The 223,182-nt window shown below is 67.8% G+C and carries 220 protein-coding genes, 2 tRNA genes and 1 other RNA gene (2 of these 223 running past the window's edge); 104 read left to right on the top strand and 119 right to left on the bottom strand.

What is annotated here, in order from left to right; translation table 11 throughout:
• The 3 genes in view from yajC to secF are tightly spaced (at most 16 nt apart) and all read left to right on the top strand, a layout consistent with a single transcriptional unit that may run on beyond the window.
• Positions 1-55: the 3' portion of a preprotein translocase subunit YajC gene (gene yajC, locus ASC37_RS01360; protein WP_055422644.1), read on the top strand. It extends 272 nt beyond the left edge of the window; only the last 55 of its 327 coding nucleotides appear in the window; the start codon falls outside the window, past its left edge; the stop codon is at positions 53-55.
• Positions 56-71: 16 nt separating this feature from the next.
• Positions 72-1,910 carry a protein translocase subunit SecD gene (secD, locus tag ASC37_RS01355; RefSeq protein ID WP_055422643.1) on the top strand — a complete coding sequence of 613 codons (1,839 nt, stop codon included), beginning with the start codon at positions 72-74 and terminating at the stop codon, positions 1,908-1,910.
• Positions 1,911-1,922: 12 nt separating this feature from the next.
• Positions 1,923-2,858 (top strand): protein translocase subunit SecF, encoded by a 936-nt coding sequence (secF, locus tag ASC37_RS01350; RefSeq protein WP_055422642.1) that lies wholly within the window; start codon positions 1,923-1,925, stop codon positions 2,856-2,858.
• Positions 2,859-2,932: 74 nt separating this feature from the next.
• Here the strand turns inward: secF and ASC37_RS01345 are convergent, their stop codons facing one another.
• The 4 genes from ASC37_RS01345 to secA form a co-directional block, all read right to left on the bottom strand.
• Positions 2,933-3,760, bottom strand: a complete 828-nt coding sequence (locus ASC37_RS01345; RefSeq protein ID WP_082438323.1) for a ferredoxin--NADP reductase — start codon at positions 3,758-3,760, stop codon at positions 2,933-2,935.
• 79 nt (positions 3,761-3,839) lie between these two features.
• Complete coding sequence (purB, locus tag ASC37_RS01340) at positions 3,840-5,210, bottom strand: adenylosuccinate lyase (protein WP_055422641.1); 1,371 nt, start codon at positions 5,208-5,210, stop codon at positions 3,840-3,842.
• 13 nt (positions 5,211-5,223) lie between these two features.
• Positions 5,224-6,468, bottom strand: coding sequence for a bifunctional glutamate N-acetyltransferase/amino-acid acetyltransferase ArgJ (argJ, locus tag ASC37_RS01335; RefSeq protein WP_055422640.1), 1,245 nt, complete (start codon positions 6,466-6,468; stop codon positions 5,224-5,226).
• A 13-nt stretch (positions 6,469-6,481) separates the two neighbouring features.
• A complete protein-coding gene (gene secA, locus ASC37_RS01330; RefSeq protein ID WP_055422639.1) occupies positions 6,482-9,205 on the bottom strand; it encodes a preprotein translocase subunit SecA in 2,724 nt (907 codons plus the stop codon).
• Positions 9,206-9,278: 73 nt separating this feature from the next.
• Between secA and ASC37_RS01325 the strand changes: the two genes are divergently transcribed.
• A complete protein-coding gene (locus tag ASC37_RS01325; protein ID WP_055422638.1) occupies positions 9,279-9,821 on the top strand; it encodes a DciA family protein in 543 nt (180 codons plus the stop codon).
• Positions 9,822-9,920: 99 nt separating this feature from the next.
• Here ASC37_RS01325 and lpxC read toward each other — a convergent pair whose 3' ends face one another.
• Genes lpxC through mraZ form a run of 16 tightly spaced genes read right to left on the bottom strand, consistent with a single transcriptional unit; the run spans position 9,921 to position 27,521 of the window.
• Positions 9,921-10,838: a UDP-3-O-acyl-N-acetylglucosamine deacetylase gene (gene lpxC / locus ASC37_RS01320; protein ID WP_055422637.1), complete on the bottom strand. Its 918-nt coding sequence runs from the start codon at positions 10,836-10,838 to the stop codon at positions 9,921-9,923.
• A gap of 15 nt (positions 10,839-10,853) precedes the next feature.
• Positions 10,854-12,035 (bottom strand): cell division protein FtsZ, encoded by a 1,182-nt coding sequence (gene ftsZ, locus ASC37_RS01315; RefSeq protein WP_218054503.1) that lies wholly within the window; start codon positions 12,033-12,035, stop codon positions 10,854-10,856.
• 48 nt (positions 12,036-12,083) lie between these two features.
• Entirely contained in the window at positions 12,084-13,310 is a 1,227-nt protein-coding gene (ftsA, locus tag ASC37_RS01310) for a cell division protein FtsA (RefSeq protein WP_055422636.1), read from the bottom strand.
• Positions 13,307-14,143, bottom strand: coding sequence for a cell division protein FtsQ/DivIB (locus ASC37_RS01305; protein ID WP_055422635.1), 837 nt, complete (start codon positions 14,141-14,143; stop codon positions 13,307-13,309). The genes ftsA and ASC37_RS01305 overlap by 4 nt, the downstream gene beginning before the upstream one ends.
• On the bottom strand, positions 14,130-15,071 hold the full coding sequence (locus ASC37_RS01300; RefSeq protein ID WP_055422634.1) for a D-alanine--D-alanine ligase: 942 nt from the start codon (positions 15,069-15,071) through the stop codon (positions 14,130-14,132). The genes ASC37_RS01305 and ASC37_RS01300 overlap by 14 nt, the downstream gene beginning before the upstream one ends.
• On the bottom strand, positions 15,068-16,507 hold the full coding sequence (gene murC / locus ASC37_RS01295; RefSeq protein ID WP_055422633.1) for a UDP-N-acetylmuramate--L-alanine ligase: 1,440 nt from the start codon (positions 16,505-16,507) through the stop codon (positions 15,068-15,070). The genes ASC37_RS01300 and murC overlap by 4 nt, the downstream gene beginning before the upstream one ends.
• Positions 16,504-17,577: an undecaprenyldiphospho-muramoylpentapeptide beta-N-acetylglucosaminyltransferase gene (murG, locus tag ASC37_RS01290; protein ID WP_055422632.1), complete on the bottom strand. Its 1,074-nt coding sequence runs from the start codon at positions 17,575-17,577 to the stop codon at positions 16,504-16,506. Before murG ends, murC begins: the two co-directional genes overlap by 4 nt.
• The gene (ftsW, locus tag ASC37_RS01285) at positions 17,574-18,797 is read right to left on the bottom strand and encodes a putative lipid II flippase FtsW (RefSeq protein ID WP_055422631.1); all 1,224 of its coding nucleotides are present in this window, start codon (positions 18,795-18,797) and stop codon (positions 17,574-17,576) included. Before ftsW ends, murG begins: the two co-directional genes overlap by 4 nt.
• The gene (gene murD / locus ASC37_RS01280) at positions 18,782-20,155 is read right to left on the bottom strand and encodes a UDP-N-acetylmuramoyl-L-alanine--D-glutamate ligase (protein ID WP_055422630.1); all 1,374 of its coding nucleotides are present in this window, start codon (positions 20,153-20,155) and stop codon (positions 18,782-18,784) included. Before murD ends, ftsW begins: the two co-directional genes overlap by 16 nt.
• 6 nt (positions 20,156-20,161) lie before the next feature.
• Positions 20,162-21,250, bottom strand: coding sequence for a phospho-N-acetylmuramoyl-pentapeptide-transferase (mraY, locus tag ASC37_RS01275; protein WP_055422629.1), 1,089 nt, complete (start codon positions 21,248-21,250; stop codon positions 20,162-20,164).
• A gap of 4 nt (positions 21,251-21,254) precedes the next feature.
• Positions 21,255-22,616 (bottom strand): UDP-N-acetylmuramoyl-tripeptide--D-alanyl-D-alanine ligase, encoded by a 1,362-nt coding sequence (locus tag ASC37_RS01270; RefSeq protein ID WP_408646097.1) that lies wholly within the window; start codon positions 22,614-22,616, stop codon positions 21,255-21,257.
• 26 nt (positions 22,617-22,642) lie between these two features.
• Entirely contained in the window at positions 22,643-24,166 is a 1,524-nt protein-coding gene (locus ASC37_RS01265; protein WP_055422627.1) for a UDP-N-acetylmuramoyl-L-alanyl-D-glutamate--2,6-diaminopimelate ligase, read from the bottom strand.
• Position 24,167: 1 nt separating this feature from the next.
• Complete coding sequence (locus ASC37_RS01260) at positions 24,168-25,898, bottom strand: peptidoglycan D,D-transpeptidase FtsI family protein (protein WP_055422626.1); 1,731 nt, start codon at positions 25,896-25,898, stop codon at positions 24,168-24,170.
• Positions 25,899-25,900: 2 nt separating this feature from the next.
• Complete coding sequence (gene ftsL, locus ASC37_RS01255) at positions 25,901-26,161, bottom strand: cell division protein FtsL (RefSeq protein ID WP_055422625.1); 261 nt, start codon at positions 26,159-26,161, stop codon at positions 25,901-25,903.
• The gene (gene rsmH, locus ASC37_RS01250; protein WP_055422624.1) at positions 26,158-27,081 is read right to left on the bottom strand and encodes a 16S rRNA (cytosine(1402)-N(4))-methyltransferase RsmH; all 924 of its coding nucleotides are present in this window, start codon (positions 27,079-27,081) and stop codon (positions 26,158-26,160) included. Before rsmH ends, ftsL begins: the two co-directional genes overlap by 4 nt.
• Positions 27,078-27,521 carry a division/cell wall cluster transcriptional repressor MraZ gene (gene mraZ, locus ASC37_RS01245; RefSeq protein ID WP_055422623.1) on the bottom strand — a complete coding sequence of 148 codons (444 nt, stop codon included), beginning with the start codon at positions 27,519-27,521 and terminating at the stop codon, positions 27,078-27,080. The genes rsmH and mraZ overlap by 4 nt, the downstream gene beginning before the upstream one ends.
• Here mraZ and ASC37_RS11475 point away from each other — a divergent pair.
• The gene (locus tag ASC37_RS11475; protein ID WP_141654641.1) at positions 27,502-27,765 is read left to right on the top strand and encodes a hypothetical protein; all 264 of its coding nucleotides are present in this window, start codon (positions 27,502-27,504) and stop codon (positions 27,763-27,765) included. The two genes, mraZ and ASC37_RS11475, sit on opposite strands and share 20 nt — an antisense overlap.
• A 2-nt stretch (positions 27,766-27,767) precedes the next feature.
• Here the strand turns inward: ASC37_RS11475 and rnpB are convergent.
• From rnpB to rsmI, 4 genes are all read right to left on the bottom strand, one after another.
• An RNA gene (gene rnpB, locus ASC37_RS01765) (RNase P RNA component class A) lies at positions 27,768-28,169 on the bottom strand.
• Positions 28,170-28,205: 36 nt separating this feature from the next.
• Positions 28,206-28,625: a hypothetical protein gene (locus ASC37_RS01240; RefSeq protein ID WP_055422622.1), complete on the bottom strand. Its 420-nt coding sequence runs from the start codon at positions 28,623-28,625 to the stop codon at positions 28,206-28,208.
• A 10-nt stretch (positions 28,626-28,635) separates the two neighbouring features.
• On the bottom strand, positions 28,636-29,682 hold the full coding sequence (pyrC, locus tag ASC37_RS01235) for a dihydroorotase (protein WP_055422621.1): 1,047 nt from the start codon (positions 29,680-29,682) through the stop codon (positions 28,636-28,638).
• A gap of 10 nt (positions 29,683-29,692) precedes the next feature.
• Complete coding sequence (gene rsmI / locus ASC37_RS01230) at positions 29,693-30,577, bottom strand: 16S rRNA (cytidine(1402)-2'-O)-methyltransferase (protein ID WP_055422620.1); 885 nt, start codon at positions 30,575-30,577, stop codon at positions 29,693-29,695.
• A gap of 11 nt (positions 30,578-30,588) precedes the next feature.
• Here rsmI and ASC37_RS01225 point away from each other — a divergent pair, with 11 nt between their 5' ends.
• Genes ASC37_RS01225 through ASC37_RS01215 form a run of 3 tightly spaced genes read left to right on the top strand, consistent with a single transcriptional unit; the run spans position 30,589 to position 32,236 of the window.
• On the top strand, positions 30,589-31,002 hold the full coding sequence (locus ASC37_RS01225) for a YraN family protein (protein ID WP_055422619.1): 414 nt from the start codon (positions 30,589-30,591) through the stop codon (positions 31,000-31,002).
• A 26-nt stretch (positions 31,003-31,028) separates the two neighbouring features.
• The gene (locus ASC37_RS01220) at positions 31,029-31,580 is read left to right on the top strand and encodes a phosphoheptose isomerase family protein (RefSeq protein WP_055422618.1); all 552 of its coding nucleotides are present in this window, start codon (positions 31,029-31,031) and stop codon (positions 31,578-31,580) included.
• The gene (locus ASC37_RS01215; protein ID WP_055422617.1) at positions 31,577-32,236 is read left to right on the top strand and encodes a BON domain-containing protein; all 660 of its coding nucleotides are present in this window, start codon (positions 31,577-31,579) and stop codon (positions 32,234-32,236) included. Before ASC37_RS01220 ends, ASC37_RS01215 begins: the two co-directional genes overlap by 4 nt.
• A gap of 1 nt (position 32,237) precedes the next feature.
• Here ASC37_RS01215 and ASC37_RS01210 read toward each other — a convergent pair whose 3' ends face one another.
• From ASC37_RS01210 to mpl, 3 genes are all read right to left on the bottom strand, one after another.
• Positions 32,238-33,245, bottom strand: a complete 1,008-nt coding sequence (locus tag ASC37_RS01210) for a hypothetical protein (RefSeq protein WP_055422616.1) — start codon at positions 33,243-33,245, stop codon at positions 32,238-32,240.
• A gap of 106 nt (positions 33,246-33,351) precedes the next feature.
• Positions 33,352-33,984 carry a DNA-3-methyladenine glycosylase family protein gene (locus ASC37_RS01205; protein WP_198288958.1) on the bottom strand — a complete coding sequence of 211 codons (633 nt, stop codon included), beginning with the start codon at positions 33,982-33,984 and terminating at the stop codon, positions 33,352-33,354.
• A complete protein-coding gene (gene mpl / locus ASC37_RS01200; RefSeq protein WP_055422615.1) occupies positions 33,981-35,351 on the bottom strand; it encodes a UDP-N-acetylmuramate:L-alanyl-gamma-D-glutamyl-meso-diaminopimelate ligase in 1,371 nt (456 codons plus the stop codon). Before mpl ends, ASC37_RS01205 begins: the two co-directional genes overlap by 4 nt.
• A 74-nt stretch (positions 35,352-35,425) precedes the next feature.
• Between mpl and ASC37_RS01195 the strand changes: the two genes are divergently transcribed.
• The 8 genes from ASC37_RS01195 (at position 35,426) to ASC37_RS01160 (ending at position 41,413) form a co-directional block, all read left to right on the top strand.
• A complete protein-coding gene (locus ASC37_RS01195) occupies positions 35,426-36,043 on the top strand; it encodes a hypothetical protein (protein WP_055422614.1) in 618 nt (205 codons plus the stop codon).
• Complete coding sequence (locus ASC37_RS01190) at positions 36,040-36,621, top strand: TlpA family protein disulfide reductase (RefSeq protein WP_055422613.1); 582 nt, start codon at positions 36,040-36,042, stop codon at positions 36,619-36,621. The genes ASC37_RS01195 and ASC37_RS01190 overlap by 4 nt, the downstream gene beginning before the upstream one ends.
• A 92-nt stretch (positions 36,622-36,713) precedes the next feature.
• The gene (locus ASC37_RS01185) at positions 36,714-37,127 is read left to right on the top strand and encodes an outer membrane lipoprotein (protein ID WP_055422612.1); all 414 of its coding nucleotides are present in this window, start codon (positions 36,714-36,716) and stop codon (positions 37,125-37,127) included.
• 88 nt (positions 37,128-37,215) lie between these two features.
• Positions 37,216-37,701, top strand: a complete 486-nt coding sequence (gene aroQ / locus ASC37_RS01180; RefSeq protein ID WP_055422611.1) for a type II 3-dehydroquinate dehydratase — start codon at positions 37,216-37,218, stop codon at positions 37,699-37,701.
• 29 nt (positions 37,702-37,730) lie between these two features.
• Positions 37,731-38,198, top strand: coding sequence for an acetyl-CoA carboxylase biotin carboxyl carrier protein (gene accB, locus ASC37_RS01175; protein ID WP_055422610.1), 468 nt, complete (start codon positions 37,731-37,733; stop codon positions 38,196-38,198).
• A 16-nt stretch (positions 38,199-38,214) separates the two neighbouring features.
• Positions 38,215-39,594, top strand: coding sequence for an acetyl-CoA carboxylase biotin carboxylase subunit (accC, locus tag ASC37_RS01170; protein ID WP_055422609.1), 1,380 nt, complete (start codon positions 38,215-38,217; stop codon positions 39,592-39,594).
• On the top strand, positions 39,591-40,499 hold the full coding sequence (gene prmA / locus ASC37_RS01165) for a 50S ribosomal protein L11 methyltransferase (RefSeq protein WP_055422608.1): 909 nt from the start codon (positions 39,591-39,593) through the stop codon (positions 40,497-40,499). The genes accC and prmA overlap by 4 nt, the downstream gene beginning before the upstream one ends.
• Positions 40,496-41,413: a DUF3426 domain-containing protein gene (locus tag ASC37_RS01160; protein WP_055422607.1), complete on the top strand. Its 918-nt coding sequence runs from the start codon at positions 40,496-40,498 to the stop codon at positions 41,411-41,413. Before prmA ends, ASC37_RS01160 begins: the two co-directional genes overlap by 4 nt.
• Positions 41,414-41,516: 103 nt before the next feature.
• Here the strand turns inward: ASC37_RS01160 and ASC37_RS01155 are convergent, their stop codons facing one another.
• Both ASC37_RS01155 and ASC37_RS01150 read right to left on the bottom strand, forming a co-directional pair.
• The gene (locus tag ASC37_RS01155; protein WP_055422606.1) at positions 41,517-41,957 is read right to left on the bottom strand and encodes an outer membrane lipoprotein; all 441 of its coding nucleotides are present in this window, start codon (positions 41,955-41,957) and stop codon (positions 41,517-41,519) included.
• A gap of 35 nt (positions 41,958-41,992) precedes the next feature.
• The gene (locus tag ASC37_RS01150) at positions 41,993-42,937 is read right to left on the bottom strand and encodes a carbohydrate kinase family protein (RefSeq protein ID WP_055422605.1); all 945 of its coding nucleotides are present in this window, start codon (positions 42,935-42,937) and stop codon (positions 41,993-41,995) included.
• 231 nt (positions 42,938-43,168) lie between these two features.
• On the opposite strand from ASC37_RS01150, the gene ASC37_RS01145 reads away from it, so the two are divergent.
• From ASC37_RS01145 to ASC37_RS01125, 5 genes are all read left to right on the top strand, one after another.
• Positions 43,169-43,918, top strand: coding sequence for a lysophospholipid acyltransferase family protein (locus tag ASC37_RS01145; protein WP_055422604.1), 750 nt, complete (start codon positions 43,169-43,171; stop codon positions 43,916-43,918).
• A 141-nt stretch (positions 43,919-44,059) separates the two neighbouring features.
• Positions 44,060-44,308: a hypothetical protein gene (locus ASC37_RS01140; protein ID WP_072247883.1), complete on the top strand. Its 249-nt coding sequence runs from the start codon at positions 44,060-44,062 to the stop codon at positions 44,306-44,308.
• Complete coding sequence (locus ASC37_RS01135; protein ID WP_055422602.1) at positions 44,305-44,745, top strand: type II toxin-antitoxin system VapC family toxin; 441 nt, start codon at positions 44,305-44,307, stop codon at positions 44,743-44,745. Before ASC37_RS01140 ends, ASC37_RS01135 begins: the two co-directional genes overlap by 4 nt.
• 154 nt (positions 44,746-44,899) lie before the next feature.
• Positions 44,900-46,903, top strand: coding sequence for a PhoX family protein (locus tag ASC37_RS01130; RefSeq protein ID WP_055422601.1), 2,004 nt, complete (start codon positions 44,900-44,902; stop codon positions 46,901-46,903).
• 13 nt (positions 46,904-46,916) lie between these two features.
• On the top strand, positions 46,917-48,569 hold the full coding sequence (locus tag ASC37_RS01125) for a methyl-accepting chemotaxis protein (protein ID WP_055422600.1): 1,653 nt from the start codon (positions 46,917-46,919) through the stop codon (positions 48,567-48,569).
• A gap of 4 nt (positions 48,570-48,573) precedes the next feature.
• Here ASC37_RS01125 and ASC37_RS01120 read toward each other — a convergent pair whose 3' ends face one another.
• Entirely contained in the window at positions 48,574-49,380 is an 807-nt protein-coding gene (locus tag ASC37_RS01120; RefSeq protein ID WP_055422599.1) for a symmetrical bis(5'-nucleosyl)-tetraphosphatase, read from the bottom strand.
• A 95-nt stretch (positions 49,381-49,475) separates the two neighbouring features.
• On the opposite strand from ASC37_RS01120, the gene ASC37_RS01115 reads away from it, so the two are divergent.
• Entirely contained in the window at positions 49,476-50,834 is a 1,359-nt protein-coding gene (locus ASC37_RS01115) for a 3-deoxy-D-manno-octulosonic acid transferase (RefSeq protein ID WP_072247876.1), read from the top strand.
• Here ASC37_RS01115 and ASC37_RS01110 read toward each other — a convergent pair.
• The 9 genes from ASC37_RS01110 to ASC37_RS01070 are packed head-to-tail and all read right to left on the bottom strand — an operon-like array spanning position 50,809 to position 61,283.
• Positions 50,809-52,164, bottom strand: a complete 1,356-nt coding sequence (locus ASC37_RS01110; RefSeq protein ID WP_198288957.1) for a TolC family outer membrane protein — start codon at positions 52,162-52,164, stop codon at positions 50,809-50,811. The two genes, ASC37_RS01115 and ASC37_RS01110, sit on opposite strands and share 26 nt — an antisense overlap.
• Positions 52,161-52,814, bottom strand: a complete 654-nt coding sequence (locus tag ASC37_RS01105; RefSeq protein WP_055422598.1) for a protein-L-isoaspartate O-methyltransferase family protein — start codon at positions 52,812-52,814, stop codon at positions 52,161-52,163. Before ASC37_RS01105 ends, ASC37_RS01110 begins: the two co-directional genes overlap by 4 nt.
• Before the next feature lie 43 nt (positions 52,815-52,857).
• Positions 52,858-55,914: an efflux RND transporter permease subunit gene (locus ASC37_RS01100; RefSeq protein WP_055422597.1), complete on the bottom strand. Its 3,057-nt coding sequence runs from the start codon at positions 55,912-55,914 to the stop codon at positions 52,858-52,860.
• Positions 55,911-56,936 (bottom strand): efflux RND transporter periplasmic adaptor subunit, encoded by a 1,026-nt coding sequence (locus ASC37_RS01095; protein WP_072247875.1) that lies wholly within the window; start codon positions 56,934-56,936, stop codon positions 55,911-55,913. The genes ASC37_RS01100 and ASC37_RS01095 overlap by 4 nt, the downstream gene beginning before the upstream one ends.
• Positions 56,937-56,974: 38 nt before the next feature.
• Entirely contained in the window at positions 56,975-57,775 is an 801-nt protein-coding gene (gene trpC, locus ASC37_RS01090; RefSeq protein WP_055422596.1) for an indole-3-glycerol phosphate synthase TrpC, read from the bottom strand.
• On the bottom strand, positions 57,772-58,824 hold the full coding sequence (gene trpD / locus ASC37_RS01085; protein ID WP_055422595.1) for an anthranilate phosphoribosyltransferase: 1,053 nt from the start codon (positions 58,822-58,824) through the stop codon (positions 57,772-57,774). Before trpD ends, trpC begins: the two co-directional genes overlap by 4 nt.
• Before the next feature lie 48 nt (positions 58,825-58,872).
• Positions 58,873-59,460 (bottom strand): anthranilate synthase component II, encoded by a 588-nt coding sequence (locus ASC37_RS01080; RefSeq protein ID WP_055422594.1) that lies wholly within the window; start codon positions 59,458-59,460, stop codon positions 58,873-58,875.
• Between the two features lie 52 nt (positions 59,461-59,512).
• Positions 59,513-61,033 carry a two-component system sensor histidine kinase NtrB gene (locus ASC37_RS01075; RefSeq protein WP_055422593.1) on the bottom strand — a complete coding sequence of 507 codons (1,521 nt, stop codon included), beginning with the start codon at positions 61,031-61,033 and terminating at the stop codon, positions 59,513-59,515.
• Positions 61,020-61,283 carry a PP0621 family protein gene (locus tag ASC37_RS01070; protein ID WP_072247882.1) on the bottom strand — a complete coding sequence of 88 codons (264 nt, stop codon included), beginning with the start codon at positions 61,281-61,283 and terminating at the stop codon, positions 61,020-61,022. Before ASC37_RS01070 ends, ASC37_RS01075 begins: the two co-directional genes overlap by 14 nt.
• Positions 61,284-61,381: 98 nt before the next feature.
• Here ASC37_RS01070 and mtnA point away from each other — a divergent pair, with 98 nt between their 5' ends.
• Both mtnA and ASC37_RS01060 read left to right on the top strand, forming a co-directional pair.
• On the top strand, positions 61,382-62,458 hold the full coding sequence (gene mtnA / locus ASC37_RS01065; protein WP_055422730.1) for an S-methyl-5-thioribose-1-phosphate isomerase: 1,077 nt from the start codon (positions 61,382-61,384) through the stop codon (positions 62,456-62,458).
• Positions 62,455-63,084, top strand: a complete 630-nt coding sequence (locus ASC37_RS01060; protein WP_055422591.1) for a class II aldolase/adducin family protein — start codon at positions 62,455-62,457, stop codon at positions 63,082-63,084. The genes mtnA and ASC37_RS01060 overlap by 4 nt, the downstream gene beginning before the upstream one ends.
• A 31-nt stretch (positions 63,085-63,115) precedes the next feature.
• Here ASC37_RS01060 and ASC37_RS01055 read toward each other — a convergent pair.
• Positions 63,116-63,200: transfer RNA gene (locus tag ASC37_RS01055), tRNA-Leu, on the bottom strand.
• 51 nt (positions 63,201-63,251) lie between these two features.
• Here ASC37_RS01055 and metG point away from each other — a divergent pair.
• The 7 genes from metG (at position 63,252) to hemF (ending at position 72,279) form a co-directional block, all read left to right on the top strand.
• Positions 63,252-65,354: a methionine--tRNA ligase gene (metG, locus tag ASC37_RS01050; RefSeq protein WP_055422590.1), complete on the top strand. Its 2,103-nt coding sequence runs from the start codon at positions 63,252-63,254 to the stop codon at positions 65,352-65,354.
• A complete protein-coding gene (locus tag ASC37_RS01045) occupies positions 65,351-67,036 on the top strand; it encodes a SulP family inorganic anion transporter (RefSeq protein WP_055422589.1) in 1,686 nt (561 codons plus the stop codon). The genes metG and ASC37_RS01045 overlap by 4 nt, the downstream gene beginning before the upstream one ends.
• 81 nt (positions 67,037-67,117) lie before the next feature.
• Positions 67,118-68,131: a tRNA dihydrouridine synthase DusB gene (dusB, locus tag ASC37_RS01040; protein WP_055422588.1), complete on the top strand. Its 1,014-nt coding sequence runs from the start codon at positions 67,118-67,120 to the stop codon at positions 68,129-68,131.
• Entirely contained in the window at positions 68,128-68,376 is a 249-nt protein-coding gene (locus ASC37_RS01035; RefSeq protein ID WP_055422587.1) for a helix-turn-helix domain-containing protein, read from the top strand. The genes dusB and ASC37_RS01035 overlap by 4 nt, the downstream gene beginning before the upstream one ends.
• A gap of 22 nt (positions 68,377-68,398) precedes the next feature.
• Positions 68,399-69,982: a bifunctional phosphoribosylaminoimidazolecarboxamide formyltransferase/IMP cyclohydrolase gene (purH, locus tag ASC37_RS01030; protein WP_055422586.1), complete on the top strand. Its 1,584-nt coding sequence runs from the start codon at positions 68,399-68,401 to the stop codon at positions 69,980-69,982.
• Between the two features lie 27 nt (positions 69,983-70,009).
• Entirely contained in the window at positions 70,010-71,320 is a 1,311-nt protein-coding gene (purD, locus tag ASC37_RS01025) for a phosphoribosylamine--glycine ligase (protein ID WP_055422585.1), read from the top strand.
• The gene (hemF, locus tag ASC37_RS01020; RefSeq protein WP_055422584.1) at positions 71,317-72,279 is read left to right on the top strand and encodes an oxygen-dependent coproporphyrinogen oxidase; all 963 of its coding nucleotides are present in this window, start codon (positions 71,317-71,319) and stop codon (positions 72,277-72,279) included. Before purD ends, hemF begins: the two co-directional genes overlap by 4 nt.
• On the opposite strand, the gene ASC37_RS01015 is transcribed toward hemF, so the two are convergent.
• A complete protein-coding gene (locus ASC37_RS01015; protein ID WP_055422583.1) occupies positions 72,263-72,568 on the bottom strand; it encodes a hypothetical protein in 306 nt (101 codons plus the stop codon). The genes hemF and ASC37_RS01015 overlap by 17 nt on opposite strands.
• A gap of 159 nt (positions 72,569-72,727) precedes the next feature.
• Between ASC37_RS01015 and pyk the strand changes: the two genes are divergently transcribed.
• From pyk to ASC37_RS00985, 7 genes are all read left to right on the top strand, one after another.
• Positions 72,728-74,179: a pyruvate kinase gene (gene pyk / locus ASC37_RS01010; RefSeq protein WP_055422582.1), complete on the top strand. Its 1,452-nt coding sequence runs from the start codon at positions 72,728-72,730 to the stop codon at positions 74,177-74,179.
• A 39-nt stretch (positions 74,180-74,218) separates the two neighbouring features.
• The gene (gene fba, locus ASC37_RS01005) at positions 74,219-75,283 is read left to right on the top strand and encodes a class II fructose-bisphosphate aldolase (protein WP_055422581.1); all 1,065 of its coding nucleotides are present in this window, start codon (positions 74,219-74,221) and stop codon (positions 75,281-75,283) included.
• A 57-nt stretch (positions 75,284-75,340) separates the two neighbouring features.
• The gene (locus ASC37_RS01000) at positions 75,341-75,913 is read left to right on the top strand and encodes a peroxidase-related enzyme (protein WP_055422580.1); all 573 of its coding nucleotides are present in this window, start codon (positions 75,341-75,343) and stop codon (positions 75,911-75,913) included.
• Between the two features lie 152 nt (positions 75,914-76,065).
• Positions 76,066-77,025, top strand: coding sequence for a sulfurtransferase (locus ASC37_RS00995; protein WP_055422579.1), 960 nt, complete (start codon positions 76,066-76,068; stop codon positions 77,023-77,025).
• 8 nt (positions 77,026-77,033) lie between these two features.
• Entirely contained in the window at positions 77,034-78,131 is a 1,098-nt protein-coding gene (locus ASC37_RS00990; protein ID WP_037989253.1) for a YeeE/YedE thiosulfate transporter family protein, read from the top strand.
• Entirely contained in the window at positions 78,128-78,304 is a 177-nt protein-coding gene (locus ASC37_RS11470) for a hypothetical protein (protein ID WP_157287441.1), read from the top strand. The genes ASC37_RS00990 and ASC37_RS11470 overlap by 4 nt, the downstream gene beginning before the upstream one ends.
• Before the next feature lie 98 nt (positions 78,305-78,402).
• On the top strand, positions 78,403-79,287 hold the full coding sequence (locus ASC37_RS00985; protein WP_028874129.1) for a phosphoribulokinase: 885 nt from the start codon (positions 78,403-78,405) through the stop codon (positions 79,285-79,287).
• Between the two features lie 4 nt (positions 79,288-79,291).
• On the opposite strand, the gene aroG is transcribed toward ASC37_RS00985, so the two are convergent.
• The 3 genes from aroG to yjgA are packed head-to-tail and all read right to left on the bottom strand — an operon-like array spanning position 79,292 to position 81,551.
• A complete protein-coding gene (gene aroG, locus ASC37_RS00980) occupies positions 79,292-80,383 on the bottom strand; it encodes a 3-deoxy-7-phosphoheptulonate synthase AroG (RefSeq protein WP_037989251.1) in 1,092 nt (363 codons plus the stop codon).
• 17 nt (positions 80,384-80,400) lie between these two features.
• Positions 80,401-80,991: a molybdopterin adenylyltransferase gene (gene mog / locus ASC37_RS00975; RefSeq protein ID WP_055422578.1), complete on the bottom strand. Its 591-nt coding sequence runs from the start codon at positions 80,989-80,991 to the stop codon at positions 80,401-80,403.
• On the bottom strand, positions 80,988-81,551 hold the full coding sequence (yjgA, locus tag ASC37_RS00970) for a ribosome biogenesis factor YjgA (protein WP_072247874.1): 564 nt from the start codon (positions 81,549-81,551) through the stop codon (positions 80,988-80,990). Before yjgA ends, mog begins: the two co-directional genes overlap by 4 nt.
• Positions 81,552-81,622: 71 nt before the next feature.
• Between yjgA and pmbA the strand changes: the two genes are divergently transcribed.
• Positions 81,623-82,969, top strand: a complete 1,347-nt coding sequence (gene pmbA, locus ASC37_RS00965; RefSeq protein WP_055422576.1) for a metalloprotease PmbA — start codon at positions 81,623-81,625, stop codon at positions 82,967-82,969.
• A 95-nt stretch (positions 82,970-83,064) separates the two neighbouring features.
• Positions 83,065-84,147 carry a TRAP transporter substrate-binding protein gene (locus tag ASC37_RS00960; protein ID WP_055422575.1) on the top strand — a complete coding sequence of 361 codons (1,083 nt, stop codon included), beginning with the start codon at positions 83,065-83,067 and terminating at the stop codon, positions 84,145-84,147.
• A 48-nt stretch (positions 84,148-84,195) separates the two neighbouring features.
• Here ASC37_RS00960 and trpE read toward each other — a convergent pair whose 3' ends face one another.
• The 8 genes from trpE to ASC37_RS00920 all read right to left on the bottom strand — a co-directional run bounded on the left by trpE (position 84,196) and on the right by ASC37_RS00920 (position 91,778).
• Complete coding sequence (trpE, locus tag ASC37_RS00955) at positions 84,196-85,686, bottom strand: anthranilate synthase component I (RefSeq protein ID WP_055422574.1); 1,491 nt, start codon at positions 85,684-85,686, stop codon at positions 84,196-84,198.
• Positions 85,687-85,705: 19 nt separating this feature from the next.
• Positions 85,706-86,377, bottom strand: a complete 672-nt coding sequence (gene gph, locus ASC37_RS00950; protein ID WP_055422573.1) for a phosphoglycolate phosphatase — start codon at positions 86,375-86,377, stop codon at positions 85,706-85,708.
• Positions 86,374-87,090 carry a ribulose-phosphate 3-epimerase gene (gene rpe, locus ASC37_RS00945; RefSeq protein WP_055422572.1) on the bottom strand — a complete coding sequence of 239 codons (717 nt, stop codon included), beginning with the start codon at positions 87,088-87,090 and terminating at the stop codon, positions 86,374-86,376. The genes gph and rpe overlap by 4 nt, the downstream gene beginning before the upstream one ends.
• A complete protein-coding gene (locus tag ASC37_RS00940; RefSeq protein ID WP_055422571.1) occupies positions 87,087-87,746 on the bottom strand; it encodes an FHA domain-containing protein in 660 nt (219 codons plus the stop codon). The genes rpe and ASC37_RS00940 overlap by 4 nt, the downstream gene beginning before the upstream one ends.
• A gap of 9 nt (positions 87,747-87,755) precedes the next feature.
• Positions 87,756-88,709 (bottom strand): ornithine cyclodeaminase family protein, encoded by a 954-nt coding sequence (locus ASC37_RS00935; RefSeq protein WP_055422570.1) that lies wholly within the window; start codon positions 88,707-88,709, stop codon positions 87,756-87,758.
• A gap of 28 nt (positions 88,710-88,737) precedes the next feature.
• Positions 88,738-89,631 (bottom strand): succinate--CoA ligase subunit alpha, encoded by an 894-nt coding sequence (sucD, locus tag ASC37_RS00930; protein ID WP_055422569.1) that lies wholly within the window; start codon positions 89,629-89,631, stop codon positions 88,738-88,740.
• Positions 89,632-89,657: 26 nt separating this feature from the next.
• On the bottom strand, positions 89,658-90,827 hold the full coding sequence (gene sucC, locus ASC37_RS00925; RefSeq protein ID WP_055422568.1) for an ADP-forming succinate--CoA ligase subunit beta: 1,170 nt from the start codon (positions 90,825-90,827) through the stop codon (positions 89,658-89,660).
• 204 nt (positions 90,828-91,031) lie between these two features.
• Positions 91,032-91,778, bottom strand: coding sequence for a Nif3-like dinuclear metal center hexameric protein (locus ASC37_RS00920; RefSeq protein WP_055422567.1), 747 nt, complete (start codon positions 91,776-91,778; stop codon positions 91,032-91,034).
• Positions 91,779-91,802: 24 nt separating this feature from the next.
• Here ASC37_RS00920 and ASC37_RS00915 point away from each other — a divergent pair, with 24 nt between their 5' ends.
• A complete protein-coding gene (locus ASC37_RS00915) occupies positions 91,803-92,945 on the top strand; it encodes a S1C family serine protease (protein ID WP_055422566.1) in 1,143 nt (380 codons plus the stop codon).
• Positions 92,946-92,958: 13 nt separating this feature from the next.
• Here the strand turns inward: ASC37_RS00915 and tatC are convergent, their stop codons facing one another.
• The 10 genes from tatC to hisB form a co-directional block, all read right to left on the bottom strand.
• Positions 92,959-93,750: a twin-arginine translocase subunit TatC gene (tatC, locus tag ASC37_RS00910; RefSeq protein ID WP_055422565.1), complete on the bottom strand. Its 792-nt coding sequence runs from the start codon at positions 93,748-93,750 to the stop codon at positions 92,959-92,961.
• Positions 93,750-94,310 (bottom strand): Sec-independent protein translocase protein TatB, encoded by a 561-nt coding sequence (gene tatB / locus ASC37_RS00905; RefSeq protein ID WP_072247873.1) that lies wholly within the window; start codon positions 94,308-94,310, stop codon positions 93,750-93,752. The genes tatC and tatB overlap by 1 nt, the downstream gene beginning before the upstream one ends.
• A 38-nt stretch (positions 94,311-94,348) precedes the next feature.
• Positions 94,349-94,588, bottom strand: coding sequence for a Sec-independent protein translocase subunit TatA (tatA, locus tag ASC37_RS00900; protein ID WP_055422564.1), 240 nt, complete (start codon positions 94,586-94,588; stop codon positions 94,349-94,351).
• 30 nt (positions 94,589-94,618) lie between these two features.
• A complete protein-coding gene (locus ASC37_RS00895) occupies positions 94,619-94,984 on the bottom strand; it encodes a histidine triad nucleotide-binding protein (RefSeq protein WP_055422563.1) in 366 nt (121 codons plus the stop codon).
• On the bottom strand, positions 94,981-95,352 hold the full coding sequence (locus ASC37_RS00890; protein ID WP_055422562.1) for a phosphoribosyl-ATP diphosphatase: 372 nt from the start codon (positions 95,350-95,352) through the stop codon (positions 94,981-94,983). Before ASC37_RS00890 ends, ASC37_RS00895 begins: the two co-directional genes overlap by 4 nt.
• Positions 95,349-95,735 (bottom strand): phosphoribosyl-AMP cyclohydrolase, encoded by a 387-nt coding sequence (hisI, locus tag ASC37_RS00885; protein ID WP_055422561.1) that lies wholly within the window; start codon positions 95,733-95,735, stop codon positions 95,349-95,351. The genes ASC37_RS00890 and hisI overlap by 4 nt, the downstream gene beginning before the upstream one ends.
• A complete protein-coding gene (hisF, locus tag ASC37_RS00880) occupies positions 95,732-96,490 on the bottom strand; it encodes an imidazole glycerol phosphate synthase subunit HisF (RefSeq protein ID WP_028874112.1) in 759 nt (252 codons plus the stop codon). The genes hisI and hisF overlap by 4 nt, the downstream gene beginning before the upstream one ends.
• Entirely contained in the window at positions 96,490-97,257 is a 768-nt protein-coding gene (hisA, locus tag ASC37_RS00875) for a 1-(5-phosphoribosyl)-5-[(5-phosphoribosylamino)methylideneamino]imidazole-4-carboxamide isomerase (protein ID WP_055422560.1), read from the bottom strand. Before hisA ends, hisF begins: the two co-directional genes overlap by 1 nt.
• 84 nt (positions 97,258-97,341) lie before the next feature.
• Complete coding sequence (gene hisH, locus ASC37_RS00870; protein WP_055422559.1) at positions 97,342-97,977, bottom strand: imidazole glycerol phosphate synthase subunit HisH; 636 nt, start codon at positions 97,975-97,977, stop codon at positions 97,342-97,344.
• Between the two features lie 7 nt (positions 97,978-97,984).
• Positions 97,985-98,590, bottom strand: coding sequence for an imidazoleglycerol-phosphate dehydratase HisB (gene hisB, locus ASC37_RS00865; RefSeq protein ID WP_055422558.1), 606 nt, complete (start codon positions 98,588-98,590; stop codon positions 97,985-97,987).
• A 90-nt stretch (positions 98,591-98,680) separates the two neighbouring features.
• On the opposite strand from hisB, the gene hisC reads away from it, so the two are divergent.
• Positions 98,681-99,757: a histidinol-phosphate transaminase gene (gene hisC / locus ASC37_RS00860; RefSeq protein WP_055422557.1), complete on the top strand. Its 1,077-nt coding sequence runs from the start codon at positions 98,681-98,683 to the stop codon at positions 99,755-99,757.
• 29 nt (positions 99,758-99,786) lie between these two features.
• On the opposite strand, the gene ASC37_RS00855 is transcribed toward hisC, so the two are convergent.
• From ASC37_RS00855 to ASC37_RS00790, 14 genes are read right to left on the bottom strand one after another with little or no spacing between them, the layout of a single operon-like run.
• On the bottom strand, positions 99,787-100,008 hold the full coding sequence (locus tag ASC37_RS00855; protein ID WP_055422556.1) for a type II toxin-antitoxin system HicA family toxin: 222 nt from the start codon (positions 100,006-100,008) through the stop codon (positions 99,787-99,789).
• Positions 100,001-100,207, bottom strand: a complete 207-nt coding sequence (locus tag ASC37_RS00850; protein WP_055422555.1) for a hypothetical protein — start codon at positions 100,205-100,207, stop codon at positions 100,001-100,003. The genes ASC37_RS00855 and ASC37_RS00850 overlap by 8 nt, the downstream gene beginning before the upstream one ends.
• Before the next feature lie 28 nt (positions 100,208-100,235).
• Positions 100,236-101,564 carry a histidinol dehydrogenase gene (gene hisD, locus ASC37_RS00845; protein ID WP_055422554.1) on the bottom strand — a complete coding sequence of 443 codons (1,329 nt, stop codon included), beginning with the start codon at positions 101,562-101,564 and terminating at the stop codon, positions 100,236-100,238.
• Positions 101,545-102,201: an ATP phosphoribosyltransferase gene (gene hisG / locus ASC37_RS00840; RefSeq protein WP_055422553.1), complete on the bottom strand. Its 657-nt coding sequence runs from the start codon at positions 102,199-102,201 to the stop codon at positions 101,545-101,547. Before hisG ends, hisD begins: the two co-directional genes overlap by 20 nt.
• Before the next feature lie 9 nt (positions 102,202-102,210).
• Positions 102,211-103,461 (bottom strand): UDP-N-acetylglucosamine 1-carboxyvinyltransferase, encoded by a 1,251-nt coding sequence (murA, locus tag ASC37_RS00835; RefSeq protein WP_055422552.1) that lies wholly within the window; start codon positions 103,459-103,461, stop codon positions 102,211-102,213.
• Positions 103,462-103,472: 11 nt separating this feature from the next.
• Complete coding sequence (locus ASC37_RS00830; protein ID WP_055422551.1) at positions 103,473-103,733, bottom strand: BolA family protein; 261 nt, start codon at positions 103,731-103,733, stop codon at positions 103,473-103,475.
• A 17-nt stretch (positions 103,734-103,750) separates the two neighbouring features.
• Positions 103,751-104,521, bottom strand: a complete 771-nt coding sequence (locus tag ASC37_RS00825; protein ID WP_055422550.1) for an ABC transporter permease — start codon at positions 104,519-104,521, stop codon at positions 103,751-103,753.
• Entirely contained in the window at positions 104,514-105,407 is an 894-nt protein-coding gene (locus ASC37_RS00820; RefSeq protein ID WP_055422549.1) for an ABC transporter ATP-binding protein, read from the bottom strand. Before ASC37_RS00820 ends, ASC37_RS00825 begins: the two co-directional genes overlap by 8 nt.
• A complete protein-coding gene (locus tag ASC37_RS00815; RefSeq protein WP_055422548.1) occupies positions 105,404-105,709 on the bottom strand; it encodes an STAS domain-containing protein in 306 nt (101 codons plus the stop codon). Before ASC37_RS00815 ends, ASC37_RS00820 begins: the two co-directional genes overlap by 4 nt.
• Before the next feature lie 8 nt (positions 105,710-105,717).
• Entirely contained in the window at positions 105,718-106,371 is a 654-nt protein-coding gene (locus ASC37_RS00810) for an MlaC/ttg2D family ABC transporter substrate-binding protein (RefSeq protein ID WP_198288955.1), read from the bottom strand.
• Positions 106,372-106,412: 41 nt separating this feature from the next.
• Positions 106,413-107,153, bottom strand: a complete 741-nt coding sequence (locus ASC37_RS00805) for an MlaA family lipoprotein (RefSeq protein WP_055422547.1) — start codon at positions 107,151-107,153, stop codon at positions 106,413-106,415.
• 18 nt (positions 107,154-107,171) lie between these two features.
• Positions 107,172-107,642, bottom strand: coding sequence for an outer membrane lipid asymmetry maintenance protein MlaD (mlaD, locus tag ASC37_RS00800; protein WP_055422546.1), 471 nt, complete (start codon positions 107,640-107,642; stop codon positions 107,172-107,174).
• Positions 107,643-107,670: 28 nt separating this feature from the next.
• A complete protein-coding gene (gene mlaE / locus ASC37_RS00795; RefSeq protein WP_028874097.1) occupies positions 107,671-108,453 on the bottom strand; it encodes a lipid asymmetry maintenance ABC transporter permease subunit MlaE in 783 nt (260 codons plus the stop codon).
• Positions 108,450-109,280, bottom strand: coding sequence for an ABC transporter ATP-binding protein (locus tag ASC37_RS00790; protein ID WP_055422545.1), 831 nt, complete (start codon positions 109,278-109,280; stop codon positions 108,450-108,452). The genes mlaE and ASC37_RS00790 overlap by 4 nt, the downstream gene beginning before the upstream one ends.
• A gap of 134 nt (positions 109,281-109,414) precedes the next feature.
• Here ASC37_RS00790 and ASC37_RS11465 point away from each other — a divergent pair, with 134 nt between their 5' ends.
• Genes ASC37_RS11465 through ASC37_RS00775 form a run of 3 tightly spaced genes read left to right on the top strand, consistent with a single transcriptional unit; the run spans position 109,415 to position 110,852 of the window.
• Entirely contained in the window at positions 109,415-109,660 is a 246-nt protein-coding gene (locus tag ASC37_RS11465) for a hypothetical protein (protein WP_141654640.1), read from the top strand.
• A 17-nt stretch (positions 109,661-109,677) separates the two neighbouring features.
• A complete protein-coding gene (locus tag ASC37_RS00780; protein WP_055422543.1) occupies positions 109,678-110,307 on the top strand; it encodes a FlgO family outer membrane protein in 630 nt (209 codons plus the stop codon).
• Positions 110,304-110,852 (top strand): FlgO family outer membrane protein, encoded by a 549-nt coding sequence (locus ASC37_RS00775; protein WP_055422542.1) that lies wholly within the window; start codon positions 110,304-110,306, stop codon positions 110,850-110,852. Before ASC37_RS00780 ends, ASC37_RS00775 begins: the two co-directional genes overlap by 4 nt.
• A gap of 43 nt (positions 110,853-110,895) precedes the next feature.
• Here the strand turns inward: ASC37_RS00775 and ASC37_RS00770 are convergent, their stop codons facing one another.
• Positions 110,896-112,866: a monovalent cation:proton antiporter family protein gene (locus ASC37_RS00770; protein ID WP_055422541.1), complete on the bottom strand. Its 1,971-nt coding sequence runs from the start codon at positions 112,864-112,866 to the stop codon at positions 110,896-110,898.
• A 68-nt stretch (positions 112,867-112,934) separates the two neighbouring features.
• Between ASC37_RS00770 and ASC37_RS00765 the strand changes: the two genes are divergently transcribed.
• The 10 genes from ASC37_RS00765 to ASC37_RS00725 all read left to right on the top strand — a co-directional run bounded on the left by ASC37_RS00765 (position 112,935) and on the right by ASC37_RS00725 (position 121,564).
• Positions 112,935-113,915 carry a KpsF/GutQ family sugar-phosphate isomerase gene (locus tag ASC37_RS00765; protein ID WP_028874093.1) on the top strand — a complete coding sequence of 327 codons (981 nt, stop codon included), beginning with the start codon at positions 112,935-112,937 and terminating at the stop codon, positions 113,913-113,915.
• Positions 113,915-114,442 (top strand): KdsC family phosphatase, encoded by a 528-nt coding sequence (locus ASC37_RS00760; RefSeq protein ID WP_055422540.1) that lies wholly within the window; start codon positions 113,915-113,917, stop codon positions 114,440-114,442. Before ASC37_RS00765 ends, ASC37_RS00760 begins: the two co-directional genes overlap by 1 nt.
• Positions 114,439-115,122, top strand: coding sequence for an LPS export ABC transporter periplasmic protein LptC (gene lptC / locus ASC37_RS00755; protein ID WP_055422539.1), 684 nt, complete (start codon positions 114,439-114,441; stop codon positions 115,120-115,122). Before ASC37_RS00760 ends, lptC begins: the two co-directional genes overlap by 4 nt.
• Complete coding sequence (gene lptA / locus ASC37_RS00750) at positions 115,119-115,643, top strand: lipopolysaccharide transport periplasmic protein LptA (protein WP_055422538.1); 525 nt, start codon at positions 115,119-115,121, stop codon at positions 115,641-115,643. The genes lptC and lptA overlap by 4 nt, the downstream gene beginning before the upstream one ends.
• A 29-nt stretch (positions 115,644-115,672) precedes the next feature.
• Positions 115,673-116,449, top strand: coding sequence for an enoyl-CoA hydratase (locus ASC37_RS00745; RefSeq protein WP_055422537.1), 777 nt, complete (start codon positions 115,673-115,675; stop codon positions 116,447-116,449).
• Between the two features lie 193 nt (positions 116,450-116,642).
• Complete coding sequence (phaP, locus tag ASC37_RS00740) at positions 116,643-117,254, top strand: phasin family protein (RefSeq protein WP_055422536.1); 612 nt, start codon at positions 116,643-116,645, stop codon at positions 117,252-117,254.
• A 128-nt stretch (positions 117,255-117,382) separates the two neighbouring features.
• Entirely contained in the window at positions 117,383-117,487 is a 105-nt protein-coding gene (gene lptM, locus ASC37_RS11870) for an LPS translocon maturation chaperone LptM (RefSeq protein WP_072247872.1), read from the top strand.
• An 8-nt stretch (positions 117,488-117,495) separates the two neighbouring features.
• A complete protein-coding gene (gene lysA / locus ASC37_RS00735) occupies positions 117,496-118,731 on the top strand; it encodes a diaminopimelate decarboxylase (RefSeq protein ID WP_198288953.1) in 1,236 nt (411 codons plus the stop codon).
• Positions 118,728-120,191, top strand: coding sequence for a D-alanyl-D-alanine carboxypeptidase/D-alanyl-D-alanine endopeptidase (gene dacB / locus ASC37_RS00730; RefSeq protein WP_055422534.1), 1,464 nt, complete (start codon positions 118,728-118,730; stop codon positions 120,189-120,191). Before lysA ends, dacB begins: the two co-directional genes overlap by 4 nt.
• Before the next feature lie 71 nt (positions 120,192-120,262).
• On the top strand, positions 120,263-121,564 hold the full coding sequence (locus ASC37_RS00725; protein ID WP_088178244.1) for a M23 family metallopeptidase: 1,302 nt from the start codon (positions 120,263-120,265) through the stop codon (positions 121,562-121,564).
• A gap of 9 nt (positions 121,565-121,573) precedes the next feature.
• Here ASC37_RS00725 and rfbC read toward each other — a convergent pair whose 3' ends face one another.
• The 8 genes from rfbC to ASC37_RS00685 are packed head-to-tail and all read right to left on the bottom strand — an operon-like array spanning position 121,574 to position 128,730.
• Complete coding sequence (gene rfbC, locus ASC37_RS00720; protein WP_055422533.1) at positions 121,574-122,125, bottom strand: dTDP-4-dehydrorhamnose 3,5-epimerase; 552 nt, start codon at positions 122,123-122,125, stop codon at positions 121,574-121,576.
• On the bottom strand, positions 122,125-123,024 hold the full coding sequence (gene rfbA / locus ASC37_RS00715) for a glucose-1-phosphate thymidylyltransferase RfbA (protein WP_055422532.1): 900 nt from the start codon (positions 123,022-123,024) through the stop codon (positions 122,125-122,127). Before rfbA ends, rfbC begins: the two co-directional genes overlap by 1 nt.
• Positions 123,025-123,034: 10 nt before the next feature.
• Positions 123,035-123,946 carry a dTDP-4-dehydrorhamnose reductase gene (rfbD, locus tag ASC37_RS00710; RefSeq protein ID WP_055422531.1) on the bottom strand — a complete coding sequence of 304 codons (912 nt, stop codon included), beginning with the start codon at positions 123,944-123,946 and terminating at the stop codon, positions 123,035-123,037.
• On the bottom strand, positions 123,943-125,025 hold the full coding sequence (gene rfbB, locus ASC37_RS00705) for a dTDP-glucose 4,6-dehydratase (RefSeq protein WP_055422530.1): 1,083 nt from the start codon (positions 125,023-125,025) through the stop codon (positions 123,943-123,945). Before rfbB ends, rfbD begins: the two co-directional genes overlap by 4 nt.
• Before the next feature lie 39 nt (positions 125,026-125,064).
• Positions 125,065-126,243: a cardiolipin synthase ClsB gene (clsB, locus tag ASC37_RS00700; protein ID WP_198288952.1), complete on the bottom strand. Its 1,179-nt coding sequence runs from the start codon at positions 126,241-126,243 to the stop codon at positions 125,065-125,067.
• 39 nt (positions 126,244-126,282) lie between these two features.
• Positions 126,283-127,140 (bottom strand): endonuclease/exonuclease/phosphatase family protein, encoded by an 858-nt coding sequence (locus ASC37_RS00695; RefSeq protein WP_198288951.1) that lies wholly within the window; start codon positions 127,138-127,140, stop codon positions 126,283-126,285.
• A gap of 8 nt (positions 127,141-127,148) precedes the next feature.
• Positions 127,149-128,261, bottom strand: coding sequence for a quinolinate synthase NadA (gene nadA, locus ASC37_RS00690; RefSeq protein WP_055422529.1), 1,113 nt, complete (start codon positions 128,259-128,261; stop codon positions 127,149-127,151).
• A gap of 16 nt (positions 128,262-128,277) precedes the next feature.
• On the bottom strand, positions 128,278-128,730 hold the full coding sequence (locus tag ASC37_RS00685; RefSeq protein WP_055422528.1) for a rhodanese-like domain-containing protein: 453 nt from the start codon (positions 128,728-128,730) through the stop codon (positions 128,278-128,280).
• A 10-nt stretch (positions 128,731-128,740) separates the two neighbouring features.
• On the opposite strand from ASC37_RS00685, the gene ASC37_RS00680 reads away from it, so the two are divergent.
• The 12 genes from ASC37_RS00680 (at position 128,741) to ASC37_RS00625 (ending at position 139,875) form a co-directional block, all read left to right on the top strand.
• Positions 128,741-130,015, top strand: a complete 1,275-nt coding sequence (locus tag ASC37_RS00680) for a cation diffusion facilitator family transporter (RefSeq protein ID WP_082438321.1) — start codon at positions 128,741-128,743, stop codon at positions 130,013-130,015.
• A gap of 68 nt (positions 130,016-130,083) precedes the next feature.
• Positions 130,084-131,469, top strand: coding sequence for a type I glutamate--ammonia ligase (glnA, locus tag ASC37_RS00675; RefSeq protein ID WP_055422527.1), 1,386 nt, complete (start codon positions 130,084-130,086; stop codon positions 131,467-131,469).
• Between the two features lie 76 nt (positions 131,470-131,545).
• Positions 131,546-131,995: a DUF4124 domain-containing protein gene (locus tag ASC37_RS00670; RefSeq protein ID WP_055422526.1), complete on the top strand. Its 450-nt coding sequence runs from the start codon at positions 131,546-131,548 to the stop codon at positions 131,993-131,995.
• A gap of 62 nt (positions 131,996-132,057) precedes the next feature.
• Entirely contained in the window at positions 132,058-133,107 is a 1,050-nt protein-coding gene (glnL, locus tag ASC37_RS00665; protein ID WP_055422525.1) for a nitrogen regulation protein NR(II), read from the top strand.
• Positions 133,104-134,495, top strand: coding sequence for a nitrogen regulation protein NR(I) (ntrC, locus tag ASC37_RS00660; RefSeq protein WP_055422524.1), 1,392 nt, complete (start codon positions 133,104-133,106; stop codon positions 134,493-134,495). Before glnL ends, ntrC begins: the two co-directional genes overlap by 4 nt.
• 45 nt (positions 134,496-134,540) lie before the next feature.
• Positions 134,541-135,344, top strand: a complete 804-nt coding sequence (locus ASC37_RS00655; protein WP_055422523.1) for a biotin--[acetyl-CoA-carboxylase] ligase — start codon at positions 134,541-134,543, stop codon at positions 135,342-135,344.
• On the top strand, positions 135,341-136,102 hold the full coding sequence (locus ASC37_RS00650; protein WP_055422522.1) for a type III pantothenate kinase: 762 nt from the start codon (positions 135,341-135,343) through the stop codon (positions 136,100-136,102). The genes ASC37_RS00655 and ASC37_RS00650 overlap by 4 nt, the downstream gene beginning before the upstream one ends.
• Positions 136,099-137,466, top strand: a complete 1,368-nt coding sequence (locus ASC37_RS00645; RefSeq protein WP_055422521.1) for a TrpB-like pyridoxal phosphate-dependent enzyme — start codon at positions 136,099-136,101, stop codon at positions 137,464-137,466. Before ASC37_RS00650 ends, ASC37_RS00645 begins: the two co-directional genes overlap by 4 nt.
• 17 nt (positions 137,467-137,483) lie before the next feature.
• Positions 137,484-138,281, top strand: coding sequence for an SPOR domain-containing protein (locus ASC37_RS00640; protein WP_055422520.1), 798 nt, complete (start codon positions 137,484-137,486; stop codon positions 138,279-138,281).
• Positions 138,269-138,904 (top strand): dephospho-CoA kinase, encoded by a 636-nt coding sequence (gene coaE / locus ASC37_RS00635; RefSeq protein WP_055422519.1) that lies wholly within the window; start codon positions 138,269-138,271, stop codon positions 138,902-138,904. Before ASC37_RS00640 ends, coaE begins: the two co-directional genes overlap by 13 nt.
• Positions 138,901-139,659 carry a cell division protein ZapD gene (zapD, locus tag ASC37_RS00630; protein WP_055422518.1) on the top strand — a complete coding sequence of 253 codons (759 nt, stop codon included), beginning with the start codon at positions 138,901-138,903 and terminating at the stop codon, positions 139,657-139,659. Before coaE ends, zapD begins: the two co-directional genes overlap by 4 nt.
• Before the next feature lie 12 nt (positions 139,660-139,671).
• A complete protein-coding gene (locus ASC37_RS00625) occupies positions 139,672-139,875 on the top strand; it encodes a DNA gyrase inhibitor YacG (protein ID WP_055422517.1) in 204 nt (67 codons plus the stop codon).
• 4 nt (positions 139,876-139,879) lie between these two features.
• On the opposite strand, the gene ASC37_RS00620 is transcribed toward ASC37_RS00625, so the two are convergent.
• From ASC37_RS00620 to ASC37_RS00600, 5 genes are all read right to left on the bottom strand, one after another.
• A complete protein-coding gene (locus tag ASC37_RS00620; protein WP_198288949.1) occupies positions 139,880-140,830 on the bottom strand; it encodes a Nudix family hydrolase in 951 nt (316 codons plus the stop codon).
• A gap of 2 nt (positions 140,831-140,832) precedes the next feature.
• Positions 140,833-141,723, bottom strand: a complete 891-nt coding sequence (locus ASC37_RS00615) for an ATP-binding protein (protein ID WP_055422515.1) — start codon at positions 141,721-141,723, stop codon at positions 140,833-140,835.
• Between the two features lie 168 nt (positions 141,724-141,891).
• Positions 141,892-142,179 carry a HigA family addiction module antitoxin gene (locus ASC37_RS00610; RefSeq protein ID WP_055422514.1) on the bottom strand — a complete coding sequence of 96 codons (288 nt, stop codon included), beginning with the start codon at positions 142,177-142,179 and terminating at the stop codon, positions 141,892-141,894.
• 38 nt (positions 142,180-142,217) lie between these two features.
• Positions 142,218-142,499 carry a type II toxin-antitoxin system RelE/ParE family toxin gene (locus tag ASC37_RS00605; protein WP_055422513.1) on the bottom strand — a complete coding sequence of 94 codons (282 nt, stop codon included), beginning with the start codon at positions 142,497-142,499 and terminating at the stop codon, positions 142,218-142,220.
• 151 nt (positions 142,500-142,650) lie between these two features.
• The gene (locus tag ASC37_RS00600) at positions 142,651-143,208 is read right to left on the bottom strand and encodes a DsbC family protein (protein WP_198288948.1); all 558 of its coding nucleotides are present in this window, start codon (positions 143,206-143,208) and stop codon (positions 142,651-142,653) included.
• A gap of 107 nt (positions 143,209-143,315) precedes the next feature.
• Here ASC37_RS00600 and mltA point away from each other — a divergent pair, with 107 nt between their 5' ends.
• The gene (mltA, locus tag ASC37_RS00595) at positions 143,316-144,518 is read left to right on the top strand and encodes a murein transglycosylase A (protein ID WP_082438318.1); all 1,203 of its coding nucleotides are present in this window, start codon (positions 143,316-143,318) and stop codon (positions 144,516-144,518) included.
• A gap of 47 nt (positions 144,519-144,565) precedes the next feature.
• Here mltA and ASC37_RS00590 read toward each other — a convergent pair whose 3' ends face one another.
• The 12 genes from ASC37_RS00590 to ASC37_RS00535 all read right to left on the bottom strand — a co-directional run bounded on the left by ASC37_RS00590 (position 144,566) and on the right by ASC37_RS00535 (position 158,957).
• Complete coding sequence (locus ASC37_RS00590; protein ID WP_055422511.1) at positions 144,566-145,672, bottom strand: aromatic ring-hydroxylating oxygenase subunit alpha; 1,107 nt, start codon at positions 145,670-145,672, stop codon at positions 144,566-144,568.
• 130 nt (positions 145,673-145,802) lie between these two features.
• Positions 145,803-146,993, bottom strand: a complete 1,191-nt coding sequence (locus ASC37_RS00585; protein WP_055422510.1) for a class I SAM-dependent rRNA methyltransferase — start codon at positions 146,991-146,993, stop codon at positions 145,803-145,805.
• Between the two features lie 16 nt (positions 146,994-147,009).
• Complete coding sequence (locus tag ASC37_RS00580; RefSeq protein ID WP_055422509.1) at positions 147,010-147,906, bottom strand: tyrosine recombinase XerC; 897 nt, start codon at positions 147,904-147,906, stop codon at positions 147,010-147,012.
• 5 nt (positions 147,907-147,911) lie between these two features.
• Positions 147,912-148,544 carry a DUF484 family protein gene (locus ASC37_RS00575; RefSeq protein ID WP_055422508.1) on the bottom strand — a complete coding sequence of 211 codons (633 nt, stop codon included), beginning with the start codon at positions 148,542-148,544 and terminating at the stop codon, positions 147,912-147,914.
• On the bottom strand, positions 148,541-149,401 hold the full coding sequence (gene dapF, locus ASC37_RS00570; protein ID WP_055422507.1) for a diaminopimelate epimerase: 861 nt from the start codon (positions 149,399-149,401) through the stop codon (positions 148,541-148,543). Before dapF ends, ASC37_RS00575 begins: the two co-directional genes overlap by 4 nt.
• Entirely contained in the window at positions 149,398-150,633 is a 1,236-nt protein-coding gene (glcF, locus tag ASC37_RS00565; RefSeq protein WP_055422506.1) for a glycolate oxidase subunit GlcF, read from the bottom strand. The genes dapF and glcF overlap by 4 nt, the downstream gene beginning before the upstream one ends.
• A gap of 3 nt (positions 150,634-150,636) precedes the next feature.
• Complete coding sequence (gene glcE, locus ASC37_RS00560) at positions 150,637-151,701, bottom strand: glycolate oxidase subunit GlcE (protein WP_055422505.1); 1,065 nt, start codon at positions 151,699-151,701, stop codon at positions 150,637-150,639.
• Between the two features lie 136 nt (positions 151,702-151,837).
• Positions 151,838-153,328, bottom strand: a complete 1,491-nt coding sequence (locus ASC37_RS00555; protein ID WP_055422504.1) for an FAD-linked oxidase C-terminal domain-containing protein — start codon at positions 153,326-153,328, stop codon at positions 151,838-151,840.
• On the bottom strand, positions 153,321-154,100 hold the full coding sequence (locus tag ASC37_RS00550) for a FadR/GntR family transcriptional regulator (RefSeq protein WP_082438317.1): 780 nt from the start codon (positions 154,098-154,100) through the stop codon (positions 153,321-153,323). Before ASC37_RS00550 ends, ASC37_RS00555 begins: the two co-directional genes overlap by 8 nt.
• A 55-nt stretch (positions 154,101-154,155) precedes the next feature.
• Entirely contained in the window at positions 154,156-156,102 is a 1,947-nt protein-coding gene (locus ASC37_RS00545) for a dynamin family protein (RefSeq protein ID WP_055422502.1), read from the bottom strand.
• A gap of 34 nt (positions 156,103-156,136) precedes the next feature.
• Positions 156,137-156,958, bottom strand: coding sequence for a bifunctional DNA-formamidopyrimidine glycosylase/DNA-(apurinic or apyrimidinic site) lyase (gene mutM, locus ASC37_RS00540; protein WP_055422501.1), 822 nt, complete (start codon positions 156,956-156,958; stop codon positions 156,137-156,139).
• Positions 156,951-158,957 (bottom strand): YgiQ family radical SAM protein, encoded by a 2,007-nt coding sequence (locus tag ASC37_RS00535; protein ID WP_055422724.1) that lies wholly within the window; start codon positions 158,955-158,957, stop codon positions 156,951-156,953. The genes mutM and ASC37_RS00535 overlap by 8 nt, the downstream gene beginning before the upstream one ends.
• A 158-nt stretch (positions 158,958-159,115) precedes the next feature.
• Between ASC37_RS00535 and ASC37_RS00530 the strand changes: the two genes are divergently transcribed.
• The 14 genes from ASC37_RS00530 (at position 159,116) to ASC37_RS00465 (ending at position 176,865) form a co-directional block, all read left to right on the top strand.
• Complete coding sequence (locus ASC37_RS00530; RefSeq protein WP_055422500.1) at positions 159,116-159,880, top strand: (Fe-S)-binding protein; 765 nt, start codon at positions 159,116-159,118, stop codon at positions 159,878-159,880.
• A 13-nt stretch (positions 159,881-159,893) separates the two neighbouring features.
• Positions 159,894-161,300 (top strand): LutB/LldF family L-lactate oxidation iron-sulfur protein, encoded by a 1,407-nt coding sequence (locus tag ASC37_RS00525; RefSeq protein WP_055422499.1) that lies wholly within the window; start codon positions 159,894-159,896, stop codon positions 161,298-161,300.
• Entirely contained in the window at positions 161,297-161,992 is a 696-nt protein-coding gene (locus tag ASC37_RS00520) for a LutC/YkgG family protein (protein ID WP_055422498.1), read from the top strand. The genes ASC37_RS00525 and ASC37_RS00520 overlap by 4 nt, the downstream gene beginning before the upstream one ends.
• 26 nt (positions 161,993-162,018) lie before the next feature.
• Positions 162,019-162,864, top strand: a complete 846-nt coding sequence (gene yghU / locus ASC37_RS00515; protein ID WP_055422497.1) for a glutathione-dependent disulfide-bond oxidoreductase — start codon at positions 162,019-162,021, stop codon at positions 162,862-162,864.
• Between the two features lie 150 nt (positions 162,865-163,014).
• Positions 163,015-163,284, top strand: a complete 270-nt coding sequence (locus ASC37_RS00510) for a type II toxin-antitoxin system ParD family antitoxin (protein ID WP_055422496.1) — start codon at positions 163,015-163,017, stop codon at positions 163,282-163,284.
• 399 nt (positions 163,285-163,683) lie between these two features.
• Positions 163,684-165,285, top strand: coding sequence for a site-specific DNA-methyltransferase (locus ASC37_RS00505; protein WP_055422495.1), 1,602 nt, complete (start codon positions 163,684-163,686; stop codon positions 165,283-165,285).
• Between the two features lie 3 nt (positions 165,286-165,288).
• Entirely contained in the window at positions 165,289-165,810 is a 522-nt protein-coding gene (locus tag ASC37_RS00500; RefSeq protein ID WP_055422494.1) for a zeta toxin family protein, read from the top strand.
• Complete coding sequence (locus tag ASC37_RS00495; RefSeq protein ID WP_055422493.1) at positions 165,807-166,025, top strand: hypothetical protein; 219 nt, start codon at positions 165,807-165,809, stop codon at positions 166,023-166,025. The genes ASC37_RS00500 and ASC37_RS00495 overlap by 4 nt, the downstream gene beginning before the upstream one ends.
• Positions 166,022-168,745, top strand: a complete 2,724-nt coding sequence (locus ASC37_RS00490) for a DEAD/DEAH box helicase (RefSeq protein ID WP_055422492.1) — start codon at positions 166,022-166,024, stop codon at positions 168,743-168,745. The genes ASC37_RS00495 and ASC37_RS00490 overlap by 4 nt, the downstream gene beginning before the upstream one ends.
• Positions 168,746-168,760: 15 nt before the next feature.
• On the top strand, positions 168,761-170,233 hold the full coding sequence (locus ASC37_RS00485; RefSeq protein ID WP_055422491.1) for a DUF3375 domain-containing protein: 1,473 nt from the start codon (positions 168,761-168,763) through the stop codon (positions 170,231-170,233).
• Positions 170,234-170,259: 26 nt separating this feature from the next.
• The gene (locus ASC37_RS00480) at positions 170,260-170,937 is read left to right on the top strand and encodes a DUF4194 domain-containing protein (RefSeq protein WP_055422723.1); all 678 of its coding nucleotides are present in this window, start codon (positions 170,260-170,262) and stop codon (positions 170,935-170,937) included.
• Complete coding sequence (locus ASC37_RS00475) at positions 170,930-174,367, top strand: ATP-binding protein (protein ID WP_055422490.1); 3,438 nt, start codon at positions 170,930-170,932, stop codon at positions 174,365-174,367. The genes ASC37_RS00480 and ASC37_RS00475 overlap by 8 nt, the downstream gene beginning before the upstream one ends.
• Positions 174,364-175,596: a DUF3322 domain-containing protein gene (locus ASC37_RS00470; RefSeq protein WP_055422489.1), complete on the top strand. Its 1,233-nt coding sequence runs from the start codon at positions 174,364-174,366 to the stop codon at positions 175,594-175,596. Before ASC37_RS00475 ends, ASC37_RS00470 begins: the two co-directional genes overlap by 4 nt.
• 171 nt (positions 175,597-175,767) lie before the next feature.
• Positions 175,768-176,865 (top strand): NADH:flavin oxidoreductase/NADH oxidase, encoded by a 1,098-nt coding sequence (locus ASC37_RS00465; RefSeq protein WP_055422488.1) that lies wholly within the window; start codon positions 175,768-175,770, stop codon positions 176,863-176,865.
• 10 nt (positions 176,866-176,875) lie between these two features.
• Here ASC37_RS00465 and glmS read toward each other — a convergent pair whose 3' ends face one another.
• Entirely contained in the window at positions 176,876-178,708 is a 1,833-nt protein-coding gene (glmS, locus tag ASC37_RS00460; protein ID WP_055422487.1) for a glutamine--fructose-6-phosphate transaminase (isomerizing), read from the bottom strand.
• A gap of 4 nt (positions 178,709-178,712) precedes the next feature.
• Positions 178,713-180,080 carry a bifunctional UDP-N-acetylglucosamine diphosphorylase/glucosamine-1-phosphate N-acetyltransferase GlmU gene (gene glmU, locus ASC37_RS00455; protein WP_055422486.1) on the bottom strand — a complete coding sequence of 456 codons (1,368 nt, stop codon included), beginning with the start codon at positions 180,078-180,080 and terminating at the stop codon, positions 178,713-178,715.
• Positions 180,081-180,270: 190 nt separating this feature from the next.
• Between glmU and ASC37_RS00450 the strand changes: the two genes are divergently transcribed.
• From ASC37_RS00450 to ASC37_RS00435, 4 genes are all read left to right on the top strand, one after another.
• The gene (locus tag ASC37_RS00450; RefSeq protein ID WP_055422485.1) at positions 180,271-181,686 is read left to right on the top strand and encodes a bifunctional enoyl-CoA hydratase/phosphate acetyltransferase; all 1,416 of its coding nucleotides are present in this window, start codon (positions 180,271-180,273) and stop codon (positions 181,684-181,686) included.
• Positions 181,687-181,704: 18 nt separating this feature from the next.
• Positions 181,705-182,964: an acetate/propionate family kinase gene (locus ASC37_RS00445; protein ID WP_055422484.1), complete on the top strand. Its 1,260-nt coding sequence runs from the start codon at positions 181,705-181,707 to the stop codon at positions 182,962-182,964.
• Complete coding sequence (locus tag ASC37_RS00440) at positions 182,961-184,688, top strand: proline--tRNA ligase (protein ID WP_055422483.1); 1,728 nt, start codon at positions 182,961-182,963, stop codon at positions 184,686-184,688. Before ASC37_RS00445 ends, ASC37_RS00440 begins: the two co-directional genes overlap by 4 nt.
• 103 nt (positions 184,689-184,791) lie before the next feature.
• Positions 184,792-185,448 (top strand): lytic transglycosylase domain-containing protein, encoded by a 657-nt coding sequence (locus tag ASC37_RS00435; protein ID WP_082438329.1) that lies wholly within the window; start codon positions 184,792-184,794, stop codon positions 185,446-185,448.
• Here ASC37_RS00435 and tldD read toward each other — a convergent pair.
• From tldD to ASC37_RS00420, 3 genes are read right to left on the bottom strand one after another with little or no spacing between them, the layout of a single operon-like run.
• Positions 185,423-186,883, bottom strand: a complete 1,461-nt coding sequence (gene tldD / locus ASC37_RS00430) for a metalloprotease TldD (protein WP_055422721.1) — start codon at positions 186,881-186,883, stop codon at positions 185,423-185,425. The genes ASC37_RS00435 and tldD overlap by 26 nt on opposite strands.
• 5 nt (positions 186,884-186,888) lie before the next feature.
• Positions 186,889-187,740 (bottom strand): carbon-nitrogen hydrolase family protein, encoded by an 852-nt coding sequence (locus ASC37_RS00425; RefSeq protein ID WP_408646096.1) that lies wholly within the window; start codon positions 187,738-187,740, stop codon positions 186,889-186,891.
• Positions 187,737-190,991 carry a YhdP family phospholipid transporter gene (locus tag ASC37_RS00420; protein WP_055422481.1) on the bottom strand — a complete coding sequence of 1,085 codons (3,255 nt, stop codon included), beginning with the start codon at positions 190,989-190,991 and terminating at the stop codon, positions 187,737-187,739. The genes ASC37_RS00425 and ASC37_RS00420 overlap by 4 nt, the downstream gene beginning before the upstream one ends.
• A 122-nt stretch (positions 190,992-191,113) precedes the next feature.
• On the opposite strand from ASC37_RS00420, the gene glnE reads away from it, so the two are divergent.
• From glnE to ASC37_RS00395, 5 genes are all read left to right on the top strand, one after another.
• Positions 191,114-193,789: a bifunctional [glutamate--ammonia ligase]-adenylyl-L-tyrosine phosphorylase/[glutamate--ammonia-ligase] adenylyltransferase gene (gene glnE, locus ASC37_RS00415; RefSeq protein ID WP_055422480.1), complete on the top strand. Its 2,676-nt coding sequence runs from the start codon at positions 191,114-191,116 to the stop codon at positions 193,787-193,789.
• A gap of 16 nt (positions 193,790-193,805) precedes the next feature.
• Positions 193,806-195,299: a CYTH and CHAD domain-containing protein gene (locus ASC37_RS00410; protein WP_055422479.1), complete on the top strand. Its 1,494-nt coding sequence runs from the start codon at positions 193,806-193,808 to the stop codon at positions 195,297-195,299.
• Positions 195,300-195,304: 5 nt separating this feature from the next.
• Positions 195,305-195,760, top strand: coding sequence for a SixA phosphatase family protein (locus tag ASC37_RS00405; protein ID WP_055422478.1), 456 nt, complete (start codon positions 195,305-195,307; stop codon positions 195,758-195,760).
• Positions 195,761-195,906: 146 nt separating this feature from the next.
• Positions 195,907-196,845 carry a hypothetical protein gene (locus tag ASC37_RS00400; protein WP_055422477.1) on the top strand — a complete coding sequence of 313 codons (939 nt, stop codon included), beginning with the start codon at positions 195,907-195,909 and terminating at the stop codon, positions 196,843-196,845.
• 43 nt (positions 196,846-196,888) lie between these two features.
• The gene (locus ASC37_RS00395; protein WP_055422476.1) at positions 196,889-197,530 is read left to right on the top strand and encodes a DUF2238 domain-containing protein; all 642 of its coding nucleotides are present in this window, start codon (positions 196,889-196,891) and stop codon (positions 197,528-197,530) included.
• On the opposite strand, the gene mnmA is transcribed toward ASC37_RS00395, so the two are convergent.
• Both mnmA and ASC37_RS00385 read right to left on the bottom strand, forming a co-directional pair.
• A complete protein-coding gene (gene mnmA / locus ASC37_RS00390; RefSeq protein ID WP_269745008.1) occupies positions 197,490-198,659 on the bottom strand; it encodes a tRNA 2-thiouridine(34) synthase MnmA in 1,170 nt (389 codons plus the stop codon). The two genes, ASC37_RS00395 and mnmA, sit on opposite strands and share 41 nt — an antisense overlap.
• 12 nt (positions 198,660-198,671) lie before the next feature.
• Positions 198,672-199,133, bottom strand: coding sequence for an NUDIX hydrolase (locus ASC37_RS00385; RefSeq protein ID WP_055422475.1), 462 nt, complete (start codon positions 199,131-199,133; stop codon positions 198,672-198,674).
• 215 nt (positions 199,134-199,348) lie between these two features.
• On the opposite strand from ASC37_RS00385, the gene ASC37_RS00380 reads away from it, so the two are divergent.
• Positions 199,349-199,978 carry a glutathione S-transferase family protein gene (locus tag ASC37_RS00380; RefSeq protein ID WP_055422474.1) on the top strand — a complete coding sequence of 210 codons (630 nt, stop codon included), beginning with the start codon at positions 199,349-199,351 and terminating at the stop codon, positions 199,976-199,978.
• 15 nt (positions 199,979-199,993) lie between these two features.
• Here the strand turns inward: ASC37_RS00380 and ASC37_RS00375 are convergent, their stop codons facing one another.
• Positions 199,994-200,623 carry a chalcone isomerase family protein gene (locus ASC37_RS00375; protein ID WP_082438315.1) on the bottom strand — a complete coding sequence of 210 codons (630 nt, stop codon included), beginning with the start codon at positions 200,621-200,623 and terminating at the stop codon, positions 199,994-199,996.
• 133 nt (positions 200,624-200,756) lie between these two features.
• Between ASC37_RS00375 and ylqF the strand changes: the two genes are divergently transcribed.
• Positions 200,757-201,668, top strand: coding sequence for a ribosome biogenesis GTPase YlqF (gene ylqF, locus ASC37_RS00370; protein WP_055422472.1), 912 nt, complete (start codon positions 200,757-200,759; stop codon positions 201,666-201,668).
• On the opposite strand, the gene ASC37_RS00365 is transcribed toward ylqF, so the two are convergent.
• Entirely contained in the window at positions 201,650-202,543 is an 894-nt protein-coding gene (locus tag ASC37_RS00365; RefSeq protein WP_055422471.1) for a TonB family protein, read from the bottom strand. The genes ylqF and ASC37_RS00365 overlap by 19 nt on opposite strands.
• Before the next feature lie 119 nt (positions 202,544-202,662).
• Here ASC37_RS00365 and ASC37_RS00360 point away from each other — a divergent pair, with 119 nt between their 5' ends.
• A complete protein-coding gene (locus ASC37_RS00360; RefSeq protein ID WP_055422470.1) occupies positions 202,663-203,229 on the top strand; it encodes a hypothetical protein in 567 nt (188 codons plus the stop codon).
• Positions 203,230-203,232: 3 nt separating this feature from the next.
• Here ASC37_RS00360 and ASC37_RS00355 read toward each other — a convergent pair whose 3' ends face one another.
• Together ASC37_RS00355 and cysK are read right to left on the bottom strand one after the other, a co-directional pair.
• Positions 203,233-204,105 carry a 23S rRNA (adenine(2030)-N(6))-methyltransferase RlmJ gene (locus tag ASC37_RS00355; protein WP_055422469.1) on the bottom strand — a complete coding sequence of 291 codons (873 nt, stop codon included), beginning with the start codon at positions 204,103-204,105 and terminating at the stop codon, positions 203,233-203,235.
• Positions 204,106-204,124: 19 nt separating this feature from the next.
• A complete protein-coding gene (cysK, locus tag ASC37_RS00350) occupies positions 204,125-205,105 on the bottom strand; it encodes a cysteine synthase A (RefSeq protein ID WP_055422468.1) in 981 nt (326 codons plus the stop codon).
• Between the two features lie 157 nt (positions 205,106-205,262).
• On the opposite strand from cysK, the gene ASC37_RS00345 reads away from it, so the two are divergent.
• The 5 genes from ASC37_RS00345 to ttcA all read left to right on the top strand — a co-directional run bounded on the left by ASC37_RS00345 (position 205,263) and on the right by ttcA (position 207,455).
• Positions 205,263-205,338: transfer RNA gene (locus ASC37_RS00345), tRNA-Asn, on the top strand.
• Positions 205,339-205,397: 59 nt separating this feature from the next.
• A complete protein-coding gene (locus ASC37_RS00340) occupies positions 205,398-205,826 on the top strand; it encodes a pyrimidine dimer DNA glycosylase/endonuclease V (protein WP_055422467.1) in 429 nt (142 codons plus the stop codon).
• 199 nt (positions 205,827-206,025) lie between these two features.
• A complete protein-coding gene (locus ASC37_RS00335; protein ID WP_055422719.1) occupies positions 206,026-206,220 on the top strand; it encodes a type II toxin-antitoxin system HicA family toxin in 195 nt (64 codons plus the stop codon).
• 1 nt (position 206,221) lies between these two features.
• Positions 206,222-206,434 carry a type II toxin-antitoxin system HicB family antitoxin gene (locus ASC37_RS00330; RefSeq protein WP_055422466.1) on the top strand — a complete coding sequence of 71 codons (213 nt, stop codon included), beginning with the start codon at positions 206,222-206,224 and terminating at the stop codon, positions 206,432-206,434.
• A gap of 139 nt (positions 206,435-206,573) precedes the next feature.
• Entirely contained in the window at positions 206,574-207,455 is an 882-nt protein-coding gene (ttcA, locus tag ASC37_RS00325) for a tRNA 2-thiocytidine(32) synthetase TtcA (RefSeq protein ID WP_082438314.1), read from the top strand.
• Here the strand turns inward: ttcA and ASC37_RS00320 are convergent.
• Positions 207,445-209,766, bottom strand: coding sequence for a TonB-dependent receptor (locus ASC37_RS00320; RefSeq protein WP_055422465.1), 2,322 nt, complete (start codon positions 209,764-209,766; stop codon positions 207,445-207,447). The genes ttcA and ASC37_RS00320 overlap by 11 nt on opposite strands.
• 226 nt (positions 209,767-209,992) lie before the next feature.
• On the opposite strand from ASC37_RS00320, the gene ASC37_RS00315 reads away from it, so the two are divergent.
• From ASC37_RS00315 to ASC37_RS00305, 3 genes are read left to right on the top strand one after another with little or no spacing between them, the layout of a single operon-like run.
• Positions 209,993-210,613: an SCO family protein gene (locus tag ASC37_RS00315; protein WP_055422464.1), complete on the top strand. Its 621-nt coding sequence runs from the start codon at positions 209,993-209,995 to the stop codon at positions 210,611-210,613.
• Positions 210,614-210,644: 31 nt separating this feature from the next.
• Complete coding sequence (locus ASC37_RS00310; protein ID WP_055422463.1) at positions 210,645-211,127, top strand: copper chaperone PCu(A)C; 483 nt, start codon at positions 210,645-210,647, stop codon at positions 211,125-211,127.
• Positions 211,117-211,626 carry a Crp/Fnr family transcriptional regulator gene (locus ASC37_RS00305; RefSeq protein WP_055422462.1) on the top strand — a complete coding sequence of 170 codons (510 nt, stop codon included), beginning with the start codon at positions 211,117-211,119 and terminating at the stop codon, positions 211,624-211,626. Before ASC37_RS00310 ends, ASC37_RS00305 begins: the two co-directional genes overlap by 11 nt.
• Here ASC37_RS00305 and cfa read toward each other — a convergent pair.
• Both cfa and ASC37_RS00295 read right to left on the bottom strand, forming a co-directional pair.
• Positions 211,619-212,812 (bottom strand): cyclopropane fatty acyl phospholipid synthase, encoded by a 1,194-nt coding sequence (gene cfa, locus ASC37_RS00300; RefSeq protein WP_072247868.1) that lies wholly within the window; start codon positions 212,810-212,812, stop codon positions 211,619-211,621. The two genes, ASC37_RS00305 and cfa, sit on opposite strands and share 8 nt — an antisense overlap.
• 54 nt (positions 212,813-212,866) lie before the next feature.
• Positions 212,867-214,333, bottom strand: a complete 1,467-nt coding sequence (locus ASC37_RS00295) for a catalase (protein ID WP_055422461.1) — start codon at positions 214,331-214,333, stop codon at positions 212,867-212,869.
• A gap of 288 nt (positions 214,334-214,621) precedes the next feature.
• On the opposite strand from ASC37_RS00295, the gene ASC37_RS00290 reads away from it, so the two are divergent.
• On the top strand, positions 214,622-216,511 hold the full coding sequence (locus ASC37_RS00290; RefSeq protein ID WP_055422460.1) for a potassium transporter Kup: 1,890 nt from the start codon (positions 214,622-214,624) through the stop codon (positions 216,509-216,511).
• Between the two features lie 57 nt (positions 216,512-216,568).
• On the opposite strand, the gene ahpF is transcribed toward ASC37_RS00290, so the two are convergent.
• The gene (gene ahpF / locus ASC37_RS00285) at positions 216,569-218,152 is read right to left on the bottom strand and encodes an alkyl hydroperoxide reductase subunit F (protein ID WP_055422717.1); all 1,584 of its coding nucleotides are present in this window, start codon (positions 218,150-218,152) and stop codon (positions 216,569-216,571) included.
• Positions 218,153-218,320: 168 nt separating this feature from the next.
• On the bottom strand, positions 218,321-218,884 hold the full coding sequence (gene ahpC, locus ASC37_RS00280) for an alkyl hydroperoxide reductase subunit C (RefSeq protein ID WP_055422459.1): 564 nt from the start codon (positions 218,882-218,884) through the stop codon (positions 218,321-218,323).
• 262 nt (positions 218,885-219,146) lie between these two features.
• Here ahpC and ASC37_RS00275 point away from each other — a divergent pair, with 262 nt between their 5' ends.
• Complete coding sequence (locus tag ASC37_RS00275; RefSeq protein WP_055422458.1) at positions 219,147-223,043, top strand: DUF3683 domain-containing protein; 3,897 nt, start codon at positions 219,147-219,149, stop codon at positions 223,041-223,043.
• Positions 223,044-223,082: 39 nt separating this feature from the next.
• Here ASC37_RS00275 and ASC37_RS00270 read toward each other — a convergent pair whose 3' ends face one another.
• Positions 223,083-223,182, bottom strand: partial view of a hypothetical protein gene (locus ASC37_RS00270; RefSeq protein WP_141054708.1) — the 3' end only. 431 nt of this gene lie beyond the right edge of the window; the window shows 100 of its 531 coding nt (coding positions 432-531); the start codon falls outside the window, past its right edge; it ends in the stop codon at positions 223,083-223,085.

Below are 223,182 nucleotides of genomic sequence, written 5' to 3'. Positions count from 1 at the left end.
GCAAAAACCCACCATTGCCGCCGTGCTGCCCAAGGGCACGCTGAAAAATCTCTAAAGCGCCCCCTACCCATATGAACCGCTACCCTCTGTGGAAGAATCTGCTGATCGCCTTCGTGCTGCTGCTGGGGGCGATCTACGCCGCGCCGAACCTCTTCGGCGAGATCCCCGCCGTGCAGATCACACCGGCGCGGCCCGGTGCCCCGTTCGACGCCCGTTCTCTCGCCGCCCGGCTGGAGCCGAAGCTGACCGCGGCTGGGCTCGCTCCCCAGGGTTTTCTCTTCGAGGCCGGGGCCCTGAGGGTGCGGTTCGCCGACACCGAAACCCAGATCCGGGCAAAAGACCTGATCGAAGCCGAGCTCAATCCCGATCCGGAAAAGCCCGAGGCGATCGTGGCGCTCAACCTCCTGCCCGGCACGCCCGAGTGGCTCGCACGGCTGGGCGCCAAACCGATGTATCTCGGGCTCGACCTGCGCGGCGGCGTCCACTTCCTGCTCGAAGTGGACATGGACGGCGCGCTGACCAAGCGGCTCGACGCCATCGCCGCCGATTTGCGCTCGCTCATGCGGGCGGAGAAGATCCGCCACCAGGGAATCGTGCGCAACGGCCGGCTCATCGAAGCGCGCTTCGCCGACGAAGCCACGGCCGAAGCGGCGCGGCGCGTGATCGCCAAGAACGTGCCCGATCTGGCCCTCGACGTGACGGCCCAGGGCGAAACGGTGAAGCTCATTGCGCGGCTTACGCCCGCGGCGGAAAAAACCCTGCGCGAATTCGCCCTCAAGCAGAACATCACCACCCTGCACAACCGCATCAATGAGCTGGGTGTCGCCGAACCCGTCATCCAGCAGCAGGGGACAGACCGCATCGTCGTGCAACTGCCCGGCGTGCAGGACGTAGCCAAGGCCAAGGACATCCTTGGGCGCACGGCCACCTTGGAAGTGCGCCTGGTCGACGACACGCCGGGCGCGCTCGAAGAGGCGATCGCCGGCCGCGTTCCACCGGGCACCGAGCTCCTCTACGAGCGCAATGGCCGCCCCATCCTGGTGAAGAAAGACGTCGTGCTCACCGGCGAGCGCCTCACCGACGCCCAGCCCGGCTTCGACGGGCAGACCGGCGAGCCGGCGGTGCACCTGACGCTGGATTCGGCCGGCGCGCGCATCTTCCGCGACGTCACCCGCGACAACGTCGGCAAGCGCATGGCGATCCTGCTCATCGAGCGGGGACAGGCCGAAGTGATCACCGCCCCGGTGATCCGCACCGAGATCACGGGCGGACGGGTGCAGATCTCGGGGGCGATGACGGTGGAAGAAGCGCGCGACATCGCGCTGCTACTGCGTGCCGGCAGCCTTGCCGCCCCGATGCGCATCGTCGAGGAGCGCACCGTCGGCCCCAGCCTCGGCAAAGAGAACATCGAGCGCGGCGTGCACGCCACGCTGTGGGGTTTCGCGATCATCGCCGTCTTCATGATCGTCTATTACCAGCTCATCGGCCTTTACTCGGTGGTGGCGCTGGCGGCCAACCTCATGCTCCTCGTGGCGCTGCTGTCGCTCTTGCAGGCCACCCTCACCTTGCCGGGAATCGCGGCGATGGCACTCACGCTGGGCATGGCGATCGACGCCAACGTCCTCATCAACGAGCGCATCCGCGAGGAATTGCGCCTGGGCGTCTCGCCGCAGATGGCGATCGCCGCCGGCTACGAGCGGGCGTTTGCCACCATCCTCGACTCCAACGTGACCACGCTCATCGCCGGCGTGGCGCTGCTGGTCTTCGGCTCCGGCCCGGTGCGCGGCTTCGCCGTGGTGCACTGCCTCGGCATCCTCACCTCCATGTTCTCGGCCATCCTGGTGTCGCGCATGCTGGTCAACTTCACTTACGGCGGCAAGAAGCGCGTCGCCCACGTCTCGATCGGCTGAACGGAGACTTCCATGGAATTATTCCATCCGCGCCAAGACATCCCCTTCATGCGGCACGCCCTGTGGTTCAACGCCGTGTCGCTCCTCACTTTCGTGGCCGCCGTGCTCTTTCTCGCCCTGCGCGGGCTGAACCTCTCCATCGAATTCACCGGCGGCACCTTGGTGGAAGTACGCGCCAGCGAGGCCGTTGCGCTCGAAGCGGTACGCGACGTGCTCGCCCAGGCTGGGCTGCGCGAAGCCCAGGTGCAGAACTTCGGCTCGGCGCGCGACCTCCTCATCCGGCTGCCGCATCTGGGCGACGGCGAGAGCGCCCAGGCCGGCGAACGGGTGAAGGCGCTGCTCTCACAAGTCCCGGGAGCGAACTTCGAGGTGCGCCGCGTCGAGTTCGTGGGGCCCCAGGTGGGCAAGGAACTGGCCACCAACGGGCTCATGGCGCTCGCCTTCGTGGTATTTGGCATCGTCACCTATCTGGCGATGCGCTTCGAGTGGCGCTTCGCGGTCTCGGCCATCATCGCCAACCTGCACGACGTGGTGATCATCCTCGGGGCATTCGCCGCCTTCCAGTGGGAATTCTCGCTCTCCGTGCTCGCGGCGGTGCTCGCCGTGCTGGGCTACTCGGTCAACGAGACAGTGGTGATCTTCGATCGGGTGCGAGAGGTTTTCAAGCAGCGCCGTGGCAAGATGGACACGCCCGCCGTGCTCGATCATGCGATCACCGCCACCATGTCGCGCACCATCATCACGCACGCGAGCACCCTGGCGATGGTGGTGACGATCCTGCTCTTCGGCGGCGAGACGCTGCACTACTTCGCGCTCGCGCTCACCATCGGCATCGTCTTCGGCATCTATTCGTCGATCTTCGTCTCGGCCGCGCTCGTGATGTGGTTCGGCGTCACGCGCGAGGATCTGGTCAAACCGGCGAAGAAGAAGGAAGAGGCGGTGGTCTGATTCTCTCTTCTGTGGCATGAAAAAGCCCCCGGAACCGGGGGCTTTTTCATGGGTAGCGCGAAAGGGCGGCGGGCTTACTGATCGACGAAGGCCCGTTCGATGGCGTAGTGACCCGGCACGCCCATGCTGGGCGAGACCTGGAAGCCCAAATCGTCGAGGATCTTGCTCGTGTCGGCGAGCATGCGCATGCTGCCGCACAGAAGCGCCCGGTCGGTCTCGGGGTTGAGCTGGGGAATGCCCAAGTCGGCGGCGAGCTTGCCGCTGGTGATGAGATCGGTGATCCGGCCTTGGTGAATGAAAGGCTCGCGCGTGACGGTGGGGTAGTAGATGAGTTTTTCGCGCACCATCTCGCCCAGGAACTCGTGCTGCGGCAGTTCCTTGGTGATGTAGTCGTAGTAGCCGAGCTCGCGCACCCAGCGCGTGCAGTGTACAAGGATCACTTTTTCGTAGCGATCGTAGACGTCCGGATCCTTGATGATGGACATGAAAGGCGCAAGCCCCGTGCCGGTGGCCAGAAGAAAAAGCCGCTTTGCGCCGGGCAGGAGGTTGTCCTGCACGAGCGTGCCGGTGGGCTTGGTGGAGACGAGCACTTCGTCGCCTACCTTGAGGTGCTGCAGCCGCGAGGTGAGCGGGCCGTTGGGCACCTTGATCGAGTAGAACTCGAGGTGCTCTTCCCAGTTGGCGCTGGCGATGGAATAGGCGCGCAGCAGCGGCTTGCCATCGACCATCAGACCGATCATGACGAACTGGCCATTGATGAAGCGGAAACCCGGATCGCGGGTGCAGCGGAAGCTGAAGAGGGTGTCGGTCCAGTGATGCACCCAGATCACTTTCTCGACGCGCAGGTTCTTGGGCAAGGCGGGGGAAGACGTCTGCTCGGCAACGGCACCGGTTTCGGCCATGGCGGTCAAATCCTCGCTGAAGGACTAAAAAACGCAATGATAGCACCGGCTTAATTCCGGCGCCAACACGATTGGAATCTCAGATGCGCTTGGCGAGCTCCTCGGCCTTGCCGGTGTATTTCTGCGGCACGAGGGCGAGCAGCCGCTCCTTGGCCGATTCGGGCAGAGGCAAGCCGGCGATGAAACCGCGCAGCGCCTCGGCGGTGATCGCCTTGCCGCGGGTCATCTCCTTGAGTTTCTCGTAGGGGTTGGGGATGCCGTGGCGCCGCATCACGGTCTGCACCGCCTCGGCGAGCACCTCCCAGGCTTCGGCCAGATCGCGCTCGAGCGCCTTCGGATCTGCTTCGAGCTTGTCCAGCCCGCGGCGCAGCGAATCGAGCGCGAGCAGCGTGTGCCCGAAGGCCACGCCCAGGTTGCGCAGCACCGTGGAGTCGGTGAGGTCGCGCTGCATCCGCGACACCGGCAATTTGTCGGCGAAATGGCGCAGCAGGGCGTTGGCGATTCCCAGGTTGCCTTCGGCGTTTTCGAAGTCGATGGGGTTCACCTTGTGCGGCATGGTCGAGGAGCCGACCTCGCCCTCCTTGAGCTTCTGGCGGAAGTAACCGTAGGAGATATAGAGCCACAGATCGCGGCATGCGTCGATGAGGATGGTGTTCGTCCGCGCCATGGCATCGAAGAGTTCGGCCATCGCGTCGTGCGGTTCGATCTGGATGGTATAGGGGTTGAATTCGAGCCCGAGCGATTCGATGAAGCGGCGATTGAATTCTTCCCAGTCGATCTCGGGATAGGCGATCGCGTGGGCGTTGTAGTTGCCCACCGCGCCGTTGAACTTGGCCGTGAGGCGCACGGCGGCGATGGCGGCGCGGGTGCGCTGCAGGCGCGCGGCGACGTTGGCCATCTCTTTGCCCAGGGTCGTGGGGCTCGCCGGCTGGCCGTGGGTGCGCGAGAGCATGGGCAGGGCCGCGTGTTCGTGCGCGAGTGCCCGGAAGCGTTCGATCACGGCGTCGAGCGCCGGCAGCAGCACCCGGTCGCGCCCGGCGGTGAGCATGAGCGCGTGCGCGGTGTTGTTGATGTCTTCGGAGGTGCAGGCGAAATGTACGAACTCGCGCGCCCGCTCGGCTTCGGGCAAGCCTTCGAGCCGCTCCTTGATCCAGTATTCGACGGCCTTGACGTCGTGGTTGGTGCGCGCCTCGATCGCCTTGATCGCCGCGGCATCCGACGGCTTGAATTCCTCGACGAGCAAGTCGAGCTCGCGCACGGTGCTGGGGGAGAAGGTCGGGACTTCGGCGATGCGGGGATCGGCGGCGAGCGTCTTGAGCCATTCGATCTCGACGCGCACGCGCTCGCGCATGAAGCCGTATTCGGAGAAAATCGGGCGCAGGGCGTCGAGCTTGGTGGCGTAGCGGCCATCGAGCGGGCTCAGGGCAAGGAGGGTGGCAGGATCGGTCATCGCGGCATGTTCCTTAGCTGCGGTATTCGGCGTTGATGCGGACGTAGTCGAAGGAAAGATCGCAGGTCCAGACGGTGGCGGCGGCCTCGCCCCGGGCGAGATCGACGCGCACGGTGATTTCGGCGTGCTTCATGACGCGGGCGCCGTCTTCCTCACGGTAGGAAGATGCCCGACCGCCCCCTTCGGCCACCAGGATGGAATCGCCCTCGGCTTCGAGCCAGACGCGGATCGCCGCGGGATCGAGATCGTCGATGCCGGCGTAGCCGATGGCGGCGAGGATGCGGCCCAGGTTGGGGTCGGAAGCGAAGAAGGCGGTCTTCACCAGCGGCGAGTGGGCGATGGCGTAGGCGACCTTGCGGCATTCTTCGCGCGACGCGCCGCGCTCCACCCGCACGGTGATGAACTTGGTGGCGCCTTCGCCGTCGCGCACGATGGCCTGGGCGAGCCAGCGCGAGACTTCGATCACGGCGGCGCGCACCTTGCGGTAGTCTTCGTCGTCGCTCACCGCGAGCTCGCGCGACATGGCCGCGCCGGTGGCGATCAGCACGAAGGAGTCGTTGGTAGACGTGTCGCCATCGACGGTGATGGCGTTGAAGGATTCATCGGCCGCCTCGCGCACCAGGGCATCGAGCAAGGGTTTGGCGAGCCTGGCGTCGGTGGCCACGAACCCGAGCATGGTGGCCATGTTGGGGCGGATCATGCCGGCGCCCTTGCTGATGCCGGTGATGGTGACGACGGTGCCGTCGGACAGGCGCACCTGGCGCGAGCAGGCCTTGGGCACCGTGTCGGTGGTCATGATGGCGTAGGCGGCATCCAGCCAGGCGTCGGGGCGCAGGTTGGTGACGAGCGCCGGCAGCGCGGCCTCGATTTTCTCTACCGGCAGAGGCTCGAGGATGACGCCGGTGGAAAACGGCAGCACTTCCTGCGGCTCCACCCCCAGCACCTGGGAGACCGCCTTGCAGGTGCGACGCGCCGCCTCCAGCCCCTCGGCGCCGGTACCGGCGTTGGCCACGCCCGTGTTGATGACGAGCGCGCGGGGCGCGGCCTCGCCCGCCAGGTGTTCGCGGCAGACCTGCACCGGCGCGGCGCAGAAGCGGTTCTGCGTGAAGACGCCGGCCACGCGGCTACCGGGGGCGAGCGAGATCACGGTGAGGTCGCGCCGTCCGGCCTTGCGGATGCCGGCTTCGGCCACGCCCAGGCGCACGCCGGCGACGGGGCGAAGGTCCTTGGGATCGGGGGCGGTGAGATTGACGGCCATCGCGGGACTCCGTTCAGCTCAGTTTACCGTGGCAGTGTTTGTATTTCTTGCCGGAACCGCAGGGGCAGGGATCGTTGCGGCCGACCTTGGGCAGCGCATTGGTCTGCGGCCGGGCCTTGACGGCCGTCTCACCTCCCTCTTCGGCACCGGGTTCGGCGTGATGGTACTGCACTTGCTGCACTTCGGGGGGGCGTTCGACGACCTCTTCGACCGCGGCCTCGGTGCGCACCTGCACCGAAAGAAGGATGCGGCTGACGTCGCGCCGGATGGCGTCGAGCATGGCCTCGAAGAGCTCGAAGGCTTCGCGCTTGTATTCCTGTTTCGGGTTCTTTTGCGCATACCCCCGCAGATGGATGCCCTGGCGCAGGTGATCGAGCGCCGAGAGGTGTTCGCGCCAGTGCGTGTCGATGCTCTGCAGCAGGATGCTGCGCTCGAACTGTTTCCAGGCCTGCGGATCGACCAGGCTCGCCTTGGCGCGGTAAGACGCTTCGGCCGCTTCGAGCACGCGCTCGAGCAGCTGCTCGTCGCTGAGATCCGGTTCGGCCTCGAGCCACTGGCGCAGCGGCAGCGACAGGTTGAATTCGCCGGCGAGCGTCTGCTCCAGCCCGGCGAGATCCCATTGCTCTTCGACGCTGTCGGCCGGCACGTAGGTGCGGAAGATGTCGGTGAGGGTGCCGGCGCGCATGTCGGCGACGAGTTCGCTCACGTCCTCGGCGTCGACCACTTCGTTTCGCTGGGCGTAGATGACCTTGCGCTGCTCGTTGGCGACGTCGTCGTATTCGAGCAGCTGCTTGCGGATGTCGAAGTTGTGCTGCTCGACGCGGCGCTGGGCCGATTCGAGCGAGCGCGTCACCATGGGATGTTCGATCGCCTCGCCCTCGGGCATCTTCAGGCGCACCATGATGGCGTTGAGCCGGTCGCCGGCGAAGATGCGCAGCAGCGGGTCTTCCAGCGAGAGGTAGAAGCGCGAGGAGCCGGGGTCGCCCTGGCGTCCGGCGCGGCCGCGCAGCTGGTTGTCGATGCGGCGCGATTCGTGCCGTTCGGTGCCGATGATGCGCAAGCCCCCGGCGGCGATCACCGCGTCGTGCGCTTTCTGCCATTCGGCGCGCAGTGCCTCGATGCGCTTTTCCTTTTCTTCGTCGGAGAGCGCGGGGTCGTTGCGGATCTCCTCGATCTGCGGCGCGATGTTGCCGCCGAGCACGATGTCGGTACCGCGGCCGGCCATGTTGGTGGCGATCGTCACCATGCCGGGGCGCCCGGCCTGGGCGATGATGTGCGCCTCGCGCTCGTGCTGCTTGGCGTTGAGCACCTGGTGCGGGATCTTTTCCTTGGTGAGGAGCCGGGAGAGGAACTCGTTGACCTCGATCGAGGTGGTGCCGACCAGCACGGGCTGGCCGCGTTCGCGGCAGTCCTTGATGTCCTCGATCACCGCCTGCCATTTCTCCTTGGCGGTGCGATAGACGCGGTCGTTCTCGTCGCGGCGCACGAGCGGCCGGTTGGTGGGGATGATGACGGTCTCGAGGCCGTAGATCTGCTGGAATTCGTAGGCTTCCGTGTCGGCCGTGCCGGTCATGCCGGCCAGCTTTTCGTACATGCGGAAGTAGTTCTGGAAAGTGATCGAGGCGAGCGTCTGGTTCTCGGCCTGGATGCGCACGCCTTCCTTGGCTTCGATCGCCTGATGCAGCCCTTCGGACCAGCGCCGGCCGGGCATGAGCCGGCCGGTGAATTCGTCGACGATGATGATTTCGTCGTTCTGCACCACGTAGTGCTGGTCGCGGTGAAAGAGCGCGTGCGCCCGCAGCGCCGCGTAGAGGTGGTGCAGCAGGGTGATGTAGCGCGGATCGTAGAGGTTGCCGCCTTCGGGCAGCAGCCCCATGCGCATGAGGATGCCCTCGACCTTTTCGTGCCCCTGCTCGGTGAGCAGCACCTGACGCGCCTTGAGGTCGATGGTGTAATCCCCGGGCTCGAGCACTTCCTCGCCCTGCATCTTCTGTTCGGTAAGGAGCGGCACCACCTCGTTCATCTTGAGGTAGAGCTCGGTGTTGTCCTCGGCCTGGCCGGAGATGATGAGCGGGGTGCGCGCCTCGTCGATGAGGATGGAGTCGACCTCGTCGACGATGGCGTAGTGTAGCCCCCGCTGCACGCGATCGACCGGGGCGTAGACCATGTTGTCGCGCAGATAGTCGAAGCCGAATTCGTTGTTCGTGCCGTAGGTGATGTCGGCCGCGTAGGCTTCCTGCTTTTCGCCGTGCGACAGGCCGGGGACGTTGCAGCCCACCGTCAGCCCCAGGAAACGGTAGATTCGCCCCATCCAGTCGGAGTCGCGCCGCGCGAGGTAGTCGTTGACCGTGACGACGTGCACCCCTTTGCCCGTGATCGCATTGAGATAGGCCGGCAGCGTCGCCACCAGGGTCTTGCCCTCGCCGGTGCGCATCTCGGCGATCTTGCCCTCGTGCAGCACGATGCCGCCGATGAGCTGGACGTCGAAGTGGCGCATGCCATGCACGCGCTTGCCCGCCTCGCGCACCACGGCGAAGGCCTCGGGCAGCAAGGCATCGAGCGATTCGCCATTGGCATGGCGCTGTTTGAATTCCGCCGTCTTCGCGCGCAGGGCTTCGTCCGAGAGGGCGGCCACGCTCGGTTCGAGTTCGTTGATGCGGGCGACGGTGGTGCGGTAACGCCGCAGCAGCCGGTCATTTCGGCTGCCGAAGAGTTTCTTGAGGACGCGGGTAATCATTACGTGCGGTCGGCTTGTCGGAGCGAATGGTGAAGTTTATCATGCCCCATCGGACGAGGCACGGGAAAGGGCGATGACACGGAAACTGGGAGAACTCTTCCGTCTCAGCGCGGAACTGGAGCCGCTGCGTCATCATGCCATGACATTACAGCGGCTGCAGGAAGAGATCGACCGTCTGCTGGAGGAGGAGTTCCGGGGGCGGGTGTCCGTCGCCAACCTGAAGGACGGAACGCTTTATCTGCACACGGCCTCGGCGCTCGCGGCGGCGAAGCTGCGGCACCGTCTGCCCAGCCTCACGGCAGCGCTCGCGGCATCGGCCCCGGTCCTGGCGATCAAGTTGAGGGTACGCCCCACGAACGCCCCCGCGAGCGGCGTGGCGGCGCCGCGGCCGCCGCGGGTACGGACCATCGGGCCGGGGGGGCGCGCAGCGATCGCCGAACTGTGCGCCCGGCTCGCGCCGGATTCGCCCCTGCGTCAGGCGCTGGAGCGGCTGATCGAGCGCGCGGCGATGGCCTCAGAGCAAAGGCAAGAGGGCGATCCGCTCGAGCGCAAAGAGGCCGAGATAGATGAGGACGATGCCGAGCGCAAGCCTCAGGATGCGTTTGGCGTACAGTAGCCAGCGCCGCTCGCCGCTCCAGAGATAGGCGGCGACGCAGACCCCTGCACCCAGAAGGACGAAGACGAGGAGAAGGCGGAACCCCAGCACGGCATGCGCTTACGTCGTCGCGGCGCCGGTGGCGAGCGCAGGCAGGAGCGCCGGTACCTCGTCCCGTTCCAGGGTGGTGAGTTCCCAGGCGCTGCGATCGGCCATGAGGGCGCGCAGGAGCTGGTTGTTGAGCGCATGGCCGGATTTGTGGGCCACGTAGCGCGCGAGCAGCGGGTGACCGGCCAGGTACAGGTCGCCGATGGCATCCAGGATCTTGTGCCGTACGAATTCGTCGGGGAATCGCAAGCCTTCGGGATTGAGGATGCGGTATTCGTCGAGCACGATGGCGTTGTCGAGGCTGCCGCCCTGGGCGAGGCCGAGTTCGCGCAGCAGCTCCACTTCGTGCACGAAGCCGAAGGTGCGGGCCCGGGCGACGAAGCGCGGATAGGCATGCTCGGAGAGATCGACCACGGCGCGGGTTTGCGAGGCGCTGATCGCCGGATGGTCGAAGGCGATGGAGAATTCGAGACGGAATCCGGGATAGGGTTCGAGGCGGACCCACTTGTCGCCCTCGCGGACCTCCACCGGTTTGAGCACTTTCAGGAAGCGCCGCGGCGCCGGCTGGGCTTCGAGGCCCGCCTCGAGCATCATCATGACGAAGGGCGCGGCGCTGCCGTCCATGATGGGGATCTCGGGCCCATCGACGTCGATGTGCACGTTGTCGACCCCCAACCCGGCCAGCGCCGACATGAGGTGCTCGACGGTGGCGATTCTCACGCCGTCGCGCTCGAGCCCCGTGCACAGGCGCGTCTCGCGCACCGCCTCGGGGGAGGCGGGAATGGACACCGGCGGATCGAGGTCGACGCGATGAAAGACGATGCCGCTATCGGGCGCGGCCGGTCGCAGCCACAGCTGCACTTTCTCACCGGAGTGCAGGCCGACTCCGGTGACGTGCGCGATGGACTTGAGCGTGTGCTGGGAAATCATGCCGGTCCGGGACGATCAGTCGTTTTGCTTGCGCAGGAAGGCGGGGATGTCGAGCCGGTCGAGCCCGGGCATGCGATCGGCGAGCGTGCTGCGGCGCCCCCGGACGGAACGCTCGACCTGGGGCATGCCGCCGCGCTGCGGAGTCTCGGTGCGCCCTTGCGTGGCGCCCATGGTGGCGCCGCCGCCATAGGTTCCCGTGCCGCGGATCACTTCCATTTGGGGCTGCGGCCGCGTGGAACGCGCCGCTCCGAGACCGGTGGCGACGACCGTGATGCGGATGCGGTCTTCCATCGTGTCGTCGAAGACGGCCCCGTACTTGACGAAGGCTTCGGGAGCGGCAAAGGCCTGCACCGTGCGCACGGCGTCGCGCACTTCGGAGAGCTTGAGCGAGCGGCTGGCGGTAATGTTGATGAGGACGCAGCGCGCGCCGGAGAGTTCCGTCCCTTCGAGCAGGGGGCTCACTGCGGCCTGCTCGGCGGCGATGCGCGCGCGATCGATGCCAGAAGCTTCGGCCGAACCCATCATGGCGCGGCCCATCTCGCCCATGGCGGTGCGCACATCCTGAAAATCGACGTTGACCAGCCCCGGCACGTTGATGATCTCGGCGATGCCGGCCACGGCGTTCTTGAGCACGTTGTCGGCGGCCTTGAAGCAGTCTTCGAAGCCGGCGTCGTCGCCGAAGACTTCGAGCAGGCGGTCGTTGAGCACGACGATGAGGGAATCGACGTGGCGCGTGAGCTCTTCGATGCCGCTTTCGGCGACGCGGTCGCGGTTTTCGAAATCGAAGGGCTTGGTGACCACCGCCACGGTGAGGATGCCCATCTCCTTGGCGATCTCGGCGATGACCGGCGCGGCGCCCGTGCCCGTGCCGCCTCCCATGCCGGCGGTGAGGAAGGCCATGTGGGCCCCCTCGAGCGCGGCGACGATGCGCTCGCGCGACTCCATTGCCGCTTCGCGCCCGGCTTCCGGCTTGGAGCCCGCCCCCAGGCCGGAAGAGCCGATCTGGACCTTGGTGGGGGCGAGGCAGCGCGTGAGCGCCTGCGCATCGGTATTGACGGCGACGAACTCCACCCCGCCGATGCCCTCGCGAATCATGTGGTCGACGGCGTTGCCGCCCGCCCCCCCGATGCCGAGCACTTTGATGACCGTACCCTTGTGGGTGGTGTCGACCAATTCTTCAATCCCTTTGACCGCCATGACATTCTCCCGCTTTTGTCGTGCATTCTAACCAAGAAATCGTGATATTCAGAAATTTTCCCGGATCCATTGCCACGTGCGCCGCCACCATTGTCCTCCGGAGGCACGCCCTCCCCTGCCCGGGATCCTGCGCCGGGAATCGGCCGCCTCGAGCACCAGGCCGACGGCGGCGGCGTACTCGGGATCGGCGAGCCGCTCGCGCAGGCGCCCGCCCACCAGCGGCGCGCCGAGCCGCGCCGGCATCCCCAGGACTTCCTCGGCCAGCTCGACCATGCCGCCGAGCTTGGCCGAACCGCCGGTGAGCACCACGCCAGAGGAGAGCATCTCCTCGTAGCCGCTGCGGCGCAGTTCCTGCTGCACCAGCTCGAAGATCTCCTCGGCGCGGGGGTGGATCACGTCGGCCAGCCGCTGGCGCGACAGACGCCGCGCCGGACGGTCGCCCACCGGGGCGACTTCGATCATCTCCTCGGGATCGACCCAGTCGTGGCGCGCCGCACCGTGTTCGAGCTTGATCGTCTCGGCCTCTGCCGTGGGCGTGCGCAGCGCCATGGCGATGTCGTTGGTGATCATGTCGCCGGCGGCCGGAAGCACGGCCGTGTGCCGAATCGCCCCCTGGGTGTAGACCGCCAGGTCGGTGGTGCCGGCGCCGATGTCGATGATGCACACGCCCAGGCTCTTTTCGTCCTCGGTGAGGACGGCGTGCGCCGCAGCGAGCGGTTGCAGCACGAGTCCGTCGATTTCCAGCCCGGCGCGGCGCACGCACTTGATGATGTTCTGGGCGCTGGCCGCCGCCCCGGTGATGATGTGCACCTTGGCCACGAGCTTCACCCCGCTCATGCCGACGGGATCCTTGATGCCACCCTGGCCGTCGATGATGAATTCCTGGGTGAGCAGGTGCAGCACCTGCTGCTCGGAGGGGATGGGCATGGCGCGGGCGACTTCGATCACCTTGACCACGTCCTCGCGCGTGATCTCGCTGCCCTTGACGGCGAGCATCCCCTCGGCGTTGGTACATTGGATGTGGGCCCCAGAGATGCTGGCGTGCACGCGCGGGATGTCGCAGGCGGCCATGCGCTTGGCCTCGTCGACGGCCTGGGCGATCGCCGCCACGCTCGCTTCGATATTGACGACGGCGCCGCGTTTCATGCCGGTCATCGGCGCCACGCCGAGCCCGATCGGCTCGACGCCGCCGTCCTCGCGCAATCGGGCGACGAGGCACGTCACCTTGGACGTGCCGATGTCGAGCCCGACGAGCAGATCTCGATCTTCCCTCATCTCTTCTTCTTCCCCTTTGATTCCGGCGGTGGAGGCGGCGCAATGATACTCGCCGGCCCGGCGACCGCGAGCGCCTGCTGGTGGCGAAAATCGACGCGCACGGGCGCATAGCCGAGCCGCTCGCGGATCGCATCCCAGCGCTGGGCGAGCCAGGAGAGGCGCTGCTCGGCCTGCTGCAGGGAATCGAGCCGTCCGAGCACGAATTCCGTCCCTTGGCTCAGCCGCACGACATAGGAGAGCGTAGGGCCGACCTGCAGCACTTCCAGGCGGCCCAGCGGCTGCAGTACCCGGCTGAGCCCCTCGTAGGCTTCGAGCAGGGTTTCCTCCTGCCCGGCGGGGCCGATGATGCGGGGCAGATCGTCGGAGGGCGGCACGGCGCTGAAGACGTGCCCGTTGGCATCGAGCAGGGAGAGCTCACCGCTGGCGACGTCGATCCAGATCGCGATGGGACGATATTCGGCCAGGCTGACCACCAGGGAATCGGGCCAGACCCGGCGCACGTCGGCGCGGCGAACCCAAGGCAGGTCTTCCAGGGCTCGGCGCAAGGCTCCGAGATCGACGTCGAAGAAGGTCTTCCCCTCCACCGCCCGCAGGGCCGCATAACGCAGGCGGTCGGAGTCGCTGTGCTCGAGTTCGCCTTCGATGACGACGGTGCGAATCGGCGGCAGCCATTGCTCCCCCCAGTAAGACCAGGCCGCGGCGGCGAAGAAGAGCAGCGCGAGCATCGTGAGGCGCCGCGTCCAGCGGGCGAGCACGAAGGCATCGCGCCACCAGCGTGCCCCGGGAGGCACGGGCGCGGGCGCATGGCGGGAGAAGCGCTCAGAGCGGCTCATCGCAGCGCGCTTCCTCGAGAATACGCAGGCACAAGGCCTCGAACTCGATGCCGAGCGCGCGCGCGGCGAGCGGCACGAGCGAATGCGAGGTCATGCCGGGTGCGGTGTTCATCTCCAGCAGATAGGGGTCTTCCCCCTCGAGCAACAGGTCGATGCGCCCCCAGCCGCGGCAGCCGAGCGCGCGCGCCGAGCGCATCGTGAGTTCGGCCAGCCGCACGGCGAGCGCTTCCGGCAAGGGGGCCGGGCAAAGATAGCGCGTCTCGTCGCTGAAGTATTTGTTGTGGTAGTCGTAGCGGCCTCGGGGAGCGATGATCTCGATGGCGGGCAAAGGCTGATCGCCGAGAAAGCCAATCGTGATCTCCCGCCCGGCGATGAAGCGTTCGACGAGCACCTCACCATCGAAGCGCCGCGCCGCCTCCAGCGCCGGCCACAGATCCTCTTCGCGCTCGACGCGCGTTGCCCCCATGCTGGAGCCTTCGTGCACCGGTTTGACGAACACGGGTAGCGCGAGCGCCTCGCACACCCGCCGCGACACCGCCTCGGGTCCGGCGGCGAAGTCTTCGTCGGTGAGCCGCAGCGCCGGCGGCGTGGGCAGCCCCTGCGCCTGCCACAGGAGCTTGGTGCGCCATTTGTCCATGGCCAGGGCGGAAGCGAGCACGCCACTGCCGGTGTAGGGGATACGCAACCATTCGAGCGCGCCCTGGAGGGTGCCGTCCTCGCCGCCGCGGCCATGCAAGGCGATGAAGGCGCGCGCGAAGCCTTCGCGCTTCAAGTCGCAGAGGTCGCGCTCGGCGGGATCGAACGGGTGCGCGTCCACGCCGGCGCGGCGCAGCGCCTCGAGCACCGCCGCCCCCGACATGAGCGACACCTCGCGCTCGGCCGAGCACCCGCCCAGAAGCACCGCCACTTTGCCCAGATCGCCGCTCATGCCACCCGCTCCTCGTTCGCCGCCACGGCGGCGGATTCCTGCACCAGGCGTGCCGGCAGTCGCCCGATCGAGCCCGCCCCCATGGTCACGACCACGTCGCCGTCGCGTACCACCTGCGGCAGCACCGCCGGAACTTCATCGAGCTGCTCGACGAAGAACGGCTCGATCTTGCCGCGCAGCCTCAGCGCCCGCGCGAGGCTGCGTCCGTCGGCCGCCGGAATCGGCTCCTCGCCGGCCGGGTAGACCTCCAGCAGCACCAAGGCATCCACCCCCGAGAGCACGCGCACGAAGTCCTCGAAGCAGTCGCGCGTGCGGCTGTAGCGGTGCGGCTGGAAGACGACCACCACGCGCCGCCCTGGGAAGGCAAGGCGCACCGCGTCCAGCGTGGCTTGCATCTCCACCGGGTGGTGCCCATAGTCGTCGATGAGGGTGTAGGTGCCGCGCACCGTCCCGTCTTCCCCGACGAGGGGCAGCTCCCCGTAGCGCTGGAATCGTCGCCCCACCCCTTGGAAGCCCGCCAGCGCACGCACGATCGCCTCATCGGGCACGTGCAGTTCGCTCGCCACAGCAATCGCCGCCAGCGCGTTGCGCACGTTGTGCAGGCCGGAGAGGTTCAATTCGACCGGCAGACGCGTCTCGCGCCCGTTGCGCCGCACGGCGGTGAAGAGCATCTTCCCGCGCTCGGCGCGCACGTCCTCGGCGCGCACGGCCGCCTCCGGGTTCAAGCCATAGCCCACCGTTGGTCGCTCGATCCGCGGCACGATGGACGCGACGTGCGGATCGTCCAGACAGAGTACTGCCACGCCCCAGAAAGGCAGGCGATGCAGGAAATCGACGAAGGCGGTCTTGAGCCGCTCGAAGTCGTGCCCGTAGGTGGACATGTGATCGGCATCGATGTTGGTGACCACCGCCATCACCGGGGAAAGGTGCAGGAAAGAGGCATCCGACTCGTCCGCCTCGGCCACGAGGTATTCTCCCTGGCCCAGACGGGCGTTGCTGCCGGCGGCGATCAAGCGTCCGCCGATGACGAAAGTCGGATCGAGCCCCCCCTCGGCGAGGATGCTCGCCACCAGCGAGGTGGTGGTCGTCTTGCCGTGGGTACCGGCGATGGCGATGCCCTGTTTGAAGCGCATCAGCTCGGCCAGCATCTGTGCCCGCGGCACCACCGGGATGCCGGCCGCGCGCGCGGCGAGCACCTCGGGGTTGTCCGCCGCCACCGCCGAAGAAACCACCACGGCGTCGGCCCCGGCGACGTGCTCCGGGGCGTGCCCGAGCATCACCCGCACGCCGAGCGCGCGCAGACGCGCGAGCGTCGCGCTCTCGGCCAGATCCGAGCCGCTCACCTCGAACTCCAGGTGCGAGAGCACCTCGGCGATGCCGCTCATCCCCACCCCGCCGATGCCGACGAAGTGCACGCGTTTGACGCGGTGTTTCATGTTCCGTCCTTTGCCAATCGTTCGAGTTCGTCGGCGAGCGCCTCGGTCGCATCGGGCCGGGCGAGCGCCCGGGCAGCGAGCGCCATCTGCCGGCAACGTTCACGGTCGAACCCCTGCAGCAATTCCGCCAGGCCCTCGGGCGTGAGCCCGGATTGAGGCAGCAACTGCGCCGCGCCGCCATCGACGAGAAAGCGCGCGTTCGCCGTTTGGTGATCGTCGACCGCATGGGGGAAAGGCACCAGCAGCGCCCCCACCCCGACGGCGGCGAGCTCTGCCACCGTCATCGCCCCGGCGCGCGAGACAACCAAATCGGCCTCGGCCAGGGCGGCGCCCATGTCCTCGATGAAGGGCAGCAACCGCCCTTCCACGCCGTGGTGCGCATACGCTTGCTCGAGCGCGGCGAAATGGGCGCTGCCCGACTGGTGCGTCACCACGGGCCGTTCATGCGGCGCCAACTGCGCCAGCGCCGCCGGCACCGCCTCGTTGAGCGCCTTGGCCCCAAGGCTGCCACCCACCACCAGCAGGCGCAAAGGCCCCTGCCGCCCGGCAAAGCGCACCTCGGGCGGCGGCACGGTAGTGAATTCGCGCCGCACCGGGTTGCCCACCCAGAGCCCGCCAGGCAGCGTCCCGGGAAAGCCAGTGAGCACGGCATCGGCCAGGCGCGCCAGCACCCGGTTTGCCAGTCCGGCCACGGCGTTCTGCTCGTGCACCACGAGCGGGATGCCTCGCAGGCGCGCGGCCACCGCCCCGGGAAAGCTCACGTATCCGCCCATGCCGAGCACCACGCCCGGGCGCACTTCTCCCAGCAAGCGCAGGGCGCGCGCAATCGCCACCGCCAAGGAAAACGGCAGCTTCAGTTTGCGCCCCATCCCCTTGCCGCGCAAGGCGCCGAAACCGAGCGAAACGAATTCGAATCCGCGCGGCGGCACGAGCCGGGATTCCATTGCCTCCGCGTTACCGAGCCAGACCACGTGCCAGCCGCGCTCGCGCAAGACTTCGGCCACGGCCAGCGCCGGAAAGATGTGCCCGCCGGTGCCTCCGGCCATCACGAGCGCGGTGCGCCTGCTCATATCCGCACCCCTCGCCGCAGGCAGCGCAGCTCCCAGTCGGCGCGCAATACCACCGCCATCGCCGCGAGGTTGGCGATGATACCCGAACCGCCATAGCTCATGAAAGGCAGCGTCAGCCCCTTGGTCGGCAGAAGCCCGACATTCACCCCCATGTTGATGAGCGCCTGCACGCCGATCCACAAGCCGATGCCGAACACCGCCAGACCGGAGAAGTACTGCTCCACGCACACCAGCCCCCGGCCGATGGAGAAGGTGCGCCAGATGACCACCGCAAAGAGCGCCACCACCGCGCACACCCCCACCCAGCCGAGTTCCTCGCCGACCACCGCGAGCAGGAAATCGGTATGCGCCTCGGGCAGATAAAAGAGCTTCTCCACGCTGCCGCCCAAACCGACGCCGAACCACTCGCCCCGGCCGAAGGCAATCAGCGCGTGCGTGAGCTGGTAGCCCTTGCCCAAGGGATCGGCCCACGGATCGAGAAAGGCGAAGAGACGCTGGCGGCGGTATTCGGAACTCAGGATCAGGCCGGCGAAGGCAAAGCCGGCGAGCACCATCAGCGCGAAGAAGATGCGCAGCCTCAGCCCGCCCAGGAAGAGTACGCCGAAGGCGATGGCGCTGATCACGGCGAACGCCCCGAAATCGGGTTGCAACAGCAACAACACGCCCACGAGCACCACGACGAAGGCAAGCGGCAGGAAACCGCGCCAGAAACTGGCCATGAAGCGCAGCTTGCGCACCGTGTAGTCGGCGGCGTAGAAGGCGACGAAGAGTTTCATGAACTCGGAGGGCTGCAGATTGACCGATCCCAGCGGGATCCAGCGCCGCGAGCCGTTGACCACTTTGCCGACCCCCGGCACCAGCACCAGCACCAGCAGCGCCACGCCCAACAGGAAGAGCCAGGGGGTGAGCGACTGCCACACCCGCATCGGCACCCGAAACGCCCCCCAGGCCACCGCAGCCCCCACGAGGACGAACACCATCTGCCGCACCAGGAAGTAGTGCGCACTGCCCCCCGTGGCGCGCGACTCGTCGGCAAAGGCGATGCTTGCCGAATAAACCATCACCAGCCCGAAGAGCGTGAGCGCCGTCACCGCCCAGAAGAGCGCCAGATCGAACTCTCCGAAGCGTACCGGCGGCACCTGTCCTGCATGGCGCGCGGCCGCCTCGGTGAGGCGGTCCGGCCCGCGGCCGAACCAGCGGCGGATCAGCGCATCGACCATCGTCCCTCCCCGCCCGGCAAAGACCGGATCGCCGCCAGAAACACCTCGGAGCGGTGCGCATAGTCGCGGAACATGTCCAGGCTCGCGCAGGCCGGCGAGAGCAGCACCGCCTCGCCCGGATGGGCCACCGCATCGGCCAGCGCCACCGCCTCGGGCAGCGAAGCGCATCGGCGCGCCGGCACACCCGCCTGGGCGAAAGCGGCTTCCAGTGCCGGGGCATCGCGCCCGATCAGGAGCGCCAGACGCACCCTACCGTGCGCCGCCTGAGCGAGCGGCGCGAACGACTGCCCTTTGCCGTCGCCGCCGGCGATCAGGATCACCGGCGCATCGAATCCGGCGAGCGCCGCGATCGTCGCGCCCACGTTGGTGCCTTTCGAATCGTCGATGAAGCGCACCCCGTCGGCACGCACCGCCACCGTCTCGACCCGGTGCGGCAGCCCTTGGAACGAGGCAAAGCCCTCGATCGCCGCCTCGGGCGCCACGCCCATCGCCTCGGCGAGCGCGAGCGCCGCGAGTGCATCGATCTCGTTGTGCCGCCCCGGCAACGGCAGGATCGAACGCGGCGCCAGACGCTGCCGGCCGCGCACGAACCAGCCCTCCTGCACGCCGAAATCCGTCGCCGCGCCCGGCGCGTCGCTGCCCACCGTCACGCGCCGCGGCGCGCTGCGGGCCATGTCGCGCACGAGGGCGTCGTCGCGCACCACCACCGCCGTCTCCACGCCCTCATAGACGCGCGCCTTGAGGGCGGTATACGCCGCGAGCGAACCGTGCCGGTCGAGGTGATCCTCGGTGACGTTCAGCACCACCGCCGCCTGCACGGCGAAAGGCCCGGCCGTCTCCAGCTGGAAACTCGACACCTCCAGCACCCACACCTCCGGCCAGGGCAACCCGGCCTCCTCGCGCTCGCGTGCGGCGCTGAGGATGGCCGGGGCGATGTTGCCGGCGGCGAGCGCATCGAGCCCGGCGTGCCGCAGCAGATGCGCCGTGAGCGCCGTGGTCGTGGTCTTGCCGTTGGTGCCGGTCACTGCCACCAGCCGCCCCGGACGCCCGCGCGCCTGCCAGGCCTCGTAGAAGAGCGCCAGCTCCCCCTGCACCGGCAGGCCGCGCGAGCGCGCCTGCCGGCACAGCGGCAATTCGGGCGACAGCCCCGGCGAGAGCCACACCCGTTCGACTCCTTCGAGCAGCGACGCCTCGAACGGCCGGCCCAGCACCAGCGATTCGGGCGGCAACAGGGCATCCAGCCTTGCCGCGCCCGGCGGCCGAGCCCGCGTGTCGGCCGCGCGCACGGGCACTCCCCGATACGCGAGCCAGCGCACCATCGCCTCACCGCTCAAACCGAGTCCCAGCACCAGATCCATCGCCCCTCACCGCAGTTTCAAGGTGGAGAGCCCGAAGAGCACCAGCATCAGGGTGACGATCCAGAAGCGGATCACCACCTGGGTCTCTTTCCAGCCCCCCAGTTCGAAATGATGGTGCAGCGGCGCCATGCGCAGGATGCGCTTGCCGCCGGACCACTTGAAGTAGCCCACCTGCAGCATCACCGACAGCGCCTCGGCCACGAACAAGCCGCCCATGATGAAGAGCACCAGTTCCTGGCGCACGATCACCGCGATGGTGCCCATGGCCGCGCCCAGCGCGAGCGCTCCCACGTCGCCCATGAACACCTGCGCCGGATGCGCGTTGAACCACAAGAAACCCAGCCCCGCGCCGCACAGCGCCCCGCAGAAGACGGCGAGCTCCCCCGCTCCAGGAATGTAGGGCACCCCCAGGTAGCGGGCGAACACGGCATGCCCCGCCACGTAGGAAAAAATCGCCAGCGCCCCGGTCACCATCACCGCCGGCGTCACCGCCAGACCGTCGAGCCCGTCGGTGAGATTGACCGCATGACCGGTGCCGTTAATGACGAAGTAGGACAACAGCACGAAACCGCCCAGACCCAGCGGGATCGCCACTTCCTTGAAGAACGGCACGATGAGCTGGGTTTGCACCGGCTCGGTGGCGGTGAGCCCCAGATAGAGGCTTGCCGCGAGCGCGATCGCCGAGGTCCACAGATACTTCCAGCGGCTGGGCAAACCTTTCGGGTCGCGCCGCACCACCTTGCGCCAGTCGTCGACCCAGCCCACGATGCCAAATCCGAGCGTGACGAGCCAGACGGTCCACACGTAGCGGTTGGTCAGATCGCCCCACAGCAGCACCGTCACCGAGACGGCGAGCAGGATCAGCGCTCCACCCATGGTCGGCGTGCCGGACTTTGCCAGATGGGTCTGCGGCCCGTCGGTGCGCACCGTCTGCCCGATCTTCTTTGCCGCAAGCCAGCGGATCACGCGCGGGCCCAGCGCGAAGGAGACGAAGAGCGCCGTCATCGCCGCCAGTACCGTGCGCAGCGTGATGTAACCGAAGACGTTGAACGCCCGGATATCCTGCCCCAGCCAAAGCGCCAATTCCAAAAGCATCGAATCACCCTTGAAGCGCCGCGGACCGAGCCGCGAGCGCGGAAACCACCCGTTCCATGCGCATGAAACGGGACCCTTTGACCAATACCGCCGTCTGCGGCGAGAGCTCCGCGCGCAGCCGCTGTACGAGAGGCTCCAGCTCGACGAAAGATTCCGCCGCCCGACCAAACGCCGCGGCAGCCTCGCGCGCGAGCTCGCCCAAGGTAAACAGCCGCTCGATACCCGCCGCGCGCGCCTGGACACCCAACTGGGCATGCAGCCGCGGCGCCTCGGAGCCCACCTCGCCCATGTCGCCCAGCACGAGCAGCTTGCGCGCATGCGGCAGCGCCGCGAGCACTTCGATCGCCGCGCGCATGGAGTCCGGATTGGCGTTGTAGGTGTCGTCGATGAGCAAGGCCCCCTGCTCGCCCGGGACCGGCTGCAGCCGTCCGGGCACGGGGACGAAGGCGGCAAGCGCACCGGCCGCCGTCTTGAGCGGCACTTCCAGCGCCACGGCGCAGGCGATCGCCGCGAGCGCGTTGTGCACGTTGTGCCGCCCAGGCAGCGGCAGCGTGAATTCCCCCTCATCGCCCAGCGCACGTACCTGCACGCGCCAGCCCCAGGACAAGGGCTCGGCCGTGCCGCAAACCTCGCCGCCACGGCCGAAAGTAAGCACGCGGCGCCCCGCCGCCATCTCCCGCCACAGGGACGCATGAGGGTCGTCGGCAGGAATGACCGCCGTCCCGTCGGACGCGAGGAAACGGTAGATCTGCCCTTTCTCGCGCGCCACGGTGTCGAGCGTGCCAAACCCCTCGAGGTGGGCGCGCTGCGCCGTGGTCACCAGCGCGACGTCAGGGCGGGCGATGGCGGCGAGCATCGCCATCTCGCCGGGCCGGTTGATGCCCAGCTCGCACACCGCCGCGCGGTGACCCGCTTCGAGCTCCAGCAAGGTGAGCGGCAGGCCGATGTCGTTGTTGCGGTTGCCGCGCGTGGCGAGCACCGACTCCGCCCCGAAGTGCGCGCGCAGGATCGCTGCCGTCATCTCCTTGACGGTGGTCTTGCCGTTGCTGCCGGTGATGCCGGCCACCGGCCACGGGAAACGCGCCCGCCAAGCGGCGGCGAGCCGGGCGAGCGCGTGGCGGGTATCCTCGACCACGAGGAAAACCCCGGCCGGCTGCCGTGACGCCCACCAGCGCCGTTCGACCAGGGCGGCGGCCGCCCCGGCCGCGAGCGCAGCGGCGACGAAATCGTGCCCGTCGAAGCGCGCTCCGCGCAGGGCCACGAAGAGCTTGCCCACGAGCGGGGCGCGCGAGTCGATCTCCACGCCGGCGATTTCGCACTCGCCGCTGCCGACGCGTTCGACCTCCTCACCCTGCCCGGCGAGCAGGTCGGCGAGCTCCGCCAGTGGCGTGTTCACGGCAACTCCGGGAAGAGATTGCGTTCGCGCCAGCGCGCCAGCGCCGCCTCGGCTTCCTGCTGGTCACTGAAGGGATGGCGCACGCCAGCGATCTCCTGATAGGGTTCGTGCCCCTTGCCGGCGAGCAGGATCACGTCGTCGGCGCCGGCCGTCTCGATCGCCTGGGCGATGGCCTTGGCCCGATCGGGCTCGACGAGGAGGTCGCTGCGTTCGATGCCGGCGAGGATGTCGGCGATGATCGCCTCGGGCGGTTCGGAGCGGGGGTTGTCGGAAGTGACGATCAAGGCATCGGCGCGCGCCGCCACCGTGCCCATGAGCGGACGCTTGCCCCGGTCCCGATCCCCGCCGCACCCGAAGACGACCACGAGCCGCCCGCCGCGGGTCCGGGCCGTGGGCACGAGCGCCGAGATCACCTGCTCGAGCGCATCCGGCGTATGGGCATAGTCGATCACCACCAAGGGTTCCGCCACCCCGCCGAGCCACTGCATCCGCCCCGGCGGCGGCACCACCCGCCCCAGCGCCGCCGCCGCCCGCTCGAGCGCCACGCCACGCGCAAGGAGCGCCCCCAGCACCAAGAGCGCATTGCCGGCATTGAAGGTACCGAAGGCCGGCAGGTGCATGGGCAGCGTGCGATCCTCGAGGGCGAGCATCAGGCGCTGGCCGCTCGTGCCTTCGCGCGGCGGCTCCGCGAGCCACAGGGGCCGCACGCCCGGCAACGCCGGACGTGCCCTCAGACTCACCGCCCAAGTCTCCAGCCCGCGGGCAGCGCACTCGCGCGCGATGGCCTCGCCCACGGCGTCATCCACGTCGATCACCGCCGCACGCAGCTCCGGCCGCTCGAAGAGCCGCCGCTTGGCCGCCGCATAGGCTTCCATGCTGCCGTGATAGTCGAGGTGATCGCGCGTGAGGTTGGTGAAGAGCGCCACGTCGAAGCGCACACCGGCGACTCGGTCCTGTACCAAGCCGATGGAGGAAACCTCCATCACCGCTGCCTGGCAGCCGGCATCGAGAAAACGCCGCAGCCAGGCGTGGATCTGGGGCGCCTCGGGCGTGGTGAATCCCAGGTCCTCCAGACGGCCGATGCGCCCGCAGCCGAGCGTACCGATCACCCCGCACGCCACCCCGAGCGCTTCCAATGCCTGCGCCAGCCACTGGCTGGTGGTCGTCTTGCCGTTGGTGCCGGTGACGCCGGCCACCCACAAGGATTGCGACGGCGCCCCATAGACACGGTCGGCGAGAAGGCCAGCCATGGGCCGCAGCCCCTCCACGGCGATCAAGGGAACCCGGTTGGCCAATTCGGGCGGAGGGACCCAGCCATCCCCGGCCTCATAGACCACCGCCTCCGCACCGGCGGCAAGCGCCTGGACGAGGTAGTTCCTGCCGTCGGTCTTCTCTCCCGGCCAGGCCAGGAACAGCGTACCTGGCGCCACTTGCCGGGAATCGTGCGTCACCGCCCGCGGATAGACCCCTTGCCGGTGCAGCTCCCACCACAGATCCTCGATGTCGCGTATCGGATTCATGTCAGCCTCGCGGTCGTTCGGCTGCCGCCACTGCCGGTCCAGGCATGTCCGGCGCCACGCCGAGGCCGGGCAATACCTGCCCGACGATCTCGGCGAACACCGGCGCCGCCACGATGCCACCGTAGTAGGACTTCACTTTGGGTTCGTCGATCATCACCGCCACCACCAGCCTCGGCTGGGAAGCCGGAGCATAGCCGACGAAAGAAGCGACGTATTTGTCCACATAACGCCCGTCTTCGAGTTTGTGCGCCGTACCGGTCTTGCCGGCGGTACGATACCCTGCCACCGCCGCGCGCGTCGCGGTTCCCCCGGCCTGGGTGACGAGTTCCATCATCGCCTTCACCTCCTGCGCCGTCTTGGGCGAAAGAAGCCGGCGCTGCTCGGAGACCGGAGGGGGCGCATCGCGCCGCGTCAGCGACAGGGGCAGCATCACCCCGTCGTTGGCGATCGCCTGATAGGCATGCGCCAGCTGCAGCAGGGAAGTGGAGATGCCATGACCATAGGCCATGGTCGCCACCTCGATGGGCTTGAGAGAGCCGGAAGGCAGCATGCGCCCCGATGCCACCCCGGGCAGAGGCAGATCGGGGCGCACGCCGAAACCGAAAGCCCGGTAGTGTTGCCAGAGATCCCTCGAATCGAGGCCGAGCGCGATCTTGGCCACTCCCACGTTGGACGACTTCTGGATCACCTGGGATACCGTCAGGGCACGATCGCCGGTATGCGAATCCCGGATCGTGTGGTTGCCTACCTGGAAGACGCCCCCCTGGATGTCGATGAGCGTGTCCGGTCTGACCTTGCCGCGCTCCAGTGCCAAGGCAACCAGCACGGGCTTCATCACCGAGCCGGGCTCGTAGATGTCGGTGACCACGCGGTTGCGCACCTCGCTCAAGTCGAGCCCCGTGCGGCGGTTGGGATTGTAGCTGGGCCAATTGGCGAGCGCCAGGATTTCCCCCGTGCGCACGTCGATCACCACCGCCCCGCCGGCGCGCGCCTGATGCAGTTCCACCGCCCGCTCCAGCGCCCGGTAGGTGATGTGCTGGATGCGCGCATCGAGCGAAAGCACCACGTCGCGCCCGTCGCGCGGCCGCTGCACCCAGACCGAATCCTGCACCACGCGGCCGTGCCGGTCCTGGATCACCAGGCGTTTGCCAGCCTCCCCCTGGAGCATGGCCTGCAGACTCGCCTCCAGCCCCTCGATGCCGTTGCCATCGACGTCGACGAGCCCCACCAGCTGGGCGAATGCCTCGCCCTGAGGATAGAAACGCTGATATTCCTCGACCACGCCCACGCCCTCGAGGCCGAGCTGGGCCAGCGGTGCGGCCTGATCTGGAGGCAACTGCCGTCGCAGATAGACGAATCGGCGCCCGCCTTGACCGAGGCGCCGATCCAATTCATCGGTACTCATGCCCAAGGCGTGCGCCAGCCGGGCAAAATCCTCCGCCGGCCATTCGCGCACCTTGGCCGGGTCGGCCCAGATGCTGGCCACCGGCGAGGAATCGGCGAGGATCTGACCGTTGCGATCGAGCACACGCCCGCGCATGGCCGGCACCTCGATCTGGCGTTCATAGCGCGCCTCGCCCTGCTGCTGGAGAAAATCTCGCTGCACCCCCTGCAGATACGCCGCCCGCACCACCAGAGCCGCCAGCAGGGTCAGCAGCAAACCCGCCATCAGCCGCTGGCGCCATACCGGAACCGCCAGCACCAACATCGGATTGACCGCCGTCTTTTCCATCGTCAACGCTCCCACGGCACGATCTGCTCTGGCCGCGGCGACGCCAGGCCCAATTTTTCCTGCGCCAGGCGCTGTACCCGGTCCTGGGTCACCAAGGTCGCGCGCTCCAACTGGAGCTGTCGCCACTCCACGTCGAGCCGCTCGCCTCGCCGCGTCTGCATCTCCAGCGCCAGATAGCGCAGCCTCGCCTCGTGCTTGGCCTGCACCAGCATCACGCCGCTCGCCACCACCAGACCGACGAGCATCGCCTCGAAGCGCGTCATGAGCGCCGCTCCGCCACCCGCATCACCGCGCTGCGAGCACGGCGGTTTCGGGCGCATTCTTCTGCGGAAGGCCGCAGCTTGCGCACCACCCACCGTAGCGGCGGCACCGGGCGCTCGGCCTCGCGCACCGCCAGGCCCGGCGGCAGCGGCGGCGGGGAAGAGTGCTCACGCATGAAATGCTTCACGATCCGGTCTTCGAGCGAATGGAAACTGATCACCACCAGCCTCGCGCCGGGGCGCAGACGCGCCATCGCCTGCGGCAGGGTCAGCGAGAGTTCCTCGATCTCGCGATTGACGAAAATCCGAAGAGCCTGGAAGGTGCGCGTCGCAGGGTGCTGCCCCGGCTCGCGCGTGCGCACCGCCTGCGCCACGAGCTCGGCAAGTCGTCCCGTGCGCTCGATAGGCGCCCTTGCGCGCGCAGCAACAATCGCCTTTGCAATCGCATCAGCAAACCGTTCTTCGCCATAATTTTTTATCACCTCCCTGATCTCTTCACGGCTCGCGCGCGCGAGCCAGCTCGATACGGGTTCGCCGCTCGTCGGATCCATGCGCATGTCGAGCGGCGCATCGAAGCGGAAACTCATGCCGCGCTCGGGCGCATCGAGCTGCGGCGAGGAAACCCCCAGATCGAGCAGGATGCCGTCGACCTGCGCCACCCCCAGCGCGTCGAGCTCGGCCCCCAGGCGCGAGAACGGCGCATGCACCAGAGTAAGGCGCGGCTCGCTCCAGGCGCGGCCGTGCGCGATCGCCTCCGGGTCGCGATCGAAGGCGATCACCCGCCCTTGCGGCCCCAGGCGCTGCAACAACGCGCGGCTATGCCCGCCGCGCCCAAAGGTGCCATCGACATAGATGCCGTCGGGGCGCGGTGCGAGCGCCTCGATCGCCTCTTCGAGCAGCACGGAAACGTGCGCTTCGCTCACAGCACCACGCCCTCGAACGTCCCGGCCAGATCCTCGGCCGAGAGCGCCAGCATCGCCTGCTGCTGCGCCTGCCACCCCGCTTCGGACCACAACTCGAAATGCGTGCCTTGACCCACCAGCCACACGTTCTTCTCCAGCCCCGCCCACTGCCGCAGGGAAGCGGCCACCGACACCCGTCCGGAGGCATCGAGCTCCTCTTCCTGAGCAAACCCCACCAGCAGGCGCTTCAAGGCCGCGGTGCGCGGATCGAGCCCAGGCAGGGCCACGATGCGCTCGCGGATGGGCGCCCACACCGCTTCGGGATAGACCAGCAGACACTTGTGCGGATGCGCCGTCAGCACCACGGGGCGATCTTCGGGCGCCAGGGCCGGGCGAAAACGCGCCGGAACGACGATCCGTCCTTTCGCATCGAGACTGAGCGTGAGCGCCCCCTGGAACATCGCCGTCGCCTCTGGCCGCAACACCCACATTTTGCCACTTTTTCCCACGAAATCCCACGGCCGCAAAAAAACCTCGCTGCCGCATTCCGGTCAGGCCGGCAAGACGAATGAATGGAAGCGAACAGGAAGTGAAAACAACAGCCGGACGGGCAAGGGAATGCCCCTCCGTTTCAGCATGACAAAAGAGAATCGATCGGTCTTGCGCCACGGCAACGGGCGCGGCATGCTTTGTAAGCAAATGTAAAGAAGAGAAGCCCGCCGCTTAAGCCGGGTTCTGTCGCGCATCGTGCGATGCGGGGCAGTCATTCCTCTAGGCCCGCCGTTGCCGACGGGCTCGAGCGGCCAACCCGGGAGCGGCGCGAGCCACGCCATCGCTCCCCTATTCGGCCTTGCTCCGGATGGGGTTTACCGTGCCGCCTCCGTTACCGGAGACGCGGTGGGCTCTTACCCGCAGGGATCGCCCCCGCGCCGGGTCTCCCCGGCCACCGTTTCACCCTTGCCTGAGCCCTCGCGGGCCATCGGCGGTCTGTTCTCTGTGGCACTTTCCGTCGCCTCGCGGCGCCCGGCCGTTAGCCGGCATCCTGCTCTGTGGAGCCCGGACTTTCCTCTCCGCGCCTTGCGGCGCGCAGCGACTGCCGGGCGGACTTCCCGCTACATGATACCGCACGGCGCGGCGGAAGTTCCTTATGGGGCAGATTTGGGCGCCGGCTCGAAGACGAGGACGCCATCACGGTGCAGAAAAGTCCCCACCACAGGCCCCAGTGCCTGCGGGTCGGGCTTGTCCCAAGGTTGCAGGCGGCAATCCTCGGTCGAGGCGAGGTACCAGCGCCCGTCCTGCTCGAGCGCCCACAGCAGGTCTCCCGCCTCATAAACCTTCATCGGCGTCATCTCGGCGCGATCGGATTCGATCGGATACTTTCGCTGACACTTCGGCAGACGCGAGACGACCACCGCCTGCTTCACCTCGCTCCAGGGGAAGGACTGCTGGCGCTCGAGCACCAGAGCATGATTCATCCCCTCGATGCGGTAACTGATCGCCGCATCCTCGCAAGCGGCCAAGCCCAAGGCGCATAGCGCCGCGATCGCCCCTCTCCTCCAGCGCATCGCCCTCTCCTCACTCAACCACCCAGCCCATCGTCTCGCCGGCGCGCAGAGGCACCACCTCCTCGCCCTCGCCCAAGGGTACTGCTGCCGGCACCGTCCACGGCCGCCGCACCAGAGCGATGCGCTCCGTGCTCTCCGCCACGCCGTAGAAGCGGGCGCCGAAGCGCGAGGCGAACCCTTCCAGCCGATCGAGGGCGCCGGCCGCCTCGAACACCTCGGCGTAGAGCGGCAGCGCGAGCGGCGCGGTGTAACAGCCGGCACAGCCGCAGGCCGATTCCTTCGCCCCGCGCGGATGCGGCGCCGAGTCGGTGCCGAGGAAGAATTTGGGCGAACCGCTCGTGGCCGCTTCCACCAGCGCCCGGCGGTGGCGCTCGCGCTTGAGGATCGGCAGGCAGTAGAAATGCGGCCGGATGCCGCCGGCGAGCATGGCGTTGCGCTCGTAGCGCAGATGATGCGCGGTGAGGGTGGCGGCCACCGTCTCGGGCGCCTCGCGCACGAAGGCCACCCCTTCGGCGGTCGTCACGTGCTCCAGCACCACTTTCAAGCCGGGGAAACGCGCCACCAGCGGCGCGAGCACCCCTTCGACGAACACCGCCTCGCGATCGAAGATGTCCACTTCTGGATCGACCACTTCGCCATGTACGCACAGCACCAGGCCGCGCTGCTGCATCCGCTCGAGCACGGGATAGATTCGCTCGATGCGGCGCACGCCGGCATCGGAGTTCGTGGTCGCCCCGGCCGGATAGAGCTTGGCCGCGAGCACCGCCCCACTGTCCACCGCCCGGTCGATCTCCTGCGGCGCCGTCGCCTCGGTGAGATAGAGCGTCATCCACGGCACGAAGGATGCCGCCCGCCCTCCGGCCGCCCGCGCCGCCGCCAGGATCTCCTCGCGGTAGGCAAGCGCCGCGGCGGTCGTCGTCACCGGCGGCTTGAGATTTGGCATGACGAGCGCCTGAGCGAACACCGCCGCGCTCGCCGGCACCACCGCGCGCATCGCTTCGCCCTGCCGCACATGCAGGTGCCAGTCGGCGGGACGCAACAACTCGATCCGATCCATTCCTGCTCCTTCAATCCTCATCTTCCCGCCCTCTGGCGAGCCCTTGGGCGTAAAGCCGGTTCTTGGACGCGCCAGTCAATTCCGCCGCCAGCCGCACCGCCTCGCCGAACGGCACCCCGGCCTGCGTCAGGCGCGCGAGCACCCTCCGCCCCTCGTCCTCGCGCGCGGCCTGCGCCTCTCCCGGACCCAGAATGAGGACGAACTCGCCGCGCGTGCGCTCGGGGCGCTCCTCGAGCCAAGCAGGCATCTGCGCAAGTGGCAGGCGCACCGTTTCCTCGAAGCGCTTGGTGAGCTCGCGCGCAAGGAAGAGTTCGCGCGTCCCGCCCAGCACCTCCAGCATGTCGGCCACGCTCTCGCGCACCCGGTGCGGCGCCTCGTAGCACGCCACCGGCACTTCCTCGGCCGCGAGCGAAGCCAGGAGCTTGCGCCGCGCCGCCTGCTTCGGCGGCAGAAACCCGATGAAACGAAACCCCGGCTCGACGAAACCGGCCACCGACAGCGCCGCGATCACGGCGCTCGGCCCCGGCACCGGCACCGCCGCGAAGCCGGCCGCGCGCACGGCGGCGACGATGCGCGCGCCCGGATCGCAGATGCCGGGCGTGCCCGCATCGGAAATCAGCGCCACGTGTTCGCCACGAGAAAGCCGCGCCACGATCGCCTGCGCCGCGGCCTGCTCGTTGTGCTCGTGCGCCGACAGCATCGGCGTGCGGATGCCCCAGGCATCGAGCAGCCGCTGGCTGTGGCGCGTGTCCTCGGCCGCGATACAATCGACCCCAGCAAGTACCGCGCGCGCCCGCGGACTCAGATCGGCCAGATTCCCCAAAGGGGTAGCCACCACGTAGAGCGCCGGCGCGGCCTGACGCCACGCCCCCTGCGCGATCACTTCCGGATCCATCGCTCCCGCCCATGACACGAAAACCCGATTTTGCGCCCAATCCCGCCCCCGCCACAAGCGCCCGCGCCGTCGGCACCGCGTACGAGGCGCTCGCCGCCGCCTGGATCGAACGCCAAGGCGTGCGCCTGCTCGCGCGCAACGCCGCCAGCCGCCGCGGGGAGATCGACCTCATCGGCCTGCACCACGGCACGCTCGTCTTCTTCGAAGTCCGCCACCGCCGGCGCAGCGACTACGGCGGCGCCGCCGAGAGCGTCACTGCCGCAAAACAGCGGCGCATCCTCGCCGCCGCCCGCTACTGGCTCAACGGTCCCGCAGGGCGACACCATATGGACCGCCCCTGCCGCTTCGACGTGCTCGCCTTCGACGGCGAAGCGCAGATCCCCGAGTGGATCCAAGGCGCCTTCGACCTCGGCGCGGCATGGTGAGCGACACGCCATGTTAGACTAAATCGATGGATCTGATCGAACACCTCACCGAGCCCTTCCTCTTCCAGGCCGCCCTCTTGCAGGAGACGGCACCGGCGCTCGCCGCCCCCTGCGCCGCGGCCGCCGAGATTCTCGCGCAGAGCCTGCTGCAGAGCGGCCGCATCCTCGTCTGGGCCGAGGGGCCGGAACGGGCGCTCGCCGAGCTCTTCGTGCAGCGCCTGTGGCATGGGCTCGACCGCGAGCGCCCGCCGGTGGCGGCACTGCGGCTCGAAGGCGAAGGAGAGGACGTGCTTCGCCCCTTCACGGCGCTGGCGCAGCCGGGCGATACGCTCGTCTTGCTCTTCGCCCGTCCGAATCCGACCGCCACGGCGCTGCGCGAGGCCGCCCACGAAAACGGCATCGCCCTGGTCGCGCTCGGCACCGACCCCGCGGGCACATGGTTCGCCGAACTCGCCGGCAGCGACGTCCCGCTGGAGCTGCCGGAACTGCCGCCGTCGCGCCACGGCGAACTCATGCTCTTCACGCTCGATCTTCTCGTCGAAGCCCTCGACGCCGTTCTCCTCGGAGATTTCGCATGACCCGCACCCCTCTGCGTTCCACCCTCGTCCTGTTCGCGATCGCTGCCGCGACGGCGCTGCCGCTTGCCGGCTGTTTTCCCATCATGGCGGGCGGCGCGGCGGTAACCGCCTCGGTCGCCTCCGACCGGCGCACCAGCGGCGCCATGGTCGACGACGAGGCGATCGAATGGAAAGTCGGCGACAAGATCGCCCAGCGCCTGGGCGATCGCGTCCACATCAACGTCACTTCCTACAACCGCATCGTGCTGCTCACGGGCGAAGCCCCGCGTGAGGAAGACAAGGCGCTGGCCGAGCAGCTCGCCCGCGAGACCGACAACGTGCGCGACGTGGTCAACGAAATCCAGATCGCCAACCCCACCTCGCTCGGCTCGCGCGCGAGCGATTCGAGCATCACGGCGCAGGTCAAGGCCCGCTTCGTCAACCAGAGCAACGGCGCCTTCGCCGCCAACCATGTCAAGGTCGTCACCGAGAACGGCGTCGTCTACCTCATGGGGCTCGTCACCCGGCGCGAGGCCGACGCCGCCACCCAGATCGCCCGCACCACCAGCGGCGTGCGCAAGGTCGTGCGCGTCTTCGAATACATCCCCGAAGAAGAAGCCCGCCGGCTCGACCGCCAAGGCGCCGAACCCAAGGATACGCCGAAAGGCAACCCCTGATTCAGGCTTTCACGTCGAGGTGCGAGACGGTGCCGACGCTGCCCGACTCGCGCAGATAGATTCCCGTGCTGCGCAGCATCCCCAGAGCCTGGCTGCCGTCGGTCACCGTCAGCGGCGTCGCCGCCCGCGCCAGGCCGATCGCGCCGACGTCCGCCTCGGGCAGCGCGATCAAGGCATCGCGACGATACGGATGCCAGACGTAGAGCTGCGACCACGCCGGGTCGCTCTCGTCGATCCAGCCGTTGCCGTCGGTATCGAGCGCAGCGAGTTCGCCGAAGCCGTCGCCGGTGCTCGGACCGAAGAGCTCCCGTCCGTCATCGACGCGGCCATTGCCATCGCGATCGAACACGAGGAACCCCTTGCCGCTCGTCGGCAGCGGCAGATTCACCTCCGAGCCGTCGCCGTGCAGATCGAAGCGAAAGCCGAAGTCGCGCAATTCCGCCTCCGTGTCGGCGAAATCGAGCACCAGCGGATCTTGCGCCTCCGCACCGAACGCCGCCCGCACCTCGGTGGCGGTGGCGCGCGTGAGCGCCAAGCCCAGAGAAAACTCGATGCTGCGCCCGTCGGCCGTCTGCACGCGGCCACTCGCCGAGAAGGAGAGCTGCTCCACCGTCAGGGTACGCACCGTCAGCGTCCCGCCCAAGCCGGTGCCGCTGCTGGCTGAACTACTGGCGGAATCTTCGGGCACGCGAGCGGCCGCCGGCACTTCCGCCGATGGCGTCTCGATCTGACGGACTTCGACCAGATCGATCGAACGCCCCAGAGCCCACTCGAGCAGGCGTTTCAACACCTGTAAAGACGGGGACAAATCCCCCTCCTCCTGCACCGGCTCGGTCGGAATCGCGGCGGAAGTCTGCATCTGCCGCCCCGCCTCCTGCAGCCGCGCGGCGGCCTCATCCCTGCTTCCGCTCGCCCCCTCCTTCCGCCCCGTCAGGCGTAGCGACGCCTCTTGCCGTTGCCACGACGCAGACTGCGATTCCATCGCCACCCGTGAATCCACGATCTTCATGGCCCCTCTCCCCCGGAACGTCTTGGGTGTGTTTACGGCAAATGCCAAAAAAACTTGAGGCCATAAAGGGTTGTGTGCCAGTTCAAGCCCCCTGCCGCGGACCCGCTCAGTACACCACGATCTCCGCCTCCAGGCTGCGCCAGAGATACCACGTCGCCGCCGTGCGCCACGGGCGCCAGCGCTCGCCGGCTTCGAGCCACACCCGCCGCGGCGCCTTCTGCGGCAGCCCCGCATGGCGCACGAGCGCCCGGCGCAGACCCAGGTCGTCGATCGGCCACACGTCCGGCCGCCACAGATGGAAGATGAGGAACATCTCCGCCGTCCAGCGACCGATGCCACGCACGGCGAGCAGCGTGCGCAGGATCTCCTCGTCGCCCATCTCCCGCCAGCGCCGGGGATCGAGCCGCCCGGCGATGAAATGCTCCGCCAGATCGACGAGCCAGGACGCCTTGGCGCCGGACAGGCCCGCCTCGCGCAGGCGCGCCGCCCCCGCCTGGAGCACGGTCTGCGGTGAGATCGCCCCGAGTCCTCCTTCGAGCCGCTCCCACACCCGGCGCGCCGCCTGCACCGACAGCTGCTGCCCGACGATCGCCCGGGCGAGCGTGGCGAATGCATCGCCGGAGGGCGCCACGGCGGGCGGCCTTGACCGCGCGATCAGCGTCGCGAGCAAGGCGTCGCGCGCCCCCAGCGCCGCACAGGCTTCTTCCCACCACTCGGGAGCCATCCCCCCTTCGCTCATGATCCTCCCTCGCGTGCGGCGAGCGCCGTGAGCAGCCGCTCGTGGATGCCCTCGAAACTGCCGTTGCTCATCACGAGGATCGCATCGCCCGGGCGCGCCTGCGCGACGATTCCGGCCACGAACGCCTCGATCTCCTCGCCCACCGTCGCCCGCACCCCGAGCGGGGCCAGCGCCTCGCGCGCATCCCAGCTCAGACCCCTGGCGTAGCAATGCACCCGATCCGCTCCGGCGAGCGCCTCGGGCAAGGCGGCGCGCATCACGCCCAGTTTCATCGTGTTCGAACGCGGCTCGAAGACCGCGATCAAGCGCCCCGGCACGCGCGGACGCAGCGCGGCGATCGTCTCGCGGATCGCCGTCGGATGATGGGCGAAATCGTCATAGACCGCCACGCCGGCCACGACCCCGCGCCGCTCCAGCCGCCGACGCACGCCGCGGAATTCGGCCAGCGCCGCGAGCCCATCCTGCGGACGCACCCCGACGTGGCGCGCCGCGGAGAGCGCCGCGAGCGCATCGAGGGCGTTGTGCCGCCCCGGCACCGGCAGTGCGATCTCGCCCAGCGGGCGCCCCTCGCAGAAAAACTCGGCCGAAGCGCCGTCTTCCGCGACCGCCACCGTCCATTCCGCATCCGGACCCGGCACCAGCCCGAAGCGCTCCACCTGCGACCAGCAGCCGCGGGCGAGCACCCGTTCGAGTGCCGCTTCGCCGGCGAGCGCCACGATGCGCCCCGAGCGCGGCATCGTGCGCACCAGATGGTGGAACTGCGTCTCGATCGCAGCCAGATCGGGGTAGATGTCCGCGTGGTCGAACTCCAGGTTGTTGAGAATCGCCGTGCGCGGCCGATAGTGCACGAATTTCGCCCGCTTGTCGCAGAAGGCCGTGTCGTACTCGTCGGCCTCGATCACGAAGAACGGCCCCGCCCCCAGTTGCGACGAACGCGCGAAATTTCCCGGCACTCCACCGATGAGAAAACCCGGAGCGAGCCCGTTCGCCTCGAGAATCCAGGCGAGCATCGAACTCGTGGTCGTCTTGCCGTGCGTTCCTGCCACCGCCAGCGTCCACCGGCCGGGCAGGATGTGCTCGGCCAGCCACTGCGGCCCGGAGACGTAGGGCAGCCCCCGGTCGAGGATCTCCTCGAGCAATGGGTTGCCGCGCGAGATGGCATTGCCCACCACGAAGACATCGACCGGCAGATCCGCCTGCTCCGCCCCGTAGCCCTCGATCCAATCGATCCTCTCGGCCTCGAGCAGCTCGGACATGGGCGGATACACATTCGCGTCACAGCCGCTGACCTCGTGCCCGGCCTGCCGCGCCAAAAGCGCGAGGCTTCCCATGAAGGTGCCACCGATCCCCAGCACATGGATGCGCATCGCCTCTTACCCCTCGAGCGGAAAAACGCCGATGGTAAAATGCCCCACGATCCTGCACAACCCGTGGAACGCCCATGCCCAGCAGCCGCACCTTCGAGTCGCTCGACGCCCGCGAAGAGATCGCCGAGCTTGCCGCGCGGCTCATCTACGACGAAGGCATACGAGACTATGCGCTCGCCAAGCGCAAGGCCGTCAAGCAGCTCGGGTTGTCGCCGCGCACCATGCTGCCCACCAACGAAGCGATCGAAGAAGCGCTCGCGCGCCGCGCCGCCGAATACCAGGACGAGGACGACGCCGAGCGGCTCGGGCGCATGCGCCGCGCTGCGGCCGAAGTGATGCGCTGGCTCGAGCCCTGGAGCACCTACCTCGTGGGCCACGTGCTCGAGGGCACCGCCGGGCCGCTGTCGGTCGTCGACATCGACCTCTACGCCGAGAGCGCCAAGGAAGTCGAGATCTTCCTGCTCAACCACCCCTGGCTGCGTTTCGACGTCCACACGCCGCGCGCCGGTGGCGCCAAAGAACCCGAAACGGTCTTCGAGTTCGACTGGCACGGCGTGCCGGTGAGCCTGCGCATCTGGCCCCTGTCGAGCGAGCGCAACCTCAAGCGCAGCGAACACCGGGCGCGGCTGCCGGCCGTCCTTGCCCTGCTCGAACCGCCCGCCTCTCTTTCTCCGGCCGAGCCCGCGCGATGACCTCCGCCGACCAGGAAGAGGCATCCTCCCCATTCCTACGACGCCGGCGGCTGCTCGCCGCCCTCGCTGCCTTGGGTCTGGGCGGCGCGCTCTTGTGGCTCGCCCGCCCCCAGGGCGACCCGGCGGCGCATGCGGCGCTCTCCCGCCTCATCTATGCCAAGCTGCAAGAGCCCGACGGAACCCCCAGGCGCATCGCCACCGACTGGCGCGAGCGCGTGCGCATCGTCAATTTCTGGGCCACGTGGTGTCCTCCCTGCCGCGCCGAGCTGCCGCTGCTCGCCGCCGCGAGCCAGGCGTGGCCGGAAGAAAAAGTACAATTCCTCGGCCTCGCGCTCGACGACAAAGAGGCCGTGCGCCGCTATCTCGAACGCACCCCCTTGCCCTATCCCGTCCTCCTCGCCCCGCCCGCGCTCCTCGATCTCACCGTCCCCCTGGGCAACCGCCGCCGGGTCCTTCCCTTCACCCTGGTGATCGACCCCCACGAGGAACAGGTCGCCGCCCAGGTCGGACCCGTGACCCGCGCCAAGCTCGACGGCTGGATCCACGCTGCCCTCACGGACGACGCCGCGTCCCGCTGATTTCCAGCAATTTCCCGTTGCACCTTCTCATCCAACGCCTTGCCCGGGCGCGTGCTATGATGAACAAAGACACCTTTTCCTTGGAGACTGCCATGTCCCTCTCGTTGCGGCATCTTTGTCTGTTGTTCTTCCTGTGCTTTGGCGTGAGCCTCGCCCAGGCCCAAGGGACGGTCTCGTGCCCAGAGTGCGGTGTCGTCGATTCGATCCACGTCGTCAAACGCGACTCACCGGGCGTGCTCGGCGCGATCGGCGGCGGTGTCGCCGGTGGCCTCGTGGGTAGCCAGATCGGCTCCGGCTCGGGCAAGACGGCGGCCACCGTCATTGGCGTGGTCGGCGGTGCGCTCGCCGGCCGCGAAATCGAGCGCCGCCTGCGTTCCGACGAGGAATACGAGATCGTCGTGCGCATGGACGATGGAACCTACCGTTCGGTACGTACCGACAAGACCCCCACCGTTCGCGCCGGCCAAAAAGTTCGCGTCCTCGGCGATACCGTCGTGCCGCGCTGAGCCGCATCCTGCGCGTGCGCGCCGGTAGATTTTGTCGGCGATTTGCGGCAAACTTCGGGTTTCGATCACGAAACCCGGAGCGGGCACGATGCAAGATCCTTCCGGCCCCGGCACCGACGAACGCTCGGTGCCGCGCATTCTCGTCCTTCACGGCCCCAATCTCAATCTGCTCGGCGTGCGCGAGCCTCAAATCTACGGCCGCACCACGCTCTCCGACATCCACGCCCGGCTCGAAGCGCGGGCGCAGGCCGCCGGTGCCCGCCTCGAATCCTTTCAGAGCAACCACGAAGGCGAGCTCGTCGACCGCATCCAGGCGGCGATGGAAGAAGGCGTAGACTTCATCCTCATCAACCCTGGCGCCTACACCCATACCAGCGTGGCGCTGCGCGACGCCCTCGCGGCGGTGAGCATCCCTTTCATCGAAGTGCACCTCTCCAACATCCATGCCCGAGAGCCCTTCAGGCATCACTCCTACCTCTCCGACCAGGCCGTCGGCGTCCTCTGCGGCCTGGGTGCCTACGGCTACGAGGCGGCGCTCGAATACGCCTTGCGTGCACTGAACGCCGCCGACTGACCTCTCAACCTCTTCGACGCGGAAACTCCATGGACCTGCGCAAAATCAAGAAACTCATCGACCTCGTACAAGAATCGGGCATCGCGGAGCTCGAAATCACCGAAGGCGAAGAAAAGGTGCGCATCGCCAAGCACCCGCCCACCAACTTCACCATGCCCGCACCTGCCGGCCCTACGGTCGTCGCCTCTCCCGTGCCGGTGGCCCCGCAGGCCGTCGCCGCCCCCACCGAGCCGGCCCCTTCTGCCGAATCGGCACTGCCCGCGGGGCACATCGTCAAATCCCCCATGGTCGGCACTTTCTACCGCGCCCCCTCGCCCACCGCGGCGCCATTCGTCGAAGTGGGAAGCAAGGTCAAGCCGGGCGACCGCCTGTGCATCATCGAAGCGATGAAACTCATGAACGAGATCGAATCCGACGTCGCCGGCACCGTCACCGCCATCCTGGTGGAGAACGGCGAACCCGTCGAATACGGCCAGCCCCTCTTCGTGATCTCGTAAAGGATTTCTCCCCGATATGCAAGCTCCTCCTTTCAAGAAAGTGCTGATCGCCAACCGCGGCGAGATCGCGCTGCGCGTCCTGCGCGCCTGCCGCGAACTGGGCATCCGCACCGTGGCCGTGCACTCCGAGGCCGACCGCGAAGCGAAGAACGTGCTGCTCGCCGACGAGTCCGTCTGCATCGGTCCGGCCCCTTCGGCCCAGAGCTACCTCAACATCCCGGCCATCATCGCCGCGGCCGAGGTCACCGACGCCGAGGCGATCCACCCCGGCTACGGTTTTCTCTCGGAAAACGCCGACTTCGCCCAGCGGGTCGAGGCTTCCGGCTTCGTCTTCATCGGTCCGCGGCCCGAGACCATTCGCCTGATGGGCGACAAGGTGAGCGCCAAGGCGGCGATGAAAGAAGCCGGCGTACCTTGCGTACCCGGCTCCGACGGAGCGCTCCCGGAAGACCCCGATACCATCCTTGCGCTCGCGCGGCGTATCGGCTACCCCGTCATCATCAAGGCGGCCGGCGGCGGCGGCGGACGCGGCATGCGCGTGGTGCACACCGAAGCGGCGCTCCTCAACGCCGTGGCCATGACGCGCACCGAGGCCCAGGCGGCCTTCGGCAACCCTACCGTCTATCTCGAAAAATACCTCGAACGCCCGCGCCACATCGAGATCCAGGTACTCGCCGACGAACACGGCCACGCCGTGTGGCTGGGCGAGCGCGACTGCTCCATGCAGCGCCGCCACCAGAAAATCCTGGAAGAGGCCCCTGCACCAGGAATCGACCGCAAGAAGATCGCCGCGCTCGGCGAGCGCTGCGTCGACGCCTGCCGACGCATCGGCTACCGCGGTGCCGGCACCTTCGAATTCCTCTATGAAAACGGGGAGTTCTACTTCATCGAGATGAACACCCGCATCCAGGTCGAACACCCCGTCACCGAGATGATCACCGGCATCGACCTGGTGCAGGCGCAGATCCGGGTAGCCGCCGGCGAGAAGCTCTGGTTCCGGCAAAAGGACGTCGTCCTGCGCGGTCACGCCATCGAATGCCGCATCAACGCCGAGGACCCCTACAAATTCACCCCAAGCCCCGGGCTCATCACCCACTGGCATCCGCCTGGCGGCCCCGGTGTTCGGGTCGATTCGCACGTCTATACCGGCTATCGCGTGCCCCCGCACTACGATTCGCTCATCGGTAAGCTGATCGCGCACGCCGATACGCGCGAAGGGGCGATCGCCAAGATGCGCGGCGCGCTGCAGGAGCTCGTCATCGACGGCATCCACACCAACGCCCCGCTGCACTTCGAGCTGATGAACGACGGCCCCTTCCGCGACGGCGGCGTTTCGATCCACTATCTCGAGCAATGGCTCGAAGCGCGGCGCACCGCGGCGGAGCGCAGCCGATGAGCGCAGCCGAGCCGCGCTGGCTCAACGTCCGCCTCACTGCCCCGGCCGAGCTCGCCGAGCGGCTCTCCGAAGCCTTGCTCACCCATGGAGCGCTCTCGGTCGGCATCGAGGACGCCGACGCCGGCACGCCAGCCGAGCGGCCACAGTTCGGCGAACCCGGGCTGCACCCGGAGCGGCTGTGGGAGCGCTCGGTAGTGCTCGCGCTCTTCGAGGCCGAAGCCGACTGGCGCGCGAGCCTCGCGGCCGCCGCGCGCAGCATTGGGCTCGCCCAGGTGCCCGAACCCGCCGTGGAACCGCTCGCCGATGCCGACTGGGTGCGGCTCACGCAGAGCCAGTTCGACCCCATCCCCATCGACGGCCGGCTGTGGATCGTCCCCTCCTGGCACGAACCGCCCGATCCCAGTGCGATCACGCTCACCCTCGATCCGGGACTCGCCTTCGGCACCGGCTCGCACCCCACCACCCGCCTGTGCCTGCGCTGGCTGCTCGCGCACGTGCGCCCGGGCGACACGGTGCTCGACTACGGCTGCGGCTCCGGCATCCTTGGCATCGCGGCGGCCAAGCTGGGCGCGGCGCGCGTGGTTGGCGTCGACATCGACGACAAGGCGCTCGAGACGGCCCGCTACAACGCCGAGCGCAACGGCGTGGCGCTGGAACTGCACCACGCCCGCGACCTGCCGCCCGGCACCTTCGACCGGGTCGTGGCCAACATCCTCACCAAGCCGCTGTGCGTGCTCGCCCCTCTCATCGCCCAGGCCGTGCGTCCCGGAGGGGAACTCGCCCTCTCCGGCATCCTCGCCGAACAAGCCGAGGAGGTCGTGGCCGCCTACGCCCCGTGGATCGCGCTCACCGAGGGCGCCGAAGACGAAGGCTGGATCCGCCTCGAAGGGATGCGCCCCGCATGAACGCCCTGCGCCGCGTCCGCTGCCCCCATTGCCAGACCGTCTTCCGCGTCGACCCGGCCAAGCTCGAGCGCTCCCGCGGCTGGGCACGCTGCGGCCACTGCCTCGAGCCGTTCGACACCGCCCGCCATGCCCTCGATGCCGCAGCCGAACCCGCCCAACGGCTCGATTTCGACCGCCTGCTGCACACCCCCGCGCCGCCCGCCCCCGAAACCAACGCGGCGACGCTGCCCGAACTCGACCAGCCGACCGTCTTCAGTCCCGCCTGGGAAGCCATTCCCAGCGGCAATCGCCAACAGGCCGAAGGCGTATCCGACGCCCCGCCCCCCTCTTCGTCCGCACACGAAGCACGCCGCGAGGAAGATGCGGTACAGCGCTCGAGCTTCGCGGACGAGCCGCTGCTGAGCGAACCGCCGCTCGTGCCCACGACCTTCCCCTTCGAGCGGCAACCCCGAGGGCCCTCCCCCTTCGCACTCCTCGCCGTGCTGCTCCTGCTCCTCGCGGCGCTCGCCCAAGTCGCCTACCTCTGGCGCCAGGAATGGATCCAGCGCTTTCCGCAGACCTTCTCCTACTGGGAGCGGGTCTGCCAGGAATTGGGCTGCACCGTCTCTCCGCCCGTCGACCTGCAACAACTCGTGCTGGAGCATTCCGAGCTCATCCGCGAGCCCGCGCCAGGGCGCTGGACGCTCACGTTTGCGCTGCGCAACCGCGCCGCCTACCCCTTACCCTGGCCCACGCTGGAACTGACTTTGAGCGATGCCATCGGCCGGTCGCTCCTGCGCCGCCCCATCCCGCCGCAGGAATGGGGGGCGACGGGCCCCTACTTCCCGCCCGGAGAACGGGTGGAACGCACCCTCGCCCTGGAAACTTTCGAAGCCGGCATCGTCGGCTATGAACTCAAGCCGATCTATCCCTGAACTTCGGCACACTTGAAGGAGCCGTCGCGCGCGCAGCCGCAGCGAAGAGAACGGGACTCCGCGACACCATGGAGCCGCGCAGCGGTTCGATGTTCACGGGCGATCAGCGCGCCACCCGCGTCGTGCCTGCGTCGTTGACCACGCGCACCCGCTCGCCGACGCGGAAACCTTCGCCCTGATCTTCCTGCACAACGGCGATCACCCGTCCGTTTTCGAGGCGGACCGTCACCTCCACACCCGGCTTGCGCGTCGCCGCCTCTTCCAGCGCGGCCCCCGCGAGGCCGCCGGCCACCGCGCCCACCGTCGCCCCGACGATCTCGCCGCGACCGCCACCGACGCCGCTGCCCGCCACCCCGCCGACGATGGCTCCTGCTCCCGCCCCCAAGGGGGACTTCGTCCCCTCCAGCTGAACCGGCCGCACCGCTTCGACCACGCCGTACTGCACGGTCATCATCCGGCGCGCTTCCGCCCGGCTATAGGTTCCGCCGCCGAGATCCGAGGCGCATCCGGCCGCCACGAGCGCCGCCACCCCCATCAACGACATCACGGCTACCCGCGCAAACCCTGATCGTTCCCCGTTCACTGCCATGGCCATTCCTCCTGATAGGTCTCCTGATAGCGCCGCACGAGGTCCTCGTGCCGCAGCGTGTAATTCTGCGCTCCGCGCGAGGCGATCTTGATTGCGCCGAGCACGGCACCCAGACGCACCGCCCGGATCCAGTCGCTGCCCGAGGCGACTGCATGGAGAAGGCCGGCGCGGAAGGCATCGCCACAGCCGGTCGGATCGACCACCGCATCGGGGCGCACCGGCGGCACCTCGAAGCGCTCTCCCTCGACGAAGACCCAGGCGCCCAAAGCCCCCCGTGTCACGACGAAGGCCTCGACCCGCGCGGCCAAGGCCACCAGCGACAGACCCGTGCGCACCTCCATGAGCTGCGCCTCGTAATCATTGACGGCGCAGACCCGTGCCGGTTCCAGGCACTGCAACAACTGCTTGCCGGAAAAAAGGGGCAGGGCCTGCCCCGGATCGAAGGCAAAAGGAATGCCAGCCTCGGCGAGCGCCGCACAATGGGCGATCATCCCCTCGAGACCATCGGGGGCCACGATTGCCCACTGCCCGTTCATTTTTCCTGCCACCGGATTGCGATGCGACGAAGCCATCGCCCCCGGATGAAAGGCGGTGATCTGGTTGTCGTCGAGGTCGGTGGTGATGAAGGCCTGCGCCGTGTATTCCCCCGGCAGCACGGCGATCCCCTCACGCGAGATCCCCAGCGCCCCGAGCCGGTCGAAATACGGCTGCGCGTCCTCCCCCACGGTGGCGACGATTACCGGCTCGGAACCCAGTTGCTTCAAGCCGTAGGCGATGTTGCCGGCGCAGCCGCCGAACTCGCGCCGCAGCCTGGGTACGGTGAAGGCCACGTTCAGCATGTGGATCTTGTCCGGCAGAATGTGCTCGCGGAAACGATCCTCGAACACCATGATCGTGTCGTAAGCCATCGACCCGCACACCACGATACGCGCCATCGCCGCTCCCTTCAGCGCCTTGCCGAGTAGAGGGCGATTATACGGGAGCGACGAGGATGCAGGCGGTAAATCCACCCGGGAGCGGCGCCAAAAAAACCGCCTCATGCACACCCCCTGAGCGAGGCCGGCGGAAATCCGCACGACGCCGCCACGCAGCCGCGGCGCAGCCCATCCGCGGCGTCCCTTTATCCGCTACCATGCGCCGGTCACCCACTCGCACCGCCGATCGCCATGCCCCGTCCCGTTCCCCGACCGATCCGGGCGCTGCGCCTCGCCCTCCTCGCTCTGCATCTCGCCACCGGGCTCGCCACCATCGTCCTGCGCTTTCCTTTCGCCGATGCCGCCACCCGCGCCCTATTGCGGCGGCGCTGGTCGCAACGCCTCCTCGCCCTGTGCGGCATCGAGGTGGAGCGGCACGGCGAATTCGCCGCCGGCGCCTTGCTCGCCCTCAATCACGTCTCCTGGATCGACGTCTTCGTCGTCCTGTCGCAGACCGACGCCACCTTCATCGCCAAGGCGGAAGTGCGCCGCTGGCCGCTCATCGGTTGGCTCGCGGCGCGCAACGGAACCATTTTCCTGCGGCGCGGCAGCCGTGGCCACGCGGCCGCACTTGCCCGCGAGCTCGTATCGCATCTGCGGCAAGGGCAGAGCGTGGCCCTCTTTCCGGAGGGAACCACCACCGACGGCCTGTCGCTGCACCCCTTCCACGCCGCGCTGCTGCAGCCAGCGATCGACGCCGGCGCCCCGGTTCAGGCCGTGGCCATCCGCTACTATGACGCGAGCGGCCGACGCACCACCGCCGCGGCCTTCTACGGCCAGATGACGCTCATGCAATCGCTATGGCGCATCGTGAGCGAACCGCGGCTGCGTGCCCGCATCGACGTTTCCCTGCCCTTTTCCATCCACGGTATCGACCGCAAGGCGCTCGGCCGTGCCCTCGAAGCCTGGATCCGCGAGCGCGTGCAAGAAGACCTCGCGTGATCCCCCCCCTCTTCCGCCCCCGGATCGTGCTTGGCGAGTCGGGGCAACGGAACAGACGCGGCGTTGCACTTCCCCCTCGTGTCGCCGATCCCAGGCTTTCAGGGCATAATGCGCTCCATGCGCTTCCTTGGAAAGCTCGCCATGCATGGTTCCATCCACGAGATCAAAGTCACCCTGCTGCGCCTCTTGCGTCTGCGGCAACGTGATGCGGCGCGTGGACACCCTCGCCTCGCCGTCAATACCAAAGTCATTGACGATGAGGGATTGCGCCGTCTGATGGCCGAAGGAACGCTCTCGTGGAACGGGGGCAAACCTCAACCCAAGGTGCCGGTTACGCTGTCTTCTGGCGGCACCCCCGTCAGCCAAGGGGTGATCGAGGGACGGGGGTGATCCTCTTCTGCGACACTTCTGCTCTGGTCAAACTCTACGTCGAGGAAGTTGGCAGCGCAGCGATGCTTGCCGCCGTTGCTCAGGCCCGGCTGGTTGCCGTCGTGCGCATCGCTTGGGCCGAAGCCATGGCGGCGCTGGCGCGACGCCTCCGTGAGCGTCCTGCCGATGCGGTCGCCATCGACACCGTGCGCGCCAGGCTGCGGGACGATTGGTCGAGCTACGCCATCGTCGAAGTCACGCAACCGCTCGTCGAGCTCGCCGGCACTCTTGCCGACGCGTTTGCGCTACGCGGCTACGACAGCGTCCAGTTGGCGGCCGCGCGGACGGTGCAGCAAGCCAGCAACGATGAGTTGTGTTTCGCCTGCTTCGATGCCCGGCTCACGCAAGCCGCAACACTGCTGGGCATGAGCCCGTTACGCATACGATCGTCCCAATGAGCCCTCGCCCCGAACAAGGCCAGTAATCGGCTCACGTCCCCGGCGGTGAGCCTTTCGTAGGTCCAGCAGGCGTGCTCGAGCAACCCTGTCATCAGCCTGTTACAAACCGCCTCTAGACTTCTCGCCACCGAGATCCGCCCTAGAGGGGCACCCCATGAAAGCGATGAAAGACAACGCCGCACCGCGCGAGGTACACGGCAATACCTTCGACGAAGTCATCGACCAGGCCCGCCGCCGGCTGCTCCAAGGTGCGGGTGGGGCTGCGTTCCTGGGCTTTTTCGCCTCGCCGGCGGCGCTCGCCCGCTCGCTCGATGAACCGGTTGCCGCGTCCTCGTCCTTGCTCGCCGCCTTCCCCCGCTCGATCCCTACCCACAGCGACGATCGCGTCACCGTCATGGACGGCTACGTGGTGCGCGCCATCCTGCCCTGGGGCGATCCGCTCATCGATTTCTCTGCCTACTGGCGCCCCGACGCCTCGTCCAGCGCCGAAGAGCAGGCGCGACAGATCGGCGACAATCACGACGGCATGCACTTTTTCCCTTTCGGTCCCAATGGGTTCGAGCAGGGTCTGCTCGCGCTCAACCACGAATACACCAACTATGAATACCTCTTCGGGAAGGAATACACCGAGCCCTGGACGCGCGAAAAGGCGATGAAGGCGATCAACGCCCATGGCGTATCCATCGTCCACCTGCAGCGCGACGCGCGCAGCCTCTGGCGTCCGGTGATCCCGTCGAGATACAACCGCCGCATCACCGGCGACACCCCCATCGAGCTCACCGGACCGGTCGCCGGACATGCGCTGCTGCGCACCTCGGCCGACCCCAGCGGCACCCGGGTACGCGGCACGCTCAACAACTGCGCCAACGGCTTCACCCCCTGGGGCACCTATCTCACCTGCGAGGAAAACTTCCACAACTACTTCGGCGGCGGCAGCAGCGATCCGCTGCACCAACGCTACGGCATCGGCAAGGACGGCGGCTACCGCTGGTTCGAGGTGATCGAGCGTTTCGACCTGCGCCGCGAACCGAACGAACCCAACCGCTTCGGCTGGGTGGTCGAGATCGATCCCTTCGACCCGCAGAGCACCCCCAAGAAACGCACGGCGCTTGGCCGCTTCAAGCATGAAAACGCTGCGGTCACGCTCGCCCCGGATGGGCGCGTCGTGGTCTATATGGGCGACGACGAGCGCTTCGAGTACCTCTACCGCTTCGTGAGCCACGGCCGCTACGATCCTGCCAACCCTGCCGCCAACCGCGATCTGCTCGATGCGGGCGATCTCTACGTCGCCCGCTTCACCGCCGACCCCGCCGCCGACGGCACCCGTCTGCGCGGACAGTGGATTCTGCTCGACAAGGCGCGCAACCCGCTGCTCGCGGCCGACGCGCGGCTCCCCACGCAGGCAGACGTCCTCATCCACGCACGGCTCGCCGGCGACATCGTCGGCGCCACCAGGATGGACCGCCCCGAGTGGGTCGCCATCCACCCCGTCTCGGGCGAAGTCTACGTCACGCTCACCAACAACGACAAGCGCAAACCCGGGGAAGTCGACGCCGCCAACCCCCGCGCCGAGAACCGCTGGGGCCAGATCCTGCGCTGGCAGGAAGCAGGTGGCGACCCGAGCGCCGACGAATTCGCCTGGGATCTCTTCGTGCTCGCAGGCAATCCGCTCGCCTACCCCAAAGGGGATCCGCGCGCCGGCTCCGCCGCGATCACGCCGGAGAACATGTTCAACTCCCCCGACGGGCTCGGGTTCGACGCCGCCGGCCGTCTGTGGATCCTCACCGACGGCAACTACAGCAATACCGGCGCCTACCAGGGTATGGGCAACAACCAGATGCTGGTGGCCGACCCTAACGTCGGCCTCATCCGCCGTTTCCTCGTCGGGCCTTCGGGCTGCGAGATCACGGGGCTCACCTGGAGCAACGACGGGCGCACCATGTTCGTCAACGTCCAGCACCCCGGCGAGGCCGAAGGGCACCCGCGGGCACCGCGCATCCCGCCAGGGCAGGATCTCGCAACCTTCCTCGCGGCCCATCCCACGGTCTTCTCCGAATGGCCCCATTCGCAGTTCCATGAGCTGGGCGGCGGCCGACCCCGCGCAGCCACCCTGGTGATCGAGCACGCCAACGGCGAGCCCGTCTTCGCCGCGCGCTGAGGGCCAGGCATCGATGGCGCGCCCGCTTCGCTCCTTTTCCCTGTCGCTGCAGGCGCGCTACTGGACGATGGTCGCGATCGCGATCGGGCTCTTCTCGCTCGTGATCGCGCTCGCCTATCACACCATCGCCGCGCAGACCGAGACGATGCGTGTCGCCTACAGCGGCCAAGTCGCCCCCTTGGTCGATCTCGCCCAGCTCAAGCAGCTCACCGAGCGGCAGGCGAGTTTTCTCTATCGCGTCTTCGCCGACGCGAGCCAGAAAATCTCCTCCTTCGACCCACAAGCGCTCGAGCGCACCGCCACCCAGGCCGACGCCATTCTCGCAACCTTCGGGCAGCGCGCGATGGGCGAGGACGAACGCGCCGCCTTCGCCAAACTGGAAGAATCCGCCCACCGTTTCCGCCAAGCGGTGGACACCGCGCGCCAGACCATCGAACTCTATGGCGACGATCTCGCCGGGCTGGGCCGCGCCCAACGGGGGCTCATCGGGCAGATCGAGACCCAGCTGCGCGACGTCCACGCCGCGCTCGATGCGCTGATGGCGCTCGAGCGCGACGGCACCCGCGCCGCGTTCGAACGCAGCGCCGAGCGATCCGATCGCAACCGCCTGGCCATCGCCGCCCTGTTCGCAGGAGCAGCGCTGCTGCTCGTCGCCCTCGCCACCCTCTCCACCCGCCGCCTGCGCCACGGCATGCGCACCGTCCTCGAATTTGCCCGCGCCGTGGCCGCGCTCGACCTGCGCCACGAGCTCGACGACGCCGGGCGCGACGAGATCGGCTCGCTGGCCGCCGCTCTCAAAGAAATGCGCACCCAGCTACGCGGTTTCGTGTCCACGCTCGCCCAGGCGGCCCAGCAACTGGAAGCCTCGGTCGCCGCCGAACGCGAACGCGCCAGCCACACCGCCGGCACGGCGGCCCACCAGGCCGAATCCGCCCAGGAGATGGCCGCCGGCATCGAAGAGCTCTCCACGGCCATGGATCAGACCGCCACCGATGCCCAGCAGGCGGCCGAGCGCGTTGCCCAAGGCATCGAGCACAGCCGGGCGGCGGCCGGGCGCGTGCGCGCCCACACTCACAAGGCCGCAGCGCTCGCACAGCGGCTCGATGCGCTCGCCGAGGACGCGCGCCTCATCGACGGCGAGATGAGGTCGGTTCGCCACGTGGTCGAGCTCATTCGCGAGGTGGCCGAGCAGACCAATCTGCTCGCCCTGAACGCCGCCATCGAAGCCGCCCGCGCCGGCGAACACGGCCGTGGCTTTGCCGTGGTCGCCGACGAAGTGCGCAAGCTCTCCGAGCGCACGGCGCAGGCCACCGGCGAAATCGGCGGTACGATCCATCGCGTCGAGACTCGCGTCACGCAGATGGCGGCAGACATGGCCCAAGGAGAGGAATCCATCCAGGAGACGCTGGCCTCTGCGCACGAAGCCCTGGAAGCGATCGACGCCATCGAGCGCACCATGGACGACATCGGCGAGCAGGCCCGCGCCATCCGCGACGGCGTGCACGAGCAGGCCGGCGTCAACCGCCAGATCGCCCAGGAAGTAGCCAAGGTCGCCGGCACCGCCGAGACGCTAGCCGAGCTCGCGCGCCAAGGCCGGGACGCGGCCGGTGAGCTCGACCGGCTCACGCAGACGCTCGCCGCGCTGCTGCAGCGCTTCCGTGCCTGAATCCTCACGGCCCCCGTACCGAGAACACCGCCGCATCCTCCAGCCGCACCGCCGTGAGGAGCCCGCCGTACACGCAGCCCGTATCGATTCCCAGCACTCCGTCGCCGGCGAAGAACCCCAGCGCCGACCAGTGCCCGAACACTACCTGCAACCCCAGGGGGACGCGTCGCGGCCAACGAAACCACGGCACCGTGCCTTTGGGTGCCCGCTCCGGCGGCCCTTTCGCTTCCAGCTCCAGCGCCCCCTGACGCAGCGACACGAAGCGCATGCGCGTAAACGCATTGACGATGTAGCGGAGGCGATCCATGCCGGAGAGATCGTCGCGCCAGCGCGAGGGACGGTCGCCCTTCAAGCGCAGCAGCCAGCCGAGTTCCCCCTGCAGTTTCCCTTCCACCTCGCGTGCGCGCGCCGCTGCCTGGGCCAGCGACCACACCGGGCTCACTCCGGCATGCGCCATCGCGTAGCCCAACGCCTCGTCCACCACCAGGAGCGGCCGTGCACGCAGCCAGTCGAGCAGTTCGTCGCGATCCGGCGCCGCGAGCACCGCATCCAGCGTGTCGTCCCGCGCGCGTTTGGGGTAACCCGCCGCCCGCATCAAGAGATACAGATCGTGGTTGCCCAGCACCACCTCGACCGAATCTGGCGGCAGGGAGCGCACGAAACGCAGCACTTCCAGCGACTGGGGGCCGCGATTGACCAGATCGCCCACCAGCCACAGCCGGTCACGCGAGGGCGTAAACCCGATCACCTCGAGCAGGCGCTGCAGTGCCGTGAAGCAGCCCTGCACGTCGCCGATCGCATAGGTCGCCATCCCGCGTCCTCTCTCCCTTTCTTTTCCGGCACTTGGACGCACCGCCGCCGGACTTGCTAAACTAACACCATCGCCCACCTTCTGCGACGGCGCCCGTGTCTTTACGTTATCACATCTACGACGCCCTCTGGCGGCTCGCCTGGCCGTGGCTGCGGCTGCGCCACCGCTTGCGCCATCGCGGCGACCCCCATGAAGCGCAGCGCTGGCGCGAGCGGTTGGGTCGCATCGCGCTGCCCGAAGAGGCGCGTGACACCGTCTGGATCCACGCCGTCTCGGTGGGCGAGACGCGCGCGGCCCACCCCCTGGTACGGGCGCTGCGCCGCCGCTATCCCCGGCTGCGGCTCCTCGTCACCCACATGACGCCCACGGGGCTGGAAACCGGCCAGCGGCTCTGGGCCCACGATCCGGCCATCGTGCAGGCCTACGCCCCTTACGACCACAGCCGCTGGGTGCGACGCTTTCTCGAGCGCACGCGTCCGCGCCTGGGCATCGTGATGGAGACCGAGATCTGGCCCAACTGGTTGCGGCAGGCCAAGCGCCAGGGCGTGCCGCTCGTGCTCGCCAACGCCAGGCTCTCGGAGCGTTCCTTCCGCCGCTACCGGCGCTTTCGCTGGCTGCTGCCGCTCGAATGGAAAGCCTTCGTGCAAGTCGGAGCGCAGAGCGCGGCCGATGCGCAGCGCCTGCGCGCGCTGGGGGCGCGTCAGGTCGTCGTCACCGGCAATCTCAAGTTCGACTGGAGCCCGGAGCCCGCGGCGATCGCGCTGGCGCACACCTGGCGCGAGGCCATCGGCCCCCGCCCCGTCGTCGTGCTCGCCAGCAGCCGCGAAGGCGAGGAAGCCCGTTTCCTGCGCGCCTGGGAAGGGTTGCGGCAGGAATGGGCCGAACGGGAGGATTTCCTCTTCCGCGAACCGCCGCTCCTGGTGATCGTGCCGCGCCACCCCGAGCGCTTCGACGAAGTCGCCCGCCTCGTCGAGCGCCACGGCCTGCGCTACCGTCGCCGCAGCGCCTCCTTGCCGCACCCCGAAGACGACGTCTGGCTCGGCGACAGCATGGGCGAGCTCTACGCCTATTACGCGCTCGCCGACGTGGCCATCATCGGCGGCAGCTGGGAGCGCCACGGCGGACAGAATCCGCTGGAGGCGCTCGCCGCCGGTACGCCCCCCATCGTCGGGCCGCATACGGAGAATTTCGCCGAGGTCGTTTCCCAGGGCGTGGCGGCACGGGCTATCGTGCAGGTGCGCACCCCGCAGGAAGCGATCGAACTCGCCCAGCGCTGGATCGAGCAGCCCGACGAGCGCGCCGCAGCGATCGCCCACGGCGCCATCTTCCTTGCGGCGCATCGCGGCGCCACCGAACGCACGCTCGCCCTGCTCGCCCCCTGGCTCGAGCACGAGCCTGGATTCGAGCAGCGCGGCATCGATGGTCCCGTCACTCCTCGGCCAGAAGCGCATTGACCGCGGCCAGGTCCTCTTCCGACAGCCGTCCCACCGCCGCTTTCAGCCGCAGCTGCCACATCAAGGTGTCGTAACGTGCCCGTGAAAGCCGGGTGCGCGCATCGGCCACCTGCGCCATGGCGTTGAGCACATCGACGTTGATGCGCACCCCCACTTCGTAGCCCAGTTTGGTGGATGCGAGGTTCGACAAGGACGATTGCAGCGCCGCTTCCAGCGCCTTCACCTGCGCCAGCCCGCTCGTCAGACCCAGATAGGCCTGCCGCGCGCTCAGCACCGCCTGCCGCTTGGCGTATTCCTCGTCCTGCTCGGATTTGGTGAGCAGCGCCGCCCCTTCGCGCACCTGCGACTGGATGGCGCCACCAGCGTAGAGCGGCACCGTCAGCTGCACCCCGATCTGGGATGACTCCACCGTCTCGGTCTGCAACGGCGGAAAACGCGACAGGTCCTTCGACTTGCCGTATTGCGCCACCACGTCCACGCTGGGCAGATGCCCCGCGCGGCGGCGCTGGACTTCGCGCTGGGCGATCTCGCGGCTCACCATCGCCTGCTGTACCAGGAAGTTGTCCTTCTGTGCCGCCTCCACCCAGGGATCCATCGGCGCCGGATCGGGGCCGCGCAGTTTCACTTCCGGCCGCAAGTGGGCATACTTTTGCGGCAAGTCGACCACGATGGCCGCCAGAGCCTGCTGCGCCACGTCGAGCTGGTTCTGCGCCGCGATGAGCTGGGCATCGGCCAGATCGAAACGCGATTGGGCCTCGTCGACATCGACGATGGTAACGGTGCCGACCTCGAAGCTCTTCTTGGCAAACTGCAGCTGCTCGCCGGCGGCGCGGCGCAGCTCGTCGGCCGCCGCCACCGCTTCCTGCGCCGCGACCACGTCGAAATAGGCCTGGGCCAGGCGCAGCGCCACGTCCTGCTGCGCCTGCGCCCACTGCAGGTCGCTCAAACTCGTCTGCAGCTCGCCCTGCTTGGCCGCCGCCCAGTTCTGCAGGCGAAAGAGCGGCTGGGTGAGCCGTACCGTCCATTGGTGCGACCCGTAATCCTTGTCGAGCTCGCTCGCTTCCAGGCGGTTGTGCAGCGCGTTGGCGTCGAGCGCCACGTTCGGCAAGAGCAGCGCCCGCCCCTGCACGGTCTTTTCCTGTCCGGCCATCATCGAGGCGCGCGCCGCCGCATAGCTCGGATCCTGCACCAAGGCTTGGCGGTAGAGCGCGAGCAGGTCGGCCGCCTGCGCAGCACCGGCGCCAAAGGCGGCCACGGCGCCCATACCCAAGGCGATGCGCCGCAGCAGCGTACGGGCGGCGCCGCGCCTTCGCGCGTGCGATCCGCTCATACCAGCGCCGGTGCCACCGGCTGCGGCACACGCAGCATCGGCACCACCGTTTCGAAGAGGTCTTCGAAGCGCACCTTACCCGGCTCGGAACAGGTGTAGAGCCGGCCGTGCATGAAGCGCTCGTCGCCGACGAAGGCGAAGAGCCGGCCTCCGGCTTTGAGCGCATCGAGCAGGAAACGCGGCACTTCCGGCACCCCGCCCGAGAGCACGATCACGTCGAAAGGGCCGGGCGCCGCGAGCGCCTTGAGTCCGTCGCTCGTGATCACCTCGACGTTGTCGAACCCTTCGGCCTCGAGGTTTGCCTGCGCGCGCGTGGCGAGCTCCGGCACGATCTCGACACTGTGCACCCACTGCCCCAGGTGCGCGAGGCAGGCGGCGAAGTAGCCCGAACCGGTACCGACCTCGAGGGCGATCTCACCTTTCTGCAGCTGCACCGCCTGCAGCACCTTGCCTTCGATCACCGGCCGCAGCATCCGCTCGCCGAAACCCAGCGGGATCTCCACATCGGCGAAGGCCAGCGTCCGGTAGGCGGGCGGCACGAACTGCTCGCGCCGCACCGTCATCAGCGCCTCCAGCACCCGCTGGTCGAACACCTCCCAGGTGCGTACCTGCTGCTCCACCATGTTGAATCGCGCCCGCTCGAAATCCATGCTCGTGCTCCCTACGACCGGAAAATGGAACGATCTTACGATTCTAGCCCATTTCGCGCCGCGGCAGGCGGTACCACAGCGCATAGAGCGCCGGCACGAAACACAAGGTGATGAGTGTGCCTGCCATCACGCCGCCGATCAGCACGTAGGCGAGCGGCCCCCAGAAGGTGTCGGTCGCCAGCGGCACGAAAGCGAGCACCGCCGCCAGCGCCGTGAGCAGTACCGGCCGCGTGCGCCGCACCGCCGCCTCCACCACCGCTTCGGTCGCCGTCATTCCCGCCTCCAGATTGTCTCGTACCTGCTGCGTGAGGATGAGGGTGTTCCTCATCAGGATCCCCGCCAGGCCGATCAAACCGAGAAGCGCCACGAAGCCAAACGGCTTGCCGAAGACGAGCAGCGCCGTCGCCGCCCCGATCACGCCCAGGGGGGCGGTGGCCACGGTCATGAAGGTGCCGGCAAACTCGCGCATCTGCAGCATGATGAGGATGAGCATCACCGCCACCATCACCGGCTGCAGTTTCTGGATGGATGCATCGGCCTTGCGCGACTGCTCCACCGTGCCCCCCACCTCGAGACGGTATCCGGGCGGCAGTGCCGCGCGCAGCGGCGCGAGCGCTTCCCACAGCGCCTCGGTCACGTCCACCGCCTGCGCCCCTTCGAGTTCGCCCTGCACCGCGACGAAACGCTCCCGATCCATGCGCTTGTAGCGCACTTCCTCGTGGCGCACTTCGAGCCGCCCCACCTGCCCCAGCGGCACGCGGGCGCCGTCGAGGGTACGCAGCTCGAGGCCTTCGAGCCGCGCCGGGTCGCGCACCGCCGCCTCGCCGCGCACGAGCAGCGTCACGGTGCGGATGTCGCGCCGCACCTCGGTCACCGGGATGCCGTTCAAAGCGAACTGCAGCTGCCGCGCCACTTCCCGCGGCGTCAAGCCCATGGCCCGCAGGCGCTCGGCCGGCGCCTCCAGCACCAATGCCGGCGCGCGCTCGTTCCACTCCAGATGCGCGTCGCGCACGTGAGGATTCCTTGCCATCACCGCGCGCACCTCCTCACCCAGACGGCGCAGCACCTCGAGATCCGGCCCCACCACCCGAAACGCCACTGGCCAGGGCACCGGCGGACCATAGAGAAGGCGGTGCACGCGGATGCGCGCCTCGGCAAATTCCCCTGCCTGCCGGTGCTGCTCCAAGAGCGCGATCACTTTCTCGCGCGCTTCCACCCCCTGGGTCACGACCACGATCTTGGCAAAAGCCGGATCGGGCTCCTCGGGGTTGGCCGAGATGAAGAAGCGCGGCGCCCCGCGACCGACATAGGCCGACACCGAACGCACCTCTGGCAAGGGCGCGAGGATCGCCTCGATGCGCCGTGCCACCTCGTCGGTGCGTTCGATGGCCGAGCCCGCCGGCAGCCAGATCGACACCAACACCTCCGGCCGATCCGAACTGGGAAAGAACTGCTTCTGCACCGGCCCGACCATGGCGGCCACCCCCAGTGCGAGCAAGCCGAGCGTCGCCGTCACCACCGTCTTGCGCCGGTCCACGCACCAGGCGATCGCCACGCGCCAGCGGCGGTAGGCCGGGGAATCGTACACCCCATGCCCGGCCTCGCGCTTGCGGTAGGACGGCAGCAGTTTCACGCCCAGATAAGGTGTGAAAACCACCGCCACGAACCAGGAAATCACCAGGGCGTAGCCGAGCACCCAGAAGATGTTCCCGGCGTATTCCCCCACGGCCGAGCGGGCAAAGCCGATGGGCAGGAATCCTGCCACCGTCACCAGCGTGCCGAAGAGCATGGGCTTGGCCGTCACGTTCCAGGCATGGCCGGCCGCCGCGATCCGGTCACAGCCTTCTTCGAGCTTGACGATCATCATCTCGATGGCGATGATGGCATCGTCGACCAGCAAGCCCAGGGCGAGGATCAGGGCGCCGAGCGAGACGCGGTCGAGGTCGATCCCGCTCCAGCGCATCGCAAGAAAGGTGAGCCCCAGCGTCACCGGAATGGCCACGGCTACCACCACCCCGGCGCGCCAGCCCAAGGTGAGGAAAGTCACCCCCATCACCACCGCCACCGCCACGAGGAACTTCACCTGGAAGAGATCGACGGCGTGCGCGATCGCCTCGGCCTGGTTGGTGAGCACGGAGAGCGTCATGCCGGCCGGCAAGCGGGCCTTTTCTTCGGCCACGAAGCGCGCGAGCCGCTTGCCCAGCTTGAGGCCGTTTTCCCCGCGCTGCATCACCACGCCAAGAAGGATTGCTTCCTCGCCGTGGGCCCGCACCAGGAAAGAGGGAGGATCCTCGACCCCCAGGCGCACCTTGCCCAGTTCCCCCACGGTGAGAATGCGTCCACCCACGCGCAAGGGCACCGCGGCGATGCGCTCCACCTGCGACAGGTCCGCCCCGGGAAGCCGCACGTACACCCGCGGCCCGGCGGTGTCGATGAATCCGGCCGGCACCAGGGCGTTGTTCGCGTCGATCGCATCGAACACCGCCTGCGGCGTCAGCCCCAGCTGGATGAGACGGTCGAGGTCGAGCTCCAGGAAAATCTGCTCGGGACGCTCGCCGATGAGCTGTGCCTTCTGCACGCCGGGCACGCGGGCGAGCCGGTCGCGCAGCGCCTCGGCCTCGCGCACCAGATCCCACGAAGGCATTCCCGGCGCCGTCAGGGCCATCAGGCTGAAATAGACGTCGGAGAAATCGTCGTTGACGACGGGGCCGATCACCCCCTTGGGCAGCGTCGGGCCTTCGTCCCACATGCGTTTTCGCACTTCATAGAACAGCCGCCCGATCTCGCGCTGCGGCACATACTCTTCGAACTCCACCTGGATGTCGACCCGTCCCGGCTGCACCGTCGTCGTCAACCGGTAGAGGTATTCCAGCTCCTGCAGCCGTTTCTCCAGGCGGTGGGCCACCTGCTCTTCCATCTGCTGCGCCGTCGCACCCGGCCACAGCGCCGACACCATGAGGATGCGCACGGTGAAGGCCGGATCCTCCGCCCGCCCCAGGCCGAGGAAGGCGTACAGCCCCGCGAGCGCCGACAGGATCAAAAAGAAGAGGGTGACGGCGCGCTCGCGCACGGCAAGCGCCGAGAGATTGGGGAAACTCACGGTGCGCGCTCCTCGACCCGCATCCCCTCGCGCAGCACGTGGGTGCCGAAAGCCACCACATGATCGCCGGCCTCGAGGGGGCCGCGCACGCGCGCCGTGGCGTTCTCGACCGCCAGCACCTCCACTGGCACCGCTTCGAGGCGCCCCTGCTTCACCCGCCAGACCCGCGGACCAGCGCCGCGCTCGTCCATCGCCCCCACCGGCACTTCCCAGCCTTCCACCGGCGGCTGCGGCAGGCGTACCTGCACCACGCTGCCCAGGGGCGGCGGCTCGGCAGTGAGCAGGCGATAGCGCGCGCGGAAGGTGCGCGACACCGGATCGGCCGCTCCGCTCACCTCGCGCAGTTCGAGCGGTACCGCTGAGCCGTCGGGCAGGACGGCCTCACCACGCGGCGGCGGCTGCCGGCCGAAGCGCTCCGGCAGCGCCACTTCCACCTCCCGCTCGCCCTTTTGTGCCAGCATGGCCACCGGCTGCCCCGCCGCCACCACCTGCCCCGGCTCGGCGCTCCATTCCATGAGCACGCCGTCGGCCGGAGCGCGCAGCTCGGTATATTCCATGGCGTGGCGCGCCTGCCGCTCCTGCGCCTGCGCCGCCTCGAGCTGCGAGCGCGCGGCCTCGAGCTGGGTGCGCGCCCGATCGAGCGCCTGCTCACCGACGAAGCGCTGCGCCGCCAGGCGCTCGGTGCGCGCGAGCTCGTTCTGCGCCAGACGCCACTGCGCCTGGGCGGCACGCTCCGCCGCCTGCGCCGCCTCGAGCTGGGCGAGCACGTCTTTTGGATCGAGCCGCGCCAGCGTCTGCCCGGCCCGCACCGTCGCCCCTGCGTCGACGAGCCGCGCCACGATGCGCCCGCCCACCTGGAAGGCGAGCGGCGACTCGTAGCGCGCCCGCACCGTGCCGGAGAGCACCAGCGGGGCTGGCTCCGCCGCCCGGACCGGTGCCGTGCGCACCACCACCGCCTGCTCCTGCTGCTGCGCCGGCGTCTCCTGCCGCCCACAGGCGGCAAGGAGCACACAGGCCGCCATCACCCATCCCCATCGCCGCACTGGCGCACTCCCCAATCTCAGGCAAAAAAGAGCGCGCGCAAAGCCGCGCCCGGGTCGGGCACGCGCATGAAGGCTTCGCCCACGAGAAAAGTCTGCACGCCGCGCGTGCGCATCGCCGCCACGTCCTCGGGCGTGCCGATGCCCGATTCCGTCACCACGATCCGGTCGGCCGGAATGCGGGGCAAGAGCGCCCAGGTGGTCTCCAACGACACGGCAAAGGTACGCAGGTCCCGGTTGTTGATGCCCACGAGCCGCACCGGCAGGGCGAGCGCGCGCTCGAGCTCGGCCGCGTCGTGCACTTCCACCAGCACGTCCAGCCCCAGCTCCTGGGCCAAGGCGGCCAGATCGCGCAGTGCCGCATCCTCGAGCGCCGCCACGATCAGCAGCACCGCATCGGCGCCGAGGGCGCAGGCTTCCCACACCTGCCATTCATCGACGAGGAAATCCTTGCGCAGCGCCGGCAGCACACAGGCCGCGCGCGCCGCCGCGAGGTATTCCGGCGATCCCTGGAAAAACTCCCGGTCGGTGAGCACCGACAGACACGCGGCACCGGCCGCTTCATAGGCGCGGGCGATCGCGGCCGGGTCGAACTCGGGCCGGATCACCCCTTTGGAGGGGCTCGCTTTCTTGATCTCGGCGATCACCGCGGGCTCACCAGCCGCAAGCCTGCGCTCGATGGCGGCAACGAACCCGCGCGGCGCATCGCGCTCGAGCCGCGCCCGCGCTGCCGCCTCCAGCTCCGTCCGGGACTTGGCCGCCCGCGCCGCGGCCACCTCTTCGCGCTTGCGTGCGAGAATGCGCTGCAAGACGTCGCTCATCGCCCCGACTCCTGCGCCAGACGGCGCGTGGCAGCGACGAATTCATCGACCTTGGCCCGCGCCGCGCCCGAGTCGATCGCCTCGCGGGCGCGCTCGATGCCCTCGGCGATCGAAGGAACGACGTTGGACGCATAGAGCGCTGCCCCGGCGTTCAAGAGCACGATGTCGCGCGCCGGCCCCGCCTCACCCTCCAGCGCCGCCAGCAGCCGCGCCCGCGATTCCTGCGCGTCGCCCACCGTGAGGTTGCGGCTCGAGGCCATCGGCAGGCCGAAATCCTCCGGATGGATGCGGTACTCGGTGATCTCGCCCTCCTTCAATTCACCCACCAGCGTATCCGCGCCCAGCGTGATTTCGTCGAGCCCGTCGAGCCCGTGCACCACCAGCACGTGCTTGGCACCGAGCCGTTGCATCACCCGCACCAGGATCCCCACCAGATCGGGGTGGAATACGCCCAGCAGCGAATTCGGCGCCCCGGCCGGGTTGGTGAGCGGCCCCAGAATGTTGAAGATGGTGCGCACGCCCATCTCGCGCCGCACCGCCGCCACGTTCTTCATGGCGCTGTGGTGCGCCGGCGCGAACATGAATCCCACTCCCACCTCGGCGATGCAGCGCGCCACCGCCTCCGGCGGCAACTCGATGTCCGCGCCCAGCGCCTCGAGCACGTCGGCGCTGCCGGACTTGGACGACACCGAGCGGTTGCCGTGCTTGGCCACCTTGCCCCCTGCCGCGGCGACGACGAAGGCGCTCGTGGTCGACACGTTGAAGGTGTGTGAAGAATCCCCCCCCGTGCCGACCACGTCCAGGAGATGATCGTGCGGCGGTGGCACTTCCACCTTGAGCGCCAGTTCGCGCATCACCTGGGCCGCGGCGGTGATCTCGCCCACCGTCTCCTTCTTCACGCGCAGCCCCGTGAGGATCGCCGCCATCATCACCGGCGAGACCTCGCCGGCCATGATCTGGCGCATCAGATCCAGCATCTCGTCGTAGAAAATCTCGCGCAGCTCGATTGTGCGCTGCAACGCCTCCCGCGGCGTGATCTTCGTTCCCACTTCAACCCCTCGTCCGATTCATCGAAAACCCCGTTCCCTTGCCGCGTTTCAGGCCGCCGCCGGCTGCGGCGCATGCTGGCGCAGGAAATTGGCCAGCATCTCGTGCCCATGCTGCGTCAGGATCGATTCCGGATGGAACTGCACCCCTTCCACCGGCAGCGTGCGGTGGCGTAAGCCCATGATCTCGCCGTCCTCGGTCCAGGCCGTCACCTCCAGGCACTCGGGCAGCGACTCGCGCTCCACCGCCAGCGAATGGTAGCGCGTGCACTCCACCGGATTGGGCAAGCCCTCGAACACCCCCTCGCCGCGATGGAACACGGGCGAAGTCTTGCCGTGCATCAGGCGCTTGGCATGGACGACGCGCCCGCCGAACGCCGCCCCGATCGCCTGATGCCCCAGGCACACCCCGAAGATGGGGATCTCGCCGGCGAAACGTTCGATCACCTCCACCGAAATGCCTGCCTCGCGCGGCGAGCACGGCCCAGGCGAGATCACCAGGTACTCCGGCCGCCAGGCCGCGATCTGCGCCGCCGTCACCTCGTCGTTGCGCACCACCTTCACCTGCGCCCCGAGCTCGCCGAAGTACTGTGCCAGATTCCACGTGAAACTGTCGTAATTGTCAATCAGCAGCAACATCGCCCTTTCTCCCAGACCGTCGGACGGTCCATTGTACACACCACCGCCGTGCTCACTCTTGCGCCGGCCGCGGCAGCCACACCCGAAAGCATCCCTTATCGACCCACTCCACTTCTGCTTGGTTCGCCTGCGCGAGCGTGCGCGCCACGTACAGCCCAAGGCCTGTGCCACCGGGCCGGGAAGACGCGAACGGTTCGAACAAGCGCTCGCGCACTTCCGGTGCCACACCCGGTCCATCGTCGCACACCTCGACGCACACCCGCTCCCCTTCGGCCCGGGCGCGCACGCGGATCGCCCCAGCGCGGCGGCTCGCAAACTGCGCCGCGTTGTCGACGAGATTGTCGAGGATGTGCCGCAAATGCAGGGGGTCGATCCAGATGCGCAAGCCCTCGCCCACCTCCAGCACCACTTCCTCCTCGCCGCGGCCGAGCCGCGCGAGCGCCTCGCGCCGCCACTCCCTCAGCCACCCAGCCAGATCGAGCACTTCTGGCTGCGGCCGTTGTCGTCGCCCCAAAGACAGGATGTCCTCCACCAGGTGCTCGATGCGCTCCGCATTGTCGAGCGCCATCGCCAGCAAGCGCTCGCGCGCCGCCGCGTTCTCCTCACCCCGCATCAGCTCCAGCGCCTGTACTACCGCCGCCAGAGGGTTGCGCACCTCGTGCGCCACCCCGCTCACCAGGGTTCCGAGCGAGGCGAGCTTGTTGCGCTCGAATTCGCGGCTCACCTCTTCCAGGTCGCTCACGAACGCCAGCCACCCGCCGCCGCGGTAGGGCACCGTCGCGCGGCAGCGCAGCCGCCGCCCCTGAACCGCCACCCAGCGCTCCCCGCCGCGTCGGGCCAGCAGCCGGTCCACTCCGGGCAGGACTTCTTCGACGCGTTCCCCCACCGGCTCCCGCCCCAACCACTGCCGCAGCGGCTGCGAGGCGTAGCGCACCACGTCTTCGTCGTCGATCACCAGCACCCCGTCGCGCAGCTCGCGTAGGATGCGATCGTTGATCTCCCGCTGCCAGGCGAGCGTCTCCTGCTGTGCCCGGATCGACGCTTCCGCCCGGCGCAGACGCTCTCCCACCGCCTGCGCCGCCAAGGCCACCGCAAAGGCTCCCGCTCCGCTCAAGCCCACGAGATAGGCATCGCTCGGCCCCCCTCCCACCCCAGTTCGCCACAGGTTTTCTCCCAGCAGGGCAAGCGCCACCAGCGCCGCGTAAAAAGCAGCAAGCCGGCGCGATACCACCAGCGAAGCCCCGCCCACCGCCAGATAAAGGAAAGGAACCAGTCCCGAGCGGAATCCGCCGCTCACCGTCATCACCCCGGTGAGCGCCGCCACGTCCAACAACACCGCCGCCGTCACCCAGGCACCGGCCCGGCGCAGGCGCAGCGGCCGCAACACCGCCAATGCCACGGCGGCGCCGAAGTAGCCCACGCTCAGCCACAGGAAGGCCGACGGCCATTCCTCGCCCAGCGACATCTGCCGCCCGCCCACCAGCAGCACGCCGGCCACGGCCACGCGCAGCAGATCGCCTAGGCGGCCGACCGTTCCCGCCATGCCGGCGATGGAAGGCTCACTCCCGCGCACGCGCGCCTTCCTGCCGATGCGCCTCGCAGCAGAAGGTCTGCCCCCCGGCGCGCACCGCCTCGGAGGCCGGCACGAACACCCCGCAGCGGGCGCACTGCACCATCGGCTCAGCCTCCGCGGAAGGCTTCCTGTGCCCCCGCCCCGACCGCGCGCTCTCCTCGCCCGGACGCGATCCCCCGCCGTCGAGAAAACGCCGCCGCACCCACCACACCACCGCCAGCAGCACCACGAACCAGAACAACCAACGCATCACCGCATCCCGAACCGGACCAAAGAAGCGATTGTAGCGCGTGCCCATGTTCCTGCCGTGCTATGATTTTCTCTGCCCGGACCGACGTTGCCTACACGATGTCATTCACTCCCCCGCTTGCCACCCTGCGCCGCGACGGCAACTCCATCGTCATTATCGATCAGACCGGACTCCCCTGGCGCGTCGTCGAGCGCCGGCTCGGCACGCTCGACGACGTGCTCGAAGCCATCGTCGCCCTGCGCGTGCGCGGCGCACCGCTCATCGGCGTTGCCGCCGCCCATGGCCTCGCGCTCGCCCTGGAGCGCGACGCAAGCGACGCCGCCCTGGAAGACGCCATCGCCCGGCTGCTTTCCACCCGCCCCACCGCGGTGAACCTGCGCCTCGCGCTGGAAGCGCAGCGCGCCGTGCTCGCGCCGCTGCCGCCCTCCGAGCGCCCCGCTGCTGCCTGGCGTGAGGCCGAACGCCAGCGCGCCGACGACGCCCAACGCTGCGAGGCCATCGGCCGCGCCGGCCTACCCTGGATCGAGGAATTGGCGTGCCGGCTCGATCGCCCCGTACGCGTGCTCACGCACTGCAACGCCGGCTGGGCCGCCACCTGCGGCGCGGGCACGGCGCTTTCCCCCCTCTACCTCGCCCACGCTGCCGGCATTGCGCTCGAAGTCTTCGTCAGCGAAACCCGCCCGCGCAACCAGGGCCTCATCACCCACTGGGAGCTCACGCAAGCCGGCGTGCCCGCCACCCTCATCGCCGACAACGCCGCCGGTCTGCTCATCGCCCAGGGCGACATCGACCTCGTGCTCGTCGGGGCTGATCGCATCGCCCGCAACGGCGACGTCGCCAACAAGATCGGCACCTACCTCAAGGCCCTCGCCGCGCACGCCCACGGCGTTCCCTTCCTCGTGGCGGCGCCCGCCACCACGTTCGATCCCACCTGTCCGAACGGCGCCGCCATCCCCATCGAGGAGCGCGCCGCCGACGAAGTCCTCACCGTCGCCGGCCTGCCGCCCGGCACGGACGAGCCCGTTCCCGTACGCCTCACGCCACTGCCGGCCCGGGTGCGCAACCCCGCCTTCGACCTCACCCCTGCGCGCTGGATCACCGCCATCCTCACCGAAACCGGCGCCTGGCCCGCACCGCTCGCCGCCGCCAAGCTCTTCCCGGAGCCCGACCGATGATCGACCCCGCCCAGGCGCTTCTTGCCGCCACCCGACGTCTGGCCGAGACCGGGCTCAACCCCGGCAGCGCCGGCAACCTCAGCGTACGCACCGTCGAAGGTTTCCTCATCACCCCTTCCGGCATCCCCCCGGAAGAACTCGGCGCCGAGATGATGGTGCCGATGACGCTCGAAGGCATCTCCTCCGGTCCCTGGCCACCGTCGAGCGAATGGCGCTTTCACCGCGACCTCTACCGCAGTCGGCCAGAGGCCGGTGCCGTCGTCCACTGCCACAGCCCGGCGGCCACGGCGCTCGCCTGCCACCGCCGCGGCCTTCCCCCCTTCCACTACATGATCCTGCGCTTCGGCGGCCCCGACGTGCGCTGCGCCCGCTACGCCCGTTTCGGCACCCAGGCGCTCTCCGACGCCGTGCTCGAAGCCCTCGAAGGCCGCCGCGCCTGCCTCATGGCCAACCACGGCATGCTCGTCCTCGGCCGCGACCTCCCCCAGGCGCTCGCCCTGGCGCAGGAGCTGGAAACCCTGTGCGAACACTACCTGAGGGCCCGCACGCTCGGCGAGCCGGTCCATCTCACAGACGAAGAGATCGCCGAAGCACAGGAGGCCATCGCCGGCTATGGCCGGCGTTGAAAGACATAAAAAAGCACCTGAACGGTGCTTTTGGTGCCCGGGAAGGGACTCGAACCCCCACGCCTTGCGGCGCCAGAACCTAAATCTGGTGCGTCTACCAATTTCGCCACCCGGGCACGGCGAACCATTATAATCGAAGCCTCCCGCTGCCAAGATCAGGACCGGAGATGACCCGCAAGATCCTCGTCACGAACGCGCTCCCCTACGCCAACGGCGACATCCACCTCGGCCACCTCGTGGGCTACGTGCAGGCCGACGTCTGGGTGCGCTACCAACGCATGTGCGGGCATACGGTCCATTACGTCTGCGCCGACGACACCCACGGCACGCCCGTGATGCTGCGCGCGGAAAAAGAAGGCATCACGCCCGAAGCGCTCATCGCCCGCGTGCAGCAGGAACACGCGCGCGATTTCGCCAACTTCCTCGTCGCCTTCGATCACTACCACAGCACGCACAGCGAGGAGAACCGCTTCTTCGCCGAAGACATCTACCGCAAGCTCAAGGCGGCGGGTCTGATCGAAGCGCGCGAGATCGAGCAGTTCTACGACCCGGTCAAAGGCATGTTCCTGCCGGACCGCTTCATCAAAGGGGAATGCCCGCGCTGCGGCGCGCCGGATCAATACGGCGACAACTGCGAGGCGTGCGGCGCAGCCTATTCCCCCACCGAACTCAAGAACCCCTATTCCGCCGTCTCCGGCGCCAAGCCCGTGCTCAAGAAGAGCGAGCACTACTTCTTCAAGCTCTCGGACCCCCGCTGCGTGGAATTCCTGCGCCGCTGGACGCGCGGTACCAACGCGCGCGGCGAACCGCACCTGAGCCTCGAAGCGGCCAACAAGATCCGGGAATGGCTCGGCGAAGAGGGCGAGAACCGTCTCTCGGACTGGGACATCACGCGCGATGCCCCCTATTTCGGCTTCGAGATCCCGGATGCCCCCGGCAAGTATTTCTACGTCTGGCTGGATGCCCCCATCGGCTATCTGGCGAGTTTCCTGGCGCTCGCCAAGCGCCGGGGCGACATCGACGTGGCCGAGTACATCGACGCGCGCCGCGCCGCCGAAGCCGGCACCGAGATGGTGCACTTCATCGGCAAGGACATCCTCTACTTCCACGCCCTCTTCTGGCCGGCGATGCTGCACTTCTCCGGCTATCGCACGCCCACGCGCGAGTACGTCAATGGATTTCTCACCGTCGACGGCGCCAAGATGAGCAAGAGCCGCGGCACTTTCATCACCGCCCGCTCCTGGCTCGAACACGGGCTCGATCCGGAATGGCTGCGCTACTACTTCGCCACCAAGTCGAACGGCACCTTCGAAGACCTCGACCTCAGCTTCGACGATCTCATCGCCAAGGTCAATAGCGACCTCGTGGGCAAGTACGTCAACATCGCCAGCCGTACCGCCCGCTTCATCGCCGATCGCTTCGAGGGCCGGCTCGGACCCGTCGATGCCGCAGCGCTCGCCCCCTTCAAGACTGCCCACCGCGACGAGCGGCTGCATCGTGCCTTCGAAGACGCCGACTACGGTCGGGCGCTGCGCGAGGCGATGGCGCTCGCCGATGCCGCCAACCACTACATCAACGAGCACAAGCCCTGGGAATTGGCAAAGAGCGGCGAACCCGAGCGGCTGCAGCGCGTGTGTTCCACGGCGCTCACCATGTTCCGCGACCTCACCCGCATCCTCAAGCCAGTCCTGCCGCGCACCGCGGCCCGCGTCGAGCGATTCCTCGCCATCGAGCCGCTGTGCTGGGGAGAAGACTGGGCGCCCCTGCCGGCCGGGCATCGGATCGAAGCCTACGAGCACCTGCTCACCCGCATCGAGCGCAAGGCGATCGACGCGCTCATCGAAGCCAACCGCGAAGCGCTCGCTCCGGTCGCTCCTGCGCCCAAACCTGCCGAAGCGAAGCCCGAAGCGACCGCGCCGATCACGCTCGAGCAGTTCCTCGGCGTCGACCTGCGCGTGGCGCGCGTCATCGCCGCCGAGCCGGTCGAGGGCGCCGACAAGCTGCTGCGGCTGCTGCTCGACGCCGGCGAGCGCGAGGAAGACGGCAGCGCCAAGGTGCGGCAGGTCTTCGCCGGCATCAAATCGGCCTACGATCCCGCCGCGCTCGTCGGCCGCCTGGTCGTGCTGGTGGCCAACCTCGCGCCGCGCAAGATGAAGTTCGGCCTCTCGGAGGGCATGGTGCTCGCCGCCTCCGACCCGAGCGGTACCCATCCCGGCATCTACCTCGTCTCGCCCGACGAAGGCGCAACCCCCGGCATGAGAATCAAATGAGCTTCTTCCGTCCGCGCCTCATCGAGACGCTGCACGGCTATGACCGCGGGCAGTTCCTCGCCGACCTCTCGGCTGGCGCCACCGTGGGCGTGCTGGCGCTGCCGCTCGCCATGGCGTTTGCCATCGCCAGTGGCATGTCTCCCTCGGCCGGCATCTGGACCGCCATCGTCGCCGGCTTTCTCATCTCCGCCCTGGGCGGCTCGCGGGTGCAGATCGGCGGCCCCACCGGCGCCTTCATTCCCATCGTCTATGGCATCGTCGCCGCCCACGGCGAAGCGAACCTGCTGGTGGCAACCATGCTCGCCGGCCTGCTGCTCTTCGCGCTCGGTGCGGCTCGGCTCGGCACGCTCATCCGCTTCATCCCCCTGCCGGTGGTGATCGGCTTCACCAACGGCATCGCCGTGGTGATCTTCCTCTCCCAGATCAAGGATTTCCTCGGCCTGTCGATCGACAAAGTCCCGGCCGAGTTCTTCGGCAAGATGCACGCGCTCGCCACGGCGCTGCCCACCGCGCACTGGCCTACGCTCGGCTTCGGGCTCGCCTCGCTCGCCTTCCTGCTCACCTGGAACCGCTACGCGCGCCGTCAGCGCTGGCTCGCGCGGCTGCCAGGGCCGCTGGCGGTACTGATCGTTGCCACCGCCGTGAACATGCTCTTCTCCCTGCCGCTGGAGACCATCGGCACACGCTTCGGCGGCATTCCCCAGACGATCCCCACGCCATCGCTGCCAGCCTTCGACATCACCCGCCTAGGGCAACTGCTGCCACCGGCGATCGCCATCGCGCTGCTCGGCGCCATAGAGAGCCTGCTCTCGGCCCGGGTGGCCGACAGCATGATCGACGACCGGCACGACCCGAACCAGGAGCTGATGGCGCAGGGCATCGCCAACGTCGTCGCACCCCTCTTCGGCGGCTTCGCCGCCACCGGCGCGATCGCCCGTACCGCCACCAACGTGCGCGCCGGCGGCCGCACCCCGGTGGCCGGCATCGTCCATTCCCTGACCCTGCTCGCCGTCGTACTCGTGCTCGCGCCGCTTGCCGCCCACGTGCCGCTCACCTCGCTCGCCGCCATCGTGCTCGTCACTGCAGTCAATATGGGCGACTGGCACGAAATGGCCCCCGCTGCGCTCCGACGCTATAGCACCAAGTATCGCGTGATTCTGCTCACCACCTTCGCCCTCACCGTGCTCTTCGACCTCACCATCGCCGTCGAAGTCGGCATGGTGCTCGCGAGCCTCGCCTTCATCTACCAGATGGCGCGCTTCACCCACGTCGAGCGGCTGCCGCTGGAGCGACGGCCCGATGCACACCGCTTCCGGCGCGAGGACGGGTCGCTGCGCGTGGCCGCCTACCGCATCTCCGGCTCGCTCTTCTTCGGCGCCATTCACAAGCTCGACGAGCTCCTCGACACCGAAGACTGGCCCGACGTGGTCGTGCTCGACCTGGGCAAGCTCGTGAGCATCGACGCTTCGGGACTCGATACGCTGCGCGCCATCGCCCGCGAGCTCAAGAAACGCGGCATCCCGCTCGTACTCGCCGAACTGAACCGCGACGTCTTCCGCACGCTGCGCAAGGCAGGCTTCATCGACGAGATCGGTCGCGAGAACCTGCGACGCAACCTCGAAGACGCTCTCGCCTGGGCCGAAGGCTTGCAGCGGAAGGAACCCGAGATTTCCTATACTTGACGCAGGTTCGGCGCCCGTCGCCAGGTCGTGCTGCGGTATACTTGATCCTTTTCCTTCAACGAGCCTCTTTCCCCAAACGCGATGGACTACCTCGGCTTTCGCCTGCGCAACAACCTCTTCGTCGCCCCGATGGCCGGAGTCACCGACCGTCCGTTCCGGCAGCTGTGCAAGCGCCTGGGTGCCGGGCTGGCGGTCTCCGAGATGGTCACCTCCAATTCGCTGCTCTACGGCAGCGCCAAGACCCTGCGCCGGGCCGATCACACCGGAGAGGTCGAACCCATCGTCGTGCAGATCGCCGGTGCCGACCCCGAGATGATGGCGCAGGCGGCGCGACACAACGTCGAGCGCGGGGCGCAGATCATCGACATCAACATGGGCTGTCCGGCGAAGAAAGTGTGCAACGTCTATGCCGGCTCGGCGCTCATGCAAGACGAAGCGCTCGCCGCCCGCATCCTGGAAGCCGTGGTGCGTGCCGTGCCCGACACGCCGGTGACACTCAAGATGCGCACCGGCTGGAACCGCGCCAACAAGAACGCCCCGCGCCTGGCGCGCATCGCCGAATCCTGCGGCATCCGGGCGCTCGCCATCCACGGCCGCACCCGGGCCGACCAGTACATGGGCGAGGCGGAATACGACACCATCGCCCTGGTGAAGACGCTCGTCTCCATTCCCGTGATCGCTAACGGCGACATCACCACGCCCGAGAAAGCCCGCGCCGTGCTGGACTACACCGGCGCAGACGGCGTGATGATCGGCCGCGCCGCCCAGGGGCGTCCCTGGCTCTTTCGCGAGATCGAACACTACCTCGCCACCGGCGAGCATCTGCCGCCGCCCTCGCCGCCCGAGATCCGCGCCCTGCTGCTGGAGCACCTCGAAGACCTCTACGCCTTCTACGGTGAAACCACGGGCGTGAAGGTCGCGCGCAAGCACATTTCCTGGTATACCAAGGGGCTCGTCGGCTCGGCCGCCTTCCGTCAGCGCATGAACCAGCTCGAGACGGTGACCGAACAGCGCGCGGCGATCGACGAGTTCTTCGGCGATCTGGCCGCCCGACGGATCGAATCCCTGGAAACGACCGCCGAGGTCTGCGCATGAAACCGGTGCCCGAATGCCGCGACGAGCTCGGCCGGGCGGTGTTCGCCACCCTCGAGCGCTATTTCCACGACCTCGAGGGCCAGACACCCACGGGGCTGCATGCCTTGGTGATGGATCGGGTCGAATGTGAACTCATCCGCTACATCCTCACGCGCGCCGGCGGCAACCAGACGCTGGCGGCGCAGATGCTCGGCATCAACCGCAACACGCTGCGGCGCAAGATCCAGCAATACCAACTCGGCTGACCTCCACGCACGGAAAACCATCATGACAGAAAGATATGCGCTCCTGAGCGTCTCGGACAAGACCGGCATCGTCGAATTCGCCCGCGGCCTCGAACGGCTGGGCCTGAGGCTGCTCTCCACCGGCGGCACGGCCCAGGCGCTGCGCGAAGCAGGGCTGAAGGTCACCGACGTGGCCGAGCACACGGGCTTTCCCGAGATGCTCGATGGCCGCGTCAAGACCCTGCACCCGCGCGTGCACGGCGGCATCCTCGCGCGGCGCGACGATGAAGCGCATCTGGCCGCACTCGCCGCCCAGGGCATCCCGCTCATCGACGTCGTGGCCGTCAACCTCTACCCCTTCGAGCAGACCGTGGCGCGCCCCGGCTGCACCCTCGAAGAAGCGATCGAGAACATCGACATCGGTGGCCCGGCCATGGTGCGCGCCGCGGCCAAGAATCACGGCAACGAACAAGGCGGCGTGGCCGTGCTCACCGACCCGGCCGACTATGCGCCGTTGCTCGACGAGATGCACGCCAACGGCGGCCGCGTGAGCTACGCCACCCGTTACCGGCTCGCCGCCAAAGCCTTCACGCACACGGCGCGCTACGACGCCGCCATCTCGCACTACCTCACCGCCCGCACCCCGGCAGGTGAGACCAGCCGCTTCCCCGCCGCCTTCCAGCCTGCTTTCGACAAGGTGCAGGACCTGCGCTACGGCGAGAACCCCCACCAGAGCGCCGCCTTCTACCGCGACCCGCGCGCGGCCGCCGGCGGCATCGCCCAGGCGCAGCAATTGCAAGGCAAGGAGCTCTCCTACAACAACCTCGCCGACGCCGACGCCGCCTGGGAATGCGTCAAGAGCTTCGAACCCGCCGCCGATGGTCCTGCCTGCGTCATCGTCAAGCACGCCAATCCCTGCGGCGTCGCGCTCGGAGAAAACCCCCTCGAAGCCTACTTGCGGGCCTTTGCCACCGACCCCACCTCCGCCTTCGGCGGCATCATCGCCTTCAACGTGCCCGTCGATGCGGCAGCGGCCCAGGCCGTGGCGGCGCAGTTCCTCGAAGTGCTCATCGCACCGGGCTACACTGCCGAGGCGCTCAAAGTGCTCGCAGCGAAGAAGAACGTGCGCGTGCTGCGCTGCCCACTGGGCGCCGATCCCGCCCAATGGGAGTACAAGCGCATCGGCGGAGGGCTCCTGGTGCAGACACCCGATGCCGTCTCCTTCGATCCGGACCAGCTTCGCGTCGTCACCCGCCGCCAGCCCACCCCCGAGGAGATGCGCGACCTCCTCTTCGTGTGGCGCGTGGCCAAATACGTCAAGTCGAACGCCATCGTCTACGGCAAGGAGCGACGCACCGTGGGCATCGGCGCCGGCCAGATGAGCCGGGTCGACTCCTCGCGCATCGCCGTCATCAAGGCGCGCAACGCCGGGCTGGAGGTGCGCGGCAGCGTGGTCGCCTCCGATGCCTTCTTCCCCTTCCGCGACGGGCTCGACGTGCTCGCCGAAGCCGGCGCCACCGCCGTCATCCAGCCCGGAGGCTCGGTGCGCGACGAAGAGGTGATCGCCGCGGCCGACGAGCATGGCCTGGCCATGGTCTTCACCGGCATCCGCCATTTCCGTCACTGACCGTCTGCCAAGAACGAGCGAACCCCCATGAAGAAACACGGCCTCACCGTGATGGTCATCGGCAGCGGCGGGCGCGAACACGCGCTCGCCTGGAAGCTTGCCCAGTCACCGCGCGTGCAGCACGTCCTCGTCGCTCCGGGCAACCCCGGCACCGCCCGCACGGAGAAATGCCGCAACCTGCCGGCAAGCACGATCGAACAATGGCTCGACGCCGCCCGGCTCGAGCACGTCGATCTCACCGTCGTCGGGCCGGAAGCGCCGCTTGCCGCCGGTATCGTCGACGCCTTCCGCGAGGCAGGGCTGACGATCTTCGGCCCGACCCAGGCCGCTGCCCAGCTCGAGGCGAGCAAGGATTTCGCCAAGCGCTTCATGCAGCGCCATGGCATCCCTACCGCCGCCTACCAGACCTTCGCCGACGCCGCGCAAGCGCACGCCTGGGTCGAAACCAAAGGGGCGCCCATCGTCGTCAAGGCCGACGGGCTCGCCGCCGGCAAGGGCGTGGTCGTGGCGCAGACGCTCGCCGAGGCGCACGAGGCGATCGACCGCATGCTCGTGGCCAACGCCATGGGAGATGCTGGCGCGCGCGTGGTCATCGAGGAATTCATGGAAGGCGAAGAGGCAAGCTTCATCGTGCTTGCCGACGGGCGCAACGCGCTTGCGTTTGCCACCAGCCAGGACCACAAGCGCCTGCTCGACGGCGACCGTGGCCCCAACACCGGCGGCATGGGCGCCTACAGCCCCGCGCCGGTGGTCACCCCCGACGTGCACGCCCGCGTCATGCGCGAGATCATCCAGCCCACGCTCGCCGGCATGGCCGCCGAGGGCACGCCCTACGCCGGCTTTCTCTATGCGGGCCTCATGATCTCGCCGCAGGGCGAACCGCGGGTGGTCGAATTCAACTGCCGCCTGGGCGACCCCGAGGCGCAACCGCTGCTCGCGCGACTCAAGACCGACCTCGTCGATCTCATCGAAGCAGCGCTCGCCGGCTCCCTGCTCGAAGTCGAAGCTCAATGGGACCGCCGCCCGGCCGTGGGCGTGGTACTTGCCGCCGCCGGTTATCCGGAAGCACCGCGCAAGGGCGACGTCATCACGGGTTTGCCCGAGGAATGCGCCCCGCTCGAACCCCAGGAACCGGTGCTCGTCTTTCACGCCGGCACCGCCGAGCGCGAAGGGCAGATCGTCACCCATGGCGGGCGAGTGCTGTGCGTCACCGCGCTCGGCGAGACGCTGCGCGAGGCGATTGCGCGCGCCTATGCCGTAGCCGACCGCATCGAGTTCGCCGGCAAACAGATGCGCCGCGACATCGGCCACCGGGCGCTCAACCGCCACCATCCATGATGCCAGACACCGCCGCGATCCGGCGCCATTTCCTCGCGCTGCAGACGCGCATCGTGGAGGCGCTCGCCGCACTCGACGGCCGCGCGTTTCGCGAAGAGCGCTGGGAACGGCCGCAGGGCGAAGCGCTCACGGGCGACGGGCTTACCTGCATCACCGAAGACGGCCCGGTGCTCGAGCGCGGTGGCGTCAATTTCTCCCACGTGCGCGGCGCGAGCCTGCCGCCTTCGGCGAGCGCCCGGCGGCCGGAACTCGCCGGGCGTGCCTTCGAGGCGCTGGGCGTGTCGCTCGTGCTGCACCCGCGCAATCCTTACTGCCCCACCGTACACCTCAACGTGCGCGCCTTCGTCGCCACCGCCGAAGGGCTGCCGCCCGTGTGGTGGTTTGGCGGCGGCATGGATCTCACGCCCTACTACCCTTTCGTCGAGGACATCGTGCACTTTCACCGCACCTGCCGCGACGCGGTGCTGGGCGCGGGCTTCGGCGAGGCGCACTATCGCCACTACAAGCGCTGGTGCGACGAGTACTTCTACCTCAAGCACCGCGAAGAGCCGCGCGGCGTGGGCGGCCTCTTCTTCGACGATCTGGGGTCCGATGGCACCATCCCCTTCGAATCCGCTTGGCGGCTCGCCCAGGCCGTGGGAGATGCCTTCCTTCCAGCCTATCTCCCCATCCTCGAGCGGCGGCTCGCCCACCCCTACGGTGAGCGCGAGCGCGACTTCCAAGCCTATCGCCGCGGGCGCTACGTCGAATTCAACCTCGTGTGGGACCGCGGCACCCACTTCGGCTTGCAAAGCGGCGGGCGCACCGAAGCCATCCTCATGTCGCTGCCGCCGCTCGCGCGCTGGCGCTACGACTGGCACCCCGAGCCCGGCAGCCCCGAGGCGGCGCTCTACGAAGCGCTCAGGCCACGCGACTGGGCCGAACGCTCGGCCGAGGCTCCGCTCACCGGAACGGAATGAAAACCGGCGAGACGTCGATCGTCACGCCTGGACCGTAGTACGGCCGCGCATAGCGATACTCCACCACCCGCGGCGGCGGCGCCCAGTCGCGATAGATCACCGTCTTCTCACGCACCACCGTCACCGGCCGCCGATCCCAACCGTAATGACGCCCATGGTCATGGCGCTCGATCACCACCACGTCCGGCCGCCCTGGATGATGGCCCCATTCCCCCGGCCTTCCCGCCCACGCCGACGTCACTCCCAGCAACAGGGCTCCCAGTCCGAGCACGATCTTCTTCGTATTCATGATCCTTCCTCCGGCAAAGCTGTCTTTTTCCTGACTACAGAATAGCGTCCCTGGCGCTTCGCCAGCGTAAAAAGGTGTTTCGCCCAAAGTACGGCGGCAAAGCGCCTTCTTGCTACAATGAACGCACGCAAGCGCGTTGCGCCACCATCCGGAGTGCCCATGCCGCTACGCCACACCAAGATCGTCGCCACACTCGGCCCGGCAAGCTCCAGCGCCGAGGTGCTCGGCCGCATGATCGATGCCGGGCTCGACGTCGCCCGGCTCAACTTCTCCCACGGCAGCGCTGACGAGCACCGCGCCCGTGCCAAACTGGTGCGCGAGCTCGCCCTCGAGCGCGAAAGGCCCGTGGGACTACTCGGCGATCTGCAAGGGCCCAAGATCCGCATCGGCAAATTCGCCCAGGGAAAAATCACGCTCGAGCGCGGGCAGAAATTCGTGCTCGACGTCCACTGCCCCGTAGGCGACGAAACCCGGGTCGGGCTCGACTATCCCGATCTGCCGCGCGACGTGCGCCCCGGCGACGTGCTGCTGCTCGACGATGGCAAGATCCGGCTGCAGGTCGATTACGTCGCCGGCGATCGCATCCATACCACGGTGCTCGTGGGCGGCGTGCTCTCCGATCACAAAGGCATCAACCGCCAGGGCGGCGGCCTCTCGGCCCCGGCGCTCACAGCCAAGGACATGGAAGACATCCGGCTCGCCGCCGAGATCGGCGTCGACTTCCTTGCCGTGTCTTTTCCCAAGAACGCCGCCGACATCTACATGGCGCGCCAGCTCATGCGCGCTGCCGGCGGGCACGCGCTCATCATCGCCAAGATCGAGCGCATCGAGGCGGTGCAAAACCTCGAGGAAATCCTGCAGGCGAGCGACGGCATCATGGTCGCGCGCGGCGATCTCGCCGTCGAAGTGGGCGATGCCACGGTACCGGCGCTGCAGAAAAAGATGCTGCGGCTCGCGCGCGAGCGCAACCGGCTCGCCATCACCGCCACGCAGATGATGGAATCGATGATCGAAAGTCCCGTGCCCACGCGCGCCGAAGTCTCGGACGTGGCCAACGCCGTACTCGACGGCACCGACGCGGTCATGCTCTCGGCCGAGACCGCCAGCGGGCGCTATCCGGTCGAGACGGTGGAAGCCATGCACCGCGTCTGCCTCGAAGCCGAACGCTCGCAGGAGAGCTCGCTCGACCGGGAGCTGCTCGACCGGGTCTTCACCCGCATCGACGAAGCGATCGCCATGTCGGCCATCTGGACCGGCTGGCACCTGCGCGTCAAGGCGATCGCCGCCATGACGCAGACCGGCGCCACCGCCCTGTGGATGAGCCGCATCAACTGCGGCGTACCCATCTTCGCCCTCACCCCCGACGAGCACACGCGCAACCAGATGACGCTCTACCGCCAGGTCACCCCCATCCTCGTGTCACAGCTACACCAAGACCGCGACGAGATGCTGTGGGAGGCGGAAAAGATCCTGCTCGAGCGCGGCATCGTCGCCTACGACGATCTCATCGCGCTCACCATCGGCGAACCCATCGGCGTGCCCGGCGGCACCAACACCCTCAAGATCGTGCGCGTCGGACAGACCCTGCGGGCGAGCGTCCCGCCGGTGTAGAATCCGCCCGAACGATCCGCTCCCAAGGAGAAACGACCCATGCCTCTCGTCTCGATGCGCCAGCTGCTCGATCACGCCGCCGAACACGGCTACGGCATTCCCGCCTTCAACGTGAACAACCTCGAACAGGTGCAGGCGATCATGGAAGCCGCGGCCGAGACCGACAGCCCGGTGATCATGCAAGCCTCGGCCGGCGCACGCAAGTATGCCGGGGAGCCCTTCCTGCGCCACCTGCTGCTTGCCGCGGTCGAAGCCTACCCGCATCTGCCGGTGGTGATGCACCAGGACCACGGCCAGACCCCGGCCGTGTGCATGGCCGCCATCCGCTCCGGCTTCACCAGCGTGATGATGGACGGTTCGCTCCTGGAAGACGGCAAGACGCCCTCCTCCTACGAGTACAACGTGGCCGTCACCCAGGAAGTGGTGCGCTTCGCCCATTACATCGGCGTGACGGTGGAAGCCGAACTTGGCTGTCTGGGCTCGCTCGAGACCGGCCAGGCGGGCGAGGAAGACGGCATCGGCGCGGCCGGAACGCTCGCGCACTCGATGCTGCTCACCGACCCCGAGCAGGCCGCCGACTTCGTACGCGCCACGCAGTGCGACGCGCTGGCGATCGCCATCGGCACCAGCCACGGCGCCTACAAGTTCTCGCGCAAGCCCACCGGCGACATCCTGGCCATCGAGCGCGTGAAAGAGATCCACGCCCGGCTGCCCAACACCCACCTCGTCATGCACGGCTCCTCCAGCGTGCCGCAGGAGCTGCTCGAAGAGATCCGGCGCTACGGCGGCGACATGAAAGAGACCTATGGCGTGCCCGTCGAGGAAATTCAAACCGCCATCCGCTACGGCGTGCGCAAGATCAACATCGACACCGACATCCGCCTGGCCATGACCGGCGCCATCCGCCGCTTCTTCGCCGAGTCGCCCGACAAGTTCGACCCGCGCGAATACCTCAAACCGGCGCGCGCCGCGGCCAAGGCCGTGTGCAAGTCGCGCTACGAAGCCTTCGGCTGCGCCGGCATGGCGAGCAAGATCAAGCCGATCCCGCTCGAAAAGATGGCCGAGCGCTACCGCAAGGGTGAACTCGCCCAGCAGGTGCGCTGAAACATCGCCAGAAGCCCGCCATGTGCGGGCTTTGTCCATTCAAGGAGGAGACATCCCATGAGTGAAGAGCGTATCAGCCGCTTTCCCGTCGCCCGGCTCGACGATCTGCCCGAAGACATCCGCGCCCGCATTCTCTCGGTGCAGGAAAAGACCGGCTTCATCCCCAACGTCTTCCTCGCGCTCGCGCACCGGCCCGAGGAATTCCGCGCCTTCTTCGCCTATCACGACGCGCTCATGGAGAAGAACACCGGGCTCACCAAGGCCGAGCGCGAGATGATCGTGGTGGCCACCTCGGCGGCCAACGACTGCCTCTACTGCGTGATCGCCCACGGGGCCATCGTACGCATCCGCAGCAAGAATCCGCGCCTGTCGGACCAGCTCGCCGTCAATTACCGCCGCGCCGAGATCACCCCGCGCCAGCGCGCCATGCTCGACTACGCCATGAAAGTGGCGCTGCGCTCGGCCGAAGTCAGCGACGAAGACTTTGCCGCCCTGCGCGCCCACGGTTTCACGCTCGACGACATCTGGGACATCGGCGCCATCGCTGCTTTCTACGGCATGAGCAACCGCATCGCCAACATGAGCGCCCTGCGGCCCAACGACGAGTTCTACGCCCTTGGACGAGGTTGAACGCAACGGCGAGCCTTCCGGCTCTCTTCTCGAGCGACGATTGGCTTATAGCGAAAAGCTATAAACAAAACGTCCCTGAGCGCTTTGCCGTCCGGCCATGATCGCCTATCATCGGCCGCCTCGACTCCCGAATTTCCCTCGAGGTGGCTCCGATGCGCTTCTTCCTCTCGTCGCTTCGCTCCCTCTGGGCGGTCTTGTTGCTCAGCATCTCCGCCCTCGCCTGCGCCCAGACCCAGCCTGTGCGGCCGCTGCTCACGCCGGACGAGCTCGCACCGCTGCTGCGCGACCCCAGCGTGCGCGTGCTCGACATCCGCCCCGCCGCAGAATACGCCGCTGGCCACATCCCCGGCGCGGCCAACATCCCCTATGGCGTCTTCCGCGGCCCGGCCGACAACCCTGGGGCCCTGCCTTCCGAGCAGGCGCTCACCGAGGCGCTGCGCCGCGCTGGCATCGACCACGACGTCCATGTGATCGTTGCCCATGCGGGCAAGGACGCCACCGACTTCGGCGCTGCCGCGCGCGTCTACTGGACGCTCAAGGTGGGCGGGCTCACCCGCCTGTCGGTGCTCGACGGCGGCACGCTCGGCTGGAAAGAACAGGGTGGAGCGTTGGAGACTGCCGCCGTCCAGTCGCGGCCTAGTACCTTTACCTTCCATTACGATCGCCGCTACGCCCTCTCCACCGAAGATTTGGCCGCCCAGGTGCGAAGCCCACATCCTCCCGTGCTCGTCGATGCTCGACCCGAGCCCTTCTTCCGCGGCGACGAACGCCACGGCGCCGCCGCTCGTTACGGGACGCTGCCCGGCGCCACGTCCTTGTCCTACGCGCACTTTTTCAACGCCGACGGCCGGACCCTCAAGCCGGTCGAGGAGCTGCGCACCCTCGTCGGGCGCGAAGTGCCGCCCGCGGGCAAACCGACGGTGACCTTCTGCAACACGGGGCATTGGGCCGCCATCGACTGGTTCGTCCTCTCGGAGCTCTTGGGCAGGGAAAACGTGCTGCTCTACCCCGAATCGGTAGTCGCCTGGAGCCGGCGCGACCTGCCGATGGACCACGAACCCTCCCGCCTGCAGGCGCTTGCGCGCGAAGCCAAGCGCTGGTTCGACCAATGAGGCCTATCATGCCGATCCGCCGTCTCCTCCTCATCGCCGGCGCGCTCGCGCTCGTGTTCGCCGTGACGCTGCTCGCCGGCCTGCGCCAGGGGTTGCTCACGCTGCTCGGGCTCGGTTTCGGTGCCGTGCTGCAGGGCTGCCGTTTCGGTTTCACCACCGGCTGGCGCGAGTACCTCGAGCGGCGCAATCCGCACGGGCTGTGGGCGCAGCTGCTTCTGCTCGCACTCGCCTCCAGTCTCATGCTGCCCCTGCTGGCACAGCATTCCGGCGAACTGGTCGGCGCAGTGGCCCCGCTCACCTTCAGCCTCGTGCTCGGTGCCTTCCTCTTCGGCGCGGCGATGCAGCTCACCGACGGCTGCGGCTCCGGCACGCTCTACAAGGCGGGCGCCGGGTCGCCGCTCTCGGTGGTGGTGTTGCCCACTTTCGTGCTCGGCAGCTTCCTTGGCGCCTCGCATCAGCCGGCCTGGGTCGCCCTCGGCGGGCTGCCGCCCGTCGATCTGCTGCGCTACGGCTGGCCGCTGGCGCTCGCCCTCACGCTGAGCGGCTGCGCCCTGGTGGCGCTCCTCACCCTGCCGCAGGCGCGCGCCGCCGGTCCCTGGCCGCGGCGCTGGGTGATCGGCGCCGTGCTGCTGGCGCTCCTGGCGGCGCTGCACCTGATCGTGGCCGGTCAACCCTGGGGCATCGTCTACGGCGTGGGGTTGTGGGGCGCCAAGGCCTTCGCGGCGCTGGGCTGGAATCCGGCTGCCGACCCCTTCTGGGGCGTGGCCCCGCACGCGGCGCGCCTGGCCGAACCCATCGTCTATGACGTCACCTCGGTGACCAACTTCGGGTTGCTCTACGGCGCCTATGCCGCCTCGCGCTGGCACGGCCCCGTGACCACCAACCTGCCTTCGGCACGCCGCCTGCTGGTGGCCGCCGCGGCCGGCCTGGTGCTGGGTTATTCTTCCCGAATGGCATTCGGCTGCAACGTCGGCGCCTTGCTGGGCGGTATCACCTCGGCCAGCCTGCACGGCTGGGTGTGGTTCGCCATGGCTTTTCTCGGCTCGATGGTGGGCGTGCGCCTGCGCCGGCGGATCGACGTTCCCCAAGGAGCGGTCTTCGCATGAACACGAACCTCCGTCTGCGCCGGTTCCGCCGCTTCACGGCGCTCTTCTGGCTCGGCTTTACCGTCCTGATCCTGCTTGATGCCTTCAGCAGCCGCGTCTACCGGCCCGAACCGCCCCCCATCGCCCTGGGAAGCGGCCAGGCTCCCGGCGGCGGTCACTGCTCCGGGCGCTGAACCCGCCCGCTGGCACCACCAGCGGAACGAACGGAATCGGCGAGGTCCATGCGGCAAAAAATGGCGCTATACTGCAGGGTCGATACGCAGGGGCTGCCATGTCGATCAAACACCCGATCATCGCGGTCACCGGCTCTTCCGGCGCAGGCACGAGCACCATCACCCGCACTTTCGCGCGCATCTTCGAGCGTGAAGGGGTCAATGCCGCCATCGTCGAGGGCGATGCCTTCCATGCCTTCGACCGCGCCGAAATGCACCGGCGCATCGCCGAGGAAACCGCCCGCGGCAATCCACACTTCAGCCACTTCGGCCCCGAGGCGAACCTGCTCGACGAGCTGGAAAACCTCTTTCGCTCCTATTCCGAGAGCGGCACCGGGCGCACGCGCCACTACCTGCACACCATCGAGGAAGCGGCGAAATACGGCGGGGAGCCCGGCACCTTCACGCCGTGGGAGCCGTTACCGGAGAACACCGATCTCCTCTTCTACGAAGGGTTGCACGGCGGGCTCGTCACCGAGACGCACGACATGGCGCGCTTCGTGGATCTCTTGATCGGCGTGGTGCCCATCATCAATCTGGAATGGATTCAGAAACTGTGGCGCGACCGCAGCGAGCGCGGCTATTCCACCGAGGCCGTCACCGACACCATCCTGCGCCGCATGCCCGACTACGTGCGCTACATCTGCCCGCAGTTCAGCCGCACTCACGTCAATTTCCAACGCATCCCGGTGGTCGACACCTCCAACCCCTTCATCGCCCGCGACGTGCCCACCGCCGACGAGAGCCTGGTGGTGATCCGCTTCGCCAACCCGCGCGGCATCGACTTTCCCTACCTGCTCAACATGATCGCCGACTCCTTCATGAGCCGCGCGAACACGCTGGTGATCCCCGGGGGCAAGATGGACCTGGCCATGCAGCTCATCTTCACCCCTTTCGTCTGGCGCCTGATGGAGCGGCGCCAGCGGGTGATGGGGGTGCTCTAAGCGCTCAGGCGCGCTGCGCCAGCGCCACTCGCCGCGCGGTCACCGCCTCGGCGAGGCGATCGAGCGCCGCAACCGTATCTTCCCAGCCGATGCAGGCGTCCGTAATGCTCTTGCCGTATTCGAGCGGCTTGCCCGGCACCAGATCCTGCCGCCCTTCCTTCAGATGCGACTCGATCATCACGCCGATGATGCGATCCTCGCCGCCGGCGAGCTGCTCGGCCACCGCTTCGACCACTTCGAGTTGCCGCTTGAACTGCTTGCGGCTGTTGCCGTGCGAGCAGTCGATCATCACCTTGGCCGGGATGCCGGCCGCGGCCAGGTCGCGGCAGGCCGCCTCGACGCTGTTCGCATCGTAATTGGGCTCCTTGCCGCCGCGCAAAATGACGTGGCAGTCTTCGTTGCCCGAAGTGCTGACGATGGCCGAGTGCCCGGCCTTGGTCACCGACAGGAAATGGTGCGGCGCCTGGGCCGCCTTGATGGCGTCGATGGCGATGCGCACGTTGCCGTCGGTGCCGTTCTTGAACCCGACCGGGCAGGAGAGGCCCGAAGCGAGCTCGCGGTGCACCTGGCTCTCGGTGGTACGCGCCCCGATCGCGCCCCAGGCGATGAGGTCGGCGATGTACTGCGGCGTGATCATGTCGAGGAACTCGGTGGCGGCCGGCAGCCCCATCTCGGTGATCTCCCACAACAATCGACGGGCGAGGCGAATGCCGTCGTTGATGCGGTAGGAGTCGTCCAGGTAGGGATCGTTGATGAGTCCTTTCCAGCCCACCGTCGTGCGCGGTTTCTCGAAGTAGACCCGCATCACCACCAGCAGCTCGCCGCGCAGCCGGTCAGCCTGTTCCTTGAGCCGGCGGGCGTACTCCAGCGCCGCTTCCGGATCGTGGATGGAGCACGGCCCGACGATCGCGAGCAGCCGGTCGTCGGCGCCGTAGAGGATGCGATGGATCGCCTGGCGCGCGAGGAAGGTGGTCTCGGCCGAGGCCGGCGTGGCGGGAAACTCGCGCAACACGTGCGCTGGTGGCACGAGCTCCTTGATCTCCTTGATGCGCACGTCGTCGACGTGCAAACGGGTATGGGCTTTGACGGTGTTCATAGGCTTTCCTCGTTGGCTCATCCCTGAGAGGGTTTGACGGCGCTCTTGGGGCGAAACGCTGCGACGACCGCGGGATCCGTTTCCAGATAGGGCCCGCCGATGAGATCGATCGCGTAGGGAATCGCCGCGAAGATGCCGGCGTGGATCACCTTGCCGTCGGCATCGCGCAGCCCCTCCAGGGTTTCCTGAATGGACTTCGGCTGCCCCGGAAGGTTCACGATCAGGGTGCGACCGCGGATCACCGCCACCTGGCGCGACAGGATGGCGGTGGGGACGAAACGCAGGCCGATGCGCCGCATCTCTTCGCCAAAGCCGGGCAGCTCCTTCTCACCCACGGCGAGCGTCGCCTCGGGCGTGACGTCGCGCGGGGCCGGACCCGTCCCGCCGGTGGTGAAGACGAGGCAGCAGCCGAGCTCGTCGGCCAGTTCGATCAAGGTGCGCTCGATCACGGGCCGCTCGTCGGGAATCAGGCGCTTCTCCGCGCGCCAGGGCGAAACGAGCGCCCGGGAAAGCCATGCCTCCAGCGCCGGCAGGCCACGATCCTCATAGACGCCCTGGCTTGCCCGATCGCTCACCGACACGAGTCCGATCACCGCTTCCGCCTTCATTCCTCTCCCCCTTCTTCTGCGGCCGAATCCAACCTTCCCTCTGCCTCGCGCGCCTCGAAGAGCACCTTCAGCTCGCGATAGAGCGCACGATAGGACTCACCCGTCGGCTCCCCCTTCTGCCGTTCTTCCAGCACCTTGCGCCGCAGCGCACGCAGGTGCTGCACGTCGGCCTGCGGCGCCCAGGCAAGGATCTCGCCCAGCACGCGTTCGTCTTCGAGGAAACGCTCGCGCAGCCGTTCCAGCTGCGCCCGGCGCGCTTTGGCCTGCGGCGAATCGCCCTCCAGCCCGGCAAGCCGCTGTGCGATTCCCGCCGCATCGACGTCGCGCATGAGGCGGCCGACGTACTGCATCTGCCGCCGCCGCGCCTCATGCTTGCCTTCCAGACGCTTGGCTTCCAGGATGGCCCCAAGCAGAGTTTCGGGCAGATCGAGCCGCGCCAGACGCTCGCGCGACAGCGCCGTGAGCCGCTCGCCCAAATCCTGCAAGGCGAGCATCGCTTTCTTTCGCCTCGTCTTCGAGGGCGGAGCTTCGGGGCGGGACGGCGGCAGGGAGGAGGTCATCGGCAAGGATTGCTCGGGATTACGGTCAGGGAAGGATAGAATTATAAGCCAGTCCCTCAGGAGAGCCCGGAATGCCAGCGGTCGAATTTGCCTATCCCCGCGATGAACTCGCACGCATCGCCGAGGCGGCGCTCGCCCAGGCGCGCACGCTCGGCGCCGATGCGGCCGAAGTCAGCGTCTCCGAAGGCCGGGGCCTGTCGGTGACGGTGCGCCGCGGCGCGCTCGAGACGCTCGAACACCATCACGACAAGGGTTTGAGCGTCACGGTCTATGTCGGCCAGCGCCAAGGGCATGCAAGCTCGAGCGACCTGAACCCGGAGGCGATCGAACGCACCGTCGCCGCTGCCGTGGCCATCGCCCGGCTCACCGCCGAAGACGATGCGGCCGGCTTGCCCGAGGCGCAGCGCCTGGCCGACCCGCAGCGCGTTCCCGACCTCTCGCTTTTCCACCCCTGGGCGCTGGAAGCGGAAGCGGCGATCGAACTCGCCCGCGCCTGCGAGGCGGCCGCCCTCGCGGTGGATGCCCGCATCGCCAATTCCGAAGGGGCGACGGTCTCGACCCAGGCGCACCAGTTCGTGCTCGCCAATTCGCTCGGTTTCCTCGCCGGCTACCCGACCACGGCGCATAGCCTCTCCTGCAGCGTGATCGCCCAGGACGAAGCGGGCATGGAGCGCGACCATTGGTGGGATTGGCGGCGCGATCCGCTCGATCTCGAACCGGCCGAGACGATCGGACGCAGTGCCGGACGGCGGGCGATCGCCCGGCTCGGCGCCCGGCGCCTCCCCACCGGTACCTACCCCGTCGTGTTCGACCACACCGTCTCGGGCAGCCTGCTGTCCCACTTCGTCCATGCCGCGAGCGGCGGCGCCCTCTACCGCAAGTCCTCCTTCCTGCTCGGTAAACTCGGCGAACGCATCTTCTCCCCCCTCGTCACCGTGCTCGAGGATCCTTTCATCGCCAAGGCCCCCGGTTCGGCCCCTTTCGACGACGAGGGCGTGGCCACGGCCAAACGCACCGTGGTGGCCGAAGGCGTGCTGCAGGGCTGGTTCCTCTCCACCTACTCCGGGCGCAAACTGGGCCTGCCGAGCACCGGCAACGCCGGCGGAGCGCACAACCTGTTCGTGCCGCCGACGCACGAAAGTCGCGAAGCGCTGCTGCGCGAGATGGGGCGGGGTCTGCTCGTCACCGAACTGATGGGGCATGGCGTCAATCCCGTCACCGGCGATTATTCCCGCGGCGCGGCCGGCTTCTGGGTGGAGGGTGGTGAAATCGTCCACCCGGTGAGCGAGATCACCATCGCCGGCAATTTGCTGCAGATGTTCGCCGCCATCGGCGGCGTGGCCGACGACGCCCGTCCCTGCCACCGCTACCGCCTCGGCTCCACCCTGATCGAAGCGATGCAGGTGGCCGGCGACTGAAGCCAGGGCACACGCGAGCTCTGGTTTTTACGCTACCATCGCAACGGCGTTTCGGCGCGCCATCCAGCCTTCAACCACACAAAGGGAGACCCACCATGCAACGACGCAAGTTCCTCCAGGGAGCCGGCATCGCCGGCATTCTCGCCAGCGGCACCGCTCCAGCCATCGTCATGGCGCAGCAGAACATCCGCTGGCGCCTCGCCTCGAGCTTTCCCAAGTCGCTCGACACCATCTTCGGCGCGGCCGAGGAGATGAGCAAAACCATCAGCGAACTCTCCGAAGGCAAGTTCCAGATCGACGTCTTCGCCGCCGGCGAGCTGGTGCCGGCCTTCGGCGTCTTCGACGCGGTGCAGCAAGGTACCGTCGAGATGGCCCACACCGCCTCGTACTACTACGTCGGCAAGAACGACGCGCTTGCCTTCGACTGCGCCGTCCCCTTCGGCCTCAACGCACGCATGATCAACGCCTGGATGTACGACGCCGGCGGTCTGCAGCTGATGCGCGAGCTCTTCGCCCGCTACGACATCGTCAACTTCCCCCTGGGCAACACCGGCGCCCAGTGGGGCGGCTGGTACCGCAAGGAGATCAAGTCGGTCGAGGATCTGAAAGGGCTGAAGATCCGCATCAGCAACCTCGCCGGCCGCGTGCTCACCAAACTGGGCGCCGTGCCGCAGGCGATCCCCGGGGGCGAGCTCTACCAGGCGCTGGAAAAAGGCACGATCGATGCGGTGGAATGGACCACCGTCTATGACGACTACAAGCTCGGTTTCCACAAGGTGGCACCCTACGGTTACTACCCGGCGTGGTGGGAAGGCGGCGCGCAACTCACTTTGTATGCCAACATGAAGGCCTACAATGCGCTACCCAAGCGCTATCAAGAGCTCATCCGCGTCGCGGCGAGCGACGCCCACACCCGCATGACGGCAAAGTACGACGCACGCAATCCCGACACCATCCGCAAGCTGGTCGCGGAAGGAGCGAAGATCAACCGCTTCCCCAAAGACATGATGGACGCCTCGTTCAAGGCCCGCAACGAGCTCTTCGCCGAGCTCAACGACACCAACCCCGACTGGAAGAAGATCTACGCGCACTACGAGAAATTCCTGCGCGACGAGTACTCCTGGTTCCGCCTCTCGGAGATGAGCTACGACCAGTACATGACGAGCATCAAGCTCTGAGCCGGCCAGGTTTTTGGGTGGCAAAGAACGGCCCCGCGGGGCCGTTCCTCATTGCGCCGGCGGCTCGTCCAACCCCGCTTCGGCCATCTCGGCGGCCTTGAGCATGGCGCGCGCCTTGTTGCGCGTCTCCTGCCATTCGGCCTCCGGGTTGGAATCGGCGACGATGCCCGCGCCCGCCTGCACGTGGATGGTCCCGTCCTTGATGACGGCGGTGCGGATGGCGATCGCCAGATCCATTTCCCCGTGAAAGCCGATGTAGCCCACCGCCCCGGCGTAGATGCCGCGCTTCACCGGTTCGAGCTCATCGATGATCTCCATCGCCCGCACCTTGGGTGCGCCGCTCACCGTTCCGGCGGGGAAGGCGGCGCGCAGCACCGACAAGGGCGTCTCGCGCTCACCGAGCTCGCCCTCGACCTGCGAGACGATGTGCATCACGTGCGAATAGCGCTCGATGGCGAAGGACTCGGTCACTTTCACCGAACCGGTCTTGGCCACGCGCCCCACGTCGTTGCGCCCCAGATCGAGCAGCTGCACGTGCTCGGCGCGCTCCTTCTCGTCGGCAAGCAGCTCCCGCTCCAGCGCCTGATCTTCGGCCGGGGTGGCGCCGCGCGGGCGGGTGCCGGCGATGGGACGCACGATCACCTTGCGCGCCGTGCCTTCGTCTTCGAGGCGCACGAGGATCTCGGGCGAGGCGCCCACCACGTGAAACTCCTCGAAGTCGAAGTAGAAGAGATAGGGCGAAGGATTGAGCGAACGGATGGCGCGGTAGAGCGTGAGCGGATCGGCGCGAAAGGGCTTGCTCATGCGCTGCGACAGCACCACCTGCATGACGTCGCCCTCGACGATGTAGCGCTTGATCCGCTCCACGGCCGCTTTGAAAGCTTCCTCGCCGAAGGCCGACGCCGGCTCGCTGGGGGGAAAGGGGCGCGAGACGGGGATACGCACCGGCGTGCGCAGCCGCTCGAGCAGTTCCTGCAGGCGTTTCTTGGCACGGCGATAGGCTCCGGGCACCTCGGGCTCGGCGTAGACCACCAGCGTGAGCTTGCCGGTGAGGTTGTCGACGATGGCGAGCTCTTCGGAGACGAGCAAAAGGATGTCGGGCGTGCCGATCGGATCGGGTTTCTCGATGCCGGCAAGGCGCGGCTCGATGTAGCGCACCGTGTCGTAGCCGAAGTAGCCCACGAGCCCGCCGAGGAAGCGCGGCAGCCCGGCACGCGGCGGCACCTTGATGCGATCGAGATACTCGCCGATGAAGGTGAGCGGATCGCCGTAGTCGCGCCGCTCCACGAGCCGGTTGCCGTGCAGCAGCAAGGCGCTGCGGCCGTAGACTTCGAGGCGCACCGGGCTGGAGAGCCCAATCATGGAATAGCGCCCAAAACGCTCGCCACCCTGTACCGATTCGAGCAGGTAGCTCCAGGGTCCATCGGCGAGCTTGAGATACAAGGAGAGCGGCGTGTCGAGGTCGCAAAAGGTGGTGAGCGTGACCGGGATGCGGTTGTAGCCCTGCGCCGCGAGGGCGTCGAATTCGGATTCCTGCATGGCTTCGCCCTGGAAGGACTCAAGCCAAGTAGTTTAGCAGCTCCGGGAAGCGATCGAGAAAGACGGCGACCGGCAGACGACGCAAAGCGTCGGGATCGCCGTAGCCATAGGTGACGAGTGCCACCGCCACCCCTGCCCCCTGTCCTGCCTGGGCGTCGATGGCCGAATCGCCCACGAGCAGCGCCCGCTCGGCCGGACGGTTGAGGTGTTCACAGGCGTGCAGCACCATGGCCGGATCGGGTTTCTTCACCGGCAGGGTGTCGCCGGCGACGACGACGTCGAAAAACGGCGCCAGATCGAGCGCTTCGAGCAGCGGCAGGGTGAATTCCCAGTCCTTGTTGGTGACGCAGCCCATCACCAGGCCGCGGCAGGAAAGTTCGGCGAGCGTCTCCGGCACACCCTCGTAGGGGCGGCTGGCCGTGCCATTGACCACGGCGTAGTGCGCCTTGAAGCGGTTCGTGGCTTCGGCCACCTCCGCCGGGTCGGTACGGCCGTTGGCGGCCATGAAGCGGCGCACCAGCTCGGCGATGCCATCGCCCACCCAGCCGCGGATCGCCTGCGGCGAGGAAACCGGCAGGCCGAGGTCGCTCAAGGTGCGCGCCGCAGCCTCGGCGAGGTCGGGCAAGGTGTCGACCAGGGTTCCGTCCAGATCGAACAGCAAGGCTTCCGCCGCGATCGGCTTGGCACTCATCTTTTCTTCCTTTCCACGGTTTGCAGCCGGGCCTTCATCCCAGCGATGATCGAATCGTAGCGGTGGGGATCCTCTGAGCGGGCGGCGCCGAACACCGCCGAACCGGCGACGAAGACGTCCGCCCCCGCTTCCGCCACCTCGGCGAGGTTGTCGAGGTTCACGCCGCCGTCGACTTCCAGAAGCAGACGGCGGCCACTCTCATCGGCATAACGATCCAGCATGGTACGCGCGGCGGCGATTTTTTTCAAGGCATGCGGAATGAAGCGCTGGCCGCCGAAACCGGGGTTGACGCTCATGAGCAGCACGAAATCGAGCCGATCGAGTACGTGTTCGAGCCAGACGAGCGGGGTGGCCGGATTGAGCACGAGCCCCGCGCGGCAGCCGCAGGAGCGGATGAGCTCGAGCGTGCGGTCGACGTGCTCGGACGCTTCGGGGTGAAAGGAGATGAGATCGGCCCCCGCCTCGGCGAACTGCGGCACCAGCGCATCGACCGGTTTCACCATCAGATGCACGTCGATCGGCACGGTGGCGTAGGGCTTGATCGCACGGCACACCATTGGCCCCATCGTGAGATTGGGGACGTAGTGGTTGTCCATCACGTCGAAGTGGATCCAGTCCGCCCCGGCGGCGATCACGTCGCGCACTTCTTCACCGAGACGGGCAAAATCGGCCGACAAGAGACTGGGAGCGATCAAGAAAGTCGAGGCATTCATGAGGCGGGGGGTGGCGCGTAGAGGAAGATGAATTCCACGGTGTCGATCACCACGCGATCCCGGTCGTGCAGCGGCACGAAGGGCGCGTTGGGGAAGACGCCGTTGATCTTGGGTGGCGCTCCGCTTTCGTGGCGCAGTAACACCCGCCAGCCCTGATCGATGAGGGCGATGACGGTGTGTCCGGCCTTCCCCAGGCGGGTCACCTCGCGCACCAGGGGAATCGTGCGGGTCTGACCGTTGTTCATGCCCATCCGCAGTTGGGGAACGAGCCCGCGGCGCAGCAGCGCGTCTTGGGTGGCGGCGGGCCAAGGAGGGGTGCGCTCGAGGCGGGAAGCACCGTAGAGGAAATGGTAACGGGCGATGCGAAACGCTTCGCCCGGCTTGAGGCGGTATTGCTGGATCTTCTTGCCCTCGACCCAGGTGCCGTTGCGGCTGCCCAAATCCTCGAGAAGGAGCTCGCCCCTCGAGGGCTGCAGGCGGGCATGCTGCCCGCTCACCGCCAGGCTATCGATGCGCAGATCGTTGCCCGGTTTGCGGCCGATGAAGAACTCGCGGGCGGGAAGATCGACGCGCACGAGCTCGCTGCCGTGATGGATGACCCGCAAGTGCCCCGCCCCTGCGGCAGGGGCGGGATCGGAATCAGTCGCAACCCCCATGGCATGTCCTCAGTAGGGCAAGGGACGACCCAGCCCGCGCTCGCGCGCGCGTTCGAGCACCAGGGCCGCCACGGCGAGATCCTGCACCGCCATGCCCTGCGATTCGAAGAGGGTGATCTGGCGCCCGTCCCTGCGTCCGGGGCGCATGCCGGCGATCACCTCGCCCAGTTCTGCCCACAGCCCCGGGCGGGTGCGGCCTTTCTCCAGCGCCGGCAGCAGGTCACCCGCCTCGCGCAAGGCCACCTCGCGGCTGTCGACGCAGATGAGGTCGGCGCGCAGCACGGCCTTCTCCGGTAGCTCTTGGCGCGCGAGGCTGTTCGAGCCGGCGGCGGTGACATGCACCCCCTCTTCGAGCCAGTCGGCCTCGAGCACCGGCTTGGGCGAGGTGGTGACGGTGACGACGACGTCGGCGCCACGCACCGCCGCCTCGATGGACTCGGCCGGCACGAACTTCCGCCCGGTACGTTGCACCATGGTCTCGCAGAAGGCGCGCACGTGCTCGGGGGTACGCGCGGCGACACGGAAGGTCTCGATCGGCAGTGCTTCGGCAAGCGCCAGCGCCTGCCCCTGGGCCTGCCAGCCGGCGCCGACGATGGCGGCGATCTTCGCATCGGGCCGAGCGAGGTATTTCGCCGCCACGCCGCCAGCCGCGCCGGTTCGCATCATGCCCAGCGTGTCGGCTTCCAGCACGGCCACGGGCTCGCCCGTGTCGCTGTCGAAGACGTGCACCCAGAAGCGGGCGCGGCCGCCCGAGGAGGTATAGACCTTGAAGCCGGTGAGCCGCTTGTCCGGCACCGCGCCTTGCAGCATGTGCGTCATCGAGGTGGGCAGGCGCACGCGCTGTCGGGGGTAATCCACCACCTCGCCTCTGGCGTGCGCCGCCATCACCGCCTCGACGGCGGCCATCACGGAGGGCATGTCGAGCAGCCCGGCGACTTCTTCTTCCTGCAGATAAATGGCCACGCTCGCCTCCTCGGCGCCAGGGATGGGATCAGAGCAGGCTCTTCATCAGCTTGCCCATCTCGGACGGGTTGCGCGTGACCTTGAAGCCGCACGCTTCCATGATCTCGAGCTTGGCCTGGGCCGTTTCGGCGCCCGTGGAGATGATGGCGCCGGCGTGCCCCATGCGCTTGCCCGGGGGCGCCGTGACCCCGGCGATGAAGCCGACCACCGGTTTTTTGAAGTGCTCCTTGCACCACATGGCGGCGTCGACTTCATCGGTGCCGCCGATCTCGCCGATCATGATGACGGCGTCGGTGTCGGGATCGTCGTTGAACATCTTCATCACGTCGAGGTGCTTGAGTCCGTTGATCGGGTCGCCGCCGATGCCCACCGCGGTCGACTGCCCCAGGCCGAGCTCGGTGAGCTGCGCCACCGCTTCGTAGGTGAGCGTGCCGGAGCGTGACACCACTCCGATGCGGCCTTTCTTGTGGATGTGACCGGGCATGATGCCGATCTTGAGTTCGTCGGGCGTGATGACGCCGGGGCAGTTGGGGCCCAGCAGCAGCGTCTCCTTGCCGCCGGCGGCGACCTTGTGCTTCATCTTGTTGCGCACGATGAGCATGTCACGCACCGGGATGCCCTCGGTGATGCAGATGACGAGGTCGAGGTCGGCTTCGACCGCCTCCCAGATGGCATCGGCCGCGCCGGCCGGCGGCACGTAGATGACCGAAACGGTGGCGCCGGTGGCCTCTTTCGCTTCTTTCACCGTGGCGAAGATGGGGATGTCGAAGATCTTCTCGCCGGCTTTCTTGGGGTTGACGCCGGCCACGAAGCAGTTGCGGCCGTTGGCGTACTCGAGGCACTTCTCGGTATGGAACTGACCGGTCTTGCCGGTGATGCCCTGCGTGATGACTTTCGTGTCTTTGTTGATCAGGATCGACATGGGTGGATTCCTTGGCGGCGGTTCGGTCAATGAGCGGCGGAGACGGCGGCGACGATCTTCTGCGCCGCGTCGGCCATCGTTTCGGCGGAGATGATGGGCAGGCCGGATTCGGCGAGGATTTTCTTGCCGATGTCCTCGTTCGTACCCTTCATGCGCACCACGAGCGGCACGTTCAACTGCACTTCGCGCGCGGCGGCCACCACGCCGTTGGCGATGGTGTCGCAGCGCATGATGCCGCCGAAGATGTTGACCAGGATGCCCTTCACCTTGGGATTGCGCAGCATGATCTTGAAGGCCGCGGTGACCTTTTCGGTGGTGGCGCCGCCGCCGACGTCGAGGAAGTTGGCCGGCTCGCCGCCGAAGAGCTTGATCGTGTCCATGGTGGCCATGGCCAGCCCCGCGCCATTGACCAGGCAGCCGATGTTGCCGTCGAGCGCGATGTAGGAGAGCCCGTACTTGGAGGCTTCCACCTCGTCCGGATCCTCTTCGTCGAGGTCGCGGTAGGCCACGATCTCGGGATGGCGGAAGAGCGCGTTGTCGTCGAAATTGAACTTCGCATCCAGCGCCTTGATGCCGCCGTCGCCTTCGAGGATGAGCGGGTTGATCTCGGCGAGCGAAGCATCCGTCTCCATGTAGCAGGTATAGAGTTTTTTCAGGGTGTCGACGGCCGCCGGCACGGACGCCTCGGGAATGCCGATGCCGCGTGCGAGCCGCTCGGCCTCTTCGTCGGGGAAACCGACGATGGGATCGATGAAGGCCTTGAGGATCTTCTCGGGAGTCTTCGCCGCGACTTCCTCGATCTCCATGCCGCCCTCGCTGGAGGCAAGCACGGCGACTTTCTGCGTGGCCCGGTCGGTGAGGATCGAGACGTAGTATTCGTGTTTGATGTCGGCGCCCTCTTCGATGAGCAGGCGCTTGACGATCTGGCCTTCGGGGCCGGTCTGGTGCGTCACCAGGCGCATGCCGAGGATGGCCGAAGCGTGCTGGCGCACCTCGTCGAGCGAGCGGGCGAGCTTGACGCCGCCGCCCTTGCCGCGCCCGCCGGCGTGGATCTGCGCCTTCACCACCCACACGGGGCCGCCGAGCGACTTGGCCACTTCCAGCGCTTCCTCCACCGAAAACGCCGGCCCGCCCTTGGGCGTGCGGATGCCGAACTTCCTCAGGACTTCCTTGGCTTGGTATTCATGGATTTTCATGTTCACCCTTCGTTTTTCCATGCCCGATCGGGCACGAGGTTGATCGGTCGCACCGCAGCGGATCGCGACGGCGCGGCGTTCTCCCGGGGCCGAACGTTTCGGCCCCGTCCCTTGGTTTGGCACGGATAATTATAACGACAATCGTCCCCACCTTCGTGCGGCGGTGCACGATTTCTTCGTTTGCGGCCAGCGCTCGGTGCGCTTTCAGACGGGGCTCGGCACTTCATGATAGTCGACCACGAGCCCAAATTCCTGCGCCAGCCAACACCCCAGTGCCTGCACGCCGAAGCGCTCGGTGGCGTGGTGCCCTGCGGCGATGAAGGCCACGCCCGCATCACGCGCCAGATGCACGCAGGGCTCGGAGACTTCGCCGGTAATATAGACGTCGACGCCCTCGGCGATCGCGGCGGCGAACTCGCCCTGCGCCGCGCCGCTGCACCAGGCGAGCCGCTCGATGCGCCGTTGCGGCTCGCCCAGCACCAGCGGCTCATGGCCCAGCATGGCGTTCAGCCGTTCGGCCAGGGCGGAGAGCGTGAGCGGCTCTTCGGGCCAGCCGAGCCAGACGAGATCCTCCCCGCCGCAGCGGCCCTCGGGGCGCCAGCCCATCGCCCGCGCCCAGGCGGCGTTGTTGCCCACTTCCGGATGCGCGTCGAGCGGCAGGTGATAGGCGATGAGGCTCACTTCGTGCACGAGGAGCGGCCGCAGGCGCCGGAGCCGCCAGGCGGTGAGGGTAGGATCCTCGCCGCGCCAGAAAAAGCCGTGATGCACCAGGATCGCGTCGTAGCCGCCAGCGATCGCGCGTTCGATGAGCGCGACGTTGGCCGTCACGCCGCAGAGCACGCGCCTCACGTCCGGCCGTCCTTCCACTTGCAGCCCGTTTGGGCAATAATCGCGAAACGATGCAGGCTGCAAGAGGCCGTCCAGGGCCACCACCAGATCCGACAATCGCATGTTCGCCGCTCCTTTGGGGAATCGATGAAGAAACTGTGGCAGATTTTCGCGCAAACCGTCACCGTCGTCGCCCTGGCCGGCTTCGTCGTGGCGCATCTGAAGCCGCACTGGTGGTTCGGCGCGGGCGCCCCGCTCACCGTCGAACGCAACGCGCCCGCCGCCGCGGCGGCCAAGGACTACCGCCTCGCCGCCGCCCGAGGGGCCGCCGCCGTCGTCTCGCTGCAGCCGATGGAGGCGGATCGGGCGGAGGCAGAGAAAGCCCCGCGGCGGCTGCAGCTGCCCGAGGGTCACCCCGACATTCCCCTGCCCGACGAAGACTCGCCCCGCCTGCCCGAAGCCATGGGCTCGGCCGTCCTCATCGCCGAGGATGGCGTGCTGGTCACCAACGCCCACGTCGTGGAAGGGAACGAGCGCTTTCTTGCGCGTTTTGGCGACGGGCGCAGCATCCCGGCGCGCGTGGCGGGACGCGATCAGGAGAGCGACCTCGCGATCCTGCGGCTCGAAGCTCCCGGCCCCTTCGCCGCCCTACCCTTCGCACCCGCCGACAGCTTTGCCGTGGGCGACGTGGTGCTCGCGGTGGGGCATCCCTTCGGCGTGGGGCAGACGGTGACGATGGGAATCATCTCGGCGCTGGGGCGCAACGACCTGGGCCTTTCCACGTTCGAGAATTTCATCCAGACCGACGCGGCGATCAATCCCGGCAATTCGGGCGGCGCTCTCATCGACACCCAGGGGCGGCTGGTGGGCATCAACACCGCCATCTTCTCGCGCACCGGTGGGTCGCTCGGCATCGGGTTCGCCATTCCGGTGCAGATCGCGCAGCCGGTGGTCGAGGAGCTGCGCTCGCGCGGTTATGTGCGTCGCGGCTGGGTCGGAGTGCAGTTGCAGCCGCTGGAAGCAGCCCTTGCCGAGGCCATGGGCGTGATGGCGCGCGAAGGGGCGCTGGTGGCGGCGGTGCTGCCCGACTCGCCGGCTGCCGCCGCTGGCCTCAGGCCCGGCGATGTCATCCTCGCCATCGACGGCAAACCGACGCGCACCGTGCGCGAAGTGCTCGACACGGTGGCGGCGATCCCGCCGGGCAAGGAGGTCACACTGCTTCTGGAACGCGAACGGCGCACGCTCGAGGTGAAGCTCGTCGCCGGTGAGCGGCCGCGACCGGGCTCGTGACCTTTCTTCCGCGTCAGTCCTGCATCCGCTGCGGCGACTTCTCTTCCCGCGGCGCGGGCAAGGTCTCTTCGGCCGCGTCCTTGGCCGAGGCGCTCCACCGTACGAAGACGACTCCTAGCTCGTAGAGCAGGATCATCGGCACCGCCAGCATGAACTGGGAGACGACGTCGGGCGGAGTGACGACCGCCGCGACGACGAAGGCGCCGACGATCACGTAAGGCCGGGCCTGGCGCAGCTTGGCGGCGTCGACCACCCCGGCCTTGGCGAGCAGGATCACCGCGATCGGCACTTCGAAGGTGACGCCGAAGGCGACGAACATGGTCATCACGAAGCCGAGATACTGCTCGATGTCCGGCGCCACCTGGACGCTCGCAGGAGCGAATTCGGCGATGAAGCGGAACACCCCGCGAAAGACGAAGAAGTAGCAGAAGGCCACGCCGAGCAGAAAAAGCGCGGTGGAGGCGATCACCAGCGGCGCGACGAGGCGCTTTTCGTGGGCATACAGGCCTGGGGCGACGAAAGCCCAGGCCTGGTAGAGCACGTAGGGCAGCGCGATGAGGAAGGCGAGCAGCATCGTCACCTTGATCGGCACGAAAAACGGGGTGACCACGCCGGTGGCGATCATGGTCGCGCCGGCCGGCAAGGCATCGAGCATCGGCTTGGCGAGCAGGTCGTACCAGAATCCCGCCCAGGGCGCCAGACAGAGGAAGACGAGCAGTACCGCGATCGCCGAGCGGACCAGGCGGCTGCGCAGCTCGACCAGATGCGACAGGAAACTCTCTTCGCCGGGCGTCGGTTCGCTCATCACGTCTTTCCGCTGCCAGGAGAGAGGGATGCCACTGGAATGGGCTCGGCAGGGGATGGGGCCAGCCCTAGGCCGGAGGGCAAGCCCATGGCCTCGCGTGCCTCACCCGAAGGCGCGGTGCCCGTGCCGACCGCCGAGTCCGAAGGGGCAGGCGGATGGGGGTGCGTCATGGGCAGCTCCCGTCCCGATGCCCGCACATCCGCCTTGGCGGACGGCACATCCTCCGGTTCGGCAGCGTGCGACGGGAGCGGCTCGCCGACAGCAAGCGCCTGACGCGCCTCCTCGACGCTCTGACGCAGCGGCGCCTGGACCTCCTCGGCCTGACGGCGCATCGTCTCCTGCAGCTCGCGCGCCTGGGATTCGATCTGGGCCTGCAGTTTCTTCAGTTCCTCGAGCTGGAGCTCACGCTCGATGTCCGCCTTGACGCCGGAGACGTAGCGCTGCAAGCGTCCGATGAGCTCTCCCGCCGTACGGGCCGCCTTGGGCAGGCGCTCGGGACCGAGCACGATGAGCGCCACCACGGCGATCACGATCATCTCGGAGAAGCCGATGTCGAACACACTCGCTCCTCAGCCGGACAACGAATGCGGCAGCCGGCTCACGCCTGCGTCCGCGACGCGTCGCTCTTCTCCCGCACGCCCCCTTCGATCGTGGTCTGGTCGCTCACGGCCTTGGGTGAAGCGGCGGCGGACTCTTCTTCTGCGCTCTTCATCCCTTCCTTGAACCCGCGTACGGCGCCGCCCAGATCCTGCCCGATGTTGCGCAGCTTCTTCGTGCCGAAGATCATCACGACGATGAGCAGCACGATGAGCCAGTGCCAGATGCTAAACGAACCCATGACAGTTCTCCTATGACCTACGTCGCCGCTTCAGCGCTTGAGCATGATGGGCAGCGGCTCGTTTCCCCCGCCGAGGAGATGCACGTGCAGGTGCATCACTTCCTGGCGACCGATGCGCCCGGTGTTGATGATGGTGCGCCAGCCATCGGCACAGCCGGCCGCGAGCGCCACCTTGGTGGCGGCGACCATCAGGCGCCCCATCCAGCCGGCGTCGGCGTCGGTGAGCTCCTTGGTCGAGGGGATGTGGTGCTTGGGGATCACCAGCAGATGGACCGGCGCCACGGGACGGATGTCGTGAAACGCCAGCACCTCCTCGTCTTCATAGACCTTCTTTGCCGGAATCTCGCCGGCGACGATCTTGCAGAACACGCAGTTCGGATCGGCTTGCGTCGTCATGCTTTCCCTCCTTTGGCAATCACCACGGATTCGGCTTCCGCCGCCGTCGCCAGGCGCGCGCGTTTCTCGTCGATACCCGAGACGCCCTCCCGACGGCGGAATTCGGCGGCTATGTCCTCGACCGACAGGCCGAAATGCGCGAGCAGCACCATGGTGTGGAACCACAGGTCGGTGACCTCCCACACCAGATGCAGCCGGTCGCCGTCCTTGGCCGCCATGATCACCTCGGCAGCCTCCTCGGCCACTTTCTTAAGGATCGCCTCCGTACCCTTCTGGTACAGGCTGGAAACATAGGATTGGTCGGGATCGGCCGCCTTGCGTTCGGCGAGCGTCTGGCTGACGCGGCGCAGCACTTCCAAGTCGATCATGAGTATATCTCCTTCGGATCCTTCACCACCGCTTCGACGACTTCCCAAGCCCCGTCGCGCCAGCGGCGGTAGAAACAACTCCGCCGTCCGGTGTGACAGGCGATGCCGCCCTTTTGTTCGACGCGCAGCAGCAGCGCGTCGCCATCGCAGTCGAGCCGCAGCTCGACGAGCTTTTGCACGTGTCCGGAAGTCTCGCCCTTGGCCCACAGCCGACCGCGCGAGCGCGACCAATAGACGGCCTGCCCGCGCGCGAGCGTCTCGGCCAGAGATTCGCGGTTCATCCAGGCGAGCATGAGCACTTCGCCCGTGGCTGCGTCCTGGGCGATTGCCGGCACCAGGCCGTCTTCGCCCCAGCGCACGGCGTCGAACAGATCTTCGCTCACAGCCGTACCTCCACGCCGGCCGCCTGCATCGCCTCCTTGGCCTGGCGGATGCTGTATTCGCCGAAATGGAAGATGGAGGCGGCGAGCACCGCGTCGGCGTGCCCCTCGGTGACGCCTTCGACCAGATGCTGCAGCGTGCCCACGCCGCCGCTCGCGATCACCGGCACGGGCACGGCGTCGGACACCGCGCGGGTGAGTTCGAGGTCGAACCCCTGCCTGGTGCCGTCGCGATCCATGCTGGTGAGGAGGATCTCACCTGCGCCGAGCGCACAGACTTTCTGCGCCCATTCGATGGCGTCGAGCCCCGTGTCGACGCGCCCGCCGTGGGTAAACACCGACCAGCGTCCGGGCGCGACGCGTTTGGCGTCGATGGCCACGACGATGGCCTGCGAGCCGACGCGATCGGCCGCCTCGGCGATGAGCTCGGGCCGCTGTACCGCCGCGGTGTTGATGCTCACCTTGTCGGCCCCGGCAAGGAGCAGCGCGCGCACGTCCTCGAGGCGGCGCACGCCCCCGCCCACGGTCAGCGGGATGAAGACGCACTCGGCCACCCGCGAGACGACCTCGAGCAGGATGGCGCGCTCTTCGCTCGAAGCCGTGATGTCAAGGAAAGTGAGTTCGTCGGCCCCCTCGGCATCGTAGCGCCGCGCGATCTCCACCGGGTCGCCCGCATCGCGCAGCGACACGAAATTGACCCCCTTGACCACGCGCCCGGCATGGACGTCCAGACAGGGGATGACGCGCTTGGCGAGCATCAGGCCGTCCTTTGCGCACTGCGCCGCGCCGCGAGTTCGTCGGCGAGCGCCTGCGCGGCCTTGAAGTCCAGCGTGCCTTCGTAGATGGCGCGCCCGGTGATCGCCCCCATCACGCCATCTTCCTCGATGGCGCACAGCGCCTCGATGTCGGCGAGCGTGGCGATGCCGCCGCTGGCAATGACCGGAGTGGCACGCAACGCACGCGCGAGCCGCGCCGTCGCCTCGACGTTCACCCCCGAGAGCATCCCGTCGCGGCCGATGTCGGTATAGACGACGGCCTCCACGCCGTAGTCCTCGAACTTGCGCGCGAGCTCGACGACGTCGTGGCCGCTCGAACGTGCCCAGCCGTCGATCGCCACCTTGCCGTCCTTGGCGTCCAGCCCCACCATGACGTGACCGGGGAAGGCGACACAGGCGTCCTGCAGGAAACCGGGATGCTTCACCGCGGCCGTGCCGATGATGACGTATTCGATGCCCAGCTCCACGTAGCGGTCGATCGTGTCGAGGTCGCGGATGCCGCCGCCGAGCTGCACCGGCACCTCGCCGTCGATTTCTTCCAGGATGGCCTCGATCGCCGCGAGGTTTTTCGGCTTGCCGGCGAAGGCCCCGTCGAGGTCGACGAGGTGAAGCCGCCGCGCCCCCTGGTCGAGCCAGTGGCGCGCCATGGCGGCCGGATCTTCGGAGAATACGGTGGCCTCTTCCATGCGCCCCTGGCGCAGCCGGACGCATTGGCCGTTCTTCAGGTCGATGGCGGGAATCAGCAGCATGATGTCACAGGTCCCATTGGGCGGTCTTGGCCGCCGTCGTTGTCACCCGGTGCGGCGAACCGCACCCCCTCCCCTGCGCCGCGCTCATGGAGCCCAGCGCACGAAGCGCTCGAGTAGCGCCAGCCCTGCCCGCCCGCTCTTCTCGGGGTGGAATTGAACCGCCACGAGATTGTCGTGCGCCACCGCCGAGGCGAAGACGACGCCGTAATCGGTGCGGGCGAGCACGAGTGAATCATCACGCGGCGCGACGTAGTAGCTGTGCACGAAATAATAGCGCTCGCCGCTGCCCTGCACCGGCAAGATGGGATGCTCGCGCACGTTCTCGACCCGGTTCCAGCCCATGTGCGGCACCTTGAGATGCGCCTGCCCGGGAGCGAACGCCCCGTCGCGCGGGAAACGCACCACCTCGCCGGCAAAAAGGCCGAGCCCGGCGGCACCCCCTTCTTCGGATCGCTCGAAGAGCATCTGCAGGCCGACGCAAATGCCGAGAAACGGCCGCTCGCGCGCCGCCCAGGCCACCGCCTCGTGCATCTCCTGACGCTGCAGCGCCCCCATGCAATCGGGCATCGCTCCCTGGCCGGGAAAGACGATGCGGTCGGCCTCGCGCACCTCGCGCGGCGTGCGCGCCAAGGCCACCTCGACGCCAGGAGCGACGGCCTGCAGCGCCTTCTGCACCGAGCGCAGGTTCCCCATGCCGTAATCGATCACCGCGATCTTCATGGCTGGCTCACAGCACCCCTTTGGTCGAGGGCATCCGTCCCTCCAGGCGTGGATCGCGGTCGCAGGCCATGCGCAGCGCCCGGCCGAAGGCCTTGAAGAGCGTCTCGCACTGATGGTGGGCATTGACGCCGCGCAAGGTGTCGAGATGCAGCGTCACCGCGGCGTGATTGACGAACCCCTGGAAGAATTCGCGCACCAGATCGACGTCGAAGGCGCCGATGCGCGCACGGGTGAATTCGCAGCAGAAAACGAGCCCCGGGCGGCCGGAGAGGTCGACCACCGCGCGCGACAGCGCCTCGTCGAGCGGCACGTAGGCGTGCCCGTAGCGGGACACGCCGCGCTTGTCGCCCAAAGCCTTGGAAAACGCCTGGCCGAAGGTGATGCCGACGTCCTCGACCGTGTGGTGGTCGTCGATATGCGTGTCGCCCTCGGCGCGGATCTCGAGGTCGATGAGGCCATGGCGGGCCACTTGCTCCAGCATGTGGTCAAGAAAAGGCACGCCGCTGGAGAGTTCGGCGCGGCCGTTGCCGTCGAGATCGAGCGCCACACGCACGCGGGTCTCGAGGGTGTTGCGTTCGACGACGGCGGTGCGGCCCACTGAGGATTCGGTCATGGAAAAGCCGGAGAAACGGAACGTGGCGACCCGCGCATGATACCATTGGCCGTGTCAAGCGTAGCAACCCCGATTCCGAGAAAACGGCGCATGGACGATCGTTACTGGAGCCCCACCGTCAAGCGGCTCACCCCCTACGTTCCGGGCGAGCAGCCCCGAATCCCCGATCTCGTCAAACTGAACACCAACGAGCATCCGCACGGCCCTTCGCCTCGGGTACTCGCCGCCATCCAGTCCGAGCTCGACGAGCGGCTGCGTCTCTATCCCGACCCCGAAGCGACGGCGCTGCGCCACGAACTCGCACAACGCCACGGCGTGGAGCTGGACAACGTCTTCGTCGGCAATGGCTCCGACGAAGTGCTCGCCTTCGCCTTCCAGGCGCTCCTGGGTCATTCGGGGCCGGTCTGGTTTCCCGACGTCACCTACAGTTTCTATCCCGTCTATTGCACGCTCTATGGCCTGCCCCACGAGACGGTGCCACTGACCGACGACTTCCGTCTGCCCACAGATGCCTTCCTGCCCCAGCAGGGGCGCGCCGCCGGCGGCATCGTCTTCGCCAATCCGAACGCCCCCACCGGCATCGCCCTGGAACTCACCGAAGTCGAACGCATCGTGGCCGGCAACCCGCAGTGCGTGGTCCTGGTCGACGAGGCCTACGTCGATTTCGGGGCGCAGAGCGCCATCCCGCTCGTCAAGCACTACCCCAACCTCCTGGTGGTGCAGACTTTCTCCAAGAGCCGGGCGCTGGCCGGATTGCGCGTGGGCTACGCCATCGGCCAGGCGCCGCTCATCGAGGCCTTGCGCCGCGTCAAGGACAGCTTCAATTCCTACCCCCTCGACCGGCTCGCCCAGGTCGGGGCGATCGCGGCGCTGCAGGACGAAGCGCACTTCGAGGCCATGCGGCTGGACGTGATCGCCACACGCGCCTCGCTCGCGCGCGGGCTCGAAGCGCTGGGCTTCGAAGTGCTCCCCTCGCAGGCGAACTTCGTCTTCGCCCGCCACCGGGAACGGAGCGGCGCGGAGCTCGCGCAGTCCTTGCGCGAACGCAAGGTGCTGGTGCGCCGCTTCGATCAACCGCGCATCGCCGATTTCCTGCGCATCACCGTAGGCACCCGCGAGCAGTGCGCCCGGCTACTGGAGGCGCTCGCCGAGATCCTGGGGGGTTAGGAGTAAAGACCATATCTACATGTCAAGCATCAGGCATGAAGCGCCTCGAGAAACGCCTCGATGGAAACGCCAGCCTGCTTGAGCACGCCGACCAAAGTGCCAACTTTCAGCTCACGGTGATTCGGCACGACGCATCCTGCCGAGCCGCGACGCATCACGAGATGACTGCCTCGCTGACGCACGATCACGAACCCGAGCCGCTCCAAAGCGCGCACGACTTCGGCCCCGGATACGACCGGCAATTTAGGCATGTTCGGGCACGTCGAACGTCGTCAGCAATGGCCGCCCGGCAACGGCCAGGGGAAATTCCTCCAGGTAGAGCGCCGTCGCCTCACGCAAGTTGGCCAAAGCCTCTTCGATGGTTTCGCCCTGCGTCGTCGTGCCGGTTTCGGGGTTGAATGCCACATAGCCCCCTTCCGGCGCCGGAGTCAAAACAGCGGATAGTTCCATCGATCCTTCCTCATCGGTTCTCACGCCATCAAGGCAAAATGCGCATCTGCGCCGAACGCGCGTGCGCCATGAGCCCTTCGCCTTGGGCGAGCGTGGCAGCGATGGGGGCGAGCTTTTGCGCGCCGGCGCGCGATACGGCGACGAGGCTCGTGCGCTTCTGGAAATCGTAGACGCCCAGGGGGGAAGAGAAACGGGCGCTGCGCATCGTCGGCAGCACGTGGTTCGGCCCGGCGCAGTAGTCGCCGATCGCCTCCACCGACCAGTGGCCGAGGAAGATCGCCCCGGCATGACGGATCTTGTCGGCCCAGGGTTCGGGATCTTCCAGGGCGAGCTCGAGGTGCTCGGGGGCGATGCGGTTGGCGATCGCCACCGCCTGCTCCAGGTCATCCACCCGGATGAGCGCGCCGCGATGGGCGAGCGAGGCGGCGATCACCTCGCGGCGCGGCATCGTCGGCAGTAGCCGCTCGATGGCTTCGGCCACTGCATCCAGAAAATCCGCCTGCGTGCTCACCAGGATCGATTGCGCGAGTTCGTCGTGCTCGGCTTGGGCGAAGAGATCCATCGCCACCCAGGCCGGATCGCCCGAGCCATCGGAGAGGATCAGCACTTCGGAGGGCCCCGCCACCATGTCGATGCCCACCACGCCGAAGACGCGCCGCTTGGCTTCGGCCACGTAGGCGTTGCCGGGGCCGACGATCTTGTCGACCTGCGGAATCGTCTGTGTGCCGTAGGCGAGCGCCGCCACCGCCTGCGCCCCGCCGAGGGTGAAGACGCGATCGACTCCGGTGAGGTGCGCTGCGGCGAGCACCAGGGGATTTTTCTCGCCGCGCGGCGTGGGCACGGTCATGATGAGCTCGCCCACGCCGGCCACTTTGGCCGGGATGGCGTTCATCAGCACCGAGCTGGGATAGGCGGCGCGCCCGCCGGGGACGTAGAGCCCGACGCGATCGAGCGGCGTCACTTTCTGCCCCAGGCGCGTGCCGTCCGCCTCCTCGATCACCCAGCCCTCGAGTTTTTGCCGCTCGTGGAAGGTTTCGATGCGCTCGGCGGCACGCACCAGGGCGTCTTTCTGCTCGGCGGGCAGCGCGGCAAAGGCCTCGGCGAGCGCCGACTTCGGTAGTTCCAGCTCGGCCATGTGGGTCACGGTCAGACCATCGAAGCGGCGGGTATAGTCGAGTACCGCCGCATCGCCCGTGGTGCGCACCGCGCGCAGGATCTCGTCGACGGCGCGGCCGACGGCCTCGTCCGTCTGCGCCTCGAAGGCGAGCAGCGCGTCGAGCTGGGCGAAGAAGTCGGGGTCGCGCACGTCCAGCCGGCGGATGCGCGCGGCGGACGAATCAGGCGTCTGGCTGGTCATGGAGGGTCTCCGCGAAGGTGTCGATGAGCGGCTGCACCAAGGTACGCTTGAGCTTCAAGGCGGCCTGGTTGACGATCAGACGGCTGGAAATGGACATGATTTCCTCGACCTCGACCAGATGATTGGCGCGCAGCGTGTTGCCCGACGAGACGAGGTCGACGATGGCATCGGCCAGGCCAACCAAGGGCGCGAGTTCCATCGAACCGTAGAGCTTGATGAGATCGACGTGTACGCCCTTGGCGGCGAAATGCGCCTTGGCGGTCTTGAGGTACTTGGTCGCCACGCGGATGCGGCTGCCGAGCTGAACCGCCGCGCCATAATCGAACCCCTCGGGCACGGCCACGCACAGGCGGCAGCGGGCGATGCGCAGATCGAGCGGCTGATACAGCCCCTGCCCGCCATGCTCGAGCAGCACGTCCCGCCCGGCGATGCCCAGGTCCGCCGCCCCGTATTGCACGTAGGTGGGCACGTCGGTGGCGCGCACGATGAGCAGCCGCACCTCGGGACGGTTGGTCTCGAGGATGAGCCGACGCGAGGTCTCGGGGTCGTCCTGCGGCACGATGCCGGCCGCTGCGAGCAGCGGCAGCGTCTCGGTGAAGATGCGCCCCTTGGAGAGCGCGAGCGTGATCCGTTCCATGAGCCGATTCTACCGGATGCGGCGCACCTGGGCACCCAAGGCGCCGAGCTTTTCTTCGAGCTGCTCGTAGCCGCGATCCAGATGATAGATGCGCTCGATCACCGTCTCGCCTTCGGCCTTGAGCGCGGCCACCACCAGCCCGGCAGATGCCCGCAGGTCGGTGGCCATGACGGTGGCCCCGTCGAGCCGCGCCACCCCCTTGACCACGGCGGTGTTGCCGTCGATACGGATGTCGGCTCCGAGTCGCTGCAGCTCGACGGCGTGCATGAAGCGGTTCTCGAAGATGGTTTCGCGGATGACACCGCTGCCCTCGGCCACCGTGTCGAGGGCCATGAATTGCGCCTGCATGTCGGTGGGGAAACCCGGGTAGGGAGCGGTGCGCACGTCCACCGCCCGCAGCCGCGGCGGCGCCTCCAGCGCCACCCAGTCGGGGCCGGTCTCGATGCGGCAACCGGCCTCGGCGAGCTTGGCGAGCACCGCTTCGAGCGCATCGGGGTCGGCCCGGGTGAGCCGGACCTGCCCCCCCGTGATGGCGGCGGCGCACAGATAGGTGCCGGTCTCGATGCGGTCGGGCATGACGCGATAGCGGGCGCCATGCAACCGACGCACGCCGCGCACGCGCAGGGTGTCGGTGCCAATGCCTTCGATGTCCGCGCCCATGGCCACCAGGCAGCGGGCGAGATCGCTCACCTCCGGTTCGCGCGCCGCGTTCTCGATCACCGTCGTTCCCTCGGCCAGGCACGCGGCCATGAGCAGGTTCTCGGTGCCGGTGACGGTGACCAGATCCGGCACGAGCCGCGCCCCGCGCAATCCTGGCGTGGTGGCGTGGATGTAGCCGTGTTCGACGCGCACCTCGGCACCCAGCGCCTGCAACCCCTTGATGTGCTGGTCGACCGGGCGCGCGCCGATGGCACAGCCGCCGGGCAGGCTCACGACGGCTTCGCGGCAGCGCGCCACCAGCGGCCCCAGCACGAGGATGGAGGCGCGCATCGTCTTGACGAGCTCATAAGGCGCTTCGGGGGACGCGATGCGCTGCGCCTGCAGCCGCAGGGTCGCACCCTCGCGCTCGATCGCCACCCCCATGCGCGCCAGGAGCGCGAGCAGGGTGTCGACGTCGCGCAAGCGCGGAACGTTCTCGATCTCGAGCGGCTCGTCGGTGAGCAGCGCCGCGCACAGAATGGGCAGCGCCGCGTTCTTCGCCCCGGAGACGGGGATCTCACCGGCAAGCCGCGCGCCGCCGACGATGGCGAGTTTGTCCACCCCGTTCTCCTTCAGCGCGACTCGAGCTCGGAGCGCAGCCGTTCCCACTCCTCGGGCGTGAGGGTGGTGAGCGCAAGGGCGTGGATCTCCGTGCCCATCGCCGGGCCCAGCGCCTGATAGACCAGCTGGTGCTGCTGCACCTTGCGCTTGCCGCGAAACGCCTCGCTCACCACCAGGCCGGTGAAATGCACCCCATCCTCGCCCTCGACCTGCACGTGCAGGCAGGGCAGATGGGCCGCGATGGCCGCTTCGATCGCCTTGGGATCGTACATGTCGGGCTCCAGGAAGCTCATTGACGCAGTTTGTAGCCGCGGGCGAGCAGGGCCAGCGTCAGCGCCACCACCACGGCCGTGGCCGCGAGCGACACCCCCAGACTCACCCAGGGATTGGTGTCCGCCTGGCCGAAAAAGCCATAGCGAAAGCCGTCGATCAGGAAGAAGAACGGGTTGAGGTGGGACACTTTCTGCCAGAAGGGAGGTAGCGCCGCGATCGAGTAGAACACCCCCGAGAGCATGGTGAGCGGCATGACGAGGAAGTTCTGGAAGGCGGCGAGCTGGTCGAACTTGTCCGCCCAGATGCCGGCGACGATTCCCAGCGACCCCAGCAGCAGCGAACCGATCACCGCAAAAGCGAGCGCCCACAGCGGCGCGGCGAGCGGCAGATCGACGAAGACGAGCCCCACCAGGATCACCCCCAACCCCACGGCGAGTCCCCGCACCACGCAGGCGAGCGCGTAGCCCCAGAAAAATTCCTGGTGCGACAAAGGCGGCAGGAGCACGAAGACGATGTTACCCGTCACCTTGCTCTGAATGAGCGAAGAGCTGGAGTTGGCGAAAGCGTTTTGCAGCACCGACATGATCGCAAGACCCGGGATGAGAAAGGCCGTATAGGGTACCTCGCCGTAGGTCGTCACATGCCGGTCGAGCACGTTGGAGAAGATGAGCAGAAAGAGCAGCGCGTTGAGGATGGGCGCGGCCACCGTCTGGAAAGCCACTTTCCAGAAGCGCATCACTTCCTTGTAGAAGAGCGTGCGGAACCCCGCACCGAAACATTCAGGCACTTCGCATCACCTCGACGAAGACGCGCTCCAGATCCGGCTCGCCCACGCGCAGCTCTCGCACCTCGGCCCCGGCCTCGCGCAGGCGGCGCAAGATGAGTTCGATGTCGGTGTAGTGCTCGAAGGGGATGCGCACCCAGCCATCCTCGCCTGCCTCGCCACCCAGGGCGAGCGCCGCCTGGGGCTGGTCGAGCCGCACTTCCAGCTCATGGGCCTGGAAGCGCGCGAGCAGCCGCTCGGTGGTATCGAGCGCCACGATGCGGCCGGCCTTGAGCATGGCGATGCGGTGGCACAGCGACTCGGCCTCTTCGAGATAATGGGTGGTGAGCAGAATCGTGTGTCCTTGATCGTTGAGCTTCTGGATGAACTGCCACAGGCCGTGGCGCAGCTCCACGTCCACGCCGGCGGTGGGCTCGTCGAGCACGATCACCGGCGGGCGATGTACCAGGGCCTGCGCCACCAGTACCCGGCGCTTCATCCCACCCGAGAGCGTGCGCATGTTGGCCTCGGCCTTGTCGGCCAGCCCCAGGCCGTGCAGCAGCTCCTCGATCCAGGCTTCGTTGCGGGTGAGGCCGAAATAGCCGGACTGGATGCGCAGGATCTCGCGCACCGTGAAGAAGGGGTCGAAGACGAGCTCCTGAGGAACCACGCCGATGGCACGGCGCGCCTGGCGGTAGTCGCGCACGACATCGAAGCCCATGACGCGCACGCTGCCCTCGCTCGGGCGCGCCAGCCCCGCCAGAAGCGAAATGAGCGTGGTCTTGCCTGCCCCGTTGGGTCCGAGCAGGCCGAAGAATTCGCCGCGCTCGATGGTGAGGTCTACGCCAGCGAGCGCCGTAAAGCCACCATAGCGCTTGACGGCGCCTTGCAAGGCAATGGCAGCGGTCATGTCCCGGACGGCTCCGGCGCCAAGGGCAACAGGGTATCGACGCCGTAGAGCTGCGCGAGCGCCAGCGCCTGATGTGGCAGACCGGCGATCTCGATCATGGCCCCGCACCGGCGCGCCCGACGCAGCCAGTCGATGAGGAGGGCCACCAGCGAGGAATCGCAGCCGCTCACGCCAGAAGCATCGACGAGGACGCGCGAGCCGGCAGCGACCCCCTCCGGCCAGCGGTCGAGGAAACCGGTGACACTGCGTAGATCGATGCGCCCTTCGAGCGGCACGCGCAGCGCCTGGCCTGAAGCAGACATCGCCTTGCTCACCCCTGCTTCGCCGTATCGGCCGGCATGGTCTCGCCGTGGGCATTCTTCTCGGCAAGTGTCTGGATGAGCCCGTCGATCCCCTTGGCCTGGATCTCCTGGCCGAAGGTGCTGCGATAGCTGGTGACCAGGCTCACGCCGGCCACCACCACGTCGAACACTTTCCAGCCGTCACCTTTGAGTTCCATGACGTAGTCGATGGCGATCGGCTCGCTGCCAGGACGGATCACCATCGAGGAGACGCGCACGGTCTTGTCGCCCGGCGCCATGCGCAGCGGCTTGAATTCGAGTTTCTCGTCACGGTATTCGCGCAGCGCGTTGGCGTAGGTGCGCACCAGCAGGGTCTTGAATTCCTGGGTGAGGCGTTTGCGCTGCTCGGGTGTGGCCTGGCGCCAGGGCTGACCGACGGCGAGCATCGTCATGCGCTCGAAGTCGAAATGCGGCAGGACGCGCTGCTCCACGTAGGCGAGCCATTCGTTCATGTCCGCATCGGTCTTGATCGGGCGCTGTTTGAGCCGCTCGATCACCTCGTCGGAAATCTCCTTGACCAGCACGTCCGGCGCCTTGGGTTCGGCCCGCAGGGCCGCCCCCCATGTCATGGCCAGTAGAGCCAGGCAGGCGGCCAACCATCGCCGCATCATCGTTTGCTTCATCGCACATCCTCTCTCATGTCGGGTTCGGGAAAGCCAGATATTCAGCGACTCCCGCCGTTCGAAGCGCCGTTGCCGTTGAAATCCTCATATTCGATCGGCGGGTTGCCGTCGTGTATCAGATAATTACGCCGCTGGAAGTAGACATCGCGCAGGTGTGCGTACTTGTCGATGATCTGCCCTTCGGTAGCCCGATCGGCCGGCAGCAGCTCGGCGCGCTTGACCACGATCTCGGCCGCCTTGAAGGAATATTTCGCCGCATCGCCTTCGACGTAGGTGGTCGGATCGCTGTAGTAGTCGACCGGCAGCGCGGCGGTGTCGCGCAGGTTGTGACCACCGAAGAGCGGCAGCACGAGGTAAGGGCCGTCGCCCACGCCCCACACGGCGAGCGTCTGGCCAAAATCTTCGTTGTGCTTGGGCAAACCCGCCTCGCTCGCGATGTCGAGCACGCCAAGCAGCCCCCAGGTGGAGTTGAAGGCGAAGCGAACGAGGTCGTTCAAGGCTGCCTGCGGCTTGCCCTGCAGCAGGTTGTTGGCCGCGTTGCCCAGATCGCCCAGGTTGCTGAAGAAGTTGCCCACGCCCGTCTTCACCGGCGAAGGCAAGACGTTCTCATAGACCACCGCCGCCGGGCGGATCACGACGGTATCGAGCGCGTCGTTGACCTGGAACATCGCCCGGTTGAAGCCTTCCCAAGGGTCCTTGGGATTGGACGGTTGGCTGGTCGCGCAGCCCGACATTGCCACGCAGGCGGCGATCGCCGCGATCGCACGGGTTTTCTTGTTCACCTCGTTCCCCTTTCCTCGTTATTTGCTGCCGCCTTCGGCCGCCTTGTTGAACAGGAACTGGCCGATCAGCTTTTCCAGCACCAGCGCCGACTGGGTCATCTCGATGCGATCGCCGTCCTTGAGCATCTCGCTATCGGCTCCGGCCGCCAGCCCGATATATTGCTCGCCCAAGAGGCCCGAGGTCAAGATCGAAGCGATCGTATCTTTGGGAAAAGGATAGGCCGCCGAGACCTTCATTTCCACTTCGGCCTGGTACGTCTGCGGGTCGAAACGGATCGCTGCGACCCGGCCCACGACCACCCCGGCGCTCTTGACCGGAGCCTTGACCTTGAGCCCGCCGATGTCCTCGAAGCGCGCGCGCAGTGTGATCGTCTCGCCCCGCGTCCCTTCCTCCGAGACGTTGGCCACCTGCATCGCCAGGAACATCAGCGCCGCGAACCCCAGCGCCACGAACGCCCCCACCCACAGATCCAGTATCGCTCGATTCATCGCCACTCCCGGGACCGTCGCCCGTCCGTCATTTACCGATATACATGAAAGAAGTCAGAATGAAATCCAACGCCAGCACCATCAGCGAGGAATAGACCACCGTCTTCGTGATCGCCCGCGACACGCCCTCGGCCGTCGGCGTGCAGTCGTAGCCTTGGAAGACCGCGATGAGGCTAACCGCCCAGCCGAACACGAAGCTCTTGACGACACCGTTCACCACGTCTTCGCGGAAGTCGACGGAATTGGCCATCTGCGACCAGAAGGTGCCGTTGTCCACGCCGATGACCACCACGCCGATGAACCAGCCGCCGATGACCCCGACGGTGCTGAAGATGGCCGCCAAGAGCGGCATGGACAGCACCCCGCCCCAGAAGCGTGGCGCCACCACGCGGGCGATAGGGTTGACGGCCATCATGTCCATGGCCGTGAGCTGCTCGGTGGCCTTCATGAGGCCGATCTCGGCGGTGACCGCCGAACCGGCACGGCTGGCGAAGAGCAGCGCTGCCACCACCGGCCCGAGCTCGCGCAGCAGCGACAGCGCCACGATGCTGCCGAGCGCCGACTCCGAACCGAATCGCTGCAGGGTGTCGTAGCCCTGCAAGCCCAGCACCATGCCGACGAACGCGCCCGAAACCACGATGATGACGAGCGAGAGCACACCGGAAAAATAGAGCTCGCGGATCGTGAGGGAAAAACGCGCGAACGACGGCCCCGAGTGGCGCAGCATCGCGAAGAGGAAGCGGGTCGCGAATCCGACCTGCCACACCCCATCGACGGTGAGATGCCCCAGGGTACGCAGCAGCTGGATCATGGCGCGACCTCCGCTTCGAGGAGCAAGCTTTCTTCGAGAGGAGGCGCCGGATAATGAAACGGCACGGGTCCGTCGGCTTCGGCGTAAATGAACTGATGCACGAAGGGATCGGGGGAATTCCGGATTTCGTCGGGCGTGCCCTGGGCGATGATCTTCCCCTGCGAGACGAGATAGACGTAATCGACGATGGACAGCGACTCGACCACGTCGTGCGTCACCAGGATGGAGGCGGCACCCAGCGCATCGTTGAGCTTGCGGATTGCCTGCCCGATCACGCCGAGCGAGATCGGATCGAGCCCGGCGAAAGGCTCGTCGTACATGATGAGTTCCGGGTCGAGCGCCACCGAGCGGGCAAGCGCCACGCGCCGCGCCATGCCACCCGAGAGCTCACTGGGCATGAGCGTGGCGGCTCCCCGCAGACCCACCGCGTTGAGCTTCAAGAGCACGAGGTCGCGGATCATGGATTCGGGCAGGTCGGTGTGCTCACGCAAGGGGAAAGCGACGTTGTCGAACACCGACAGATCGGTAAAGAGCGCACCGAACTGGAAGAGCATCCCCATGCGCCGGCGCAGGGCGTAGAGCTCCTTTTCGGAGATGCGCTCCAGAGACTGGCCGAACACGCGCACGCTTCCCTTGCGGGCGCGCAGCTGGCCGGAGACGAGACGCAGCAAAGTCGTCTTGCCCGAACCGCTGCCGCCCATCACGGCCACGAGCTGCCCGCGGCGCACCGAAAAATCGATGCCGGAGAGGATCAGGCGCTCGCCGTAGCCGGCGTCGACGCCGCGCAACTCGACCACTGGATCTGCAGAATGAGGATTCGTCGTCACCGTCTCACTTCCACCTCGGATCTGCCCAATGATACACGAAGCCCGCAAACGGGACCAAGCAGCCGGCCGCGACGAAAATCCTAAAGTCCGCGCTCGGTGCGCCGATAACTCTACAAAACCCGGAGCCCAGCAAAATGCGCCCCCTGACACTTTTACCCGCACTCCTGACGCTCATCCTCCTTGCCGGCTGCGCCTCGCAGCATCAGAATGTACAGGTCGTCGTGAGCGGCAACGGTGGTCCGGAGGCCAGCGCAAGCGTTCGCGGCACCCGCAAACCTTCGCCTCCGCCGGGCGATTATGCCTACACGTACGTCGAAAATTACGACCCCTCGTCTGGCGAAGACTTCCTCGTCACCCATCGCCCAGGCGAGCGCAATTGATGTCCAGGAGAACGACGATGAAACGCCTCGCCCCTCTTTGCCTCGCCCTGCTGCTGGCGGCTTGCGCCCAGAGCGCCACCCGCGAAGTGAGCACCACCTCTGCTCCTGCCGCCCCGGCAAGCCCTGCAACCGCTCCCGACGCCCTCGCCTACCGTCCAGCCAATTCCGGCGCGGCCCGGTTCAACAGCAAAATCATCTTTCTCGCCGACCAGATCGAACGCAACATCCAGCACAAGAACCTGCTACCGGCGGTGCTGGCGAGCACCTTCGTCAATCTCGACGATCTCGACGATACCTCGCCGCTGGGGCGCCTCATCACGGAAAACCTCATCCACGAGCTGCAGGTGCGCCACTGGAACGTCTACGACATCCGCCTGAGCAAAGCGGTAGCCGTGAATCCCGCAGGCGAATTCGTCCTCACCCGCGACCCCAAACTGCTCGAATACCAATACCTGGTCGCCGGCGTGCTCGCCGGCACCTATTCGGTCACCGACGACGAAGTCTTCGTCAATGCCCGGGTGATCGACGTCAATACCGGCGTGGTCGTGAGCTCTGGCCAGATCAGCCTGCCCATCGACGACTTCGTCGCCCGGCTGCTCGTCGATGGCGACCAGCTCAAACCGATGCGCATCATCCGCGGCAAATGACCTTCCGCTTCTCGGCTACGGCCGCGGCGTTGCTCACGGCGGGGCTCCTTTCCGCCTGCAGCCTCGCCCCCACGGCCAGCATGTGCCGCGAAGCGACCGAGAACGAGCTCGGTCGCATGGCCCGGCAGACCTGCCCGCGCGGCGGCAGCGTCATCATCCCCGATTTCGTCGAGGTCGACGGATACCGCACGGGGCGCTTTGGCAAGGCGCTGGGCGAAGCGTTTGGTCTGGCGTGGAGCCGGCATTGCGCCGCGCCCATGCGCCAGGTCGAGGTAGGCGAGCACCTCAGCCTCGACGAGGACGGCCTGCGGCTCCTCACCCGCGACCCCGAATCGATCCGGCAAGACATCGTGATCGACCGCTACGCCCTCGTCGGCACCTACCGCCGCGTGGGCGAGGCGCTGCAGCTCGGCGTGCGCCGCATCGATCTGGTCGACGGCACGGTGCGCGCCGCCGCCTCGGGCCAGATTCCCGAGCGCTGCTTCGGTGCGGAACCGACCCGCCGCGGCAGCAAGGAAAAGCTGCGCACCACGGTCAGCGATTGATGGTCCCGCGCGGGGATCGTCCGGCGGCTCGGCGTGCGAGCGCTCACGGCCCCTGCAGCAGAATCGCCTCGCCGCGCTCGAGCGCTGCCTGCTCGCCACGCAGGATCACCACGTCGCCCGCCTGCAATACCAGCTGCGGTTCCGGCGTCTGGGCGCGGATGCCGCGCCGGCGCACCGCCGCCACCGTCACGCCGCACTCTTCCAATCCCACATCTCCCAGGCGCCGCCCTACCGCCCAGGAATCGGGCGACAAAAGCACCGAATGCAGACGCATGCCGCCCTCGCCCGCTTCGCTCTCGTCGGAGCGGCCGGCGAAATAGCCGCGCAGCAGCGCATAGCGCTGCGCCCGGATCTCGCGGATGCGCCGCGCCACGCGCGTGAGCGGCATGCCGATGAGCGCCAGCGTGTGCGTGGCCAGCATCAGGCTCACCTCGATCGCCTCCGAGATCACCGCCGTCGCTCCGGCCGCCATCAAGCGATCGACGTCGTTCTCGGTGCGGGCGCGTACCACCACCGGCACGTCCGGGCGCAATTCGCGCAGCACCGACAGCACGCGCAGCGATGCCCCCAGTTCGGCAAAGGTCACCACCACCGCCCGCGCCCGCAACAAACCCGCCGCGATCAGGGTCTCGCGCCGGCTCGCGTCACCGTAGAGTACGCTCTCGCCGGCCACTTCCGCCTCCCGCACCCGCTCCGGATCGAGGTCGAGCGCCACCGTGGGCACCGCCTCGTGCTCGAGCAGCCGCGCCAGATACTGACCCGTGCGCCCGTAGCCGAGCACCAGCACGTGCTGCTTGACGAGCATGGTGCGCGAGGCGATCTGGGTGAGTTCCATCGAGCGGGCGAGCCACTCTGAGGCGACGAAGCGCAGCACCAGCCGATCGGACACCGCGACGATCAAGGGTGCGGCCAGCACCGACAAGACTAGCGCCGCCACCGCCGTCTGCAGCCATGCCGACGGCAGCAGACCCAGCCCCGCCGTCTGCGCGAGCAGCACGAAGCCGAACTCGCCGCCCGTACATAGCCACAGTGCCGAGCGCATCGCCACTGCCGCGTTCGAACCCAGGGCGCGCGAGGCGCCCCACACCACCGCCGCCTTGATGCCCAGCATGCCGACGAGCAGCAGCACGACGAAGACGAAATTGCGCGTCACCTCGCCCACGTCGAGGAACATGCCCACCGTAATGAAGAAGAGACCGAGCAGTACATCGCGAAACGGCTTGATGTCCTCTTCCACCTGGTAGCGGTATTCCGTCTCCGAGATCAGCATGCCGGCGAGAAACGCCCCCAGCGCCAGCGACAGCCCCAGGGCGTTGGAGAGCGCAGCCATCCCCAGCGTCACCAGCAGGACGTTGAGCATGAAGAGTTCGGGCGATTTCTGCCGCGCCACCCAGGTGAACCAGCGGCGCATCACCGGCTGTCCGAAGCGCAGCACCAGCACGAGCAGCACGGCGATCTTGAGCACCGCCGCCCCCAGCGTCACCCACCAGCGCTCGCCGTCGGGCGCCGCCAGGGCGGGCACCAGAATGAGCAGCGGCACCACCGCCAGATCCTGGAAGAGCAGCACACCGATCACTTCCCGTCCGTGCGCTTTGTCGAGCTCCAGCCGCTCGACGAGCAGTTTCGAGAGGATGGCCGTCGAAGACATCGTCAGTGCCCCGCCCAGCGCCCAGGCCGCCAGCAGCGACAAACCCAGAGACCAGCCGAGGAGCGTGAACACCAGGTGCGTGACGAGCACCTGCAGCGCCCCCAGGCCCAGGACCACGCGGCGCATCGCGTTCAACTGCGCCAACGAGAACTCCAGGCCGATCGAGAACATGAGGAAGACGACGCCGAACTCGGCCAGCACCGCCGCCCCGCCCTCCTCCGGCATCAGGCCGAGCGCGTGCGGCCCCACCGCCACGCCGACGAGCAGATACCCCATCAGCGCCGGCAAGCCCATGCTCTTGAACAAGGCTACCGCCGCGAGCGAACCCGCCAGCAGCAGCAAGACCGTCGTCAAGCCTCCCTCCATGAAAAACCCGCTCCCTGCGTTTTTGCTATACTGGGCTTCCCAGTATAAACGAGGCCGCAGCCGAGCCCATGGATCGCCCTCTCGATCCCGGGCGCATCCTCGAGAGCGCCCGGCGCACCCTGCGCATCGAATCCGAAGCCATCGCCGCCCTCGCCGAGCGGCTCGGCCCTTCCTTCGCCGAAGCCGTGCGGCTCGTCCTCGGCGCGCGCGGCCGGGTCATCGTCACCGGCGTGGGCAAATCCGGCCATATCGGGCGCAAGATCGCCGCCACCCTCGCCTCGACCGGCACCCCCGCCTACTTCGTCCATGCCGCGGAGGCCGCGCACGGGGATCTCGGCATGATCGCCCCCGACGACGTCGTCATCGCCATCTCCTACTCTGGCGCGAGCGACGAGGTGCTGATGATCCTGCCCGCCATCAAGCGCCAGGGCGCCGCCTTGATCGCCCTCACCGGTCGGCCGGACTCGCCGCTCGCGCGCCAGAGCGACGTGCACCTCGACGTGAGCGTGCGCGAAGAAGCCTGCCCGCACAACATCGCCCCCACTGCGAGCACCACCGCCGCGCTCGCCATGGGCGACGCGCTCGCGATCGCGCTCCTGCAAGCGCGCGGCTTCGGTCCGGAGGATTTCGCCCGCTCGCACCCCGGCGGCGCGCTCGGGCGCCGGCTGCTCACGCGCGTGGCCGACGTCATGCGCCCGCGCCCCGAGGTCCCGACCGCGCCACCCAACGTTCCCCTCACCGAAGCGCTGCTCACCATGTCGCGCGGCGGCATGGGCATGGTCGCGGTGGTCGATGCCGACGACCGGCCGCTGGGCATCTTCACCGACGGTGACCTGCGCCGCACCATCGAACAGGGCGCCGACCTGCGCAGCGAGACGCTCGCGCAGCGCATGAACCCATCGCCCAAGACCATCTCCCCCGAGGCGCTCGCCGCCGAAGCGGCGCGCCGCATGGAAGATGCGCGCATCAGCCAGATGCTGGTGGTCGAGGACGGCCGGCTCGTCGGGGCGCTGCACATGCACGACCTCATGCGCGCCAAGGTGCTGTGATGACCACCGCCACGGCCAAAGCCGCCCGCGTACGTCTAATGGGCTTCGACGTCGACGGCGTGCTCACCGACGGGCGCCTTTACTACGGCCCCGAGGGCGACACCCTCAAGGCGTTCCATACGCTCGACGGGCACGGACTCAAGCTGCTCGCCCGCGCTGGAATCGAACCGATCGTCATTTCCGGCCGAACTTCCGCCGCCCTGGCGCGCCGCTGCGCCGAGCTGGGGCTGCCGCTGGCGATGGGAATCGAAGACAAACACGCCGAGATGGCGACGCGGCTCGCCGCGCGCGGGCTCGGGTTCGAGGCGGCCGGCTACATGGGCGACGACGTCGTCGACCTGCCCCTCATGCTTTCCTGCGGCTTCAGCGCGGCGCCGGCCGACGCGCACGAGCTCGTCAAGTCGCGCGCCGACTGGATCGCCCCTCGCCCGGGCGGGCGCGGCGCCGTGCGCGCGCTGTGCGACTTCCTCCTGCACGCCCAAGGGCGCTGGGACGAGCTCCTCGCGCCCTACCTTCGCGCCCCATGACCCTCCTCCGCCCCACCGTCCTCCTGCCGCTCCTCTTCGCCACGCTGGTGGCCGCCTTCTCCTTCTGGCTCGAACGGCGGGTGAATCTGCTCACGCAGTCGCCTCCCGTGGAGCCCGCCGGCGAGATCGACCTCGTCTCCGGCGAGCTCGCGGTCGACGTCTATTCCGATACCGGTCTGCCCATGCACCACATCGAGGCCGATCATGCCATCCATTACCTCGCCGGCGATCGGACCGCGCTCGAGCGTCCGCGCGTCACGTCCCTGCGCGAGGACGTGCGCTTCACCGGCCGTGCCCAGCGGGCCGACGTCTTCGATCATGGCGAGCGCATCGAAGCCTTCGGCGACGTGCTCGTCACCCGCCTGCTCGACGGTGCCGAGACCCGCTACGAGGGGCAGATGCTCGTCTGGTGGCCCGACGACGGCCGCGCCCGCTCCGACCTGCCCGTCGTGATCACTCGCGGCGAGCGCCGCGCCACCGGCGACCGGATGGAGGCCGAAGACCATCTCGCGAAAATCACCCTGATCGGCAACGCGCACGTGCATTGGCCGCCCGAGCCCAAGACGGCTGCCAACGCGCTTGCGCCGGCAAAACCCGCCGCTGGCAAAACGACCGCACCCACCCCTCGCGCCAAACCCGATTCCCGCCAACCCGCCCCCCGACGGAGCCCCAGCCGATGACCCGCCTTTTTCTGCTCCTCTGCCTGCTGTTCGTGCTCGCCGTACCGCTCGCGCACGCGGAAAAGGCCGACAAACAAAAGCCCATCGAGATCGACGCCGACCGCATCCACGTCGACGATCGGCAAAAAGTACATATCTTCGAGGGCAACGTGCTCATGAAACAGGGCACGCTGGAGATCCGGGGTGATCGCGTCGTCGTGACCCAGGACGAGCAAGGCTTCAAGACGGGCGTGGCCACCGCCCAGGGCGGCAAGCTCGCCACCTTCAAGCAGAAACGCGACAACAGCGACGAATGGGTCACCGGAGAAGCCGAGCGACTCGAATACGACGCGCGCACCAACAAGATCAAGCTCATCGGCCGGGCCCGCGCCACTTCCGGCCAGGACGAAGTGCGCGGCGCCTACATCGAATACGACCAGAACACGGACCAGTACTACGTCACCACCGCCGGCGGCACCTCCAGCGCCCCCTCGGGCCGCGTGCGTGCCGTGATTCAGCCGAAGAACACCGAGGAACAATGAATTTTTCCCACCCACGAGAGGAGCACTTCATGGACTACCAAAACATCATCGTCGAGACCCACGGCCGCGTCGGCCTCATCCGGCTCAACCGGCCCAAGCAGCTCAACGCCCTCAACGATGCGCTGGTCGACGAGCTGGGGCATGCGCTCGACGTCTTCGAGGCCGACGAAGGAATCGGCGCCATCGTCATCACCGGCAGCGAGAAAGCCTTCGCCGCCGGCGCCGACATCGCCGCCATGGCCAATTTCTCCTACATGGACGCCTACAAGGGCAACTACATCACGCGCAACTGGGAACGCGTCAAGACCTGCCGCAAGCCGGTGATCGCCGCGGTGGCCGGTTTCGCTTTGGGCGGCGGCTGCGAGCTCGCCATGATGTGCGACCTCATCATCGCCGCCGACAACGCCAAGTTCGGCCAGCCCGAAGTCAAGCTCGGCATCCTGCCCGGCGCCGGTGGCACCCAGCGCCTGCCGCGCGCCGTGGGCAAGGCAAAAGCCATGGAGATGTGTCTCACCGGCCGCTTCATGGATGCCGAAGAGGCCGAGCGCAGCGGCCTGGTGGCGCGCGTGGTGCCGGCCGAGCGGCTGCTCGAAGACGCCCTCGAGACCGCCAAGACCATCGCCAGCTACTCGCTGCCGGTGGTCATGATGATCAAGGAGTGCGTCAACCGCGCCTACGAGAGCCCCCTCAACGAGGGACTCCTCTTCGAGCGCCGCACTTTCCATTCCAGCTTTGCGCTCGAAGACCAGAAGGAAGGCATGGCCGCCTTCCTCGAGAAACGCGCGCCGCAGTTCAAGCACCGCTGATCTCCCGGCATCCCGACGCCGCACCCGCGCCACGATCCCCTTGGGTGAGGATCGTGGCGCGGAACCTTGCAAAGCATCGAACATTCAAAGGCTTTGTGCAACGCACAAAATCACTTGACACACAGAAATCCTTGAACTATAGTGAGTGCGTTGCTGCGATGCAGCAATCTCAATCCCTCAAGGAGGACGTACCATGAGCACCACCGACACCCTCACCCAACGCGGCCGTCAAATCTCCGATGCCTGGCTCGCCGTCGCCAGTTCCGGCTTCTCCACCATCGAGCGCCTCATCGCGCTGCAGATGAACGCCCTGCGCGAAACGATCGAGCAGTCGCTCGCCCACGCCAAGCAAGTGGCCGAGACCAAGGACGCGCAGGAATTCTTCAAGCTGCAGCAGGAAGCCCTCACCCCCTCGATCGAGAAAACGCTCGCCTATCAGCGCAACGTCTACGAAGTGCTGCAGCAGAGCCAGACCGAGATCGCCAAGATCGTCGAGACCCAGCTCTCCGATCTCAACCGGCAGATGATCGAGCTGCTCGACAAGATGGCCAAGTCCGCACCCACCGGTGCCGAGACGGTCATCGCTGCGGCCAAGTCCGCCATCGCGGCGGCCAACAGCGCCTATGACAATCTCGCCAAGGCCGCCAAACAGGTGGCCGAGATCGCCGAAGCCAACATGACGGCGGCGACCAACGCCACCGTCAAGGCCGTGACCTCCGCCTCGCAGCAGCTCGCCACCAAAGCCGCTCCGGCGGCGACGGCTGCCCGGAAACCCTCGGCGAGCGCTTCCCAAAGCGCGGCCTGAGTCGCAAACTGAATGCGGTGCCCTGCACCGCGTTGCGTGAAACGCCCGCCCCGAGCGGGCGTTTTGCTTTCCCCCTGCCCCCGGCTCTGCTAGGATAGCGTTTCGACCGAACTTCCTTCCTGCAGACCATGCGTTTTCTCCTCCCCCTCGTCCTTGCCCTGGCGCTTTCCGGCTGCGGCGTGAAAGGACCGCTCTACCTGCCTTCCCCGCCCTCCTCGGGGGGATCGAAATGAATTTTCCCATGCCGACGCTACGGGTCACGGCGCACGGACTCGCCCTCGAAGACGTTCCGCTCACGACCATCGCCGCCACTTACGGCACGCCCTGCTACGTCTATTCGCGCACGGCGATCGAAGAAGCGTTCGAGCGCTATCGCACGGCGCTGCCGCCCGAGCGCGCCGAGATCTGCTACGCGGTCAAGGCCAATGGCAACCTATCGATCCTGCGGCTGCTCGCTGCGCGCGGAGCGGGCTTCGACATCGTCTCCCGCGGCGAGCTCGAGCGCGTGCTCGCGGCCGGCGGTGAGGCGAAGCGCGTCGTCTTCTCGGGCGTGGCCAAAGGGGCCGCCGAGATCCGCCGCGCGCTGGAAGTGGGCATCGGCGTGTTCAACGTCGAATCGGCGGCGGAGCTCACCCGCATCGCGCACATCGCCCGCGAGATGGGGCGACGCGCCCCGGTGGCGCTACGCATCAACCCCGACGTCGACCCCAAGACGCATCCCTACATCTCCACCGGACTCAAGCGCAACAAGTTCGGCATCCCCGTGGCGGAAGCGCTCGCGCTCTACCGCCAGGCCAAGTCGATGCCCGAGCTCGAGCTCGTGGGCATCGCCTGCCACATCGGCTCGCAGCTGCTCGACCCTTCCCCGCTGCTGGAAGCTGCCGAGCGCGTGAAAGACGCGGTAGAGCAGCTCGAGCGCAACGGCATCGCGCTGCGGCACATCGACCTGGGCGGAGGGTTAGGCATCCGCTACCGCGACGAGACCCCGCCCGACATCCCCGCCGTGCTGCGCGCGCTCGCCGAGCGTTTCGCCGATCGGCCCGAGCGGCTGATGTTCGAGCCGGGGCGCTCCCTCGTCGGCAACGCGGGTTTGCTGCTCACGCGCGTCGAATACCTCAAGCACGGCGAGGAACAGGACTTCGCCCTGGTCGATGCCGGCATGAACGACCTGATGCGCCCGGCGCTCTACGACGCCTGGCACGAGATCGTCCCGGTCGTGCCGCGCTCCGGACCGGTACGCCGCTACGACGTGGTCGGGCCGGTGTGCGAATCGTCCGATTTTCTCGGCCGCGGGCGCGAACTCGCCCTCGAAGCGGGCGACCTTTTGGCGGTGCTCTCGGCCGGCGCCTACGGCATGGCCATGAGCTCGAACTACAACGCCCGGCCGCGCCCGGCAGAAGTGCTCGTCGAAGGGGCGACGCACCGCCTCATCCGCGCGCGCGAACCGCTGGAAGCCTTGTGGGCCCTGGAGCAATGAACGGGCGGCGCACCTGGCGCCCGCCCCTGCCCGCCGCCGTGCGCTTCATCCTCCTCATTCTCTTCGCCGCGCTTCCCTGGCTGGGGCCGGAGGACGTTCGCGCCGACACGCTCCCGCCGCCGGTGCGCGAAGCCCTGAACAAAGCGCAGGTGCCGCCCGAGGCCGTCTCCGTCCTCATCCAGCCCCTGGAAGGCGGCGCGCCGCTCCTGGCGGCGAACGAGACCGTGCCGCGCAACCCGGCCTCGGTGATGAAGCTCGTCACCACCTTCGCCGCCTACGAAACCTTCGGCGCCCAGCGCCGCTGGACGAGCCGCTTGGTGGCCCGCGGCCATGTGCTCGGTCAGGAGCTCGTGGGCGATCTGGTGCTGCAAAGCGACGGCGACCCTTACCTCACCGCCGAGCGGGCCTGGAAGCTGCTGCGCACGGCGTGCGCGCTGGGGATCCAGACCATCCGTGGACGGTTGAGGCTGGAGGCCGACGGGCTGCGCATTCCCCCGGCCGACCCTTTCGCCTTCGACGGCGACGGCTATCGCCCCTACAACACCCCGGCGAGCGCCGAGCTCGTCAATTTCAACACGGTGATCGTGCAGATCCAGCCCTCCCCCGACGGCACGCGGGCGCTCGCCACGCTGCACCCGCCGCTTGCCGGCGTGAACGTCGGCAACGCCCTGAAGATCGAGACCGGCCCTTGCCCCGCCGACGTCGTCAAACGCCTCGAGACGGGCGTGCAGGAAGAGGCGCAAGGCGTGGCGATCACGCTCTCGGGCCGCTATCCGGCAAGCTGCGGCATCCGCTTCCTCGGGCTCTCGCCGCTTCCCGCCGAGCGCTTCGCCTCGGCCATGCTCGAAGGCATCTGGCGCGAGCTCGGCGGCCGGCTGCTGCCCGCCGATGCGCCCGCCCCAGCCACAAGCGAATGGCTCGTAGCCACCGACGATTCGCCCACGCTCACCGAGATCGCCTACCAGATGAACAAGTGGTCGAGCAACCCGATCGCGCGCCAGCTCCTCGCCCTCGTCGGCGCGGCGCGCTCGCCCGAGGCGCCGGATCACGTCGCCGCCGGCGCGCAGGCCGTGCAGGCACTGCTCGCTGAAGCGGGGATCGATCGCCACGGCGTGGTACTGGAAAACGGCGCGGGGCTGTCGCGCGAAGAGCGCATCGCCGCTTCCGACCTCGCCCTCCTGCTGCAAACGGTCTGGAACCGTCCCTACGCGGCCGAATTCATCGCCACCTTGCCGGTGGCCGGCGTCGACGGCACGGCACGGCGCCGTTTCAAGGATTCCTCCATCCGCGAATGGGCGCACGTGAAGACGGGGACGCTGCGCGACGTGCGCGCGATCGCCGGTTTTGCCCAGAGCCGCTCGGGACGGCGCTACGTGATCGTCGCCTTCGTCGAACACGCGAATGCGGCTCAGGCCAGCGACGTCCTCACCGCCCTCTTCGACTGGTTGTGGGAGCACTGATTCCCATTGCACCTCCGGCGCAGGTTGCGCCATAATCGCGCCCTGGCGCGTTCGCCCGAAAGGAAGTCCCGATGCACCGATCGACCGTCCGCCGGCATCTCTGGTTGCGCACCTCCATGGCCCTCTACGGCGCGGCCGTCTTCGGCCTTGCAGTGGCCGCCCTCTCGGGTCCCAACCCTTACGGGCGCAAGGCGGTGGTGGCGGAACTGCCGCCGATCACCCTCACCCCGCCCTCGTCGGGCGATGCCGCGCACGCTTACGTGATCCGCGAAGCCTTCCGCCGCGGCGAAACGCTGCCCGCCTTCCTCGAGCGCATCGGCGCCGAAGACGAAGCGCTGCTCGACTATACCTCGCTCGACGAGCAGGTCCGCGCCATCCAGCGCCAGCTGCGCGCGCACTCCACCGCCACGGTGCGCCTGCGCGCCGACGGTCAGGTCGATGCCCTGGTGCTGCCTCTGGTGAGCGGCGAGCGCGTCACCATCCGCCGCAGCGACGAGGGCTTTCGCCTCGAATCCCCGGCTCCAGAGACCGCCGGCAGCACCCATCCCTTCCTGGAGTTGCGCCAGGGCGTGATCACGCACTCGCTCTTTGCCACCTCCGCCGAGATCGGCATGCCGGATGCCATCGCCACCAAGCTCGCGGAGATCTTCGGTACCGAAATCGACTTCTCCCGCGACCTGCGCGAGGGCGACTCCTTCGCCGTCATCTACGAAACCACGCTCGACGCCGAGGGGTTGCCGCAACCCGGCGAGATCGTGGCCGCCGAATTCGTCAATCAGGGCAAGCGCCACGTGGTACTGCGCCATACCGATGCCGGCGGCAAGAGCGGCTACTACACCCCCGACGGCCGGGTGCTCGGCACCGGGTTCCTGCGCTATCCGCTGCAGTTCACCCGCGTGAGCTCGAGCTTCGGCGCCCGCTTCCACCCCATCAAGAAAGAATGGCGCCACCACGCCGGCACCGACTTTGCTGCCGCCCCCGGCACGCCGGTGATGGCCGCTTCCGACGGCGTGGTGAAGTTCGCCGGCTGGCAGAATGGCTACGGCAACTTCGTGCTCATCGAGCACCGCAGCGGCTATGCCACCGGCTACGGCCACCTCAAAGGCTTCGAACCGGGCCTCAAGGCGGGCAAGCGCGTGTCGCAGGGCGACGTGATCGGCTACGTGGGTTCCACCGGCTGGGCCACCGGACCGCATCTGCACTACGAGGTGCGCATCGGCGGCAAGGCGCAAGATCCGCTCAAGATCGCCCTGCCCGCGCCCGAGCCGCTGCCGGCGCGCGAGCTCGCCCGATTCCGTCAGGAAACGGGGCCACTGCTCGACAAACTTGCGCTGCTCACGCGCACACCGACCGAAGTCGCCGCGGCCGATTGAGGCGAGGGTTCAGTCGAAGCCTTCGGCTTCGGCCAAGAGCGGCGCCGCACGGTCCTTGTCCGAGACGATGGGTTCGATCCCCAGATCCGGCCAGGCAATCGCCAGCGTCGGATCGTCGTAGCGCAGCGAGCGGTCACACTGCGGCGCGTAGTAGTCGGTGGTCTTGTAGAGGAGCCGCGCGTACTGGGAAAGCGCGAGAAAGCCGTGGGCGAAGCCGGGCGGGATCCACAGCTGGCGCTTGTTCTCGTCGGAGAGCTCGACGGCCACCCAGCGCCCGAAAGAGGGCGAGCTTCGGCGCAGGTCGACGGCCACGTCGAACACCGCCCCCTCGGCGCAGCGCACCAGTTTCCCTTGCGCGTGCGGCGGCAGCTGGTAGTGCAGGCCGCGCAGCACACCGCGGCGCGAGCGCGATTCGTTGTCCTGCACGAACTCGACATCGACCCCCGTGGCGGCGAAGAATGCGCGCCGCGTGTAGACCTCGAAGAAATAGCCGCGTGCATCGCCATGCACCCGCGGCTCGAGGAGGATCACCTCGGGGATCTCCAGTGCCGTCGCGCGCATCACAGCGCCTCCCGCCCGTGTTCCAGGAGCTGGCGCAGGTAGCGCCCGTAGCCGCTCTTGCCCAGCCGCTCGGCCTGGCGCAGGAGCCCCTCGTCGTCGATCCAGCCCTGCATCCAGGCGATTTCTTCCAGGCAGGCGATCTTCAGCCCCTGACGCCGCTCGATGGTGGCGATGAACTGCCCGGCTTCGAGCAGCGAATCGTGCGTTCCCGTGTCGAACCAGGCATAGCCGCGCCCCATGAGTTCGACCGCGAGCCGCCCTTCCTGCAGGTAGCTGCGGTTGAGGTCGGTGATCTCGAGCTCGCCGCGCGCCGAAGGGCGCAGCGCCCGCGCGCGCTCGACCACGCTGCCATCGTAGAAGTAGAGCCCCGTGACGGCGTAGTTCGACTTGGGACGGGCGGGTTTCTCCTCGATGTCGATCACGCGCCCGGTGGCGTCGAAGGCGACCACGCCATAGCGCTCCGGATCCTGCACGTGGTAGGCGAAGACGGTGGCGCCCCGTTCGCGCGCGTCCGCCGCGACGAGGAGCTGCGGCAGGTCGTGGCCGTAGAAGAGATTGTCGCCCAGCACCAGGGCCGAAGGCGCGCCGGCAAGGAAATGCTCGCCGATGAGGAAAGCCTGCGCGAGCCCGTCGGGCGAGGGCTGCTCGGCGTAGGACAAGGACAGCCCCCAGGCGCTGCCATCGCCCAGGAGCTGGGCGAAGCGCGGCGTATCCTGGGGCGTGGAGATCACCAGGATGTCGCGGATGCCGGCGAGCATCAGGGTAGACAGCGGATAGTAGATCATCGGCTTGTCGTAGACTGGCAGCAGCTGCTTGGAGACGGCGAGCGTCGAGGGATAGAGCCGGGTGCCGGAACCGCCGGCGAGGATGAGGCCCTTGCGTGCAGAAGTCGGATTCATGGCGGATGCGTCAATGAGGAAGAAGGGAAAGCGGCTCGGCGAGCACGGCCACCGTGCGCGCCACTTCGTCCTGCCACGGCGGCAGGCGCAGGCCGAAGGTGGTGGTAAGCCGCGTGGTATCGAGGCGCGAATTGGCCGGGCGCGGCGCCGCGGTCGGATAGTCGGCGCTCGCGATCGGCTCGAGCGCTTCGAGTGCGAGCGGCCAGCCGGACTCGCGCGCACGCTCGAAGACGAAGGCGGCGTAGTCGTACCAGCTGGCCTCGCCGGTGGGGGCGAGGTGGTAGAGACCAGAGGGACAGGTATCAGGCGCAGTGCGCAGGCGGCGCACGAGCTCGGCGCTCACCTCGGCGGCAAGCCCGGTACCGGTGGGCGCGCCCACCTGGTCGGCCACCACGCGCAGCACGCGCCGGCTCGCGCCCAGGCGCAGCATGGTCTTGAGGAAATTGGCGCCGTGCAGCCCATAGAGCCAGCTCACCCGCAGGATGAGGGCACGGGCACCGCTTTCGAGCACCGCTTCTTCGCCGGCGCGCTTGCTGCGGCCGTAGGCGTTCACCGGCCTGGGCGCGTCGTCCTCGCGCCAGGGGCGGCTCCCCGTGCCGTCGAAGACGTAGTCGGTGGAATAGTGGATGAGCCACGCCCCGTGCGCCGCCGCCCAGCGGGCGAGCTCGCCGGGCAGCTCGGCGTTGAGCCGCCAGGCGAGCGCCGTCTGCGTCTCGGCCTGGTCCACCGCGGTGTAGGCCGCGGCATTGACGATGCCCTGCGGGCGCAGGGCGTCGAGCCGCGCGCGCAGCGCCGCTGCGTCGCCGAGATCGAGCTCGGCGCGCGAAGGCGCCACGAGCGGGGCCTGCAGCGCGAGGAGCGGGGCGAGCGCCCAGCCGAGCTGGCCGCTTCCCCCCAGCAAGAGGATGGGCGCCTCGCTCATCGCGCCTGGGCCGGCAAGGACGCGCCGTAGTGGCACGACAGCCACTCGCGGTAGGCGCCGGAGGTGACGTGCTCGACCCAGTCGCGGTGCGCGAGATACCAGCGCACCGTCTTCTCGATGCCGGTATCGAAAGTCTCGGCCGGCCGCCAGCCCAGTTCGCGCTCGATCTTGCGCGCATCGATCGCGTAGCGCCGGTCATGCCCCGGACGGTCGGCGACGAAGGTAATCTGCTCGGCGTAGGAGCGGCCGTCGGCGCGCGGCGCGAGCGTATCGAGCCAGCGGCACAAGGTGTGCACCACTTCGAGGTTGGTGCGCTCGTTCCAGCCGCCGATGTTGTAGGTCTGCCCCGGCTGGCCGGCTTCCAGCACGCGCCGCAGCGCCGCGGTGTGATCGCCCACGTAGAGCCAGTCGCGCACCTGACGGCCGTCGCCGTAGATCGGCAGCGGCTCGCCGGCGAGCGCGCGCGTCAGGCACAGCGGGATGAGCTTTTCCGGAAACTGGTAGGGGCCGTAGTTGTTGGAGCAGTTGGTGGTGATCGTCGGCAGGCCGTAGGTGTGATGGAAGGCGCGCACGAAGTGGTCCGCCCCGGCCTTGCTCGCCGCGTAAGGAGAATTGGGCGCGTAGGGCGTGGTTTCGGTGAAGGGCGGATCGTCCGGGCCGAGCGTGCCATAGACTTCGTCGGTGGAGACGTTCACGAAGCGAAAGGCCGAGCGATCGGGTTCGGGCAAGCACTCCCAATGCGCGCGCGCCGCCTCCAGCAGCCGCAAGGTGCCCAGCACGTTGGTGCGCGCGAACGCCTCGGGCCCGTGGATGGAGCGATCGACGTGCGATTCGGCGGCGAAATGCACGATGGCGCGCACCCGGTGTTGGGAGAGCAGGCGACGCACGAGGTCCTGATCGGTGATGTCGCCGTGCACGAAGACGTGGCGCGCATCGCCCTCGAGCGCGGCGAGGTTTTCCAGGTTGCCGGCGTAGGTGAGCGCGTCGAGATTGACGAGAGGTTCGTCGTGGCGCGCGAGCCAGTCGAGCACGAAGTTGCTGCCGATGAAGCCGGCGCCGCCGGTCACGAGGATCGTCATGGTCGGTAGGGATCGCGGAAAAGCGCGATGATACCAGCCTCAGCCTTCCATGTCGCGCGTGTAGCCCGCCCAGCCGATGATGAGCCGCACCCAGCCGAGCACCACCCAGCTGAGCGCCTTGCGCCAGCGGGGCAACCGGGCGAAGCCCTCTTCGTCGAGCCGCACCGCGCCCTGCGCCACATGCTGCTCGAGCCGCGCGCGCAGCTCCGCGCTGAAGCCGAGGTCGTCGACCCACACGTTGGCCTCGCGCGCCATGAAGAGGCTGAAGGGATCGATGTTGCTCGAACCCACCGTGGCATAGCGATCGTCGAACACCGCCACCTTGGCGTGCATCTCGGTGGCATGGTATTCCCACAGCTCGACGCCCTGGCGCAGCAGCCAGGGATAGAGGGCGCGCGTGGCCTGCGACAGGATGGGATGGTCGCTCAGTCCCTGCAGGACGAGGCGCACCCGCACGCCGCGCGCCGTGCAGGCCGCGAGCGCCCGGCGAAAGCGTTTGCCGGGGAAGAAATAGGCGCAGGCGATCCACACCTCCTTTCGGGCGCGGGCGAGCATGTGCAGATAGGCGTGCTCGATGTCGTGGCGATGGCGCCAGTTGTCGCGCAGCACCAGGACGGCGCGATGCGGCCCGGCCGGGCCGTCGTGCGCGGCACGCGCCACGAGGCGGGGCGGGCGGCGCCGGCCATTCGTCCAGCACACCAGGCGCCACAGCCGCTGCATCGCCTGCTGCACCGAACGCACGAGCGGCCCCTCGATTCGAACCGCATAATCCCATCGCGGCAGACGGATCCGGCGCCCGGGCAGGCGGGTGAAATCGGAAAGGATGTTGATGCCGCCGACGAAGGCGACTCGCCCATCGCAACAGGCGAGCTTGCGGTGCAGGCGCCGCAGGCGATGGCGCCGCGGGATGAACCAGGGGCCGCGCAGCGGGCGATAGACCTCGACTTCGACGCCGGCGGCGGCCACCCCGTGCATGCGATGGACGATGAAATCGCGGGCGCCGAAGCCGTCTACCAGCAAATACACGCGCACACCGCGCGCCGCCGCCCGCACCAGCGCCGCGAGCACCGCCTCGCCGATCTCGTCGCACTCGAAGATGTAGGTCTCGAGCCGCACCTCCTCGCGCGCCGCATCGATCGCCCGTAGCAGCGCGGGAAAGAATTCCGCGCCGTTCTCCAGCAGCTGCAGACGGTTACCGGGCAGGAAATCCAGGGCCATCGTCCGGCCCCTCGGCCAGGAAGCGGTGCGGCGGCGCGCTCATCCGCCCTCCAGGGCGAGATCGACCACGAGCGGCAGATGGTCGGACAAGTGCGACCACGGCCGCCCGCGCGGCACCTGGGCCGCGTGCACCTCGCAGCCACGCACGTAGAGCCGGTCGAGCCGGCCGAAGGCCAGGCCGCGCGCCGGGTAGGTGCGCGGCGGCGCACGGCGACCGACGGCAGCGAAGGCGTCTTCCAGACCCAGGGGCGCGGCGAGGAGTTCCTCCGCCTCCCGCCCCCAATCGTTGAAATCCCCGCCCACGACGATCGGCGAGCGCGGCGGCAAGCCGGCGATCAGCTCCCGCAAGCGTTCGAGCTGCATCCGGCGCCAGCGCGCCCGCAGGCCCAGATGGACGCAGAAGACGTGCAGGCAAAGGCCATGCGGCAAAACCATGGCGCAATGCAGGATGCCGCGGCGCTCCCAGCGGTGCGCCGAGACGTCGTGATTGGCCCAGTCCTGTACCGGAAAGCGCGACAGCACGGCGTTGCCATGATGCCCCAGCTCATGGAAGAGGTTACCGCCGTAGATGCGCTCGGGCCAGTGTTCAGCGCCGAGATAGTGATGCTGCGGCTGGGCAGGCCAAAGGGGATGGCGCTGCGCGTGTCCAAGATGCGCCCCTTGAACTTCCTGCAGCAGCACGAGGTCGGGGTCGAGACCATGCAGCGCCTCGCGCATCTCGGCAATGGTCAGGTGGCGGTTGAACGGCCCCCAACCCTTGTGGATGTTGTAACTGACCACACGCAACGCCACCCCCGCCTGCCTCGCCCCGGCAGGAACGAGCTGGCGCGGATCTTCCAATGGCGCGCGCCAAGAGCGCCACCGCCCCCAGAGTTTCTGCCGTTTTTCTGCAATCATCGGAACGTTCATGTGGCCGAGAGCATCCGCTCGAGCGCCACTTTCGCCCATTGCGCGACCTCCCCGGGCACGGCGATGCGATTGACCACCCGCCCCTGAACCAGATTGTCGAGCGTCCAGGCGAGGTGCTGCGGGTCGATGCGCTGCATCGTCGAGCACATACACACCACGCCGCCCATGAACTGCACCGTCTTGCCCTGCGGAGCCATCTCCTCGGCCAGGCGGCTCACCAGATTGAACTCGGTACCCACCAGCCATTCGGTGCCGGCCGGCGCCGCGCGCACCGTGCTCTGGATGAATTCGGTCGAACCGACGTAATCGGAGGCGAGGCACACCTCGAAGGCGCACTCGGGGTGCGAGATGACGTAGCCCTGGGGATGCCTGGCGCGCCAGCGCTCGATCTGCGCCTTGGTAAACATCTGATGCACCGAACAATGCCCTTTCCACAGCAGGATGGTAGCCCGCCTGATCTGCTCCGGGCTCAAACCGCCGTAGGGCAGGTCGGGATCCCACACCAGCATGTCTTCCAGCGGGATGCCGCGCTGGTGGCCGGTCCAGCGTCCCAGATGCTGGTCGGGAAAGAAGAGGAGCTTGGGGCGGCGCGCCAGCGCCCACTCCATGATGTGCGGCGCATTGGTCGAGGTGCACACGATGCCGCCGTGGCGGCCGCAGAACGCCTTGAGATCGGCCGCGGAATTGATGTACGTGACCGGCGTATAGACCTCGGCCGGATCGCCGTCGAGCACCTCGCCCAGTTCCCGCCAGGCGCGCGTCACCTTGGCGAGATCGGCCATGTCGGCCATGGAACAGCCGGCGGCCAGATCCGGCAGGATCGCCACCTGCTCGGGCTGCGACAGGATGTCCGCGACCTCGGCCATGAAATGCACGCCGCAGAAGACGATGTAGCGCGAGGAAGTCTGTGCGGCGAGCCGGGCGAGCTTGAGCGAATCGCCGGTGAGATCGGCGTGCCGATAGACGTCGGCGCGCTGATAGTGGTGGCACAGGATCACCGCCTCCTCGCCCAGCTGCGCGCGCGCCGCGAGGATGCGCTCCTGCGCCTGCTCGTCGCTCATTGCCCCATAGGGTGCGAACGGCAAGGCTTTTTCGAGAATCGTCGTCATCTCCACCTGCTCCTTTTCATCCCTGCACCCACGGCAGGCCATGAAACTTCCAGCCACCCACCGTGCCGCGATGCCCGGCGGCGTCTTTGGCGCCTTCGAAGCCTTCCAGTACGTTGTAGCACGAAGTGAATCCGGCCGCCGCCGCGGCGCGCGCCGCCTGGTCCGAACGCCCGCCCGAGCGGCACAGGAACATCACCAGCGACTCGGGATCGACCTGGGCGCGCAGATGGGCGAGAAAATCTGGATTGGGCGCGAGCCCCGGATAACGCAGCCATTCGATCTCCACCGCCCCGGGGATTCGTCCCACCCAGTCCCACTCGGCGCGGGTACGGCAATCCACGAGCACCGCCCCCGGCGCCATACGCCACACGAGATAGGCCTCGGGCGGGGTCAAGGCCCCGGCATAGGGCAGACCGAAACGCTCGGCGCGATCGCCGGCAAGCGCTAGAATATCGTGCAAGTTTCCCACGAGTCTCTCCATGGCTGAGCAAGCGAGTATACCGCCTTCGCCCGCTGCGACGGCACGGGCGCGCGGCAACGCCATCGCCCGCACGAGCCTGGCGGCGATGGCGGTCAACGCCACCCTGGCCCTCCTGCAGATCGTCATCGGCCTGCTAGCCAACGCTTTCAGCCTGGTGGCCGACGCCATGCACACGCTGGCCGACCTCTCCACCGACGCCATGGTGAGCTGGGCAGGACGAAGCGCCGGCGCGCCGCCCGACGAAGACCATCCCTACGGACACGGGCGCTTCGAGACCTTCGCCAGTCTCGTGCTGGGACTCGTGCTCTTGGGCGTGGGTTGCGGATTCCTGTGGGCCGCGGGCATGCGGCTGCAGGCGCTCGAACACGCCCCGCCGATCGAACCGGCGGCCCTCGTGATGGCGGTGACGACGCTGCTCGCCAAGGAAGGCATGTTCCACTGGCTGCGCCGCCGCGGACGCGCCCTCAAGGCGCAGGTGCTGGAAGCCGCCGCCTGGCATGCCCGGTCGGACGCCGCCTCCTCGCTCGTGGTGGCGATCGGCATCGGCGGCAGCCTCGCCGGCTACCGTTTCCTCGAACCGCTGGGAGCGGCGCTGGTCGGCTTCATGATCGCCTCCATGGGGGTGCGTTTTGCCTACCGTGCGGTGCGAGAGCTCGTCGACACCGGGCTCGATCCGGAAGAAGTCGCCCGCATCGCCGACGCGATCCGCACCACCCCCGGCGTCGAGGATCTGCACCAGATCCGCACGCGGCGCATGGCCGACCGCATCCTGGTGGATGCGCACATCCAGGTCGCCCCCCGCCTGTCGGTCTCCGAAGGTCACCGCGTGGCCGATACCGTGCTCGCCCGTCTCAAAGAGCGTTTTCCGCACCTCGACGACGCGCTGATCCACGTCGATCACGAAAACGACACGACCCGGCCGCCCGGTCAGCTGCAGGCGCTCACCGACCGCACCGAAGTGGTGCAGGACCTGCGCGCGCTCCCGGCTTTCGCTGCCGCCTCGCCCGACTGGGTCGTCCTGCACTATCTCGGCGGGCGCACCTATCTCGACCTGCTGGTTCCGGCCAAACACGCGCCTTCCCTGCTCGCCGCGGACCGTGCGGCCCTTTTCTCCCAGCTCGACGCCCTGCGCCAACGCCATCCCGACCTCGCTTCCCTGCGGCTCTTCGTCGAGCTTGCACCGGAACCGGGCACAGGAAGCGAAAAATTGCACCAAATCAGTGCAAACGAAGTCCCTCCTCCCCCTCCTCCAGCCGGAAATGCCTCCCTTTGAGGCAAACCAAAAGCTGGCACGACACTTGCTAAAATCCTTCCACTTTTTCCTGACCCGGAGTCGATCCGATGAATGCCCAAGACGTCCTCAAGCTCATCCACGAAAGTGAAGCCCGTTTCGTGGACTACCGTTTCACCGACATCCTCGGCAAGGAGCATCACGTCACGGTGCCGGTCTCGGCCTTCGACGAAGAAGTCTTCGAGCGCGGCCACGCCTTCGACGGCTCCTCGATCGCCGGCTGGAAAGGCATCCAGGCCTCCGACATGCTGCTCGTGCCCGATCCGGATACCGCCTACGTCGACCCCTTCTACGAAGAACCCACGGTGGTCATCACCTGCGACGTGGTGGAGCCGGCCGACGGCAAGGGCTATGACCGCGACCCCCGCTCGATCGCCAAGCGTGCCGAGGCCTATCTGAAGTCGACGGGGCTGGGCGACACCGTCTACTTCGGCCCCGAACCCGAATTTTTCATTTTCGACTCGGTCGAGTGGTCGGTCGACATGTCCGGCTGCTCGGTGAAGATCCAGTCGGGCGAGGCCTCGTGGGAAGGCACCGGCCACCGTCCGCGCGTCAAGGGCGGCTATTTCCCCGTCCCCCCGGTCGACAGCCTGCACGACATCCGCTCCGCCATGGTGCTCGCCCTCGAATCGATCGGCGTACCGGTGGAAGTGCACCACCACGAAGTGGCCAACGCCGGCCAGTGCGAGATCGGCACCAAGTTCAACACCCTCACGCGCCGCGCCGACTGGACACAGGCGCTCAAATACGTGGTGCACAACGTGGCGCACCAGTACGGCAAGACGGCCACCTTCATGCCCAAGCCCATCGTCGGCGACAACGGCTCGGGCATGCACGTCCACCAATCCATCTGGAAAGCGGGACAGAACCTCTTCGCCGGCAACGGCTACGCGGGGCTGTCCGAATTCGCGCTCTACTACATCGGCGGCATCATCAAGCACGCCCGGGCGCTCAACGCCATCACCAACCCCGGCACCAACTCCTACAAGCGCCTGGTGCCGCACTTCGAGGCCCCGACGAAGCTCGCCTACTCCGCGCGCAACCGCTCGGCCTCCATCCGCATTCCCTACGTGGCCAATCCCAAGGCGCGGCGCATCGAAGCGCGCTTCCCCGATCCGCTCGCCAACCCCTATCTCGCCTTCGCCGCGCTGATGATGGCGGGGCTCGACGGCGTGCAGAACAAGATCCACCCGGGCGATCCGGCCGACAAGAACCTCTACGACCTGCCGCCGGAAGAGGACGCCAAGATCCCGACCGTGTGCCACAGCCTCGATCAGGCGCTGGCAGCGCTCGATGCCGACCGCGAGTTCCTCACCCGCGGCGGCGTCTTCTCCAACGACTTCATCGATGCCTACATCGAGCTGAAGAACGAGGAAGTGCAGCGCATGCGCATGACCACCCACCCGCTCGAATTCGAGCTCTACTACAGCCTGTGAGTGCGAGCTGCCCCCGCAGGGGGCGATGAAAGGAAGAGGGCGGCCGCGGCCGCCCTTTTTCCTTTATACTTGCTGCATGATCCGGTTTCCGTCCCGCCTCGCCTCCTGCGCCGTCCTCCTGGGTTTCGGCATGCTGTGCGCACCGAGCGCCTGGGCAACGCTGTGGAAATGCACCGACGGCGACGGACGCATCACCTACACCAACGATCGCGCCAGCACCAAAGGGATGCGCTGCGAGGCCCTGCGCGATCTCCCCTACCTCGACGCGACGCCCGCCCCTTCCGCCCCCGCTGCCGCTTCCCCCTCGAACTTTCCCCGGGTGAGCCCCGGCGAACAGCGCCAGCGCGACGACCTTCGCCGCCGCATCCTCGAAGAAGAGAAAGCCGCAGAGAACCAGCGCCTGCAAGAAACGCAGCGCGCGCTGCAGACCGCCTCGCCGGAGCGCGCCGCCGAACTCAAAGCCCAGGCCGAACGCCAGCGGCGCAACCTCGAAGCGATCGAACGCGAACTCCAGCGCCTGCGCTGAGTCTGCAGCATACCTGGCACCGTTCTTGCTGCATTTCTCCCGTTCCGACACCAGGCACCGCCATGCCGCCCGACCTCACCGCCCTCGACTGGCTCTCCACCGCCGTCGTCCTCGCCGGCCCCGACCGTCGGCTACTGACGGCCAACGCCGCGGCCGAGCACCTCTTCGGCCTTGCCCGCGAGCGCCTCGCCGGCCGGCCATGGGAAGAGATCTTCGGGGACTCCCCCACCTTGCGCACGGCCTTCGACGAGGCCGAACGCAACCGCTGGTTCTACGCCTGCCACGGCATCGGCCTTCATCTTCCTTCCGGCCAGACGCTCGCGGCCGACGTCACGGTGAGCCCCATCCAGGACGACGGCGAAGGATTCACCCTCGAATTCCGCCCCATCGACCAGCGCCTCAAGACGACCCAGGAAGAAGAGCGCCTGCGCCTGCAGCAGGCCGCACGCGAACTCGTGCGCGCGCTCGCCCACGAGATCAAGAACCCCTTGGGCGGCATCCGCGGCGCGGCGCAACTGCTGCAGATGGAACTGCCCGATCCGGCACTGGCGGAGTACACCGAAGTCATCATCCTCGAGACCGACCGCCTGCAGCGCCTGCTCGCCGGGCTGCTGGCCGCGCACCAGGCGCCGCACCCGGCCCCGGTCAACGTCCACGAGATCCTCGAGCACGTGCGCCGGCTGCTGCTCGCCGAATTCCCCGCCTTGAGGGTCGAGCGCGACTACGACGCGAGCCTGCCGGAGCTCACCGCCGACCGCGAGCGCCTGCTGCAGGCGATCCTCAACATCGCGCGCAACGCCGCCCAGGCCACCGGGGGCAAGGGTAAAGTCGAGCTGCGCACCCGCGCCGCGCGCCAGGTGACGCTCGCCAAACGGCGCTACCGCCTCGCGCTCCACGTCGAGATCGCCGACGATGGTCCCGGTATCCCCGAAGCGCTGCGCGAGCGCATCTTCTATCCGCTCGTGAGCGGGCGCGAGGGCGGCGCGGGACTGGGACTGGCGATCGCCCAGGATATCGTCGCCCAGCACCACGGCGCCATCGAATTCGACAGCCGCCCCGGGCGCACGCGCTTCCACCTCCTGCTGCCGCTCGCTTCCGGGAGCCCGACATGAACGACGCCATCTGGATCCTCGACGACGACAAATCCATCCGTTGGGTGCTCGAGCGCGCCCTCGAACGCGAGAACCTGCCGCATCGCGGTTTCGATCGTGCCGAGACGGCGCTGGAGGCGCTCACGCAGGAGCGGCCGGCAGTGGTGCTCACCGACATCCGCATGCCCGGCACCGACGGGCTCGAGTTCGTGCGCCGGCTGCATGAGCGCGCCCCCGGCACGCCCGTGATCGTGATGACCGCCTATTCGGACCTCGACAGTGCCGTGAGCGCTTTTCAGGCCGGCGCCTTCGAGTACCTGCCCAAACCCTTCGACGTACCCGAAGCCGTGCGCCTGGTGCGCCGGGCGCTGGAAGCGCGACCCGCAGCCGCCGCCCAAGACGAACCAGACGCCGCCCCCGAGATCTTGGGGCAGGCCCCGGCGATGCAGGACGTCTTTCGCGCCATTGGGCGGCTATCGCACTCGAGCGCCACCGTGCTCATCACCGGTGAATCCGGCAGCGGCAAGGAGCTCGTCGCCAGGGCGCTGCACCGCCACAGCCCGCGGCGCGACGGCCCCTTCATCGCCATCAACACTGCGGCGATCCCGCGCGAACTGCTCGAATCCGAGCTCTTCGGTCACGAGAAAGGCGCCTTCACCGGCGCCGCCAGCGCCCGGCGCGGGCGCTTCGAACAGGCCGAGGGCGGCACGCTCTTTCTCGACGAAATCGGCGACATGCCGGCCGATCTGCAGACGCGGCTGCTGCGCGTGCTCTCCGACGGGCACTACTACCGCATTGGCGGGCAGCAGCCGCTGCGCGCCAACGTGCGCATCATCACCGCCACCCACCAGGATCTGGAAGCCCGCGTGCGCGAAGGGCTCTTTCGCGAAGACCTCTATCACCGCCTTAACGTCATCCGCCTGCGCCTGCCGCCGCTGCGCGAGCGCGCCGAAGACATTCCGCTGCTTGCGCGCCACTTCCTGACCAAGAGCGCACGCGAGCTGGGCGTGGAGCGCAAGACGCTCTCGCCCGCCGCCCTGGAAGCGCTCAAGCGCTACCCTTTCCCCGGCAACGTGCGTCAGCTGGAGAACCTCTGCCACTGGCTCACCGTCATGACCCCGGCGCAGCAGGTCGAGCCGCACGACCTGCCGCCCGAATTCCGCACCCCCCTCGCCCCTGAAGCCCCCCTGCCGGATTCCCCGGCTTCCCCGGCGTGGGAGCAACTGCTCGCCGAAGAAGTCGACCGGCTGCTCGCCTCCGGTGCAAGCGCCCTCTACGACGCGCTGCACGCGCGCTTCGAGCGCGTCCTCTTCGAACGGGCGCTCGAGCATACCGGCCGGCGCCGCGCGGAAGCCGCCGCCCGGCTCGGCGTGGGCCGCAACACGCTCACGCGCAAGCTCAAGCGCTAGCGCCTGCCGTACAATAAGCGCTTCGCACCCTTCCTGCGACGCTCCATGCCCGCTCCCTCCGCCTTCGATCCGGCGGCATTGCACCGGCTCCTGCCCGAGGCGCTCGCCCGACGGCTCGACCTTCATTGGCTTGGCGAATGCGCCTCGACCAACGACGAGGCGATGCGCCTGCCGCTGCCCGATCCCGGGCGCCTTGCCGTCGTCGGTGCCGACCGGCAGACCCGAGGAAGGGGACGGCAGGACCGGATCTGGCAATCCTGGCCCGATGCGAGTCTCACCTTCTCCTGCCTCTTCGCGTTTCCTCCGGGCACCTCGCTCGAAGCGCTGCCGCTTGCCGTCGGCGTGGCGCTCGCTCGAGGCTTGCAGGCGCTGGGCGTGCCCGGCGTCGGGCTCAAATGGCCCAACGACCTCCTCATCGCCGGCGCCAAGGTGGCCGGCGTGCTCATCGAAGCGCAAAGCCGTCATGCGGCGCCGACCCGCGTCGTCGTCGGCATCGGGCTCAATCTCGAACTGCCGCCGGATTTTCAGCCTGCAAGCGGCCTGCCGGCCACCGCGCTGGCGCATCACCTCGCCCCCCTGCCGCCGCGGGAAGCGGTGCTCGCCGCGCTCCTCGAACGGCTCGACGCCGTGCGCGCAAGCTATCTCGCCGGTCGCGGCTTCGTTCCCTGGCGCGACGAATGGAACGCGCTCGACGCCTACGCCGGCCAAGAAGTGGCGGTACGCGACGGCGAGCGCGAGCTCGTCGGGATCGACGCCGGTGTCGACGACACCGGCCGCCTGCTGCTCGACACCGCCAGCGGGCGCATCGCCTGCTGCGTCGGTGACGTCTCGCTGCGCCCCCTCGCATGAATCCGACGCTGCTCCTCGATCTGGGCAACACGCGGCTCAAATGGGCCTTGCTCGAGGGCGAACACTGGCGCGAGAGCGGCGCCTGCCGCCACGTCGACATCCCGCAGTGGATCGAAGCGATGCGCGTACGGCTGCCCGCTTCGACCCGGCGTTTCGGCGTGAATGTGGCGCACGACCGGCTCGCCCTCGAACTCGAACGCCAGCTCGGCCCCATTCGCTGGCTCGTGGCCGAGGAGCAGTGCTGTGGCGTGACGAACGGCTACGACGAACCCGAGCGGCTCGGCGCCGACCGCTGGGCCGCGCTCATTGCCGCGCACCACCTGCACGACGGCGCGGCCCTGGTGGTGTGCTGCGGCACGGCCACCACGGTGGATTGGCTCGAGGCCGACGGACGCTTTCGCGGCGGTCTGATCCTGCCGGGGCTCACCACCATGCGCGAAAGCCTGGTACGGGCCACCGCAAAACTGCCGCTCGCCGCCGGCGAAGTGCGCCTGCCGCCCACGAACACGCGCGACGCCATCGCCAGCGGCTGCCTGCTCGCCCAGGTCGGGGCCATCGAACATTACTATCGTGTCATGGAGGGGACTGCCTGCGGCGCCGTGGCGCTCGTCTCGGGCGGCGACGCCGAGATCATCGCCGCGCATCTGGTCATTCCGGCCCGGACGGTGGATAATCTCGTTCTGCGCGGCTTGGCCGTAGTCGCCGCAGCCAGCACCCGCCCAACCCCATCTCATGACACCCGAGAGACTGCCCCATGAGCGAACCGACCCGGATCCTCCTCGAAGAACACGAGATCCCGACGCACTGGTACAACATCGCCGCCGATCTCTCCACCCCTCCGGCACCCCCGCTCGGGCCGGACGGCAAGCCGATCGATCCCTCCGCGATGGCTGCGATCTTTCCCGAGCCGATCCTCGAACAGGAGATGAGCCGCGAGCGCTGGATCGCCATCCCCGAGGCGGTGCGTGAAACCTATGCCATCTGGCGTCCCTCGCCGCTCATGCGCGCCGTGCGCCTGGAGCGGCGCCTGGGCACGCCGGCAAAGATCTTCTTCAAGTACGAAGGGGTTTCGCCGGCCGGCTCGCACAAGCCCAATTCCGCCGTACCTCAAGCCTATTACAACCGCCAGGTGGGCATCAAACGGCTCACCACCGAGACCGGCGCCGGCCAGTGGGGCTCCTCGATCGCCTTCGCCGGCCAGATGCTCGGGCTGGAAGTGCGCGTCTACATGGTGCGCGTGAGCTACCAGCAAAAGCCGCAGCGCCGCGTGCTGATGGAAACCTGGGGCGCGGAAGTGCACGCCAGCCCTTCGCCGCTCACCGAGACCGGGCGGCGCATCCTCGCCACCGAGCCGGATCATCCCGGCTCCTTGGGCATCGCCATCTCGGAAGCCGTCGAGGAGGCCGCCTCCCGGCCCGACACCAACTACACCCTGGGCTCGGTGCTCAACCACGTCCTGCTGCACCAGAGCCTCATCGGGCTGGAAGCGAAGAAGCAGTTCGAGAAGATCGGCCTTTATCCCGACGTGATCTTCGGCCCCTGCGGCGGCGGCTCGAGCTTCGGCGGCATCGCCTTCCCCTTCCTCGCCGACAAGTTCGCCGGCGAACGCCGCGCCGCGGGACTGCGCTGCGTGGCGGTGGAGCCAGAATCCTGCCCCTCCCTCACCAAGGGCACCTACGCCTACGATTACGGCGATGCCTCCGGTTTCACCCCCCTGATGCGGATGTACACCCTGGGGCACGACTTCGTGCCGCCGGGCATCCACGCCGGCGGGCTGCGCTACCACGGCGCCTCCCCGCTGGTGTCGCAGCTGGTGCACGAAGGCCAGGTCGAAGCGCTCGCCGTGCCGCAGCGGGCCACGTTCGAGGCCGGCATCCAGTTCGCCCGCGCCGAGGGGATCATCCCCGCGCCGGAATCCTGTCACGCCATCCGTGCCGTGATCGACGAGGCGCTGCGTTGCAAGGAAACCGGCGAACCCAAGGTGCTGCTCTTCAATCTCACCGGGCACGGGCACTTCGACATGAGCGCCTATGAGCGCTACCTGCGTGGCGAGCTCGAAGACTACACCCTGCCCGACGAGCTCTTGGCCGAGGCGCTGCGCACGCTTCCGAGCGTGGGCTGACGCAGAGGCAAGCGGCGATGCGCCTCCTGATCGCGCTGCTCCTGCTCGTCAATGCCCTGCTGCTGGCGATGACCGCGGGGCTGCTGCCGCGGCCTTCTCCCGAAGCGGCACGCGCCGACGTCGAGCAGCCCTTGCGCCCCGACCGCCTGCGAATCCTTGCCGCCGTACCCGGCCACGATGCGACCAACCTTCCCCCTCAGGCCGACCACTCCCCCCACTCGGCCGAGGACAAGGCGGACGGCGAGGCTCCTGCCGCACCTCCGTCAGCATCACCCGAATCCTCAACACCTGCGGTGGTGCCTGCTCCCGCAGCGGCAGCCGCCGAACCAACCCCGCCCAAGCCGACGGCTGCAGCCGCTCCCCCTCTCGCCTGCCTGCGGCTCGCCGAGCTCGACCCCAAGCTCCTGCCGGCGCTCAAGGAACTGCCGCAAGGGCTGCCCGGCGTCCAGATTCAAGAACGAAAAAGCGAAAAACCCACCAGCTGGCGCGTGGTGCTTCCGCCCCAAGGCAGTGCAGCGGCGGCGAACCGCCGGCTGGAGAACCTGCAACAGGCTGGGGTGGACGACGCCTTCGTGATCCGCGATCCCGGCCCCCTGCAGTGGGGTATCTCGCTCGGCCTCTTCCGCTCGGAGGAAAGCGCCGAGAAGCGGTTGGCCGAACTGCGCTCGAAGAACGTCAAGGGAGCGCAGGTCGTCGCGCGCACCGTTCCTGTCATCGAACTCAGCTACCAATGCCCCCCCTCCGTCGCCGGCGACCTGCGTCGGCGTATCCAGGCCCGTTTCCCCCAGCTTTCCATCGACGCATGCCATCCGTGAACCGCCCTCCCTTCATCGTCGGGCTGACCGGCGGCATCGGCAGTGGCAAGAGCGCCGCCGCCGAGCACTTCGCGCGGCTCGGCGCCGCCGTGGTCGACACCGACGCGATCGCCCATGAGCTCACCGCCGCAGGCGGCGCGGCGATCCCCTCCCTCGTCGCCGCCTTCGGCCCCGACATCCTCACCCCCGACGGGGCGCTCGATCGCGCCAAGATGCGCGCGCTCGCCTTCACCGACCCGGCGGTGAAGCACCGGCTCGAAGCCATCCTGCACCCCATGATCCGGCAGGAAGCCGACGCCCGCTGCCTCGCCGCGGCCGATGCCCCTTACGTCGTGCTCGTGGTGCCGCTCCTCATCGAAGCGGGCGAAGACTATCGCCGCCGCTGCCAGCGCATCGCCGTCGTCGACTGTCCCGAAGAAATCCAGATCGCCCGGGTGCGTGCACGCAGCGGCCTGGACGAGGACCTGATCCGCCGCATCATGGCCCAGCAGGCAAGCCGCGCCGAGCGGCTCGCGGCCGCCGACCACATCCTCGACAACGGCGGCGATCTCGCCCGGCTTTATGCCCAGGTCGAGGCGCTCGATCGGCTCTACCGCGAACTCGCCCGGAGTGCGCCGCCATGATCCTCTTCGAATTTCCCCTCACCGAGCGCATCCGCACCCTGCTGAGGCTCGAAGACGTCTGGCGGCGCTGGACCCATTTCCTCGAGGGCAAGCACCGCGACGATCACCACGCCGCGCTCATCACGCTCTTCGAGCTCGCCGACATCGCCGGACGCACCGACCTCAAGCTCGACTTGATGCAGGAGCTCGACCGCCAGCGTTCGGCCCTGCTCTCGCTGCCTGCCGAAGAGGTCGATACGGAGTGCGTCGCAGCTCTGGTGGAGCGTGTCGAGCGCACCCGCAGCGCCCTGCTGAACATGGTCGGACGGGTGGACCATTATCTGCGCGGCAACGAATGGCTGATGGCGCTGCGCGCGCGCGCCCACATCCCAGGAGGTCTGTGCGCGTTCGACGCCCCCGCCTATCACTTCTGGCTGGAACAGCCGCCCGAGCGGCGCGCCCAAGAGCTCGAACGCTGGGTCGCCCCCCTGCAGCCGATTCGCAACGGCATCGAGCTCGTGCTCAGCCTCCTGCGCGGCAACGCCGAGCGCCATGAGGCCGTCGCCGCCCGCGGCGCCTATCAGCGCGAGCTCAAGGGCGCCTGCTGCCTGCTCGCCCGCGTCCAGGTCGACCCCGCGCTGCGGGTCATCCCCTCGATGTCGGCCAACAAATACCTCATCAATCTAAGATTTGGCCCTCCGCGCAGCGATCTTCGCCCCTCCACCCAACCGCTGGAACTCGACGTCCCCTTCGTGCTCGAACTGTGCCGACTGTGAGAGAAGCCCGCGATGAACGACGCTCCACCCAAGCCGCCGCGCCTCGTCTCCTGCCCTACCTGCGGCAAACCGGTTCCCTGGACGCCGGAATCGCGCTGGCGCCCATTCTGCTCCGAGCGCTGCAAGCTCATCGATCTCGGTGCCTGGGCCGACGAGCGCTATCGCCTTTCCTCGGACGAGAAGACGCCGCCCGAATCCGGCAACGAATCACAATAGACGGCTAGTCCCACCAGGCGCGGATCGCCGCCACGCCGTGCGCCCCGGCGCGGCGCGCATCCTCTAGGTCCTCCGGGCCCAGTCCGCCGATGGCGTAGACCGGAATCGCCGCGTCGCGCGCGATCTCCCTGAATCCCTGCCAGCCGAGCGCCGCCGCGCCCGGATGCGAGCGTGTCGGCCGCACCGGTCCCACGACTGCGTAATCCAACCCCAGGGCCTCGGCCCGGCGCAAGGCGGACGCCTCGTGCACGGAGGCTCCGGCCCAGGGCAGTTCGGGTCGCCGGGAAAGCGATTCCAAGCGCCGCTGCGACAGATGCAACCCCGTGCCCAGCGCCCGGGCGGCATCGACCTCGCCATTGAGCACCAGGAGATCTTCCGGCCCCAGATGGGGACGCAGCCGACGCACCAGCGCTTCGGCGAGCGCCGCCGGCTCGCGCACCTGCACGAGCGCCGGCCCCAGCGCGCGCGCGCGAACGAGCGCCGCCTCCTGCCGTTCGAGCGCTGCAGCGAGCGACTCCCCCGATTCGAGCATTGCCGCCACGCCGCTCACCAACATCCGCGGCGACAGAGCGAGGAACTTCCACACCGGGCCGTTGGCGGGCAGCATCGGGGCGACCGTCTGCTGCGGCGGCTTCACCCAGGCGAGCGCCGCGTGCACCCGCGCCCGAGGCTCGCCCGACCAGCGCCCGATGCGAAAGAAATGCAGCCGCACGTGCGCGTGCGCATAGGCATGCTTGCGCACCACCCACGGCAGCACGTCTTCGGGCGCCACGGCGATCTCCAGCTCTTCGGCCAGTTCGCGCACCAGCGCCTGCGCCGGCGTCTCGCCCGGCTCGACCTTGCCGCCGGGAAATTCCCAGTAGCCGGGATAGAACGTCCCCTCGGCGCGCTGCCCCAGCAGGACCGAGCCGTCGCTGCGGCGCAACACCGCCGCGGCCACATCCACGCGCTTCATGCTCACGCGTCCTGCCGCGGCAGGCCGTGCCGCCCTGCCCAGTCGCGCGCGAACTGCCAGGCCACCCGGCCGGAGCGCGAGCCGCGCTCGATCGCCCATTGCAGCGCCTCGGGGCGCGCCGCCTCGATCTCGACCTCGCCGGCACCGAACGAACGCAGCCAATGCGCGACGATGGTGAGATATTCCTCCTGCGAAAAGGGGTAGAACGACACCCACAGTCCGAAACGCTCGGAGAGCGAGATCTTCTCTTCCACCGCTTCGGCCGGATGCACCTCCTCGCCGACGTGGCGTGCGCCCTCGTTCTCATGGAAGAATTCCGGCATGAGATGGCGCCGGTTGGAGGTCGCGTAGAGGAGCACGTTGTCCGGCTGGGCCCACACCGAACCGTCGAGCACGCTCTTGAGCATCTTGTAGGCCGGCTCCCCTTCCTCGAACGAGAGATCATCGACGAAGACGATGAAACGCTCGGGCCGAGTCTCGAGGCAGGCAAGTACGTCGGGCAGATCGACCAGATCGGCCTTCTCCATTTCCACCAGCCGCAGCCCCCGATCGGCGTACTCGGTGAGCAGCGCCTTGACCAGGGAAGACTTCCCCGTGCCGCGCGCGCCCGTGAGCAGCACGTTGTTCGCCGGACGCCCGGCCAGGAACTGCTCGGTGTTGCGCACCACGCGCGCCTTCTGCGGCTCGATGTCCTTGAGATCGTCGAGCCGCAGGCGATGCGGCCGGCGCACGGGTTGCAGCACGCCGCGACCGCCCACGCGCCGGTACCAGTAGGCCAAGCCTTCCTCATCCGGCCAGCGCACCCCCGCCCCCTGCTTCGCCCCCAGTGCCTCCAGCGCCGCAGCCAGGCGCTCGAGTGCAACGACCAACCCCTGCACGTCCTTCGCTTCCATCGTCTCTCCGTCCGAACCGGGCATCGCACCCCTCGCCCATGAGGAGGATGAGTATACCTGCGTCCTGCCCGGAAACGCGCCTGCCCAAAGGCAGGACGATCGTCGGCACCCACGGGATCTCCCAGCGCCAGCCCAGCGCAAGGTTGGGTTCGAGGGCACTCCGATCACTCACGCAGGTACATGTTCGGCCAGCGGACGCACAGGGGGTTGCTCATGCTGCATGGCTTGCCATAAATCGTAATTCGCCTGCATCTGCAGCCAGGCCCGCGCCGTTGCGACCCCCGCCCGTTCCAGCCGTATCGCCAAATCAGGACTGATGCCCGCTTTTCCGTTGAGCACGCGCGATAACGCTACCCGCGACATCCCTAACCGCCGAGCCGCCTCCGTCACCGACAAGCCCAAAGCGTCGATCACTTCTTCCCTCAAGATTTCTCCCGGATGCGATGGATTGTACATGGCATTTTTCCATATGATATTTACATTTAAACACGGCTTTAATTATAATCGATATAATTTATGTCACATATGTTTCCATCTTTGAAGCGAAAAATGACCCTCCAGTTCTTATTGACGGTCATTGCCCAAAAGCCCACCATGTCTCCCTGCAAACGATGGAGCTTGAAGCCGGGCAATGCCAAATCCCGTGGCTCATGAGCCGCATCGAGCGCTGACAAGATGCGCCGCAATTTTGCTTCGTGACCCGGCTGTATCCCCTTGAGGGAACCACTCGCGTAGAACCAATACAGGCCCTTGTGAGCGAACTGACTCTCATCCATGGAATCTCCCCTCGGCAGGGGCGAAACTGTATCTCGTATCGATACAGTTGTCAATCTCTGCCCGCTCGCTCAAAAGGATACCCACTCGGTGAGCATCCGGGCACGGGGCGAGGCCGCCATCCGGCCGTGCAGCCGTCTGCTCGCGGTACCCTCACCGTTCCCGGGACAAGAAATCCATGAGGTCGGGCGCGCGGATCAGCCCAGGAATGCGCCTTCCCGACGGCAGAACGATCGTCGGCACCACCGAGATTCCCAACCGCCGGCCCAGCGCAAGGTTGTGTTCGAGCGCGCTCGCGTCACAGCCCGGCGACGCCGATGCCGGCTCTTTCCCTTCGAGCATCCACGCCCGCCATGCCCGCGCCCGATCCGGAGCGCACCAGATCTGCCGAGATTTTTCCCACGAATCCCCCTCCAGAATGGGATAGAGGAAGACATAGACGGTCACGTCGTCGACTGCCTCGAGTTCGCGCATCAGTTTCTTGCAGTATGCGCAATTCGGATCTTCGAACGAAACGATCTTCCGCGCCCCTGCGCCATGGACCATGGCGATCGCCCGTTCGAGGGGTAAACGAGAAAAATCGACGCGCTCGGCCCCGGCGCTTCGCTCCTGCCCAAACTCCGGCCAAGCCGCCTCGCCGCCGCTCACCACCGACGTCTCCCCTGCCGCTGTCAGCGTCCACACCAGACCCAGACCCGCCCACCATGCCATTCGCTTCCGCCCCTGCCGCATCGCCCCCTCCCTGCGCGATCGCCCCCCGTGCCATTATGCTCTTGGCGGATATACTTGGGGCAGGATTCCATCCCCCTCGACCGCTCATGAGACGTTTCATTGCGCCGCGCCGCACGCTGCTTGCCGTATTCCTCCTCGCCCTCGCTGCCTGCCGCGGCGAGGTGCCGCAAACGCCGCTCTGCGTCTGCCCGCCCACCGAACCTCCGCGCACGCCGCAAGCCACGCCTGCTTTGCGCGCCGAACCCGCCTCATGGGAAGCGCTTCCCGGCTGGCGCGCCGATCGCCCTTCGCAGGCGTGGGATGCTTTCTTGGCGGGCTGCCCGCGGCTCGAAACGCTCGATCCCGCATGGCAAACGCTGTGCCGCGAGGCGCGCGAGCAGCCGCGCGAAGACGCGGTACTGCGCCGTTTTCTGGAGCAACGCCTGCGGCCCTGGCGGCTCGTCGCGGTGCAGCCCGACGGCAGCGCCCGCGACACGGGGCTCGCCACCGGTTATTACGAACCGCTGATCGCCGCGAGCCGCACGCCGGATGCCCGCCACCGCACCCCCATCCTCGGACCGCCCGCCGACCTCGTCACCGTGGATCTGGGCGAGGTCGCGCCGGTGACGAAGAATCTGCGCCTCAAGGGCCGGCTGGAGGGCCATCGGCTCGTGCCCTATCACAGCCGCGCCGAGATCCGCGCCCTGGGCGAGCGGCTCCCTGCGCCGGTGCTCTTCTGGGCGGCCGACGAGCTCGATTTCTTCTTCCTGCAGATCCAGGGCTCCGGCCTGCTGCGTCTGCCCGATGGCGCCACCTTGCGCATCGGCTACGCCGATCACAACGGCCACCCGTACCGCTCCATCGGGCGCCTGCTCATCGACTCCGGCGAGCTCACCTTGCAGGAAGCCTCGGCACAGGGAATCCGGCGCTGGCTCGAACGCCACCCCGAACGGCGTCAGGAAGTGCTCGACGCCAACCCGGCCTATGTCTTCTTCCGTGAATTGCCCGCCGACGGCCCCGGTCCCCTCGGCACCCTGGGCGTGCCGCTCACGCCGCAGCGCAGCCTCGCGGTCGATCCGGCCCATCTACCGCTGGGCGCGCCGCTCTACGCCGCCGTTTCGGGCACGCAGCCGTTCGCCCGGCTGATGCTGGCGCAGGATACGGGTGGGGCCATCCAGGGGCCGCTGCGCGTCGACGTCTATGAAGGCAGCGGCAAGGAAGCGGGCGAGCGCGCCGGGCGCAGGCGCGACGAAGTCGCCCTGTGGCTGCTGTGGCCGGCCGATGCCGATCCGCCTGCGGCGAGCCGATGAAAAAGGCGCCCGCAGGCGCCTCGAGGAACACGGGACAAGCGGCTACTTCAGCAGCCGCCTTCCAGCCCCATCATCCGGCGGTAGAACGCGTGGAAATGCGGCATTCCCACTTCGAACGGCTCCTGATAGGGCCCGACCTCGTCCCTGCCCTCGGCCAGGAGCGCCTTGCGGCCGCGGTCCATGCGCTCGGCGATTTCATCGTCCTCGACCGCCGTTTCCATATAAGCCGCCTGCTGCGCTTCGACGTACTCGCGCTCGAACTCGACGATCTCTTCGGGATAATAGAATTCCACCACGTTGATCGTCTCGCTCACCGAAACCGGCCACAGCGTGCTCACCACCAGGGTATTGGGATACCACTCCACCATCACGTTGGGGTAGTACAGCATCCAGATCGCGCCGTGCTCGGGGAGCCCCCCTTGATGATAATCGAGTACCGCCTTGTGCCAGCGCGCATAGACCGGCGTGCCCGGCTTGTCGAGCGCCGTAATGCCCACGCGCTGCACGGAGTACCATTCGCCGAACTGCCACTCGAGCGCGCTGCAATCGACGAAATTGCCCAGCCCCGGATGGAAGGGCACGACGTGGTAATCCTCGAGATACACCTCGACGAAAGTCTTCCAGTTGTAGTGGCAGTCGTGGCGCACGACCCGGTCGAGCTTGTAGCCGGAGAAGTCGAACCAGCGGGCAAGCTCCATGCCAGCGAGATCGGCCGCCGCCGAGCGCGGCCCGCGGAAGAGGAGCCCGTTCCACGATTCCAGCGCCTCGCGCTGCAGGTTCAGGCAAGGCGTCTCGGAGAAATGCGGCGCACCCACCAGCCGCCCCGTGAGATCGTAGGTCCAGCGGTGCAGAGGGCAGACGACGTGCTCGGTCTTCCCTTCCCCCTGCAGCATGATGGCCTGCCGATGGCGGCAGACGTTGGACAGCAGCGCCGGCCCCTGGGCATCGCGCACCAGCGCCTTGGCGTGGTCGAGCCACTCGAGCGAGCGGTAGGAACCCGGCTCGGGCACCATGGCCTCGTGCCCGACATAACCCGGCCCTTGGCGGAAGAAGACCTCCAGCTCGCGGCGAAACAGCGCCTCGTCGAAATACCACGACACCGGAAATTGCAACGCCGCCGGCTGCAGACGGACCCCAGAACCCATCTCCGACATGATCGAACCCTCCATGGACGAAAGGACCCGACCTCGACGCCGAGGTCGCCGAAAGAGCGCGGGATGGTACCACGAAACGAATGCAAGGGGTTGATCGAGCGAAAAATCTTCCGCCTCGCCCTGATCGGATTCATTCCAGCCGCACGAGCAGCCCTTTGAGATATTCGCTCTCGGGCACCGCCAGACCCACCGGATGATCCGGTCCGGCCTGCAGGCGGGCGAGCACCTGCGCGTCGCGCCCGTTCTTGGCGGCGCACTCGGCCACGATCTCGCGGAATTCCTCCGTGCCGATGCCGCCGGAGCAGGAAAACGTCATCATAAGCCCGCCGGGGGCGACCAGGCGCATGCCGTGCAGGTTGACGTCGCGATACGCCCGCCGCGCCTGGGGCACGTGAGCCGCCGAGGGAGCGAACTTGGGCGGATCGAGGATGACGAGGTCGAAGCGCTCGCCGTCGCGCTCCCACTCGCGCAGCAGAGTGAAGACGTCGGCCTCGAACCAGCGCGCCCGATCCGCCGGCAATTCGGCATCGAGGGCGAGGTTGCGCCGCGCGAGTTCCAGCGCCGGACCGCTCGAATCGATCGAGCAGACCTCGCGCGCGCCGCCCGCGAGCGCGTGCAGCGAAAACCCGCCGCTGTAGCAAAACGCATTGAGCACCCGCGCCCCCTCGGCGAGCTGCCCGGCGAGCCGCCGGTTCTCGCGCTGATCGAGATAAAAACCGGTCTTGTGTCCTTGCACCACGTCGACGAGCAGACGCACGCCGTACTCCTCGATCACCACCGTCTCGGGCAAGGTTCCGAAAAGAAGCCCGCTGCGCGGTTCCAGCCCTTCGAGCCGGCGCGCGCCGGAATCCGACCGCTCGTAGAGCGCCTCCAGCTCCGGCAAGGCGCGCCGGATGGCATCGACGATGGCCTCGCGCCAGCGCTCGGCCCCGGCAAAGGTCATCTGCAACACCGCCACCGCGCCGAAGCGATCGAGGATCACGCCGGGCAGGCCGTCGGCCTCGCCGTGCACCAGCCTCAGACCCTGCTGCCCGCGCAAGAGGGGATGCGCCAGACGCCGGGCGATCGCCTGGGCGATGCGCCGCCGGAAGAAGGCGTGATCGACGGGCGAATCCGGCGTGAAGTGCCACACCCGCGCGCGGATGCGCGAAGCGAGCGACACCCCGGCGCGCGCGAGCGGCGTGCCGTCGTGGCGCGCCACGAGCACGGTGTCGCCGTTTCTCACCGGCCCGTCGATGCGCTCGACGCTGGTGTCGAAAATCCAGGGGTGACGCCGCATGAGCGAGCGCTCCCGCCCCGGTTTGAGGATCAAGGTCGCCATGGAAAGATTCCGGTCCTTATTTGCGTTTGGCCCGCGGATGGGCCGCGTCGTAGATGCGCGCCAGATGCTGGAAATCGAGCCGGGTATAGACTTGGGTGCTGGCGATCGAGGCGTGTCCCAGGAGTTCCTGTACCGCCCGCAGGTCGCCCGAGGATTGCAGTAGGTGACTGGCGAAGCTGTGGCGCAGCCGGTGCGGATGGAGGCTCCCTTCCACGCCATGCTTGCGTCCCCAGCGCACCAGGCGGCTTCCCACCCCCTGAGGGGAGAGGCGCGTGCCCTCGCGGCTCACGAAGAGCGCCTTCTCGCCCGGCGCCACGAGCTCGGCGCGCAGCGCGAGCCACTGGTGCAGCGCCGCGATGGCCGTGCGCCCCAGCGGCACGGTGCGGCGTTTGCCGCGTTTGCCGGTCACGCTCACCCAACCCTGGTCGAGATCGAGGCAGGCGGGATCGAGGTCGAGCGAGACGAGCTCGGCCACCCGCAGCCCCGTGGCGTAGAGGAGTTCGGCCATGGCGCGGTCGCGCACCTCCAGCCCCGCCTCGGGCGCGGCGTCGAGCACGCGCTGCGTCTCGTCCACCCCCAGCGCCTTGGGCAAAAGGCGCGGCGCACGCGGCGCGCGCAGCCCGTCGGCGGGGTTGGCCGCCACCCAACCCTGGCGCAGCGCCCAGCGGTAGAACCCGCGCCAGCACGACAGGCGGCGCGCGAGCGAACGCGGCGCCAGACCCTGCCCGTGCGCCCGGGCGAGCGCCGCGCGTAAGGCAGCCGCATCGGCGCGCAGCGGCTCGCCGCCCGTGGCCTCGGCCAGGGCCGCGAGTTCCAGCCGGTAGGCACGCACGGTCGCCGTGGCGCTGCGGCGCTCGGCCTCGAGCGCGACGAGGTAGCGCTCGATCGCGTCGGGCAGCTTGGCTTCGTCCATGAGGCTCACGCCGCCTCGCGGCAGCGGGCGAGCGCCGCTGCCGCGAGCTCGCCGATACGCCGCAGAAAGACGGTTCCCATCGCCGGGTAGAAGCGCTGCGGCTCGGGACTGCCGAGCGCCAGCAACCCCACGCCCTCCTCGGGCACCGGCAGCGGCAACACGGCGCAGGAGGCGACGTCGGCACCGAGCCAGGCGGCCAGCGCCGGATGCGGCGGCGAGCCCACGTGCACCTCGGCGAGCGTGCGGGCGAATTCGGCCAGCGCCTCGGGCAATTCCGCCGCGAGCCAACCGGGCAGCCCCAGGCGCACCGTCGGCACGGCGAATTCTTCGCTGAGCGCGCGCGTGAGGATGTGGCGCACCTGCGGCCGCGTCTCCGCCCCGATGAGCGCGAGCGCGAGGCGATGCAGTTTCTCGGCGAGCTGGTCGTTCTGCCGCCCGATCTGCAGGAGCTGGGCGAATTTCTCTTCCAGCGCCTGGAGCTGACCGCGCAGCAGGCTCGCCTGATGCTGCGCGAGCGACACCGTCCCCCCCGGCCCCTCGGAGGGCAGGGCCAGTGAGATCGCCAGCGACGGCTCGCGCAGGAAGAAATCCGGATGCTCCTGCAGATAACGGCGAACGTCGTCGTGCGAGCAGCTCATCGCGGCAGCTCCCGGGGCTGGTCGAGATCGATCACGCCTTCGAACACCGTGCGCGCCGGCCCGATCATGATCACGGGCTGGCCGGGACCGGCCCACTCGATGCGCAGCCGCCCGCCGCGCGTGTGCACCGTCACCGGCGGGCGCAGCAGCCCGCGCAGGGTGCCGGCCACCACCGCGGCGCAGGCGCCCGTGCCGCAGGCAAGCGTCTCGCCCGCCCCGCGCTCGAACACCCGCAGCCGGATCGCATCGGGCGCGAGCACCTGCATGAAGCCGACGTTGACGCGCTCGGGAAAACGGGGATGGCGCTCGATCTGCGCGCCGAGCTCGGCCACCGGCGCCCGATCGACGTCCTCCACCACCACCAGCACCGCGTGGGGATTGCCCATGGAGACCGCCGTGAGTTCCACCCGCGCGCCATCGACTTCGAGCGTCTGCACCACCGCGTCCGTGTCGCTCACGAAGGGGATGCGTGCGGGCTCGAGTACCGGCACCCCCATGTCGACGGCCACCTCATCTGCTTCGCGCAGCTCGGGTTCGATCACGCCGCTCGCCGTCTCCACGCGCAGGCGCCGCTTGCTGGTGAGCCCTTTCTCCACCACGAAACGGGCAAAGCAGCGCGCGCCGTTGCCGCACTGCGCCACCTCGCCGCCGTCGGCGTTGAAGATGCGGTAGCGGAAATCGGCGTCGGGACGGGTAGGCGGCTCCACCAGCAGGAGCTGGTCGCAGCCGATGCCGAAATGCCGGTCGGCGAGCCAGCGCACTAGTTCAGGCGAAGGGGTGAAGCGCTGGCGGATCGCGTCGATGACGACGAAATCGTTGCCCAGACCGTGCATCTTGGTGAAATGGAGGAGGTTCATGTCCTCAGCGCCTCGTCGAGGAGTTCGATCCAGTGCTGCACCGGCACGTTCGCGCCCTGTTCCAGGTGGGTGATGCAGCCGATGTTGGCCGAGGCGATCCGGGCCGGGGCGTGCTCGGTGAGCGCGGCGAGCTTGTTGCGCTTGAGCGCCTCGGCCAATTCCGCCTGCAGCAGGGAGTAGGTTCCGGCCGAGCCGCAGCACAGGTGCGCATCGCGCACCGGAACGAGCGTGTAGCCCGCGCGCGCGAGCAGCCGTTCCACCACCCCGCGCACTTTCAGGCCGTGCTGCAGCGAACAGGGGGCGTGAAAGGCCACGGCTCCGCGCGGAATCGGCTGCGCCGGCAGCTGCGCTTCGAGCGAAGCGGATTCGGCGGCGAGCACTTCGCTCACGTCGCGCGCCCGCTGCGCCACCTGCGCCGCCCTGTCGGCATAGAGCGGATCCTCGGCGAGCCAGAAGCCGTAGTCGCGCACCTGCGCCGCACAGCCGGAAGCGGTGATGAGGATGCCCTCGATGTCGCCCGACTCGATCGCCGGCCACCAGGCGTCGATGTTGCGCCGCGCCCGCGCGCGCGCCCGCTCCTGCTCGTCGAGGTGCCATTCGATCGCCCCGCAGCAGCCCGCCCCCGGCGCCGCCTCGAGCGAGATGCCCAGGCGGTCGAACACGCGCTCGGCCGCCGCGTCGATCGCCGGCTTGAGCTCGGGCTGAACGCAGCCTTCCAGCCGCCACCAGCGGCGCGCGTGCTGTGCCGCCGGCCGGGGCCCGGCTTCCTGAGGGGCCGGAATCTTCCCGGCCAGGGAATCTGGCAGCACCCCCTTGCCCAGACGGGCGAGCCGCAGCGCCGCGGCGAAGCGTTTTCGCTCGGGCAGCACGCGCGCGAGCGCCCAGCGCTTGGCCCGCTCGGCAAGCGGCCGTGGCACGCGCGCATCGACTTCGTGCCGGCCGATGTCGAGCAGATGGGCGTACTCCACGCCCGAGGGACAGGTCGTCTCGCAGGCGCGGCAGGTGAGGCAGCGGTCGAGGTGCTGCTGGATGGCGCGCGTAGGCGGCACCCCTTCGAGCACCTCCTTGATCTGGTAGATGCGCCCGCGCGGCCCGTCGAGTTCGTCGCCGAGCAACTGGTAGGTAGGGCAGGTGGCGGTGCAGAAGCCGCAGTGCACGCACTTGCGCAGGATGGCGTCGGCCACCCGACCGGCGGGGGTGTCACGGATGAAATCGGCCAGATTCGTCTGCATCGCTCACTCCAAGGGCAAGCGGCGCGCGAACACGCCGTCGGGGTCGAATGCAGCCTTGAGCCGCGCTTCGATGGCGCGCTCGGCGGCGCCACGCGGCGCGAACACGCGCTCACCGGTCCGGGCACCGCGCCAGCGCATGGCATGTCCGCCCACGGCGCGGGCGCGCTCGAACCAGGAATCGTCGGCCGCCGGCCGGCGTAGCCAGCGCAACCCGCCTCCCCATTCGACGAGCGCATCCTCCGCATCCGCCCAGGCGGGCGTGGTCGGCGGCAGCGCCAGGCGCCACAGCACCTCGCCCTCCTGCAGCTTCCAGGCGGGCAGCCGCTGCTCGCGCACGTCCTCCCAGAAAACGCGAGCCGCCTCCTCGGGCAGCACCTCGCCGCCCAGGCGCGTCGCGGCCGCTTCCACCGCCGCCCGGGCGCCGGCAAGGCGCAGGGTCGATTCCCCCTGCCACCACACGCCCGCCGACAGCGGCAGCGGCTGCCCCGCCAAACGGTTGAAGCGCTCGATCGCCTCGTCCTGGCTGCAGGCAAAGCGCAGGGTACGGGTAGCCGGAGGCAGCGGCAGCACTTTCAGCGACACCTCCAGAATCACCCCTAGCGTGCCGAGCGAGCCGGCAAAGAGCCGCGCGACGTCGTAGCCGGCCACGTTCTTCATCACTTCGCCGCCGAAGCGCAGCACCCGCCCCTGGCCGTCGAGCACCCGAACCCCCAGCACGTAGTCGCGCAGCGCCCCGTGCCCCCAGCGGGTCGGGCCGGAGAGGCCGGAGGCCACCGCCCCGCCGATCGTGGCCGAGTCGGCGAAGTGCGGCGGCGAGAAGGGCAACCATTGCCGGTGCCGCACGAGCAGCGCCTCCACTTCCGCGAGCGGCGTGCCGCCATAGGCGGTGAGCACCAATTCCGAGGGCTCGTAGCGGATGATGCCGGAGAGCATACCCACTTCCAGCGGCTCGGCTTCTGGGTCCGACGCGCCGTACCAGGATTTGCTGCCCCCGCCGCGGATCTCCAGCCGCCTGCGCCCGCGCGCCTCCAACACCTGATCGCGCAGGCGATCGACGATCGCGTTCATTGCCCCTCCTGTCGTTTTTTTCGGTGTCGCTCGGCAAGCCGCGCCTCGTCGCGCAGCCACAGCAAGGAACCGATCAGCCCCAGCACGGGAATGCCGACCAATAACAGCTGCACCCAGGCCCGCTCGCTCACGCCGTTCAAAAGCGCGGCAACTCGGCAAAAGGCAGCTTGCCGCGCGACACGCGCATGCGGCCGTATTCGGCGCAGCGGTGCAGCGTGGGAATCGCCTTGCCGGGGTTCAGAATCCCCGCCGGGTCGAAAGCCGCCTTCACCTGGAAGAAGGCTTCGAGCTCCACGGGCGAGAACTGCACGCACATCTGGTTGATCTTCTCCATCCCCACGCCGTGCTCGCCGGTGACCGTGCCGCCGAGCCGCACCGAGAGCTCGAGGATGTCGGCGCCGAACGCCTCGGCCCGCTCCCATTCTCCAGGCTGGTTCGCGTCGAACAGGATCAGGGGGTGCAGGTTGCCGTCACCGGCGTGAAAGACGTTGAGACAGCGCAGGCCGTATTCGCGCTCCATCTCGGCGATCGCCTCCAGCATCTCGCCCAGGGCCTTGCGCGGAATCGTTCCGTCCATGCAGTAGTAGTCGGGCGAGACGCGCCCGGCGGCCGGAAACGCCGCCTTGCGTCCAGCCCAGAAGCGCAGCCGCTCCTCCTCGTCGCGCGAGACGCGCCACTCGGTGGCGCCGCAGCGCTCGAGCACCGCTCCCATGCGCGCGATCTCTTCTTCCACCTCCTCGGGCGTGCCGTCGGACTCGCACAGCAGCACCGCCGCGGCCTGAAGCGGATAGCCGGCGTGGACGAAATCCTCCGCGGCGATCGTCGCCCCCTGGTCCATCATCTCCAGCCCCGCGGGGATGATGCCTTCGGCGATGATCGCGGCCACCGCCTCGCCGGCGGCGCGCACCGAGTCGAAGGCAGCGAGGATGCAACGCGCCGTCTGCGGCCGGGGCAGCAGTTTCACCGTGATCTCGGTGACCACCGCCAGCATTCCCTCCGAGCCGATCGCCAGCGCGAGCAGGTCGTAGCCCGGCGCATCGGGGGCGAGGCTGCCAAAAACGACGGGCTCCCCCGCGGCGGTGTAGCCGCGCACGCGCAGCACGTTGTGCACCGTGAGGCCGTACTTCAGGCAATGCACGCCCCCGGAATTCTCGGCCACGTTGCCCCCCAGGGTACAGGCGATCTGCGAGGACGGATCGGGCGCGTAATAGAGCCCGTACGGCGCGGCTGCTTCCGAAATGGCGAGGTTACGCACTCCCGGCTGCACCGTGGCGGTACGTGCGAAGGGGTCGAGGGCGAGGATGCGGTTCAAGCGCGCGAGCGACAGCACCAGCCCCTGCGGGTGCGGCAGCGCCCCGCCAGAGAGCCCCGTGCCGGCTCCGCGCGGCACGACCGGCACCCGCAGACGGTGACAGGTCTGGAGCAGTGCCACCACCTCTTCCTCGCTGCGCGGCAGCGCCACGGCCCAGGGCAGCTCGCGAAAGGCCGAAAGGCCGTCGCACTCGTAGGCGCGAAGTTCGGCCTCGTCGTGGATCAGGGCGTCTTCGGGCAGCAGCCGGCGCAGCTCGGCGACGAACGCCTCGCGAGAAACGGTCGGGGAGAGGGAATCGGACGGGGTTTCAGCCATCGACGCGCTCCAGCGGGGCAGAGGGTTCTTCGACGGGATTCTCCGCCGGGCACAGCACTTCGGCCACACGATCGGCCGTTCCTTCCAAATGACGTTCGGCCGCGCGCCATGCCGCCGCCGGATCGCCCGCACGCACCGCTTCGAGGATCTCGCGGTGCTCGGCGTTGGCTACGAGCGGCCAACCCCGCACCTGCCCCTCCTCGCCCCAGAGGACGCGGTGCACGGCGGCATTCTTCGCGCCCAGGTATTCCTGGAAACGCTCGATCTCGGGGTTGTGCGTGGCGCGGGCGAGCGCCAGGTGGAATTCGTCGTCCCACTGCGCCCCGGTCGTCCCCTTGGCAGGCGAGTGCGCCGCCTGACGGGCCCAGCGGTCCATGGCAGCCACCACCGCTTCGAGATGGTGCAGATCGGCCTCGCTGCGCCGCAGCGCCGCCAGTTCGGCCACGCCGGTCTCGAACACCTTGCGCAATTCGAGAATATGGCGCAGCTCTTCGAGCACGTCGACTTCCTCGACGTTCTTGAGATGGAACCCCTTGCGGCCTGGACGATCGATGACGTACGTGCCCGAGCCCTGACGCGCCGCCACCACCCCCTCGGCCTTCAGATCGGCAATGGCCTCGCGCACTACCGTCCGGCTCACCCCTAACTTCGCACACAAAGCATGCTCCGAGGGCAAGCGGGCGCCCCGGGGATGATGGCCGGCAAGGATGGATTCGACCAGCGATTGGACCACCCGCTCACATTCCCGCGTCGTTTTTTTTCGTGTGTCCATGGCCTTGGCTGCGTGAATGAGCTCACGAGGAATTTACACGCAAGCCGGGCTAGGATCAAGCGGCGCGTTCGAGCAAGGGGCGGGCGATGGTCTCCAGGCCCTGCTGCAGCGCGGTTTCGAGCCGCTGCAGCTGCTGCTCGAGCCGCTCGCGCTCGGCGCGCAGTTCGGCCAGCTGGGATTCCAGCGACTCGGCCGCCTGATGCACCCGCACGATGCCGTTCATGCGCAGCTCGAGTTCGGTCTTCTTCTCTTTCAGGGCCGCCTCGAGCGGCAGCAGCGCCTGCCGCACCCAGGTGGCCGCCTCGCGGTGCATCGCCTCCCAGCGATGCTGGACTTCGCTCGCGACCAGGGAAAGGAATCGCTCGATGACACCCGACTTGGTATGCACGAGCATGGTACCCCAGCTGGCGAGCTGGCGCAGGGCCAGGGTTCGCGCCGTCTCGAGCGAAGCGCGCGCGGCGGCGAAATCGAGCGGAGCCGGCGGTCGGCAGTCGATGCCATGCTCCACCTCGAGCTGGCGCATCATGGCCGTGAGCATTTCGTGGATTTCCTTTGCCTTGGCCTGCGCCCGGTCGACGAGCGCAAACACCCGCTCGAAGAACTGCTCGATGCGTTCCTTGAGATCCAAGGAAAAGGCCGCCATTTCCATCTGATGGCGCACGTCGGTGAGCTCGAAGCGGAACCGCGACACCGCCACCGCGTCGAGCAGCTCCCGGCACTGTTTGGCGTAGACGGCCCGGGTAGCCTGATAGCGGCGCAGGGCTGCGTCGAACTCTTCCTTCTCCGCCTGGGCCTTGCGCAGCAGATAGGCCACGCGGCTGCGGTTCTGGCCCCGCAGGGCGGCCAGCTCGGATTCTTGCGCCGCTACCGCCGACAGACGCTCACGCACCATCCCCGCCGCCAGCGCGCCGATCTCGCGAAAGGCGGCCGCCACCGCCTCGCGCGTGAGCGCCTGTCGCTTGCCGAGCAGATCCTGCGACAAGGCCTGTTCGAAAGGCTCGATGCGGCTGCGGCGCAAGAGCGCCTCGTCCCCATGGATGCGCGCAGCCAGCGCCTTCTGCGCCGACAGCGGGAAGACGTGCTCCGGGCGCACCTCCAGCATGCGGGCCACGGATTGGACCTGGGCGGCGATCTCGCGCTCGATCTCGGCTTCGGTGCGGATACCGTCCCACAGCGAGTCGATCTTGTTGAGCGCGACGAGGCAACCCTCGTCGGGATCGACGCGCGACTCGAGCACGTAATGGCGCCAGATCTTCATGTCGCTCTGGGTGACGCCCGTGTCGGCAGCCAGCACGAAGACCACGGCGTGGGCCTGCGGCAGCAGCGAGAGGGTGAGCTCCGTCTCGGCGCCGATGGCGTTGAGCCCCGGCGTGTCGAGGATCACCAGCCCGCGGGCGAGCAGCGGGTGCGGATAGCGCACGATGGCATGGCGCCAGGCGGGCACTTCCACGAGGCCGCCTTCACCGGGCACCAGCCCCTCTTCCCCGCTCGGGTCGATGTGAAAGCCCAGGGACTCGGCCTCGTCGACGGGAATACGCCGGGTTTCGCCCACGCGCTCAAGCGCCTGCTGCACCGAGGCCAGATTCTCCGGGTTGTAGGACTGCACGCTCCAGCACTCGCGCCGACGCCGCGCCTCGTGCAACGAGACGATCTCGCGGCGCGTGTCGATCGGCAGCAACAGCACCTCCGGGCGCGCCCCCTCGAACCATTCGATCTCGGTAGGGCACATGGTGGTGCGTCCGCTGCGCGAAGGCAGCGCCCGCGCACCGAGCGAAGAGAAGACGAGCGCGTTGATGAGCTCCGACTTGCCGCGCGAAAACTCCGCCACGAAGGCCAGACGCAGGCACTCCTCGCGCAGCCGCTCGCGGGCGGCATCGAGCCGGCTCCTGAACACCTCGTTCGCCACGCCCAGGGATTCCAGCGTGCGGGCGAGCGACTCCAGCGCATCGAGCGCCCCGTGGCGCCATTCGTCATAAGCCGTGAAATACCGTTCGAGACTCACCGCCAATCCCCGCGCATGGGAACATCGCATAAGCTTACCATGCCGCTCGCCCCGGAGATTGGCAAACCGGGCAAAAGAACGTGCTTCGCCCCCCTTGGAGCACCCGCCGCACCGGCGCAGCGCAACGCGGACAGGGTTCGCCTTCGCGTCCATACACCGCGAGCCGGTCGCGGTATTCACCCCCCTTTCCTTCCACCGTGCGGTGATCGCGCAGGGTCGTGCCGCCGGCGGCGATCGCCGCCTCGAACACCGCCCGCAGCGCTGCGAGCAGCCGCGCCCAATCCTCTTCGCCGAGCGTACCCGCTGGCCGGTCCGGATGGATACCGGCATGAAAGAGCGCCTCGCAGGCATAGATGTTGCCGGCGCCCACCACCACGTCGCCCGCGAGCAGCACCTCCTTGATCGCCCGCCGCCGCTCCTGCACCCGTTCGCGCGCCAAGGCCGGCGTGAGCCGCGCATCCCACGGCTCCAGCCCCAGACGCGCCTCCAGCGCCCGCTCGGCGGCCGCATCCAGCGGCAGGATGAGGCCGAAACGCCGCGGGTCGGTATAACGCAGCAGATTCTCTTCGAAGAGGAAATCCACGTGATCGTGCCGCCCCGGCGGCACCTCCGGCGCTGCGAACGCGAAATGGCCGCTCATGCCCAGATGCACGAGCAGGGTCCCCTCGTCGAAGCGCCACAGCAGATACTTCCCCCGCCGCTCCACCCGCAGCAACCGCCGCCCCACCCAAGGCGAAAGGGGCGGCACCGGCCGGCGCAGGCGCGGCTCGCGCACCCGCACTTCCGTCAGACTTTTCCCGACGAGGCGATCCTCCAAGCCGCGGCGCACCGCCTCCACTTCGGGCAGTTCAGGCATCCTTTCCTCCGCGAAACCGACGCCGCGGCCTCTCCTCCTTCACCTTCCCAACGGGCGCATCCTGCCACGGCACCAGCTGATCCGGCCGGTTGCCGATGAGATCGCGCCGCCCCATCTTCAGCAGCGCCTCTCGGATGAGCGGCCAGTTGGCCGGATCGTGCCAGCGCAGCAGCGCTTTGTGCAGCCGCCGGCGCCGCCCCTCGCGCACCACCTCGACCGCCTCGCCGCGCGCGAGCGGTCGCAGCGGATTGCGCCTGCTGTGATACATCGCCGTGGCGAGCGCCATCGGCGTGGGCAGAAAGGTCTGCACCTGGTCGGGGCGAAAGCCGTTCTTCTTCAGCCACAGCGCCAGCGCCACCATGTCTTCGTCGGAGGTGCCCGGATGCGCGGCGATGAAGTACGGGATCAGCTGCTGGTTCTTGCCCGCCTCGCGCGAGAAGCGTTCGAAGAGGGCGCGGAACTGCTCGAAGGTCTCCACCCCCGGTTTCATCATCTTGGAGAGCGGCCCCGGCTCGGTGTGCTCCGGCGCGATCTTCAGCCGCCCGCTCACGTGATGGGTGACGAGCTCGCGCACATACTCGGGCGAGCGCACCGCCAGATCGTAGCGCACGCCCGAACCGATGGTGATGCGCTTCACCCCCGGCACCTGCCGCGCACGGCGATAGAGCCGGATGAGCGGCGCATGGTCGGTATCCAGGTTCGGGCAAATGCCGGGATAGACGCAGGACAGGCGCCGGCAATGGCGCTCGATCGCCGGATCCTTGCAGCGCATCCGGTACATGTTCGCCGTCGGTCCGCCCAGGTCGGTCACGTGCCCGGCAAAGCCCGGCGTGCGGTCGCGGATCGCCTCGATCTCGCGCAGGATGGAGTCTTCCGAACGGCTCTGGATGATGCGCCCCTCGTGCTCGGTGATGGAGCAGAACGTGCAGCCGCCGAAACAGCCGCGCATGATGCTCACCGAGAACTTGATCATCTCCCAGGCCGGAATGTGCGCCTGCCCATAGCTCGGATGGGGACGACGCGCGTAAGGCAAGCCGTAGATGAAATCCATCTCGGCGGTAGACAGCGGCAGCGGCGGCGGATTGACCCACACCTCGCGCGCCCCCGGCCCTTCGCCGTGGCGCTGCACCAGGGCGCGGGCGTTGCCCGGGTTCGATTCCAGATGCATCACGCGCGAGGCATGCGCATAGTGCAGGGGATCGTCGCGCACCGCCTCGAACGAAGGCAGGCGCACCACCTCGCGGCTGCGGTCGCGCTTGGCGCCCACGGGCTCTCGACCCTCGGCGGGCTGCGGCGCGGAGGGCATGGGACGCACGGCGTAGGGATCGGGCGGAGGCATGGAACGTCCGGGCGCCTCGACCTCGCTCGCGTCGATCTCGCGCCAGTCCGCCTGCGGTTTCCAGCCCGGCGGTACCGCGAACACCGTGCCGCGCAGATCGCGGATCGAACCGATGGGCTCGCCCTCATCCAGCCGGCGCGTGAGCGCGAGCAGAGCCCGCTCCGCGTTGCCGTAGAGCAAAATATCGGCCTTCGCGTCGAGCAGCACCGAGCGGCGCACTTTCTCCGACCAGTAATCGTAGTGCGCCAGCCGCCGCAGGCTCGCCTCGATTCCCCCCAGCACCACCGGCACGCCAGGAAAGGCCTCGCGCACCCGCTGCGCATAGACGATCACCGCCCGGTCCGGGCGCTTGCCCGCCACTCCGCCCGGCGTATAAGCGTCGTCCGAACGGATGCGCCGCTCGGAGGTATAGCGGTTGACCATGGAATCCATGTTGCCGGCGGTGATGCCGAAATACAGCCGCGGGCGCCCCAAGGCCTTGAACGGCTCGGCGCTGTGCCAATCCGGCTGGCTGAGGATGCCCACGCGATAGCCGTGCGCTTCCAGGAAACGCGCGAGCAGCGCCATGCCGAAACTCGGATGGTCGATGTACGCGTCCCCCGTCACCAGGATCACGTCGCACGCCTCCCACCCCAGCCGTGCCATTTCCGCGCGCGTCATCGGGAAGAACGGCACCGGCGCCCGGCCGCTCGCCGGCGCGATGATCGTATCCTCCCCCCTGTCTTCCGTCTGCTGCATCGTCTCTCGCCCTTCGCCCGCCTTGCCGGGCTCATCGATTCTCATTATCCTACGCAAAGAACGCTTCTGGAGCGAATCCCATGCCCCCCGATCGCACCGGCACCGTCGGCCTCTTCGCCACCTGCCTCATGAACGCGATGCGGCCCAACATCGGCTTTGCCGCGGCGCGGCTCCTCGAAGACGCCGGCTGGCGCGTCGAAGTTCCGCGCGAGCAGACCTGCTGCGGCCAGCCCGCCTACAACGGCGGCGACGAAGACGCCGCCCGCGCGCTCGCCCGCCGCACCATCGCCCAGTTCGAAGCCTTCGACGCCCTCGTGGCCCCCTCCGGCTCATGTCTGGCCACCCTCAAGCACGACTACCCCCGCCTGCTGCGCGACGACCCCCTCTGGGCTGGCCGTGCCCAGGCGCTCGCCGACAAATCCTGGGAGCTCCTTACGTTTCTCCACGAACGGGTCGGCCCCGAGCACATCCGCAGCCGCTTCCCCCATCGCGTCACCTACCACGACAGCTGCTCGGGGCTGCGCCAGCTCGGCATCCGCGAGGCGCCCCGGGCGTTGCTTGCCCGTGTCGAAGGGCTAAGACTCGTGGAAGCCGAAGAACGCGAAGTCTGCTGCGGCTTTGGCGGCACTTTCAGCGTCAAGTATCCCACCCTCTCCGAGCGCCTCGCCGAAAACAAGGTGCAGCGGCTGCTCGCCACCCGCGCCGAGGTCGTGCTCGGGGGCGACCTCGGCTGTCTGCTGCACCTCGCCGGGCGGCTTTCCCGCATCTGCGCCCCGGTGCGCGTCTATCACACGGTCGAAGTGCTCGCCGGCCTGGCCGACGGCCCCGGCATCGGCCAGGCCTGAACGGAGCGACCCCATGCAGATCCGCACCCGCGAGTTCGTCCCCCGCGCCACCTTCGCCCTGCACGACCCACTGCTGCAGCGCGCCCTCGCCAACGCCGCCGGCGGATTCATCGGCAAACGCGCCAAGGCCGTCGCCGAAGTGCCCGAGTTCGAGGCCCTGCGCGAAGCCGCCCGACAGCGCAAGGACGAGATCCTCGCCGAGCTCGACCTCTGGCTCGAACGCTACGAAGCGCAGGTACGCGCCGTGGGCGGCCAGGTCCACTGGGCACGCGACGCCGAAGACGCCCGCGCCATCATCCGCGCCCTGTGCGCCCGCGCCGGCGCCAAGACCGTGGCCAAGGGCAAATCCATGGTCTCGGAAGAAATCGGGCTCAACGAGGCGCTCGCCGCCGACGGGCTCGAAGTGATCGAAACCGATCTGGGCGAATACATCGTGCAGCTGGCCAAGGAACCGCCCTCGCACATCATCGCCCCGGCCGTACACAAGACCAAGGAGCAAGTCGCCGAACTCTTCGCCGAGCACCACGGCACCACCCCCGAGCCCACGGTCTCGGGCCTCGTCACCGAAGCGCGCCAGCAGCTGCGGCGCGCCTTCTTCCGTGCCGACGTGGGCATCACCGGCGCGAATTTCCTCATCGCCGAAACCGGCGCCTCGGTCATCGTCACCAACGAAGGCAATGGCGACCTCACCCAGACGCTCGCCCGCGTGCACATCGTCACCGCCGGCATCGAGAAAGTCGTCCCCGCGCTCGAAGACGCCACCCTCTTCCTGCGGCTGCTCGCGCGCAGCGCCACCGGCCAGGACAGCGAAACCTACACCACCTATTCCATGGGCCCGCGCCGCGCCGGCGATCCCGACGGTCCGCAGGAATACCACGTCGTGCTCGTCGACAACGGCCGCAGCCGCATGCTTGGCGGCCCTTGGCGCGAGATGCTTCGCTGCATCCGCTGCGGCGCCTGCATGAACCACTGCCCCGTGTACGGCGCCATCGGCGGGCATGCCTACGGCTGGGTCTACCCCGGCCCCATGGGCTCGGTCCTCACCCCCCTCTTCGTGGGACTCGACACCGCCTACGACCTTCCCAACGCCTGCACCCTCAACGGCCGCTGCGGCGAAGTCTGCCCGGTCAAGATCCCCCTGCCCGATCTCATCCGCGAAGTGCGCCACGCCCAGCAGCGCGACGGCCTGCACCCCCCGGCCGAGCAGCGCGTCAAGGCCCTGTGGCGGCGCGTCGCCGAACGCCCCGCCCTCTACCACGGGCTCGAGCGCCTCGCCGTGCGGCTCCTCGCCACCCTAGGCCACAAAGGACGCATCCGCCGCCTGCCGGGGCTCTCCGGCTGGACGGACGCGCGCGACCTCCCCGCCCCCGCCGGGCGCACCTTCCTCGAACTCTGGCACGCCAAAGGCCACGACGAATGAGCGAATCCGCCCCCCTCGACCCCGCCCTCGCCGCCCGACGCCGCGACACCGTGCTCGGCGCCATTCGCCGCAACCTCGGCCGCGACGCCGCCCCGCCCGCCCCCGAATTCCCCATGCCGCCGGCGCACCCGCGCCTTGCCGTGCCCGAAGAAGACCTGGTCGAACGCTGGCGCAAGCGCTGGGAAGCCCGCGGCGGCACCAGCGCCCTCGTGCCCACGAAAGCCGCCGCGGTCGAGCACCTCGTCGCATGGTGCCGCGAACATGGCCTTCCCGCCCCCACCCACGCCGCCCGGCCCCTGCTCGAACTCCCCTGGCCCGCCGACTGGCACCTCGACCCTGGCCCCGCCGGCATCGACACCCAGAGCGCCGTGAGCCTCGCCTTCGCCGGCATCGCCGAAGTCGGAACCCTCGCCTTCCTCTCCGGCCCCGAGAGCCCTGTCACCCACCTCTTCGTGCCCGACAACCACTTCATCCTGCTCGACGCTGCCACCATCGTGCGCCACTTCGAAGACCTCTGGCAGCGCCTGCGCCACCACCTCGCTCCCGCTGGCGGCGACTGGCGCGAACGGCTGCCGCGCACCATCAACTTCGTCGCCGGTCCCTCCCGCACGGGCGACGTCGAACAGACGATCCAGCTCGGCGCGCATGGACCAAGGCGGGTGCATGTGGTGATTTTCCAAGAAAATCGTTGAAACACCCTTTGACGAGGAGCCCCCCCATGACCGACCAACCCTACACCCCGCCGCGCGTCTGGCAATGGGAACAACCCAGCGGCGGGCGATTCGCCAGCATCAACCGCCCCGTGGCCGGGCCCACGCACGAAGCCGAGCTGCCCGTGGGCAAGCACCCCCACCAGCTCTACTCGCTCGGCACGCCCAACGGCCAAAAAGTCACCATCCTCTTCGAAGAGCTGCTCGAAGCCGGCCATGCCGACGCCGAATACGACGCCTGGCCCATCGACATCATGAAAGGCGAGCAATTCTCGACCGGGTTCGTCGCCATCAACCCCAACTCCAAGATTCCGGCCCTGCTCGACCGCAGCACCAATCCCCCGACGCGGGTGTTCGAATCCGGCGCCATCCTGGTCTATCTGGCGGAAAAATTCGGCCAATTCCTCCCCGCCTCGGGTGCTCCGCGGGCCGAGTGCCTCTCCTGGCTCTTCTGGCAAGTGGGTTCCGCCCCCTACCTGGGCGGAGGCTTCGGGCACTTCTACGCCTACGCGCCCATCAAGCTGCAATACCCCATCGACCGCTTCGCCATGGAAGTCAAGCGCCAGCTCGACGTGCTCGACCGCAACCTCGCCCAACGCCGATTCATGATCGGCGACGAATACACCATCGCCGACATGGCCATCTGGCCCTGGTACGGCGGCCTCATCCTGGAAAACCTCTACGACGCCGCCGAGTTTCTGCAAGTCCACGACTACAAGAACGTGGTGCGCTGGGCGAACGAACTCGCCGAGCGCCCCGCCGTCCAGCGCGGCCGCCGCGTCAACCGCATCCGCGGACCGGAATCGCTGCGCCTGCCCGAGCGGCACGGACCGGAAGATTTCCTTGCGTCCTAAGCTCTTGCGGCAAACGACGAGACAAAGGCGGCCCAACCATCAGAAGCCTGTCTGTTCAGAAGTGAGCGCTGTGCCAAGGCTGGGCCGGCCCTTGACAAGGGGCAGGAGCCCGACTTTAATAACTGTTGTTAGTCATCAAGAGACACCGCAATGCCGACCAGTGTGGCACTCAGCCCCCATTTCGAGGCCTTCATCCGCCAGCTGGTGGAGTCGGGCCGTTTCAACAACGCCAGCGAAGTGGTGCGCGCCGGACTGCGCCTGCTCGAAGAGCATGAAGCCGAACAGGCGGCCAAGCTGCAAGCCCTGCGCGAAGCCGTGGCGGTGGGTCTGGCCAGCGGACCGGATCTTTCGGAGGAAGAAGTGTTCGACCGGCTGGAGGCGAAGTATCTCGCCATGGCTGAAGCGGCCGAAAGAACCTGATTGGTACGGCTTATCTTTCTGCCGCAGGCCGAAGCGGATACGGCAACTACCTCGTGCTGTTTTTTGAAGAGCCTGGCCTGGTGCGGATCGTGCGGGTGCTGCACGGGGCCATGGACGTCGAAGCGCAGTTCGCCGAAAAAATCTCTCTCCCGACACCAAAACCGACACAAAAATCTAGTCGAATCTTTGCGCGGCCGCCGCGTCCACCGCATCCGCGGGCCGGAATCGCTGCGCCTGCCCGAGAGCGGCACAGGTCGAAATATTTCGGGCGCTGCAGCGACGCTGCACCGGATCATTCCATGCCGTTGCCGGAGCCGGCGCGAACCGCTACACTTCATTCCCACGCAATAACGGAAACGCGGCGCCTGCCGGGTTTCCCTTTCCAAGAAATGAGCGCCCATGCCAACACTGAACTGGATCGGCAAAGACGCCGTCGTCAAGCATCACAAGGACGTCCCGTTCCGACTGCTCGAGCCGGTCGCCGATCTCTCCTGCGGCCCGGCCGATTCGGGCAACCTGATCGTGCAGGGCGACAACCTGCACGCCTTGAAGGCGCTGCTGCCGCGCTACGCCGGCCAGGTGAAATGCATCTACATCGACCCGCCCTACAACACCGGCAACGAGGGCTGGGTGTACAACGACAACGTCAACAGCCCCGAGATTCGCAAGTGGCTGGGCGAGGTGGTCGGCAAGGAGGGCGAGACGCTCGACCGCCACGACCGCTGGCTGTGCATGATGTACCCGCGCCTCGTGCTCTTGAGGCAGTTCCTGCGTGAAGACGGGGCGATTTTCGTGTCGATCGACGACAACGAGGTGGCAAGTCTAAAATTTTTAATGGACGAAATATTCGGACGCTCCAACTACATCGCACAAATAGAGTGGCAAAAGCGATACACTCGTAGCAATAACACTTCTGGATTCACTACCGTTGTTGAGCACATCTTGGCATACGCGAAGTCGAGTTCCTTTTCGCCCAATCTCGTTGCAAAAGGGGAAGAAGCAAATGCTCGTTATTCGAACCCGGACAACGATCCTCGTGGGCCTTGGAAAGCAATACCATTCTTAAATCCTCTTTCACCGAAAGAACGACCAAATCTGGCTTATGACATTATCCAACCAAATACAGGTGAAATTCTCCGCGCAACCAGAAAAGCATGGCGAGCATCTCGAGATATATACGAACAGTACCTATCGGAAAATCGAATTTATTGGGGAAAAGATGGTAAAAGCAAGACGCCAACTGTAAAGCGTTTTTTGTCTGAAGTAAGGGATGGCATGCCTCCGGTAAATTTTTGGGATTATCGATTCGCAGCACATACAGACATTGCGAACCAAGAACTAAAAGCCATATTCGGAGATAAATCATTCCCCACCCCAAAACCAACCTTGCTCATCCAGCGCATCCTGCAAATCGCTACCGACAAGGATTCCCTTATCCTCGACAGTTTCGCCGGCTCCGGCACCACCGCCCACGCGGTCCTGAAACAAAACGCCGAGGACGGCGGCAAGCGCCGTTTCATCCTGGTCGAGATGGACCCGGGCATCGCGCAAAACGTCACCGCCGAGCGCGTGCGCCGGGTGGCGCAGGGCTACACCAATGCCAAGGGGCAGGCGGTGGCAGGGTTGGGCGGCGGATTCCAGTTCTGCCGCCTCTGCCCCGAGCCCTTGTTCGACGCCGACGGCCAAATCCGCGGCGACGTGACCTTTGCCCAGCTCGCCGAATTCGTCTGGTTCGTGGAAACCGGCACGGGCTTTAGCGGCACAGCCGACTCGCCGCTCCTGGGCATCTTTGAGGGCCGGGCCATTTATCTCCTCTACAACGGCATTCTCAAGGACAAATCGGCGGACGGCGGCAACGTGCTCACCAGCGCCGTGTTCGAGGCGCTGCCGCCCTTCGCCGGCCCAAAAGTGATCTACGCCGCCGCCTGCCGCCTGGGCAACGCACGGCTGGCGCGCGAGGGCATCATCTTCAAGCAAACGCCCTACGCGCTGGAGATGTGAGCCATGCAGGCGCGCAAGGTCATCATCATTGCCGGGCCAAACGGCGCGGGCAAAACCACGTTTGCGCGCGAATTTTTGCCCAACGAGGCCGGTTGCCCGGTGTTTGTGAACGCCGACCTGATCGCCGCGGGGCTAGCACCATTTGCGCCGGAGAAGGCGGCCGTACAGGCTGGTCGCCTGATGTTGCAAGAACTCTCGCGGCACTTCGCGGCCCGCGAGAATTTCGCGTTCGAGACCACGCTAGCCGGGCGTGGCTATGTACACCACATCCGTGCCTGGCAGGCAGCCGGCTACCGGGTCAAGCTGATTTTTCTGCAACTCGACAGCCCCGAGGAAGCCATTGCCCGTGTCGCGCAGCGCGTCCGTCAGGGCGGACACGCCATTCCTGAAGCGACGATCCGCCGCCGCTTTGCGGCCGGCCGGGAAAATTTCCAACGCCTGTATGCCCCGCTGGTGGACGCTTGGGCGCTGTATGACAACGCCGGCGCCACGCCGGTATTGCTGGACTGGAGCGAGAAGCCATGAATCCACGACCGATCGAAACCGCGCAGGATGAGGACTTGCGCCTATCACGTCAGGCCATGCAACGCGCCGCCCTACGTGCCTGGGAAATCGCAGCGCGGACCGGTACGGCCATCATCATCCGCCGTGCCGGCGCGATCGAGGCGGTACGGCCCCAAGAGCTCGAACCGCCGCAGCTGCAGCAGACACTGCACGCGCCAGACACGGGAAAGCCATGACCCCCTTCACCCCCAAAACCTACCAGCAGCAGGTGCTGGACAGCGTGGAGGCCTATTTCAAGGCTTGCCACGAACTCCCCTCGCCCGCGCTTGCCTTCACCGCCACGACCGAACGCCTGTGGGGCCGCGGCAATCCGTACCACCCGCTCACGGGCTTTCCGGCCGACATGCCGTACTTCTGCCTGCGCGTGCCGACCGGAGGCGGCAAAACCTGGCTCGCAGCGAAAAGCGTGGCGCTGGTGAACACGCACCTGCTGCGTTGCGAGTACAGCGTAATTTTGTGGCTGGTGCCCAGCAAGTCGATCCGCGAGCAGACGATCAAGGCGCTGAAGGATCGCAGCCACCCCTATCACGCCGCGCTGCGCGAGGCAGGGCCGGTGACGGTGCTCGATCTGGAAGAAGCCAAGAGCGTGACGCGCGCCACGCTGGACACGTCCACCACCGTGATCGTCGCCACGCGCCAGGCGTTTCAGGTGGAGGATGAGGAATGCCGCAAGGTGTATCAGTCGAGCGGCGCGCTGATGCACCACTTCGACAACCTCTCGCCCCACCAGCGCGATGCCTTGCTGGCCGAAGGCGAGGGCAGCGAGCGCACCGTGCCCTATTCGCTCGCCAACGTGTTGCGCCTGCGCCGGCCCTTCGTGATCGTGGACGAAGCGCACAACAGCCGCACGGAGCTCGCCTTCGACATGCTGGCGCGCTTTCGCCCGAGCGGCGTGCTGGAGCTCACCGCCACGCCCGATCTCACGCGCACGCCGAGCAACGTGTTGCACAGCGTCTCGGCGGCGGAATTGAAAGCGGAGGAAATGATCAAGTTGCCGGTGCTGCTCGAAACCGAGCCCAACTGGCAGCAGTGCCTGGCCGATGCGCTGGCCCGGCGCGAGGCGCTGCACAAGCTGGCCGATGAAGAACGCCGTGCCGGCGCACCCTACCTGCGGCCGGTGGTGTTGATCCAGTCCGAACCGCGCCGCGCGGGCGTGGAGACGCTGGATTTCGACCGCGTGAAGCACGAGCTGATCGCCAACCACGGCATCCCGCCCGAGGAGATCGTCGTGGCCACCGGCGAAGAAAAAGGGCTGGAGCAGATCGACGCCACCTACCCACGGGGCATTGCCGACCCGGCCTGCCCGGTGAAGTTCGTCATCACCCAGAAGGCACTCGCCGAAGGCTGGGATTGCCCGTTTGCCTACATTCTGGTGAGCATGGCCGAGCTGAAATCGGCCACGGCGGTGGAACAGCTGCTGGGGCGCATCCTGCGCCAGCCGAACGCGCGCCACTTTGCCGACCAGCGCCTCAATCAATCCTACGCATTCGTGGTGTCGCGCAACTTTGCCGAAACAGCGGCCGCGCTGCGCGACCGGCTGGTGGCCGGGGCCGGCTTCGAGCGGCGCGAGGTGGCCGAATTCGTGGCTGCGGCTTTGCCGGAGCAGGCGCGTCTCGACCTGGAAGCTCACGCCGGGCGTGTGGTGGTGCGGCCGGTGGCGGTGACGCTGCCGGAAAAGCCCGACCTCAAAAGCGTGCCGAAACCGGTGCGCGACAAACTGAGCTGGGACAGTGCGCTCAACACCCTGACCCTGCACGCGCCGCTCTCGGAAGATGAAACCGAAGCGCTCAAGGCATCGGTCACTTCCGCAACGGCAGCCGCGGCCATTGAGGAAGCTGCCGAAAAGAGCCGCACGACGGCGATCGAGTTTTTTCAGACACCGGCCGAACAGGGTGAGCGCTTTCGCGTGCCGCAGCTGGCCTTGCGCGTGCAGGGCAAGTTGCAGCTCTTCGACGATCCGGAAGTGCTCGAATATCCGTGGAACCTCTCGCTCTACGACGCCGAACCGACGGCCGGCGAACTCGCAGCCTTGGGTGCGGCGCTCAAGGTGGCCGAGGGCGGCGAAATCGACGTCGACGCGGGTGGTCACGTGGTGTCGCGTTTCCTGCCCGAATTGCAGCGCGACTTGGGTCTCGTGTATCCACCCGAACACTGGGACGAAGTACGCCTCGCCACCTGGTTGTGCCGCAACCTGCCCGAACCGTCGCTGACCCATGAGAACAAGCAGGCGTTCGTCGCCGCGTGGCTCACGGCCTTGCTGCGCCGGGACGGCTTCACGCTGGCGCGCGTCAACCTGCAGAAGTTCCTGATCCGCAATCTGATCGAAGCGCGTATTCGGGAACTGCGCAAACAGGCTGTCGGCAAGGCGTACCAGCAGACCTTATTCGGTGACGATGCGGCCTCGCGCGTGGCAGTGAGCGACCAATACGTCTTCGAGTTTCACGCCCTGGCTTATGCGCCCAGTCGCGACTACGACGGACGATTCGGGCATTTCGACTTCCGCAAGCACTTCTACGGCCGCATCGGCGACTTCGACAGCAAAGAGGAGTTCGAATGTGCCTGCCAATTGGACATATGGGCACAGCAGGGCCGCATCAAGTTCTGGGTGCGCAATCTCGTGCGCCGCGAAGGCTGCTCCTTCTTCCTGCAGAAAGCCGACGGCCGCTTCTACCCGGATTTCCTGTGCCAGTTACCAGATGTGGCAGGTCAGCCCGGGCCGATTCTCGCGGTTGAATACAAGGGTGCGGATCGTTGGAACGGGGCCGAGAATGACCGCCTGATCGGCGGCCTGTGGGCGAATCTTTCTGAAGGGCGCTGCCGATTCGTGATGGTCACGGATAGGCGATGGGATTGGATTGAGGCGCAGCTGAACCGTTTGCCGGTTCCGCAGCGCTGAGTCCGTGACGTCACCATGGACCACGCCACCCTCTCCCTCCTGCGCGAGCGCCATCCCGCCTGGCGGCTGCTGGCTTCGCCGTACGCGCCGCTCGTGGCGAGTTTTCTGCACCGGGTGTTCGTAGCACCTAACGTGCGGGTAATGCCGGAGGTCGACCTCGTCGAAGCGCTGGAGGATGATCTCTATGCGCTGCGCGAACAGCTCGGGCCTGACGCCTACCCCAAGAGCGCCCTGGACTACCTCAACGACTGGGCTGCACCCGACAAGGGGTGGCTGCGCAAGTTCTACAAGCCCGGCACGGACGAGGCGCAGTTCGACCTGACGCCGGCCGCCGAGAAAGCGATCGCATGGCTGCAGACGCTCACCGAGCGGCCGTTCGTCGGCACCGAATCGCGCTTGCTGACGCTCTTCGCGTTGCTGGAGCAGATCAGCGCCGGAACCGAAGCCGACCCGGCCAAGCGCGTGAAGGAACTGCGCAAAAAGCGCGATGCGCTCGACGCCGAGATCGCCCGCGTGCTGGCAGGCGAGGTACCGCTCTTGGACGACACGGCGGTCAAGGATCGCTTCTTGCAGTTCCAGCATCTGGCACGCGAGCTGCTCGCCGATTTTCGCGAAGTGGAGCACAACTTCCGCCAGCTCGACCGCAAGGTGCGCGAGAAGATCGCGCTGTGGGAAGGCGCCAAGGGCGAGCTGCTCGACGAGATCATGGGCGAGCGCGACGCCATCGGCAACTCCGACCAGGGGCGCAGCTTTCGCGCGTTCTGGGACTTCCTCATGTCCAGCCGGCGGCAGGAGGAGCTTTCCGAACGGCTCGATCGGGTGCTGGCACTGCCCGCGGTCGCGCAGCTTGCACCGGATCCGCGCACGCGCCGAGTGCACTACGACTGGATGGAGGCCGGCGAACACACCCAGCGCACCGTGGCGATGCTCTCGCAGCAGCTGCGCCGTTTTCTGGACGACCGAGCATTCCTTGAGCACCGCCGCATCCTCGACCTGCTGCACGGCATCGAGAGCAAGGCGCTGGCACTGCGCAAGGCCATGCCCGCCGGCACGGTCATGCACATCGACGCCATGGGCGCGGACGTAGAACTACCGTTCGAGCGTCCCCTGTATACGCCGAGCGAGAAGCAACGTCTGGCCGATCTGGCACTCGTCGCTGGCAAGGACGATATCGATACCGCGCGTCTGTTCGACCAGATCGTGGTAGACAAAGCACGCCTGCGGTCAGCCGTGCAGCGAGCGCTGCGCTGCCAACCGCAGATCACACTGCGCGAGTTGCTGGAGGCCGAGCCCTTGCGCCAGGGTCTGGCCGAGCTGGTGGCTTATCTGGAGCTAGCCCACGCCGCTGATGCCGGTGATGCGCCGAACGGCTGGCGGGTCGTGGTGGATGATGCTCACCCCGAGACGATTCGTTGGCAGGGCAGCGATGCCGCGGGCGAGACCGTGATGCGCACGGCACACCTGCCGCGGGTGATTTTCACGCGCTGAAATCCGCTGGGGGAAAAATGGATATGATGAGCGATGCCCTGAACGACGACAGCACGATGGACGTGCCGTCCAGCGCACCGCCGGCCGTGCCCGAGCTGTCGCGGCTAATGGTGCACCTCCTCAAGGGCGTCCTTTACCGCGACGACGACGAGCGGCTGTGGGAGAGCCTCTTGCGCCTGCAGGCGCGCGTCAGGGAACAGGCCGCCGTGCTGCTGCTCGAGCTGGTGCTGGACGAAGCCGAGGGCTTCGCGTTCCTCAAAAGCCGCCCAGACCCGGACGAAGCCGACGGCGCACCGCGCCTGCCTCGGCTCATTGCGCGCCGGCCTCTGTCCTACCCGGTAAGCCTGATGCTGGCGCTGCTCAGAAAGCGCCTGGCCGAGTTCGACGCTGGTGGCGGCGACACGCGGCTGGTGCTCTCGCGCGACGAGATTGCCGAGCTGATGCGAGTGTTCCTGCCCGATGGCACCAACGAGGCCCGGCTGATCGACCAGGTGGACGCGACTCTCGCCAAGGTGGTCGATCTGGGCTTTCTGCGCCGACTCAAGCCTGCTGCCGGCAGTGTGCAGGACCGGGGGCACTACGAGGTGCGGCGCATCCTGAAAGCCTTCGTGGATGCGCAATGGCTGGCCGAGTTCGACGCGCGCATGGAGGGTTACCGCACGGCGCTGTCGTCCGGTGCCGCCAAGGAGGCAGGCGATGCTTGAAGTGTCAACGCTCGACCTCGACTTCGTGGGCGACGACAGCCGCGTGGGTTTTCGGCTGCAGCGGCTGGAGGTGCTGAACTGGGGCACCTTCGACAAGCGGGTGTGGCGCCTGGAGCTCGACGGGCGCAACGGCCTGCTCACCGGCGACATCGGCTCGGGCAAGTCCACGCTGGTCGATGCCATCACCACCTTGCTGGTGCCGGCGCAGCGCGTGGCCTACAACAAGGCGGCCGGGGCGGACGCACGCGAGCGCTCGCTGCGCTCCTACGTGCTGGGCCACTACAAGAGCGAGCGCAACGAGGTCACCGGCACTGCCCGCCCTGTGGCGCTGCGCGATGCGTCGAGCTACTCGGTCATCCTCGGCATGTTCCGCAACGAGGGCTACGACCAGGCAGTGACGCTCGCGCAGGTGTTCTGGCTGAAGGATCCGCAGGGCCAGCCTGCGCGCCTGTTCGTAGCCGCGGAGCGCGAACTTACCCTCGCCGACGACTTCAGCGGCTTTGGCAGTGACATCACGGCGCTGCGCAAGAAGCTGCGCGGTGCGGGCTGCGAACTGTTCGACAGCTTTCCGCCCTACGGCGCCTGGTTCCGCCGTCGATTCGGCATCGAGCACGAGCAGGCGCTGGAGCTCTTCCACCAGACCGTCTCGATGAAGTCGGTGGGCAACCTCACCGACTTCGTACGCAGCCACATGCTGGAGCCCTTCGATGTGGGCAGCCGCATCGAGGCGTTGATCCGCCACTTCGATGACCTGGACCGGGCGCATCAGGCGGTGCTCAAGGCCAAGCGGCAGGTGGATTTGCTCACACCCCTGGCCGAGGACGGCAAGCGTCACCAGCGGCTTTCGGCCGAGATCCAGGGCTGGCGGGAGGCGCGCGACCAGCTTCGGCCGTACTTCGCCCGGCAGAAGGGCGAGCTGCTGGAACGCCGCCTCGGTCTGCTGGCGCAGGATGCAGCCCGGCTCGACGCGCAGATCGAGCGCCTGGACATTCAGCGCGAAACCGAGCGCATCGAGCTTGGCCGCCTGGAGCGGGCCCTGCGCGACAACGGCGGCGACCGCCTGGAGGAGCTGGCGGCGGAGATGCGCCGTCTGGAGCAGGAAAAGATCCAGCGCCAGCAGAAATCGGATCGCTTTCAGACGCTGCTGGCGCGCATCGACGAGGCAGCGCCGGCCGATGAAGCCGGCTTTCTCGCCCAGCAGCAGAACATCGCCCAGCGCGCCGAAGGCTTGCGCGAGCGCATTGCCGACCTGGACAACCGCGAGCGCGAGGAGGACTTTGCTTTCCGCAAGGGTCGTGAAGAGCACGCCGTCTTGTCCGATGAGATCGACAGTCTGCAGCGGCGCAAGAGCAACATCAGCGCCGCCCAGATTCGCATCCGCGATGCGCTGTGCGCGACGCTGGGCATCACCGAAGACGAACTGCCTTTCGCGGGCGAGCTCATCCAGGTGCGCGAGGACGAACGCGACTGGGAAGGTGCCGCCGAACGGCTGCTCCATGGCTTCGGCCTTTCGCTCTTGGTGCCGGAGGCGCACTACAAGGCCGTTGTGGACTGGGTGGACCGCCAGCATCTGGGTGCCCGGCTGGTGTACTTCCATGTGCGTCCGCGAAAGGCGGCGCCGGGCGTGGCGCTGCATCCGCAGTCACTGGTGAAGAAGCTCGCCATCAAGCCGGATTCGCCGCACTCCGAGTGGCTGGGACAGGAACTGCGCCAGCGCTTCGACGTGGCCTGCTGCGACACCGGCGAGCAGTTTCGCCGCGAGGCACGCGCCATCACGCGTGCAGGACAAATCAAGGACCCGAGCGGGCGCCACGAGAAGGACGACCGCAGCGCCATCTCCGATCGCAGCCGCTACGTGCTCGGCTGGAGCAATGCCGACAAGCTGCGCGCCTTGCACGACCGGCGGCAGCGTCTGGAGGAGAAGCTCGCCATGCTCGGGCAGCGCATCGGCGAAATCCAAGCGGCGCGCAACGAACTGCGGGGCCGGCTGGATGCCCTCAGCAAACTGGAAGAATTCACGCGCTTTGCCGACATCGACTGGATGAGCCTGGTTCGGAGAATCGGCGATCTCACCGAGGAACGGGCGAGGCTGGAAGCCGCCTCCGACGCGCTGCAAGAATTGGCGCGCCAGCTCGAGGCGGTGCAAGGGCGGCTTACGGAGGTAGAGCGCCAGCGCGACGCGGCCCGCGACAAGCGCTCGGCGGTCGCCACCAGGAAAGAGGCGGCGCAAACACTGTGTGATCAGGCCCGCACCATTTGGGCTGACGCACCGCTGACCGAAACGCAGATCGCGCGTCTGGACGCCTGGCGTGCGCAGGCGTTGGGCGAGCATCAACTCACGGTCGAATCATGCGACAACCGCGAGCAGGAGCTGCGCGACTGGCTGCAGGCTCGCATCGACATGGAGGACAAGCGCCTGGCGCGCCTTACCGAGCGCATCGTCAATGCCATGCGCGGTTTCAAGGAGGAGTTCAAGGCCGAGACGGCCGAAATGGACGTTGCACTCGCGGCATTGCCGGAGTATGAACGCCTGCTCGCCAGCTTGCAGAGCGACGACCTGCCGCGCTTCGAGGCGCGCTTCAAGGAGCTCTTGAACGTCAACACCATCAACGAGATCGCCAACTTCAACGCCCAGCTCGCCCGCGAACGAGAGACGATCAAGGAGCGGGTGGACTTCATCAACCAGTCGCTCGCCGCCATCGACTACAACCCCGGCCGCTTCATCAAGCTCATCGCGCAGCCCAGTCCGGACGCCGAAGTGCGCGACTTTCAGCAGGACTTGCGCGCGGCCACCTCCGGCGCGCTCACCGGCTCGGCCGACGAGCAGTATTCGGAGGCCAAATTCCTGCAGGTCAAGGCCATCATCGACCGCTTCCGGGGCCGCGAAGGCCTGACCGACGCCGACCGGCGCTGGACCGCCAAGGTCACCGACGTGCGCAACTGGTTTTTGTTTTCGGCCAGCGAGCGCTGGCGCGCCGACGGTGCCGAGTACGAGCACTACACCGACTCGGGCGGAAAATCGGGCGGACAGAAAGAAAAGCTCGCCTACACCGTGCTCGCGGCAAGCCTGGCCTACCAGTTCGGGTTGGAATGGGGGGCGGTGCGTTCGCGCAGTTTCCGCTTCGTGGTGATCGACGAGGCCTTCGGGCGCGGCTCGGACGAATCTGCGCAGTACGGGCTGCGCCTCTTCCAGCAGCTCAACCTGCAACTGCTGATCGTCACACCGCTGCAGAAAATCCACATCATCGAGCCCTTCGTGGCCAGCGTCGGCTTCGTGCACAACGAGGGCGGGCGCGACTCACGGCTGCGTTGCCTGACGATCGAAGAGTACCGGGCGCAGAAGGCTGGGGGGACGGCAGCAGGGACGGCATCGGGCGCAGCGGACGGGATGGCCGCCGCAGGCGCGGCAGAAGGCGACGCGGCACCATGAGCTGGACCACGCCGGCAGACCTACGCGCCCAGGTGCAACGCCTGTGGGAACGGGGCGAGTTGCTGCGTGCGACGGTCACGGACGCCATGGCGTGGCCCTTGCGTCTGAGTTTGAAGACGCCCAGCGCTTCGGACCTCTCCGATCGCTTCGATGCCGTGCGCGACTGGGTGCGCGCCATTGCCGAGATCCCACAGGTTCGAATCGAATGGCGCGAGCGGAACCACCGTGTGCAAGGAATGCAGCGTCTCCCTGCCGCCGTCTGGCTCGATACCGTGCAGAATGCTTTGGCCTTGATTGGCAAGGCGCGTCAGGCGCAGCGGTTCGAGGCGCTCTGGCAGCAGACGGCTGCCGCGCAGCCCATGCTTCTGGCGTGGCTGTCCCGGCGGCCGATCCAGGCACTGGAGCTCGCCGACCGTTGGGAACGCCTTCTGGCGGTGGTGGCCTGGCTGCAGGCCCATCCGCGCCCGGGCGTGTATTTGCGCCAGGTGGACGCACCTAGGGTGGACAGCAAGTTCATCGAGACCCACCGCGGCGTGCTCGCCGAGTTGTTGGACCTGGCCCTGCCACCCGAGGCCATCGACGCCGCCGCGACCGGCACCGCCCGGTTCGCCCGTCGATTCGGCTTCCTCGACAAGCCGGTGCGAATCCGGTTTCGTCTGCTCGACCCGGCGCTGCCCAGCCTGCCAGGCTGTCAGGACGTGCCGCAGCAGCTACCCGACCTCACGCTCGACGCCGCTAGTTTTTCGGCGCTTCACCTGCCCGTCGCTCGCGTCTTCATCACCGAGAACGAGACCAACTTCCTGGCCTTTCCGCCGGTGACCGGAGCCATCGTGATCTTCGGCGCCGGCTACGGCTGGGACGCACTGGCGCGCACCGATTGGCTGCACCGATGCCAGTTGTTCTATTGGGGCGACCTCGACACCCACGGCTTCGCCATCCTCGACCAGTTGCGCGCCCACTTCCCGAGCGCGGCGTCCTTCCTCATGGACCGACAGACGCTGCTCGCCCACCGTATGCACTGGGGCGAGGAAGCCGACCCGGCACGCCACGACTTGCCGCGTCTCACGCCCGACGAGGCGGCCGTGTATGACGACCTCCGCTTCGATCGCCACCAGCCCCGGTTGCGGCTGGAACAGGAACGCGTGGGCTTTGGCTGGCTGTGCGATCGACTGGCGCGCATTCCCTTGACCGCCCTTCCCCCGGAACCTCGTCTGCCCAGGCAGAAATAAAAATGCCATTTATTCCATTAGTTTTTTGACCAAAATTGCAGTAAGGCCTGATTTACTCGAAACGCATCGCCCCATGGTTCGCCCATCTCGTTTGCCAAATCCCCCTCCCTTGCCTACACTGATCCCACCCAGTTCCTTCGCCATATTCTTTCCCAAGAGGAGTCTTCCGCCATGTCCGCTCTGTTTTCCCCGTTCACGCTCAAGGAAGTACGGCTGCGCAACCGCATCGCCGTCTCGCCGATGTGCCAGTACAGCGCCGAAGAGGGCGTGGCCAACGATTGGCACACGGTGCATTACGCGAGCCTCGCCCGAGGCGGGGCCGGTTTGGTGGTGGTCGAGGCGACGGCCGTCTCGCCCGAAGGGCGCATCACGCCCTATTGCCTGGGACTGTGGAACGATGCTCAGGCGAAGGCGCTCGCGCAGGTGGCCGCCGGCATCAAGAAAGCCGGCGCGGTGCCCGGCATCCAGATCGCCCATGCCGGCCGCAAGGCGAGCGCCAATCGCCCCTGGGAGGGGGACGACCATCTGCCGGAGAGCGATCCCCGCGCCTGGACGCCAATCTCGCCTTCGGCCATTCCCTTCGGCGCCAACCTGCCGCGCGTGCCCCGCGAGATGACGCTGGAAGACATCGCCCGGGTGCAGCGCGACTTCGTGGCGGCGGCCCGGCGGGCGCTGGAAGCCGGGTTCGAATGGCTGGAGCTGCACTTCGCCCACGGGTATCTGGCGCAGAGTTTCTTTTCGGTGCATGCCAACCAGCGCACCGATGCCTACGGTGGAGACGCCGAGCGGCGCGGCCGTTTTCTGCGCGAGACGCTGGCGGCGGTGCGCGAAGTCTGGCCCGAGCGGCTGCCGCTCACGGCGCGTTTCGGCGTGATCGAGTTCGACGGCCGCGACGAGGAAACGCTTGCCGAATCCATCGAACTGGCGCGCGCCTTCCGTCGGCTCGGGCTCGACCTGCTCGACGTGAGCATCGGCTTTTCGACGCCGGCGGCGAAGATCCCCTGGGCGCCGGCCTTCATGGTGCCGATCGCGGCGCGGGTGCGCGAGGCCACGGGCCTACCGGTGGCTTCTTCCTGGGGCATCGACGTGCCGGCCACGGCCAACGAGGCGGTGGCGCGCCAACGGCTCGACCTCGTCATGGTGGCGCGCGCCCATCTCGCCAATCCGCACTGGCCCTACAAGGCGGCGCTGGAACTGGGCGAGGAGCGGCCGTCCTGGGTCCTGCCGGCGCCCTACGCCCATTGGCTGGAGCGCTACGGCAGGGCGTGAGATCGACCCCTCACTCCACCGTCACGCTCTTGGCGAGATTGCGCGGCTTGTCCACGTCGGTCCCTTTGACGAGCGCCACGTGGTAGGCCAGCAGCTGCAGCGGCACCACGTGGAGGATGGGGGCGAGCATGGCGTCGTGCGAGGGCACGACGATGGCGTGCACGCCCTCTTCTCCGCCCACACCGCTGCCATCTTCGGCGAAGACGAAGAGTTCGGCGCCGCGGGCGCGCACTTCCTGCAGGTTGGACTTGAGCTTCTCCAGCAGGTCGTCGCGCGGAGCCACCGCCACCACGGGCATCTCGCGGTCTACGAGCGCGAGCGGCCCGTGCTTGAGCTCGCCGGCCGGGTAGCCCTCGGCGTGAATGTAGCTGATCTCCTTGAGCTTGAGCGCGCCTTCGAGGGCGATGGGCCAGTGCGTGCCGCGCCCGAGAAAGAGCGCGTGCTGGCGTTCGGCGAAGCGCTGCGCCCACTGCTCGATCTGAGGTTCGAGCTGCAGCACCCGCCCGAGGGCTGCCGGAAGGCGGCGCAGGGCGTCGAGCCGGTTCGCTTCCACCGCCTCGGGCAGCCGCCCGCGCTGTTTGGCGAGCGTGAGCGCAAGGAGCGCGAGCGCCGTGAGCTGGGTGGTGAATGCCTTGGTCGAGGCCACGCCGATCTCGGGGCCGGCGCGGGTGAGAAAGGCGAGCCTGGCCGTGCGCACGATGGCCGATTCGGGGACGTTGCAGATCGCCAGCGTCTGCGTCATTCCCCGGCCCTGGGCGTGGCGCAAGGCGGCGAGCGTGTCGGCGGTCTCGCCGGATTGGGAGATCGCCACCACCAGCGTCTTCGCATCCGGCACCGAGACGCGGTAGCGGTATTCGCTGGCGATCTCCACCGTGGTGGGTAGGCCCGCATATTCTTCCAGCCAGTAGCGCCCGACCATGCCGGCGTGGAAACTCGTGCCGCAGCCGAGGATCAGCACCCGGTCGATGGCGGCGAAGGTCTTCTCGGCCTCGGGGCCGAAGAGCGCCGGGGTGAGCCGCGCCCCGCCGGCCACGGCTTCCAGGGTGTCGGCCACCGCCTCGGGCTGCTCGAAGATTTCCTTCTGCATGTAGTGCCGGTAGCCGGCGAGCTGCACCGCGTCGGCCGTGACGTGAGTGAGCCGCACCGGCCGCTCCACCGTTTCACCCGATTCGTCGACGATCTGCACCCCCTCGAGCGTGAGCCGGGCGCAGTCGCCCTCTTCCAGATAGACCACGCGGCGCGTGTGCGCCACCAGGGCCGAGACGTCGGAGGCGGCGTAGAAACCTTCTTCGCCCAAGCCCAGCACGAGGGGGGAGCCGCGCCGCGCCACCACCACCTCGCCCGGCACGGCCGCGTCGAGCACCGCGATGGCAAAGGCCCCTTCGAGCTCGCGCATCGCCGCCTGCACTGCGGCAAAGAGCGGCGCGCCGGCCCGGCGCTTGCTCGCCACGAGGTGCGCGATCACCTCGGTGTCGGTCTCGGAAGTGAAGACGTAGCCTTCGGCTTCGAGGCGCGCGCGCAGGGCGGCGAAATTCTCGATGATGCCGTTGTGCACCACCGCCACCGTCCCCGAGACGTGGGGGTGCGCGTTGCGCTCGGAAGGCGCCCCGTGCGTGGCCCAGCGGGTATGGGCGATGCCTACCTGCCCGTCCAGCCCTTCTTCGGCCACCAGCCGGCGCAGCTGGGCCACCCGCCCCTGTACCCGGGCGCGGGCGATTCGGCCTTCACCGTCGATCAGCGCCAGTCCCGCCGAGTCGTAGCCCCGATACTCCAGGTGCGCCAGCCCGTCGAGCAGGATGTCCACCACCGAAGCGCGGCCGATGGCCGCGACGATTCCACACATCGTGCTACTCCTTTTTCTTGGTCGGCCGTTGCCAGCCGGAAAGGGTGCGCTGCGGCGCCCGGGAGACGGTGAGCGCCTCGGGTGGCGCGTCGCGCGTGAGCGTCGTGCCCGCGCCGAGCGTCGCGCCGCGCCCCACCCGCACGGGGGCGACGAGTTGGGTGTCGCTGCCGATGAAGGCGTCGTCCTCAATCACCGTGCGGTGCTTGTTCGCCCCGTCGTAGTTGCAGGTGATGGTGCCCGCGCCGATGTTGACGCGCGCTCCGATCTCGGCATCCCCCAGATAGGCCAGATGATTCGCCTTCGTCTCCGGCCCGAGGGAGGAATTCTTCACTTCGACGAAATTCCCTACATGCACGCCCTGCGCCAGCCGGGTACCGGGGCGCAGGCGCGCGTAGGGGCCGACCACCGCCTGCGGGCCGATTTCAGCGCCTTCTAGGTGGGAAAAAGCTCGGATCTCGGCCCCATCGCCCACCGTGCAGTCGGAAAGCACGCAGTACGGCCCCACGCGCACCCCGTCGGCGAGCACCACGTGGCCGGAGAAGATGCAGCCGACGTCGATCGTCACGTCCAGGCCGCACTCGAGCGTGCCGCGCACCTCGAGCCGCGCCGGATCGAGCAGCGTCACCCCGGCGTGCAGGAGCCGCTCGGCCTCTCGCCGCTGATAGAGGCGTTCGAGCTCGGCCAGTTGCGCCTTGTCGTTCACGCCGGCCACTTCCGTCGCATCCTCGGCCTCCACGCCGATCACCGGCACGGCCTCGCGCACCGCGGCAGCGACGACGTCGGTCAGATAGTATTCGCCCTGGGCGTTGGCGTTGGTGAGCGCCTCGAGCCAACCGGGGAGGCGGGCAGCGGGCAAGACCATCACGCCGGTGTTGATCTCATCGATCGCGCGCACCTTCGCATCGGCATCCTTTTCCTCGACGATGGCGCAAATGCGCCCGCTCGCGTCGCGCACGATGCGCCCGTAGCCCCGGGGATCGGGCAGCCGCGCGGTGAGGATCGCCAGCGCCTGGCCGCCCTCGGCCGCTTCCAGCAAACGGGCGAGCGTCTGCGGTCGCAGCAGCGGCACGTCGCCGTAGAGCACCAGCACCATGTCTTCCAGGCCGAGGGAGGGTAGCGCCGTGCGCAGCGCGTGCCCCGTACCCAGCTGGGGGTGCTGTTCCACCCACGAGAGATCGCCCTGTGCCGAGAATGCCGCGCGCACCTGCTGCGCCTCGTGCCCGATCACCACCACCATGCGCCGCGGGTTCAGGGCCCGGGCGGTGTCGAGCACGTGCGCCAGGAGCGGCCGGCCGGCGAGCGGCTGCAGCACTTTGGGCAGCCGCGAGCGCATGCGCGTACCCTTGCCGGCGGCCAGGATCACCACTTCCATCTTCGTCCTTCCTTGGCGGGGAAAAGGGAATTATCGCGTACACCCTCGTGCAACTCGAATAAGCTCCGGTGCGGCCGCAGGGCAGCGTTCGCCGGGCCCGACCTCCGCCGATCCCTTGCGGACTTACAAAACCTGCATCGCCCGCCCTTCCCGCCTATAATGCTGCAGAGCAAAAAACGGAGTTCTGCCCATGACGACCCTCGCCAGCGAAACCATCGAGAATCACCCCTTCGACGAAATCCAGATCGGCCAGACGGCGCAGCTGACGCGCACGCTGCGCCCCCAGGACATTCCGCTCTTCGCCGCCATCTCCGGCGACGTCAACCCGACCCACCTCGACCCCGAATTCGCCAAGCAAGGGCCCACGCATGAAGTGGTCGGCCATTCCATGTGGGGCGGAGCGCTCTTCTCGGCCATCCTCGGCAACCAGCTCCCCGGCCCCGGCACCGTCTATGTGCGCCAGGATCTGCGTTTCCATCGCCCGATCGCCGTGGGGGATACGCTCACCGCCAGCGTCACCGTCAAGGAAAAGAATCCGCAGAACCACCACGTCGTCTTCGAATGTCTGGCCGTCAATCAAGACGGTCTCAAGGTAATCGATGGCATCGCCGAGGTCATCGCCCCCACGGAGAAGATCCGCTGCGCCAAGCTGCATCTGCCCGAGATTTCGGTCACCGACAAGGAATTGCGCTACCGCCAGATCATGTCTCGGGTGAAAGGTCTCGAACCGATTACCGTGGCCGTGGCGCACCCCTGCGACGAACCCTCGCTGGGCGGAGCGCTCGAGGCGATGCAAGCCGGCATCATCCGCCCCATCCTCGTCGGGCCCAAGGCGAAAATCCTCGCCGCGGCGCAGGCGCTGGGCGCCGATCTCTCCGGATTGCAGATCATCGACACGCCGCACTCGCACGCCTCGGCCGAGGTCGCGGTGCAGCTGTGCCGCGAGGGCAAGGCCGAAGCCCTCATGAAAGGGTCGCTGCACACCGACGAGCTCATGTCGGCCGTCGTGGACAAGGAGAAGGGGCTACGCACCGCGCGGCGCATCAGCCACGTCTTCCTCGCCGACGTGCCCACCTATCCCCGGCCGCTGATGATCACCGACGCCGCCGTCAACATCGAACCCACGCTGGAGGAAAAAGTCGACATCGTGCAGAACGCCATCGACCTCGCCCATGCGCTGGGTATCGCCGAGCCGAAAGTCGCCATCCTCTCGGCGGTGGAGACCGTCACCTCGAAGATCCGCTCGACGATCGACGCCGCGGCGCTGTGCAAAATGGCCGACCGGGGACAGATCAAGGGGGGTCTGCTCGACGGGCCGCTCGCCTTCGACAACGCCGTCTCGCAGGTCGCCGCCCGCATCAAGGGCATCCGCTCGGCGGTGGCGGGCAATGCAGACATCCTCGTCGTGCCCGACCTGGAAGCCGGCAACATGGTGGCCAAGCAGCTCGAATACCTCGCCAATGCCCTGATGGCTGGCATCGTGCTGGGAGCCAAGGTCCCCATCGTGCTCACCAGCCGCGCCGACACGCCCGAGACGCGCGCCGCTTCCTGCGCCGTGGCCCAGGTGCTCGCCCATGCCAAGCGCACCACCGGCCTTCCCTCCTGACCGACTCCGAGGTATTCCATGCGACGTCCTGCCCTTCTCACACTCAACGCCGGATCGAGCAGCGTCAAATTCTCTCTCTTTCTCGTCGAGGATGACACCATCGTCGAAACGCCCCACGTATGGGGTCAGATCGACGGCATCGGCACGGCCCATCCCCGCTGGCGGGTGCGCCGCGGCAAAAACCCCAGCGAAACGGTCGCGCTTTCTCTGACAGGCTCGCTCGACCAGCAACATGAAGACGCGTTCACCCACCTCGTCGACTGGCTAAGCACCCACGTCGACGACGTGAAGATCCTCGCCACGGGGCATCGCATCGTCCACGGCGGAGCGCGCTTCCACGAACCCGTGCGGCTCACGCCCGAAATGGTCACGGAGCTGGAGCAACTCGTACCGCTCGCCCCGCTGCACCAGCCGCACAACCTGCGCCCGATCAAACGCATGCTCGAACGACGCGCCGATTGGGTCCAGGTCGGCTGCTTCGACACGGCCTTCCACACCACCCAGCCAAAACTCGCCCAGATGTTTCCTCTACCGCGAAAGCTCTTCGACGAGGGCATACGGCGCTACGGCTTTCACGGCCTGTCCTACGATTACGTCAGCCGTCGCCTGCCCGAAGTCCTGGGCCCCGAGCGTGCCAAGGGACGGGTGATCATTGCCCACCTGGGCAACGGCGCCTCGCTGTGCGCCCTGCGCGAAGGCAAGAGCGTGGCCACCACCATGGGATTCACCACCATCGACGGGCTGATGATGGGCACGCGCAGCGGCAGCATCGATCCCGGCCTCGTGCTGCACCTCATCGAATACGGCGGCATGAGCGTCACCCAGGTCGATCACATGCTCTACAAGGAATCGGGGCTGCTGGGCGTATCCGGCATCAGCCAGGACATGCGGGAGCTGCTCGCGAGCGACGATCCGCACGCCAGGGAAGCGGTCGAGCTCTTCTGCTACCGCCTGGTACGCGAGATCGGGTCGCTCGCGGCCGCCCTCGGCGGGCTCGACGCGCTCGTCTTCACTGCCGGCATCGGCGAGCATGCCGCGCCGGTGCGCGCGCGCGTGATCGAACGGCTCGACTGGCTCGGCGCCGTGCTCGATCCCCAGGCGAACGAGCGTATCGCCGGCATCGCCGGGCGCATCGACGCGCCGGATAGCCGCGTGGCCCTTGCCGTGGTACCCACCAACGAAGAAGCGATGATCGCGCGCTATACCCTGGAAGTCCTGCGGCGGGAAGGCTCTGCTACAATCGCCGCCAATCCTCCAGCCGCCGATGCGAACCGATGAAAGCCAGCCACGCCCACCTCGTCACGCTCAAGGAAGCCCCGGCCGACGCCGAGATCGTCAGCCAGAAACTCATGATCCGCGCCGGCATGATCCGGCGCATCGCCGCCGGTATCTATACCTGGCTCCCCTTGGGCTTGCGCAGCCTGCGCAAGGTCGAAGCCATCGTGCGCGAAGAGATGAACCGTGCCGGCGCCGTCGAGGTGCTCCTGCCGGTGGTGCAACCGGCGGAGCTGTGGCAGGAATCGGGGCGTTGGGAACACTACGGTCCGGAGCTGCTGCGCTTCAAGGACCGGCACCAGCGCGACTTCGTGCTCGGCCCCACGCACGAAGAGGTCATCACCGAGCTCGTGCGCCGCGACGTCAAGAGCTACCGCCAGCTGCCGCGGCACTTCTACCAGATCCAGACCAAGTTCCGCGACGAGATCCGCCCGCGCTTCGGCGTGATGCGCGCGCGCGAATTCATCATGAAAGACGGTTACTCGTTTCATGCCGATTTCACCGATCTCGAGCGCGAATACCGCAACATGTACGACACCTACACGCGGATCTTCACCCGGCTGGGGCTGAAGTTTCGCGCCGTGGCGGCCGACACGGGTTCCATCGGCGGCACCGGGTCGCACGAATTCCACGTCATCGCCGACACCGGCGAGGACGACATCGCCTATTGCCCCGCCTCCGACTATGCGGCCAACGTCGAACTAGCCGAAGCGTTGCCTCCGGCCGGGCCGCGCCCCGCACCGGGCGAGCCGCTCGTCAAGGTGCATACCCCGGGGGTGAAGACCATCGCCGATCTGGTCGATTTCCTCAAAATCCCCATCGAGCGCACCGTCAAGGCGATCGTCGTCGAAGGGGAAGACGGCGCCCCGGTGCTCTTGCTCCTGCGCGGCGACCACGAACTCAACGAGATCAAGGCGCAGAAACTTCCGGGCATCAAGAACCCGCTCACTTTCGCCGACGAGGCGGCCATCCGCGCCGCGTTCGGCGCCGGGCCGGGATCTCTCGGGCCCGTCGGCTTCACCGGCCGAATCATCGCCGACCGCACCGTGGCCAAGATGGCCGACTTCGTGATCGGAGCCAACGAGGACGAGCACCACTACACCGGCGCCAACCTCGGCCGCGATTTCCCCGAACCGGAAGTGGCCGACCTGCGCAACGTCGTCGCCGGCGATCCTTCGCCCGACGGCAAGGGCACGCTCGAGATCTGCCGCGGCATCGAAGTTGGCCACATCTTCCAGCTGCGCACGAAGTACTCCGAGGCGATGCACTGCACCTTCCTCGATGCCGAGGGGCGCGAACGCCCGATGGAGATGGGCTGCTACGGCATCGGCGTCTCCCGCATCCTGGGCGCGGCGATCGAACAGAACCACGACGAGCGCGGCATCCTCTGGCCTGCGGCCATCGCCCCCTTCGAAGTCGTCATCTGCCCCATCGGCGCGGCCAAATCCCCCATGGTGGCGGAAGCGGCCGAAGCGATCTACCGCGACTGTCTCGCTGCCGGCCTCGACGTCGTGCTCGACGATCGCAACGAACGTCCCGGCGCCATGTTCGCCGACTGGGAACTCGTCGGCGTGCCCTGGCGGGTGGTGGTGAGCGAGCGAGGGCTCGCCGCCGGCCAATACGAAGTGCAGCACCGCCGCGAGCGCGAAGCGCGCACGCTTCCCATCGGCGACGTCGTGGCCGAACTCGCCGCTTCGATCGCGGCGGAGAAACGCGCGCCGCGCTGAGCGTTTTCGTGCGCGTCGCACGATCCGCGGCAAAAACCGACCCTCACCGAATGATCGTCTTGACGAGGGGCGGCGTTCCCGGCCAGGAATCCGGTGCCCGATGATGCAAACGCCGTCTCACCCGCGCTTTTTCTCCCGGTCCGCGGCCAGATTCCTGCTCGCGGCGGCGCTCCTGCTCGCCGCGCTCGCCCCCGTCACGACGCAGGCAGGCGCCCAGATCTACGAACCGCTCGCCGACAGCGTGCGCGAGGCGCTCTCGGCCATCGTCGCCGACGCTCCCGTCGCCCCCGAGCGCATCCGCCGCGATCCGCTTGCCGCGCGCTGGATCGATGCGCAAAGCGAGCGGCTCGCCCGCCGCGTTCCCGACCCGGCCGAGCGCGAGGAGCTGCTCGCCACCGTCTACTACGAATCCGCCCGCGCCGGGCTCGACCCGGAACTGGTGCTCGGCCTCATCGAGGTGGAGAGCGGTTTTCGCAAATACGCCGTCTCCACGGCCGGGGCGCACGGCTACATGCAGGTGATGCCCTTCTGGGTCGGGCTCATCGGCACCCCGCAGCACAACCTCTTTCACCTGCGCACCAACCTGCGCTATGGCTGCACCATCCTGCGCCACTATCTCGACCTCGAAAAAGGCGACCTCTACCGCGCGCTGGGGCGCTACAACGGCAGTCTGGGGCGGCCCGAGTACCCCAACGCGGTGCTGGCGACCTGGCGCAAGTATCGCCAGCCCGAGCTCAGCCCTGCGTCCCTCCGACGGTGATGCCCTCCACGCGCAGCGTCGGCTGACCCACCCCCACCGGCACGCTCTGCCCGTCCTTGCCGCAGGTGCCGATGCCCGGATCCAGCGCGAGATCGGTGCCGATCATCGAGACGCGCTGCATCACCTCGGGGCCGCTGCCGATCAAGGTCGCGCCCTTGATGGGGTAGCACACTTTCCCGTCTTCCACCCAGTAGGCTTCCGACATGGAAAAGACGAACTTACCGGAAGTGATGTCGACCTGTCCGCCGCCGAAATTGACCGCGTAGATGCCGCGCTCGACCGAGGCGAGGATCTCCTCGGGGTCGTGCGCCCCCGCGAGCATGTAGGTGTTCGTCATTCTAGGCATCGGCCCGTAGGCGTAGGACTCGCGCCGCCCGTTGCCGGTGGGCTTCATGCCCATCAACCGGGCGTTGAGGCGATCCTGCATGTAGCCCACGAGGATGCCATCCTCAATGAGCACGGTCGGCTGGGTGGGTGTGCCCTCGTCGTCGAGGGTGAGCGAGCCGCGGCGCAGCGGCAAGGTCCCATCGTCGACCACCGTCACACCCGGAGCGGCCACCCGCTCGCCGATCCGCCCGCTATAGGCCGAAGTCCCCTTGCGGTTGAAATCCCCTTCCAGGCCGTGCCCCACCGCCTCGTGCAGCAGCACGCCCGGCCAGCCGGGTCCGAGCACCACCGTGAAGACGCCAGCCGGAGCCGGCCGCGCCTCCAGGTTCACCCGTGCCTGATGCACCGCCTCGCGGGCAAGGCGCTCGAGCGCCGCCTCGTCGAAGGCGGTAAGGCCATAGCGCCCGCCCATGCCGCTCGAGCCGCTCTCGCGCCGCCCGTCCTGCGACATGATGACGGTGAGCGACAGACGCACGAGCGGGCGCAAGTCGGCGGCAAGCGTTCCGTCGCTGCGGGCAACAAGCACCGTCTCCCACGAAGCGGCGAGCCCCGCCATCACCTGCTCGACGCGGGCATCCAAGGCGCGCGCCTTCGCTTCCAGCCGCTCCAACAGCCGCACCTTCTCTGGCGCGGGCAGGGTTCCCACCGGATCGACGGCCGGGTAGCGCGCCGGCGGCAACGCGTCGCGGCGCAGGTCCACCCGCCGCGCCTGTCCGAGTGCGGCGACCGCGCGCACCGTGCGCGCCGCCTCCAGGAGCGAGGCCGGTCGCAGGTCGTCGGTATAAGCGAGCGCCTGTTTCTCCCCGGCGATCGCCCGCACCCCCACGCCCTGCTCGATGGAGAAGGCGCCGGACTTCACGATCCCCTCTTCGAGGGACCAACTCTCCACGTGGCGCAGCTGGAAATACACGTCCGCCTCATCCACGGCGTGGGTCTGCACCTGTGACAAGGTCGAAGACACGTCCTCCAGCCTCAATCCATTGGCCTCGAGCAGCCGCTCTTCGGCCAGCGCCAGCGCGTCGACCTTTACTTCCTTCACCTCCGCCATTTCCTTCATGCGTACACTCTCCTGATGAATGATCCTTCACGCCGGTGCTGCCACGCCGGCAGCCTCGCGCGGACCTCGTCGAGTCGCTCGCGCCGCAGCGTTCCCTGCACCACGCCTTCCCCTTCGGGCAGACTGGCGAGCACCTCGCCCCATGGATCGACGAAGAGCGAATCCCCCCAGGTGCGCCGTCCCGCCTCGTGCCGTCCCCCTTGCGCCGCGGCGAGCACATAGCATTGATTCTCGATCGCCCGGGCGCGCAGCAGCACCTCCCAGTGCGCCCGGCCCGTGGTCCAGGTGAAGGCCGCCGGCAGCACGATGAGGTCCACGAGCCCCATGGCGCGATAGAGTTCCGGAAAACGCAGGTCGTAGCAGATGGACAGCCCCACCGTCCAGCCTTCGATGTCGACGGTGACCACCGCCTCGCCCGGCTCGATCGTCTCTCCCTCGTCGTAGACTTCCTCACCGTGGCGCAGGCCGAAGAGATGGATCTTGTCGTAGCGCGCCACGCAGCGCCCGTCCGGAGCATGGACGAGGCAGGCATTGCGCACCTTGTCGGGCACGTCCGCTTCCAGCGGCACCGTTCCGCCCACGATCCATAGCCCCAGGCGCGCCGCCTGCCGCGCCAGCCAATCCTGGATCGGCCCGGCGCCGAAGCGCTCGCGCAGGCGTACTTTCTCACGCGCATCGGCTGAAATGATGGCGAAATACTCTGGCAGCACCGCGAGCCTCGCACCGCTGTCTACGGCCAGCTCCAGCAGCCGTTCGGCAGTGGCCAGATTGTCCGCCACGCGCGGCGTCGACACCATCTGCAGCGCCGCGGCGCGCAAGGACGGGCGTTCCTTCTCCTTGTCCATCACTTCCCTCCCTCTCCTTCCACCGGAACGGGTTCCAGGGGTTTGACCTCGGGCTCCGACCATGGGCCCGTCACATGAAACCGCCGCCCCAAGATCCGCCCGAAAGGATCGCCCAGAAGCTTCTGCCCGATGAACGCCACCGCCCCGGCGAGCGGATTGGCGATGCCCACGGCCACCGCCGTGCTGTCCGACAACTGGGGCACCACCGTCACGTCCAGCTCTTGCGTCTGCTTGCGCAAATCCACCATGCCGACCATCTCCACCGTCGCGCTCGGCGCCGAGATGCGCAGGTTTCCCGTCGTCAGGTAGCCATCGTTGAGGGCAAAGCCCCCGTACAGGCGATCGAAGGCCATCCCCTTGGCAAACACGTCACCAAAATCGAGCAACAAACGCCGCGGCAGGCTCTGCAGGCTCAAGATCCCCAGCAAGCGCCCCACCCCAGGCTCGATCTCCTCGAACCGCCCGTTGACGATCTCGATCTCCCCTCGTCCGGCCACCTTGTAGAGATCGAAACCGAGCGGCGAACCCGGCCAGCGCCACTGGGCCGTCACCTGCCCCTTTCCTCCCTTGAGCCCGGCGGTATCGAACCAATGCCGCACCGTCTTGCCCGCATCCTCGATCGTCATCTTCGTGGCAAACTCGGTCTGCGGCCGCTCGCCATCGCGCCACACACCGCTCGCGTCGATGCGAAACACCGCTGGCACCTCCAGCGTGAGCGCATCGAGCGACCATCTTCCCGGCGCGAGGCTCGCGCGCAGCGCCAATGCCCCCAGCCAGCGTTCGCCCAAGCCGAAGCGATCGACCGTGAGATCGAAGGCCGGCAGGCGCCCTTCCGGCGGGGCTTGCCCCCCCTCTTCCGCCTCCGGCATCATCAGCTTCGCGAACCGCCCTTCGACGCGCTCGGCCCCCTCCCTGCCCAAGGTCACGCGCACGTTCCCCTGGGCTTCGTCGGCGGTCAGTGCCAGCGACCAGACGGGCCCCTTGCTCTCGCCCTGCACGTGCACGCGATGCCAATGCCGCCCAAGGAAACGGGCCGCCGCCGCATCCACCTGCAGTGCGGCAAACGCCGTTCCCCCTCCCCCATCGCCGATGTCATCGGTCACGGCCAGCCAACGATCCAGGTCGAGCTCGGAGGCGGCAAGTTGCAGCATGCCGCCCTTGCGCGGTGCCGGCGGCGCATCCACCGCTCCCACCGCCGCCGCCCAGGCGCCGTCGCGCGCGCGCACGAAACGCAGGCGATCGTCGAGCTGCGCTTTTACTTCCATGCCTACAGGCAAAAACTTGAACTCCGCCCGGCTCGGCCAGCGCACCCCGGCAGGTTTGTCCAGGGGCGGCGGCAGGTCCGAGCCCATGCCCGTGAGATCGGAGGTGAGCACCAGCGCCGGCCCATCCCTGGCGAAGCTCATCGTCCCGCTCACCGCCGTCGAACCGGACAGGGGCAGTTTCCCGAATACGGCCGAGAGCTGCGCTGCCGAGAACGATCCCTGCAAGGCGAGCTTCGGCGGATCGCCCCCCAGCCATTTCGCCGTCACCGGCGCATCCCACCATTTGCCCGCGGCCTGCGCCGAGCGCACGCCCTGCCCGTCGAACACTACCTCGCCGCGAATCTGCTCGATCGGCCAGCCCGTCACCTGCGCCGGGATCCGTCCCTCGGAGAACGTCAGCGACCCGCTCACCCCCGAAGCGAGATCGCCAGCGAATGGCATCGTCAGCCCCAGGCGCAGCGCCGTCTTCGCCTCCAGCTGCACCGCCTGCAGAGCCGAGAGCGGCAAATCTTGGCGCAAAGGACTGGCGGCGGCATAGCGCAGAAACGCCGACCACGGCCCCTCGGCTTCGCCCGTCAGCGTCAGCACCGGAATCTCGGCGTCGAACGCAGGAATGAAGGCGTGGATCGGCCCGAACCGCACCCCTTGGGCGTGCGCCTGGGCCACCTCGATCGCCACCGCTCCCCGATCGAAGGTCACCACCCCCTTCACCTGCTCGAATTCCGGCCACTGCGGCGCAAAGCGCAGCGTCACCCCTTCGAGCGGCAGGCGCAGCCAGAACTCCCCGCCGTTGCCGCGGAAGGGAAACTCGGCGAGCGGCCCGCGCAGGCGAAACTCCACCGCCGAGAGCTTGCCGGCCACCAAGGCATCGCGCAGCCATCCCTGCAGCCGCGGTCCCACCGCGCCGCCCGGCAGATAGCGCACCAAGCGATCGAGCGCCACCTCGTCGAGCGAACCTTGCAGATCGGCCACGTCGCCCGCACGCGCCAGGCGGTAACGCCCCGATACCCGCGCGGTGAAATCCTCGGTGCGCAGCCGCCCTTCCTCCAGCGTCAGGTCGTAGCCGTTGCCGTCGTACGCCCAACGCCCCTGGATCACGCCCTCGGGTACCGCCACCGTCTCGAGCCGCGGCCACACCGCCGGCCAGCTCATCGCCCCTTGCGCGACCGACAGCGCGAATTCGCCCCCCGCGCGATCCCCTGCGATGCGCCCGCTCACGCCGCGCACGCCAAAGGAATCTCCCACCGCCGCCCAGCCCACTTTTTCCAGGGTGAGGTCGAACGACTGCAGGTTCTGGCCACCCAAGACCACGACGCCGGAGGCCGATCCTTCGGGGCGCAGGCCCGCCGCCTGCGGCCACCACAGCGCAAGCGACTCGCCGCCGATCTCCTTCAGGTCGAAATGCGCCTCCACCCGCCCCAGGCGTGAACCGGAAAGCAGCACCGACGCATGCCGCACCGCCCCAGGCGCCTCGCCCTCGAACCCCGCCTGCCAGCCCCACACCCCTAGCGCCAGCGCCAGCGACCCACGGGCGTGCGCCTCCTGGCCGTCGCGCCGCCACGCGAGCCGCGCTTCGCCCACTTCGACGCTCACCCCCGTCGGCAAACCCGACGCTGGCGCAGCGCCCCCAGCCTGCAGCCGCTGCTTCAGCGCCGCCGCATCGTCCACCCGCACCTGCGCCGCCGGCACGAGGATCTGCACCACCCCCTTGCCGCTGCGCCACGCCTCCCACCCTCCGCCCAGGGTCACCTGCACGAGCGGCAGCGAGGCCTCGGCCCCGTCGGTATGAACCTGCACGTCGTTCGCCACCGCTACCGGCCACCAGCCGTTCCATTGCCCTTCCAGACGGCCGACCGAGACCTGCATCCCGCTACGCGCCGAAAGCTCGCGCACCAGCGCCTCGCGCCAGCGGTCGAGCTCCGGCCACAGCCAGAACCGCAACGCCGCAAGCAGCATCACCATCAGCACCGCCGCGACGCCTACGAGCATCGCCGCCGCGATCCCTAGCCTGCGCACTCCCGTTGCGATCCTCAAACCCCGAACCCTCCGCTATCGCAATACACTACAATGGATACAGCCCGCATTGTAACGGACGCCCACCCGAGCCTGTCATGCAGACCCTGCCCGCCCCCTACGCCGAAACCCTCCGTTACAGCCCCTTTCTCGCGCGGCTGCTCGATTCCCGTCCCTGGCTCGCGGAGCATCTGGCCGCCACGCTCGACTCCCCCATCGACCGCGAGGCGATGCAGGCGTTCCTTACCGACCCGCCCGGTCCGCTGCCGTTCGACCCCGACGAACGGCTGGAAGCCTCCCTGCGCCGACTGCGCGCCCGGGTGCTCGCGCACGTGGCGCTGCGCGACCTCGCCGGGCGAGCCAACCTCGACGAAGTCACCGGCACCATGACCACGCTGGCCGAAGTCGCCCTGGAAGCGGCCCACGACCACGCCTTCGAGCATCTCATCGAGCGCCACGGCCGCCCGCTCTCCTCCTCCGGCTGGGAACAGGAACTGCTCGTCGTCGGCATGGGCAAGCTCGGCGGGCGCGAGCTCAACGTCTCCTCCGACATCGACCTCGTCTTCCTCTACCCCGAAGACGGCGACACCGCCGGTCCCAAGATCCTCAGCAACTTCGAATTCTTCGAGCGGCTCGGCCGGCGCCTCATCCACCTCCTCAGCGCCCCCACCGCCGACGGCTTCGTCTTCCGCGTCGACATGCGCCTGCGTCCGCACGGCGACTCGGGGCCGCTCGTATGTTCCTTCGACATGCTCGAAGACTACCTCCTCACTCAGGGGCGGGAATGGGAGCGCTATGCCTGGATCAAGGGGCGCGTGCTGCGCGGCGAGCGCTGGCAGGAACTCGAAGCCCTGGTGCGCCCTTTCGTCTTTCGCAAATACCTCGACTACGGCGCGATCGAAGCCATGCGGGCGCTGCATGCCCAGATCCGTCACGAAGTGATGCGCCAGGATCGGCTCGACGACGTCAAGCTCGGCCCCGGCGGCATCCGCGAGATCGAGTTCATCGCCCAGGTGCATCAGCTCATCCGCGGTGGCCGCGACCCCGAACTGCAGATCCGCCCCACGCGCCAGGTACTGCGCCGGCTCGCCGAGCGCGGCATCCTGCCCGCAGAAACCGCCGCGGCGCTCGACGAAGCCTACGTTTTCCTGCGCCGTGTCGAACACCGCCTGCAATACTGGGAAGACGCCCAGACCCACCGCCTGCCGCGCGACGAAAACCAACGCACGCTGCTCGCCCAGGCGATGGGCTACCCCGACTGGAGCGCCTTCGCGCGCGAACTCGAGCGCCACCGCGAGCGCGTCGCCGCCGAATTCACCCACGTCTTCGGGCACGAAGAGCAAAGCACCACCGTGGCCGTACCGGTACTCAGTGCCGCCGTCGACGAACTCGAACACTGCCTGCAAGAACGCGGTTTCACGCGGTCCGCCGAACTCGCCCGACGCCTCGACGCCTTCCGCGCCTCGCCGCGCACCCGCGCGCTCACCGCAGCCGACCGCAACCGGCTCGAAGCCCTGCTGCCGCGCGCCATCGACATCGCCGCCGCACATCCCAAACACGACGACGTGCTCGAACGCCTCCTCGATCTCTTCGAAGCCATCGGCCGGCGCAGCGCCTACCTCTCGCTGCTGCAGGAATACCCGCAGGCGCTGCGCCGCGTGGCCGAACTCGTCGGCGCGGCGCGTCAGGCCGCCACCTACCTCTCGCGCCACCCCATTCTGCTCGACGAACTCCTCGACGAGCGCCACCTCGACGAAGAACCCGACTGGCCCGCTTTCGCGCGCGAGCTCGAGCGTCTGCTCGACGCCCTCGAACCCGACGCCGAGCGCCAGATGGACCTGATGCGCGAGCATCACCACGCCCAAGCCTTTCGCCTGCTCATGCGCGACCTCGCCGGCCGGCTGACGGTGGAGCGCCTCTCGGATCACCTCTCGGCGCTCGCCGACACCCTGCTCGAGCTCAGCCTGCGCTACGTCTGGCGCAAGCTGCGCCGCCGCCACACCGACACCCCGCGCTTCGCCGTGATCGCCTATGGCAAGCTCGGCAGCAAGGAACTGGGCTACGTCTCCGATCTCGACCTCGTCTACCTCTTCGACGACCCCCACCCCGACGCACTCGAAACCTACACCCGCACCGCCCAGCGCCTCAACACCTGGCTCTCCACGCGCACCGCCGCCGGCATCCTCTACGAAGTCGACCTGCGCCTGCGCCCCGACGGCGAAGCGGGGCTGCCGGTCACTCCTCTCGAAGGCTTCCACCGCTATCAGCGCGAGAAAGCCTGGACCTGGGAACACCAGGCGCTCACCCGCGCCCGCTTCTGCGCCGGCGACCCGGAGCTCGGCGCGCGCTTCGAAGCCATCCGCCGCGAGATCCTCTGCCTGCCGCGCGAGCCCGCCAAGCTCAGGGAAGAAGTGCTCGCCATGCGGCAGAAGATGCGCGACGCCCACCCCTCCCGCCCGGGGCTCTTCCACCTCAAACACGACCCGGGCGGCCTCGTCGACGTCGAATTCCTGGTGCAATACCTCGTGCTCGCGCACGCCCACCAACACCCCGAACTCACCGCGAACACCGGTAACATCGCCCTGCTACGCTGTGCGGCGCAGATGGGCCTCATCGACGCCGCGCTCGCCCGGCAGGTCGCCGACGCCTACCGCGAACTGCGCCGTCTGCAGCACCGCCAGCGCCTCGACGAACTTCCGGCCGTCGTCCCCGAAGGGGAAGCCGCGGCGCTGCGCGAACCCGTCCTCGCCCTGTGGCGGCAAATCTTCACCTGAGGTACCAAGAACGGTCATGACCATCGAAACCGAACTCAAGCTCGGCATCCGCCGCGGCGACCTCCCCCGTCTGCGGGCGCACCCTCTGCTCGCCACGGCGCGTCACCATCCCCCGGTGCGTGTGGACAACACCTACTACGACACCGAAGACGAAGCGCTCGCACGCCACGGCATCGCCCTGCGCCTGCGCCAGATGGCGGGACGCAAACTCCTCACCGTCAAAACTGCCGCTCCCAGCCGCAGCGGGCTCTCCTCGCGCCAGGAATGGGAAGCTCCCTGGCCCGGTACGTTCGACTTCACCTTCGTCGAAGACGACGCTGTGCGCGAGCGCCTGGAAAAAGTCCGCGAGCGCCTCGAACCGCGCTTTCGCACCCGGTTTCGCCGCGAGATCTGGGAACTCCCCTGCGGCGAGGGGCACATCGAGATCGCGCTCGACCTCGGCCGACTGGAAGCCGGCGCAGCGAAATTGCCGATCCATGAGCTCGAACTCGAGGCCTACGCAGTCCCCGCCGCCGAACTCCTGACGCTCGCCCGGGCGCTGGCGCAAGATCTCTCCCTGTGGCCCGAAAACCGCAGCAAGGCCGAGCGCGCCATGCAGCTCGCCGCCGGCACCTGGGCCGCGCCGGTCAAGGCCGTCGCAGTCGAACTCGACGCCAAGGGCGACCCCCTCGCGGCGCTGCGCGCCCTTGCCGACGAAGTGCTCGCCCACTGGAGCGGCAACCTGGCGCTGCTGCCTTACCGCCACGACCCCGAATACCTGCACCAGATCCGCGTCGCCCTGCGCCGGCTGCGGGCGCTGCTGCAGATCTTCGAACCGGTCACCGGCCCCGAATTCGCCAGCCACTGGCGCGAACGCCTCGGCGAGCTCGCTGCCGAACTCGGCCAGCTGCGCGACCTCGACGTGCTCCTCGACGAGCTGCTCACCCCCGCCCTCGAACGTTGCCCCGTCGAGCGCGAGGCCCTCGGCGAGCTCGCCGCTCGGCTCTCCAGCGAACGCGAGCGCCTGCGCCGCCGCAGCGGCCGCCTCGACCCCGGCCGCCACGGCCGGGTGCTGCTCGACTTCCTCGCCGCGCTCGAAGCCCTGCCCGGCAACGCCCTCATCCGCGCGAGCGACCTGCGCCACTTCGCCCGTGACCGGCTCGAAGCGCTGCGCAAGAAAGCCCGCCGACGGCTGGCCGCCCACCTCGGCGACCCTTCCCCCGCCGTGCGCCATCGGCTGCGCATCGCCCTCAAGAAACTGCGCTATGGGCTGGAATTCTTCCGTTCCCTGTGGCAGGGCAAGGCCACCGCCCGCGCGCTCGCCCGGCTCAAGCGGGCCCTCGACGTACTCGGCCGCGCCCAGGACTGGCAGGCGGCGCAAGAGGCACTCGTCCAGCGGCAAAAGCGCTATCCTGAAGAACGGCTCGCCGCCGCCGTGCTGCTTGCCTGGCACCACGAGCGCATCGCCCGCGACACCGCCGAGATCCTCGGCAGCCTCGAAGACTGGCTCGAAGACGACCTCACCGGATGACGCACATGGATCTTCTTCTCTGGCGCCACGCCGAAGCCCAGGACGGGCAAGACGACCTCGCCCGCCCCCTCACCGAACACGGACACCGTCAGGCCAAGCGCATCGCCCGCTGGCTGGAACGGCACGCCCCCGAAGACCTGCGCCGCTGCTGCAGCCCCGCGCGCCGCGCCCGTGAGACGCTCGAAGCCTGGACCCAGGACTACGAGCTCCTGCCCGAGGCCGCCCCCGGCGCCGCGCCCCTTGCCGTGCTCGCCGCCATCGGCTGGCCCGAGCTCGAACGCCCCACCCTCATCGTCGGCCACCAACCCACCCTCGGCGGCATCGCCGCGCTCGTACTCGCCGGCCAGCACAGCACCTGGTCCATCCGGCGCAGCGCCCTGTGGTGGTTCAAACGCCGCCAGCGCCACGGCCACGTCGAGACGGTGCTGCGCGTCGTGCTCGATCCGGAACTGCTCGACTGAAGCGCCATCCAATCGCTCATCGACCGGCTCTTCCCCTTCTCCGCACCGCACCCCAGCCGGTGCGAATGCCCTCCTTCCATCCGCCCCTATTGCGACGCATCAATCGCAGCATTACACTTCTTCTTTTCCAGAAACAATTTGCAACGATGGCCCACGACAGCACCACTTCTCCGCCCAACGGCACGCGGCGCGTCATCGACGGCGTCGAACGGGTCTATTACGACGGCTACTGGATCAAGACGTACCCTATCCCCAAAGATACGATCCAGGCCAAGCGCACCCTCATCGCCGCCCTCACCCGGCGCCTCTTCAACCACGTCGAGCACGGCCTCAACATCCCTGGCAAACGGCTCGATGAAGCCCGCGCGGCCTATCAGGCGGAAACCGACCCGCAGAAGAAGCGCGTCAAGGGCGCGATGCTCGCCGGCGCGCTCTTCAACCGCGCCACCGACATCTTCACCAAGCTCACCGAGCTCGAAGAGCTCGGCGTCAAAATCACGCCGGACAACGAACTGATGCGCGAATGCGGCCGCTGCCTGCAGGAAGCTCTCTCCCTGGGGCGGCTCGTGCTGCATCGCAGCGGCGAAGAAGGCATCGACGAGCTCTGGGGCGAGCCCTTCCGCGCCTTCTCCATCCCCATCGAAGACTTCTACGAGAGCCGCTACCTCAAGATCGCCTGGACCATGCGCGACATCGACCGGATCGCTCAGGTCATGTGCCGCACCATCGGCGCCCACCCCTTCTTCCAGGGCATCAACCCCTACGTCGAAGCCTACGCCCGCGCCGCCAAGGTCAAGACCGAGACGCTGCGCACCGACAAGGAAATCTTCGACGTCTGGGCCGACTTCGTCGTGGCCGGAGAAAATCTCGCCAACTACAAACCCAGGCTCTCCACGCCGCCCTCGCGCGACGAGCTGCTGCTCATCACCGATGGCGAGCGCCTCATCCTCGACGGCAAGGAACTCATCGGACACATCACCCGCGCCCGCACCCCCATGCCCAAGAGCACGCAGAACTACATCGCCCGCTGCGAACACTTCGCCACGGGGGCGCTCGCCATCACCCGGCACCGGCTGGTCGCCTGACCCCCCCCGTCGCGCGAACGCCGCCCCATCAGCCCGTCACTCGATGACCCCGCCCAAACCCCTGGCCGCGCTCCTGCTCATCGTGCTTCCGGTGCTCGCCTGGTCTTGGCACGAAGCCGCCGATCGCCTCACCTGGTGGCTCGAAGCCCTGCCGGTCGTGCTCGCCCTGCCGTTGCTGCTGACCACCGCCCGGCGCTTCCCCCTCACGCCGCTGCTCTATGGGATCATCACGATCCACATGGTCTTCCTGCTCGTGGGCGCCCACTACACTTATTCCCAGACACCCTTCGGATTCTGGCTCAAAGCGCTCCTCGCGCTGGAGCGCAACCCTTACGATCGCCTTGGCCATTTCCTGCAGGGAGTCACGCCGGCGCTGCTCGCCCGCGAGCTCTTCGTGCGCCTGGCCATCGTGCGCGGCAAGGGCTGGCAAGGATTCCTGGCCGTGGCGGTGGCGCTCGCCTTCAGCGCCTTCTACGAACTCCTCGAATGGGGCACCGCCATGACCTACGGCGCCGAAGCCGAACACTTCCTCGCCATGCAGGGCGACATCTGGGACACCCAGTGGGACATGGCCACGGCACTCTTCGCCGCCGTGCTGATCCTGCCGCTCACCGCTGCGCGGCACCGCTGCCAGATCGCCTTGCTCAGCGCCCGATCGGTTCCTGCTGCCCCACCGTCTCGATGACCCCCCCGCCCAGGCACACGCGGGACTCGTACACCACCACGCTCTGGCCCGGCGTGAGTGCCCACTGCGGCTGCGCGAACACGAGCTCGGCGCGCTCCCCTTCCACCCGCTCGATCTCGCAGGGCGCATCGGGGGAACGATAGCGAGGTTTGGCCGTATACACCCAATGCGTGTGTGGCGCCCGGCCCGAGATCCAGTGGCAGCGCACCGCCGTGAGCCGGTCGTGCCACAGCGCCGGATGCTCGCGCCCCTGCACCACGTAGAGCACGTTGGCCGCCACGTCCTTGGCCGCCACGTACCACGCCTCGTGCTCGGCAGGATCCTCGCCGCCCTTCACCCCGCCGATGCCCAGTCCCTTGCGCTGCCCCAAGGTGTAATACATCACTCCCTGGTGCGTGCCCAGCACGCGCCCGTCGTCGAGCGAGCGGATCTCGCCGGGGCGCGCCGGCAGATAGCGCTGCAGGAATTCGCGAAACGGCCGCTCGCCGATGAAACAGATCCCGGTCGAATCCTTCTTCTCCGCCACCGGCAGTTCCAGCGCCCGGGCGATTCTGCGCACCTCGCGCTTGTAGAGCCGCCCCAGCGGAAACATCGAGCGCGAAAGCTGCGCCTGGTCGAGCCGGTAGAGGAAATAGCTCTGATCCTTCGTGCCGTCCTCGGCCTTCAAAAGCTGATACGTCGCCCCCTCCTCGTCCTCCCAGCGCCGCACCTGAGCGTAATGGCCGGTGGCGATGCGCTCGGCCCCCAGCGCCATGGCATGATCGAGGAAACAGGCGAACTTGATCTCGGCGTTGCACAGCACGTCCGGGTTCGGCGTGCGGCCGGCGGCGTATTCGGCGAGGAATTCGGAGAAGACCCGCTCCTTGTACTCCTTGGCGAAATTGACGACTTCCAGCTCGATGCCCAGCAGATCGCACACACTCACCACGTCGATCAGGTCCTGGCGCGTGGAGCAATACTCCTCGTCGTCATCGTCCTCCCAGTTCTTCATGAACACGCCCGTCACGCGCCAGCCCCGCTCCTTCAGAAGCCAGGCCGCCACCGACGAATCCACCCCGCCCGAGAGCCCTACCACCACGTGGCGCCCCTCGCCCGGCTCGACGCCGATCGCATCCCAATCGAATTCCACCCTCACGGCTCCTCAGCCCGCCAGATAGCGGATCAAATCCAGACTGTAACGCCGCCCCTCGCGCCAGTCGCGCACACAGGCAAGCACCATGGGGCTGCGCAGGCGCCCTTCGCGCCCCGCCGCCTCCACCTCCTCGGGCAGAAGCCACAGCGTGCGCAGAATCCCCTCATCGAGCGCGCGATCGGGCTCCTCGCCCGTCACCTTGCCGGAAAAGGCGAAACGCAGGTAAGTGAGCGCCCCATCGGGCCGTGTCCAGTGATAGACCCCCACTACCGCATTGGGTGCGAAGCGCAGACGCGACTCCTCCAGCGTCTCGCGCACCACCGCGTCGACGAGCGATTCCCCCGGCTCCCAATGCCCCGCCGGCTGGTTCAGGCGCACACCGAACTCCGTCTCTTCCTCGACGAACAAAAAGCGCCCCTCGCGCTCGATCACCGCCGCCACCGTCACGTGCGGCCGCCACACTTCGCCCATCGCGCGCCTCAGACTTTACCGAAAAGAGCATTATAAGACCGGCGAAGCAGCCTATGGGCGCCCGAGCGATCGCCGACACGGCTACAGGACGGCGTCGTGCGGTGCTCGAACGCCCCCCGATCGGAGGGCTTCGCAACCGACCCCGCTCGTAGTGGTTTTTCACGAGACCCGGGAGTGTGCGATCATCTTCTGCTCGAAAGCATGAGGAGACGACGATGAAACTCTATGACTATCCGCCCGCGCCGAACCCCCGACGCGTTCGCATCTTTCTCGCGGAGAAAGGCATCGAAGTGCCGACCGAAGCCGTAGATCTACGCCAGGGTGCGCAACTCAGCGAAGCGTTCCGCCGAATCAACCCGCAGTGCGTGGTCCCCTACCTCGTGCTCGACGACGGCACCGGCATCAGCGAATCGATCGCCATCTGCCGCTATTTCGAGGCGCTGCAACCCGACCCGCCGCTCTTCGGCAAGACCCCGCTCGAGCAGGCCCTGGTCGAAATGTGGAGTCGGCGCGCCGAGTTCGAGGGACTGCTCGCCGTCGCCGACGCATTGCGCAATTCCGCACCGGCTTTCAAGAACCGCGCACTGCCCGGGCACGATGACTACGAGCAGATCCCCGCCCTCGTCGAACGCGGACAGCGCCGCACGAAACGCTTTTTCGACGTCCTGGAAGAACGGCTCGCGCACTCGACTTTTCTGGCGGGCGATTTCTTTTCAGTGGCCGACATCACCGCCTTCGTCACGGTGGACTTCGCCGGCTGGATCAAGCTCACGCTGCCAGAAACGCACATCAACGCTCGACGCTGGTACGAAACGGTACGGGCACGGCCGAGCGCGTCCGCCTGAGCGTCACGAACGAAATCACCGACCGACCAAAGCCCCCTTCAGGGACTCCTGCGCAGGCGAAGGACCCAGCCAGATCGCCAGCAGCACCGGGAAGAAACCCGGCTCACGCACCGGCTCCATCAACGCCTGTCCATCGACGAGAATGGAAGTTTCTCCATGAAGGTTCTCGGTGATTTCCACGGCGGTCCCTGCTTTCATCTCGCCTGCCGCTGCCATCGCCGCCCTGAGTCTGGCCAAAGGATCACGAAACGGGGCGAGCGCATCCGGCGCATGATTCTTCTCGAGTCCCTCCCACAGCGCTTCGACAAAGGTGCGTCCGTCCAAGCGTCGCAGCAAGCGAATCGCAATCACCCGCGGCGGTGGAGACGACAATGCCGCCTCGGCCGTTTCCGCCCGCTGCGGCAGATACAAAGCGATGGCATAGACGTCGAAGACGAGTCTCGTACGCACCCCCGAACCGTTGCGCACGAGCACCTGTCCTTCACGTTCGAGGGTTGGTGCGAATTCCCCCTGCCCCTCTCCGCCCCAAGCCAACGACCCAAAGCACGACAAACCGCACAAGATGAGCATCCAGCGGCGCAAGGTATTCATACAAAACTCCAACAAACGTTTGAATAAAATAAATGCTAGTGACAATGCTTTCATTCGTCAACGCCCTCATGCGTAGGGTAGCTCGCAGAACCATCGCACCAAGATAGGCGGGCATCCGAGCACCGCGCAACGCCGCCATACGGCCGCACCGTAGGTCATTCGCGACGCTCCATAGTATGATCGCCCCATGCCCATACAATGGTTTCCCGGCCACATGCACGCGGCGCGGCGCAAGCTCGAAGAGACGCTTGCCGACGTCGACGTGCTCATCGAAGTGCTCGACGCGCGCATTCCCGCGGCGAGCCGCAACCCCCTGCTCGAGACGCTGCGCCGCAGCCGGCAGCGCCCCTGCCTGAAGCTGCTCAACAAGGCCGACCTCGCCGATCCGGCCCGTACCGCCGAATGGATCGCCGCCTTCGAGCGCGAGGAGGGCGTGCGCGCGCTCGCCGTCTGCGCCAAGAATCCGGCCGACGTACGCCGTATCCTGCCCGCCTGCGAGCGACTCGCGCCGCACCGCAGCGAGCCGACCAAACCGCTGCGGCTGATGATCGCCGGCATCCCCAACGTCGGCAAATCCACGCTCCTCAACGCCCTCCTTGGGCGCAAGGCCGCCAAGGTCGGGGACGAGCCGGCCGTGACGAAGAGCGTGCAACGCTACGATCTTCCGGGGCTGCGCAGCATCACCGATACCCCCGGCCTGATGTGGCCCAAGATCGAATTCGACGCCGATGGTTATCTGCTCGCCGCCTGCCACGCCATCGGGCGCAACGCCGTGGCCGAAGAGGAAGTCGCGGCCTTTCTCGCCGAGACCCTGCTCGCCCAAGGCTACGCCGATCGACTCACCGCCCGCTATCGCTTCGATCCCACGGGGATGAACGGCGACGAGATCGTCGAGGCCATCGGCGAGCGGCGCGGCTGCCGACGCAAGGGCGGCGAGCTCGACCGGGAAAAGGCCGCCAACGTCCTCCTGCAGGATTTTCGCGAGGGCAAGCTCGGCCCCCTTACCCTCGAAACCCCCGCCTCGCGCGCCGCCATGATCGCCGCGCACGAGGCGGCGCAGCTCGTCGAAGACGACGTGCCTCAGCCGACCAGCCGATAGCCGATCGGCACTGTGAATCCCCCCTGGGTGCACACGGCCGCGTCCCCCTCCAGCGCCGCGAGTCCCTCGCGCACGAGCGCGAGCGCCGCCTCGTCGAGCCATGGCGCGCCAGAGGATTGCTCGAGCTGCACGACCGCCTTCCCTCCCGAGCAGGAAAGCCGCACCCACACAGTCCCCTCCACGCCCAGGCGCCGCGCCTTCGGCGGATAGACCTTGTGCGCCTCGAGCCAGGCGCGCAGCCGCTCGGACCAGGGCGCCCCGCCCTTGGAACCAGCACCCCCGCCCCCTTCTCCCTCCTTTCCGGAAGACGGCCCGGACGCCCCGTTCCCGCGTCCGCCCGCGCCCGCCCCTTCGCCCGTCGCAACGGCAGGCTCAGCACCGCCGCGCCCCTCGCCCGCTTCCTGCGAGGCCCCCTGCGATGGAGCATTTCCCTCCTCGCTGGCCGGCACGGCCGCTTTGACCTCGGGTAGCGCTTCCGCAGGGGGGATCCGCTTCTCGGGCAAGGGCATGTGCACCGGCTTCACCGCCACGGCTCGCGGCGCAGCCGTCGTCCGAATAGGAGCGGGCATCGAGGGCCGAGAGGGGGGCGCGTGCGGCGAAACCTCGGCCGGCGGCTCGGACACAGGTGCCGCGAACCCACCCTCCCCCCCTCCCGCCTCGCCCGCAGCGGCCGAATCCGGCGCCTCCTCCACCGGCCCGATCAAGGTCACGGCAAAAGGCGGCGGCTCGCGCGGCGGCCAGGCGGACGAGAGTCCCGCCGCCAGCAGGCCGAAGGCGAGCGCATGGACCGCGAGCGCCAAGGCCCACGCCGCCAGCGACGGCCGCCATTGCCGGCCCCCACGCCGCGCCGTCCCCCCGAACGAATCTTCTTGCATCGAAGCATTTCAATGAAAGGCAAAGAGGGATTATCGCACTGGCACCTCGCCGGAGCGTGCTTCCCTTCGCCGCGCCGGATTTACGCTATCATTGAACATACCCCAGAGGGAGCGAGACCATGACCGACAAAATCCCCGACCCGGTGCCCCAACACCCGCTGCTCGAGGGAAAACCCGAGATCGCACGGGGACGCTACAGCATCGTGCTCGACAAGGGAGACGGCGAGCGCGTCTATAAGATCATCACCCATCCGGACGAATACCTGCTCTACGCTGCCGACGACCGCCCCCAGGGACCGCATTTCCCCACCGTCTACGCCTACCACGGCATCATCGGACGTGCCAGCAATGGCTTTCCCATGCACCTCTTCGAGGTGGAAAAGCTCTATCCCATCCCCGAGACCAGCCCCGCCGCCGACGCCGCCCGTCGGCTGATCCACGCCTGGTGGGATCTGTGCCAGCAGTGGCAGCAGCTGGGTCAGATGATGGGCCGCATCGCGCTGCAGCAGCTCACCGAGCTCAAGCCGCCGCCGTTCGATGCCGGCATGAAACAGGCAGTAGAGACGCTGGCGCGCTTCGCCGAAACCTATCGCGTGATTCCTGATCTGCTTAGCCGCGACAACCTCATGATGCGCAAGGACGGCACGCTGGTCTTCTCCGACCCCATCCGTCCCGGCAAGGACTGAGGCTCAGGCGATCTTCGCCTCCAGCACCCACCCGTCCTGCCCCGGCGCTTCCTCCAGCTGTCCGGCGAGCCAGGGCAAGCCTTCCTGCAGCCGCTGTGCCAACACATAGGGCGGATGCAGCACCACCAGGCCGCTCGCCGTCATGCCGCGGCCGCCCACGGGGGGCGGCGCCACCTGCAGCTCCACCCGCAGATGATCCTCCGGCGCGAGGTTCACCAGACGCCGGCGCAGCTCCTCCGCCTCCACCCGACGCAGGCGCGGGTACCACACGAGCACCGTCGCCTGCGGAAACTTTTCCAGCATCGCCCGCACGGCCGGGATGAGCCGCACGTAGTCGCCGCGCACTTCATAGGGCGGATCGATGAGGATCACGCCGCGGCGCGAGGGCGGCGGCAGCACCTGCAGTGCGCCGGCAAAACCGTCGCTCGACAGGCAGCGCACCTGCGCGTCTCCGGCAAAGAGCCGCTCGAGCGCGGCGAAATCGCGCGGATGGCGCTCGAAACACACCAGCCGATCGCCCCCCTTGCCGCGGGCGCCACTGCGGGCAAACTGCCGCGCGATCGCCGGCGACCCGGGATAGAGCTCCAGGCGCCCAGCGGGATTGAACGCCGCCACGGCCTCCAGATACGCGGAAAACACCGCCGGCGCCTTGGCGCGCGCCGCCCACAGGCGCGCGATCCCTTCACGGAATTCGTGGCTCGCCTGGGCACCACCTACCCCAGCCCCCAGTCGATAGAGGCCGGCACCGGCATGGGTGTCGACGTAGGTCCAGGGCGCAGGCTTTTCGTTGAAGTAGGCCAGCACCTCGGCCAGCACCCAGTGCTTGAGCACGTCGGCATGGTTGCCGGCGTGGAAACCATGACGATAGCTCAGCACTGCCCTTTCCTTTCGCGCTTCATCGAACCGGCAGGCCGGAGGCGTCGAACATGCCTTCGAAAAGCGCCGTGCTCAGGTAGCGTTCGCCCGAATCGGGCAGAATGACGACGATCGTCTTTCCGGCGTATTCCTCGCGTTTGGCAAGGCGGAGCGCCGCCGCCACCGCCGCGCCGCTCGAAATCCCGGCAAGGATTCCCTCCTCACGGGCAAGCCGCCGGGCGGTCTCCATCGCCTCCTCGTCGCCCACCTGCTCGATCAAGTCGATGAGCGACAGATCGAGCACCTCCGGCACGAACCCCGCGCCGATGCCCTGAATCTTGTGCGGCCCGGGCTTGACCGGTAGCCCTTCGCGCGTCTGCGTGAGCACCGGGCTACCCGCAGGTTCCACCGCCACCGACACGACGGGCTTGCCGCGGGTTTTTTTGAGGTAACGGCTCACGCCGGTGATGGTCCCGCCAGTGCCCACGCCAGCGACGAAGACATCCACCTGTCCGTCGGTATCGTGCCAGATCTCCGGCCCCGTGGTCTGCTCGTGGATGGCCGGATTGGCCGGATTGCGGAACTGCTGCAGCATCACGTAGCGCCGAGGGTCGGAAGCGGCGATCGCCTCGGCCCGCTCGATCGCGCCCTTCATCCCCTTGGCCCCTTCGGTGAGCACGAGCTTCGCCCCGAAGACGGCCAAAAGCTTCCGGCGCTCCAGGCTCATCGTCTCGGGCATGGTGAGCGTGAGGGGAATCCCCTTGGCCGCAGCCACGAATGCGAGCGCGATCCCCGTGTTGCCGCTCGTCGGCTCGATGAGCTCCTTGCCCGGACCGAGCAGGCCGCGGCGCTCGGCATCGGCCACCATGGACGCCCCGATGCGGCACTTCACCGAAAAAGCAGGATTGCGCGCCTCGATCTTGGCGAGTACCGTCGCCTTGGCCCCGGCAGTGAGGCGATTCAAGCGCACGAGCGGCGTGCGCCCGATGGAGGCAGGGTTATCGGCAAACCAGTTGGCCATCGTCTCTCTCCTCGATCAAGCGATGGACGCATGATACCCTGCGCCGCACTGTCGCCCTACAACCCGCCGCTCGAAGCTCATGACGATTCGGACATAAGCCGACTACGCCCGATCGTCTTGACACGGATGGGCCGTCCGCTATAATTCGAGCCTCTCTTCCCCGATAGCTCAGTCGGTAGAGCAACGGACTGTTAATCCGTGGGTCGCAGGTTCGAGCCCTGCTCGGGGAGCCAATACATGCCTGCCTTTCTTTTCCATTCGCCTGCTCGATGAATCGAGCCATGGCCTTTCGGTGCGACTCTGGTCACTCCACCCCGCGCTGCTCGATGCCAAAGGGCTCGTCGCCCTGTGGCGCGAGGGGCTGCTCGCCCAGGCGGTGCTCGCCGGGGCCACGCGCGGCTACCGCCACCATCCGCAGCTCGTGCGCTTCCGCGCGCATCCGATGCCGCTCACGGCGATCGCCGCCTATCTGCACGCGGTGGCCGACGAAGCCGAAGCGCGCAGCTACCGCTTCGATCGCGCGAAACTTCCGCCCCGCGAGGACGTCACGCCCATCGAAGTCAGCGAGGGACAACTCGCCCACGAATTCGCCCATCTACTGCGCAAGCTGGAGCAACGCGACCCAGCGCGGGCGGCGCGGCTCTCCGGCACGGCACCGCTGCCGCATCCGCTGATGCGCGTGGTGCCCGGGCCGGTGGCCGAGTGGGAAGTCGGGCGCTGAACCTCTCGCCATGCGCTCGCAAGAAGGCACAGGTGCGTCCGCGCGGTTTCGAGTGGAATACTCGAAACAAGGCAAGGGTCGACCGTGCCCTTGCCGTCTCCGTCGACACCGATTGCCAGGCGCCTCTCGGCCTTACGGAGATGGGATGCGGCTGCCCCACGAAGACACCTGCCCGTATCGCTGGGATACAATGCCCGACATGAAAGTCAAAGAATTCATCTCGCTGCTCGAACGCGACGGCTGGATTCAGGTACGGCAAAAAGGTAGTCACCGCCAGTTTCGCCACCCGACCAAGCCGGGTACGGTTACCGTCGCCGGCAAGCCAAGCGCCGACATCCCTCCCGGGACGCTTGCCAGTGCGCTCAAACAAGCCGGCCTCACCCTAGGAGAATGAGATGCGCTACATGGTCATCATCGAACGCAGCCCCCAGGGATACGGCGCCTACGTTCCCGATCTGCCAGGCTGCATTGCCGTTGCTGACACAGAAGAAGAAGTGCGCCGCCTCATCCAAGAAGCCATCGAATTCCACCTCGAAGGGCTCAAGGAAGAAGGGAAAGAAATTCCCGCTCCTCGCTCCTACGGCGAATTCGTCGAAATCCCGGCCTGAACCTCGCGCAGGCGCTGCTCGCCGCATCCGCTGATGCGCGTGGTGCCCGGGCCGGTGGCCGGGTGGGAAGTCGGGCGCTGAAGCGGGCCCCGGCTCGTGCTATCCTCGCAAGCCCTGTCGTTTTTCGCCCCCCTTGCCGATGATCCCCGAACCCTCCGATTCTCCCTCGCAAAAACTGCTCAAGCTGGAAAAGCGCCTGCTGCGCCAGGTGGGCCAGGCGATCGGCGACTTCGGCATGATCGAGGAAGGCGACACGGTGCTGGTGTGCGTCTCCGGCGGCAAGGATTCGCTCGGGCTGCTCGCGCTGCTGCAAAAGCTCCAGGCGCGCGCACCGGTACGCTTCCGGCTGATCGCGATGAACCTCGACCAGCGCCAGCCGGGTTTTCCCGAGGACGTGCTGCCGCGCCATTTCGCTCAGGTGGGGGTGGAGTACCGCATCGTACGCGAGGACACCTACTCCATCGTCAAGGAGAAGATCCCCGAAGGGAAGACCACCTGCTCGCTGTGCTCGCGCCTGCGCCGCGGCATCATCTACCGCACGGCGCGCGAGCTGGGGGCGAACAAGGTGGCGTTGGGGCACCACCGCGACGACATCCTCGAGACGTTCTTCCTCAACCTCTTCTTCGGCGGGCGTCTGAAGGCGATGCCGCCCAAACTGCGCAACGACGAGGGCGACCTGGTGGTGATCCGGCCGCTCGCCTACTGTGCGGAAGAGGATCTGGCGCGCTACGCCCGCGGCATGAATTTCCCCATCATCCCCTGCTCGCTGTGCGGCTCACAGGAAAACGCCCAGCGCCAGCAGGTGAAAGCCATGCTGCGTGCCTGGGAACGGGAGGATCCGCGCCGCATCGCCTCCATCTTCACCGCGCTCGGCCACGCCGTGCCCTCGCACCTGCTCGACCGCGCGCTCTTCGATTTCGCCTCGCTCGCCGCGGGAGCCGGGGGAGCGGAAGCGGCGCTCGACGAGGCCGTCGGTGCCGCCCCCGTGCATTTCTTTGCTCCCTCGCCGCTCAGAACTTGACGTTGATCGCGGCGTAGACCGATCGCCCCATGCCCGGCACGGCGATGCCCCAGGGTACGGCGTTGATGCTCATCGTCGTGCCCTGGCCGACGTAGGCTCCGCCGGTGGGCAGGTAGTAGAGCTTGTCGAAGAGGTTCTCCACGCCAAGGTCGAGCCGCACGTCTTTCCAATCGTGACTCGCACGCAGGTGCACGAGGCCGTAGCCCGGCGTCTCGATCTCGTTGCGCGCATCCGACACGTCGTCCTTGCGCGCACTCAGTTCCCAGTCCACGGCATTGTTCCAGCCGGCGAGCTGGTGCGTGAGGGTGAGCGTGGCGCGCCAAGGCACGATGTTGTAGAGGTCGTCGTCGGTGTCGCGGTTCTCGCCTTTGGTGTAGCTCAGCACCCCCTCGAAGCCGAAGGCGCCCAGGCCGGTGCGCGCAAGCGGCGCCTTGCCCGAGAGGTCGAACCCGTAGAGGCGCGCCGACTGGTTCTCGTAACGTAAGACGACGAACTGGTTGCGCGTGAGCCTGGCCGCCGGGGCGTTCTTCGCCGCATCCCACTGCAGCGCGTCGATGTAGTCATCGACGTAGGTGAGATAGGGCGTGAAGCGCAGGCCCCATTGGCGGTCGGCGGCGTGCCAGTCGATCGTGGCCGACAGCGTATAGGCTTTCTCCGGTTCGAGGTCGGGGTTGCCGATGTAGCCGTTGCCGTCGCCGACGAAGTTGTTCATCACCGCCGCCATCGTCCAGGTCGACCACGGATAGCGCTCGTAGAGGCTGGGCGAGCGAACCTTGCGCGCAAAGCCGAGCTCGAATTCGCGCATCTCGTCCAGGGTGTAGCGCGTGAGCGCGGTGAAGTCGAGGTTGTCGTCGGTGCGCTTGCGCTCGCGCGCGTTGAAGGCGGCCGCGTCCCTTTTCTGATAGTTCAGCATCGTTCCCATGCCGTTCGTGTCGGCATAGCCCTGCACCGGATCGGCATCGGTGGTGACGTGCTCGTAGCGCACGCCGGCGAGCGCCATCCAGCGGTCGCTCAATTTCGTCTCCCACTCGCCGAAGAGACCGGCGCGGTCGCGCTCGCCGTTCTTGATGTTCCAGAAGGTGCCGGGCCACATGTTGGCGCCAGAAGGCGGCCACCAGTCGTCCAGCGTGTAGTGCTGGTACTCGCCGCCCAGGCGCAGCACGTCGCGCTCGCTCAGGGCGATGTTGGCGGTGAGTTTCGCCCCCGTGGTCCTGCTCTCGGTGTTCATCGGCATGCCGGCGGCGCAGCTCGATCCGATCGGCGAGCAGGGCTTGCCGTTTGGCGCCGTCGGGCCACCCGAGGCCGTTCCGTACCAGTAGCGCTTGTCTTCGCCGAAATCCATGAAGTGATCGACGCTCTGGTGATAGGCCCGGGCATCGAGCGAGCCCCAGTCGAACTGGCCGAGATAGCGCAAGTTGAAGAGGGTGGAATCGTTGTCCAGCATGTCCATGCGCTGGTTGGGATAGAGCTGGTCGGCCACGTTTTGCACGGCGACCGAGGCATCGAGGAGATGCGCGCCGCTCTTGAGCGCGAAGCCGACGAGGTGATTGCTCAGCTCATAGCTGGTGGAGCCGACTTCGTCGCGATCCAGCGTATGGCCAGCGCGTCCGGTGGCGGTGAAATCTTTGAAGTCTCCGCCCGCGGTGTAGTCGTTCGCCTTGGCGTACGCCCCGAGATAGCGCACGCTCACCTGCTCGCCGGCAAGCGTGGCGGAGCCGTGCACTCCGAAGCCATCGCCATTGCTGCGGTAATAGGTGCCGGCCTCGCCGCTGACGAGCGTGCCCTGACCGGGCGCGGCGAAGCGCGGTTTTGGCGTCTCGACCACGATCGCCCCGCCGATCGCATCGCCCCCCACGCTCACCGGCGTGACCCCGGTCCACACCTGGATGGTCTCGACCTGGCTCGGGTCGAGATAGGAGAAGGCCGGGTTCATGTGATTGGGGCAGGCCGAGAGCAGATCCATGCCGTCGACCTGCAGGCGCAGCCGGTCGTCGGCCAGGCCATGGATGGCCGGAAGGCTGGAAGCGCCGCCCGCGCCGTAGAGCGTCACGCCCGGTACCTTGCGCAAGAGGCTTGCCGTGTCGGCAGTGGCGGCGCGCAGCGGGGCGAGTTCCTGCGGGCCGAGCGTCGTAGCCGGCGGGGCGGCCTGTTCCTTCGTATCCAAGACGATCACCGGCGCGAGCACCGCGCCGCCTGGCGGCACCGCTTCGCTTTGTGCCCAGGCGGCAGGCATACCGGCAAACGCGAGCGCCAGGGCGAGCGGCAAGGGGCTGCGCCGCGGCGGAGACGAAGAAACGGGAGAGACGGTCATGGTACGCGGCTCCTTTCGGGAGAGACGAAAAGGGGTCGCCGACGCAGGCGACGACGGGCGGCGTCATCGTAACGTTTCGTTTCCTGCGGCTCAATTGAGGATTGTCAATTTTCCCGGGGGCGGTTTTGACGTCGCGCAAACTCCCTGCGCGCACGCATTGTCAACTCGGTTGCGCACGCCTAAGATTGCCTCATCGGCAGATGTGCCGCACAAAGGTCGAGACACGATGACATGCCCGGATTTGCACCGTACCTTTGCGCTCATGCTGCTTCCCGCCGCGCTGCTGCTGTCGGCCTGCGAGAAGGTCTCATCGCCGCCCGCCTTTCACGCCACCGAGATCCGCGAAGCCAGCTTCGGCCGCGAGCTGCGCCTGCCCGACACGGAAGGGCGCGTGCGCACGCTCGCCGACTTCCGCGGCGAAGTGGTGGGCGTCTACTTCGGTTTCCTGCAATGCCCTGACGTGTGCCCCACGGCCCTGTCGCGCGCGGTGGAGGTGAAGCGGCTGCTGGGCGAAGAGGGGAAACGCTTTCGCATCGTCTTCGTCACGGTGGACCCCGAGCGGGATACACCCGAGGTCGTTCGAGCCTATCTCGACGCCTTCGATCCTTCGTTCGTCGGCCTGGTAGGAAGCCCGGAAGAGGTGGCCCGCACGGCCAAGGAATTCCGCGTCTATTACCGCAAGGTACCCACCGGCAGCTCCTACACGATGGATCACACCGCCACCACTTTCGTCTATAATGCCGACGGCAAGCTTCGACTGGCCGTACCCCATGCGCTTCCGGCCGAAGCATTCGCCGCCGACGTTCGGCGGCTGCTCGCCGAAGCGCCCGCTGCTCCAGGACGTTGATCGCCCGCTTTTCCCACGCAAGGAGTCGATGATGCCGACCACCCAAACCCGCCGTTCTCTCGGTCTCGCGCTGATGTTCGGCGCCTTCGCGCTGCCCGCCTGGGCGCAGACGGTCAAGGTCGAAGACCCCTGGGTCCAGGCCACGGTAGCGGGGCAGAAAGCCACGGCCGCCTTCATGAAGCTCACCGCCGACGCGCCGGTCAAGCTCACCGGCGGCAAGACGCCGGTCGCTCCCGTGGTGGAGATCCATGAAATGGTGATGGACGGCGACGTCATGAAGATGCGCGCCATCCCCGGCGGTCTGCCGCTCGAAGCCGGCAAGACGATGGAGCTCAAGCCCGGCGGCTACCACGTGATGCTCATTGACCTGCCCAAGCCCGTGGAAGTCGGCCAGAAAGTGCCGCTCACCCTCATCTTCACCGACGCGCAGGGCAAGGAATTCGAGGTTGCCGTGGAAGCGCCGGCGCGTCCGCTCAAACGCGATCACGGCCAGAAATCCAGCCATGGCATGTGAAACGCCTCTCACCGAGCGGCGTCTGGGCAAACGCGGCCAGGCGCTGGTCGTGGCAGGAGAGAGCGGCCCGGCCTGGCGGGTCGTGGAGGGGATCGTGCGGCTCGACCTGCCGGTCCCCTTCGGCGAGGAGCCCGGCGAGGAGCATTTCGTCGGCATCGCCTGGGGCGGCGACCTGATCGGGGCGGAAGCGCTGATGTTCGGCCGCTATGGCTACACCGCCACCGCCGTCACGCCGGTGCTGCTCGAAGGCTGGAGCCAAGTGGCCGCCAAGGAACCGGCGGCCCTGCTCTATGCCCGCTTCGAGCACCGCATGGGCGAGGTGCTGCGCCTGCGCGCGGGCAAGGCGCCCGAGCGCATCGCCCGCCTCTTCGAGCTTGCCCAGTCGGTCGGAGCCGAGCCGCTGCGCCTGCGCCTGCGCGACATCGCCGCGATCACGGGGCTGCGCATCGAGACCGTGTCGCGCACGCTCAAGGCGATGGAAGCCGGCGGCCTCAGCTGAGACGCCGGTAGCCTCCGGGCACGCCATCCGGCGAAAACACGAACTGCCACAGCTGGTTGGTACGCGCGCGGAACGTGCCGGCGCAGGCAAGCAGGTAGTAGCGCCACATGCGGTAGAAGCGCTCGCCGTAGCGCTCGCGAAAGCGCGGCCAGGCGGCTTCGAAGCGCTCGTACCAGGCCATCAGGGTCTTGTCGTAGTCGGCGCCGAAGTTGTGCAGGTCTTCCATCACGAACCAGTGCTCGCTCGCATCCGCCACTTCGCCGATCGAGGGCAGCTCCCCGTTGGGGAAGATGTATTTCTCGATCCACGGATCGGTGCCCCCACCGCGGCGGTTCTTGCCGATGGTGTGCAGCAGGAAGAGCCCGTCGTCGCGCAGGCTGCGGCGCGCCATGGCAAAATACGCCTTGTAGTTGCGCACCCCCACGTGTTCGAACATCCCCACCGAGGCGATGCGGTCGAACCGCTCCTTGCCATCGACGTTGAAGGTGCGGTAGTCGGCCAGGATGAAACGCACCGGCAGCCCCGTGCAGCGCTTCTGCCCCCAGGCGGCCTGGTCCTTGGAGATCGTCAGCCCCACGCACTCGACGCCGTAGTGCTCGGCGGCGTAGCGCATGAGGCTGCCCCAGCCGCAGCCGATGTCGAGCAGCCGCATCCCCGGTTCCAGCCCCAGCTTGCGGCAGATGAGGTCGAGCTTGGCCACCTGCGCCTCTTCCAGCGTCTTGGCGTTCGCCCAGTAGCCGCAGGAATAGGCCATGTAAGGATCGAGCATCGCTTCGAAGAAGTCGCTGCCCAGGTCGTAGTGCACCTCGCCCACGTGCCAGGCGCGGCGCACGGATTGCAGGTTGATGAGCCGCGCTTTCAGCGCCCGCCACACGAGCGAAGGATTTTTCACCCGCTCGTCGAGCCGCGCGCGCAGCACCCGGGCGAAGAACTCGTCGAGCCGCTCGCACTCCCACCAGCCGTCCATGTAGGCCTCGCCCAAGCCGAGACTGCCCTCGGCAAGCACGCGTTCGAGCACCTTGGGGTGTTTGATCTGGAAATCCCACGGCCGATCGCCGTCCAGTTTCACGTCGGCCTCGTCGAGCCAGGACTGCACCAGGGCCCGCAGCCGGTCGGCGCCGTGCGCCGGTCTCCTCGCCGGCCTCGGCCGTTCTTCGACCAAGCCTTGCTGTTGTAGTGTCGGCATATACCCCTCCAGGATGGAACGGAAGGCGGAGCCCTTCGGCCCCGCCTCGTTTCATCATAGACGATCGAGCGCGCGACGCACACCTTCGGCGTAGGCTGGATCGATCTGGGCAAAGAGGGCGAGCTGGCGCTCGACGATGAAATCCGGCACTCCTTTCATCGAACGCGCGAGGTTGCCATAGAGTCGCTCCTTGTGCGCCTCGTCGAAGAGCGCCCACAGCGCGCGCGGCTGCGAGAAGTCGTCGTTGCCGTCGCGATGGCTGTAGCGGTCGATCATGCCGATGGCCGACAGGGGCGGCTCCTTGACCTCGGGCCGCTCGACCGGACCACCGAAGGAGTTGGGCTCATAGTAGGCGTCCGGGTTTTCGTGGAAGTTGTCGAAGAAGCGCATCGACCCGTCCTTGTGGTAATGGTGCACCGGACAGCGCGGGCGGTTGACCGGCAGCGCCTCGTAGTGCGTCCCCAGGCGGTAGCGGTGGGCGTCGGCGTAGGAGAAGATGCGCGCCTGCAGCATCTTGTCGGGCGAGAATCCGATGCCCGGCACCACGTTCGAGGGCGAGAAGGCCGCCTGCTCGATCTCGGCAAAGTAGTTGTCCGGGTTGCGATCGAGTTCCATCACGCCCACTTCGATGAGCGGGGCGTCGCGATGCGGCCAAACCTTGGTGAGATCGAACGGATTCCAGCCGGTGCGCTCGCTCCAGGCGTCGGCCTCTTTCTCGCTCATCACCTGCACGTACATCGTCCAGCGAGGGTATTCGCCGCGCTCGATCGCGCCGAAGAGCGCCTCCTGGTAGCTCTCCCGCGTCTTGCCGATGATCGCTTCGGCCTCTTCGTCGGTGAGCGTCTCGTGCCCCTGCCGCGTCTTGAAATGGAACTTCACCCAGAAGCGCTCACCGGCCTCGTTCCAGAAGCTGTAGGTGTGGCTGCCATAGCCGTTCATGTGCATGGGCGAGCGCGGGATGCCCCGATCGGAGAAGAGGATGGTGAGCTGGTGCAGGCTCTCGGGCGAGAGCGACCAGAAGTCCCACATCGCCGTGGGCGAGCGCAGGTTGGTGCGCGGATGGCGCTTCTGCGTGTGGATGAAATCGGGGAACTTGTAGGCGTCGCGGATGAAGAAGACCGGCGTGTTGTTGCCCACGAGATCCCAGTTGCCTTCTTCGGTGTAGAACTTGAGCGCGAAGCCGCGCACGTCGCGCTCGGCATCGGCCGCGCCCATCTCGCCGGCCACCGTGGAGAAGCGCGCCAGCATGGGGATTTTCGCCCCGATCTGGGAAAATACCTTGGCACGGGAATACTTGCGGATGTCACCGGTGATGGTGAGCGTGCCGAACGCGCCCCAGCCCTTGGCGTGCACCACGCGCTCGGGGATGCGCTCACGGTTCTGGTGCGCGAGCTTTTCGAGCAGGACGTAGTCTTGCAGCAGCGTGGGGCCGCGTGGCCCGACGGTGAGCGAATTCTGGTTGTCGGCCACCGGCGCACCGGCCGTGGTGGTGAGATGATAGGGGCACTTCTGCTCGCTCATGGCGCGTTCTCCTTGCAGGGTCGAATGGCCGAACCACGCGGTCTGACGGTTTGAAAACAGGCACACCACGGGCTGCGGAACTCATGAAGGTGCAGCGCCTTCGCGCCGCGCCATCGACTTCATCATAGAAGAGGACTGCCCCGCGGCCAATCGTTCCTGCCTATCGACGGAATCAGGGAAAATTCCAGAATCGCCCTATGTCGTTCCCAAACCCCCGCCGATGACCTAAGATTGGCAAAGATCTCCCGGCGCGCCAGGGGCTGCGCCGCAAAAAAACGAGGAAAAGCCATGGAACATCGACCGTCGAGTGAAGCCCGCGGCAAGGAACTGGCGCTCTTGTGCCTGGGAGCGCTGGGGGTCGTCTACGGCGACATCGGCACGAGCCCGCTCTATGCGATGAAGGAAGTCTTCGCCGGCAACCATCCCATCGCCCTGGAGCGGGCCAACGTGCTCGGCAGCCTCTCGCTCTTCTTCTGGGCGCTCATCATCATCGTCGCCGTAAAATACGTTATTTTCATCATGCGCGCCGACAACCGCGGCGAGGGCGGCATCATGGCGCTCATCGCGCTCGCGCTGCGCGACACGCGCCCCGGCAGCCGCTCGCAGGCGGTCGTACTCGGCGTCGGCATCCTGGGCGCGGCCATGTTCTACGGCGACGGCATGGTCACGCCGGCCATCTCGGTGCTCTCGGCCGTGGAAGGGCTGCAGATCGCCGCACCGGCGCTGCATCACGTGGTGCTGCCGGTGTCGCTGACGGTGCTCCTCATCCTGTTCTACCTGCAGCACCACGGCACGACGCTCGTCGGGCATGCCTTCGGGCCGGTGATGTTGGTCTGGTTCGTGGTGCTGGCGCTCCTTGGCCTCAACCAGATCCTCGATGCGCCGGAAGTGCTCGCCGCCCTCAGCCCGGCGTACGCAATCTCCTTTCTCGTGCACCATCACGCGATGGCCCTGGTGGCGATGGGCAACGTCGTGCTGGCGATCACCGGGGCGGAGGCGCTCTACGCCGACATGGGGCACTTCGGACGCAAGCCCATCCGGCGCAGCTGGTTCCTGCTGGTCTTGCCCGCGCTGGTGCTCAACTACTTCGGCCAAGGTGCGCTGCTGCTGCGCGACCCTTCCGCAATGCAGAACCCCTTCTATTTCATGGCCCCCGAATGGGCGCTCTACCCCATGCTGGGCCTGGCGACGCTGGCGACCGTCATCGCCTCCCAGTCCGTCATCTCGGGCGCCTTCTCCATCACCCGGCAAGCGATCCAGCTGGGGTTCCTGCCGCGCATGGAAGTACGCCACACCTCGGAGCGCGAGCAGGGGCAAATCTACATACCCGTGCTCAACTGGGCGCTGATGGCCGCGGTGATGCTGCTGGTGCTCGGGTTCCGCTCCTCGAACAACCTCGCGGCGGCCTACGGCCTGGCGGTGACCGGTGACATGGTGATCACCTCGCTTTTGGCCACCGTGGTGGCCGCCCGCGTCTGGGGCTGGGGCTGGGCCCGCGCCGTGGCGCTCTTCGCCTGCTTCCTCGCGGTGGAATTGACCTTCCTCACCGCCAACGTGCTGAAGATTCCCGATGGCGGCTGGTTCCCGCTGTGCGTGGGGCTGGTGGTCTTCGTGGTGATGCTCACCTGGAAGCAGGGGCGGGAACTGCTCATCGAGCGGCTCGAGGGCGGACGCATGAGCCTTGTCGGCTTCATCGAGTCGCTGCGCGGCGGCATGCCGCTGCGCGTGCCGGGCACGGCGGTCTTTCTCAACGCCCACCCCGACCGCGTGCCGCACGCCTTGCTGCACAACCTCATGCACAACAAGATCCTGCACGAGCGCGTAGTGGTGGCCAGCGTGCACTTCGAGGACGTTCCCTACGTGCCACCTGAGGAACGGCTGGAAATCCGGGAGCTGCCGGAGAACTTCTGGCAGGTGATCGTGCGCTATGGTTTCATGGACGAGCCCGATCTGCCAGCCGCGCTCGTCGGCGCCGCCCCCAGAGGGTTGGAGTGCGAGCCGCTCGCCACTTCGTGGTTTCTGGGTCGCGAAACGGTCATTCCCCGCCCCAGTCCCGAGATGCGGCAGTGGCGCAAGCGGATCTTCGTCGCCCTGCATCGCAACGCCGGCAGCGTCACCGCCTTCTTCAAGATTCCGCCCAACCGCGTCGTCGAGCTCGGCACCCAAGTGCTGCTGTAGACGCAACAGCCTCCCGCCGGGAAGGACGGGAGGCGAACCAAAAATCGGGCTTGCTCCTTACGACTGCGCCGGGGCGAGCCGAATCAGATAATCGAACGCCGACAGCGCCGCCTTGGCCCCCTCGCCCATGGCGATGACGATCTGCTTGTAGGGCACCGTGGTGCAGTCGCCAGCCGCGAACACCCCCGGAGCGGAAGTCGTGCAGCGCGCGTCGATCTCGATTTCGCCGAAGCGGTTGCGCGCCACCGCCCCTTCGAGCCAGTCGGTGTTGGGCACCAGGCCGATCTGCACGAACACGCCGGCCAATTCCACCGTATGCTCTTCGCCCGTTGCACGGTCGCGGTAGCGCAGGGCGTTCACCTTGCTCCCATCGCCAAGAATTTCCATGGTCTGGGCGTTGGTGACGATGGTCACGTTGGGCAGGCTCCTGAGCTTGCGCTGCAGCACCGCATCGGCGCGCAGGGCATCGGCGAATTCGATGAGCGTGACGTGCTCGACGATGCCGGCCAGATCGATCGCCGCCTCCACGCCGGAATTGCCTCCGCCGATCACCGCCACTTTCTTGCCTTTGAAGAGCGGCCCGTCGCAGTGCGGGCAGTAGGCCACTCCCCGGCCGCGGTATTCCTGCTCGCCGGGCACGCCCAGCTCCCGCCAGCGCGCGCCGGTGGCGAGGATCACCGCCTTGGCCCCGAGCTCGGCGCCGTTGGCGAGCGCCACCTTCGCCGTCTTGCCCGGCTCGGCGGGAACGTCAAGGCGTACCGCGCGCTGATGATTCATAATATCTACATCATAGGCCTTGACGTGCTCTTCGAGCCCCGCGACGAGCTTGGGCCCCTCGGTCTCCTTCACCGAGATGAAGTTCTCGATGGCGAGCGTGTCCATCACCTGACCGCCGAAGCGCTCGGCCACGATCCCGGTGCGCAATCCTTTGCGCGCGGCGTAGATCGCCGCTGCGGCCCCGGCCGGTCCACCGCCGACGATGAGGATGTCGAACTCGCCTTTCTGGGAGAGCCGCGCCCGCTCGCGCGCTTCGGCCTGCGTGTCGACCTTGGCGAGGATCTCCGGCAGCTCCATGCGTCCTTGGCCGAAGAGCTCGCCGTTGAGATAGACGGTGGGCACGGCCATGATCTGCTTGGCCTCGACCTCGGCGGGGAAGCTCGCCCCGTCGATCATCACCGCCTGCACCTTCGGATTCAAGGCGGCCATGGTGTTGACCGACTGCACCACCTCCGGGCAGTTGTGGCACGACAGCGACACGTACACTTCGAAAGAGAGCGGCGACTCCAGGCTCTTGACCTGCTCGATCACCTCCGGCTCGAGCTTGGGCGGGTAGCCGCTCACCTGCAGCAGCGCGAGAATGAGCGAGGCGAACTCGTGCCCCAGCGGCAAGCCGGCGAAATGCACCCGCGGGGCTTCGCCGGGGCGCGTCACCGCGAACGCCGGGCGCCGACCGCCGGCGACTTCCTCACCCACCGCTTCGCGCACCGTCACCTTGCCGCCGCCGGCAGCGACGATCTCCTGCACCAGCTCGGCCAGCTGCCGACCGCGCTCGCTGTCGTCGAGCGCCGTGACGAGCTCGATCGGCCCGGCGAGCCGGGTCAGATATTGCGTCAAGGCGTTCTTCGTTTCTTGATCGAGCAATGCCATGGTAAATCCCCCCTTCGTCGAAACTTCGGATGAAAAAAGCCCCTCGGCCTCTTTCGGCCGACGTCTCCGTGATGCAAGGAAAAGGCGCCGCCGCCTCGTGCGGACGGTCGGCGCCCGGAATCTGGCTCCAACCGGGAGTGACCGCGGTTGGAATCCAGGCGATCAGATCTTGCCGACCAGATCGATGGAAGGCTTGAGCGTCTCGGCGCCTTCGTTCCACTTGGCCGGGCAGACTTCACCCGGATGCTCGGCCACGTACTTGGCAGCTTTCACTTTGCGCAGCAGCTCGGCGGCATTGCGGCCGATGCTGTTGTCGTTGACCTCCATCCCCTTGATGACGCCGTTGGGGTCGATGATGAAGGTGCCGCGCAGCGCCAGGCCTTCTTCTTCGATCAACACGTCGAAGGCGCGCGCCAGTTTCTGCGCCGGGTCGCCGAGCATGGGATAACGCACTTTCTTGATGGCGGGCGACGCCTCGGCCCAGGCTTTGTGCGTGAAGTGGGTGTCGGTCGACACGGAATAGATCTCGCAGTTGATCTTCTTGAACTCGTCGTACAGATCGGCGAGGTCTTCGAGTTCGGTCGGGCACACGAAGGTAAAGTCGGCCGGATAGAAGACGAACACCGACCAATGGCCGCGCAGATCGGCGTCGGTCACTTCGACGAACTTGCCGTTGTGATAAGCCTGCACTTTGAACGGAACGACTTGGGTGTTGATCAAGCTCATAACGGTTCCTCCTGTCTGGGTTTGCACATGGCGCCGGTCGGCCGACCGGCGGAGGCCCGGCGCTGCTGCCGGTCACCACGCGAACCATTCTAGGTCAGGTTCCAGGCAAAATCCAATCGTTCCTGGCAAACGTCATGATAGTTAAAAACTATCAAAAAAACACATGATTTAAAGCGTTCTCAATGATCCACACTTCCGTCGTGGGCGACGCCTTTCGGGACATGCGCTAGAATTGCCCCTCGAACCGTGCCCGGAGAGGATGATGGACCCGCGTCTGCGCGAAATCCCCTACAACTACACCTCCTTGTCCGACCGTGAGATCGTGATCCGGCTGCTGGGCGAGGAAGCCTGGGCGATCCTGGAGGCCCTGCGCGCCGAGCGCGTCACCGGCCGCTCGGCCCGCATGCTCTTCGAGATTCTCGGCGACATCTGGGTGGTGCGGCGCAACCCCTTTCTCGAAGACGATCTGCTCGCCAACCGCAAGCGGCGCCAGGCACTCGTCGAAGCCCTGCGCCACCGGCTCGACGAGGTGGAGAAACGGCGCGTGGCAAGCGCCGCCGCCGATCCCGAGCGCGCCGCGCGCGTGGCGCGTCTGGTCGAGCTCACGGCGGCCGCGATCGACGCCTTCGAGCGCTCCTTCGGCGAAACCGAACGGCTGCGCAAGGACGTGCTGCGCGTGCTGTCGCGCCACACGCGCCGCGACAACATCCGCTTCGACGGGCACGCACGCGTCTCGCACGTCACCGACGCCACCGACTGGCGCGTGGAGCTGCCCTTCGTCGTGCTCACGCCGGACACCGAAGAGGAAATCGCTCCGCTGGTGCGCGGCTGCATCGAGCTAGGGCTGACCATCATCCCGCGTGGCGGCGGTACCGGCTACACCGGCGGCGCCGTGCCGCTCGATGCGCGCTCGGCCGTCATCAACACGGAGAAGCTCACCTCGCTCGGCCCGGTCGAGGAGGTGGATCTGCCCGGGCGCGAAGGGCCATTGCCGCAGCGCTACCCCACCATCCGCACCGGCGCGGGCGTCGTCACGCAGCGCGTGGCCGATGCCGCGACCGCCGCGGGGCGCGTCTTCGCCGTCGACCCCACCTCGGCCGAAGCCTGCTGCATCGGCGGCAACATCGCCATGAACGCCGGCGGCAAGAAGGCGGTGCTGTGGGGCACGGCGCTCGACAACCTGCTGTGGTGGAAAATGGTCACGCCCGACGGCAACTGGCTCGAAGTCGAGCGGCTCGAGCACAACCTCGGCAAGATCCACGAGCAGGAGACGGTCTACTTCCGCCTGCGCCGCTTCGACGGGCTCACCTACGCGCCTTTGGGCGAGGAGATCATCAGCGCGCCGGGCGCGACGATGCGCAAACCGGGCCTGGGCAAGGACGTCACCGACAAATACCTGCACGGCATCCCCGGCATCCAGAAGGAAGGCACCGACGGCCTCATCGTGGCCGCGCGCTGGGTGCTGCACAAGATGCCGCCGGTCACGCGCACCGTCTGCCTCGAATTCTTCGGCCAGGTGCGCGACGCGGTGCCGGCCATCGTCGAGATCACCGACTACTTCAAGCCCGGCGGCGAAGGGCACGCAGCCGGAGTGCAACTGGCCGGCCTCGAGCACCTCGACGAGCGCTACGTCAAGGCCGTGGGCTATACCACCAAGGCCAAGCGCCGCGGTCGGCCCAAGATGGTGCTGGTGGGCGACATCGTCGGCCACGACGAAGAGGCGGTGATGCGCGCCGCCTCCGACGTGGTGCGGATGTGCAACAAGCGCGACGCCGAAGGTTTCATCGCCGTCACCCCCGAGCAGCGCAAGCGCTTCTGGCTCGAACGCTCCCGCACCGCGGCCATTTCCCGGCATACCAACGCCTTCAAGATCAACGAAGACGTCGTCATTCCCCTGCCCAAGATGGGCGAGTACTGCGACGCCGTCGAGCGCATCAACATCGAGCTGTCGCTCGACAACAAGCTCGCCCTGTGCGACCGGCTCGAAGCCTTCCTGCGCGAACCCAAGCTGCCGCTCGATCCGGGCGACGCCGACCTGCCGCCGGAGACGCTCATCGGCGAGAAGCGCGAGCACGCGCTCGAGCTCGTCGACGCGGTGCGCCGGCGCTGGCGCTGGCTGCGCGACCACCTCGACCTGCCGCTCGCCGAAGCCGAGCCGCACTTCGCCGCATACGGCATCGAAGCGGGCGAACTCACCAACCAGGCCGAGGCGCTCACGCTCTTCCACCGCCTGCAGGACTACTCCATCCGCGTCTCCTGGAAACGCGAACTGCGCCCGGGGCTCATGCGCATTTTCGACGGCGACGTCTTCCGCCCCACGCGCGAGCGCATCCTCGAGCTCCACGAGCAGGTCAAGCGCGGTCGGCTCTTCGTGGCGCTGCACATGCACGCCGGCGACGGCAACGTGCATACCAACATCCCGGTCAATTCCGACGACTATGAAATGCTGCAGACCGCCAACCGCGTGGTCGACCGCATCATGGCGGTGGCGAAGTCGCTGGGCGGGGTCATCTCCGGCGAGCACGGCATCGGCATCACCAAGATCGACTATCTCGACGAGGAGCAGCTTCGCCCCTTCTGGGACTACAAACGCCGCATCGACCCCAAGGGGGCGTTCAACCGCGGCAAGCTCATGCCTGGCGGCAACCTCTCCCGCGCCTACACGCCCTCGTTCAACCTGCTCGGGCACGAGTCGCTCATCATGGAGCAGACCGAGATCGGGGCGATCGCCGACGACATCAAATCCTGCCTGCGCTGCGGCAAATGCAAACCCGTGTGCTCGACGCACGTGCCGCGCGCCAATCTCCTCTACAGCCCGCGCGACAAGATCCTCTCCACCTCGCAGCTCATCGAGGCGCTGCTCTACGAGGAGCAGACGCGCCGCGGCGTGTCGCTGGCGCACTGGGCCGAGTTCGAAGACATCGGCGATCACTGCACCGTCTGCCACAAGTGCGAGAAACCCTGCCCGGTGGACATCGACTTCGGCGACGTCTCGATCAAGATGAGGAACCTGCTGCGCAAGCAGGGGAAGAATTCCTTCAACCCGGGCACGAAGGCGGCGATGCTGCTGCTCACGATCAAGGACCCGACCACGGTCAAGCTCGTGCGCAAGACCATGGTCGAGTGGGGCTACAAGGCGCAGCGCCTGGCGCATCATTGGGCCAAGCGCCTCGGGCTCATCCAGGAGCAGACGCGCCGCCCGCCGCTCACCGTGGGCAAGCCGCCGATCCGCGAGCAGGTGATCCACTTCGTGAACAAGCCCATGCCGGGCAATCTGCCCAAGCGCACGGCACGGCAACTCCTCGACATCGAGGACCAGACGGTGATCCCGGTGATCCGCAACCCGCAGGTGCCGGCGGGCGAGTCGGAAGCCGTGTTCTACTTCCCCGGCTGCGGCTCCGAGCGCCTCTTCAGCCAGGTGGGTCTGGCCACCCAGGCCATGCTCTACCACGTGGGCGCCACCACGGTGCTACCGCCGGGCTACCTCTGCTGCGGCTATCCGCAAACGGCCGCCGGCAACGACGACAAGGGGCAGCGCATCACCACCGAGAACCGCGTGCTCTTCCATCGCGTGGCCAACACGCTCAACTATCTCGACATCAAGACCGTGGTCGTCTCCTGCGGCACCTGCATGGACCAGCTGCTCGACTACCACTTCGAGCAGATCTTCCCTGGCTGCCGCCTGCTCGACATCCACGAATACCTGATGGAGAAAGGCATCGCGCTCGATGGCATTCCCGGCGTGCGCTACATGTACCACGAGCCCTGCCACACGCCGATGAAGCAGTACGCCGGCATCGAGGTGACGAAGAAACTGCTGGGCACCGAGGTCGTGCTCAACGACCGCTGCTGCGGCGAATCGGGAACGCTCGCCGTCACGCGGCCGGACGTGTCGACGCAGGTGCGTTTCCGCAAGCAGGAAGAACTGGAGAAGGACGCCGCGCGGCTTCGCGCCGACGCCGCGCCGGGCACGCCGGTGAAGGTGCTCACCTCCTGCCCCAGCTGCCTGCAGGGGCTGAGCCGCTTCGAGCACGACGCGGGAGGGCTGGATGCCGATTACGTGGTGGTGGAACTGGCGAAGCACCTGCTCGGCCCTGAGTGGCTCGAGCGCTACGTCGAGGCCGCCAACCGCGGCGGGATCGAGCGCGTGCTCCTGTGAGCTTGGCGCGGCCCGTCTGTGGGACGGGCCGCGCCGGGATCATCGCCCCTGCTGCTGTGCGCGCAAGGCTTCTTCGAGCTCACGGCGCTCGGCAGCGAGGCGCTCCGCCGCCGTGCGCCGCTCGTCCAAGAGGCGCTGC

Source organism: Tepidiphilus thermophilus, from assembly GCF_001418245.1.
In the GTDB taxonomy this organism is placed as follows: Bacteria; Pseudomonadota; Gammaproteobacteria; order Burkholderiales; family Rhodocyclaceae; genus Tepidiphilus; species Tepidiphilus succinatimandens.
The sequence above is the reverse complement of the archived record's forward strand: the minus strand, read 5'-3'. Positions and strand labels throughout refer to the sequence as shown.

Coding starts and splice junctions, on each gene's coding strand:
- ASC37_RS01325 (WP_055422638.1), top strand. CDS start 9,279: ATGACACGGAAACTGGGAGAACTCTTCCGTCTCAGCGCGGAACTGGAG.
- rfbB (WP_055422530.1), bottom strand. CDS start 125,025: ATGACGATCCTCGTGACCGGCGGCGCCGGCTTCATCGGCAGCAACTTC.
- ASC37_RS01190 (WP_055422613.1), top strand. CDS start 36,040: ATGACCTCCGCCGACCAGGAAGAGGCATCCTCCCCATTCCTACGACGC.
- ASC37_RS00895 (WP_055422563.1), bottom strand. CDS start 94,984: ATGACGACGCAAGCCGATCCGAACTGCGTGTTCTGCAAGATCGTCGCC.
- ASC37_RS01345 (WP_082438323.1), bottom strand. CDS start 3,760: ATGGCCGAAACCGGTGCCGTTGCCGAGCAGACGTCTTCCCCCGCCTTG.
- purD (WP_055422585.1), top strand. CDS start 70,010: ATGAAGAAACACGGCCTCACCGTGATGGTCATCGGCAGCGGCGGGCGC.
- ASC37_RS00585 (WP_055422510.1), bottom strand. CDS start 146,993: ATGGCGACCTTGATCCTCAAACCGGGGCGGGAGCGCTCGCTCATGCGG.
- ASC37_RS00820 (WP_055422549.1), bottom strand. CDS start 105,407: ATGACCGCTGCCATTGCCTTGCAAGGCGCCGTCAAGCGCTATGGTGGC.
- dapF (WP_055422507.1), bottom strand. CDS start 149,401: ATGAACCTCCTCCATTTCACCAAGATGCACGGTCTGGGCAACGATTTC.
- ASC37_RS00555 (WP_055422504.1), bottom strand. CDS start 153,328: ATGGCTGAAACCCCGTCCGATTCCCTCTCCCCGACCGTTTCTCGCGAG.
- clsB (WP_198288952.1), bottom strand. CDS start 126,243: ATGGCCCTGGATTTCCTGCCCGGTAACCGTCTGCAGCTGCTGGAGAAC.
- ASC37_RS01210 (WP_055422616.1), bottom strand. CDS start 33,245: ATGAAGATCGTGGATTCACGGGTGGCGATGGAATCGCAGTCTGCGTCG.
- ASC37_RS00640 (WP_055422520.1), top strand. CDS start 137,484: ATGCGCCTCCTGATCGCGCTGCTCCTGCTCGTCAATGCCCTGCTGCTG.
- ASC37_RS00775 (WP_055422542.1), top strand. CDS start 110,304: ATGACCTTCCGCTTCTCGGCTACGGCCGCGGCGTTGCTCACGGCGGGG.
- ftsA (WP_055422636.1), bottom strand. CDS start 13,310: ATGAGGGAAGATCGAGATCTGCTCGTCGGGCTCGACATCGGCACGTCC.
- ASC37_RS01145 (WP_055422604.1), top strand. CDS start 43,169: ATGCCCCGTCCCGTTCCCCGACCGATCCGGGCGCTGCGCCTCGCCCTC.
- ASC37_RS01185 (WP_055422612.1), top strand. CDS start 36,714: ATGTCCCTCTCGTTGCGGCATCTTTGTCTGTTGTTCTTCCTGTGCTTT.
- ASC37_RS00985 (WP_028874129.1), top strand. CDS start 78,403: ATGTCGATCAAACACCCGATCATCGCGGTCACCGGCTCTTCCGGCGCA.
- ASC37_RS00485 (WP_055422491.1), top strand. CDS start 168,761: ATGGACCACGCCACCCTCTCCCTCCTGCGCGAGCGCCATCCCGCCTGG.
- ASC37_RS11465 (WP_141654640.1), top strand. CDS start 109,415: ATGCGCCCCCTGACACTTTTACCCGCACTCCTGACGCTCATCCTCCTT.
- fba (WP_055422581.1), top strand. CDS start 74,219: ATGCCTCTCGTCTCGATGCGCCAGCTGCTCGATCACGCCGCCGAACAC.
- ASC37_RS01150 (WP_055422605.1), bottom strand. CDS start 42,937: ATGGCGCGTATCGTGGTGTGCGGGTCGATGGCTTACGACACGATCATG.
- ftsL (WP_055422625.1), bottom strand. CDS start 26,161: ATGACGCGCTTCGAGGCGATGCTCGTCGGTCTGGTGGTGGCGAGCGGC.
- ASC37_RS01305 (WP_055422635.1), bottom strand. CDS start 14,143: ATGAGCCGCTCTGAGCGCTTCTCCCGCCATGCGCCCGCGCCCGTGCCT.
- argJ (WP_055422640.1), bottom strand. CDS start 6,468: ATGGCCGTCAATCTCACCGCCCCCGATCCCAAGGACCTTCGCCCCGTC.
- ASC37_RS01035 (WP_055422587.1), top strand. CDS start 68,128: ATGAAACCGGTGCCCGAATGCCGCGACGAGCTCGGCCGGGCGGTGTTC.
- ASC37_RS00505 (WP_055422495.1), top strand. CDS start 163,684: ATGCCAACACTGAACTGGATCGGCAAAGACGCCGTCGTCAAGCATCAC.
- ASC37_RS00275 (WP_055422458.1), top strand. CDS start 219,147: ATGGACCCGCGTCTGCGCGAAATCCCCTACAACTACACCTCCTTGTCC.
- mpl (WP_055422615.1), bottom strand. CDS start 35,351: ATGCGCATCCATGTGCTGGGGATCGGTGGCACCTTCATGGGAAGCCTC.
- lpxC (WP_055422637.1), bottom strand. CDS start 10,838: ATGATTTCCCAGCACACGCTCAAGTCCATCGCGCACGTCACCGGAGTC.
- glcF (WP_055422506.1), bottom strand. CDS start 150,633: ATGCAGACGAATCTGGCCGATTTCATCCGTGACACCCCCGCCGGTCGG.
- ASC37_RS01225 (WP_055422619.1), top strand. CDS start 30,589: ATGACACGAAAACCCGATTTTGCGCCCAATCCCGCCCCCGCCACAAGC.
- ASC37_RS00520 (WP_055422498.1), top strand. CDS start 161,297: ATGAGCGAATCCGCCCCCCTCGACCCCGCCCTCGCCGCCCGACGCCGC.
- ASC37_RS00445 (WP_055422484.1), top strand. CDS start 181,705: ATGCGACGTCCTGCCCTTCTCACACTCAACGCCGGATCGAGCAGCGTC.
- ASC37_RS00480 (WP_055422723.1), top strand. CDS start 170,260: ATGAGCGATGCCCTGAACGACGACAGCACGATGGACGTGCCGTCCAGC.
- ASC37_RS00745 (WP_055422537.1), top strand. CDS start 115,673: ATGGACTACCAAAACATCATCGTCGAGACCCACGGCCGCGTCGGCCTC.
- ASC37_RS01095 (WP_072247875.1), bottom strand. CDS start 56,936: ATGGCGGCCTGTGTGCTCCTTGCCGCCTGTGGGCGGCAGGAGACGCCG.
- mutM (WP_055422501.1), bottom strand. CDS start 156,958: ATGCCTGAACTGCCCGAAGTGGAGGCGGTGCGCCGCGGCTTGGAGGAT.
- yjgA (WP_072247874.1), bottom strand. CDS start 81,551: ATGACCTCCTCCCTGCCGCCGTCCCGCCCCGAAGCTCCGCCCTCGAAG.
- ASC37_RS01215 (WP_055422617.1), top strand. CDS start 31,577: ATGACCCGCACCCCTCTGCGTTCCACCCTCGTCCTGTTCGCGATCGCT.
- ASC37_RS01080 (WP_055422594.1), bottom strand. CDS start 59,460: ATGTTGCTGCTGATTGACAATTACGACAGTTTCACGTGGAATCTGGCA.
- ASC37_RS00295 (WP_055422461.1), bottom strand. CDS start 214,333: ATGAGCGAGCAGAAGTGCCCCTATCATCTCACCACCACGGCCGGTGCG.
- sucD (WP_055422569.1), bottom strand. CDS start 89,631: ATGTCGATCCTGATCAACAAAGACACGAAAGTCATCACGCAGGGCATC.
- lptC (WP_055422539.1), top strand. CDS start 114,439: ATGACCCTCCTCCGCCCCACCGTCCTCCTGCCGCTCCTCTTCGCCACG.
- hisF (WP_028874112.1), bottom strand. CDS start 96,490: ATGCTCGCCAAGCGCGTCATCCCCTGTCTGGACGTCCATGCCGGGCGC.
- prmA (WP_055422608.1), top strand. CDS start 39,591: ATGAGCGCAGCCGAGCCGCGCTGGCTCAACGTCCGCCTCACTGCCCCG.
- ASC37_RS00305 (WP_055422462.1), top strand. CDS start 211,117: ATGGCATGTGAAACGCCTCTCACCGAGCGGCGTCTGGGCAAACGCGGC.
- glmS (WP_055422487.1), bottom strand. CDS start 178,708: ATGTGTGGAATCGTCGCGGCCATCGGCCGCGCTTCGGTGGTGGACATC.
- ASC37_RS00400 (WP_055422477.1), top strand. CDS start 195,907: ATGGCCCACGACAGCACCACTTCTCCGCCCAACGGCACGCGGCGCGTC.
- ASC37_RS00450 (WP_055422485.1), top strand. CDS start 180,271: ATGACGACCCTCGCCAGCGAAACCATCGAGAATCACCCCTTCGACGAA.
- ASC37_RS01160 (WP_055422607.1), top strand. CDS start 40,496: ATGAACGCCCTGCGCCGCGTCCGCTGCCCCCATTGCCAGACCGTCTTC.
- ASC37_RS00290 (WP_055422460.1), top strand. CDS start 214,622: ATGGAACATCGACCGTCGAGTGAAGCCCGCGGCAAGGAACTGGCGCTC.
- mlaD (WP_055422546.1), bottom strand. CDS start 107,642: ATGAATCGAGCGATACTGGATCTGTGGGTGGGGGCGTTCGTGGCGCTG.
- rfbC (WP_055422533.1), bottom strand. CDS start 122,125: ATGCGCGCGACGGCACTGGAGATCCCCGAGGTGATCCTCCTCGAGCCG.
- ASC37_RS01000 (WP_055422580.1), top strand. CDS start 75,341: ATGAGTGAAGAGCGTATCAGCCGCTTTCCCGTCGCCCGGCTCGACGAT.
- hisC (WP_055422557.1), top strand. CDS start 98,681: ATGGACGATCGTTACTGGAGCCCCACCGTCAAGCGGCTCACCCCCTAC.
- ASC37_RS00625 (WP_055422517.1), top strand. CDS start 139,672: ATGAACGACGCTCCACCCAAGCCGCCGCGCCTCGTCTCCTGCCCTACC.
- lptA (WP_055422538.1), top strand. CDS start 115,119: ATGACCCGCCTTTTTCTGCTCCTCTGCCTGCTGTTCGTGCTCGCCGTA.
- ASC37_RS00615 (WP_055422515.1), bottom strand. CDS start 141,723: ATGGAAGCGAAGGACGTGCAGGGGTTGGTCGTTGCACTCGAGCGCCTG.
- mlaE (WP_028874097.1), bottom strand. CDS start 108,453: ATGATCCAGCTGCTGCGTACCCTGGGGCATCTCACCGTCGATGGGGTG.
- ASC37_RS01105 (WP_055422598.1), bottom strand. CDS start 52,814: ATGGATTTCGAGCGGGCGCGATTCAACATGGTGGAGCAGCAGGTACGC.
- ASC37_RS01260 (WP_055422626.1), bottom strand. CDS start 25,898: ATGGAAAAGACGGCGGTCAATCCGATGTTGGTGCTGGCGGTTCCGGTA.
- dusB (WP_055422588.1), top strand. CDS start 67,118: ATGGACTACCTCGGCTTTCGCCTGCGCAACAACCTCTTCGTCGCCCCG.
- ASC37_RS01240 (WP_055422622.1), bottom strand. CDS start 28,625: ATGCGCTGGAGGAGAGGGGCGATCGCGGCGCTATGCGCCTTGGGCTTG.
- ASC37_RS00725 (WP_088178244.1), top strand. CDS start 120,263: ATGCACCGATCGACCGTCCGCCGGCATCTCTGGTTGCGCACCTCCATG.
- rsmI (WP_055422620.1), bottom strand. CDS start 30,577: ATGGATCCGGAAGTGATCGCGCAGGGGGCGTGGCGTCAGGCCGCGCCG.
- aroG (WP_037989251.1), bottom strand. CDS start 80,383: ATGAACACCGTCAAAGCCCATACCCGTTTGCACGTCGACGACGTGCGC.
- ASC37_RS01070 (WP_072247882.1), bottom strand. CDS start 61,283: ATGCGTTGGTTGTTCTGGTTCGTGGTGCTGCTGGCGGTGGTGTGGTGG.
- dacB (WP_055422534.1), top strand. CDS start 118,728: ATGAACGGGCGGCGCACCTGGCGCCCGCCCCTGCCCGCCGCCGTGCGC.
- hisG (WP_055422553.1), bottom strand. CDS start 102,201: ATGGAACGGATCACGCTCGCGCTCTCCAAGGGGCGCATCTTCACCGAG.
- ASC37_RS00420 (WP_055422481.1), bottom strand. CDS start 190,991: ATGCTCGTAGGCGTCGCGGCGGTGCTGATGGTGATGCTGCTTGCGGCG.
- ASC37_RS00525 (WP_055422499.1), top strand. CDS start 159,894: ATGCAGATCCGCACCCGCGAGTTCGTCCCCCGCGCCACCTTCGCCCTG.
- ASC37_RS00590 (WP_055422511.1), bottom strand. CDS start 145,672: ATGTCGGAGATGGGTTCTGGGGTCCGTCTGCAGCCGGCGGCGTTGCAA.
- ASC37_RS00920 (WP_055422567.1), bottom strand. CDS start 91,778: ATGCGATTGTCGGATCTGGTGGTGGCCCTGGACGGCCTCTTGCAGCCT.
- ASC37_RS00440 (WP_055422483.1), top strand. CDS start 182,961: ATGAAAGCCAGCCACGCCCACCTCGTCACGCTCAAGGAAGCCCCGGCC.
- ASC37_RS00850 (WP_055422555.1), bottom strand. CDS start 100,207: ATGGAACTATCCGCTGTTTTGACTCCGGCGCCGGAAGGGGGCTATGTG.
- ASC37_RS01195 (WP_055422614.1), top strand. CDS start 35,426: ATGCCCAGCAGCCGCACCTTCGAGTCGCTCGACGCCCGCGAAGAGATC.
- ASC37_RS00530 (WP_055422500.1), top strand. CDS start 159,116: ATGCCCCCCGATCGCACCGGCACCGTCGGCCTCTTCGCCACCTGCCTC.
- nadA (WP_055422529.1), bottom strand. CDS start 128,261: ATGACGACGATTCTCGAAAAAGCCTTGCCGTTCGCACCCTATGGGGCA.
- ASC37_RS00810 (WP_198288955.1), bottom strand. CDS start 106,371: ATGAAGCAAACGATGATGCGGCGATGGTTGGCCGCCTGCCTGGCTCTA.
- rpe (WP_055422572.1), bottom strand. CDS start 87,090: ATGAATGCCTCGACTTTCTTGATCGCTCCCAGTCTCTTGTCGGCCGAT.
- accC (WP_055422609.1), top strand. CDS start 38,215: ATGCAAGCTCCTCCTTTCAAGAAAGTGCTGATCGCCAACCGCGGCGAG.
- tldD (WP_055422721.1), bottom strand. CDS start 186,883: ATGGCGGAGGTGAAGGAAGTAAAGGTCGACGCGCTGGCGCTGGCCGAA.
- ASC37_RS00365 (WP_055422471.1), bottom strand. CDS start 202,543: ATGCAAGAAGATTCGTTCGGGGGGACGGCGCGGCGTGGGGGCCGGCAA.
- glnE (WP_055422480.1), top strand. CDS start 191,114: ATGCAGACCCTGCCCGCCCCCTACGCCGAAACCCTCCGTTACAGCCCC.
- ASC37_RS00780 (WP_055422543.1), top strand. CDS start 109,678: ATGAAACGCCTCGCCCCTCTTTGCCTCGCCCTGCTGCTGGCGGCTTGC.
- ylqF (WP_055422472.1), top strand. CDS start 200,757: ATGCCCATACAATGGTTTCCCGGCCACATGCACGCGGCGCGGCGCAAG.
- ASC37_RS00535 (WP_055422724.1), bottom strand. CDS start 158,957: ATGACGCGCGCGGAAATGGCACGGCTGGGGTGGGAGGCGTGCGACGTG.
- ASC37_RS00915 (WP_055422566.1), top strand. CDS start 91,803: ATGAAGAAACTGTGGCAGATTTTCGCGCAAACCGTCACCGTCGTCGCC.
- metG (WP_055422590.1), top strand. CDS start 63,252: ATGACCCGCAAGATCCTCGTCACGAACGCGCTCCCCTACGCCAACGGC.
- ASC37_RS01125 (WP_055422600.1), top strand. CDS start 46,917: ATGGCGCGCCCGCTTCGCTCCTTTTCCCTGTCGCTGCAGGCGCGCTAC.
- ASC37_RS01140 (WP_072247883.1), top strand. CDS start 44,060: ATGCATGGTTCCATCCACGAGATCAAAGTCACCCTGCTGCGCCTCTTG.
- ASC37_RS00760 (WP_055422540.1), top strand. CDS start 113,915: ATGACCACCGCCACGGCCAAAGCCGCCCGCGTACGTCTAATGGGCTTC.
- ntrC (WP_055422524.1), top strand. CDS start 133,104: ATGAACGACGCCATCTGGATCCTCGACGACGACAAATCCATCCGTTGG.
- purH (WP_055422586.1), top strand. CDS start 68,399: ATGACAGAAAGATATGCGCTCCTGAGCGTCTCGGACAAGACCGGCATC.
- ASC37_RS00330 (WP_055422466.1), top strand. CDS start 206,222: ATGCGCTACATGGTCATCATCGAACGCAGCCCCCAGGGATACGGCGCC.
- pyrC (WP_055422621.1), bottom strand. CDS start 29,682: ATGGATCGGATCGAGTTGTTGCGTCCCGCCGACTGGCACCTGCATGTG.
- ASC37_RS00550 (WP_082438317.1), bottom strand. CDS start 154,100: ATGGACACACGAAAAAAAACGACGCGGGAATGTGAGCGGGTGGTCCAA.
- ASC37_RS00380 (WP_055422474.1), top strand. CDS start 199,349: ATGAAACTCTATGACTATCCGCCCGCGCCGAACCCCCGACGCGTTCGC.
- cfa (WP_072247868.1), bottom strand. CDS start 212,812: ATGCCGACACTACAACAGCAAGGCTTGGTCGAAGAACGGCCGAGGCCG.
- hemF (WP_055422584.1), top strand. CDS start 71,317: ATGATGCCAGACACCGCCGCGATCCGGCGCCATTTCCTCGCGCTGCAG.
- phaP (WP_055422536.1), top strand. CDS start 116,643: ATGAGCACCACCGACACCCTCACCCAACGCGGCCGTCAAATCTCCGAT.
- ASC37_RS00405 (WP_055422478.1), top strand. CDS start 195,305: ATGGATCTTCTTCTCTGGCGCCACGCCGAAGCCCAGGACGGGCAAGAC.
- ASC37_RS00510 (WP_055422496.1), top strand. CDS start 163,015: ATGCCGACCAGTGTGGCACTCAGCCCCCATTTCGAGGCCTTCATCCGC.
- hisH (WP_055422559.1), bottom strand. CDS start 97,977: ATGAAGATCGCGGTGATCGATTACGGCATGGGGAACCTGCGCTCGGTG.
- glmU (WP_055422486.1), bottom strand. CDS start 180,080: ATGGAAGTGGTGATCCTGGCCGCCGGCAAGGGTACGCGCATGCGCTCG.
- glnA (WP_055422527.1), top strand. CDS start 130,084: ATGAATGCCCAAGACGTCCTCAAGCTCATCCACGAAAGTGAAGCCCGT.
- ASC37_RS00580 (WP_055422509.1), bottom strand. CDS start 147,906: ATGGACGAAGCCAAGCTGCCCGACGCGATCGAGCGCTACCTCGTCGCG.
- ASC37_RS00620 (WP_198288949.1), bottom strand. CDS start 140,830: ATGAAGCGCGTGGATGTGGCCGCGGCGGTGTTGCGCCGCAGCGACGGC.
- gph (WP_055422573.1), bottom strand. CDS start 86,377: ATGAGTGCCAAGCCGATCGCGGCGGAAGCCTTGCTGTTCGATCTGGAC.
- ASC37_RS00475 (WP_055422490.1), top strand. CDS start 170,930: ATGCTTGAAGTGTCAACGCTCGACCTCGACTTCGTGGGCGACGACAGC.
- ASC37_RS01130 (WP_055422601.1), top strand. CDS start 44,900: ATGAAAGCGATGAAAGACAACGCCGCACCGCGCGAGGTACACGGCAAT.
- ASC37_RS00490 (WP_055422492.1), top strand. CDS start 166,022: ATGACCCCCTTCACCCCCAAAACCTACCAGCAGCAGGTGCTGGACAGC.
- ASC37_RS00770 (WP_055422541.1), bottom strand. CDS start 112,866: ATGGAGGGAGGCTTGACGACGGTCTTGCTGCTGCTGGCGGGTTCGCTC.
- ASC37_RS01110 (WP_198288957.1), bottom strand. CDS start 52,164: ATGAGCGGATCGCACGCGCGAAGGCGCGGCGCCGCCCGTACGCTGCTG.
- ftsZ (WP_218054503.1), bottom strand. CDS start 12,035: ATGGCGGTCAAAGGGATTGAAGAATTGGTCGACACCACCCACAAGGGT.
- mtnA (WP_055422730.1), top strand. CDS start 61,382: ATGTCATTCACTCCCCCGCTTGCCACCCTGCGCCGCGACGGCAACTCC.
- ASC37_RS00995 (WP_055422579.1), top strand. CDS start 76,066: ATGCGCTTCTTCCTCTCGTCGCTTCGCTCCCTCTGGGCGGTCTTGTTG.
- murD (WP_055422630.1), bottom strand. CDS start 20,155: ATGGATCTGGTGCTGGGACTCGGTTTGAGCGGTGAGGCGATGGTGCGC.
- ASC37_RS00335 (WP_055422719.1), top strand. CDS start 206,026: ATGAAAGTCAAAGAATTCATCTCGCTGCTCGAACGCGACGGCTGGATT.
- ASC37_RS00645 (WP_055422521.1), top strand. CDS start 136,099: ATGAGCGAACCGACCCGGATCCTCCTCGAAGAACACGAGATCCCGACG.
- hisB (WP_055422558.1), bottom strand. CDS start 98,590: ATGACCGAATCCTCAGTGGGCCGCACCGCCGTCGTCGAACGCAACACC.
- ahpC (WP_055422459.1), bottom strand. CDS start 218,884: ATGAGCTTGATCAACACCCAAGTCGTTCCGTTCAAAGTGCAGGCTTAT.
- ASC37_RS00435 (WP_082438329.1), top strand. CDS start 184,792: ATGCAAACGCCGTCTCACCCGCGCTTTTTCTCCCGGTCCGCGGCCAGA.
- pmbA (WP_055422576.1), top strand. CDS start 81,623: ATGCCAGCGGTCGAATTTGCCTATCCCCGCGATGAACTCGCACGCATC.
- ASC37_RS00360 (WP_055422470.1), top strand. CDS start 202,663: ATGACCGACAAAATCCCCGACCCGGTGCCCCAACACCCGCTGCTCGAG.
- coaE (WP_055422519.1), top strand. CDS start 138,269: ATGCCATCCGTGAACCGCCCTCCCTTCATCGTCGGGCTGACCGGCGGC.
- mraZ (WP_055422623.1), bottom strand. CDS start 27,521: ATGTTCCAGGGGGCGCTCACGCTCAGTCTCGATGCGAAAGGACGGATC.
- ASC37_RS00855 (WP_055422556.1), bottom strand. CDS start 100,008: ATGCCTAAATTGCCGGTCGTATCCGGGGCCGAAGTCGTGCGCGCTTTG.
- ftsW (WP_055422631.1), bottom strand. CDS start 18,797: ATGGTCGATGCGCTGATCCGCCGCTGGTTCGGCCGCGGGCCGGACCGC.
- ASC37_RS01120 (WP_055422599.1), bottom strand. CDS start 49,380: ATGGCGACCTATGCGATCGGCGACGTGCAGGGCTGCTTCACGGCACTG.
- yghU (WP_055422497.1), top strand. CDS start 162,019: ATGACCGACCAACCCTACACCCCGCCGCGCGTCTGGCAATGGGAACAA.
- lysA (WP_198288953.1), top strand. CDS start 117,496: ATGCCGACGCTACGGGTCACGGCGCACGGACTCGCCCTCGAAGACGTT.
- trpC (WP_055422596.1), bottom strand. CDS start 57,775: ATGAGCGACGTCTTGCAGCGCATTCTCGCACGCAAGCGCGAAGAGGTG.
- ASC37_RS01015 (WP_055422583.1), bottom strand. CDS start 72,568: ATGAATACGAAGAAGATCGTGCTCGGACTGGGAGCCCTGTTGCTGGGA.
- aroQ (WP_055422611.1), top strand. CDS start 37,216: ATGCAAGATCCTTCCGGCCCCGGCACCGACGAACGCTCGGTGCCGCGC.
- ASC37_RS00465 (WP_055422488.1), top strand. CDS start 175,768: ATGTCCGCTCTGTTTTCCCCGTTCACGCTCAAGGAAGTACGGCTGCGC.
- ASC37_RS01045 (WP_055422589.1), top strand. CDS start 65,351: ATGAGCTTCTTCCGTCCGCGCCTCATCGAGACGCTGCACGGCTATGAC.
- secA (WP_055422639.1), bottom strand. CDS start 9,205: ATGATTACCCGCGTCCTCAAGAAACTCTTCGGCAGCCGAAATGACCGG.
- rfbD (WP_055422531.1), bottom strand. CDS start 123,946: ATGAGCGAGGCGCCCATCCTCTTGCTGGGGGGAAGCGGCCAGCTCGGC.
- ASC37_RS00470 (WP_055422489.1), top strand. CDS start 174,364: ATGAGCTGGACCACGCCGGCAGACCTACGCGCCCAGGTGCAACGCCTG.
- ASC37_RS00815 (WP_055422548.1), bottom strand. CDS start 105,709: ATGTCTGCTTCAGGCCAGGCGCTGCGCGTGCCGCTCGAAGGGCGCATC.
- ASC37_RS00670 (WP_055422526.1), top strand. CDS start 131,546: ATGATCCGGTTTCCGTCCCGCCTCGCCTCCTGCGCCGTCCTCCTGGGT.
- pyk (WP_055422582.1), top strand. CDS start 72,728: ATGCCGCTACGCCACACCAAGATCGTCGCCACACTCGGCCCGGCAAGC.
- ASC37_RS01155 (WP_055422606.1), bottom strand. CDS start 41,957: ATGTCGTTGATGGGGGTGGCGGCGCTCGTGGCGGCCGGATGCGCCTCG.
- ASC37_RS01220 (WP_055422618.1), top strand. CDS start 31,029: ATGGATCTGATCGAACACCTCACCGAGCCCTTCCTCTTCCAGGCCGCC.
- ASC37_RS00315 (WP_055422464.1), top strand. CDS start 209,993: ATGACATGCCCGGATTTGCACCGTACCTTTGCGCTCATGCTGCTTCCC.
- ASC37_RS11470 (WP_157287441.1), top strand. CDS start 78,128: ATGAACACGAACCTCCGTCTGCGCCGGTTCCGCCGCTTCACGGCGCTC.
- ASC37_RS00605 (WP_055422513.1), bottom strand. CDS start 142,499: ATGGATGAGAGTCAGTTCGCTCACAAGGGCCTGTATTGGTTCTACGCG.
- ASC37_RS00500 (WP_055422494.1), top strand. CDS start 165,289: ATGCAGGCGCGCAAGGTCATCATCATTGCCGGGCCAAACGGCGCGGGC.
- ASC37_RS00830 (WP_055422551.1), bottom strand. CDS start 103,733: ATGTACGATCCCAAGGCGATCGAAGCGGCCATCGCGGCCCATCTGCCC.
- secF (WP_055422642.1), top strand. CDS start 1,923: ATGGAATTATTCCATCCGCGCCAAGACATCCCCTTCATGCGGCACGCC.
- sucC (WP_055422568.1), bottom strand. CDS start 90,827: ATGAAAATCCATGAATACCAAGCCAAGGAAGTCCTGAGGAAGTTCGGC.
- ASC37_RS00890 (WP_055422562.1), bottom strand. CDS start 95,352: ATGATCGACTTGGAAGTGCTGCGCCGCGTCAGCCAGACGCTCGCCGAA.
- lptM (WP_072247872.1), top strand. CDS start 117,383: ATGCGTTTTCTCCTCCCCCTCGTCCTTGCCCTGGCGCTTTCCGGCTGC.
- tatC (WP_055422565.1), bottom strand. CDS start 93,750: ATGAGCGAACCGACGCCCGGCGAAGAGAGTTTCCTGTCGCATCTGGTC.
- ASC37_RS01205 (WP_198288958.1), bottom strand. CDS start 33,984: ATGAGCGAAGGGGGGATGGCTCCCGAGTGGTGGGAAGAAGCCTGTGCG.
- ttcA (WP_082438314.1), top strand. CDS start 206,574: ATGATCCCCGAACCCTCCGATTCTCCCTCGCAAAAACTGCTCAAGCTG.
- mraY (WP_055422629.1), bottom strand. CDS start 21,250: ATGCTTTTGGAATTGGCGCTTTGGCTGGGGCAGGATATCCGGGCGTTC.
- ASC37_RS00610 (WP_055422514.1), bottom strand. CDS start 142,179: ATGTACAATCCATCGCATCCGGGAGAAATCTTGAGGGAAGAAGTGATC.
- ASC37_RS00765 (WP_028874093.1), top strand. CDS start 112,935: ATGGATCGCCCTCTCGATCCCGGGCGCATCCTCGAGAGCGCCCGGCGC.
- purB (WP_055422641.1), bottom strand. CDS start 5,210: ATGACCGATCCTGCCACCCTCCTTGCCCTGAGCCCGCTCGATGGCCGC.
- ASC37_RS00960 (WP_055422575.1), top strand. CDS start 83,065: ATGCAACGACGCAAGTTCCTCCAGGGAGCCGGCATCGCCGGCATTCTC.
- murC (WP_055422633.1), bottom strand. CDS start 16,507: ATGAAACACCGCGTCAAACGCGTGCACTTCGTCGGCATCGGCGGGGTG.
- glnL (WP_055422525.1), top strand. CDS start 132,058: ATGCCGCCCGACCTCACCGCCCTCGACTGGCTCTCCACCGCCGTCGTC.
- ASC37_RS00650 (WP_055422522.1), top strand. CDS start 135,341: ATGAATCCGACGCTGCTCCTCGATCTGGGCAACACGCGGCTCAAATGG.
- accB (WP_055422610.1), top strand. CDS start 37,731: ATGGACCTGCGCAAAATCAAGAAACTCATCGACCTCGTACAAGAATCG.
- cysK (WP_055422468.1), bottom strand. CDS start 205,105: ATGGCCAACTGGTTTGCCGATAACCCTGCCTCCATCGGGCGCACGCCG.
- trpE (WP_055422574.1), bottom strand. CDS start 85,686: ATGCAGGAATCCGAATTCGACGCCCTCGCGGCGCAGGGCTACAACCGC.
- ASC37_RS00990 (WP_037989253.1), top strand. CDS start 77,034: ATGCCGATCCGCCGTCTCCTCCTCATCGCCGGCGCGCTCGCGCTCGTG.
- ASC37_RS00940 (WP_055422571.1), bottom strand. CDS start 87,746: ATGGGGGTTGCGACTGATTCCGATCCCGCCCCTGCCGCAGGGGCGGGG.
- glcE (WP_055422505.1), bottom strand. CDS start 151,701: ATGAACGCGATCGTCGATCGCCTGCGCGATCAGGTGTTGGAGGCGCGC.
- ASC37_RS00495 (WP_055422493.1), top strand. CDS start 165,807: ATGAATCCACGACCGATCGAAACCGCGCAGGATGAGGACTTGCGCCTA.
- secD (WP_055422643.1), top strand. CDS start 72: ATGAACCGCTACCCTCTGTGGAAGAATCTGCTGATCGCCTTCGTGCTG.
- ASC37_RS00375 (WP_082438315.1), bottom strand. CDS start 200,623: ATGAAAGCATTGTCACTAGCATTTATTTTATTCAAACGTTTGTTGGAG.
- murG (WP_055422632.1), bottom strand. CDS start 17,577: ATGAGCAGGCGCACCGCGCTCGTGATGGCCGGAGGCACCGGCGGGCAC.
- rfbA (WP_055422532.1), bottom strand. CDS start 123,024: ATGAATCCGACTTCTGCACGCAAGGGCCTCATCCTCGCCGGCGGTTCC.
- mltA (WP_082438318.1), top strand. CDS start 143,316: ATGAGACGTTTCATTGCGCCGCGCCGCACGCTGCTTGCCGTATTCCTC.
- hisD (WP_055422554.1), bottom strand. CDS start 101,564: ATGACCAGCCAGACGCCTGATTCGTCCGCCGCGCGCATCCGCCGGCTG.
- zapD (WP_055422518.1), top strand. CDS start 138,901: ATGATCCTCTTCGAATTTCCCCTCACCGAGCGCATCCGCACCCTGCTG.
- ASC37_RS01060 (WP_055422591.1), top strand. CDS start 62,455: ATGATCGACCCCGCCCAGGCGCTTCTTGCCGCCACCCGACGTCTGGCC.
- ASC37_RS01265 (WP_055422627.1), bottom strand. CDS start 24,166: ATGAATCCGATACGCGACATCGAGGATCTGTGGTGGGAGCTGCACCGG.
- ASC37_RS00320 (WP_055422465.1), bottom strand. CDS start 209,766: ATGACCGTCTCTCCCGTTTCTTCGTCTCCGCCGCGGCGCAGCCCCTTG.
- mog (WP_055422578.1), bottom strand. CDS start 80,991: ATGAAGGCGGAAGCGGTGATCGGACTCGTGTCGGTGAGCGATCGGGCA.
- ASC37_RS00655 (WP_055422523.1), top strand. CDS start 134,541: ATGCCCGCTCCCTCCGCCTTCGATCCGGCGGCATTGCACCGGCTCCTG.
- ASC37_RS00600 (WP_198288948.1), bottom strand. CDS start 143,208: ATGGCATGGTGGGCGGGTCTGGGTCTGGTGTGGACGCTGACAGCGGCA.
- tatA (WP_055422564.1), bottom strand. CDS start 94,588: ATGGGTTCGTTTAGCATCTGGCACTGGCTCATCGTGCTGCTCATCGTC.
- ASC37_RS00385 (WP_055422475.1), bottom strand. CDS start 199,133: ATGGGCGAAGTGTGGCGGCCGCACGTGACGGTGGCGGCGGTGATCGAG.
- ASC37_RS00410 (WP_055422479.1), top strand. CDS start 193,806: ATGACCATCGAAACCGAACTCAAGCTCGGCATCCGCCGCGGCGACCTC.
- ASC37_RS00680 (WP_082438321.1), top strand. CDS start 128,741: ATGGCTGAGCAAGCGAGTATACCGCCTTCGCCCGCTGCGACGGCACGG.
- ASC37_RS00310 (WP_055422463.1), top strand. CDS start 210,645: ATGCCGACCACCCAAACCCGCCGTTCTCTCGGTCTCGCGCTGATGTTC.
- ASC37_RS00575 (WP_055422508.1), bottom strand. CDS start 148,544: ATGAGCTGCTCGCACGACGACGTTCGCCGTTATCTGCAGGAGCATCCG.
- hisA (WP_055422560.1), bottom strand. CDS start 97,257: ATGCTGCTGATTCCCGCCATCGACCTGAAGAACGGCCAATGCGTCCGG.
- ASC37_RS00695 (WP_198288951.1), bottom strand. CDS start 127,140: ATGATTGCAGAAAAACGGCAGAAACTCTGGGGGCGGTGGCGCTCTTGG.
- ASC37_RS01300 (WP_055422634.1), bottom strand. CDS start 15,071: ATGAGCGGCGATCTGGGCAAAGTGGCGGTGCTTCTGGGCGGGTGCTCG.
- ASC37_RS00395 (WP_055422476.1), top strand. CDS start 196,889: ATGACCCCGCCCAAACCCCTGGCCGCGCTCCTGCTCATCGTGCTTCCG.